Source organism: Sphingobium sp. TKS, assembly GCF_001563265.1.
Lineage (GTDB): Bacteria > Pseudomonadota > Alphaproteobacteria > Sphingomonadales > Sphingomonadaceae > Sphingobium.
Window position 1 is genome coordinate 2,596,003 of record NZ_CP005083.1, and the last position, 229,825, is coordinate 2,825,827.

Annotated in this window: 209 protein-coding genes, 7 tRNA genes and 1 pseudogene (2 of these 217 running past the window's edge); 133 read left to right on the plus strand and 84 right to left on the minus strand. The window is 63.0% G+C overall.

All coding sequences use genetic code 11. The features are described 5' to 3' along the window. Both K426_RS12985 and K426_RS12990 read left to right on the plus strand, forming a co-directional pair. Positions 1–179: the final stretch of an NYN domain-containing protein gene (locus tag K426_RS12985; RefSeq protein WP_066557699.1), read on the plus strand. It extends 556 nt beyond the left edge of the window; the window shows 179 of its 735 coding nt (coding positions 557–735); its start codon lies beyond the left edge, outside the window; its stop codon occupies positions 177–179. Then, positions 179–460 (plus strand): acylphosphatase, encoded by a 282-nt coding sequence (locus K426_RS12990; protein WP_066557702.1) that lies wholly within the window; start codon positions 179–181, stop codon positions 458–460. Before K426_RS12985 ends, K426_RS12990 begins: the two co-directional genes overlap by 1 nt. A 52-nt stretch (positions 461–512) precedes the next feature. Here K426_RS12990 and K426_RS12995 read toward each other — a convergent pair whose 3' ends face one another. Then, positions 513–1,787: a hypothetical protein gene (locus K426_RS12995; protein WP_066557707.1), complete on the minus strand. Its 1,275-nt coding sequence runs from the start codon at positions 1,785–1,787 to the stop codon at positions 513–515. Positions 1,788–1,888: 101 nt separating this feature from the next. Continuing rightward, entirely contained in the window at positions 1,889–3,169 is a 1,281-nt protein-coding gene (locus K426_RS13000) for a hypothetical protein (protein ID WP_066557709.1), read from the minus strand. 256 nt (positions 3,170–3,425) lie between these two features. On the opposite strand from K426_RS13000, the gene gyrA reads away from it, so the two are divergent. Genes gyrA through K426_RS30345 form a run of 3 tightly spaced genes read left to right on the plus strand, consistent with a single transcriptional unit; the run spans position 3,426 to position 7,112 of the window. Then, the gene (gene gyrA, locus K426_RS13005) at positions 3,426–6,119 is read left to right on the plus strand and encodes a DNA gyrase subunit A (RefSeq protein ID WP_066557719.1); all 2,694 of its coding nucleotides are present in this window, start codon (positions 3,426–3,428) and stop codon (positions 6,117–6,119) included. Beyond that, a complete protein-coding gene (locus K426_RS13010) occupies positions 6,116–6,463 on the plus strand; it encodes a DUF952 domain-containing protein (protein ID WP_066557721.1) in 348 nt (115 codons plus the stop codon). The genes gyrA and K426_RS13010 overlap by 4 nt, the downstream gene beginning before the upstream one ends. Before the next feature lie 40 nt (positions 6,464–6,503). After that, a complete protein-coding gene (locus K426_RS30345) occupies positions 6,504–7,112 on the plus strand; it encodes an energy transducer TonB (protein WP_158511747.1) in 609 nt (202 codons plus the stop codon). A 33-nt stretch (positions 7,113–7,145) separates the two neighbouring features. On the opposite strand, the gene K426_RS13015 is transcribed toward K426_RS30345, so the two are convergent. Then, complete coding sequence (locus K426_RS13015; protein WP_066557723.1) at positions 7,146–8,264, minus strand: glycosyltransferase; 1,119 nt, start codon at positions 8,262–8,264, stop codon at positions 7,146–7,148. A gap of 53 nt (positions 8,265–8,317) precedes the next feature. Between K426_RS13015 and K426_RS13020 the strand changes: the two genes are divergently transcribed. From K426_RS13020 to K426_RS13050, 7 genes are all read left to right on the plus strand, one after another. Continuing rightward, the gene (locus K426_RS13020) at positions 8,318–9,166 is read left to right on the plus strand and encodes a lysophospholipid acyltransferase family protein (protein ID WP_066561744.1); all 849 of its coding nucleotides are present in this window, start codon (positions 8,318–8,320) and stop codon (positions 9,164–9,166) included. A 63-nt stretch (positions 9,167–9,229) separates the two neighbouring features. Beyond that, positions 9,230–9,871 carry a phosphoribosylanthranilate isomerase gene (locus K426_RS13025; RefSeq protein WP_066557727.1) on the plus strand — a complete coding sequence of 214 codons (642 nt, stop codon included), beginning with the start codon at positions 9,230–9,232 and terminating at the stop codon, positions 9,869–9,871. A gap of 114 nt (positions 9,872–9,985) precedes the next feature. Beyond that, on the plus strand, positions 9,986–11,227 hold the full coding sequence (trpB, locus tag K426_RS13030) for a tryptophan synthase subunit beta (protein WP_066557738.1): 1,242 nt from the start codon (positions 9,986–9,988) through the stop codon (positions 11,225–11,227). Continuing rightward, positions 11,224–12,054, plus strand: a complete 831-nt coding sequence (gene trpA, locus K426_RS13035) for a tryptophan synthase subunit alpha (RefSeq protein WP_066557740.1) — start codon at positions 11,224–11,226, stop codon at positions 12,052–12,054. Before trpB ends, trpA begins: the two co-directional genes overlap by 4 nt. Continuing rightward, positions 12,051–12,902, plus strand: a complete 852-nt coding sequence (gene accD, locus K426_RS13040) for an acetyl-CoA carboxylase, carboxyltransferase subunit beta (protein WP_066557742.1) — start codon at positions 12,051–12,053, stop codon at positions 12,900–12,902. The genes trpA and accD overlap by 4 nt, the downstream gene beginning before the upstream one ends. 21 nt (positions 12,903–12,923) lie before the next feature. Beyond that, positions 12,924–14,246, plus strand: a complete 1,323-nt coding sequence (locus K426_RS13045; protein WP_066557748.1) for a bifunctional folylpolyglutamate synthase/dihydrofolate synthase — start codon at positions 12,924–12,926, stop codon at positions 14,244–14,246. A 68-nt stretch (positions 14,247–14,314) separates the two neighbouring features. Further along, complete coding sequence (locus tag K426_RS13050; RefSeq protein ID WP_066557751.1) at positions 14,315–14,755, plus strand: DUF6628 family protein; 441 nt, start codon at positions 14,315–14,317, stop codon at positions 14,753–14,755. Here K426_RS13050 and K426_RS13055 read toward each other — a convergent pair. Both K426_RS13055 and K426_RS13060 read right to left on the minus strand, forming a co-directional pair. Beyond that, positions 14,740–16,056 carry an AmpG family muropeptide MFS transporter gene (locus tag K426_RS13055; RefSeq protein ID WP_066557753.1) on the minus strand — a complete coding sequence of 439 codons (1,317 nt, stop codon included), beginning with the start codon at positions 16,054–16,056 and terminating at the stop codon, positions 14,740–14,742. The two genes, K426_RS13050 and K426_RS13055, sit on opposite strands and share 16 nt — an antisense overlap. Positions 16,057–16,205: 149 nt before the next feature. After that, positions 16,206–16,664 carry a response regulator gene (locus K426_RS13060; RefSeq protein ID WP_066557759.1) on the minus strand — a complete coding sequence of 153 codons (459 nt, stop codon included), beginning with the start codon at positions 16,662–16,664 and terminating at the stop codon, positions 16,206–16,208. A gap of 160 nt (positions 16,665–16,824) precedes the next feature. Between K426_RS13060 and K426_RS13065 the strand changes: the two genes are divergently transcribed. Next, positions 16,825–17,739, plus strand: a complete 915-nt coding sequence (locus tag K426_RS13065) for a pseudouridine synthase (RefSeq protein ID WP_066557761.1) — start codon at positions 16,825–16,827, stop codon at positions 17,737–17,739. After that, positions 17,736–18,275, plus strand: coding sequence for a 16S rRNA (guanine(966)-N(2))-methyltransferase RsmD (gene rsmD / locus K426_RS13070; protein ID WP_066557763.1), 540 nt, complete (start codon positions 17,736–17,738; stop codon positions 18,273–18,275). Before K426_RS13065 ends, rsmD begins: the two co-directional genes overlap by 4 nt. Before the next feature lie 64 nt (positions 18,276–18,339). On the opposite strand, the gene K426_RS13075 is transcribed toward rsmD, so the two are convergent. Continuing rightward, entirely contained in the window at positions 18,340–18,789 is a 450-nt protein-coding gene (locus K426_RS13075) for a globin domain-containing protein (protein WP_066557764.1), read from the minus strand. A 112-nt stretch (positions 18,790–18,901) separates the two neighbouring features. Here K426_RS13075 and K426_RS13080 point away from each other — a divergent pair, with 112 nt between their 5' ends. Continuing rightward, on the plus strand, positions 18,902–19,354 hold the full coding sequence (locus K426_RS13080; RefSeq protein ID WP_066557766.1) for an Rrf2 family transcriptional regulator: 453 nt from the start codon (positions 18,902–18,904) through the stop codon (positions 19,352–19,354). On the opposite strand, the gene K426_RS13085 is transcribed toward K426_RS13080, so the two are convergent. Then, entirely contained in the window at positions 19,335–19,805 is a 471-nt protein-coding gene (locus tag K426_RS13085) for a Fe-S oxidoreductase (RefSeq protein WP_066561745.1), read from the minus strand. The two genes, K426_RS13080 and K426_RS13085, sit on opposite strands and share 20 nt — an antisense overlap. Positions 19,806–19,956: 151 nt before the next feature. Further along, a complete protein-coding gene (locus K426_RS13090) occupies positions 19,957–20,352 on the minus strand; it encodes a GFA family protein (RefSeq protein ID WP_066557769.1) in 396 nt (131 codons plus the stop codon). A gap of 104 nt (positions 20,353–20,456) precedes the next feature. Between K426_RS13090 and K426_RS13095 the strand changes: the two genes are divergently transcribed. Then, positions 20,457–22,733: an ATP-dependent helicase gene (locus tag K426_RS13095; protein ID WP_066557771.1), complete on the plus strand. Its 2,277-nt coding sequence runs from the start codon at positions 20,457–20,459 to the stop codon at positions 22,731–22,733. Between the two features lie 304 nt (positions 22,734–23,037). Here the strand turns inward: K426_RS13095 and ahcY are convergent, their stop codons facing one another. The 3 genes from ahcY to K426_RS13110 form a co-directional block, all read right to left on the minus strand. Next, positions 23,038–24,447, minus strand: coding sequence for an adenosylhomocysteinase (ahcY, locus tag K426_RS13100; RefSeq protein WP_066557772.1), 1,410 nt, complete (start codon positions 24,445–24,447; stop codon positions 23,038–23,040). A 121-nt stretch (positions 24,448–24,568) separates the two neighbouring features. After that, positions 24,569–25,120 (minus strand): hypothetical protein, encoded by a 552-nt coding sequence (locus tag K426_RS13105; RefSeq protein ID WP_197672711.1) that lies wholly within the window; start codon positions 25,118–25,120, stop codon positions 24,569–24,571. Positions 25,121–25,284: 164 nt separating this feature from the next. Then, entirely contained in the window at positions 25,285–25,845 is a 561-nt protein-coding gene (locus K426_RS13110) for a YqgE/AlgH family protein (protein WP_066557775.1), read from the minus strand. Between the two features lie 146 nt (positions 25,846–25,991). Here K426_RS13110 and K426_RS13115 point away from each other — a divergent pair, with 146 nt between their 5' ends. Beyond that, entirely contained in the window at positions 25,992–26,474 is a 483-nt protein-coding gene (locus tag K426_RS13115; protein ID WP_066557778.1) for a peroxiredoxin, read from the plus strand. A 206-nt stretch (positions 26,475–26,680) separates the two neighbouring features. Beyond that, positions 26,681–28,135: an AMP nucleosidase gene (locus K426_RS13120; RefSeq protein ID WP_066557780.1), complete on the plus strand. Its 1,455-nt coding sequence runs from the start codon at positions 26,681–26,683 to the stop codon at positions 28,133–28,135. 125 nt (positions 28,136–28,260) lie between these two features. Here K426_RS13120 and K426_RS13125 read toward each other — a convergent pair whose 3' ends face one another. From K426_RS13125 to K426_RS13145, 5 genes are all read right to left on the minus strand, one after another. Then, the gene (locus K426_RS13125) at positions 28,261–29,022 is read right to left on the minus strand and encodes an alpha/beta fold hydrolase (protein WP_066557783.1); all 762 of its coding nucleotides are present in this window, start codon (positions 29,020–29,022) and stop codon (positions 28,261–28,263) included. 17 nt (positions 29,023–29,039) lie between these two features. Further along, the gene (locus K426_RS13130; RefSeq protein ID WP_066557784.1) at positions 29,040–29,711 is read right to left on the minus strand and encodes a DUF2238 domain-containing protein; all 672 of its coding nucleotides are present in this window, start codon (positions 29,709–29,711) and stop codon (positions 29,040–29,042) included. A 10-nt stretch (positions 29,712–29,721) separates the two neighbouring features. Further along, complete coding sequence (locus K426_RS13135) at positions 29,722–30,747, minus strand: aspartate-semialdehyde dehydrogenase (protein ID WP_066557787.1); 1,026 nt, start codon at positions 30,745–30,747, stop codon at positions 29,722–29,724. Between the two features lie 136 nt (positions 30,748–30,883). Next, positions 30,884–33,124, minus strand: a complete 2,241-nt coding sequence (locus K426_RS13140; protein ID WP_066561750.1) for a S9 family peptidase — start codon at positions 33,122–33,124, stop codon at positions 30,884–30,886. 118 nt (positions 33,125–33,242) lie between these two features. Beyond that, positions 33,243–33,317 (minus strand) — tRNA-Val (locus K426_RS13145). A 134-nt stretch (positions 33,318–33,451) separates the two neighbouring features. Here K426_RS13145 and K426_RS13150 point away from each other — a divergent pair. Further along, positions 33,452–33,580: an entericidin A/B family lipoprotein gene (locus K426_RS13150; protein ID WP_066557794.1), complete on the plus strand. Its 129-nt coding sequence runs from the start codon at positions 33,452–33,454 to the stop codon at positions 33,578–33,580. A gap of 18 nt (positions 33,581–33,598) precedes the next feature. Here K426_RS13150 and K426_RS13155 read toward each other — a convergent pair whose 3' ends face one another. Further along, positions 33,599–33,787 (minus strand): hypothetical protein, encoded by a 189-nt coding sequence (locus K426_RS13155; protein ID WP_066557796.1) that lies wholly within the window; start codon positions 33,785–33,787, stop codon positions 33,599–33,601. A 196-nt stretch (positions 33,788–33,983) separates the two neighbouring features. On the opposite strand from K426_RS13155, the gene hslV reads away from it, so the two are divergent. Beyond that, positions 33,984–34,526, plus strand: a complete 543-nt coding sequence (gene hslV, locus K426_RS13160) for an ATP-dependent protease subunit HslV (protein WP_176392318.1) — start codon at positions 33,984–33,986, stop codon at positions 34,524–34,526. A 60-nt stretch (positions 34,527–34,586) separates the two neighbouring features. After that, complete coding sequence (hslU, locus tag K426_RS13165; protein WP_066557805.1) at positions 34,587–35,888, plus strand: ATP-dependent protease ATPase subunit HslU; 1,302 nt, start codon at positions 34,587–34,589, stop codon at positions 35,886–35,888. Between the two features lie 42 nt (positions 35,889–35,930). Here the strand turns inward: hslU and K426_RS13170 are convergent, their stop codons facing one another. After that, positions 35,931–37,457 (minus strand): aminoacyl--tRNA ligase-related protein, encoded by a 1,527-nt coding sequence (locus tag K426_RS13170; RefSeq protein WP_066557808.1) that lies wholly within the window; start codon positions 37,455–37,457, stop codon positions 35,931–35,933. Positions 37,458–37,545: 88 nt separating this feature from the next. After that, on the minus strand, positions 37,546–38,124 hold the full coding sequence (gene phaR / locus K426_RS13175; protein ID WP_066557811.1) for a polyhydroxyalkanoate synthesis repressor PhaR: 579 nt from the start codon (positions 38,122–38,124) through the stop codon (positions 37,546–37,548). Between phaR and K426_RS13180 the strand changes: the two genes are divergently transcribed. Together K426_RS13180 and K426_RS13185 are read left to right on the plus strand one after the other, a co-directional pair. Continuing rightward, a complete protein-coding gene (locus K426_RS13180; RefSeq protein WP_082748597.1) occupies positions 38,123–39,211 on the plus strand; it encodes an alpha/beta hydrolase in 1,089 nt (362 codons plus the stop codon). The two genes, phaR and K426_RS13180, sit on opposite strands and share 2 nt — an antisense overlap. A gap of 51 nt (positions 39,212–39,262) precedes the next feature. Beyond that, entirely contained in the window at positions 39,263–40,435 is a 1,173-nt protein-coding gene (locus tag K426_RS13185) for an acetyl-CoA C-acetyltransferase (RefSeq protein ID WP_066557814.1), read from the plus strand. Positions 40,436–40,507: 72 nt separating this feature from the next. Here the strand turns inward: K426_RS13185 and alr are convergent, their stop codons facing one another. From alr to K426_RS13200, 3 genes are all read right to left on the minus strand, one after another. Beyond that, complete coding sequence (alr, locus tag K426_RS13190) at positions 40,508–41,554, minus strand: alanine racemase (protein WP_066561756.1); 1,047 nt, start codon at positions 41,552–41,554, stop codon at positions 40,508–40,510. A 40-nt stretch (positions 41,555–41,594) separates the two neighbouring features. Beyond that, a complete protein-coding gene (locus K426_RS13195) occupies positions 41,595–43,187 on the minus strand; it encodes an MFS transporter (protein WP_066557816.1) in 1,593 nt (530 codons plus the stop codon). A gap of 162 nt (positions 43,188–43,349) precedes the next feature. After that, positions 43,350–44,246, minus strand: coding sequence for a LysR family transcriptional regulator (locus tag K426_RS13200; RefSeq protein WP_066557817.1), 897 nt, complete (start codon positions 44,244–44,246; stop codon positions 43,350–43,352). Between the two features lie 105 nt (positions 44,247–44,351). On the opposite strand from K426_RS13200, the gene K426_RS13205 reads away from it, so the two are divergent. Continuing rightward, the gene (locus tag K426_RS13205) at positions 44,352–45,137 is read left to right on the plus strand and encodes an SDR family NAD(P)-dependent oxidoreductase (RefSeq protein ID WP_066557818.1); all 786 of its coding nucleotides are present in this window, start codon (positions 44,352–44,354) and stop codon (positions 45,135–45,137) included. Positions 45,138–45,237: 100 nt separating this feature from the next. Then, positions 45,238–45,951 carry a 2OG-Fe dioxygenase family protein gene (locus K426_RS13210; RefSeq protein ID WP_066557820.1) on the plus strand — a complete coding sequence of 238 codons (714 nt, stop codon included), beginning with the start codon at positions 45,238–45,240 and terminating at the stop codon, positions 45,949–45,951. Positions 45,952–46,003: 52 nt separating this feature from the next. On the opposite strand, the gene gor is transcribed toward K426_RS13210, so the two are convergent. Together gor and pgi are read right to left on the minus strand one after the other, a co-directional pair. After that, positions 46,004–47,350 carry a glutathione-disulfide reductase gene (gene gor, locus K426_RS13215; RefSeq protein ID WP_066557822.1) on the minus strand — a complete coding sequence of 449 codons (1,347 nt, stop codon included), beginning with the start codon at positions 47,348–47,350 and terminating at the stop codon, positions 46,004–46,006. A gap of 67 nt (positions 47,351–47,417) precedes the next feature. Further along, positions 47,418–48,923, minus strand: coding sequence for a glucose-6-phosphate isomerase (gene pgi, locus K426_RS13220; RefSeq protein ID WP_066557824.1), 1,506 nt, complete (start codon positions 48,921–48,923; stop codon positions 47,418–47,420). Positions 48,924–49,159: 236 nt separating this feature from the next. On the opposite strand from pgi, the gene lepB reads away from it, so the two are divergent. From lepB to era, 3 genes are all read left to right on the plus strand, one after another. After that, positions 49,160–49,981, plus strand: coding sequence for a signal peptidase I (gene lepB / locus K426_RS13225; protein ID WP_066557827.1), 822 nt, complete (start codon positions 49,160–49,162; stop codon positions 49,979–49,981). Continuing rightward, complete coding sequence (gene rnc / locus K426_RS13230) at positions 49,978–50,649, plus strand: ribonuclease III (protein WP_176392448.1); 672 nt, start codon at positions 49,978–49,980, stop codon at positions 50,647–50,649. Before lepB ends, rnc begins: the two co-directional genes overlap by 4 nt. Positions 50,650–50,743: 94 nt before the next feature. Next, complete coding sequence (era, locus tag K426_RS13235) at positions 50,744–51,652, plus strand: GTPase Era (protein ID WP_066557836.1); 909 nt, start codon at positions 50,744–50,746, stop codon at positions 51,650–51,652. Positions 51,653–51,786: 134 nt separating this feature from the next. Here era and topA read toward each other — a convergent pair whose 3' ends face one another. The 3 genes from topA to plsY all read right to left on the minus strand — a co-directional run bounded on the left by topA (position 51,787) and on the right by plsY (position 56,151). Next, a complete protein-coding gene (gene topA / locus K426_RS13240; protein ID WP_066557838.1) occupies positions 51,787–54,339 on the minus strand; it encodes a type I DNA topoisomerase in 2,553 nt (850 codons plus the stop codon). Between the two features lie 115 nt (positions 54,340–54,454). Continuing rightward, positions 54,455–55,537 (minus strand): DNA-processing protein DprA, encoded by a 1,083-nt coding sequence (gene dprA, locus K426_RS13245; protein ID WP_066557845.1) that lies wholly within the window; start codon positions 55,535–55,537, stop codon positions 54,455–54,457. Next, positions 55,534–56,151, minus strand: a complete 618-nt coding sequence (gene plsY / locus K426_RS13250; protein WP_066561757.1) for a glycerol-3-phosphate 1-O-acyltransferase PlsY — start codon at positions 56,149–56,151, stop codon at positions 55,534–55,536. The genes dprA and plsY overlap by 4 nt, the downstream gene beginning before the upstream one ends. 221 nt (positions 56,152–56,372) lie before the next feature. On the opposite strand from plsY, the gene murI reads away from it, so the two are divergent. Both murI and hemA read left to right on the plus strand, forming a co-directional pair. After that, positions 56,373–57,176, plus strand: coding sequence for a glutamate racemase (gene murI, locus K426_RS13255; RefSeq protein ID WP_066557848.1), 804 nt, complete (start codon positions 56,373–56,375; stop codon positions 57,174–57,176). 151 nt (positions 57,177–57,327) lie between these two features. Then, the gene (hemA, locus tag K426_RS13260) at positions 57,328–58,548 is read left to right on the plus strand and encodes a 5-aminolevulinate synthase (protein ID WP_066557851.1); all 1,221 of its coding nucleotides are present in this window, start codon (positions 57,328–57,330) and stop codon (positions 58,546–58,548) included. Positions 58,549–58,611: 63 nt separating this feature from the next. Here hemA and K426_RS13265 read toward each other — a convergent pair whose 3' ends face one another. Continuing rightward, positions 58,612–59,259 (minus strand): class I SAM-dependent methyltransferase, encoded by a 648-nt coding sequence (locus K426_RS13265; RefSeq protein ID WP_066557854.1) that lies wholly within the window; start codon positions 59,257–59,259, stop codon positions 58,612–58,614. Continuing rightward, positions 59,259–60,476: a DUF3419 family protein gene (locus K426_RS13270; protein WP_066561758.1), complete on the minus strand. Its 1,218-nt coding sequence runs from the start codon at positions 60,474–60,476 to the stop codon at positions 59,259–59,261. The genes K426_RS13265 and K426_RS13270 overlap by 1 nt, the downstream gene beginning before the upstream one ends. A 133-nt stretch (positions 60,477–60,609) precedes the next feature. Between K426_RS13270 and K426_RS13275 the strand changes: the two genes are divergently transcribed. The 3 genes and pseudogenes from K426_RS13275 to K426_RS13285 all read left to right on the plus strand — a co-directional run bounded on the left by K426_RS13275 (position 60,610) and on the right by K426_RS13285 (position 64,486). Further along, positions 60,610–61,602, plus strand: coding sequence for a ligase-associated DNA damage response exonuclease (locus K426_RS13275; protein ID WP_066557857.1), 993 nt, complete (start codon positions 60,610–60,612; stop codon positions 61,600–61,602). Continuing rightward, positions 61,602–63,200 (plus strand): cisplatin damage response ATP-dependent DNA ligase, encoded by a 1,599-nt coding sequence (locus K426_RS13280; RefSeq protein WP_066557859.1) that lies wholly within the window; start codon positions 61,602–61,604, stop codon positions 63,198–63,200. The genes K426_RS13275 and K426_RS13280 overlap by 1 nt, the downstream gene beginning before the upstream one ends. 62 nt (positions 63,201–63,262) lie before the next feature. After that, positions 63,263–64,486: pseudogene (locus K426_RS13285) on the plus strand (IS256 family transposase). 86 nt (positions 64,487–64,572) lie between these two features. On the opposite strand, the gene K426_RS31325 reads toward K426_RS13285, so the two are convergent. Further along, on the minus strand, positions 64,573–64,902 hold the full coding sequence (locus tag K426_RS31325) for a hypothetical protein (RefSeq protein ID WP_145907328.1): 330 nt from the start codon (positions 64,900–64,902) through the stop codon (positions 64,573–64,575). 131 nt (positions 64,903–65,033) lie between these two features. Between K426_RS31325 and K426_RS13290 the strand changes: the two genes are divergently transcribed. The 4 genes from K426_RS13290 to K426_RS13305 all read left to right on the plus strand — a co-directional run bounded on the left by K426_RS13290 (position 65,034) and on the right by K426_RS13305 (position 69,294). Further along, a complete protein-coding gene (locus K426_RS13290) occupies positions 65,034–65,384 on the plus strand; it encodes a GFA family protein (protein WP_066557861.1) in 351 nt (116 codons plus the stop codon). Positions 65,385–65,468: 84 nt separating this feature from the next. After that, positions 65,469–66,674: a saccharopine dehydrogenase family protein gene (locus K426_RS13295; RefSeq protein WP_066561760.1), complete on the plus strand. Its 1,206-nt coding sequence runs from the start codon at positions 65,469–65,471 to the stop codon at positions 66,672–66,674. Between the two features lie 91 nt (positions 66,675–66,765). Further along, the gene (locus K426_RS13300; RefSeq protein ID WP_066557862.1) at positions 66,766–67,953 is read left to right on the plus strand and encodes a carboxynorspermidine decarboxylase; all 1,188 of its coding nucleotides are present in this window, start codon (positions 66,766–66,768) and stop codon (positions 67,951–67,953) included. Positions 67,954–68,100: 147 nt separating this feature from the next. Continuing rightward, entirely contained in the window at positions 68,101–69,294 is a 1,194-nt protein-coding gene (locus K426_RS13305) for a type III PLP-dependent enzyme (RefSeq protein ID WP_066557864.1), read from the plus strand. A gap of 70 nt (positions 69,295–69,364) precedes the next feature. On the opposite strand, the gene K426_RS13310 is transcribed toward K426_RS13305, so the two are convergent. The 7 genes from K426_RS13310 to K426_RS13340 form a co-directional block, all read right to left on the minus strand. After that, positions 69,365–70,573, minus strand: coding sequence for a class I SAM-dependent RNA methyltransferase (locus K426_RS13310; protein ID WP_066557866.1), 1,209 nt, complete (start codon positions 70,571–70,573; stop codon positions 69,365–69,367). A 14-nt stretch (positions 70,574–70,587) separates the two neighbouring features. Next, complete coding sequence (locus K426_RS13315; protein ID WP_082748904.1) at positions 70,588–71,982, minus strand: NAD(P)H-hydrate dehydratase; 1,395 nt, start codon at positions 71,980–71,982, stop codon at positions 70,588–70,590. Beyond that, a complete protein-coding gene (locus tag K426_RS13320) occupies positions 71,972–72,238 on the minus strand; it encodes a hypothetical protein (protein WP_335339734.1) in 267 nt (88 codons plus the stop codon). Before K426_RS13320 ends, K426_RS13315 begins: the two co-directional genes overlap by 11 nt. 133 nt (positions 72,239–72,371) lie before the next feature. Further along, the gene (locus K426_RS13325) at positions 72,372–73,088 is read right to left on the minus strand and encodes an N-formylglutamate amidohydrolase (RefSeq protein WP_066561762.1); all 717 of its coding nucleotides are present in this window, start codon (positions 73,086–73,088) and stop codon (positions 72,372–72,374) included. Beyond that, entirely contained in the window at positions 73,085–73,984 is a 900-nt protein-coding gene (locus K426_RS13330) for a 4-(cytidine 5'-diphospho)-2-C-methyl-D-erythritol kinase (protein WP_066557878.1), read from the minus strand. Before K426_RS13330 ends, K426_RS13325 begins: the two co-directional genes overlap by 4 nt. Beyond that, positions 73,971–75,593, minus strand: coding sequence for a tetratricopeptide repeat protein (locus K426_RS13335; RefSeq protein WP_066561763.1), 1,623 nt, complete (start codon positions 75,591–75,593; stop codon positions 73,971–73,973). The genes K426_RS13330 and K426_RS13335 overlap by 14 nt, the downstream gene beginning before the upstream one ends. A gap of 19 nt (positions 75,594–75,612) precedes the next feature. Then, positions 75,613–77,265, minus strand: a complete 1,653-nt coding sequence (locus K426_RS13340) for an electron transfer flavoprotein-ubiquinone oxidoreductase (protein WP_066557880.1) — start codon at positions 77,263–77,265, stop codon at positions 75,613–75,615. A gap of 140 nt (positions 77,266–77,405) precedes the next feature. Between K426_RS13340 and K426_RS13345 the strand changes: the two genes are divergently transcribed. From K426_RS13345 to moaB, 3 genes are read left to right on the plus strand one after another with little or no spacing between them, the layout of a single operon-like run. Next, positions 77,406–78,110, plus strand: a complete 705-nt coding sequence (locus tag K426_RS13345; RefSeq protein WP_082748906.1) for a uracil-DNA glycosylase family protein — start codon at positions 77,406–77,408, stop codon at positions 78,108–78,110. After that, a complete protein-coding gene (locus K426_RS13350) occupies positions 78,107–79,909 on the plus strand; it encodes a lytic transglycosylase domain-containing protein (protein ID WP_066557885.1) in 1,803 nt (600 codons plus the stop codon). Before K426_RS13345 ends, K426_RS13350 begins: the two co-directional genes overlap by 4 nt. After that, on the plus strand, positions 79,909–80,436 hold the full coding sequence (gene moaB / locus K426_RS13355; protein ID WP_066557901.1) for a molybdenum cofactor biosynthesis protein B: 528 nt from the start codon (positions 79,909–79,911) through the stop codon (positions 80,434–80,436). The genes K426_RS13350 and moaB overlap by 1 nt, the downstream gene beginning before the upstream one ends. 13 nt (positions 80,437–80,449) lie before the next feature. Here the strand turns inward: moaB and K426_RS13360 are convergent, their stop codons facing one another. After that, the gene (locus K426_RS13360) at positions 80,450–80,959 is read right to left on the minus strand and encodes a YbjN domain-containing protein (RefSeq protein WP_066557902.1); all 510 of its coding nucleotides are present in this window, start codon (positions 80,957–80,959) and stop codon (positions 80,450–80,452) included. An 81-nt stretch (positions 80,960–81,040) separates the two neighbouring features. Here K426_RS13360 and K426_RS13365 point away from each other — a divergent pair, with 81 nt between their 5' ends. After that, positions 81,041–82,108, plus strand: a complete 1,068-nt coding sequence (locus K426_RS13365; RefSeq protein WP_066557904.1) for a PA0069 family radical SAM protein — start codon at positions 81,041–81,043, stop codon at positions 82,106–82,108. Positions 82,109–82,116: 8 nt separating this feature from the next. Here the strand turns inward: K426_RS13365 and dnaE are convergent, their stop codons facing one another. Next, positions 82,117–85,653: a DNA polymerase III subunit alpha gene (gene dnaE, locus K426_RS13370; protein WP_066557907.1), complete on the minus strand. Its 3,537-nt coding sequence runs from the start codon at positions 85,651–85,653 to the stop codon at positions 82,117–82,119. Between the two features lie 128 nt (positions 85,654–85,781). Between dnaE and K426_RS13375 the strand changes: the two genes are divergently transcribed. Next, positions 85,782–87,590, plus strand: coding sequence for a diguanylate cyclase (locus K426_RS13375; protein WP_066557908.1), 1,809 nt, complete (start codon positions 85,782–85,784; stop codon positions 87,588–87,590). On the opposite strand, the gene K426_RS13380 is transcribed toward K426_RS13375, so the two are convergent. Both K426_RS13380 and K426_RS13385 read right to left on the minus strand, forming a co-directional pair. Further along, positions 87,576–88,265 (minus strand): ABC transporter ATP-binding protein, encoded by a 690-nt coding sequence (locus K426_RS13380; RefSeq protein WP_066557910.1) that lies wholly within the window; start codon positions 88,263–88,265, stop codon positions 87,576–87,578. The two genes, K426_RS13375 and K426_RS13380, sit on opposite strands and share 15 nt — an antisense overlap. Beyond that, a complete protein-coding gene (locus K426_RS13385) occupies positions 88,258–89,508 on the minus strand; it encodes a lipoprotein-releasing ABC transporter permease subunit (protein WP_066561765.1) in 1,251 nt (416 codons plus the stop codon). Before K426_RS13385 ends, K426_RS13380 begins: the two co-directional genes overlap by 8 nt. 481 nt (positions 89,509–89,989) lie before the next feature. Here K426_RS13385 and K426_RS13390 point away from each other — a divergent pair, with 481 nt between their 5' ends. After that, the gene (locus K426_RS13390; protein ID WP_066557912.1) at positions 89,990–90,454 is read left to right on the plus strand and encodes an Hsp20 family protein; all 465 of its coding nucleotides are present in this window, start codon (positions 89,990–89,992) and stop codon (positions 90,452–90,454) included. A 55-nt stretch (positions 90,455–90,509) separates the two neighbouring features. On the opposite strand, the gene K426_RS13395 is transcribed toward K426_RS13390, so the two are convergent. The 8 genes from K426_RS13395 to ccmC form a co-directional block, all read right to left on the minus strand. Continuing rightward, a complete protein-coding gene (locus tag K426_RS13395; RefSeq protein WP_066557914.1) occupies positions 90,510–92,438 on the minus strand; it encodes a potassium transporter Kup in 1,929 nt (642 codons plus the stop codon). Positions 92,439–92,578: 140 nt separating this feature from the next. Further along, positions 92,579–93,226, minus strand: coding sequence for a tetratricopeptide repeat protein (locus K426_RS13400; RefSeq protein WP_066557916.1), 648 nt, complete (start codon positions 93,224–93,226; stop codon positions 92,579–92,581). Next, entirely contained in the window at positions 93,223–93,633 is a 411-nt protein-coding gene (locus tag K426_RS13405) for a cytochrome c-type biogenesis protein (protein WP_066557918.1), read from the minus strand. Before K426_RS13405 ends, K426_RS13400 begins: the two co-directional genes overlap by 4 nt. After that, the gene (locus K426_RS13410; protein ID WP_197672712.1) at positions 93,630–94,157 is read right to left on the minus strand and encodes a redoxin family protein; all 528 of its coding nucleotides are present in this window, start codon (positions 94,155–94,157) and stop codon (positions 93,630–93,632) included. Before K426_RS13410 ends, K426_RS13405 begins: the two co-directional genes overlap by 4 nt. Further along, complete coding sequence (locus K426_RS13415; protein ID WP_066557922.1) at positions 94,154–96,094, minus strand: heme lyase CcmF/NrfE family subunit; 1,941 nt, start codon at positions 96,092–96,094, stop codon at positions 94,154–94,156. Before K426_RS13415 ends, K426_RS13410 begins: the two co-directional genes overlap by 4 nt. Before the next feature lie 12 nt (positions 96,095–96,106). Beyond that, a complete protein-coding gene (gene ccmE, locus K426_RS13420) occupies positions 96,107–96,553 on the minus strand; it encodes a cytochrome c maturation protein CcmE (protein ID WP_066557923.1) in 447 nt (148 codons plus the stop codon). Further along, positions 96,550–96,675 (minus strand): hypothetical protein, encoded by a 126-nt coding sequence (locus K426_RS32855; protein ID WP_254911672.1) that lies wholly within the window; start codon positions 96,673–96,675, stop codon positions 96,550–96,552. Before K426_RS32855 ends, ccmE begins: the two co-directional genes overlap by 4 nt. A gap of 3 nt (positions 96,676–96,678) precedes the next feature. Next, on the minus strand, positions 96,679–97,401 hold the full coding sequence (gene ccmC, locus K426_RS13425) for a heme ABC transporter permease CcmC (protein WP_066557925.1): 723 nt from the start codon (positions 97,399–97,401) through the stop codon (positions 96,679–96,681). Positions 97,402–97,585: 184 nt separating this feature from the next. On the opposite strand from ccmC, the gene purF reads away from it, so the two are divergent. Then, positions 97,586–99,064, plus strand: a complete 1,479-nt coding sequence (gene purF / locus K426_RS13430; protein WP_066557927.1) for an amidophosphoribosyltransferase — start codon at positions 97,586–97,588, stop codon at positions 99,062–99,064. Between the two features lie 84 nt (positions 99,065–99,148). Further along, positions 99,149–99,874: an SDR family NAD(P)-dependent oxidoreductase gene (locus tag K426_RS13435; RefSeq protein WP_066557935.1), complete on the plus strand. Its 726-nt coding sequence runs from the start codon at positions 99,149–99,151 to the stop codon at positions 99,872–99,874. A 185-nt stretch (positions 99,875–100,059) separates the two neighbouring features. Here K426_RS13435 and K426_RS13440 read toward each other — a convergent pair whose 3' ends face one another. Together K426_RS13440 and K426_RS13445 are read right to left on the minus strand one after the other, a co-directional pair. Then, the gene (locus K426_RS13440) at positions 100,060–101,325 is read right to left on the minus strand and encodes an SAM-dependent methyltransferase (protein WP_066557944.1); all 1,266 of its coding nucleotides are present in this window, start codon (positions 101,323–101,325) and stop codon (positions 100,060–100,062) included. Positions 101,326–101,360: 35 nt separating this feature from the next. Further along, complete coding sequence (locus K426_RS13445; protein ID WP_066561767.1) at positions 101,361–102,737, minus strand: cryptochrome/photolyase family protein; 1,377 nt, start codon at positions 102,735–102,737, stop codon at positions 101,361–101,363. Positions 102,738–102,936: 199 nt separating this feature from the next. Here K426_RS13445 and K426_RS13450 point away from each other — a divergent pair, with 199 nt between their 5' ends. The 9 genes from K426_RS13450 (at position 102,937) to K426_RS13490 (ending at position 112,942) form a co-directional block, all read left to right on the plus strand. Continuing rightward, positions 102,937–103,422 carry an RNA pyrophosphohydrolase gene (locus tag K426_RS13450; RefSeq protein ID WP_066557946.1) on the plus strand — a complete coding sequence of 162 codons (486 nt, stop codon included), beginning with the start codon at positions 102,937–102,939 and terminating at the stop codon, positions 103,420–103,422. Between the two features lie 42 nt (positions 103,423–103,464). Next, positions 103,465–104,364, plus strand: a complete 900-nt coding sequence (locus tag K426_RS13455; protein ID WP_066557948.1) for a DUF481 domain-containing protein — start codon at positions 103,465–103,467, stop codon at positions 104,362–104,364. Positions 104,365–104,410: 46 nt separating this feature from the next. Beyond that, positions 104,411–105,634: a hydrolase gene (locus K426_RS13460; RefSeq protein WP_066557951.1), complete on the plus strand. Its 1,224-nt coding sequence runs from the start codon at positions 104,411–104,413 to the stop codon at positions 105,632–105,634. After that, on the plus strand, positions 105,631–106,650 hold the full coding sequence (locus K426_RS13465; protein WP_066557954.1) for an arginine N-succinyltransferase: 1,020 nt from the start codon (positions 105,631–105,633) through the stop codon (positions 106,648–106,650). Before K426_RS13460 ends, K426_RS13465 begins: the two co-directional genes overlap by 4 nt. Next, the gene (locus K426_RS13470; protein WP_066557957.1) at positions 106,647–107,906 is read left to right on the plus strand and encodes an N-succinylarginine dihydrolase; all 1,260 of its coding nucleotides are present in this window, start codon (positions 106,647–106,649) and stop codon (positions 107,904–107,906) included. The genes K426_RS13465 and K426_RS13470 overlap by 4 nt, the downstream gene beginning before the upstream one ends. Before the next feature lie 25 nt (positions 107,907–107,931). Further along, positions 107,932–108,159 (plus strand): hypothetical protein, encoded by a 228-nt coding sequence (locus K426_RS13475; protein WP_066557959.1) that lies wholly within the window; start codon positions 107,932–107,934, stop codon positions 108,157–108,159. 38 nt (positions 108,160–108,197) lie between these two features. Then, complete coding sequence (locus tag K426_RS13480; RefSeq protein ID WP_066557961.1) at positions 108,198–109,649, plus strand: cobyric acid synthase; 1,452 nt, start codon at positions 108,198–108,200, stop codon at positions 109,647–109,649. A gap of 190 nt (positions 109,650–109,839) precedes the next feature. Further along, the gene (locus K426_RS13485) at positions 109,840–111,552 is read left to right on the plus strand and encodes a type I secretion system permease/ATPase (RefSeq protein ID WP_082748598.1); all 1,713 of its coding nucleotides are present in this window, start codon (positions 109,840–109,842) and stop codon (positions 111,550–111,552) included. A gap of 7 nt (positions 111,553–111,559) precedes the next feature. Beyond that, positions 111,560–112,942 carry an HlyD family type I secretion periplasmic adaptor subunit gene (locus K426_RS13490; RefSeq protein ID WP_066557963.1) on the plus strand — a complete coding sequence of 461 codons (1,383 nt, stop codon included), beginning with the start codon at positions 111,560–111,562 and terminating at the stop codon, positions 112,940–112,942. Positions 112,943–113,011: 69 nt separating this feature from the next. Here K426_RS13490 and K426_RS13495 read toward each other — a convergent pair. Then, positions 113,012–113,088, minus strand: a tRNA-Arg gene (locus K426_RS13495). Positions 113,089–113,238: 150 nt separating this feature from the next. Next, a tRNA-Arg gene (locus K426_RS13500) sits at positions 113,239–113,315 on the minus strand. A 140-nt stretch (positions 113,316–113,455) separates the two neighbouring features. Here K426_RS13500 and K426_RS13505 point away from each other — a divergent pair. Next, positions 113,456–113,956, plus strand: coding sequence for a hypothetical protein (locus K426_RS13505; protein WP_066557965.1), 501 nt, complete (start codon positions 113,456–113,458; stop codon positions 113,954–113,956). Between the two features lie 36 nt (positions 113,957–113,992). Here the strand turns inward: K426_RS13505 and ppdK are convergent, their stop codons facing one another. The 3 genes from ppdK to K426_RS13520 form a co-directional block, all read right to left on the minus strand. Then, positions 113,993–116,695, minus strand: coding sequence for a pyruvate, phosphate dikinase (gene ppdK / locus K426_RS13510; protein WP_066557968.1), 2,703 nt, complete (start codon positions 116,693–116,695; stop codon positions 113,993–113,995). 145 nt (positions 116,696–116,840) lie between these two features. Further along, complete coding sequence (gene glyS, locus K426_RS13515) at positions 116,841–119,006, minus strand: glycine--tRNA ligase subunit beta (protein WP_066561771.1); 2,166 nt, start codon at positions 119,004–119,006, stop codon at positions 116,841–116,843. Next, positions 119,006–119,878 carry a glycine--tRNA ligase subunit alpha gene (locus K426_RS13520; RefSeq protein ID WP_066557971.1) on the minus strand — a complete coding sequence of 291 codons (873 nt, stop codon included), beginning with the start codon at positions 119,876–119,878 and terminating at the stop codon, positions 119,006–119,008. Before K426_RS13520 ends, glyS begins: the two co-directional genes overlap by 1 nt. A gap of 176 nt (positions 119,879–120,054) precedes the next feature. Here K426_RS13520 and K426_RS13525 point away from each other — a divergent pair, with 176 nt between their 5' ends. The 9 genes from K426_RS13525 to K426_RS13565 all read left to right on the plus strand — a co-directional run bounded on the left by K426_RS13525 (position 120,055) and on the right by K426_RS13565 (position 128,580). After that, entirely contained in the window at positions 120,055–120,984 is a 930-nt protein-coding gene (locus K426_RS13525) for a TraB/GumN family protein (RefSeq protein WP_066557974.1), read from the plus strand. 1 nt (position 120,985) lies between these two features. After that, positions 120,986–121,882 carry a TraB/GumN family protein gene (locus K426_RS13530; protein WP_197672713.1) on the plus strand — a complete coding sequence of 299 codons (897 nt, stop codon included), beginning with the start codon at positions 120,986–120,988 and terminating at the stop codon, positions 121,880–121,882. 108 nt (positions 121,883–121,990) lie between these two features. Next, positions 121,991–122,605 (plus strand): 50S ribosomal protein L25/general stress protein Ctc, encoded by a 615-nt coding sequence (locus K426_RS13535; protein WP_066557977.1) that lies wholly within the window; start codon positions 121,991–121,993, stop codon positions 122,603–122,605. Between the two features lie 88 nt (positions 122,606–122,693). Continuing rightward, entirely contained in the window at positions 122,694–123,263 is a 570-nt protein-coding gene (gene pth / locus K426_RS13540; protein WP_066557979.1) for an aminoacyl-tRNA hydrolase, read from the plus strand. A 112-nt stretch (positions 123,264–123,375) separates the two neighbouring features. Beyond that, positions 123,376–125,004 (plus strand): alpha-D-glucose phosphate-specific phosphoglucomutase, encoded by a 1,629-nt coding sequence (locus tag K426_RS13545; protein ID WP_066557981.1) that lies wholly within the window; start codon positions 123,376–123,378, stop codon positions 125,002–125,004. A gap of 106 nt (positions 125,005–125,110) precedes the next feature. Further along, entirely contained in the window at positions 125,111–126,211 is a 1,101-nt protein-coding gene (gene ychF / locus K426_RS13550) for a redox-regulated ATPase YchF (protein ID WP_066557983.1), read from the plus strand. Positions 126,212–126,218: 7 nt separating this feature from the next. After that, positions 126,219–126,743 (plus strand): DNA-deoxyinosine glycosylase, encoded by a 525-nt coding sequence (locus tag K426_RS13555; protein WP_066557985.1) that lies wholly within the window; start codon positions 126,219–126,221, stop codon positions 126,741–126,743. Between the two features lie 46 nt (positions 126,744–126,789). Then, on the plus strand, positions 126,790–128,064 hold the full coding sequence (locus K426_RS13560) for an alkaline phosphatase family protein (RefSeq protein ID WP_066557987.1): 1,275 nt from the start codon (positions 126,790–126,792) through the stop codon (positions 128,062–128,064). Positions 128,065–128,115: 51 nt separating this feature from the next. After that, a complete protein-coding gene (locus K426_RS13565; RefSeq protein WP_066557990.1) occupies positions 128,116–128,580 on the plus strand; it encodes a MaoC family dehydratase in 465 nt (154 codons plus the stop codon). Position 128,581: 1 nt separating this feature from the next. On the opposite strand, the gene K426_RS13570 is transcribed toward K426_RS13565, so the two are convergent. Continuing rightward, positions 128,582–129,094 (minus strand): hypothetical protein, encoded by a 513-nt coding sequence (locus K426_RS13570; RefSeq protein WP_066557993.1) that lies wholly within the window; start codon positions 129,092–129,094, stop codon positions 128,582–128,584. A gap of 67 nt (positions 129,095–129,161) precedes the next feature. Further along, positions 129,162–130,934: a DNA mismatch repair endonuclease MutL gene (gene mutL, locus K426_RS13575; RefSeq protein WP_066557994.1), complete on the minus strand. Its 1,773-nt coding sequence runs from the start codon at positions 130,932–130,934 to the stop codon at positions 129,162–129,164. 147 nt (positions 130,935–131,081) lie between these two features. Between mutL and K426_RS13580 the strand changes: the two genes are divergently transcribed. From K426_RS13580 to K426_RS13610, 7 genes are all read left to right on the plus strand, one after another. Continuing rightward, positions 131,082–132,128, plus strand: coding sequence for a rod shape-determining protein (locus K426_RS13580; RefSeq protein WP_007685698.1), 1,047 nt, complete (start codon positions 131,082–131,084; stop codon positions 132,126–132,128). Between the two features lie 109 nt (positions 132,129–132,237). Further along, on the plus strand, positions 132,238–133,167 hold the full coding sequence (gene mreC / locus K426_RS13585; protein WP_066557997.1) for a rod shape-determining protein MreC: 930 nt from the start codon (positions 132,238–132,240) through the stop codon (positions 133,165–133,167). Beyond that, positions 133,164–133,691, plus strand: a complete 528-nt coding sequence (locus K426_RS13590) for a rod shape-determining protein MreD (RefSeq protein WP_066557999.1) — start codon at positions 133,164–133,166, stop codon at positions 133,689–133,691. Before mreC ends, K426_RS13590 begins: the two co-directional genes overlap by 4 nt. Next, positions 133,688–135,754 (plus strand): penicillin-binding protein 2, encoded by a 2,067-nt coding sequence (gene mrdA, locus K426_RS13595; protein WP_066558002.1) that lies wholly within the window; start codon positions 133,688–133,690, stop codon positions 135,752–135,754. Before K426_RS13590 ends, mrdA begins: the two co-directional genes overlap by 4 nt. Continuing rightward, entirely contained in the window at positions 135,751–136,863 is a 1,113-nt protein-coding gene (gene rodA, locus K426_RS13600) for a rod shape-determining protein RodA (RefSeq protein ID WP_066558003.1), read from the plus strand. Before mrdA ends, rodA begins: the two co-directional genes overlap by 4 nt. A 136-nt stretch (positions 136,864–136,999) precedes the next feature. After that, positions 137,000–137,075, plus strand: a tRNA-Lys gene (locus tag K426_RS13605). Positions 137,076–137,112: 37 nt separating this feature from the next. Beyond that, a tRNA-Lys gene (locus K426_RS13610) sits at positions 137,113–137,188 on the plus strand. Positions 137,189–137,284: 96 nt separating this feature from the next. Here K426_RS13610 and K426_RS13615 read toward each other — a convergent pair. Next, the gene (locus K426_RS13615) at positions 137,285–137,755 is read right to left on the minus strand and encodes an Lrp/AsnC family transcriptional regulator (RefSeq protein ID WP_066561775.1); all 471 of its coding nucleotides are present in this window, start codon (positions 137,753–137,755) and stop codon (positions 137,285–137,287) included. A gap of 160 nt (positions 137,756–137,915) precedes the next feature. Here K426_RS13615 and K426_RS13620 point away from each other — a divergent pair, with 160 nt between their 5' ends. The 17 genes from K426_RS13620 (at position 137,916) to K426_RS13695 (ending at position 155,743) form a co-directional block, all read left to right on the plus strand. Further along, complete coding sequence (locus K426_RS13620) at positions 137,916–138,149, plus strand: hypothetical protein (protein ID WP_066558005.1); 234 nt, start codon at positions 137,916–137,918, stop codon at positions 138,147–138,149. A gap of 282 nt (positions 138,150–138,431) precedes the next feature. Then, on the plus strand, positions 138,432–139,823 hold the full coding sequence (locus K426_RS32550; protein WP_066558010.1) for a sugar transferase: 1,392 nt from the start codon (positions 138,432–138,434) through the stop codon (positions 139,821–139,823). Between the two features lie 285 nt (positions 139,824–140,108). Beyond that, positions 140,109–140,306, plus strand: a complete 198-nt coding sequence (locus tag K426_RS31330) for a hypothetical protein (protein ID WP_145907330.1) — start codon at positions 140,109–140,111, stop codon at positions 140,304–140,306. A gap of 274 nt (positions 140,307–140,580) precedes the next feature. Further along, positions 140,581–141,783, plus strand: a complete 1,203-nt coding sequence (locus tag K426_RS13630; protein WP_206377428.1) for a hypothetical protein — start codon at positions 140,581–140,583, stop codon at positions 141,781–141,783. A gap of 27 nt (positions 141,784–141,810) precedes the next feature. After that, positions 141,811–142,635 carry a polysaccharide biosynthesis/export family protein gene (locus K426_RS13635; RefSeq protein WP_066558013.1) on the plus strand — a complete coding sequence of 275 codons (825 nt, stop codon included), beginning with the start codon at positions 141,811–141,813 and terminating at the stop codon, positions 142,633–142,635. Beyond that, the gene (locus tag K426_RS13640) at positions 142,632–144,059 is read left to right on the plus strand and encodes an ATP-binding protein (protein ID WP_066558016.1); all 1,428 of its coding nucleotides are present in this window, start codon (positions 142,632–142,634) and stop codon (positions 144,057–144,059) included. The genes K426_RS13635 and K426_RS13640 overlap by 4 nt, the downstream gene beginning before the upstream one ends. After that, a complete protein-coding gene (locus tag K426_RS13645; RefSeq protein WP_066558019.1) occupies positions 144,056–145,414 on the plus strand; it encodes a GNVR domain-containing protein in 1,359 nt (452 codons plus the stop codon). The genes K426_RS13640 and K426_RS13645 overlap by 4 nt, the downstream gene beginning before the upstream one ends. Beyond that, positions 145,411–146,316: a capsular biosynthesis protein gene (locus tag K426_RS13650; protein ID WP_066558022.1), complete on the plus strand. Its 906-nt coding sequence runs from the start codon at positions 145,411–145,413 to the stop codon at positions 146,314–146,316. The genes K426_RS13645 and K426_RS13650 overlap by 4 nt, the downstream gene beginning before the upstream one ends. Then, entirely contained in the window at positions 146,313–147,125 is an 813-nt protein-coding gene (locus tag K426_RS13655; RefSeq protein ID WP_066558027.1) for a WecB/TagA/CpsF family glycosyltransferase, read from the plus strand. The genes K426_RS13650 and K426_RS13655 overlap by 4 nt, the downstream gene beginning before the upstream one ends. Further along, the gene (locus K426_RS13660) at positions 147,118–148,401 is read left to right on the plus strand and encodes a polysaccharide biosynthesis protein (protein ID WP_066558029.1); all 1,284 of its coding nucleotides are present in this window, start codon (positions 147,118–147,120) and stop codon (positions 148,399–148,401) included. Before K426_RS13655 ends, K426_RS13660 begins: the two co-directional genes overlap by 8 nt. Then, complete coding sequence (locus K426_RS13665) at positions 148,371–149,771, plus strand: O-antigen ligase family protein (RefSeq protein ID WP_066558030.1); 1,401 nt, start codon at positions 148,371–148,373, stop codon at positions 149,769–149,771. The genes K426_RS13660 and K426_RS13665 overlap by 31 nt, the downstream gene beginning before the upstream one ends. After that, positions 149,764–150,693, plus strand: coding sequence for a glycosyltransferase family 2 protein (locus K426_RS13670; protein WP_066558031.1), 930 nt, complete (start codon positions 149,764–149,766; stop codon positions 150,691–150,693). Before K426_RS13665 ends, K426_RS13670 begins: the two co-directional genes overlap by 8 nt. Further along, positions 150,690–151,649 (plus strand): glycosyltransferase family 2 protein, encoded by a 960-nt coding sequence (locus K426_RS13675; protein WP_066558032.1) that lies wholly within the window; start codon positions 150,690–150,692, stop codon positions 151,647–151,649. The genes K426_RS13670 and K426_RS13675 overlap by 4 nt, the downstream gene beginning before the upstream one ends. After that, complete coding sequence (locus K426_RS13680; protein ID WP_066558033.1) at positions 151,649–152,617, plus strand: glycosyltransferase family 2 protein; 969 nt, start codon at positions 151,649–151,651, stop codon at positions 152,615–152,617. The genes K426_RS13675 and K426_RS13680 overlap by 1 nt, the downstream gene beginning before the upstream one ends. Then, complete coding sequence (locus tag K426_RS13685) at positions 152,614–153,741, plus strand: endo-1,4-beta-xylanase (protein ID WP_066558039.1); 1,128 nt, start codon at positions 152,614–152,616, stop codon at positions 153,739–153,741. Before K426_RS13680 ends, K426_RS13685 begins: the two co-directional genes overlap by 4 nt. Next, positions 153,738–154,823 carry an acyltransferase family protein gene (locus K426_RS13690; protein WP_066558042.1) on the plus strand — a complete coding sequence of 362 codons (1,086 nt, stop codon included), beginning with the start codon at positions 153,738–153,740 and terminating at the stop codon, positions 154,821–154,823. Before K426_RS13685 ends, K426_RS13690 begins: the two co-directional genes overlap by 4 nt. Beyond that, positions 154,823–155,743, plus strand: a complete 921-nt coding sequence (locus K426_RS13695) for a glycosyltransferase family 2 protein (RefSeq protein ID WP_066561779.1) — start codon at positions 154,823–154,825, stop codon at positions 155,741–155,743. The genes K426_RS13690 and K426_RS13695 overlap by 1 nt, the downstream gene beginning before the upstream one ends. Here the strand turns inward: K426_RS13695 and K426_RS13700 are convergent. Then, positions 155,728–156,873 (minus strand): glycoside hydrolase family 16 protein, encoded by a 1,146-nt coding sequence (locus K426_RS13700; RefSeq protein ID WP_066558045.1) that lies wholly within the window; start codon positions 156,871–156,873, stop codon positions 155,728–155,730. The genes K426_RS13695 and K426_RS13700 overlap by 16 nt on opposite strands. On the opposite strand from K426_RS13700, the gene K426_RS32555 reads away from it, so the two are divergent. After that, entirely contained in the window at positions 156,842–157,165 is a 324-nt protein-coding gene (locus K426_RS32555; protein WP_237229800.1) for a hypothetical protein, read from the plus strand. The genes K426_RS13700 and K426_RS32555 overlap by 32 nt on opposite strands. Positions 157,166–157,347: 182 nt before the next feature. Here the strand turns inward: K426_RS32555 and K426_RS13710 are convergent, their stop codons facing one another. Together K426_RS13710 and K426_RS13715 are read right to left on the minus strand one after the other, a co-directional pair. Continuing rightward, positions 157,348–158,691 (minus strand): UDP-glucose dehydrogenase family protein, encoded by a 1,344-nt coding sequence (locus tag K426_RS13710; protein ID WP_066558047.1) that lies wholly within the window; start codon positions 158,689–158,691, stop codon positions 157,348–157,350. 322 nt (positions 158,692–159,013) lie between these two features. Then, positions 159,014–162,067, minus strand: a complete 3,054-nt coding sequence (locus tag K426_RS13715; RefSeq protein ID WP_066558053.1) for a TonB-dependent receptor domain-containing protein — start codon at positions 162,065–162,067, stop codon at positions 159,014–159,016. Between the two features lie 395 nt (positions 162,068–162,462). Here K426_RS13715 and K426_RS13720 point away from each other — a divergent pair, with 395 nt between their 5' ends. Next, positions 162,463–163,848, plus strand: coding sequence for an MFS transporter (locus K426_RS13720; RefSeq protein WP_237229802.1), 1,386 nt, complete (start codon positions 162,463–162,465; stop codon positions 163,846–163,848). Positions 163,849–163,858: 10 nt separating this feature from the next. Beyond that, the gene (locus tag K426_RS13725; protein ID WP_066561780.1) at positions 163,859–165,334 is read left to right on the plus strand and encodes an aldehyde dehydrogenase family protein; all 1,476 of its coding nucleotides are present in this window, start codon (positions 163,859–163,861) and stop codon (positions 165,332–165,334) included. Between the two features lie 38 nt (positions 165,335–165,372). Here K426_RS13725 and K426_RS13730 read toward each other — a convergent pair whose 3' ends face one another. From K426_RS13730 to K426_RS13740, 3 genes are read right to left on the minus strand one after another with little or no spacing between them, the layout of a single operon-like run. Further along, positions 165,373–166,788 carry a M20/M25/M40 family metallo-hydrolase gene (locus K426_RS13730; RefSeq protein ID WP_066558055.1) on the minus strand — a complete coding sequence of 472 codons (1,416 nt, stop codon included), beginning with the start codon at positions 166,786–166,788 and terminating at the stop codon, positions 165,373–165,375. Then, entirely contained in the window at positions 166,785–166,976 is a 192-nt protein-coding gene (locus K426_RS13735; protein ID WP_066558056.1) for a ferredoxin, read from the minus strand. Before K426_RS13735 ends, K426_RS13730 begins: the two co-directional genes overlap by 4 nt. A gap of 13 nt (positions 166,977–166,989) precedes the next feature. Then, positions 166,990–168,216: a cytochrome P450 gene (locus K426_RS13740; protein ID WP_066561782.1), complete on the minus strand. Its 1,227-nt coding sequence runs from the start codon at positions 168,214–168,216 to the stop codon at positions 166,990–166,992. 270 nt (positions 168,217–168,486) lie between these two features. Between K426_RS13740 and K426_RS13745 the strand changes: the two genes are divergently transcribed. From K426_RS13745 to K426_RS13775, 7 genes are read left to right on the plus strand one after another with little or no spacing between them, the layout of a single operon-like run. Then, positions 168,487–169,668, plus strand: a complete 1,182-nt coding sequence (locus K426_RS13745; RefSeq protein WP_066558057.1) for an acyl-CoA dehydrogenase family protein — start codon at positions 168,487–168,489, stop codon at positions 169,666–169,668. Positions 169,669–169,699: 31 nt separating this feature from the next. After that, entirely contained in the window at positions 169,700–170,845 is a 1,146-nt protein-coding gene (locus tag K426_RS13750) for an acyl-CoA dehydrogenase family protein (protein WP_066558059.1), read from the plus strand. Between the two features lie 25 nt (positions 170,846–170,870). Continuing rightward, positions 170,871–171,887, plus strand: a complete 1,017-nt coding sequence (locus K426_RS13755) for an NADP-dependent oxidoreductase (protein ID WP_197672715.1) — start codon at positions 170,871–170,873, stop codon at positions 171,885–171,887. Then, the gene (locus tag K426_RS13760) at positions 171,880–173,088 is read left to right on the plus strand and encodes a CoA transferase (RefSeq protein WP_066558065.1); all 1,209 of its coding nucleotides are present in this window, start codon (positions 171,880–171,882) and stop codon (positions 173,086–173,088) included. The genes K426_RS13755 and K426_RS13760 overlap by 8 nt, the downstream gene beginning before the upstream one ends. Continuing rightward, the gene (locus K426_RS13765) at positions 173,085–173,909 is read left to right on the plus strand and encodes an FAS1-like dehydratase domain-containing protein (RefSeq protein WP_066558068.1); all 825 of its coding nucleotides are present in this window, start codon (positions 173,085–173,087) and stop codon (positions 173,907–173,909) included. Before K426_RS13760 ends, K426_RS13765 begins: the two co-directional genes overlap by 4 nt. Positions 173,910–173,933: 24 nt before the next feature. Beyond that, positions 173,934–175,088 (plus strand): acyl-CoA dehydrogenase family protein, encoded by a 1,155-nt coding sequence (locus K426_RS13770; protein ID WP_066558070.1) that lies wholly within the window; start codon positions 173,934–173,936, stop codon positions 175,086–175,088. 22 nt (positions 175,089–175,110) lie between these two features. After that, complete coding sequence (locus K426_RS13775; RefSeq protein WP_066558072.1) at positions 175,111–176,307, plus strand: acetyl-CoA C-acetyltransferase; 1,197 nt, start codon at positions 175,111–175,113, stop codon at positions 176,305–176,307. A gap of 38 nt (positions 176,308–176,345) precedes the next feature. Here the strand turns inward: K426_RS13775 and K426_RS13780 are convergent, their stop codons facing one another. Further along, on the minus strand, positions 176,346–177,266 hold the full coding sequence (locus K426_RS13780; RefSeq protein WP_237229804.1) for a DMT family transporter: 921 nt from the start codon (positions 177,264–177,266) through the stop codon (positions 176,346–176,348). 78 nt (positions 177,267–177,344) lie between these two features. On the opposite strand from K426_RS13780, the gene K426_RS13785 reads away from it, so the two are divergent. The 6 genes from K426_RS13785 (at position 177,345) to K426_RS13810 (ending at position 183,613) form a co-directional block, all read left to right on the plus strand. Beyond that, the gene (locus K426_RS13785; RefSeq protein WP_066558073.1) at positions 177,345–177,719 is read left to right on the plus strand and encodes a c-type cytochrome; all 375 of its coding nucleotides are present in this window, start codon (positions 177,345–177,347) and stop codon (positions 177,717–177,719) included. Positions 177,720–177,860: 141 nt separating this feature from the next. Beyond that, positions 177,861–179,096, plus strand: a complete 1,236-nt coding sequence (locus K426_RS13790; RefSeq protein ID WP_066558075.1) for a CaiB/BaiF CoA transferase family protein — start codon at positions 177,861–177,863, stop codon at positions 179,094–179,096. A 14-nt stretch (positions 179,097–179,110) separates the two neighbouring features. Continuing rightward, complete coding sequence (locus K426_RS13795; protein ID WP_066558077.1) at positions 179,111–179,893, plus strand: SDR family NAD(P)-dependent oxidoreductase; 783 nt, start codon at positions 179,111–179,113, stop codon at positions 179,891–179,893. Positions 179,894–179,904: 11 nt separating this feature from the next. Next, complete coding sequence (locus K426_RS13800) at positions 179,905–180,771, plus strand: enoyl-CoA hydratase (RefSeq protein ID WP_066558080.1); 867 nt, start codon at positions 179,905–179,907, stop codon at positions 180,769–180,771. Beyond that, positions 180,768–182,450: an acyl-CoA dehydrogenase family protein gene (locus K426_RS13805; RefSeq protein ID WP_066558082.1), complete on the plus strand. Its 1,683-nt coding sequence runs from the start codon at positions 180,768–180,770 to the stop codon at positions 182,448–182,450. The genes K426_RS13800 and K426_RS13805 overlap by 4 nt, the downstream gene beginning before the upstream one ends. A 755-nt stretch (positions 182,451–183,205) precedes the next feature. Next, a complete protein-coding gene (locus K426_RS13810; protein ID WP_140404506.1) occupies positions 183,206–183,613 on the plus strand; it encodes a hypothetical protein in 408 nt (135 codons plus the stop codon). 61 nt (positions 183,614–183,674) lie between these two features. Here the strand turns inward: K426_RS13810 and K426_RS13815 are convergent, their stop codons facing one another. After that, positions 183,675–184,436, minus strand: a complete 762-nt coding sequence (locus K426_RS13815) for a competence/damage-inducible protein A (protein WP_066561790.1) — start codon at positions 184,434–184,436, stop codon at positions 183,675–183,677. Between the two features lie 81 nt (positions 184,437–184,517). On the opposite strand from K426_RS13815, the gene map reads away from it, so the two are divergent. The 5 genes from map (at position 184,518) to K426_RS13840 (ending at position 189,681) form a co-directional block, all read left to right on the plus strand. Continuing rightward, positions 184,518–185,348 (plus strand): type I methionyl aminopeptidase, encoded by an 831-nt coding sequence (map, locus tag K426_RS13820; protein WP_066558087.1) that lies wholly within the window; start codon positions 184,518–184,520, stop codon positions 185,346–185,348. Between the two features lie 241 nt (positions 185,349–185,589). Next, complete coding sequence (locus tag K426_RS13825; RefSeq protein WP_007685085.1) at positions 185,590–185,928, plus strand: P-II family nitrogen regulator; 339 nt, start codon at positions 185,590–185,592, stop codon at positions 185,926–185,928. 109 nt (positions 185,929–186,037) lie between these two features. After that, the gene (glnA, locus tag K426_RS13830; protein WP_066558090.1) at positions 186,038–187,450 is read left to right on the plus strand and encodes a type I glutamate--ammonia ligase; all 1,413 of its coding nucleotides are present in this window, start codon (positions 186,038–186,040) and stop codon (positions 187,448–187,450) included. Between the two features lie 148 nt (positions 187,451–187,598). Continuing rightward, positions 187,599–188,576 carry an acyltransferase family protein gene (locus K426_RS13835; RefSeq protein WP_066558097.1) on the plus strand — a complete coding sequence of 326 codons (978 nt, stop codon included), beginning with the start codon at positions 187,599–187,601 and terminating at the stop codon, positions 188,574–188,576. 58 nt (positions 188,577–188,634) lie between these two features. Further along, complete coding sequence (locus K426_RS13840; protein WP_066561792.1) at positions 188,635–189,681, plus strand: NAD(P)H-dependent flavin oxidoreductase; 1,047 nt, start codon at positions 188,635–188,637, stop codon at positions 189,679–189,681. Here the strand turns inward: K426_RS13840 and K426_RS13845 are convergent. Both K426_RS13845 and K426_RS13850 read right to left on the minus strand, forming a co-directional pair. Beyond that, a complete protein-coding gene (locus K426_RS13845) occupies positions 189,678–190,346 on the minus strand; it encodes a histidine phosphotransferase family protein (RefSeq protein WP_066558100.1) in 669 nt (222 codons plus the stop codon). The two genes, K426_RS13840 and K426_RS13845, sit on opposite strands and share 4 nt — an antisense overlap. Positions 190,347–190,442: 96 nt before the next feature. Further along, complete coding sequence (locus K426_RS13850; protein WP_066558103.1) at positions 190,443–190,841, minus strand: Mov34/MPN/PAD-1 family protein; 399 nt, start codon at positions 190,839–190,841, stop codon at positions 190,443–190,445. 17 nt (positions 190,842–190,858) lie between these two features. On the opposite strand from K426_RS13850, the gene K426_RS13855 reads away from it, so the two are divergent. From K426_RS13855 to mtgA, 4 genes are all read left to right on the plus strand, one after another. Continuing rightward, complete coding sequence (locus K426_RS13855; RefSeq protein ID WP_066558106.1) at positions 190,859–191,809, plus strand: RluA family pseudouridine synthase; 951 nt, start codon at positions 190,859–190,861, stop codon at positions 191,807–191,809. Between the two features lie 75 nt (positions 191,810–191,884). After that, the gene (rpoH, locus tag K426_RS13860) at positions 191,885–192,799 is read left to right on the plus strand and encodes an RNA polymerase sigma factor RpoH (RefSeq protein ID WP_066561794.1); all 915 of its coding nucleotides are present in this window, start codon (positions 191,885–191,887) and stop codon (positions 192,797–192,799) included. A 113-nt stretch (positions 192,800–192,912) separates the two neighbouring features. Next, positions 192,913–193,332, plus strand: coding sequence for a GFA family protein (locus K426_RS13865; protein ID WP_237229806.1), 420 nt, complete (start codon positions 192,913–192,915; stop codon positions 193,330–193,332). 193 nt (positions 193,333–193,525) lie between these two features. Beyond that, the gene (gene mtgA, locus K426_RS13870) at positions 193,526–194,224 is read left to right on the plus strand and encodes a monofunctional biosynthetic peptidoglycan transglycosylase (protein ID WP_066558109.1); all 699 of its coding nucleotides are present in this window, start codon (positions 193,526–193,528) and stop codon (positions 194,222–194,224) included. Between the two features lie 54 nt (positions 194,225–194,278). On the opposite strand, the gene K426_RS13875 is transcribed toward mtgA, so the two are convergent. The 6 genes from K426_RS13875 to K426_RS13900 all read right to left on the minus strand — a co-directional run bounded on the left by K426_RS13875 (position 194,279) and on the right by K426_RS13900 (position 202,248). Then, positions 194,279–196,855, minus strand: a complete 2,577-nt coding sequence (locus K426_RS13875) for a TonB-dependent receptor (protein ID WP_066558111.1) — start codon at positions 196,853–196,855, stop codon at positions 194,279–194,281. 360 nt (positions 196,856–197,215) lie between these two features. Then, positions 197,216–198,484, minus strand: a complete 1,269-nt coding sequence (gene clpX, locus K426_RS13880) for an ATP-dependent Clp protease ATP-binding subunit ClpX (RefSeq protein ID WP_066558115.1) — start codon at positions 198,482–198,484, stop codon at positions 197,216–197,218. A 133-nt stretch (positions 198,485–198,617) separates the two neighbouring features. Then, entirely contained in the window at positions 198,618–199,253 is a 636-nt protein-coding gene (gene clpP / locus K426_RS13885; RefSeq protein WP_066558118.1) for an ATP-dependent Clp endopeptidase proteolytic subunit ClpP, read from the minus strand. 113 nt (positions 199,254–199,366) lie between these two features. Next, positions 199,367–200,344, minus strand: a complete 978-nt coding sequence (locus K426_RS13890; RefSeq protein ID WP_066558122.1) for a glycosyltransferase family 2 protein — start codon at positions 200,342–200,344, stop codon at positions 199,367–199,369. Positions 200,345–200,491: 147 nt separating this feature from the next. Next, positions 200,492–202,093: a trigger factor gene (tig, locus tag K426_RS13895; RefSeq protein ID WP_066558125.1), complete on the minus strand. Its 1,602-nt coding sequence runs from the start codon at positions 202,091–202,093 to the stop codon at positions 200,492–200,494. 70 nt (positions 202,094–202,163) lie between these two features. Then, positions 202,164–202,248 (minus strand) — tRNA-Leu (locus tag K426_RS13900). Between the two features lie 141 nt (positions 202,249–202,389). Here K426_RS13900 and K426_RS13905 point away from each other — a divergent pair. From K426_RS13905 to K426_RS13915, 3 genes are all read left to right on the plus strand, one after another. Beyond that, complete coding sequence (locus K426_RS13905) at positions 202,390–202,581, plus strand: hypothetical protein (RefSeq protein WP_066558130.1); 192 nt, start codon at positions 202,390–202,392, stop codon at positions 202,579–202,581. Between the two features lie 148 nt (positions 202,582–202,729). Continuing rightward, positions 202,730–203,335 (plus strand): RNA polymerase sigma factor, encoded by a 606-nt coding sequence (locus K426_RS13910; RefSeq protein WP_066558136.1) that lies wholly within the window; start codon positions 202,730–202,732, stop codon positions 203,333–203,335. Then, positions 203,253–204,278: a FecR family protein gene (locus K426_RS13915; protein ID WP_066558139.1), complete on the plus strand. Its 1,026-nt coding sequence runs from the start codon at positions 203,253–203,255 to the stop codon at positions 204,276–204,278. The genes K426_RS13910 and K426_RS13915 overlap by 83 nt, the downstream gene beginning before the upstream one ends. 64 nt (positions 204,279–204,342) lie before the next feature. On the opposite strand, the gene K426_RS13920 is transcribed toward K426_RS13915, so the two are convergent. Next, entirely contained in the window at positions 204,343–205,041 is a 699-nt protein-coding gene (locus K426_RS13920; RefSeq protein WP_066558143.1) for an NAD-dependent deacylase, read from the minus strand. Between the two features lie 157 nt (positions 205,042–205,198). On the opposite strand from K426_RS13920, the gene dapB reads away from it, so the two are divergent. The 4 genes from dapB (at position 205,199) to K426_RS13940 (ending at position 207,246) form a co-directional block, all read left to right on the plus strand. Continuing rightward, entirely contained in the window at positions 205,199–205,963 is a 765-nt protein-coding gene (gene dapB / locus K426_RS13925) for a 4-hydroxy-tetrahydrodipicolinate reductase (RefSeq protein WP_066558146.1), read from the plus strand. Positions 205,964–205,965: 2 nt separating this feature from the next. Continuing rightward, a complete protein-coding gene (gene nth, locus K426_RS13930) occupies positions 205,966–206,616 on the plus strand; it encodes an endonuclease III (protein ID WP_066558151.1) in 651 nt (216 codons plus the stop codon). Between the two features lie 95 nt (positions 206,617–206,711). Then, on the plus strand, positions 206,712–207,095 hold the full coding sequence (locus K426_RS13935; protein WP_145907333.1) for a hypothetical protein: 384 nt from the start codon (positions 206,712–206,714) through the stop codon (positions 207,093–207,095). Positions 207,096–207,169: 74 nt separating this feature from the next. After that, positions 207,170–207,246 (plus strand) — tRNA-Arg (locus tag K426_RS13940). Positions 207,247–207,260: 14 nt separating this feature from the next. Here the strand turns inward: K426_RS13940 and K426_RS13945 are convergent. From K426_RS13945 to K426_RS13960, 4 genes are all read right to left on the minus strand, one after another. Continuing rightward, complete coding sequence (locus K426_RS13945; RefSeq protein WP_066561797.1) at positions 207,261–207,746, minus strand: methylated-DNA--[protein]-cysteine S-methyltransferase; 486 nt, start codon at positions 207,744–207,746, stop codon at positions 207,261–207,263. A 91-nt stretch (positions 207,747–207,837) separates the two neighbouring features. Next, the gene (locus tag K426_RS13950) at positions 207,838–209,241 is read right to left on the minus strand and encodes an efflux transporter outer membrane subunit (protein ID WP_066561798.1); all 1,404 of its coding nucleotides are present in this window, start codon (positions 209,239–209,241) and stop codon (positions 207,838–207,840) included. A 5-nt stretch (positions 209,242–209,246) separates the two neighbouring features. Further along, positions 209,247–212,423, minus strand: coding sequence for an efflux RND transporter permease subunit (locus tag K426_RS13955; protein WP_066558155.1), 3,177 nt, complete (start codon positions 212,421–212,423; stop codon positions 209,247–209,249). A gap of 3 nt (positions 212,424–212,426) precedes the next feature. After that, positions 212,427–213,590 (minus strand): efflux RND transporter periplasmic adaptor subunit, encoded by a 1,164-nt coding sequence (locus tag K426_RS13960; protein WP_066558157.1) that lies wholly within the window; start codon positions 213,588–213,590, stop codon positions 212,427–212,429. A 117-nt stretch (positions 213,591–213,707) separates the two neighbouring features. Between K426_RS13960 and K426_RS13965 the strand changes: the two genes are divergently transcribed. Both K426_RS13965 and K426_RS32150 read left to right on the plus strand, forming a co-directional pair. Beyond that, the gene (locus tag K426_RS13965; RefSeq protein ID WP_066558160.1) at positions 213,708–214,295 is read left to right on the plus strand and encodes a TetR/AcrR family transcriptional regulator; all 588 of its coding nucleotides are present in this window, start codon (positions 213,708–213,710) and stop codon (positions 214,293–214,295) included. A 118-nt stretch (positions 214,296–214,413) separates the two neighbouring features. Beyond that, a complete protein-coding gene (locus K426_RS32150; RefSeq protein ID WP_169576093.1) occupies positions 214,414–214,578 on the plus strand; it encodes a hypothetical protein in 165 nt (54 codons plus the stop codon). A 38-nt stretch (positions 214,579–214,616) separates the two neighbouring features. On the opposite strand, the gene K426_RS13970 is transcribed toward K426_RS32150, so the two are convergent. From K426_RS13970 to K426_RS13980, 3 genes are all read right to left on the minus strand, one after another. Further along, positions 214,617–217,508: a M16 family metallopeptidase gene (locus K426_RS13970; protein WP_066558168.1), complete on the minus strand. Its 2,892-nt coding sequence runs from the start codon at positions 217,506–217,508 to the stop codon at positions 214,617–214,619. 170 nt (positions 217,509–217,678) lie between these two features. After that, the gene (locus K426_RS13975) at positions 217,679–219,064 is read right to left on the minus strand and encodes a DEAD/DEAH box helicase (RefSeq protein ID WP_066558171.1); all 1,386 of its coding nucleotides are present in this window, start codon (positions 219,062–219,064) and stop codon (positions 217,679–217,681) included. Between the two features lie 331 nt (positions 219,065–219,395). Next, positions 219,396–219,866 (minus strand): pyridoxamine 5'-phosphate oxidase family protein, encoded by a 471-nt coding sequence (locus K426_RS13980; RefSeq protein ID WP_066558173.1) that lies wholly within the window; start codon positions 219,864–219,866, stop codon positions 219,396–219,398. A gap of 114 nt (positions 219,867–219,980) precedes the next feature. Here K426_RS13980 and K426_RS13985 point away from each other — a divergent pair, with 114 nt between their 5' ends. The 11 genes from K426_RS13985 to K426_RS14035 all read left to right on the plus strand — a co-directional run bounded on the left by K426_RS13985 (position 219,981) and on the right by K426_RS14035 (position 229,369). Next, complete coding sequence (locus tag K426_RS13985) at positions 219,981–220,553, plus strand: NifU family protein (protein ID WP_066558176.1); 573 nt, start codon at positions 219,981–219,983, stop codon at positions 220,551–220,553. Between the two features lie 88 nt (positions 220,554–220,641). Then, positions 220,642–221,268, plus strand: coding sequence for a tRNA (adenosine(37)-N6)-threonylcarbamoyltransferase complex dimerization subunit type 1 TsaB (tsaB, locus tag K426_RS13990; protein WP_066558178.1), 627 nt, complete (start codon positions 220,642–220,644; stop codon positions 221,266–221,268). After that, positions 221,265–221,744 (plus strand): GNAT family N-acetyltransferase, encoded by a 480-nt coding sequence (locus K426_RS13995; RefSeq protein ID WP_066558183.1) that lies wholly within the window; start codon positions 221,265–221,267, stop codon positions 221,742–221,744. Before tsaB ends, K426_RS13995 begins: the two co-directional genes overlap by 4 nt. A 112-nt stretch (positions 221,745–221,856) precedes the next feature. Beyond that, a complete protein-coding gene (locus K426_RS14000) occupies positions 221,857–222,282 on the plus strand; it encodes a MucR family transcriptional regulator (RefSeq protein ID WP_066558186.1) in 426 nt (141 codons plus the stop codon). Positions 222,283–222,405: 123 nt separating this feature from the next. Further along, positions 222,406–222,828 (plus strand): Fur family transcriptional regulator, encoded by a 423-nt coding sequence (locus tag K426_RS14005; RefSeq protein ID WP_066558189.1) that lies wholly within the window; start codon positions 222,406–222,408, stop codon positions 222,826–222,828. Between the two features lie 6 nt (positions 222,829–222,834). Next, complete coding sequence (locus tag K426_RS14010; RefSeq protein WP_066558194.1) at positions 222,835–223,575, plus strand: lysophospholipid acyltransferase family protein; 741 nt, start codon at positions 222,835–222,837, stop codon at positions 223,573–223,575. Between the two features lie 27 nt (positions 223,576–223,602). Continuing rightward, a complete protein-coding gene (miaB, locus tag K426_RS14015) occupies positions 223,603–224,952 on the plus strand; it encodes a tRNA (N6-isopentenyl adenosine(37)-C2)-methylthiotransferase MiaB (RefSeq protein WP_066558197.1) in 1,350 nt (449 codons plus the stop codon). A 122-nt stretch (positions 224,953–225,074) separates the two neighbouring features. Beyond that, complete coding sequence (locus K426_RS14020; protein ID WP_066558198.1) at positions 225,075–226,079, plus strand: PhoH family protein; 1,005 nt, start codon at positions 225,075–225,077, stop codon at positions 226,077–226,079. Positions 226,080–226,108: 29 nt separating this feature from the next. Next, on the plus strand, positions 226,109–226,609 hold the full coding sequence (gene ybeY, locus K426_RS14025) for an rRNA maturation RNase YbeY (protein ID WP_066558201.1): 501 nt from the start codon (positions 226,109–226,111) through the stop codon (positions 226,607–226,609). A gap of 35 nt (positions 226,610–226,644) precedes the next feature. Then, entirely contained in the window at positions 226,645–227,592 is a 948-nt protein-coding gene (locus tag K426_RS14030) for a hemolysin family protein (protein WP_066558203.1), read from the plus strand. 286 nt (positions 227,593–227,878) lie between these two features. After that, positions 227,879–229,369: a DUF2142 domain-containing protein gene (locus K426_RS14035; protein WP_066558206.1), complete on the plus strand. Its 1,491-nt coding sequence runs from the start codon at positions 227,879–227,881 to the stop codon at positions 229,367–229,369. Here the strand turns inward: K426_RS14035 and K426_RS30350 are convergent. Next, positions 229,250–229,825, minus strand: partial view of a phosphatase PAP2 family protein gene (locus tag K426_RS30350; protein WP_145907513.1) — the 3' portion only. The gene runs 156 nt beyond the window's last position; 576 of the gene's 732 nt are visible here — the last part of the coding sequence; its start codon lies off the right edge, out of view; it ends in the stop codon at positions 229,250–229,252. The genes K426_RS14035 and K426_RS30350 overlap by 120 nt on opposite strands.

Genomic DNA, 229,825 nt, shown 5'->3' on the forward strand with positions numbered 1-229,825 from the left:
TGAAACGCGACGATCAGGGCTTTGCCCGGCTCAGCGAAGTGGGCCAGCTTGCAGGCAACCGTTCCAGCTTCGACACGCGAAATTACGGATTCAAGCGGCTGTCCGACCTTGTCCGCTCGATCAAGAATTTCAAGGTGGAAAGCCGTGACGGCCAGACCTGGATCAAGCGGGTGCATTGATGGCTGTCATCGCCCGCCATCTGATCATCCTCGGTCGGGTACAGGGCGTGTTCTACCGCAACTGGACCATGGAAACGGCGAGCGGTCTTGGTCTTGCCGGTTGGGTCCGCAACCGCATGGACGGCAGCGTGGAAGCGTTGGTGGAAGGGCCGGTACAGGCGGTCGAGCAATTCATCCGCCTCGCCCATGAAGGGCCGCCCGCCGCCCATGTGGCCCGCATCGATGCGCAGGATGTCGATGTCGAGGGAGTCACATCCTTTCAGAAACGACCGACCTGTTGACTTTCTCCACCATGGCGGCGAGCGACAGGAATGGGTGAGAAGCGGACAGGCCTCACCCGGCCGACGGCACGACAACCGGCGTGAACGCCGTCTTCCGGCTCTGCTGATCGACCCAGACCGACCAGAATCCCGCGACATTCGCCCAATTGCCTGCCGTCACCTGCCCGAGAGCAACCTTCGCGCCCACCAGATCGCCCGAACGCGCCAGCGCCACACCAAGCCGCGCATTGGCCTTGCCCGCATCGACCCCGCCCTTGCTCAAGGCGAGGCGATATTGCTCCACTGCCTGGGGAAACTGGCCGAGCGAGAAATAGGTGTCGCCAACCCCCATCGCCGCCGACCCATCCTTGGCCGCCGCCGCCTTCTTCGCAGCAGCGGGCAGGCCCGCAATCTCCTTGGCCGCCTTGGGTGTCGCGCTCTTCAACAACTGCGCTGTCACCGCCTGCGTCGGCGTCAGCTTGCCTACAGAGCGCCCGGCTTCGATAATCGCCTTGGTTTCCGCGCTATACCCCGTCTTGTCGGCCAATTGCGCATAGGCTTGGTAGTCGCGCTCGCTCGCCATCGCTCCATTGGCCGCTTGCAGGCGATAGAGGTCGAGCTGCACTTGCGCGTCCATGCCCGGCGCCGTCAGATAATTGGCCAGCGCCGACCGCCATTCGCCCGCCGAATCATAATGGCTCAGCCGCTCGCGATAAAGCGCGCCCACTTCGGTCCAGTCGCCCGCCTGATAGGCCATGGAGATCGCCCGGTCATACCAGGCCGCCGGGATTGCCTGTCCCGCCGCCCGCTGCCGCGCCAGCGCCTCCTGCACGAAGGCGCGCGCATCCTTCGCTTTGTTGCGCCGCACGGCGATATCCGCCCGCAACATGGTCGCGTCGATCGGATCGTAACCCAGCGTCTTGGCGTAATCGAGCTGCGCCGTCGCATCGTCATAATTGCCGACGATGAAAGACAGATAGCCAGCGATATAGCGCAGGCGCGGCATGTCCGTCTTCGGCACCGAGGATGTCTTGAACATGTCGTTCAGCGCCACCCGCTGCGCCTGCCGGTCGACCTTCAGCACCGCCAGCTCGAATCGCAGCCCGGCGGCCACATAGGCCTCGAAATCGCTGACCGGCATCAGGCTGGAAATCTGCGCCTGCGCGGTAGAGGCATCGCCCGCCTTGATCGCGCTGTCCGCCGCCTGGGTCGTTGCGCGGAAACCGTCCGACATCACGATCACCGGACCGGCCGCAACCGGCTTCTTCGCAACGGCTGGCACTGCGACCAGCAAAGCCGCCCCCGCCAGCAGCCCACAGGTCAGAATCGAATGTCGCATCATGGCCATGTCAGCCGCCCCTTTGTCGCCTGGCCTGGCCAGATCACATCATGTCCGAAGATGGAAAAGGCGCGCCACCCGCAATGGGCAACGCGCCTCGATCAGGAAAATCAGGCCTTAGTGGCCAGATAGGCCAGCCACAGGTCGGCAATCTGCTTGCGCGAACCACCCTGCACCGACTGGAAAGCAGCCTTGGCCGACACATTGTCACCGCTCAGCGCCTTGGCGATGCCCATGCGGGTGCTGATCTCATCCGCGTCGACGCCGCCCTTCTGCTTGGCGAGTTCGAACATCGCCGCTGCCTTGGCATAGTCGCCATAGCCCAGATAAGCGTCAGCGGTCGCCGCCGCAATCTTGCCGTTGGCCGCCTTCTTCGCGTCCGCTTCGGCCGAACCCAGCGAGCTCTTGTCGCCGGCAATCTTCGCCACGGCGGGCTGATACAGGTCGCCGCCCTGGCTGGCGTTCAGCACACCCTTGCTGCGGCCCGCATCGATAGCCGACTTCACTTCACCGTAAATGCCGGTCTTCGACGCCATTTCGGCATATTCCAGATAATCCTGCGCCAGGACCAGACCGCCCGAAGTCGCCATCAGGCGCAGCACGTCCAGATTCTCGCGGTTGGAGATGTTCGGATTGGCCTGCTGGAACAGGCGAACCAGCGTGCGGAGGTTTTCGCCGTTGGGATTGGCCTGATAGGCCTGTTTCGCCCATTCGGTGACTTCCGGCAGCTTGGCGGTCGCGGCGCGGCTGACGCCGATCTGATACCATTGCGCCGGCACCTGGCCGCCCGCGGCCTTGGTCGCGTCGGCGGCCGCCTTGAGCGCCGCCAGACCCTGCTGATTAAGGCTACGCTGCGGTTCGACGGACGGATTGGCCGTGCCCGCCTTGCCGAAATAGGCCTGGGCCAGCGTCACATTCACCGCTTCGGCCTTGTAGCCGGCGGCGGCGGCGGCCTTGGCGCGCGTGATCGCCAGATCGTAATTCTTCGCCTGCAGCGCCTGGTCGGCGGCCACCGCGTTGAATTGGCCAGCCTGTTCCGGCGGGGTCAGCCCGCTGTCCAGCATCTGGGTCAGCGCCTCGCTCTGCATCGCCGCATCCTTGCTGGCGATGGAGGTGTTCAGCTTGATGGCGCCGATCTGATATTTGTCGTCATTCGACTTCGCCTTGCTGTCGGCATCGGCCAGCGCCGCCTTGGCGCCTGCAAAGTCGTTCTTCTGCGCCGCGGCCTGGGCGGCCTGCAACGCCTTGACCACGTCAGGCGAGACATTGAGCTTGGGCGCGCCACCCTTTTTCTCTTCCTTCTTGGCCGCAAATGCGGGAGCCGAAACGGCGCCGCCAGCCAGCGCAAGAGTCAGCGCGAGCGCCACGGGGGTAACAAAACGCATGTTCATCTTCTCCTCTGCGCCCGAGTGACAGGCGGCCTTCCTATGACGCCGATTAGGGGTCGGCGCGTGAATAACGTTTGAACGACCTATATGCACCAGTTAACCGCCTGTCAGCCCCCAGGAAACATTCTGGCGCGCCGTTCATGCGGCTCATGGTTTCATACAGCTTGTTCCTCGCGCGCGTGTGCGCGAGGCGTGACATTATTGTTTCGCTCCGCTAGTGCAGCGACACGAACCATATCAATCCAAAAAGAGAATCGCATTGACCGACGAGACTGCCCTCGCCGACCCTTCGGACATCAGCCCCATCTCCATCGTGGAGGAGATGAAGGCGAGCTATCTCGACTATGCCATGTCGGTCATCGTCGCCCGCGCCCTGCCGGACGTGCGCGACGGTTTGAAGCCGGTGCACCGCCGCATTCTCTTTTCGGCCAACGAGTCCGGCTTTCACCATAACAAGCCCTATCGCAAGTCGGCGCGCATCGTCGGTGACGTGATCGGTAAATATCACCCCCACGGCGACAGTTCGATCTATGACGCCCTGGCGCGCATGACGCAGGATTGGGCAATGCGCGTGCCGCTGATCGATGGCCAGGGCAATTTCGGTTCGATGGACCCCGATCCGCCGGCCGCCATGCGTTACACCGAAGCGCGCCTGGCCAAGGTGACGACCGCCCTGCTCGAAGATCTCGACAAGGACACGGTCGACTTCCAGCCCAACTATGACGCTTCGGAAAGCGAACCGCAGGTTCTGCCGGCACGCTTCCCGAACCTTCTGGTCAACGGCGCGGGTGGCATCGCGGTTGGCATGGCGACCAACATCCCGCCGCATAATCTGGGCGAAGTGATCCGCGCTTGCCTCGCCTATATCGACAATAGCGGCATCACCATCGACGAACTCATCCAGATCGTCCCCGGCCCCGATTTCCCGACCGCCCCGCTGATCCTTGGCCAGTCGGGCGCCCGCAGCGCCTATCATACCGGGCGCGGTTCGATCATGATGCGCTCGCGCTACAAGATCGAGGAAGGGCGCGGCGACCGCCAGTCGATCGTGCTGACCGCCATCCCCTATCAAGTCGGCAAGAACGGCCTCGTTGAAAAGATCGCTGAAGCCGCCAAGGACAAGCGGATCGAGGGCATCAGCGACATTCGCGACGAATCGAACCGCGAAGGCGTCCGCATCGTCATGGACCTGAAGCGCGATGCCACGCCGGAAGTCGTGCTCAACCAGCTCTGGCGCAACACGCCCGCCCAGTCGAGCTTCCCGGCCAATATGCTCGCCATTCGCGGCGGCCGCCCGGAACTGCTCAATATCCGCGACATCATCGAGGCGTTCGTCCGCTTCCGCGAAGAGGTCATCACCCGCCGGACGAAATATGAACTCAACAAGGCCCGCGACCGCGCGCATATCTTGCTGGGCCTCGTCATCGCGGTCACCAATCTCGATGAAGTCGTCCGCATCATCCGTGGATCGGCAAGTCCCGCCGAAGCGAGGGAAACCCTGCTCGCCCGCGACTGGCCGGTGGCGGAGATCGCCCCCTATCTGAAGCTGGTCGAAGCCATCGAGGCCGAAGTCAGCGGCGACACCTACCGCCTGTCGGATACGCAGGTCCGCGCCATTCTCGACCTGCGCCTGCATCGCCTGACCGCGCTGGGCCGCGACGAGATCGGCAATGAACTGGCCGAACTCGCCGCTGCCATCGCGGAATATCTCGCCATCCTCGGTGACCGGGTGAAACTCTATGCGGTCATGCGCGAGGAGTTCGAGGCGATCGAGCGCGACTTCGCGACCCCGCGCCTTTCGGAAATCACCGCCGCCGCCGATGGCATCGACGATGAAGACCTGATCGAGCGCGAGGAGATGGTCGTCACCGTCACCGTGCAGGGCTATATCAAGCGCACGCCCTTGGAGAGCTTCCGCGCCCAGGCGCGCGGCGGCAAGGGCCGCTCCGGCATGACGACCAAGGATGAGGACGCGATCACCGAACTGTTCGTGACCTCCACGCATACGCCGGTCCTTTTCTTCTCCACCGCTGGCAAGGTCTATCGCCTCAAGGTCTGGCGCCTGCCGGAAGGCGGCCCGGCGACGCGTGGCCGCCCGATGGTGAACCTGCTGCCGCTCGGCCCCGGCGAGACGATCCAGACCGTCCTGCCGCTGCCCGAAGATGAGGAAAGCTGGAAGGATCTGCACGTCATGTTCGCCACCGCGAACGGCACGGTCCGCCGCAACAGCATGGACGCCTTCGCCAACATTCCGTCGAACGGCAAGATTGCCATGCGCTTCGATGATGACAGCACCGACCGGCTGATCGGCGTGGCGCTCCTCTCCGAAGAGGATGACGTCCTGCTCGCCACCCGTCAGGGCAAGGCAATCCGCTTCCAGGCGACCGACGTGCGCGAGTTCCAGAGCCGCACCTCGACCGGCGTGCGCGGCATGACGCTCAAGAAGGACGATGAGGTAATCTCGCTTTCCATCCTCACCCGCTCCGGCGCCAATCAGGAGGAGCGCGACGATTATCTCCGCTTCGCCCCATGGAAGGCGGAGAAGGAAGGCTCGCCGCAGATGAGCGCTGAGCGCTTTGCCGAATTGCAGGCGAAGGAGCAGTTCATCCTCACCGTCTGCGCCAATGGCTATGGCAAGCTGTCCTCGGCTTACGACTATCGCCGCACCGGACGCGGCGGTCAGGGGATCACGAACATCGACAATATCGGCCGCAACGGTCCGGTCGTCGCGAGCTTCCCGGCGCGGCATGGCGACCATCTGATGCTCGTCACCGATCAGGCCAAGCTGATCCGCATGGGCCTTGAAAGCCTGCGCGTCATCGGCCGCAGCTCGGCGGGCGTGCGCCTCTTCAACGTATCCGACGACGAACATGTCGTCAGCGCCGCGAAGATCGAGGAAAGCGACGAAGCCGAAGAGGCGGTGGAAACCGGTTCGGAGACGGGCGAGGCGTGACCGACCTCTTCGCCTACAAGATTCTGACCAAAGATCAGTATGACCAGCTAAAGACCGACGGCGTGTTCAAGGGCGCGCCCGTCGATCTTGCGGATGGCTATATCCACATGTCCACCCGCGAACAGGCCGCCGAAACCGCCGCCAGGCATTTCGCGGGCCAGGACCATCTGGTGATGGTGATGGTCGATCTCGCTCCTTTCGGTGACGCGATCAAATGGGAAAAGTCACGCGGCGGCGCACTCTTTCCGCACATTTATGGCGATCTCCCGCTGAGCGCGGTCGCAGGCAAGGTGGTGCTGCGGTTGGACGAGCAGGGCAAGCACCTCTTTCCGGCGGGGTTCTAACAGTCTTGGCTCATTTCGAATTTCACTAACGGGGGCACGTGTGATCCGAAAGACGATTGCAGTAGCTTTGGCTTGGAACTGTGCCGTGTTTCACATTCAAGCAGTAGCTCAACCCGCCTCGCCAGAAGCCGCGCCAATCGGCAATCCGAGCGATTGGATCGCCGAACCAGATTATCCTTTGCTTGCGAGCCTTAATGGGAAGACTGGCATTACCGCCTTCAAACTTACTGTCGATCCCAAGGGCATACCAACTAGCTGTGACATCGCCGCATCAAGCGGCGATGATGAGTTGGACAAAAAAGCTTGTGCGCTCCTACTTCAAAGGGCACGTTTTCAGCCTCCGATAGGTAAAAATGGGAAACCGATAGCATCGACCTTCGCCAGCAGGGTGCGGTGGACGCTACCCGGTAACCCAACGAATCCAACCGACAATACTCGGTCAATGACTTGGGAGGCTGAACTCAATCCGCAGGGTGTGGTAGACCGATGCCAGCTCATTCAAAAGGATGATTTTGTGTTTCGGGATGCCCCTAACCCCTGCTCGAACATGCTTGGAAAGACTATTACAAGACCGGGTGTGCCGCTCCCGCGCTTAAGGGCGCGGTTCACGCACACAGTCGTCTTTGACGTCGTTGACGAAAAACCATAATCATTAGCGGCATGAGGTAGTAAGTGCGAAGCGCTACCCTACTCTCTCCATCCGCACGACCTTCCCACCCTTCACCCAATAATCAAACCCGCCCCACCTGATCCGGCTCGAACAAGCCGCCGCCAACTGCATCACCCAATGCGCCCAGCACACCGCAAAGGGCGCCAGCACATCCCACCAAAGCGACCGCCGCGCCGCCTGCGCCTGCCCCAGCTCCACCACGCCCGCGATGATACGCCGCCGCACCAGCGCCCTCCCCATAGCCGCCACATAGCCCACGGCCACAGCACTCCAGCCACCCCAACCCAGCGCCCAGACCCAGCCCAAAGCCTGCCCCCCCACCACAGCGCAAGCAATCAGCCACATCCCCGCACTGTTGGTCACAATATGCCGATACTGCCGCACCCCGAAGCCAAGCGCCCCGCGCCCCTCCAGCGGACTCGCCACCAGCAAGTCCCGCACCGGCCGCAACCGCAGCTTTGCGCGCCAGCCCGCCAACCCGATCGCCATATCGTCGGACAAGCGCCCCGCCAGAGCGGCATCCAGATCCAGCCGCTCCGCCACCTCCCGCGTCAGTGCCATGGCGCCACCCCAGGGCATGGTCGCGCTCGCGGCACGCGGCAGGGTCGCCAACTGCATCTCCACTGCCCCCACCAGCGCGGCTAAAACGCCCACCTCCGGCAACAACAGCCGATAGCCGGTCACGATATCCGCCTTCCCCCGCACCAAGGGAAAGAGCAACCGCCCCACCAACCGCGCCGGAGGCAAAATATCCGCGTCCACGAAAACCAGATAGCGGTCCCCCTCGCGCAAGGCCCGCAAAGCCGCCCGCAGCTTGTGCACCTTCTGCCCCTCATCCACAGCGACACCCGCGCGAACGATCTGCACCCAATCCCCTTCGCGCGCCGCCAACGCCTTCGCCGCCGCGCAACCGCCCGAAGTCGCAATCACCAGCCGGAATCGCGCCGTCTGGGCCTTCAACCGCGCAATCAGTTCCGCCCCACCGTCCCAATCATCCCGAACCGACAGCAGCACGACGACGCCCTCGGGCGCTTCCTCCTGCCGATCCACCGGCAAATGCCGCCAATAATTGAGCACCCCGGCCAGGCTCAGCCCCTGCAACAATAGCCACAGCGCAAAAGCGAAACTCATCGCAAATCCAAACCCTTTACCGCCCCGACCGCTGCTGTATGACGGCAGGCGCGATGCTCTCCAACCCCTTTCTCTTCACCGTCCTCCGCCTCCTCCCTGCGTCCCTCGCCTCCTGGTTGGGCGGCTGGCTGTCGGCCCATGTCGCCCGCAAGTCGATGAAATTGCGCGACCAGCGCGCCCGCGCCAATTTGGCGATACTCCGCCCCGGCCTCGACAAAACCGCAAGCGAAGTCCTGCTCACCCGCCGCTGGTTTAACCTTGGCCGCACGATGGCCGAACTCACCAACATCGACCGGCTGATCGAGAATAACCACATCGCGGTGGAAGACGCCGAAGGCTATCAATCGGTCCTCGACGGCCCCGGCCCGCTGATCGCGCTGGCGGTCCATCTGGGCAATTGGGATCTGCTCGCCGCCCATATCAAGGCGTCGACCGACCGTCCCGGCCTCGGCGTCTACGACCCGCCGGAAAATCCCGAACAGGCCGCGCAACTCAAGCGCGCCCGCTCCAGCTATATGGGCGAGGCGATCACCGGAGAAGGCGCCGCCCGCGCTATCCTGAAACATCTCACGACCAAGGATCGCGCCACCCTCTACATATTGCTGGATGAACGCCGCGACCGCCAGGTCTGGTTTCCCCGCTTCGGCCGCGACCTGCCGCCATCGGGCAACCTGTCCGTGGCCCTGCGCCTCGCGCGCAAAGTCGGCGCGAAATTCCTGCCCTTCTACATGATCCGCACCCAAGGCCCGAATTTCCGCGTCCACTGGCATCGACCGCTCGATCCGGCCCCCCTCACCGACGATCAGATCATGGATCAGGTCGACGCTTTCCTCGGCCAGGCCTGCATCGACCATGCCGACCAATGGCTCGCCCTCCACGATATGGATTTGACGGAACCATAAAGCCGCCCATGCAGGAGCACACTGCATATGGTTCTTATGCGCCACACCCGCTAAAGCCCGCCCATGTCCCGACTCGCCATCAAGATCTGCGGCCTTTCGACGCCTGAAACGGTGGGCGCTTCCATAAGGGGAGGAGCCACCCATCTCGGCTTCAACTTCTTCCCCAAAAGCCCCCGCTATGTCGAAGTGGATCAAATGCGGGCACTCGCCGCACTGGTTCCTCCCCAGATCGATCGCGTCGCCATCCTGGTGGACCCCACCGACGAAATCCTGACGGATCTCGCCGCCACCGGTGCCCTGACCGCCCTGCAACTCCATGGCAAGGAAAGCCCTGAACGCGCCGCCGCCATCCGCCGGCGCTTCGACCTCCCCGTCTGGAAAGCCATTTCCGTCAAAACCCGCGCCGATATAGACGCCGCCATGGCCTATAGCGGCGCCGCCGACTTCCTCCTGTTCGACGCCAAAACCCCGGATGGCGCGGCGCTGCCCGGCGGCATGGGCCTGCGTTTCGACTGGACGCTGCTGCGCGGCGTGTCCCTTTCCGTTCCCTGGGGTCTGTCGGGCGGCCTTGGCATCGACAATGTGGCCGAAGCCATCCGCATCACGGACGCCCCGCTGGTCGATGTTTCCTCCGGCGTCGAAAGCGCGCCGGGCATCAAGAGTGTGGACAAGATCATGGCCTTCTGCAATGCGGCGTCCTCATGAGGCAGACGCTATTCATAAACGGAATTGGCCACGCAGGGCGCATCGCAGCCCGATGGCGTTGATCGCTTCCCTTGTTCGCGAAGTGACCCAATATTGCCTGACGAGATACAAGCGATGACCGACACCATCACCCTGCCCAACAGCCTGCGTTCGCAGCCCGACGCCTCCGGCCATTTCGGCGCCTTCGGTGGCCGCTATGTCGCTGAGACGCTGATGCCGCTCATATTGGAGCTGGAAAAGGTCTATAGGGAAGCGAAGCAGGATCCGGCCTTCGACGCCGAGTTCAGCGAATTGCTGCGCTCCTATGTCGGCCGCCCCAATCCGCTTTATTATGCAGGACGCCTGACAGAAGCGCTGCGCGCGGATGCCGAACCCGGCAAGGGCGCGAAAATCTACCTCAAGCGCGAGGAACTGAACCACACCGGCGCGCATAAGATCAACAATTGCATCGGCCAGGCGCTGCTCGCCCGCCGCATGGGCAAGAAGAAGGTCATTGCCGAAACCGGCGCCGGCCAGCATGGCGTCGCCACCGCGACCGTCGCCGCCCTGTTTGGCATGGAATGCAAGATCTTCATGGGCGCCAAGGATGTCGAACGGCAAAAGCCCAACGTCTTCCGCATGAAGCTGCTGGGCGCTGAGGTCATTCCCGTCGTTTCCGGCTCCCAGACGCTCAAGGATGCTATGAACGATGCCCTGCGCCACTGGGTGTCGAACGTCCACGACACTTTCTACATCATCGGCACGGCGGCAGGACCACACCCCTATCCCGAACTGGTCCGCGATTTCCAATCCGTGATCGGCCGGGAGGCGCGCGAGCAGATATTGGAACTCGAAGGCCGCCTGCCCGACATGCTGATCGCCCCGGTCGGCGGCGGCTCCAACGCCATCGGCCTGTTCCATCCGTTTCTTGACGATGCGGATGTGAAAATGATCGGCGTCGAAGCGGCGGGCGAAGGTCTGCAAGGCAAGCATGCCGCCTCCCTCGCGGGCGGCAAGTCGGGCATATTGCACGGCAACCGCACCTATCTGCTCCAGGACGAGGACGGCCAGATCACCGAAGCGCACAGCATTTCGGCAGGTCTCGACTATCCCGGCATCGGCCCCGAACATAGCTGGCTGCACGAAATCGGCCGCGTCCAATATATGCCGATCACCGATGATGAGGCGCTGGCCAGCTTCCAGAAGCTCTCCGCGCTCGAAGGCATCATCCCCGCGCTCGAATCCGCCCATGCGGTCGCGTCGGCGGAAAAAGTCGCGCCCACGCTGGACGCGGACCAGATCATCATCGTCAATCTCTCCGGCCGTGGTGACAAGGACATCTTCACCGCCGCCAGCGCCCTGGGTGTCGAAATATGACTGCTGACCGCCTTTCCGCCCGCTTCGCCGCCTGCAAGAGCGCAGGCCGCGCCGCCCTCGTCACCTTCGTGACGGCGGGCGACCCGACCGTGGCCGACACGCCCGCCATCCTGGACGCACTGGTCGAAGGCGGCGCCGACATCATCGAACTGGGCATGCCCTTCACCGATCCGATGGCCGACGGCCCGGCAATCGAACTGGCTAACCTGCGCAGCCTCGGCTCGGGCACCAAGACGAAGGATATCTTCGCCCTCGCCACCGCCTTCCGCGCCAAGCACCCGGAAACGCCGCTGGTCCTGATGGGCTATGCCAATCCGATGCTGGTGCGCGGTTCGCAATGGTTCGCCGACCAGTGCAAGGCCGCTGGCGTTGACGGCGTTATCTGCGTCGACGTGCCGCCGGAGGAAGATGCCGAAATCGGCCCTGCCCTGCGGTCGGCGGGCATTCACCTCATCCGCCTCGCCACCCCCACGACCGACGCAGCCCGCCTGCCCGCCGTGCTGAACGGCGCCAGCGGCTTCCTCTACCATGTCGCCGTCGCGGGCATCACCGGCAAACAGCAGGCCGCCCAAGCCGCCGTCGAACAAGCCGTCGCCAAGCTCAAGGCCGCCACCGACCTGCCCATCGCGGTGGGCTTCGGCGTGCGTTCTGCTGAGCAAGCAGCAGCTATCGGCCGCGTCGCTGACGGCGTGGTCGTGGGGTCCGCCATCATCGACATCATCGGCTCGCACGGCGATGCCGCCGCGCCCTTCGTCAAGGATTTCGTCGCGGCTCTGCGCGGCGCGCTCAACGCCAACAGCCCTCATTTCCGGGAGACCGCCGCATGAGCTGGATCAACCGCGTCCGCAAAGCCATTCCCTTCATGGCGAAGAAGGAAAGCACGGCCGAAACGCTGTGGCACAAATGCCCGTCCTGCGCCGAGATGATCTTCATCAAGGAATGGGAAGATAATCTCTCCGTCTGCCCGCGCTGCGACCATCATGGCCGTATCGGTCCGTCGGAGCGTTTCGAGCATGTCCTCGACGCCGGTTTCATCCTGCTGCCGACCCCGCATGTGCAGGAAGACCCGCTCAAATTCCGCGATTCCAAGCGCTATCCTGAACGCATCAAGGCCGCCCGCACCGCGACCGGCGATCAGGACGCGCTCATCAACGCGCGCGGCGCGATCGACGACGTGCCGCTGGTCATGGGCGTGCAGAATTTCGCCTATATGGGCGGCTCCATGGGCATGGGCGTCGGCGCCGCCTTCATCCAGGGCATCAACGAAGCCATTGCCCATAAATGCCCCTATGTGATCTTCACCGCAGCGGGCGGCGCGCGCATGCAGGAGGGTATCCTCTCCCTCATGCAGATGCCCCGCTCCACCGTGGCGATCCAGAAGCTGCACGCGGCGGGCCTGCCCTATATCGTGGTCCTCACTGACCCTACGACCGGCGGCGTCACCGCCAGCTATGCGATGCTGGGCGACGTCCAGATCGCGGAGCCCAATGCACTCATCGGTTTTGCAGGCCAGCGCGTCATCGAAAGCACGATCCGCGAAAAGCTGCCCGACGGCTTCCAGCGCGCCGAATATCTGCTGGAGCACGGCATGCTCGACATGGTCGTCCACCGCAGCGAACTGCGCGACACGCTCGCCCGCGTGATCGGCTATCTGGCGCCGCGCGCGGCCGCCTGAACCCGATCAGGAACAGAGCCGATGGCCGACCATGCCGTCTCCGACGATCCGGGCGTCCAGGCCCAGCTTGACCGCCTCGCGACCCTGTCGCCTGGCGCCGATATATTGGGCCTGGAGCGCATCACGCGCCTGCTCGATCGCCTCGGCAATCCGCACCGCGCTCTGCCGCCCGTCTTCCATGTCGCGGGCACCAACGGCAAAGGCTCGACCTGCGCCTTCCTGCGCGCCGCGCTGGAGGCGGACGGCAAGACCGTCCACGTCTTCACCTCGCCGCACCTCGTCCGCTTCAACGAGCGTATCCGCATCAGCGGCACGCTGATCTCCGACGAAGCGCTCGCCCATTATCTCTCTCGCGTCCTCGATGTGGCTGAGGGCATCGGCGCCAGCTTCTTCGAAGTCACCGCCGCGGCCGCCTTCCTCGCCTTCTCCGAACATCCAGCCGACGCCTGCATCCTCGAAGTGGGCCTGGGCGGCCGGCTCGACGCCACCAATGTCATCGAAAGGCCGGTGATCTGCGGCATCGCCCAATTGGGCATCGATCACCAAAGCTTCCTCGGCAGCACGCTTAAGGAAATCGCCGCCGAAAAGGCGGGCATCGCCAAACCCGGTGCGCCGCTGGTGACGCAGCGCTATGCCGACGCGCTCTTCCCGGTGATGCTCGACGCCGCCGCGCGCAACCGCACCCAATGGTTCGCCATGGGGGAGAGCTGGGACGCCGCCGCCTATCGCGACCGCCTCCATTATCGCGACGATCTGGGCCGCCTCGACACCCCTCTGCCGCGTCTCCCCGGCGCGCATCAGATACATAATGCCGCGCTCGCTTTCGCCATGTTGCGCCACCAGAGCGTCGTACCCGTCAGTGAAGCTGCCCTGAAGGCCGCGCCGCTCTGGGCGCATTGGCCCGGCCGTTTGCAAAGGCTCGATCACGGCCCCCTGCTGGCGCCATTGCCGGAAAGCACCGAGGCCTGGCTTGACGGGGGCCATAATGCCGGGGCGGGGGAAGCGATCAGCGCCTTCTTCACTGCCGAGCGGCTCGAAGGCCAGAAGTTGCAACTCATCATCGGCATGCTGTCGAACAAGGATTTGGACGCATATCTGATCCCCTTCGCGGGCCGGATCGCGCATATCCACACGCTGCCTGTTCCCGGTCATGATCATCACCCGCCGGAGCGATTCGCCGCCATTGCCGATCTTTGGGGCGTCCCCTGCACCGCGCATGAAGCGCCCGCAGAGGCCATTGCCGCCATCGCCGCAGGGGGCAATCCCGCGCCCAAGCTGCTGATTGCGGGTTCGCTCTATCTGGCAGGAGAGATTTTGCGGCTGAATGGGCAATATCCCGACTGAATTGTCTTGCGATTGACTCGCAATAGCGTACCTTCGCCTTCCAACGACAAGGCAGAAGGTACGAACGCATGGCCATTGGAGAGCCCTCCTCCCTCGATCAGCCCCGTCCGCTCCCCGGCGGCTATGGCAACCGGCTGTTCCTTTATGTCATGCGCCGCATGGCCACGGCGGGCGTCAACGACGCTCATGCCGCCAACGCCATGCTCGGCGCCTTCGGCCGCAGCTATCGCCGTCCGCTGGTGCTGATGCGCGCCATGATGCTGGAACTGGTCCGCACCTCCAGTCGCAAGATATTGATCGCGCCCTGCTGCTGCTCGCGCATGACGACGGACGAAGCGCTGATGATGCAGGCGATCGGCGGCGCCCTGCACTGCCCGCGCGCCGCCTTTGACAATGTGGCGACCTTGCTCGGCAACGATCACGCCCTTGGCGCGCTCACCTGCCTCCAAGCCGTGGCGCAGGCCCATAATGACCTTGGCCGCCCGCTCGATCTCTACTCGGCGGGCTGAACCTCTGCCGCGCTGCCGACGCTGGCGTCAATCAGGCCCGCCCGCATCATCAGCCAGAACAGGATGATGCCCGGCAAGGAGATCACGGTGGTCAGCAGGTAGAAATCGACATAGCCGAAGCGCTCGATCATCACGCCCGCCGTGGTGCCGGTCAGGAACCGCCCGACGATGCTCGCCGCCGCCGAAATCAGCGCATATTGCGCGGCGGTAAAGCGCAGGTCGCACAGCGCTGAGAAATAGGCGACCACCGTCACGCCACCGATGCCGCTGGCGAAATTCTCAAAACCAATGGCGCCCGCCATGCCCCAATTGCTTTTCCCCAGAGCGGCGAGCAGCGCAAAGCTGAAATTGGACACACCCATCAGCAGCAGGCTGACCAGCACCGACCGCTTCATCCCCATCCGCGCATAGAGGATGCCGCCCACGAAAATGCCGATCAAATAGGCCCAGAAGCCGATCCCCACGTCATAAATGGCGATCTCGTCATTGGTGTAGCCCATATCGTCGAACAGTAGGCGAAAGGTCAGATTGGCGAGCGTGTCCCCGATCTTGTGCAGCAGGATGAACAGCAGCACCAACCAAGCCCCGCGCCGCCGGAAAAACTCGACCAACGGCCCGGCGATCGACTGCCACACCTCACCGAAACCCCGCCGCGTCGTCGGCTCCCGATGCCGCTCCGGCTCGCCCAGAACCAGTCCCGTCAGCATTGCGGGCAGCGCAAAAACCGCGCAGGCGAAATAAGCCCCATGCCACCCGATCCGCGCCGCCAGCACCAGCGCCAGCGCTCCCGCCGCGACCGACCCGATCCGCCAGCCATATTGCGACATGCCGGAGCCGACGCCCAGTTGCTCGGGCTTCAAGGTCTCGATCCGATAGGCGTCGATCACGATGTCGAAGGTCGCTCCAGCCACCCCGACCAATATTGCCGCATAAGCCGTCTGCAACAGGCCGGTCGTCGGTTCGACCAGCGCCAGATTGGCCACCGCCGCCATCACGAGCAGCCCGGCGACAAGCAGCCAGCTCACCCGCTGCCCCAACCGCCCGATGACCGGCAAGCGAACGCCATCGACCACCCAGGCCCACAGCCATTTGAGATTATAGACGAGGAAAGCGAGTGTGAACGCGGTCACCGCCTTCTTATCGATCCCGTCCTGCGCCAGTCGCGTCGTCAGCGTCGCGCCGATCATCGCATAGGGAAAGCCCGACGAAATCCCGAGAAAAAAGGCTCCCAAAGGCGCCTTCTGAACATAGGGCTTCACCGCATCCAGCCAGCTTGCCGAACCCTTTGCGATCTCAGTCATAAATGCGGTGCGCCCCGATGGTTCTTGTCGAAATCCACCATATGGCCAAACACTGCCGAAACAACCCCGCCCAATGCTTCTCGCTTGAAAGGAGAGGGACAGGAAGCCTGGCTGGCCCCATCAATCAGGCCAAGTGGATGAAACCAACTTCACCCGAAATCCTCAAACAGATGCAGCCCCTCCGGGAAACGCGGCAATGCCTTCCCCCGCAACAACGCATCCAACACATCGATAGCCGCCAGCAAGTCCCGCGGCGCATAGGGCTTTGCGAGGCAGCCCAAAGCCATTTCGCGCGCATCGACCGGACAAGCGCCCGTCACGAACAGCACCGCCACGCCCCGGCCCGTAGCAAAACGCGCCAGATCGATCCCGGTCTTCTGACCATGCAGCATCACATCCGCGATCACCAGATCGACGTTTTCTTCCTGAATCACGCTGACGGCATGGGCATATTCATCGACGGTCGCGGCCACGCGATAACCGGCCATCTCCAGCACATGCTCATTGTCGAAGGCCACCAGCGGCTCATCTTCGACCACCAGCACGCTCCGAATGGCCTTGCGCCGCCTTTGCGCTCCGGCTTCCCCTTTTACCAGCCCGAAAAACATTTGCCGATCTGCCCCATTTGCGCCATTCAGCCGACCAACGTGCAACGCCCTAAGCGGTTTCTTATCGTCCCGGCGCATAGGCGCAAGGACAGCACTATTCGTCAATTTCCTGGCTTTGCCGATATGGGAATGCCACCCCGTTTTGAAAAGGAACTCTTCCGTGGAACCGCCGAAAAAATCTGGACCGCCACGCCGGTCGGGGCCCGGCGGTCCCAAGCGCCCCACAGGCGCCAAGCCCAGCCCCGGATCACGCCCGGCCCGCCCGCCATTCAAAAAGGCGAAAACTGCACCCGCCAAGCCCGCAAACCCGCACCCGGCCCGGGCCGCAGCCGTCGCCAGCGGCAAGAACGAACCGCAGCGTATCGCGAAACTCCTCGCCCGCGCAGGCATCGCGTCGCGCCGCGAGATCGAGCGGATGATCGAGGAAGGCCGCGTCACGCTGAACGGTGAAGCCGTCACCACCCCGGCCACCCTGCTCACCTCGCTTCATGGCATAACGGTCGACGGCAACCCCGTCGCCGCGCCAGCCCCCACGCGCCTGTTCCTTTTCCACAAGCCGTCGGGCCTCCTGACGACCGAACGCGACCCGCGTGGCCGTCCGACCATTTACGACAAGCTGCCCGCCGACCTGCCGCGCCTCATGCCGATCGGCCGGCTCGACATGACGACCGAGGGACTGCTGCTGCTCACCACCGACGGCGAGTTCAAGCGGGAGATGGAACTCCCCTCCACCGGCGTCCCGCGCACTTATCGCGCCCGCGCCTTTGGCGAGGTGAGCCAGAACCAACTCGAAGACCTGTTCGAAGGCATAGAAATAGAGGGCATCCGCTACGGTCAGATCGAGGCCAATCTGGAACGCCGCACCGGCCGCAACCAGTGGATCGAAATGACGCTGACCGAAGGCAAGAATCGCGAAGTCCGCCGCGTCCTGGAACATCTGGGCCTTCAGGTGAACCGCCTGATCCGCACCAGCTACGGTCCCTTCCATCTGGGCGAACTGGCCTCCGGCGCGGTCGAGGAAGTGCGCCAGCATGATCTCATCCTCTTCCGCAAGAGCCTGAAGGCGCCGAAATGAGGATCATCGCGGGCCAATGGCGCGGCCGTCCGCTGGCCGCTCCCAAGGGAGACGCCACCCGCCCGACAGCGGACCGAACCCGAGAAACCCTTTTCTCCATGCTGCTGAGCCGCATCGGCTCCTTCGAGGGGCTTGGCGTCGGCGATTTCTTCGCAGGCTCCGGCGCGCTCGGTTTCGAAGCTCTGTCGCGCGGTGCGGCGAGCTGCATCTTCGTGGAACAGGACCGCTCCGCCCTCGACGCGATCCGGGCCAATGGCGACAAGCTCGGCATCCGCCCAGACGTCCGCCAAAGCAGCGTCCTGGCTCTCGGCCCCGCAGCCAAGCCGCTGGACCTCATCTTCATGGACCCGCCCTATAATAGCGGCGCGGGATCGGTGGCCCTCGACAAGCTGAGCCGCCTCGGCTGGACCGGCCCCGCCACCTGGATCAGCATAGAAACGGACCGCCGCGAGGACGTAGAGGTCAAGGGCTTCACTATCGAAGCCACCCGCGACATCGGCAAAGCGCGTTTGACCCTGCTACGGGCGGAAGCCTGAACTCCCCGTGGGGGAGAGGGTTGGGGAGAGGGGCTGCGCAACGCCTCCCCACTCCCGACGCCCATCAAGCCGCTTCGGCATCCTCATAAGCCTGCGATTCCTTGCCGATCAGGATATTCGCGAGGAACCAATAGGCCTGCCCCCAGGCATTCAGCACGGCGTCCGTGGCGACATCCGCGCCCAGCACATCCCGAATTGCCGGCAGCAGCGCCTCGGCCACCTTGGGATAATGCTCCGCCTTCACGCCGGTTTCGACATGCCGCTGCACCATCCGCGCAACCGCGCCGTCCAGCGCCTGCAACTTGTCGATATTCTCGGCATAGCCCAGGATCGCCGCCGCCAGCCGCTTGGGCTGCTCGCCGCTTTCCTGCGCGGCCTGGTCGAACATGTCCTTGATCGATGCATCCTGAAACAGCCGCGCATACATGGCCGTCGTGATTTCTACCCCATGCTTCCGCAGAGCGGGGGCGGTAGCCTTGACGATGGCGATGGTGTCGGCGGTCAACTGGGTCATGAATGCACCTTTGCTTGGAGAATCGGTAAAGGTGCATTTACGTTGCATCTTTTAAGATGTAAATAGAATGAATGTTTGAAAAGCGCGATCACTCTCATTACCGCCAGCAGCCATGCAACTGACCCGCCACACCGACTATGCCCTGCGCGTCCTCATCCACCTCGCGGTGACGCCTGCGGGCCGCACGACGATTCCCGAAATCGCGGATGCTTATGGCCTGTCCCGCAACCATCTGATGAAGGTTGTGCATCATCTTGGCCAAGGCGGTTTTCTGGATACGCAGCGCGGGCGCGGCGGGGGCTTCGCTCTTGCCCGCCCGGCCGAGAAGATCCGATTGGGCGAAGTCATCCGCCACACCGAACCCGACATGAACATGGCGGATTGCGGCTCCTGCGCCATCCGCCCGGCCTGCGGCCTGTCCGGCATATTGAAGGCGGCCACCGCCGCCTTTCTCACCGTGCTCGACCAGCACAGCCTGGCCGATGCCGCACGGGACCGGGCCGGGCTGGCGGCGCTCATCGCCGCATTGCCTGGCCCGGTTGCCGTCACCGACGCCTGCGCATAGATTTGGGCGCTTCGCTCGGATTGATACAGCTATCCTGCACGGTCGTGCTGCACAGCGGATAATCTTTCTGCCCGGTCGGCGGTGGCGTCATGTTGCCGCCCACCGTAGCGGGATTGGCAGAGGTTCCCACGGGCGCCGACGGGTCGCGTGGCACACCGGCGGGTGCAGGCTGCATCCCCGTATCCGGCGGCACCGCTCCCGTCGGCTGCCCCGCATTCGGATCCGCGCCTGCAGGCGGTGCGGCTGGCGTAGCCGGCGTGGCGGGAGCGGTCCCCGGATCGGCAGGCGTGGCGGGTGTCGCGGGCATCGCCCCCTGTTCCGGAGGAGGCGCGGTATCGGCAGCGGGCGGCTGCGAGGCTGGCACGTCCTGCGCTACCGCAATTCCGGCAACGCCGGCAACGCCGGCGCCGAAGGCCAAAATGGCCGCACCTGCCAAGAGGATCGATTTCATCGGGATCATCCTTTCCTTGTTCTTCACCCCGTTTTGCCGCTGGGGTCCGGAAAAGAAGCGGACATGTACCGTCTACGTTCCGGCCACGGCGACGAACCGTGGCGCATGCGCCGCCAGATGATCCCTCATGCTTTGGGCTCTCAGGCTTCGGTCACTCTTGGGGATAGCGCTCGAACCTGGGCAATTCATGCGCGGCCGCCATCCACGGAGCCGCCTCGGCAAACTGCACATGAATGGCGGGAGGAAGAGCGGCTTGATCGTCCAGCGTCCCCGTCTGGATATCGACCATCCCCGGAAACACCACGGCATTGCGATAGAAAAGCCCCGACCCGCATGTCCCGCAAAATTCCCGCGTCACATTGTCGGATGACCGATAGGCCACCGGCTCACCCGTCACCGTCACCATATTTTCGGGAAACAACGCCCAGCCCACCATAGGCGCTCCGGCGCTTTTCCGGCAGTCGGAACAATGGCAGAGCGCGCTATAGGCTGGCTCCCCCTGCGCTTCATAGCGGATCGCCCCGCATTGGCACCCTCCAGAAACCATGGCCTTTCTCCTTGCATGATTCGCCTTTTGTTCTCATAGAAGAAACGGCAGCGCAAGGCCACTCACCCTTGCCGCCTCCCGCCCAGCATCCTAGTTGATAGCCCATGACCCTGCCCGCTCCCTCGCCCGACGATCCCCCCTATCTCAAGGATCTCAACGAACCGCAGCGGGAAGCCGTGCTCACCACCGAAGGGTCGGTGCTGGTCCTCGCGGGCGCCGGCACGGGCAAGACCGCCGCCCTCACCGCGCGTCTGGCCCATCTGATCGCCACGCGCCGCGCCTATCCTTCCGAAATCCTCGCCGTCACCTTCACCAACAAGGCGGCGCGAGAGATGCGGGAGCGCGTAGGCCGCATGATCGGCCCGGCGGTGGAAGGCATGCCCTGGCTCGGCACGTTCCACGCCATCGCCGCCAAGATGCTGCGCCGCCATGCCGAACTGGTCGGCCTGCAATCCAATTTCACCATCCTCGATACCGACGACCAGCTTCGCCTGATGAAGCAGCTCATTCAGGCCGAAGGAATCGACGAAAAGCGCTGGCCCGCCCGCCAATTGGGCGGCCTCATCGACCAGTGGAAGAATAAGGGTCTGACGCCCGAGGAAATCGGCGCGGGTGAAAGCGAAGCCTATGCCAATGGCCGTGGGCAGAAGCTCTACGCCGCTTACCAGGCGCGCCTACGCGATGTAAATGCTTGCGATTTCGGTGACTTGCTGCTGCATGTTCTGACGATATTGAAGCGCCATCGGGACGTTCTGGAAAGCTATCAACAGCGCTTCCGCTACATCATGGTGGACGAATATCAGGACACGAACAGCAGCCAATATCTCTGGCTCCGCCTGCTCGCCCAGACGCGCAAGAATATCTGCTGCGTGGGCGATGACGACCAGTCCATCTATAGCTGGCGCGGCGCGGAAGTGGCCAATATCCTTCGCTTCGAAAAGGATTTTCCGGGCGCGAAGATCGTCCGCCTGGAGCAGAATTACCGCTCGACCCCGCACATCCTAGGCGCCGCCTCCGGCGTGATCGCGGAAAATGGCAACCGGCTCGGCAAGACACTCTGGACCGATATCGACGTGGGCGAGAAGGTCCGCGTCATCGGCGTGTGGGACGGTCCGGAGGAAGCCCGGCGCGTCGGTGACGAAATCGAGTCGATCGAGCGCAGCGGGCAATCGCTGGACGAAGTCTCCATCCTCGTCCGCGCCCAGCACCAGACCCGCGAGTTCGAAGACCGCTTCATCCAGATCGGCCTGCCCTATCGCATCGTCGGCGGCTTCCGCTTCTACGAACGCGCCGAAATCCGCGATGCGCTCGCCTATCTGCGCCTCGTCAACCAGCCCGCCGACGACCTCGCCTTCGAGCGGATCGTCAACGTCCCCAAGCGTGGATTGGGCGACAAGGCGGTGGAAAAGCTCCATCGACTCGCCCGTGCCGAGGGCATTCCGCTGGCCCTCGCCGCCGCCCGCATCCTCGACACCGACGAAATGACCCCGCAGGCCCGCCGGTCGCTGGGCGCGTTCATCGGAGATCTCGCCCGCTGGCGCGATCGCGCGGTGCAGCTTCCCCATGCAGAACTCGCCCGGCAGATATTGGACGAAAGCGGCTACACCGCCATGCTCCAGGCCGAACGCACCACCGAAAGCGCGGGGCGCCTGGAAAACCTCAACGAACTCACCCGCGCCATGGAGGAATATGAGACGCTGGGCGCGTTCCTTGAGCATGTCTCGCTGGTCATGGACAATGAAGCGCAGGCTGACGAGCGCAAGATCACGATCATGACCATCCACGCCGCCAAGGGGCTGGAGTTCGACACCGTGTTCCTCGCCGGTTGGGAAGAAGGCATTTTCCCCTCCCAGCGCGCCCTCGACGAAGGCGGCCTTAATTCGTTGGAGGAGGAACGCCGCCTCGCCTATGTCGCGATCACGCGGGCGCGGAAGCTGTGCCTCATCCTCCATGCCGCCAACCGCCGCATCTACGGCCAGTGGACCAGCTCCATCCCTTCGCGCTTTGTCGGAGAACTGCCGCCCGAACATGTGGAGGAGGAGAGCAGCCTGTCGGGTGGCGCCTCGCTCTGGCGCGCCAACTGGTCGGAACGGGCCGATCCCTTCGCCAATGTCCAGCGCGGCACCGGCAGAGGCCCAGGCTGGCAACGCGCGCAACAAAGCGGCCAGTTCGTCAAGGAACCCGTCCGGATCGTGGAAGCCCGCGCCTCCGCCGTCTCGCTGGGCAATAAAGGCCGCGACGACATGAGCCTAGGCCTGCGCGTCTTCCACCAGAAATTCGGCTACGGCACGGTCGCGGAGATCGAAGGCAATAAGCTGGAGATCGACTTCGAAACCGCGGGACGGAAGCGCGTCATGGACAGCTTCGTCCAACCGGCCTGACCAACCATCCCGGCCCTTCTTCAACGCTTTCTTGAAAAGAAGAGCGAGAAGCCTGCTTTGGGTGGAAGGCGAACTTTCAGTTTCCGTTCGTCCTGAGCTTGTCGAAGGGTCTTGCTGAGCGAAGGCGAAGCATGGGAGCCTCACTCCGCTCGGCTGAGGGCTTCGACTTGCCGAAGGCAAGTTTATCCTGAGCGCCTGCGTTGGCAGGCAGACGAAGGGCTCAGCCCGAACGGATCTCTCTCGTCAGCAATTGACCAAAACCAAACAAAAAAAGGGGAGGCCGATGCCTCCCCTTCCCGTCCGCTTAGTAGCGGTAATGATCCGGCTTGAACGGGCCTTCGGCCGACACGCCGATATAGGCGGCCTGCTTGGGGGTCAGCTTGGACAGCTTCACGCCCAGCTTTTCCAGGTGAAGCGCGGCGACCTTCTCGTCCAGATGCTTGGGCAGCACATAGACCTCGTTCTTGTAGGTGTCCGCCTTGGTCCACAGTTCGATCTGCGCCAGCACCTGGTTGGTGAAGGAGGAGGACATCACAAAGCTGGGATGGCCGGTGGCGCAACCCAGATTGACCAGGCGGCCCTTCGCCAGAACGATGATCTTCTTGCCGTCGGGGAACTGAACCTCGTCCACCTGCGGCTTGATCTCGGTCCATGCCATGTTGTTGAGGCCGGCAATCTCGATCTCGCTGTCGAAATGGCCGATGTTGCAGACGATCGCCATATTCTTCATCGCGCGCATGTGGTCAACGGTGATGACGGCTTCGTTGCCGGTCGCGGTGACGAAGATGTCGGCGCGGGTGGCCGCCTCTTCCATCGTCACGACTTCATAGCCTTCCATCGCGGCCTGAAGCGCACAGATCGGATCAACCTCCGTCACCAGCACGCGGGCGCCGCCATTGCGCAGCGACGCGGCCGAACCCTTGCCGACGTCACCGAACCCGGCGACGCAGGCGACCTTGCCGGCCAGCATGACGTCGGTGGCGCGGCGGATGGCGTCGACCAGCGATTCCTTGCAGCCGTAGAGATTGTCGAACTTCGACTTGGTAACGCTGTCGTTGACGTTGATCGCCGGGAAGGGGAGCTTGCCCTTCTTCGCCAGCTCATAGAGGCGGTGGACGCCGGTGGTGGTCTCTTCCGACACGCCCTTGATCGCGGCGACGGTCTGGGTCAGATAGCCCGGACGTTCGGCCAGGAAACGCTTCAGCGTCGCGACGAAGATTTCCTCTTCCTCATTGCCGGGGGTGAACAGTTCTTCCCCGGCCTCGACGCGGGCGCCCCACAGCGCGAACATGGTGGCGTCGCCGCCATCGTCCAGGATCATGTTGCAGACCGTGTCACCCCAGTCGAAGATGCGGATGACATAGTCCCAATATTCTTCCAGCGTCTCGCCCTTAACGGCGAAAACGGGGATGCCGCTCGCAGCGATGGCGGCGGCGGCGTGATCCTGGGTCGAAAAGATGTTGCACGAGGCCCAGCGGATCTCGGCGCCCAGCTCGGCCAGCGTCTCGATCAGCACGGCGGTCTGGATCGTCATGTGCAGCGAGCCGGTGATGCGCGCGCCCTTGAGCGGCTTCGATGCGCCGAATTCGGCGCGCAGGGCCATCAGACCCGGCATTTCGGTTTCTGCGATCTCGATTTCCTTGCGGCCGAAAGCGGCAAGGCCGATGTCGCGGATCACATAATCCTGCGCCTGGGTGGCGGGTGCAGTGGCCACGAGCCTGTCTCCATATCTTCAAGATTGAGGCGACCGCTCGAACGAACGAACGGCAGCGATGGGCTGGGCTTTACCAATCGCCGCCGTTCAAGGCAACTCCATATAAAGTTTTCTTTATGTCTTAATCCGCAGGGCTCCGCGATGCGACCTTCATCGGCTCATTATCTGCAAATTTGTCGGATTTCTGCATCTTGCCCGCCATCGCCGTCACGATGTCACAGCGCGCACCCGACAGATGCGGGCCGATTGCCGCCGCATCGGCCAGTTCCAGCAGGGCCGACCGGCTGGGCGGCAAGGCGTTGGCCGCGTCGGTGATCGACTGAAGATCGCGGCAGGCCAGCCCGTCGGCGCCCGCGCCATAGATATTGGCAAGGCCCGTGACATAATTATCATAGGCTCCCAAGGCGCCGACCGGCCCGGCGACCGAGCGGAAATGCTCGCGCAGCTCATCATTCACCTGCGTCAGCGTCTCCCGCTTTTCGCGGATGAAGCGGTTGTAGCTGGCCAGGAAATCATTCCCCGTCCCCCGGCATCGCAGCGCCGATACCATCAGCATCATCTCGAAATCGCGGATTTGCGCTGCTTCGACGGCGGTCTGCTTCCAGCAGGTCGCGGCTGTCGCCGGCGCAAGCGGCATCGTCGCGGCAAGCGCCGCTGCGATCAATTTCCTCATGGTTTGAACCCCCGTCCAATTGCCCGAGGATCAGGGTGCGCCCGTCCGGTTGCCGGAATCTCAACGGCAAAGGTTAGCCATATTTTACCGTAAATGGTTCAGTTACGTTGGGGAAATAAGCCGCCCGCGCGGCCATGCCTTACGAATGCGTATCGAAGCCCGGATCAGGCCGACCCCGCGCCGCTGACCAGATGGGAGGCATCGACTCCGGCGGCGGCATAGGCGGCCGACCATTTTCGCGTCGCGGGCACATCGAACAAAAGCCCGGCGGTGCACGTCGTCGGAAACCAGCTTTCGCCGCTCATTTCCTCGTCGAGCTGCCCCGCACCCCATCCGGCATAGCCCAGCGCGACCAGATAGCGACTCGGCCCCCTGCCTTCCGCAATGGCTTTCAGGATTTCCAGCGAACCGGACAGACCCCAGCCCTCCCCCACTTCGACCATGTCATGGCCGGTCCAGTCGAGCGAATGCAGCACGAAGCCGCGACGCGGCTCGACCGGCCCTCCGCGCAGCACGGGCATGTCCGCAACGTCGCCCGGCTCGATGTCGAAGCTCTCCAGCAGGTCATGCAGGGTGACGCCGTCAATCTCATCACTGACGGCGATACCCAGCGCGCCATTTGCGTCATGCACGCACATGGCGATGACGGAATGATCGAAACGCATATCCTCCATGCCCGGCAGGGCGAGGAGAAACTGTCCGGCATAAGAACGCGCGCTGGTCATCGGACGACTATACGCCCGTTGACGTCTTTGCCAATGGCGGGCTGTCGCTTGAGAGAGGCGGCGCGCCATATTCCATGCCTCCCTCTTGACAGAAGGGGTGGCAAGGCCAACGTGCCGCGCATCCCAAATAGGCCAGGAGACCGAAGATGACCATTTCGAAGGGCGATCGCATCCCCAGCACCACTTTCGTCAAGATGACCGAAAACGGCCCGGAACAGGTCGCTTCGGACGAATATTTCGCGGGCCGCACGGTCGCGCTTTTCTCCGTGCCGGGAGCCTTCACGCCCACCTGTTCGGCGCGCCATCTGCCCGGTTTCGTCGACAAGGCGGAAGAATTGAAGGGCAAGGGCGTCGACGAGATCGCCTGCACCGCCGTCAACGACGCCTTCGTCATGGGCGCCTGGAGCAAGTCCGCCAACGCCGATGGCAAGGTGACGATGCTGGCCGACGGCAATGCCGATTTCGCGCAGGCGGTGGGCCTCACGATGGACGGCAGCAAGTTCGGCATGGGCACGCGCGGCCAGCGTTTCTCGATGATCGTCAAGGATGGCGTGGTCAGCGAACTGAACGTCGAAGCGCCGGGCGACTTCAAGGTGTCGTCGGCGGAATATCTGCTGGAACAGATCTGATTTTTTAGAATTATGAGCGGGTTGGTCTCCATTCCGTTCAGACAGAGCCGAAAAGGGTGATTTTTGAGCATCGGAGCGCAGCGGACTTATTGTCCGTGAGCACTGAAGCGCAGAAAATCGCCCTTTGCAGGCCTGTATGAGCGGAATGGAGGCCAACCCGAGGCGTGCATCTTTCTTCGTTCATATAAGTGCGGTACCAAGAGTCGATGACAAGAAGCATCGGCAGTGCGATCGTCGCTGAACTCGACGAACTCTATCGGAAATCCGTCGGCAATCTCCGCGAGGCCATGCGCGCCTACGCCCGCGACGGCAGTGTTCCGCCGCCCGAAGCCAAGACGGACGGGCGCTTTTGCTATCCGGAACTGCGGGTCACCCATCATGGGGAGTCGGACGCGCCGCCGCCGGGTCGCTCCTTTGCGCGACTGTCGAAACCGGGCCGTTATGTCACCACCATCACCCGTCCCGCCATGTTCAGTGATTATATGGCGGAACAGATCGACCTGCTCGTCCGCGACTATGGCGTGACGGTGGAAACGGGCATCAGCGCCCAGCAGATTCCCTTTCCCTATGTTCTGGACGGGCTGGACATGAGCGCGTTGGACGGCACGCCGCCCACCGAACTCGCCCGCTATTTCCCCGCGACCGAACTGGCAGAAATCGGGGACGAGATCGCGGACGGCCTGTTCACGCCGGATGCGGAGGGCGAAAGGCCGCTTGCCCTGTTCGACGGTCTGCGCACTGATTTTTCGCTCGCGCGCCTCAAACATTATACCGGCACTCCGGCCGAGCATGTGCAGCGATACATATTGTTCACCAACTATCACCGCTATGTGGACGAATTCGTGGCCTGGGCCTGCGCCGAGTTGCAGGGGGAGGGATCGCGCTACACCGCGCTTTCCGGGGCGGGCGGGGTCTATGTCACCCCGGAAACCGCCGATCCGGCGCAGATGATCGCGGACAGCGCCTGGCGCAAGCATCAGATGCCTGCCTATCACCTGATCGCGCCGGACCGCAGCGGCATCACGCTGGTCAATATCGGCGTCGGCCCGTCCAACGCCAAGACGATCTGCGACCATCTGGCGGTCGTGCGACCGGAAGCCTGGCTGATGATCGGCCATTGCGGCGGCCTGCGCCCCAGCCAGCGGATCGGGGACTATGTGCTGGCCCACGCCTATTTGCGCGACGACCATGTGCTGGACGAGATGCTGCCGCCGGAAATTCCCGTCCCAGCTATCGCGGAAGTTCAGGTGGCGCTCGCCAAGGCGGCGGAAGCTGTGCTGGGCGGCGGCGATCGGGAGGATTTCAAGCGGCGGCTGCGCACAGGCACGGTCGTCACAACGGATGATCGCAACTGGGAACTGCGCTATTCCAGTTCGGCTTTACGCTTCAGCCTGTCGCGGGCAGTCGGCATCGACATGGAGTCGGCCACCATTGCGGCGCAGGGCTATCGCTTCCGCGTGCCTTATGGGACTTTGCTCTGCGTATCGGACAAGCCGATCCATGGCGAGTTGAAGCTGCCGGGACAGGCCAACCGCTTTTACGAGGAAGCGATTGCCGGCCATTTGCGCGTGGGCCTCATGACCTGCGAGCTGTTGCGCCAAGAGGGACCGAAGCTGCACAGCCGCAAACTGCGCGCCTTCAACGAGCCGCCTTTCCGGTGATTTAATGTTCGTCATTCCCGCGTAGGCGGGAATCCATCTCCTGACCTTGCGTCCAGTGCAGCGCTTCGGAGATGGGTTCCCGTTTTCACGGGAACGACAAATTTGGTTTGCCGTTGCGCCTCCGATCAGGCCGTCAGGAAATCCACCATCGCCTGCCCCAGCTCCTTCCGGGTCACGGCATTCATATGGTTCCCCGGAATTTCGACATAACGCCCATTGGGCAGCACATCGGCCAGTTCCTGGGCCACGCCATTATCCCGATCCTCCGCCCCGCAAATGATCTCGATGGGCTGCTCGAACCCGGCGATGACCTCCTTCGGCGTATCGACGAAGGTGTTTAGGATGTGCAGCATCGCCACCGGATCGCCCTTGGTGGTCTTGAGGAACGCCTCGGTCATCCATTCGGACGTGCCGCGCTCGAAGGTGCCGAGGTTGGTGAGGACGTTGCGATAATAGCCGCCATTGTCGAGCGTCTGGACAAGACCGCGCAACCCCATGCCCGCCAGAATGACCCGACGCGGCGTCGCCCCCCGCGCCAGCATCCGCACCGTCGTCCGCGCGCCCAGCGAATAGCCGCCCAGATCATAGTCGGTCAGCCCAAGCTGCTCCACCAGCGCCAGCCCATCCTCGGTCAGCGCGTCCGGCGGATAGGCGGCGGCGTCATGCGGCTTGCCGCTTTCGCCATGGCCGCGCAGGTCGGGCATGATGAGCCGAAAACCGGCCTCCACCAGTCTGGCGGCATGACCGTAGCGTATCCAGTTGGTCCAGGCGTTGGAGAAATAGCCGTGGATCAGAACCAGGTCGCGGCCCTCACCTACAACATGCACAGCGATCGGCAGCCCGCCCAACCCCTCGATCTCCAGCTTTTCGATCGGCAGGTCGGACACGGACGATACTCCTTGGGCTAATTCGCGTCCGCCGATATGACCTCCGCGCGCCCTTGTCGAGTGGCAGCAAGCCAGACCAGCGCGGCCAGGCTGCCGACCTGAGCCACCGCCATGTCCTTTTGCGGATCCCACATGTCGCCCTGCTGGCCGTTATACCAGTCGGCGGTCTGTCCGGCCGCGACCACGCTCAGCAGCCATTCGAAAATCTCGTAGAGTGCGCCCACGCAACCCACCGCCGCAAAAGCAAAGGCCAGGCTCCAGCCCATCCGCATGACGCCATAACGCCGCGCCGCCTCGGCTAAAGGTGCGGTCAGCAAGACCCCGAAGGCGAAATGCACCAGCCTGTCATAGCCGTTGCGCGCAAATCCGAAGGTACCGGAAATATCATGGCCGCTGATCGCCCGCGCCCAGACATCATAGGGCACGTAGGAATAGATGTACCGCCCTCCCAGCGTATGTAGCAGCAGAAAGAGGAGAATGCTTCCGACCGACCCGTTCGACAAAGGCCAGCGGCGCAGCAGCCACGGCGCGGCTAAGGCCAGCACGACAGTCGGCCCATGCTGGAGCGGCGCGAGTTCGGGATAGGGCTGATCGATATTGGCGGCGATTATGGCCACGATCAGCAACAGGATCATCCGGCGCTGGACGACTGGAACGGTTTTCCAGACAGCCACAGCGCCGGAGATCATTTAAAAGGCCTTAGCCCTTCTTCAGGTGACGGCGGCCCAGCAACTCCGCAATCTGCACGGCATTGAGCGCCGCGCCCTTGCGGAGATTGTCGCTGACGCACCAGAGGTTCAGGCCGTTATCGATGGTCGAGTCCTCGCGCACGCGGCTGACGAAGGTGGCATAGTCGCCCACGCACTCGACTGGGGTGACGTATCCGCCATCCTCCCGCTTGTCGACGAGCATCACGCCCGGCGCTTCACGCAGGATGTCCTGCGCTTCCTTGGCTGAGATTTCCTTCTCGAACTCGATGTTCAGCGCCTCGGAGTGACCGACGAACACCGGCACACGCACACAGGTTGCCGTGACCTTCACCTTGGGATCGAGGATCTTCTTGGTTTCCGCGACCATCTTCCATTCTTCCTTGGTCGAACCATCGTCCAGGAAGACGTCGATATGCGGGATCACGTTGAAGGCGATCTGCTTGGTGAACTTCTTCGGCTCGGCCGGATCACCGACGAAGATGTTGCGCGACTGTTCGAACAGCTCGTCCATGCCTTCCTTGCCCGCGCCGGAAACCGACTGGTAGGTGGCGACGACGACGCGCTTGATCGTCGCGGCGTCATGCAGCGGCTTCAAGGCAACGACCATCTGCGCGGTCGAGCAATTCGGGTTCGCGATGATGTTCTTCTTCTTGTAACCGTCGATCGCATCCGGGTTCACTTCGGGCACGATCAGCGGCACGTCAGGGTCCATGCGGTAGAGCGAGCTATTGTCGATCACTACGCAGCCGGCCGCCGCCGCCTTTGGCGCATATATCGCCGTCGGGCCGGAGCCTGCGGCGAACAGGGCAATATCCCAGCCGGTGAAGTCGAAATGCTCGATATTCTTACATTTGAGCGTCTTGCCGGTATCACCGAAGTCGATTTCGGTGCCGTGCGACCGGGGCGAGGCAACCGCCGCGATCTCGTCAATAGGGAACTCGCGCTCAGCGAGAATGGTCAGCATCTCGCGGCCCACATTGCCGGTGGCACCAACGACGACGACCTTGTAACCCATGACTAAACACTCCACTCCATGCTTGCATTGCGGAGTGGGCGCCATAGCGCGCTTGCGCCATTTGTCCAGCACGAAGCATCTTTGCCTGAGCAAAGCTGCGCTTGTTATCGGCGCGTCCCCGCGAAGCTTTCGGCCCCTATTTTCCCGCTATTTCCGGCGCCGTCCCATGGCGCGCAAGAAAATCTTCTATGGTCCGCCACAGATGGACACTGATCCCCGGTCCGCCGACCCGATGGGTCTGGCCCGGATAGACCATCATCTCGAACGGCACGCCCGCACCCTGCATCTTCGCCATCAGCGCGGTCGAATTGTCGAACACCACATTGTCGTCGGACATGCCGTGGATCAGCAGCAGCGGATCCTTGATCTTCACCGCCTCATCCACTGCGCCGGAACCCGGATAGGCGCTCGGCTTCTCCTGCGGCTCGCCCAGATAGCGTTCGGTATAATGGGTGTCGTACAACTCCCATTTCGTGACCGGCGCGCCCGCCACCGCCGCGGAGAACACGCCCGGCGCCTTCTCCAGCAGCTTCAATGACATATAGCCGCCATAGGACCAGCCATAGGTCGCGATCCGGCCGGGATCGACATAGGGCTGGACCTTGAGCCAGTTCACGCCCGCAAGCTGATCCTCGACCTCGACCGTGCCCATGGCGTGATAGATATGGTCCTCAAACGCCTTGCCGCGATCGGGCGTGCCGCGATTGTCGACCACGAAGACGATCCAGCCCCGATCCACCAGATATTGATAGATGGGCGAACCCCATGAGTTCGTGACCTGCCGCCCGGTGCCCGGCCCGCCATAATGCAGCATGAAGACGGGATAGCGCTTCCCGGCCTCCAGCGGCGGCGTCATGATGCGGGTGTAGAGCGTCGACCCGTCCGACGCCTTGATCGTGCCGAATTTCGTCTTCGCATGGCTGGCGAGATAAGGCGCATAGGGATGATCGCCCTTGACTGCGTTCTCGGACAGCCATTGGAGCTGCTTGCCCGCGCTGTCGGCCAGATAGACCTGGCGGGGCTGATCCGTATTGCTGCGCGCGACGACGATCCGGCTTGCGGCACGATCCATCACGGCATCATTCCACCAGCCGGTCGAAGTCAACTGCCTGAGCGGCCCCGCCTTGGCGAGCGGCGCGGCGTACAGCTGCTGCTCCAGCGGCGTTTCCTTGTTGCCGGTAAAATAGACGATGCCCCTGCCCTCATCCACGCCGACGACATCGCGCACTTCCCAATCGCCGCTGGTGAGCGCCGTCCATTTGCCGCCGCGCACATGATAGAGATGGCCATGGCCGGTCTTTTCCGACCACCAGAGAAAACTGCCGTCCTTGAGCGGCGTGAAATTATTGCTGAGGTTGATCCAGTTCTTCGCCTTCTCGGTCAGGATCACCCTGGCCTTGCCCGTCACCGGATCGACGGCGAGCAGGTCCAGCACCTTCTGGTCCCGGCTCTCGCGCTGGACATAGAGCGTCCTGCCGTCCTTCGACCAGTCGACGCGGGCGAGGTAGATATCCTTCTGCGGCCCGAGATCGACCTTCACCTGCGGCCCGCCATCCGGCTTCATCACATACAGATCGACCAGCGCATTGGGTGTCCCGGCGGCGGGATAGCGCTGCGCATAAACCTTCGTGCCCTCGCCGCCGATGGCGGTGCGGGTGACAATGCCGACAGGGCTTTCATCCACGCGAGCGACGGCGATCATCTTGTCGTCCGGCGACCACCAATAGCCCGTCCGCCGATCCATTTCCTCCTGCGCCACGAACTCGGCAACGCCCCAACTCACCGTATCGCTGGCGCCCTGCGTGAGTTGCTTCTCCGTCCCGCCCATGGGCTGAACGAAGAAATTGCCGCCGCGCACGAAGGATAGGAAGCCGCCCTTGGGACTGACTACGCCATTCAGTTCGCCGTCCGGCGTATCGGTGAGCCGCGTCACCTTCCCATCCAGCGCCGCCAGATAGAGGTCGCCGTCGACCGGCACGAGGATGGACTTCCCATCGGGCGCCCAGTCGTAACTGACGATGCCGCTGTTCCCCGCGACGGAGCGGTCGCGTTCCCGCTGCATCTTCTCCGCCTCGGAGAGTTCCGCGCCGCTGCCGGTCTTCTTCGAATCGACCAGCATCCGCTCGACACTCGTGGAGGTATCGACCGCCCAGAGGTCCAGCCGCTCCTTCTCATCCGCGCGCGGCTTGAGCAATGTTACCAGCTTGCCGTCGGGCGAGAGCTTCAACGCCCGCGGCTGCGGTCCGGACAGGTCTGGACTGGCGAACACCCGCTCAAGTGTCAGTTCCTTTGGCGTCGGTTTGTCCTGCGCCTGAGCGGAGATCACGGAAAGCAGCAGCGCGCCGACAGCCGCGCCGCTTTTCAGATATGGCGACATTTTCATCCCTTGCTTGACGGCGCAACCGCCGCATCACATGGCGCAGAAGATTAGCGCCAAGCAGATGAAAAGATCAATGTTGGGAAATAATATTTCTCCACCATGATCGCCCGGATCATGGTGGGCGCGACAGGGATTGAACCTGTGACCCCACCCGTGTGAAGGGTGTGCTCTACCGCTGAGCTACGCGCCCCCTGTAAGGAGGAGGCGGCCATTGGCATCCGCCGCGCCGCCTGTCAAGCGCCTCCGGAACGCGATTTCCAAAAATGGACTTATCCGCGCCATTGGCGTTATAGTCGGAACGTTATCAAAAGGAGTGCATATCCCATGCGTCAAACCGTCGCCCTCGTTCTTGCAGGGCTGCTTCTTTCCTCCCTGGCCGCCTGCAACACCGTGAAGGGTGCGGGCCGGGACATCGAATCCGTCGGCCGCGCCGGGGAAAAAGCCATCAACTGATCGGGCGGGATCGCCGGATCATTGGAGGATGCGGCTGGCAACGGCCGCATCTTTCTCCAGGCGCACGCCGTCGCAATCCGGTTCGCCACAATCGCAGGCGGCAATCGTATAGCGCACGCCGCACATCACCAGCACATCATGGTCGAACGAATAGTTGGATATTCCCGCACGCTCGACCTTTTCCTGCGCTCTGGCCTTGAGGGTCATGCTTTTACCTCGCTGCAACATGCCTGAATGATTGTTGCTGCGTTGCACAATGTCAATTGAGCGAGGTTGGTTCCTGAACGAATTGAAATAAATCCGTCCAGAAAATGACACGATTGGGCGCTTCGCCTTAGGACGCTTGCACGCCGTCCTCATCGCTCCCATATGCCGGGCCATGAACGATCAACGCTCGAACAGCATGCCGGTCTGGCATGGCACAACCATCATGTCGGTACGCAAGAACGGAAAGGTGATCGTGGCCGGTGACGGCCAGGTCTCCATGGGCCAGACAGTGATGAAACCCAATGCCCGCAAGGTGCGCCGCCTCCACGACGGATCGGTCATCGGCGGTTTCGCCGGGGCGACCGCCGACGCCTTCACCCTGTTCGAACGGCTGGAGGCCAAGCTGGAACGCCATAACGGCCAGTTGATGCGCGCCGCGGTGGAACTCGCCAAGGACTGGCGGACCGATAAATATCTCCGCAATCTGGAAGCGATGATGATCGTCGCGGACAAGGAAGTGACGCTGATCCTGACCGGCAACGGCGATGTGCTGGAGCCGGTCGGCGGTGTCGCCGCCATCGGTTCGGGCGGCAATTTCGCCCTCGCCGCAGCCCGCGCGCTGGTGGAATATGAGGAAGACGCCGAAATCCTCGCCCGCAAGGCGATGGCGGTGGCGGCGGATATCTGCGTCTACACCAACGACCAGCTCGTCATCGAAGAGCTGGAAAGCGTGAACTGAACCCCTTTCCATGGCCCTACCCCCGCCTCCTCCCCGATTTGGGAGGGGATAAGGACAGAAATGAACGACAACCTAACGCCAAAAGCCATTGTTTCCGCACTGGATTCGCACATCATCGGCCAGGCCGACGCCAAGCGCGCCGTCGCCGTCGCCCTGCGCAACCGCTGGCGCCGTCAGCGGCTGGCGCCCGATCTGCGCGATGAAGTGACGCCCAAGAACATCCTGATGATCGGCCCCACCGGCTGCGGCAAGACCGAGATCAGCCGCCGCCTCGCCAAGCTGGCCGACGCGCCCTTCGTCAAGGTGGAAGCCACCAAGTTCACCGAAGTCGGCTATGTCGGCCGCGACGTGGAGCAGATCGTCCGCGATCTGGTGGAGGAAGCCGTTCGCCTGGAACGCGACCGCCGCCGCGAGGCGGTGCGCGAAGCCGCGTCCGAAGCCGCCATGGCCCGCCTGCTCGACGCGCTGACCGGCAAGGAGGCAAGCGAAGCCACCCGCCTTTCCTTCCGCCAGCGGATCGAAAACAGCCAGATGAACGATGTCGAGGTCGAGGTGGAAGTGGCCGACAGCCCCTCCATGCCGATGGAAATCCCCGGCATGGGTGGTCAGATCGGCATGATCAACCTGAGCGACATGATGTCCAAGGCGTTCGGTCAGCAACAGAAAAAGCGCCGCAAGCTGCGCGTCGCGGACGCCTGGGACAAGCTGGTCGAGGAAGAGCAGGACAAGCGACTGGATCAGGACGATGTCGCCCGCGTCGCCATTTCCAGCGCGGAGCAGAACGGCATCGTCTTCCTCGACGAGATCGACAAGATCGCGGTCAGCGACGTGCGCGGCGGTTCCGTCAGCCGGGAGGGCGTGCAACGCGATCTGTTGCCGTTGATCGAGGGCACGACGGTTTCGACCAAATATGGCCCACTTAAGACCGACCATATCCTGTTCATTGCGAGCGGCGCCTTCCATGTGGCGAAACCCAGCGACCTGCTGCCCGAATTGCAAGGCCGCCTGCCCATCCGCGTCGAGCTGAAGGCGCTGACGGAAGATGATTTCGTATCGATCCTCTCCGACACCAAGGCGAGCCTTGTTGCGCAATATCGCGCGCTGCTGGCGACCGAGGGCGTGACCATCGACCTGACGCCGGACGGCATCCGCGCCGTGGCGAAGATCGCGGCGGAGGTGAATAGCGAGATCGAGAATATCGGCGCCCGACGCCTCCAGACGGTGATGGAAAAGCTGCTGGAGGATGTGAGCTTCGAGGCTGAGGACCGCCAGGGCGAAACGCTGGTGGTGGATGCGGCCTATGTCGAGAAGCAACTCGCCGTGGTCGCGCGGAATACCGACCTCAGCAAATATGTGCTGTAAACGCTTCCAACTCCCCTCCCGCGTGCGGGAGGGGAGAGTAAATTAATAAGAGCGCCCCACCAGCACCCGCTCCATCGCCTTCTCGCCGGTGAAGATGCAAGCGCCATCGGCCGCTTCCGCATCAGACGGCACGTTGCGCAGCGTCAGCTTCTCGCCCTTCAGCCACTCGATCACCTTGTCGAGCGCGGCGCCGGTCGGCTTGGCCCACTGCACCAGCGCCCAACCCGGCTTCTTGCTCGCCCCGAAATAGGCCTTGAGCGCATCGAGCGAGCCGATCGACTTGTCGATATTCCCGAGCAGCCGCGCCTGCGCATCCGCGAACAACGCCTGCTGGATTTCCTCCAGCATGCCCGTCGCGGCACCCAGGAAATCCCCCTTCGCCACGATCCGGCTGTCGAGCTTGCCATCCTCGCGATAGAGCCGGTCGCGGCGAATGACGGACACATTGCCCCCGGCCACGTCACGCCCGCCAACTTCGATCACGACCGGCGCGCCCTTTTTGACCCAGCCCCAGCGCTTGTTCGCCGCCTTGGCCGGCCGCCGGTCCAGCAGCGCGCGCACCGGCTCGCGGAACACATCCTGCTTGTTCAGCTCCGCAACCAGCTCGCCGCAATAATCCAGGATCGCCGCATCCTCGTCCGTATCGCGCAGCATCGGCACAACGACCACCTGATAGGGCGCCACCCGCGGCGGCACGCGCAGCCCGTCATCATCGCCATGCACCATGATCAGGCCGCCGATCATCCGCGTCGACACGCCCCAACTGGTCGTCTGGGCCAGTTCCTGCTGTCCCTCGGCATTCTGGAACTTAATATTCTGCGCCTGCGAGAAGGTGGTCCCCAGAAAATGCGAAGTCCCCGCCTGAAGCGCCTTGCCATCCTGCATCATCGCCTCGATGGAATAGGTCGCGACGGCGCCGGGAAAGCGCTCATTCTCCGGCTTCTCGCCTGCGATCACCGGCAGCGCGACGCATTCCTCGGCAAAGCTGCGATAGACTTCCAGCATCTTGAGCGTCTCTTCCATCGCCTCATCGACGCTGGCGTGAGCGGTATGCCCCTCCTGCCAGAGAAACTCCGCCGTGCGCAGGAACATCCGCGTGCGCATCTCCCAACGCACCACATTGGCCCACTGGTTGATCAGCACCGGCAGGTCGCGCCAGCTCTGCACCCAGCGCGAGAAAGCCGCACCTATCACCGTCTCCGAAGTCGGACGAACCACCAACGGCTCTTCCAGCTTCGCTTCGGGATCGGGCACCAGCCGCCCATCTTTCTGGATCAGCCGGTGATGGGTGACGACCGCCATTTCCTTGGCGAAGCCGTCGACATGCTCGGCTTCCTTCTCGAAGTAGCTGAGCGGAATGAACAGCGGGAAATAGCAATTTTCATGGCCGGTCGCCTTGATGCGATCGTCCAACAGCTTCTGCATCCGTTCCCAGATGCCGTAACCCCAGGGCCGGATGACCATGCAGCCGCGCACGCCGCTTTCCTCTGCCATGTCGGCTTCGGAAATGACGGCCTGATACCAGGCGGCGAAATCCTGTTCGCGGGTAACGGAAAGGGCGTGCTTCACGGGGATCGACCTTAAATTCGAGTGGATGGCGCGCCATAAGCCAAGCGCGCCATGCCTGTCGACCCCAAAGGACCGCCGAAAGCGCGGCTCAGCTCAGCTTGTCGATCTTGGCATTGAGCGCGGCCAATTGCGCCTTGAGCTGCGCGATCTCATCATCCTTGCTCTCATCGGCGGCGGGTGCCGGCGTCGGTGGCGTCATTCCCGGCACGCCAGGCATACCCGTGCCGAACGCACTGGCCGCAGCCTCGAACATCTGCATGTTGCGCTTGGCGATCTCCGCCAGCGGACCGCCGCCGAAAGCCCCCTTCATCGCTTCCTGGAACTGTTGCTGGTTCTTGCGGAAGGCGTCCATCGACGCTTCGAGATATTGCGGCACCATGGACTGCATGGAATCGCCGTACATGGCGATCAACTGGCGCAGGAAGTTGACGGGCAGCATGTTCTTGCCCCGCTGCTCCTCCTCCATGATGATTTGCGTCAGGACATTATGCGTGATGTCCTCTCCGGTCTTCGCGTCGACGACAACGAACTCGCGCCCCTCACGAGTCATCTGCGACAAAAGATCCAGCGTGATATAACTCGACGTTTCTGTGTTATAGAGCCGCCTGTTAGCGTACTTCTTGATAACGACCGGTTCGGATTCGTTCGCGGTCTTAGATTTGGCCATGGATACCTCTCCCACACCTGCATTTTCCGCATTAGCACAGCAGTATGCCGCGCCGCAACATGGGCCGCGGCCATTACCCCTTTTTCTCAATATTTTATGGCGCGGAACGCAGGACGATCCCGAACTGCGAAAGCGGGCCTTCCAAGGTTTGCGGAAATATCAAGAGGCTAGACGTTCCGCTCCGCCCACGACGCCTGCCATCGCCGCATCGGCGGGCAGCGCGAAATTGCTCCGCTATGGGACGGAAAACGGCCGTCACCCAGTGGTTTTCGTCCCTTCGCTGATCAATCCGCCGCAAGTGCTGGACCTGTCCGAGAGCCGTTCCATGCTGCGCCACATGAGCGCAGCAGGACATGACGCCTATCTGGTCGATTGGGGCGCGCCCGCGGCGGATGACGGCGCGCTCGGACTGGACCGTCATGTGACGGAGCGGTTGCTGCCGATGCTGGCGGCCCTGCCCCGGCAGCCCATATTGGTGGGATATTGCCTTGGCGGAAATCTGGCGATCGGCGCTGCGGCATTGCAACCTGCAAGAGCGCTCGCGACCATTGCGGCGCCGTGGAATTTCGACGGCTTCCCTGCCGCCGACCGGGAACAGATCGGCGCGCTGTGGCGCAGTTCCAAACCCATGTGCCAGCGCCTGGGCTATGTGCCAATGGAGGTGCTGCAATCCGGTTTCTGGGCGATGGACCCCGCCCGGACGATTCGCAAATATGCGGCCTTTGCCGACATGGCGGTCGGTTCGGACGAGGAACATGCCTTTCTGGCGGTCGAGGATTGGGCCAATGGCGGGCCGCCGCTCAGCTATGCCGCGGGACATGATCTGTTCGAGCAATTCTATGCCGCAAATGCGAGCGGACGGGGCGAATGGCGGATCGGCGGACAAGCGGTCGATCCCCGCCGGCTGACTTGTCCCACGCTTTCAATCCGTTCCGCCACCGACCGCATCGTTCCCGCCGCCGCCGCCCCGGAAATGGCGGCAGGCACGACCTTGAGCCTTGGCCATGTCGGCATGATCGTGGGCGGCGGCGCACGCACTTTGCTGTGGGAACCTCTGTCCCAATGGCTTTCCAGCCATGGCGGATGATGATATGTGCACCCGCGAAAACAATCACCACCGGAACTGAGGATCAAGGCTTTGTCAGACATCGTCATTACCGCCGCCAAGCGTACCGCCGTCGGCAGCTTCATGGGCGCTTTCGGATCGACCCCCGCGCATGAGCTGGGCCGCACCGCCATCGTCGCCGCTCTCGCCCAGGCAGGCGTCGCGCCGGATGAAGTCGACGAAGTCATATTGGGCCAGGTTCTGACCGCGGCGCAGGGCCAGAACCCCGCCCGCCAAGCCGCCGTCAACGCCGGCATCCCGGTCGAGCGGACCGCCATCGGCCTCAACCAGCTTTGCGGTTCGGGCTTGCGCGCGGTTGCGCTCGCAGCGCAGGCGATCCGCGCCGGGGACGCCCGCATCATGGTCGCGGGCGGTCAGGAAAGCATGTCGCTGGCGCCCCATGCCCAATATCTGCGCGGCGGCGCGAAAATGGGGCCGATCTCCTTCATCGACACGATGACGCATGACGGCCTGACCGACGCCTTCAACAATTATCACATGGGCATCACGGCGGAAAATCTGGCCGAGAAATATCAGATCAGCCGCGAGGCGCAGGACGAATTCGCCGTCGCCAGCCAGAACAAGGCCGAAGCCGCCCGCGCATCGGGCCGCTTCAAGGATGAGATCGTTCCCGTAACGATCAAGGGCCGCAAGGGCGACACCATCGTCGACGCCGACGAATATATCCGCGCCGGCGCCACGCTGGAAGCGATGCAGAGCCTGCGCCCGGCCTTCAAGAAGGACGGCACGGTCACTGCCGCCAATGCCAGCGGCATCAACGACGGCGCCGCCGCTCTCGTCCTGATGAGCGCCGAGGAAGCCGCCAGGCGCAACGCCCCCGTGCTGGCGCGCATCGCCGGCTTCGCGACCTGCGGCGTCGATCCGTCGATCATGGGCATCGGCCCGGCTCCCGCGAGCCGTGGCGCACTGGCCAAGGCGGGCTGGTCGCTGGCCGATCTGGACCTGATCGAAGCCAATGAAGCCTTCGCCGCGCAGGCGCTGGCCGTGGGGCAGGAACTGGGTTGGGATCCGTCCAAGGTCAATGTGAACGGCGGCGCGATCGCCATCGGTCATCCGATCGGCGCTTCGGGCGCCCGCGTCCTCACCACCCTGCTCTACGAAATGCAGAAGCGCGACGCCAAGAAGGGTCTTGCGACCCTGTGCATCGGCGGCGGCATGGGCGTGGCCATGTGCGTCGAGCGCTGAGCAAGCAGTAAACGAATAAAAGGGCTGCCGATCCCATTCCGGACCGGCGGCCTTTTTTGCGCCTGGACTCAATCAGCGCCAGATGCGATCGAAACGCGCGCCCAGCCCGGTCAGCAACTCATATTGCGACAGCCCCGAAACCGCAGCCGCTTCCACCAACGCATAGTCGACGCTCAGCCAATCTCCTTCCGCGACGTCAGGCAGAGCGGAAACGTCAACAGCCGTCAGATCCATGGAGACCCGGCCAACAACCGGCAAATGTTTGCCGTCAATGGCCATGGAACCGCGCCCCGAAAACCCCCGCAAATAGCCGTCGGCATAGCCAAGGTTCAGCACCGCGATCTCCATGTCAACCGCTGCGCGATGGGTCGCATTATAACCGATAGTGTCACCCGCCCGCACGCGGCGGCGTTGCAGCACCTGCGCTTCGGGAAACACGACCTGCCCGATCTGCCCGGCAGCTTCCTCTCGCGGCACTCCGCCATAAAGCGCAATCCCCGGCCGCGTCATGTCGAACGCAAAAGCGGTCCCGAGGCAAATGCCCGCACTGTTCGCCAGGCTATAACGCGCCGCCCCCACATCGCCGCGCAACGCCACAAACCGCTCCAACTGGATCTGACTGAGCGGCACATCCTCGTCGGCGGAAGCCAGATGGCTGAGCAATGTCGCCACCTCCAGCCCCGCGACCTGCGCCGAAACATCGCCACGCCAATCCAGCCCCAGCCGGTTCATTCCGGTATCGACCATGACATCGCAAGGCCCGCCGCCAGCCTGCTTCCAGCGCGCAATCTGCCCTTCGGTGCACAGCACCGGCCGGGCGCGCGACGCCAGCGCAACGGCCATGTCCTCCTCCCGCACGCCATGCAGCACGGAAAGCGACACGCCATCGCCTATCAACAGCTCCAGCACGACAGCCTCGGCCCAATTGGACACGAAGAAGTCCCGGCATCCCGCATCCAGCAAACGCCGCATAACCGCCTCGCTGCCCAGACCATAGCCATTCGCCTTGATCGCGGCGCCACAGGCCGCCGGACCGCTTTGCCGCTTTAACCAACGCCAATTGGCGAGCAGCGCGTCCCCATCCAAACGCAAACGCAGCGGTGCAGAAAAATCAATCATCACATTGGGGATAGCGCTCCACGACATCAGCGTCGAGGCATCAGGCATTCATCTCGGCTCCATGCGTTTCCGGCAAGGCGATGATGCAGGTCAGCAGGGCGACCGCCACCACCGCGATCGTATACCATAGACCCGCATAGGGATCGCCCGTCCGCGCCACGATATATTGGCTGACCAGCGGCAGAAACCCGCCGAAATAGCCGGTCCCGATATGATAGGGGATGGACAGCGAACTATAGCGTATCCGCGCCGGGAAATATTCCGACAGCAGCGCCGCGACCGGACCATAGGTCGCCCCTGACAGCGTCCAGAGCAGCAGCAGCCCCAGGAACAGCAGCAGGGCGCGGGACCAGTCAGGCGTCACGACAGCCGAATCATATCCCCCCGCATGCAAGGCCGCATCCAGCCCCTCCGCACTCAGGTCCGTGACCGCCATGGGACCGATGTTGACCGAAGGTGCCGCCGCCTCCCGCTTTTCATAGGCGATGCCCCGCTTGGAAAAATGGTCGAGCAGTTTGCCGCAGGCGGTCGGCTGAATCTTGGCAAAGGGGTCGAAGCTGCAATCGGGACCGCTCACGATCACCGGCGCGCGCTGCGCTGCCTGATAGAGGGCCGGGTTCGCCACGCTTCCCATGAAGTGATAAAGCGGCATGATCAGCACCAGCACCAGCGCATAGCCGATGACGATCGGCTTCTTCCGACCCACCCGGTCGGACAGCCAGCCAAAGAAGATGAAGGCCGCGACGCCTGCAAAGGCGCTGCCGCCCACCAGCAATTGCGCCATGCCCGGCGCGACATGCAGTCCGTTTTGCAGGAAATAAAGCGCCTGGAACATGACGGTGTAGGCGATGACGGTAAAGCCCGCGGCAATGCCGATCATCGCCACCAGCATCCGCCGCTTGTTGCCGGGATAGGTGAAGGCCTCCTTCAGCGGGTTGCGCGACTGGCCGCCCGCCGCCTTCATCGCCGTGAAGACCGGGCTTTCGCGCAACATCAGCCGCATCCAGAGCGAGATCGCGAGCAGCGCCAGCGAAAATATGAAGGGCAGACGCCATCCCCAATCGTCCCACACCGCCTTGCCGACGATCCATTGCGTTCCCACCACGACGATCAGCGACAGGATGAAGCCGCCGATCACCCCCGCCTGGATGAAGCTGGTGAAAAAGCCCCTTCGGCCAGGCGGCGCATGTTCCGCGACATAAATCGCCGCGCCGCCATATTCCCCACCCAGCGCCAACCCTTGCGCGATCCGCAGCAGGATCAGGATGACCGGCGCCGCCATGCCGATGCTCGCGGCAGATGGGGTCAGGCCGACGCCCGCCGTCGCCGCACCCATCAGGACGATGGTGGCGAGGAAGGTATATTTGCGCCCCAGCCTGTCGCCCAGATAGCCGAAAAGCGCAGCACCCAGCGGGCGGAACCCGAACCCGATGGCAAAGCCCGCCAGCGAATAGAGCAGTTCGACGGTAGGATTGTCGGTCGGGAAAAATGTCCGCCCGATGATCGGCGCAAGCACGCCATAGATGTAGAAATCATACCATTCGAACACTGTGCCGAGCGCGGACGCGCTAATCACCAGCCGGTCCCGCCTGGCGTCCATCACATAGCCGGTACCGACCGCGCCTCCACTCATCCCGCCCCCTGTTCGCCCACCTCAATCGGAAATGCTTCTAAAGAAGTACCGAAGTCCGACAAGCGGGATAACAAATATCAGGCGATAGGGATGGATTGGGGACATTTCGCAGGAACACGTATCGCCTGGTGAGTGCAATTGGCCATTTCCAACCACTCCATTTCAGGCCGTAAACTCCAACGCCTCGTCCAGAAAGTCGAGAAAAGCCCGCACTCGCGCTCCCAGCCGGTCCTGCGCGGAATAAAGCGCGTGGATATCCTCGCCATCCCCCGCGCTATAATCCCCCAGCACCTCGACCAATCGCCCATGCAGCAAATCACCCGCGATATGAAAGCGCCCATGCCGCGCAATCCCGCCTCCCGCGATCGCCATCAGCCGCACGACCTCACCGGAATTGCCGAAGAACCGGCCCTGAACCGGCCGCTGCACCGTCCGCGCGCCGATCCGGAACGGCCAGCTATCCACCGCCCGGCGAAAGCTGAACTGCAGGCAATCATGCCCGTCCAGATCCTCCGGCGTCCGCGGCGTTCCCCGCGCCGCCAGATAGGCAGGGCTGGCGACCAGCACCATGCGGCTATGCCCCAGCTTCTTCGCCCGCAATCGCGTATCGCGCAAAGGCCCGATCCGAATGGCGATGTCGGCCCGCTCCTCCACCATATCGACCACCGCATCGGACAGCGCCAGATCGACGGCCACCGCCGGATGACGCGCCAGAAATTGCGGCAGGATCGGCAGCAGGCAGTGATTGCCGAAGGACACTGACGCATTGACCCGCAAAAGCCCTCGCGGCCCCTGCTCCTCCTGACCCAGCCCGCTTTCGACATCGGCCATTTCCGCCATCAGCGCCGTCATCCGATCGCGATAGGCGGCGCCCTCCATCGTCAGCGCCAGCGAACGCGTCGTCCGCCGCAGCAAGGTAACGCCAAGCCGCTGCTCCAGCCGTCCGATGCTCCGGCTGACGGCGGATGGAGTGAGCCGCAATATCTTTGCGGCGGAAGCGAAGCTGCCCTCCCGCGCCACGGCCAGAAATGTCTCGATATCCCCGAAGCGATTATCCATGACCCATCCATGATTTTAAATCACTTCTATTATGATGACCGTCATTCTAATCATCAATGCATGCTTCGCTTATTTCTGCGTTCACCACGAACGCAGGAGTACCCCATGGACCTGAAACTCGCCGGAAAGACCGCCCTCGTCACCGGATCGACCGCCGGCATCGGCTTCGCCATCGCCAAGCGCCTTGCTGAAGAAGGCGTGGAAGTCGTCATCACTGGCCGCAACCAAACCAAGCTGGACGAGGCGGCTGCGCAAATTGGCCAGGCCGGTAAGGTCCGTCCCATCCTGGCCGACCCCGCCACGGCGGAGGGCGCTGCCGCCCTCATCGAAGCCGCGCCGGACATCGACATCCTGGTCAACAATCTGGGTATTTACGAAGCCAAGCCCTTCACAGAAATCTCCGACGAGGACTGGCATCATTTCTTTGAGGTCAATGTCGTCAGCGGCGCCCGCCTCGCTCGCCACTATTTCCCCCGCATGATCGAGAAGAATTGGGGCCGCATCATCTTCATCGCCAGCGAAAGCGCGCTGCTGCCCCCCGGCGAGATGATCCATTACGGCATGACAAAGACCGCCCAGCTCGCCATTTCCCGCGGCCTTGCCGAACAGACGCGCGGTACCGGCGTCACGGTCAATTCGGTCATGCCGGGGCCGACCCGTTCGGAGGGGATCGTCGACTTCATCCAGTCGGTGGTCGACAACAAGGATGCGCCGGAAGCCGAGCGCGAGGCCGAATTCTTCCAGAAGCTGCGCCCGCTGTCCCTCATCCGCCGCCTGATCGAAGCGGATGAAATCGGATCGATGGTCGCCTATCTCGCCAGCCCGCTCGCCGCCGTCACCAACGGCGCCGCGATCCGGGCGGAGGGTGGGATCGTTCCGACCATTGCTTGAAGTTCGGGCGCCTGAAGTTCGGGCGCCTGACCTTCCTGGCAATCCTGCTTGCGGGAACTGGCCCTGTCGCTCGTCCCTCTCTCCGGATAAGGAAAGATGGATGAGCGACACGGACATTCTGACGGACATAGCACTCGGGCACGAACTGGAGGGCGCCGGTTATGCCCGCCTGTCCGGCTCCGACCTGTTCGATCGTCTCGCGATCCAGTCCGCCGATTGGGCCGCATTCGGCCAAAGCTGGGACGATCTCGGCCCCGACCTCTATATGGCGGATGGGGGCCGCTACCGCCGCCGCCGTCACGCGACTTTCGCTTGCGAGCATGGCGGCTTCACGCGCAAGCCCCATCAGCCGCATTTTCAGAGCCGCGACTATAATCCCTTGAATGGCGATGTGCAGCGTTGGTTCGATCCCGTCGGGCAAAGCACGATAGACAATGCCGTGATGCAGTCGATCTTCGCCTTCTGCGCTCGCAGCTTCCCCCTGGCAGGACGGCAGCATGTCGAACTCCACCAGTTCCGCATCGAAGCGGGCACCGGCGAACTGGGCCGCCCCACACCTGAAGGCATGCATCGCGACGGCGTGGAATGGGTCTTCGTGATGCTGGTCGAACGCCGCAACGTCCGCGAAGGCGTCACCCGCATCGGCACGCCGGAGGGCAAGGAATTGGGCGAATTCACCCTCGCCCGCCCCGGTGATGCGGTGCTGATCGACGACCATCGCATCATGCACGGCGTCACCGAAATTCATGCGGTCGACCCGGCGCAACCCGCCTGGCGCGACGCGCTCGTCCTCACCTTTGTAGCCGACCGCTGATCCGTTCGCCTGGAGCGAAATCGAAAACGCTATCCCGATTTCGCCCGGAAGCTTATTTCAACAGCACCAGTTCCTCGGCCATGCTCGGATGCAGGGCGACCGTGTCGTCGAATTCCTGCTTGGTCAGCCCAGCCTTCACCGCAATGGCAGCCGCCTGCAATATCTCCGGCGCATCCGGCCCGATCATGTGCAGCCCGACCACACGATTGGTCGTCGCATCCACCACCATCTTGTACAGCGCCCGCTCGTCCCGCCCGGCCAGCACATTCTTCATCGGCCGGAAATCGGAGGTATAGACCTTCACCGTCCCAAGCTTGTTCTTCGCCTGCGCCTCGGTCATGCCGACGCCCGCCAGGGGCGGATGGCTGAACACGGCGGAAGGCACGCAGTTATAATCCACGGTCCGCGGATTATCCCCGAACACCGTGTCCGCAAAGGCATGGCCCTCACGGATCGCCACCGGCGTCAGTTGCAGCCTGTCCGTGACATCGCCCACCGCATAGATGCTCTCGCAGCTCGTCCGGCTATAGTCATCGACCTTGATCGCGCCCTTCTCGTTGAGCTCGACCCCGGCATTTTCCAGCCCCAGCCCATCGACATGCGGCTGGCGCCCGGTCGCGAAGACCAGCAGGTCACAGGCCACCGGATCGCCGCTCTTGAAACGGACGCAGAGCGTGCCGTCCTCATTCTTCTCGATCTTCTCCATCTCGGCGTTGAAGCGGAAATTGATCCCCTTCATCGTCGAAATCTGGAGCAGCCGGTCGCGAATCTGCTCGTCATAACCGCGCAGCAGCGTGTTCGATCGGTTCACGATCGTCACATGGCTGCCGAACTGGTGGAATATGCCCGCAAATTCATTGGCGATATAGCCGCCACCCACGATCACAATCCGCTTGGGGCATTCCTCCAGATGGAAGACTTCGTTGGAAGTGACGCCATGCTCGGCGCCCTCGATCTCCGGGACGATCGGCCATGCGCCGGTCGAGACAAGGATATATTTCGCGCTGATCTCCCGCCCGCTGGCAAGCTTGACGCCATGCGGCCCGGTGATCGTCGCCCGCTCCGGGATCAGCTCGACCTTATGGCTGTCGAGCGTGTTCTTGTAGAGGCCCTCCAGCCGGTCCACATCAGCGAGCACATTGTCGCGCAACGTGGTCCATTCAAAATCGCAATCCGGCACATTCCAGCCGAAACGCCGCGCATCCTTCAGATCCTCGGCAAAATGCGCGCCGTAGATGAGGAGCTTCTTGGGCACGCAACCGCGAATGACGCAGGTGCCGCCGACGCGATATTCCTCCGCCACCGCGACCTTCGCCCCATGGGCCGCAGCCACGCGGGAAGCCCGAACGCCGCCCGATCCCGCGCCGATGACGAAAAGGTCGAAGTCGTAGTCGCTCATATATCTCTCCGCTGGATCGCGCTCGCATATGGAGGCTAGCCAGCGGAGTTACAAATGAGATTTGCGCTTATACGCCGCCAAGCGCGAGATCGATCAAGGCCATGGTCGAGGGATCAAAGCCCTTCGGCCCTTCCGCCTCGATGGACCTGGCGATTTCCTTACCCAGCTCGACGCCGAACTGATCGAAGGGATTGATCCCCATCAGCACCGCATTGGCGAAGGTCCGATGTTCATAGAAGGCGATCAGCGCGCCCAGAGCCTCCGGCGTGACATCGTCCAGCAGGATCGTGGTCGAAGGCCGGTTGCCCGGATAGGCCCGCGCCGGATCGGCCGCATTGTCCTTGCCCCGCAGCAAGGCCGCGCCCTGCGCGAAGCAGTTGACCAGCAATGCCCGGTGATGCGCCGGATCAAGCGCATGGCCCGGATCGATGGAGGCGATGAACTCGACCGGCGCCAGGATCGTGCCCTGATGCAGCAACTGGAACACCGCATGCTGCGCATCGGTACCCACGCCGCCCCAGGTGATCGCCGCCGTCGGCCCATCGACAGGTTGACCATCGCGCGTCACGCTCTTGCCGTTGCTCTCCATTTCGAGCTGCTGGAGATAGGAGGGCAGCAGCCGCAACCGCTCGTCATAGGCGAACAAGGCCCGCGTCTGGCAACCCAGAACCCGCGTATAATATTGGTCGACAAAGGCCGCGATGAGCGGCGCATTGGCCTTCGGCTCCGCCAGACGGAAATGCCGGTCCATCGCCGCCGCGCCTTCCAGCAGGCTCTCGAAAGCGTCCCAACCCAGCGCCAGAGCCGCCGGAAACCCGATCGAAGACCAGAGCGAATAACGCCCCCCCACGCTTTCCGCAAAGGGCAACACCCGCGTTTCATCGACGCCCCACTCGATCGCCTTTTCCGGCGAGGCGGTCAGCGCGATCACTCGGCCATAGGGATCATCCACCCCGGCCTCGACCATCCAGTTGATCGCGCTCGCGGCGTTCAGCATGGTTTCGGTGGTCGTGAACGTCTTGGAGGCCACGGCGATCAGCGTCGCCTCCGGATCGAAACGCGAAATCGCCCGCTCCAGCGCGGTGCCGTCGACATTCGACACGATGGCGACGTCATAGCGCGCACCATCGCCGCCCAGCGCATCGATGATCAGGTCCGGCCCCAGAGCCGACCCGCCAATGCCGATATGCAGAATATGCCGGATCGGTCCCAGCGCATCGCCTTCGATGGCGTCGATCAGCGCCCGCATCCGGGCATGGAACATCTTGGCCCGCGCCACGCTGTCGGCATTGCCCTCGCCGCGCTCGGCGGGATGCTCGGCGGCGCGGCCCTCGGTGTTGTTGACCGCCTCCCCCGCGAACAGCGCGTCACGCTGCGCGGCAAAGCCCTTTTCCTCGGCCAGCTTCAGAAAGCCGTCGAGCAGCGCATCCGTCAGATGCGTCTTCGACCAATCGAAGCGGATCGGCCCTTGGGTCAGAGTGAACTTGCTCAGCCGGTCGGGATCGGTGGTGAAGATGGACTTGAGATCGGCCTGGGGAAGAGCCGCAAGCGCTGCCAGTGCAGGGCTGGACATTGGGGAATATCCTTCATTCATTTGCCGTTGATCGATACCGACGCTGCACCTGTCGATTCTTGCCCATCCTAGCCAAGTCGTTCCGCTATTGCACCGTTCAGGCAGAAAAATCAGGTCGTGAAGGTCCATCAAGTGATGATCGCTTGGTCTCTAGCGCGCTTGACGGCGGCTTTACGAACCCGCAAAAGCCGCGACGGCCTGTTTTCAGGGCGAATTGAAGGAAAAGACGACCAAGCATGAGCGCAAAATCCGAAACGCGGGATTTCCTCTGGTTTCTCGCAAAGCTGGCGGTGTTCGTCTTCATCCTGCGAAGCTTCATCGTTTCGCCCTTCAACATCCCGTCGGAATCGATGCAGCCGCGCCTGTTGATCGGGGACTATCTGCTGGTGGCGAAATGGCCCTATGGCTATTCGCGCTACTCGCTGCCCTTCGGCATTCCGCTGATCCCCGGCCGCATCCTTGCCTCGACGCCCCAGCGCGGCGACGTGGTGGTGTTCAAGGCGCCGCCGAACCAGAAGAACGACTATATCAAGCGCGTCATCGGCTTGCCGGGCGACATGATCTCCGTGCGCAGCGGCACCGTCTACCTGAATGGTCAGGCCATTCCAAAGCAGAAGGTGGCGGACCTCGTCATTCCCGTCACGCCCAATATGGAAGACGCGGCCGCCAAGGAAGGCAGCCCCTCCCCCTGCTATCGCCCGAAGTTCGAGGAGGTCGTGTCCAGCGGCCGTCAGTGCCGTTACCCGCAATATCGCGAGACGCTTCCGGGCGGCAAAAGCTACAATGTCCTCGATCTGGTGCCGGACGGCGCGGCTGACGACCGCGACACGGTGGTGGTGCCCGAAGGCCATCTCTTCATGATGGGCGACAATCGCGACCGCAGCGCCGACAGCCGCTTCCCGGCGGTCGACGGCGGCGGCATCGGCCTTGTCCCGGAGGAAAATCTGGTCGGCAAGGCGATGATTTCCGTCTTCTCCACCGATGGCAGCGCCAACTGGCTGCTCCCCTGGACCTGGTTCACCGCGGCGCGCTGGAGCCGAATTGGGGAAGGATTTTGACCAAAGCCGACACGGATGGCTGGCTCAAGGCGCTGATCGGCCGCGCGCCGAAAGACCCCGTCGCCTTTAACCAGGCGCTGACCCATGGCAGCGCCAATGCGACCAATTACGAGCGGCTGGAATTTCTCGGAGACCGCATTCTCGGTCTATTGATCGCTGAATGGGTCTATGACCGCTTTTCAAGCGAACCGGAAGGCAAGCTCTCCCGCCGCTTCAACGCCCTCGTTTCGGGCGAAACCTGTGCCGAGGTAGCCCGGTCTGCCGGAGTTCCAACCCATCTCGTCCTTGGCAAGCAAGCCCGGGACGATGGCGCGACCGACAGCGACAATGTGCTGGGCGACGTCATGGAAGCGCTGATCGGCGCTCTCTACCTCGAAGGGGGTCTTGAAGAAGCCCGCACCCTTGTCCGCCGTCTCTGGGGCGATCGTGTCGACACGCAGGCGACCGCGCCCAAACATCCCAAGTCCACACTTCAGGAATGGGCCGCCGCCAACAAGCGCAAGCCCCCCGAATATGCGCTGACCGACCGATCCGGCCCGCACCATGCGCTGAAGTTCACCGTAACGGTCTCGATCAAGGGCGCGGGCGAAGCGAGCGCGACGGGCGGCTCGAAGCAGGAGGCCGAAACCGCCGCTGCCAAGGCGCTGTTGGATAAGCTGGCAGAATAACCGCATTTTTATGCTATGACGTGCGCCTGCGAAGGCACTGGTCTCGTTCCAGTGCCTTCGCAGGCGCACATTGGACGATCCAAATGGAGTTAGTTTGACAACCGATCTCGATAATCAGCACTGCGGCGTCATCGCCATTGTCGGCGCCCCGAATGCGGGCAAATCCACGTTGGTGAACGCCCTTGTCGGCCAGAAGGTGGCGATCACAAGCCCCAAGGCACAGACGACCCGTACCCGCGTCATGGGCGTGGCGATCGAGGGCGACACGCAGATGGTGCTGGTCGACACCCCCGGCATTTTCGCGCCCAAGCGCCGCCTCGACCGCGCCATGGTGCAGGCGGCATGGGGTGGAGCTCAGGGCGCTGACCTGATCGCGCTGGTCGTCGATGGGAAGGCGGGCCTGGGCGCGAAGATGGAACCCATCATCAACGCTCTGGCCGCCCGGCCGGAGAAGAAGTGGCTGATCCTCAACAAGGTCGATATCGCCATCAAGGAAAAGCTGCTGGTCCATACCCAGCGGCTCTACGAACAGCTCGACATAGCCGAGACTTTCTTCGTTTCCGCCGCGACCGGCGATGGCCTGCCCGAGCTGAAAAGCGCCTTCGCCAAAACCATGCCGGAAGGCCCTTGGCACTTCCCGGAGGATCAGGTGTCCGACGCCACCGACCGCATGCTGGCGGCGGAGATCACGCGTGAGCAGCTCTATCACCAGCTTCACGCCGAACTTCCCTATGCCGCCGCCGTCGACACGGAAAAATATAGCGAACGCGAGGATGGTTCAGTCGAAATCCACCAACAGATCCTGGTCGGCCGGTCCAGCCAGCGCGCCATCGTGCTCGGCAAGGGCGGCCAGCGTCTCAAGGAAATCGGCTCAAAGGCCCGCGCCGAATTGGCGAACCTGCTGGGCGTCAAGGTCCACCTCTACCTCCACGTCAAGGTGAAGGAAGACTGGGAGGACGACCGGTTCATCTACCGGGATATCGGGCTGGACTGGGTGGAGTAGGGCGCCCAATCAATCAAACCCCAATTAATCAAACCATCGTCATCCCCGCGAAAGCGGGGATCCATCTCCTTTACGTTGAGCTTGGCGCAAGGTTGAGAAATGGATTCCCGCCTTCGCGGGAATGACGAAGTTGATTATTCCGCCGCCACCTTCTTCTTGGCCGGAGCCTTCTTGGCAGCAGGCTTCTTCGCCGCAGCCTTTTTCGCAGGCGCCTTCTTCCCCTTCTTCGCAGGCGCCGCAGCAGCCCGCGCATCGATCAATTGCGCCGCCTCCTCCAGCGTCAAGGCATCCTGCTCGACGGTCTTGGGCAGCGTCGCATTGGTCGTGCCGTCGGTCACATAAGGCCCATAGCGCCCCGCCATCAGCTTGATCTCTGCCTCCGTGCGCGGATGCTTGCCCAGCACCTTGAGCGGCTCCCGCGAGGATGAGCCACGCCCGCCCTTGTTCGCCGCATCGGCCAGCTTGGCCACGGCACTGTTCATGCCCACCTCGAAAATCTCGGCGGTGGAGGAGAGCCGCCCATATTTGCCGTCATGCAGCAGATAAGGCCCGAAGCGCCCGATATTGGCGACGATCGGCTTGCCCGTCTCCGGATGCAGCCCAATTTCACGCGGCAGGCTGAGCAGCTTCACCGCCCAGTCGAGCGTCATTTCACCATCGGGCAAATCCTTGGGGATGGAGCCGCGCTTGGCCTCCTTGCCCTCGCCCATCTCGATATAGGGACCGAAGCGCCCGGACTTCCTGACGATGTCCTGCCCGGTTTCGGGATGCTGGCCCAGCACCTCCGGCCCGCTATCCTCGCCGCCTTCCTTGCCGCCCGGCTGCCCGAACTTGCGCGTAAATTTGCACTCGGGATAGTTGGAACAGGCGATGAACGCGCCAAAACGCCCGCCACGCAGCGACAACTGCCCTTCGCCACACATAGGGCAGGCACGCGGATTGCTGCCGTCCGCCTTAGGCGGGAACAGCATCGGCTCCAGGAACTTGTCCAGTTCGGCAGTGATGTCGGAAGGCTTCTGCTCCATCACCTCGGCGGTCTTTGGCTTGAAGTCGCGCCAAAAGGCTTCCAGCACCGCCTGCCACTGGGCACGGCCGCCGGAAATCTCGTCCAGCTCATCTTCAAGGCCCGCCGTGAAGTCATAGGACACGTAACGCTCGAAGAAACGTTCGAGGAAGGCCGTCACCAGCCGCCCGCTCTCCTCCGCGAAGAAGCGGTTCTTCTCGATCCGCACATAGTCGCGGTCCTTGAGCACCTGAAGCGTCGAGGCATAGGTGGACGGACGCCCGATCCCCAATTCCTCCAGCTTTTTCACAAGGCTCGCTTCCGAATAGCGCGGCGGCGGCTGCGTGAAATGCTGCTCGGCCATCACCTTCTTCTTGGCCGGCGCGTCGCCCGTCGCCATGCGCGGCAGCAGCTTGCTGTCATCGTCTTCCGTGTCGTCCCGGCCTTCTTCGTAAAGCGCCAGGAAGCCGGGGAAGATCACGACTTGTCCCGTCGCGCGCAGGCCATGCTGTCCGGTGCCATCCACCAGATCGATCGTCGTCCGCTCCAGCCGTGCCGAAGCCATCTGGCTCGCCAGCGCCCGCTTGAAGATCAGGTCGTAAAGCCGCGCATGATCGCCCGACCCCACCTTGTCCCGATAAAATTCGGTCGGGCGAATGGCCTCGTGCGCTTCCTGCGCATTCTTCGCCTTGGTCTGATATTGGCGCGGCTTTTCGGGCAGATAGCCGCCGTCATAGCGCTCCGCGATCGCCTTGCGCGCGGCGGAAATGGCGCTGCCGTCCATCTGCACGCCATCGGTACGCATGTAAGTGATCGCGCCATCCTCATAGAGCTGCTGCGCGATCCGCATCGTATGGCTGGCCGAGAAGCCGAGCTTGCGCGCCGCCTCCTGCTGGAGCGTCGAAGTCGTGAAAGGCGGCGGAGGATTGCGCGAAACCGGCTTGGTCTCGACCTTCTCGACGGTGAAACGCCCGGCCTCCACGTCCGCCTTGGCGGCCATGGCGTCGCCTTCCTTGCCGATCGTCAGCCGCTCGATCTTCTCGCCGCGCCAGCGCACCAGCCTCGCGACAAAAGCCTGCCCGCCCTGCTCCATCTCGGCCGCGACCGACCAATATTCTTGAGCGACGAAGCTCTCGATCTCGCGCTCGCGCTCCACGACCAGGCGCAGCGCCACCGACTGCACGCGCCCCGCCGATTTCGCGCCGGGCAGTTTTCGCCACAACACTGGCGACAGGGTGAAGCCCACCAGATAGTCGAGCGCCCGCCGCGCCCGATAGGCGTCGATCAAATCCTCATCCAAGGCACGCGGCTGCGCCATCGCCTCGGTCACCGCCTGCTTGGTGATCGCGTTGAAGGTCACGCGGTCCACCTTGGCGGGCAGCGCCTTCTTGGCGCGCAGCACCTCCTGCACATGCCAACTGATCGCCTCACCCTCGCGATCAGGGTCAGTCGCCAGGATCAGGCGCGTCGCCTTCCGGGCTTCGTCGGTAATGGCCTTGAGCTGCTTGCCCTTGTCGCCATAATTTTCCCACTGCATGGCAAAGCCCGCATCGGGATCGACCGACCCGTCCTTGGCGGGCAAGTCGCGGATATGACCATAGCTCGCAAGCACATGGAAATCGCCACCCAGATATTTCTCGATGGTCTTCGCCTTGGCGGGCGATTCAACGATGACAAGCTGCATTCATGCCTCGATTAAAAAATCTCTCACGTACACGCGCGAGTCTGAAAGCTGTTGGCGCCCCGCGTCAAGCGCCAGCGATGTAGGCGGAGTTCACCCCCGGCGCCAGTGCGCAGGATCATGAAATGCTGACCTTTCCGCCCGCATGCCGCTCCAGCCGGGCCGCGAGTTCCAGTTCCAGCAGCACGGTCTGCACCAGTGCGGGGCCAAGGCCCGACAGTCGGATCAGCTCATCCACCGGCACAGGGGCAGGCCCCAGCAGGGCAATGACCGCCGCCCGCTCCCGCTCGGCCACATCGCAGGATGGCGGTTCGCCCGCAAAATCCGCTCCGGCCTGACGCACCATGCGGGAATCGATCGCGCCGATCGCCTCGATCACGTCGGCGGCGTTCTGGACCAGCACCGCGCCCTCGCGGATCAACTGGTTGCAGCCCTGCGCACGCGGATCGAGCGGCGATCCGGGCACCGCCATCACCTCCCGCCCCGCCTCGCCAGCCAGACGCGCCGTGATCAGGGAACCGGACTTGGGCGCGGCTTCGACGACGACGGTCCCCTTGGCCAGCCCGGCGATGATCCTGTTCCGCGCCGGAAATTGCCGGGCGAGGGGCTGCGTACCGGGAGGATGTTCGGTCACGACCAGTCCTTCGCTCGCCAGTTGCTCCTGCAATTCGGCGTTTTCGGGAGGAAAAGCGATGTCGATGCCGCAGGCGATGACAGCTATGGTGCCGCTCTCCAACGAACCCTGATGCGCGGCCGTATCGATCCCTCGCGCCAGTCCCGACACCACGACTGCCCCGCGCTGCCCCAGATCCTGCGCCAGCATCCGCGCAAAGCGGCAGGCCGCCGCTGAGGCATTGCGCGCTCCCACCATCGCCACGCATTCCCGCGCCGCCAGCGAGACATCGCCCCGCACGATCAGCGCAGGCGGAGCGCCCTCCATCTGGTCCAGCAGGAAGGGATAGTCGGCATCCCCCATGATCAGATAACGCCCGCCCACGGCCCGGCTGCGCGCGATCTCCTGCTCGACGGTCTTTGCGTCGATGATGCTTGCCTTGCCGCCGCCACGCGCCGCCAGATCGGGCAGAGCCTGCAAAGCCTCCCCCGCCGATCCGAAGCGCGCCATCAACTGGCGGAATGTCACAGGCCCGATGCGCGGCGAGCGGATCAGGCGCAGGCGGTTGAACCGCTCCTGCTCGCTCATTCTTCGACTACTGCGTTCTTCTTCGATGCGCCGACCTTGGGCTCGGTTCCCTTTGCAAGCCGCGCGATATTCTCCCGGTGCCGCCACAGCACGATCAATGCCAGCGCCAATGCAACCGGCAGCAAATCGAACCGTCCGAAGCACCACATGGCGACCGGCGCGCTCACCGCCGCCGACATGCCGCCCACGGACGACCTTTTGGTCCCGAACAGCGCGCCCAGCCAGACGATCGCGAAGATAATCCCGGCAGGCCAGTAAAGCGCCGTCACCACGCCCATCATGGTCGCCACGCCCTTGCCGCCCGCAAAGCGCAGCCAGACCGGATAGCAATGCCCGATAAAGGCCATGGCGCCCGCCATCGGCCCGCCCCCCTCGATCAGCGCCGCGCCGATCAGCACGGCGGCCGCGCCCTTCAGCAGATCGAGCAGCAGGGTCGCCGCCGCCAGCCCCTTGCGCCCGGTCCGCAGGACATTGGTCGCGCCGATATTGCCCGACCCGATCTTGCGCAGATCGCCCGCCCCGGTGAAGCGCGTCAGCAACAGCCCAAAGGGGATGGAACCCAGCAGATAACCGATCAGCAGGACGAACGCGGGAATTAGCCAGGGAGGAGTCATGATCTCGCCGTAATAGTTGCGGCGCGACCATAGCGTTCCCGGCGCACCGGGCAATGCCCAAAGCGCCCCATCGGAACAGGCATGTCCCTGATTTACGCCGGATCATGTTCAGGCGCGGACAGCAATGCGCTTGCTGGAAGAGGGCATGACCGATCCGAACGCATGGCCGGGTCCGGCGACCCGTTGACACCGGCGCCGGACGCCGCAACATGTCGGTCACAATGACAGTCGCACCCCATGCTCCCCTGCTGTTCTTCGATTCCGGCGTCGGCGGACTTTCCATTCTCGCTCCCACGCGGGCCGTGCTGCCCCATGCGCCGGTCGTCTATGCGGCAGACAGCGCGGGCTTCCCCTATGGCACCAAGAGCGAAGCGGAGATCGCCGCGCGCGTGCCTGCGCTGCTTGGCCGCCTGGTGGAACGCTATCGCCCGCGCCTTGCGGTCATCGCCTGCAATACCGCATCCACCATCGCCCTTTCCGCTGTCCGGGCGGCGCTGGACATACCGGTCGTCGGCACCGTCCCTGCGATCAAGCCCGCCGCCCTGCTCTCGCAAAGCCGGGTGTTCGGCGTCCTCGGCACGGATGCAACCGTCCGTCAGCCTTATGTGGACCGCCTTGCCGCCGAATTCGGTTCGGATTGCACCGTCCTGCGTCATGGCTCGGCGGCTCTCGTGCAACTGGCCGAAACGAAGCTGCGCGGCGAACCGCTGGACCCCGCCATCGCCAGGGACGCCCTTGCCGGCCTGTTCGACCAGCCCGGCGGCGACCGGATGGACATAGTGGTCCTTGCCTGCACGCATTTCCCGCTGGTGGAGGATGAGCTGGCTGCCGCCTCCCCCCGCCCTCTTCGATTCGTGCACGGCGGCGAAGGGATTGCGCGCCGCATCGCTTATCTCACCCAGGGACAGGAATGGCCCGCCGCTCCGCCCCCCGGAACGGCCGTCTTCACGCGACTGGACGAGAGCATCGAACCGCTTCGCCCTGCTCTTCGGGGCTATGGTTTGCAGCAGATCGATTGTCTTTGAAGGGGTGGACCTTTGGTCCAATCGCAAGCCATTCTATCAGCGTGATAGGTAATTCTCCCTAAGGCTGCGAGCGGTTATCACTGGTAATAGGCCACCACAGCAGGTAAATGCCCCCTTAAAGAGGGGATGCGGGAACAGGGACAGGGCTTAAGTGAACTACAAGCACATCTTCACGCAGGCGATCGACCGGCTCCATAGCGAAGGTCGCTATCGGGTGTTCATCGACATCCTGCGCAACAAGGGCGCTTTCCCCAACGCCCGCTGCTTCCATGGCCATAATGGCCCGAAGCCGATCACCGTCTGGTGTTCGAACGACTATCTCGCCATGGGTCAGCATCCCAAGGTCGTCGCCGCCATGGAAGAGGCGCTGCATGATGTCGGCGCAGGTTCCGGCGGCACCCGCAATATCGGCGGCAACACCCATTATCATGTCGATCTGGAGGCGGAACTCGCGGACCTGCACGGCAAGGAAGCCGCGCTGCTCTTCACCTCGGGCTATGTCTCCAACGAAGCGACCCTTTCGACCCTCGCCAAGATCCTGCCCGGCTGCATCATCTTCTCGGACGAGCTGAACCATGCTTCGATGATCGCGGGCATCCGCAATTCGGGCTGCGAAAAGCGCGTCTTCCGCCACAATGACGTGGAGCATCTGCGCGAACTGCTCGCCGCCGAAGATCCCGAAGTGCCCAAGCTGATCGCCTTCGAAAGCGTCTATTCGATGGATGGCGACATCGCCCCCATCGCGGAAATCTGCGATCTGGCGGACGAATATAACGCGCTCACCTATCTGGACGAAGTCCATGCGGTCGGCATGTACGGCGCCCGTGGCGGCGGCATTTCCGAACGGGATGAAGTCGCCGATCGCGTGACCATTATCGAGGGCACGCTGGGCAAGGCGTTCGGCGTCATGGGTGGTTATATCGCGGCCGACCAGATGATCGTCGATGTGATCCGCAGCTATGCGCCGGGCTTCATCTTCACGACCTCGCTGTCGCCGGTGCTGGTCGCAGGCGTGCTGGCGAGCGTTCGCCACCTTAAGCAATCGAGCGAGGAACGCGAAGGGCAGCAGGCATCCGCCGCGACGCTCAAGCGCCTGATGGCCGAAGCTGGCCTGCCGGTCATGCCGTCGGTGACGCACATCGTTCCGCTGATGGTGGGCGATCCGGTCAAGGCCAAGCGGATCAGCGATATCCTGCTCGCGGAATATGGCGCCTATGTGCAGCCGATCAATTACCCCACCGTCCCGCGCGGTACGGAGCGTCTGCGCTTCACGCCGGGACCGGCCCACACCGAAGAGATGATGGGCGATCTGGTCAAGGCGCTGGTGGAAATCTGGGACCGGCTGGAACTGGAACTCAGGAAGGCAGCCTGAAACTTCCAGAATATCGTGCTCCTGCCTTCTCAGGAGTACGCCGCCCTATCATCGGACCAATCTCTAGATTCGGATCAACCCACCCCTGACCGCATAGCCGCGATACAAGCTCCGGCTATGCGGAAAGCCGCCCATATCCGCCGCTAATTTCCCGATGGCCTGCTTGAGTTCCGCTCGCGGCGACACATGAAAACGCGCCAGCCAGCCGAACAGCGCCTGCTTCCAAAAGGCGGGCAGATCGTCCTGCTGACCGAAATCCACGACCTCCAGCTTGCCGCCATGCGCCACACAGCCCACCGCCTGCCGTAGAGCGCCTTGCCAATCCGGGATCATCGACAGCGCGTAGCTGATGAACACCCGCTCGAAATCCGTCCGCCCGAACAGCGCCGCCGCATCGAACGCACAGGCGTCCCCCTGCGCCAGCACGACCCGATCGGCCATGCCCGCCTTCGCCACGGCCTTGCGCGCCGTCTCCAGCATCGCCTCGCTGATGTCGACGCCGTAAAGCCGCGCCTCCGGCCAGGCCTTGCCCACGGCGATCAAATTCCGCCCGGTCCCGCAGCCGATTTCCAACACCGCCCCGCCCCGCGGCGGGGCGAGATCGGCAATCAGCCCATCCCGTCCCAGCAGGTAGAATTTCCGCGACAAGTCGTAAATATGCCGCTGATGCCGATAGACGCTGTCCATCAGCCCGCCATGCCCGCCGCTCATCACGCGTCCTTCAGCACATAAAGATGAACGCCGCCATAAATGGCCGACCGGTCCCGCGCCGTGTAATCGAGCGACTCTTCCGCCCGATAATCCCAGCGCGAGAGCACCGCATCGTCCACCCGTCCGGGCAGGATGCTCGGCTCGCCTGCCGTCCGGAACAGCACTCTTGCCCCCGGCCGCGCCGTCCGCGTGATCTGCGCCCAAAGCGCGTTCAACTGCGCATCGTCCATCCAGTCCTGCGCATCGAGCAATATGTAGCGATCCGCCGATCCGGCCTCCTGCGACGCCAGAAAATCAGTGAAATTCACATGCCGGACATCCACCCGCCCGGCGCGCTCGACCACTGCCTGATGGTTCGCCGCCTGCAAATAGGGCGGCAACGGCCCCTCGCCCCCGTCATAGCCACGCCCAAAGGCCTGCACGGCGAAATAATTGTCCTTGAGGTCGAAATCGCAGGCCAACTTCTCCAGCCGCGCCTTCAGCACGCTGTCCATCCGGTCATCCCCGGCCAGCGCCTCATATTGCGCCGGCGGAATGCCCAGGCCGAAGAGCGAAGCAGGCTGGCTCGTCAGCCAGCGCATGAAGGCACTGTCGAACACGGGCGCCAGTTCAGCCTCGAAAATGGCGCGCTGCTCTTCCCGGCTCCGGGCGTCCAGCATCCGGCGCGGATTGACGCCATGCAACCGCGCCAGCAGATGCGCCGCCCCGATAAAGCGCCCCAGCAACCCATGCTTGTAGATCCCCCGCGCAAACCCCCCGATGCGCCGCCGCCCGATAAAATCGCGGCCTTCCCAATAGCGCCGCGTCGCATCGTCCAGATGCGGCGCCACGAAGGTCCGGTAGGCCGCCACATTCTCCTTGCAGTCCGCCTTGGCGAAGAAGCGATGAAACGCTTCATGATCCGGCAAGGCCCGCGCCGCCGCCAGCTTCAGCCGATTAAGCGCGATATGCGCGGTATTGAGGTCCACCGCCGTGATCTTCGCCGGATCGGCGGTCAGATAGCTCAGCACATTGCACCCGCCTGAAGCGATGGTGACGACATGGCTGTCCGGCGTGATCGCCAACGCCTCCATATCGACCTCCGGGTCTTCCCAGATCTGCGCGTAAACCAGCCCCCGAAACGCGAAGGTAAAGGCGCGCTCCAGCAATCCCTGCCTGGAAAGATGCCGATGCCGATGCACCGCGCGGGTAACATTCCGATGAGCCCTAGATGCCATAAACCGTGCCTCCTCGCTGCCGGGGTCGTCCGGGCGCATAGGGCGGCGGCATGTCGCCCGCGTGACAATGAGGTTACGGCAATGTGAAGCACCTTGCGGAACCAACCCGCGCCATCCACCTTCTTTGCTAGCAATGCCTCACTGGATCGAACCCCACCCCACCGGCATCTATGTCCGCCCCGCCAATGCCTGGATCGATCCGTCGGTCCCGCAGGAGCGCGCCCTCGTCACCCACGGCCATGCCGACCATGCCAGGGGCGGCCACGGCCATGTCTGGGCCACGGAAGAAACCCTCGCCATCATGGCCCTGCGCTATGGCACGGCTTGCGGCACGGCGGTTCCCTATGGCGAGGAAATCCGCATGAACGGCGTCACGATCAGCTACATCCCCGCCGGCCATGTCCTTGGCTCCGCCCAGATCGTCCTCAGCCACGCCGGCGAACGCGTCGTCGTCACCGGCGATTACAAGCGCCGCCCCGATCCGACCTGCAAAGCCTTCGAACCCGTCCCCTGCGACATCTTCGTCACCGAAGCGACCTTCGGCCTGCCGGTCTTCCGCCATCCCGACACAGGCAGCGAAGTCGACCGCCTCCTCGCCGCCCTCCATGCCAATCCCGATCGCTGCGTCCTCGTCGGCGCCTACGCTCTTGGCAAGGCCCAACGCCTCATCTGCGAATTGCGGGCGAGAGGGCATCACGATCCCATCCACATCCATGGCGCGCTGGAGAGGATGTGCGCGCTCTACGAACAGTTCGGCGTCGATCTGGGCGATCTCCGCTCCGCCACCGGCCTTCCCGCCAAGGAGATGCGCGGCCGCATCGTCGTCTCGCCACCCTCAGCGCTCAACGACCGCTGGAGCCGCCGCCTGCCCGATCCGATCACCGCCATGGCGTCAGGCTGGATGCGCATCCGCCAGCGCGCCCGTCAGCGCAATGTCGAACTGCCGCTGGTCATCTCCGACCATGCCGACTGGGACGAGCTGACCGACACCATTCGCGAAGTCGCCCCATCGGAAACCTGGATCACCCATGGCCGGGAGGAAGCATTGCTCCACTGGTGCATGACCCACCAGATGCGGGCGCGAGCCCTGGCACTGGTAGGCCGCGAAGATGAGGATGAGGGGTAATGCGCGCCTTCTCCCAACTGCTGGACGGCCTGGTCTACACACGTTCCCGCAACGGCAAGCTGGATCTTATCGCCAGCTATATGGCGCAGGCGCCTGATCCCGACCGTGGCTGGGCTCTCGCCGCCTTGACCGGCAATCTCGACCTGAAAGCCGTCAAGGCCTCCACCATAGCCGAAATGACCCGCGCCCGTGTCGATCCGGTCCTGTTCGAAATGAGCCGTGACTATGTCGGAGACCTGGCCGAAACCGTATCCCTCCTCTGGCCGAAACCCGCGGATCAGTCGCCGGAAATAGATGACGGCTCCCTCACCCTGTCGGCCATGGTCGACCGCCTCCATGCCACCAGCCGAGCCGCCGCCCCCGATACCCTGGCCCGGATGATGGATCATCTCGATGCGTCGGGCCGCTTCGCGCTGCTCAAGCTCGCCACCGGCGGCCTGCGCGTCGGCATCTCCGCCCGCCTCGCCAAGACCGGCTTCGCCCAAGCCTTCGGCCTCGATGTCGACGATGTGGAGGAATGCTGGCACGCCCTCACCCCGCCCTACACTCCTCTCTTCGCCTGGGCAGAAGGCAAGGCCGAGCGCCCCGACCCGGCAGGCACGCCCTTCTTCCGCCCCTTCATGCTCGCCCACCCTTTGGAAGCGGAAAGCGTCGACCTCAACCACTATGCCGCCGAGTGGAAATGGGACGGCATCCGCATCCAGATCGTCGGCACGCCCAGCGAGACCCGCCTCTACAGCCGCGCCGGAGACGACATCACCGGCAGCTTCCCCGACATAGCGCAGGCCTTCCGCCATCATGCGGTCCTCGACGGCGAACTGCTCGTCAAGGGCGAGTTTCAAGGCGGCCAAACCCACGGCGGCGCTGCGGCGAGCTTCAACGCCCTCCAGCAGCGCCTTGGCCGCAAGGCGGTGACGGCGAAGATGATGGACGACTATCCCGCCTTCGTCCGCCTCTACGACATATTGCTCGACGCCGACGAAGACCTGCGCGCGCTCCCCTGGGAACAACGCCGCGCGCGCCTTGAAACCACGGTGCCCCAGCTTGATCCACAGCGCTTCGACATTTCCGCTCTCATCGAAGCATCCGACTTTGAAACGCTGGCCGACCTGCGCGCAGGCGCCCGCGATGCCGCCATCGAAGGCGTGATGCTCAAGCGCCGCGACAGCCCCTATGTCGCGGGGCGCAAGGCGGCGCTCTGGTATAAATGGAAACGCGATCCGCTGACCGCCGACTGCGTGATGATGTACGCCCAGCGCGGCCACGGCAAACGCTCATCCTTCTATTCGGACTACACCTTTGGTTGCTGGACGGAGGAAGGCGAACTGCTGCCGGTTGGAAAAGCCTATAGCGGCTTCACCGACGAGGAACTGAAATGGCTGGACCGCTTCGTGCGGGGGAATACGATCAACCGCTTCGGTCCGGTGCGCGAGGTGGAAAAGTCGCTTGTGCTGGAGGTCGCGTTTGACAGCATCCACGAGAGCAAACGGCACAAATCGGGGCTGGCGATGCGCTTTCCCCGGATCGCGCATATTCGCAAAGACAAGCCTGCACATGAGGCGGATACGGTCGAGGGATTAAAGCGGTTGGTGAGTTAGCAAACGGGACTGTCAGGAATTTCGTGTGCGACGAGGCATAATGGGGAACAAGGAGACCCGGTATGTCACGACGCAAAGAACCCTCGATACCGAACGACATTCTCGATCAGCTGCTTGCCGGCACTGACGCGGCCGCGGCGCTCAGCCAGGGCGGCCTGCTCGATACATTGAAGAAGGCATTTGCCGAACGGGCGCTCAATGCGGAGATGGATCACCATCTTGGCCAGGAGGAGCAAGGGAACAACAGCCGGAACGGCTATGGCCGCAAGACGGTGACGACCGACGGGGGACGGATCGAGATCGAGGTGCCGCGTGATCGGGCCGGCAGTTTCGATCCGCAGCTGATCGCCAAGTACCAGCGACGCTTCCCTGGCTTTGATGACAAGATCATCTCGATGTACGCGCGTGGCATGAGTACCCGGGAGATCACCGGGCATCTGCGCGATCTGTACGGGATCGACGCCTCGCCCGATCTGATCAGCACGATCACCGACGCGGTGCTGGAAGAGGTTGCAGCCTGGCAGCAACGCCCGCTGGACCCAGCCTATCCGCTGGTTTTCTTCGATGCGATCCGGGTCAAGATCCGCGACGAAGGCATGGTCCGCAACAAGGCGATCCATATTGCCCTGGGCGTCATGGCCGACGGCACCTAGGTGGTCCTGGGGCTATGGCTGGAACAGAATGAAGGCGCCAAGTTCTGGCTGCGCGTCATGAACGAACTACGCAACCGCGGCGTCGAGGATATCATGCTGGCCGTCGTTGACGGTCTGAAGGGCTTCCCCGACGCCATCACCGCCGTCTTCCCCGAAGCGATGGTCCAGACCTGCATCGTCCATCTGCTGCGCAACTCGATGGATTTCGTGGCATGGAAAGACCGTAAGGCGCTCGGAACGGCCCTGAAGGCCATCTACCGTGCTGTCGATGCCGCGGCCGCCGAGGAAGCGCTGACGGCCTTCGAAGCGAGCTTCTGGGGCCAGCGCTATCCCGCTATCGGCCAGAGCTGGCGTCGGGCATGGCCCGAGGTCATCCCATTTTTCGCCTTTCCCGACGAGGTCAGGCGGATCGTCTACACCACCAATGCCATCGAGGCCTTGAACTCCAAGCTTCGTCGCGCTGTTCGTGCGCGGGGCCATTTCCCCAATGATGAGGCGGCCACCAAGCTGCTCTATCTGATCTTGAACCGATCGGAGAAAGAGTGGAAAATGCCGCCGCGCGAGTGGAACATGGCGAAGGCGCAATTTGCCGTTCTCTTCGGCGAACGCTTCATCAGGGCCATGACGGCCTGATGGTCAACCGCCTCGCCGCACACGAAATTCCTGACAGCCCCTTAGCAAACCCGTATGCTAAGCTCAGCCACCCCAGTGATACTCGGTTAGGATTTAGGCTTGGACTTCACCATTTTTGCATTTGGGAAGCCATTTCCTTCCATGCACGAAGCATAAATCTTCTTACGTAACCGTTTACGTTCGATATTCAGGCTCAAACCAGAACCAATAGCTCCGCCAATGCTATCTCCATCATAATCCGGAGCTTGAGAGGCAGCCCATTCTGAACGGTAGTCTGCAAACTGAAAACATTCATCTGCCACCTCGTCAAAGCTGCGTACCGACCTATTGACTGTCGTAGGAAGCTCAGCATTTTGCGCGAAAGCCGTCGATGGCAAAAGAATAACTGCACCAAGCACTATTGCTATCTTGTTCAATGCCTTCTCCCCCTTAAAAGACAACATTCGCCTTATCACCAGACCTTGAGGCGTCAAGGTTTTCCCACTTTAATCCAAGCAGTTCCCTTCTTTTGTTTCCCGGCATAAACTCGCCACAAAGGAGAGCCATCATGCCCTACACCGGAAGCTGCCACTGCAGCGCCGTCACCTTCACCGTAGCCGCCGACGCGCCGACCGAAGCGATGAGCTGCAACTGCTCCCATTGCCGCCGCAAGGGCTTCCTGCTGACCTTCGTGCCCGCCGACCAGTTCACCCTCGACAGCGGCGCGGACAAGCTGACCGACTATCAATTCTACAAGCACAAGATCACGCACCAGTTCTGCACCGTCTGCGGTTGCCAAGCTTTCGCGCAGGGCAAAGGCCCGGACGGCTCAACCATGCAGGCCATCAACCTGCGCTGCGTGCCCTCCGTCGATCTCGACGCGCTCAGCATCAAGAAAGTCGACGGCGCCAGCTTCTGACAGTCTGACTTTGCGCTGTCACGCACAGCCCCTATATGGGCGCTTTCGCGCGTCAGGCGCGGCTTGAAATATGGAGCAGTTGAATTGAGCAAGGTTCTGGTCATTGGCGCGGGCGGCGTCGGGTCTGTCGCGGTTCACAAGATGGCGATGAACAGTGACATTTTCAGCCATATCACGCTCGCCAGCCGCCGCATCATCTCATGCGAGAAGGTGGCCGAATCGGTCAAGGCCCGCACCGGCGTCACTATCGACGTGGCGCAGGTCGACGCCGACAATGTCGAAGAAACCATCGCCCTGATCGAGAAGGTCCAGCCCAAGCTGGTCGTGAACCTGGCCCTGCCCTATCAGGATTTGGCGATCATGGACGCCTGCCTCGCAACCAAGGTCGACTATCTCGACACCGCCAATTACGAGCCGCGCGACACGCCCAAGTTCGAATATAGCTGGCAGTGGGCCTATCAGGAGCGCTTCAAGGAAGCGGGCATCATGGCGCTGCTGGGTTCGGGCTTCGACCCCGGCGTCACCAGCGTCTTTGCGAGCTACATCAAGAAGCATCTGCTCGACCGGATCGACACGCTCGACATTCTCGACTGCAATGGCGGCGACCATGGCCAGCATTTCGCCACCAACTTCAACCCGGAAATCAACATCCGCGAAGTCACCGCGCCCTCGCGCCACTGGGAAGGCGGCAAGTGGGTCGAAGGCCCGGCCCTGAAGCACAAGCAGGTGTTCGACTTCGAGTCTGTAGGGCAGAAGAACATGTACCTCATGTATCATGAGGAACTGGAATCGCTTGCCAAATTCTACCCGGAAATCAAGCGCATCCGTTTCTGGATGACCTTTGGCGATGCGTATCTGAAGCATCTCGAAGTGCTCCAGAATGTCGGCATGACCCGCATCGATCCGGTGATCTACAATGGGCAAGAAATCATCCCGCTTCAGTTCCTCAAGGCCGTGCTGCCCGAACCGTCGAGTCTGGGTTCGACCACCAGGGGCAAGACCAACATTGGCGACATCGCGACCGGCCAGAAGGACGGCCAGCAAAAGACCGTCTACGTCTACAACATCTGCGACCATGAGGACGCCTATGCCGAAACCGGCAATCAGGCAGTCAGCTACACCACCGGCGTCCCGGCGATGATCGGCGCGGCGATGATGCTGACGGGCGCATGGAAGGGAGAAGGCGTGTTCAACATCGAACAGTTCGATCCCGATCCCTTCATGGACATGCTGAACGAGCACGGCCTGCCCTGGCAGGTGAAGGAACTGGCCGCGCCGCTGGATTTTTAAGCCCATGCGCTCCTGCGCAGGCAGGAGCCTAGTTCCACCGTCTGAACTGGGTTCCTGCCTGCGCAGGAACACGGCATCGAATGGATTTAGCATGGAAACCAAAGCCGGCGATCCCGCCGCCTTCGCGCATTTCGACCTGAACCGCGTCCCTTCGCCCGCCTTCGTGGTGGATGAGGCAGCGATACGCCGCAACCTCAGTGTCCTACGCGACATCCGCGACCGCGCAGGCATCAAGGTGCTGGGCGCGCTCAAGGCCTTCTCCATGTGGTCCCTCGGGGGCGTCGTCGCGGAATATCTCGACGGCGTCTGCGCCTCCGGCATCTACGAAGCCCGCCTCGGCCGCGAGGAATATGTCGGCCCCCATGGAGACAAGGAGGTCGCAACCTACTGCGCCGCCTACAAGCCCGAAGACCTGGCCGAAATCCTCAAAATCTCCAACCATGTCATCTTCAACAGCCCCGGCCAGATCGCCCGCCTGAAACCCGTCATCGACGATGCGCGAAAGAACGGTGTGAACTTCGACATCGGCCTGCGCATCAACCCCCTCCATGCCGAGGGCGAAGTGCCCAAATATGACCCCTCGCAGCCGCACAGCCGCCTGGGCTTTTCCATCGACCAACTCCGCGCCGAGCATCTGGAGGGCGTCGACGGCCTCCACGTCCACAATCTCTGCGAGCAGGATTTCCTGCCGCTGGAGCGCACCTGGGCCGCAATCGCATCCCGCGTCATGCCCCATGTCGGCGGCCTCAAATGGCTGAACTTCGGCGGCGGCCACCACGTCACCCGCTCCGACTATCAGATCGACGACCTGATAGCCTTTCTGCATCGCATCAAGGCGGCAACGAGCCTGGAACTCTATATCGAGCCCGGCGAAGCCATGGCGCTCGACGCAGGCATCCTGGTCGGAGAAATACTCGACGTGATCGACAACGGCATGCCGGTGGCGATCACCGACATCTCCGCCACATGCCACATGCCCGATGTCATCGAAGCGCCCTACCGCCCCGCCATGCTGCACGAGGAAACGGAAGGCCAGCCCACCCGACTCGGTGGCCCCTCCTGCCTCGCCGGAGACATTATCGGTGACTATCGAGTCCCCGGCGGCGCGACTCCGGGGCGCCGCATCGCCTTCCTCGATCAGGCGCATTATTCGATGGTAAAGACCAATACATTCAATGGCGTGCCCTTGCCATCCATCTGGCTCTGGAACTCGGAAACCGACGAACTCAAGCAAATCCGCCAGTTTTCCTACGAGGACTTCAAGTCCCGTCTCTCCTGACGCACATTTCATAGCCGCCCGCGCAACAAAATTTACGCATGCGCTTTACAGGGGGGACCCCTCAGCATATATCGGCCGTCCGCTGCCCCATGGGACTTCCACCGCAAGGCAGCTTTTTGCCAACGACTACACTGGAGGTCCCTTGAGTTGCACAAGCATCATAGCGCGCTGGGGGTAGCGACCACCCTCAAACCGGCAGCACCGGTAACGCTTATTCGTCCCCAGGCTGCTGCCCGGGCCGCCCGATTCTTCGCGGAGAAGTTTCCGGGGCGCTCGCTCTATGCGGTCAAGGCGAATCCGTCTCCCGATCTGATCCGTACGCTGTTCGCTTGCGGGATCACGCATTTCGATGTGGCCTCGATCGCGGAAGTGCGCCTCGTCGCGGAGACTCTCGAGGGTCAGGCGAAACTCTGCTTCATGCACCCGGTCAAGGCCGAGGAAGCAATTGCAGAGGCTTACCATGTCCATGGCGTGCGTACCTTCTCGCTCGACACGATGGACGAGCTGGAAAAGATTCTGCGCGCCACAGACGATGCGACCGACCTGGAGCTGTGCGTGCGTCTGCGCGTTTCGTCCGAGCATTCGGAACTCAGCCTTGCGTCCAAATTCGGCGCTGAACTGGGCGAAACCCGCGAACTGCTGATGGCCACCCGCCAGGCGGCCGATGCGCTGGGCATCTGCTTCCATGTCGGTAGCCAGGCCATGTCCCCGCAAGCCTATAGCGACGCCATCGAGCGCGTCCGCGCGGCGATCGTGGACGCGGCCGTCACGGTCGACATCATCGATGTCGGCGGCGGCTTCCCGTCGGTCTACCCCGGTATGGAACCGCCTGCGCTGGAAGCTTATTTCGACGCGATCCATCGCGGCTTCGAAAGCCTCCCGGTCAGCTATTCGTCGGAACTGTGGTGCGAGCCCGGCCGCGCTTTGTCGGCGGAGTATAGCTCGGTCGTCGTGCGCGTGGAGCGTCGTCGCGGCACCGAACTCTACATCAATGACGGCGCCTATGGCGCGCTGTTCGATGCGGCGCATATTGGCTGGCGCTTCCCTGTTGCCCTGCTGCGCGAGGAAGAGAGCGAGGCGGAACTGACCGGCTTCTCCTTCTACGGCCCGACCTGCGACGATATGGACCATATGGTCGGCCCCTTCATGCTGCCGGAAGATGTGCAGGCGGGCGACTATATCGAGATCGGGATGCTCGGCGCCTATGGCGCGGCGATGCGCACCGGTTTCAACGGCTTCACGTCCGAAGCGGTTATCGAGGTCGAGGATGAGCCCATGGCCAGCCTCTATGTCGACGCCGTCCCGGCCCGCCGTCGCGCAACTGTCATCAAACTGGGGTAGAGGCTCAGGCCTCCCCTTAGGAGAGGATGCAAGGTCCCTCGCCGCACTCCCCCGCGGCGAGGGACTAATCCTATCCGCGCCGGAAAATCCCGACCAGTTCCACATGGGTCGACCAGCGGAACTGCCCGACCGGGCGCACACTCTCCAGCCTGTATCCTCCGGCGATCAGATGCACGGCATCGCGCGCGAAGCTGGCCGGATTGCAGGAAATATAGGCGATGACCGGCGCATTCGATGCAGCAAGCTGCATCACTTGTTCCCTCGCCCCGGCACGAGGCGGATCGATGACGATCCCTGCGAAACGATTGATTTCCGCGGGCGTCAGCGGCCGCCTGAACAAGTCCCGATGATCCGCCACCATCCGCCGCTGCGCTCTGTTCGCCGCTGATTTCAATGAGAGGATGAGATCGCGGGCCGCTTCCGCCGCGTAGACCGGCCGGCTCTGGCCCAGAGCCAACGCGAATGTGCCGAGCCCGCAGAAAAGATCGGCAATGGCGCCCTCTGACGGCATGGCTTGCTGCGCATCATGGACCAGCGCGGCTTCGCCGTCCGGCGTTGCCTGAAGAAAGGCGAAGGGCGGGAAAGCGACCGGCACGCCGCCAAAGCTGACCGTGACGGGTTCCGGCTCCCACCGGGTCTGCGGACCATCCCCCTCATCGATGGTCAGCCGGGCCAGCGCATGCTCCTGCGCGAAGGCCAGCAGCGCCTCGTCGGCGGCGAGCCCCTCGATCCGTACCCCTTCCAGCAGCAGGTCGACGCCCTGATCGGTCAGCGACATGCGGACATGCGCGGCGCGCTTGTCCGGAAGGATGATCCCGCACAACGTCCTGAGCGGCGCCAGCAGAGCGAACAGCGCGGGATCGAGTATTTCGCACATCGTCAGGTCGACCAGCATATGACTGCCTGATTCCGCAAAGCCGATGACGATTTTCCGCCCCTGCCTGCTGGCCCTGAGGGAAGCACGGCGTCGGGCCTGTGGAGGCGAGATATGCGGCGACAGGAGCCTGCCGGGCTCCACGCCCTGCCCGGCCAGGGCTCCGGCGACGCGGGCCGTCACGAAATCGGCATAGCTCGCATCGTCGATATGCTGAAGTTCGCACCCGCCGCAGATCGGAAAGTGCACGCACGGCGGGTCGACATGATGCGGCCCCCACAAAATGCTGCCGTCAGCCGCGATCCGGTCGCCCGGCGCGGTCAGCGGAACATGGCGGCCATTGGCGGTCACGCCGTCCCCTTTGGCCGCGATGCGGACGATGATGTCAGTGTCGATTTCGGTCACGTTCTTAGTCTTGGTTACAGGCGGCAGGCGATAGCCGCTGGCAGCTCCACAAGCAAATCATCCGCAATGAAAGCCGCGCCAGCCCGCCGTGCCGCCTCCCCGTGCAGCCATAGCGCTTCGCATGCCGCCAGGAACCCGTCGCCAGTGCCGGCGAGCCGCCCGGCAACCAGACCTGCCAGAACATCCCCGGTTCCCGCCGTCGAAAGCCAGGAGGAACTGACCGAAGACAGGACGGCGCGCCCGTCTGGTGCGGCAATGACGCTGTCGCTTCCCTTGTAGATCAGGATTGCGCGGGAGCGCTTTGCCGCCTCCAGCGCCCGGTCGATCTTGCTGCCCGGCAAATCTCCGAACAGCCGGGCGAATTCGCCCTCATGGGGCGTCAGGATCGAGCCGGGCGGAATGGCATCCAACCCTTCCTCCGCCAGCAGGAATAATGCATCGGCATCCAGGACGAGCGGATGACCGGCAGCGAGTGCCGGTTTCAGCCTGTCTGAAGCGCCGCCGTCACGTCCTAGTCCCGGTCCGACCAGAACCGCCTTGATCCTGGAATCATTCACCGATCTCGCGACATCGGCAGCATCATCGGCGCGATGGGTGACGATAGCGCCCGGTCCTCCATGATCCCTATCCTGAACGATGTGACGGACCATGCCTGCCCCTGCGCGAGCGGCTGCCTGGCTGGCGAGCAGGCCCGCCCCGCCCATTTCGCCGCCGATCACAACCACCAGCCCTCGGCTATATTTGTGCGCGAAGGATCCCGGCTGATGCAATTGCGGTGGCGAAAGCCGGTGTATTTGCGCGCCGGACACATCGATGCCGATATCGGCGCAGACCAGCCTCTGCCAGCAGCCTGCCGCCGGTTGCAGCATATGGGCCGGCTTGAGCGCGCCCAAGGCAATGCAGACCCCCAATACCGGCACGTCGGAGAGCAATTCACCCGTATCCGTCTGGACCCCGCTCGGCAGATCCACGGCATAGCTGAAACTTGCCCGTTCCGTGAGCATGCGCAATTTTGCTGCTGGCTCCGCGTCCAATCCACGCGACAGGCCCGTACCGAACAGCGCGTCCACAATCTGCGTCGCAGGCGCGGCGTCGGCAAGGGACTCGACAGGCGCTCCCCAGGCCGCACGCGCCTTGAGACTGGAGTCCGTGCGGCTTTCGCCCAGGGCCGCGACGCGAACCGGCACGCCCCGCGCCCGCAGCAGCCGCGCGATCACGAAGCCGTCACCGCCATTATTGCCCGGACCGCACAGGACCAGCAGATCACGCTTTCCACCCGCTCGCCAGATGATCTCCGCCGCAGCGGCGCCTGCCCTCTCCATCAGTGCATATTCCGGGACACCAGCGGCGATGACCGCCTGTTCCGCCTCCTTCATCTGCGCCGCTGTCAGGATCGCATCATTCCGCATCATTTCTTCCTCCAGCGAACTGCGCAGGCAGGCGGTAGCGATCCTGCCCGGCGCGCAATTCAATCTCGCCCTTGCCCGCAATGAGGATAGTGGCGTTTTCCGCTCCATCGGCGGGCACGACGCCGCGTCCGTCATGCACGATCAGAAAGCGACGAAAGCCGCCATCGGCATGGCGGATGGTCAGAAGATCACGATCGCGTTCGACCAGGCAATCGTCCTTCCAGGCGGCATCCGCGCCGATCGCACAAGGGATCATTTTATGGCCCTTGTCGGCCAGGCTCCCGGAGCCGGAAGGACGGCCGCATCCGGCCAGCGCTAAACACAACAACAAGCTTCCCTTCAAGGCCCGGTGTGGATGCGTGACACCGATCATCCCGCTGTGCCGCCCTTCAGGCAAGCTGGCTGCGGCATTCCAGCACGACGGGAGCCAATATTCCGGCAAAACGCCTTTGTCCTTCTCCATCGCTGACCAGATCCTGCCGCATCTCTATACCCAGATAGGGGATGCCATTGCCCTCCGCATGGCGGTTCATCGTGGCGTTTAATACCTTGCCCGAATAGGGCAGTTGGTCCCCCACCTTGAGCCCCGCCGCCTCCAGCAAAGGGATGGCGATCCGCGCCGCCCTGTCGTCCTGGTTATAAAGGACGCCGATATCCCAGGGGCGCTTCTGATCGGGATCGCTGGCCAGCCGGGGCGTGAAGCTGTGGACGGACAGGAGGAACGGAGACGACATGCCGTCCAGCAGCCATGCGACATGATGATGATAGGGATGGTGGAAACGGATCATCCGATCCGCCAGGTCGGCATGGCGGTTGCCCGGAATGACATGGCCGTCGCTCATGACCGGCAGCAGGCCCGGCGCGTCATCCTCCCGGTTGAGGTCGATCACGAGGCGGGAAACGCCGCCCAGCACGGCCTTGCAGCGCAATTCTTCGGCGAGCAGGACGCTGACCTCCGCCACGCCGATGTCGACGGCGATATGATCGTTCAGCAATCCGGCATCGATCCCCAGGTCGACGTCATCGGGCACATGCGCCGAAGCATGGTCGGCAATGATCAGGATATTCAGATCACCGCCGTCGACCTCGGTATACGCCTCGCTCATGCCGTCCTGATCCTCGTTTCCGCGACCCACCATGCGCCATGGTCGGCACGCAGCCTCTCCGCTGCCGTAGCCCTGTGACGATCCGTTTCGAACAGCGCGAAGCAGGTCGCGCCAGACCCCGACATGCGGGCGAGGCGCACTCCATCGCACGCTCTCAATGCTGCCAGCACATCCGCAATGACCGGAGCCGCTGCCATGGCTGGAGCCTCCAGATCGTTCCGTCCAGCGGCAATCAATTGCTCCAGATCGGTTGCCTCCAATGGGCCGCGATCCACCCGATCCCAGCCGCTGAAAATCTGCGCGGTGGAAACGGCGACGCCCGGATTGACGAGCAAGATCGGCATAGCGGACAGCCCCGCGATCGCCTGCCGCTGCAACACTTCCCCCCGTCCTCGCACCATCTGCGAAACGCTGCTGACGCAAGCGGGAACGTCCGAACCGAGCGTCAGCGCGATCCGTTCCAGCGTCTCGCCAGCCACCGGCGCATTCCAGAGCCGCCTGAGCAATCGAAGGGTAGCGGCAGCATCGGCGGAACCTCCGCCAATGCCCGATGCGACCGGCAAAATCTTGCTCAACCTGAGATCAGCGCCAAAGCCTTCCCCCAAATGGGCTTGCAATGCGCGTGCCGCCTTTATCACCAGATTGTCGGGCCCCGCGTCCAAGGAATGACCAAAGGGGCCGTCAATATCCAGCCCGATCATGCCGTCAGCCCGAATACGACCCGACAGCCTGTCCCCCAATTCGGTAAAGGCGAACAGGCTTTCGAGCGCATGATAGCCGTCCGCCCGCTTATGCCGGACGTGCAGCGCCAGATTGATCTTGGCAAAAGCGGTTTCGACCAGTTCGCCCGCATCCGCCGGGCAGGCGGCGGGCGCTTCCGCGTCAACGTGCGGCATATTCGGGCTTCATCCCCTCTCTGGTCTTGGCGGCCAGACGCTGCGCCGTCTCTCCTTCCGCAAAAACCGCCGCCGCGCGCCAGGCATAGCGGGCCTCGTATCGCCGTCCCGCCGCCCAGAGCGCATCGCCCAGATGTTCGTTGATGGTCGCGTCCGCAGGCGCTCCCGCCGCCGCCCGCTCCAGCATCGGCACGGCGGCGTCGATGTCGCCCGTCACGAACTGCGCCCAGCCCAGGGAATCCGTGATCGACGAGTCCTGCGGCTTCAAGGCGCTCGCCTTCTTCAGCAATTCCACCGCCGCATCCATATTCTGCCGCCGCTCGATCTGCGCATAGCCCAGATAGTTCAGCACCGTGGGTTCATTGGGCGCCAGCCTCGCCGCCCGTTCCAGCACCGCCCGCGCTTCGTTCCAATGCGCGCCCTGTTCCAGCGCGCTGCCTTCAAACAATAGCAGCGCCCAGGGAACGGCGTCGGCCGGATAGCCGGCCTGCGCCGTGCGGAAAGCTGAGGCAGCGCCCTCAAAATCCTTCTCCTGCGCCAGCAACTGGCCCAGCCTTACATGGCGTTCCGGCTCCGCGTCCGGCACGGCGGCCAGAGCGCGGGCAAGGCCGATAGCCTCCGCCCGCTTCCCCGCCGCCGCCAGCGCTTCTACCAGTTCGGCCTGCGCCAGCGCGCCGTACCAGCCGGGGGCGGGAACCATGCGCGCCTCCTCGATCGCATAGGCCGCATGACCGGCGCGGCTCAGCAAGTCCGCGGCGACGATATGCGCGGTGGGACCATCAGGATCGACAAAGGCGGCGATGCGCGCAAGCCGGATACCCAGCGTTCCCGTACTGCCGTCCGACGAAATATCGGACGCCAACCGGGTAAGCAGACGGGCGAAACCTTGTCCTGCCGTCAGCGCTTTGCCATGGAGCGAAAGCGCTTTGCCACTGGCGATATCCGCCCGGGCCTGCGCGAAATTGGCTTCCTTTTCAGGCAGAAGCGCCAATGCTTCAGCCTTCGCTCCCCGTGCGGCCAGTTGCCCCGCGAAGATCAGCCGCAGCGCGTCCATCTCCCCGGTCCGCAAGGCAAGAGCGCGGTTTATCGCGGACTGCGCGTTTGGGAGATCGCCGTTGCGCAAGGCCTGAAACGCCAGATGTTCGTCCAGATAACGTCTCGCTAGGGATGCGAAGCGATCGGCGGGATCGATGACGGGCGGCGCATATCGCCCCTCGCCCACCGAAATCCAGCTACGGGTGATCGGCGCCAGAAAGGCGAAATTGCCCTCCGCCACCATCCGGTCGACAAGCAGGCGAGCGCCCGGCCAATCCTTGCGGTTCAGCGCCCCGGCGATCTGGAGCAAGGTGCCGTCGCGCGGCAGCAGGCCGTCGCTTTCCAGCACGGCGGCGGAACGCAGCGCCAGAGCCATGTCCCCGCTGATCACCGCCTGAAAATAGGAACGCCGGGCAACCTCGAGACTGGCGGGATCGCCCGCCAGCGCCTCCCTATAGCTATTCAGCGCAAGTCCGGGAGCACCGTCGCCATCGGCCAGGCGCCCCCGCATATAGGCATGCAATGCGCTGCCAGGGTCCACCGATGCGCCCGCCGCGGCGGGCAGCACCAGCATCATCGCAGCAAACAGACGCCTACATGTTCGGATAGTTCGGCCCTCCACCGCCTTCGGGCACGACCCAGTTGATGTTCTGGGTCGGATCCTTGATGTCGCACGTCTTGCAGTGGACGCAGTTCTGCGCGTTGATCTGGAAGCGGGGATTGCCCTCGTCCAGCCCGACCACTTCGTAGACGCCCGCCGGACAATAGCGCTGCGCGGGCTCGTCATAAAGGGGCAGGTTGTAGGAAATCGGGATCGACGGGTCTTTCAGTTGCAAATGGACCGGCTGGTCTTCCTCATGATTGGTGTTCGACAAGAACACCGAGGACAAGCGGTCGAAGCTGATCACGCCGTCCGGCTTGGGATAGTCGATCTTTTTGCTGACTTCCTTGCGCCACAGCTTCTCGCAATCAGGCTTGTGCTTCATCGTGAAGGGAAGCCCGATCTTGAGCGTGCGCATCCACATGTCGATGCCCGCCAGCACAGTGCCGATGGTGTTGCCGAACTTCGACAGCAGCGGTTCGGCATTCTTCACCAACTGGAGCTCGGTCGCGATCCAGCTCGACCGCAGACGGTCCTCATAATCATGCAGGACGTCGCGGGCGCGCTCGTTCTGAATCGCCTCAAACGCCGCTTCGGCGGCCAGCATGCCGGACTTCATCGCCGTATGCGTGCCCTTGATGCGGGGCACGTTCACGAAGCCCGCCGAACAGCCGATCAGCGCGCCGCCGGGGAAGACCAGCTTCGGGATCGACTGCCAGCCGCCCTCGTTGATCGCGCGCGCACCATAGGAGACGCGGCGGCCGCCCTCGAGATATTTGCGGATTTCCGGATGCTGTTTCCAGCGCTGGAATTCCTCGAACGGATAGAGATAGGGATTGCGATAGCCGAGGCCGACCACGAAGCCCAAAGCCACCTGCCCATTGGCCTGATGGTAGAGGAAACCGCCGCCATAGGCATCTGTCAGCGGCCAGCCCTGGGTGTGAATCACCAAACCCGGCTTGTGCTTGGCGGGATCGATATCCCACAATTCCTTCATGCCGATGCCGTAGACCTGCGGCTCGCTGTCAGCATCCAGCGCGAACTGGCGCTTCAGGATCTTGGTCAGGTGCCCGCGCGCGCCCTCCGCGAAGAAGGTATATTTGGCATGCAGTTCCAGCCCCGGCTGATAATCGGGCTTGCGATTGCCTTCGCGGTCGATCCCCATGTCGCCGGTCGCGACGCCCTTCACCGACCCATCCTCATTGTAGAGGATTTCCGCCGCCGCAAAGCCGGGGAAGATTTCCACGCCCAGCCCCTCGGCCTGCTCGCCCAGCCAGCGGCACAAATTGCCCAGCGATCCGGTATAGGTGCCCTTATTGTGCATCCAGCCCGGCGTCATGATGTGCGGCATGCTCATCTTGCCGCCCTTGGTCAGGAACCAGTGCTGGTTGTCCGTGACCGGCACTTCCGCCATCGGGCAGCCCATGTCCCGCCATTGCGGGAACAACTCGTCCAAGGCCTTCGGATCGACGACCGCGCCCGACAGGATATGCGCGCCGATTTCCGAACCCTTTTCCAGCACGCAAACCGACAATTCCTGCCCGGCTTCGTTCGCAAGCTGCTTCAACCGGATAGCCGATGACAGCCCCGCCGGGCCACCGCCGACGATGACGATGTCATAGGGCATCGAATCCCGTTCGCTCATAGTCCCTCCATTTTGCGGGCGCCGTCGGTTTTCCTCCCCAATCCGGTCGCCGCACTACCCAAACGTTTTGACACTCAGCGCGATGAAGAAACTTGACCACGGCGTCAACCTCTGGCCCAAGACAATCAATGCGGGGAATATTGCGGGAAAATTTGGCGGAGGCCGCCAATGCCTATATGGCGTGGTGGAATCTGGCCGGCGTGGATTGCGCGGTCGGTGAGGAGCCGGTCGATTGGTTGCGCCCAGCTCAGACGCCCACTCGGACGCCGGTTTCCGTCCCCGGCGACATTCCCGCGCAAGCCAAGCCCCATAATTTTGAGACGTTCCTGACCTGGCTTGCCGAGGATGCGACGCAGCCGGAACGGCGATGGCCAGGCGCCATGATCCTGCCCGAAGGACCGACCCATGCGCCTCTGATGGTGATCACCGATATGCCCGATCCTGCGGACATCGGCGCCGGAGCCCTGCTCAGCGACCGGGCCGGGCAGCTATTCGATGCGATGTTGCGGGCGATCGGCCTGAAGCGTGCCGACATTCATCTGGCGTCCCTCTTCCTGTCCCGGCCGCCGGGCGCCATGGTCGAGGCATCGGATCTGACGGCCGCAGCCGCACGGATGCGCACGCATGTGATGCTCGCCGCGCCGCGACGGTTATTATTGCTGGGCGACCGAACGATCCGCACCCTGTTGCCTGCGGCCGATTCAGGTTCACGGGTTTTTAACCATGATGGCGGCACCTTATCCGTATTCGCCACATTTCATCCGCGTTTGTTGCTTGGGCAACCCGCGGCAAAGGCAGAATGTTGGCGTATATTACAAGGTTTGATTGAGGAAATGCCCGAGTGATTCGCGCCGTAACCCGTTCGTCCTGGCTGGCCGCCGTTGCCTTCACAGCATTGGCGGCCATGCCCGCAAACGCCGACACGACCAGCGCGGTATCCGCCCTTTCCATGGGCATGCCTTCATCCCCGCTTCAATTGAGCGATACCGATAAAAGCCGGTACAGCGCCATTTACGGAGCCTTGCGCGACCAGAAATGGACTGATGCCAGGGCGATGATCACCGCGCTGGATGCGCAGGACGCCATCCGCCCGGTCGCCCTGGCCGAACTTTATCTCGGCAAGAATTCGCCCAAGGTCGAATTGTTCGAACTGCTCGATCTGATCAACAAGGCGCCATGGCTCGACAAGGCCGATCAGCTTTCCCGGCTGGCGCAAAAACGCGGCGCGACCATCTTGCCCACGCTGCCGCAGGTGCAGAAGATGGTCTGGCTGGGCAGCGCGCCGCGCCGCGAATATGTTCCGGCCGTCAAGACCGACGCCCTGGCCCAGACGCTAGTCGGCCAGATTCAGCCCTTCATCAAGAATGATGATCCGGCCGGTGCCGAAGCGCTGCTCATCAGTGGCGAAGCGGGTCTGACGCCCGAGGGACTGACCGAAGTGCGGCAGCGCATCGCCTGGGCCTATTATATCGAAAGCGACGACGCCAATGCCCGGCGCATGGCGGCAAGGGCCCTGGAAAGCCGCAGCGGCGGCGATTGGGCGGTTCAGGCCTATTGGACGACCGGCCTTGCCGCCTGGCGCCAGAATGATTGCCGCGCCGCCGCGCCTGCCTTCGCCAATGTCACGGCACTGGCCGGCAATAGCGACATGCGCGCGGCGGGCGCCTATTGGGCGGCACGCGCCTATATGGTGTGCGGGGAACCTGAAAAGGTCGAAAATCTGCTGAAGACGGCCGCCCGTTCGGACGAAAGCTTTTATGGCCTGCTGGCGCGTGAAACGCTGGCGATGCCGTTGGGCGCTGGGCCAGTCGCGCCTCGCTTCGGCGCTGCGGAATGGCAGCAACTCAAGGACAGCCCGAATGTGCGGGCGGCGATCGCTCTGTCTGCGATCGGTGAGAATGCGCGGGCGGACCAGATGCTTCGCTATCAGGCGAAGATCGGCGGGACCGGGCAATATGATGCGCTGCTTCGCCTGGCCGGCGCGCTGAGCCTGCCGGAAACGCAGCTCTGGCTTGCTCATAACGGCCCGGTGGGCAAGCAGCCGGGCAGCTTCGCGCGCTTTCCGGCACCCGACTGGCGGCCGGACGGCGGATGGCGGGTCGACCCGGCGCTGGTTTATGCCCACACGCTTCAGGAATCGGGATTCCGCCGGGATGTCGTCAGCAGCGCCGGTGCGCGCGGCCTGATGCAGGTGCTGCCCAGCACCGGCAATCTGATGGGGCTAGCCGCGTCCGACCAGTTGTTCGTGCCGTCGACCAATATGGAATATGGCCAGCGCTATCTGGAAAATCTGCGCGACATGAGCGCGACCGGCGGATTGCTGCCCAAGGTCATGGCCGCCTATAATGCCGGTCCTCTGCCGGTCGAGCGTTGGAACAGCGAAGTGAAGGACAATGGCGATCCGCTGCTGTTCATCGAATCGCTGCCCTATTATGAAACCCGCGCCTATGTGAACATCGTGATGCGCAATTACTGGATGTATCAGATCCAGGCGAAGGGCAGCGCGGAGTCGCTGGCGGGCATGGCGCAGGGTCTGTGGCCGACCTTCCCAGGGGCCAAGGGCACGCGTCTCGTGCGCCTGACGCCCAGGACGCCGATGGCCAGCGCAAATGTCAGCGCCAGCATCGCGGGCGGCTCCGACTGATGCCAATCGATGAAAGCCGGCCATTCCTGCCGGTGCGCATTGCGCTGCTGACAGTGTCGGACAGCCGCACAGCAGCCGACGATCGGTCCGGCGACATTCTGGCCGAACGCATAGCAGCAGCCGGTCATGTCCTGGCAGCGCGTCATATCGAGCGAGACGAACGCTCCGCCATCGTCGCCCGTCTTCATGCCTGGATCGACGATCCGCAGATCGACTGCATCATCACCACGGGCGGAACGGGAGTCACCGGCCGGGACGTCACGCCCGAGGCACTAGCGCAGGTGCAGGACAAGGAAATTCCCGGCTTTGGCGAACTGTTCCGCTGGCTCAGCTATCAGACCATCGGCACATCGACGATCCAGTCACGCGCCACCGCCTGCGTCGCGCGGGGCACCTATATTTTCGCGCTGCCCGGATCGACCGGCGCGGTGAAGGACGCCTGGGACGGCATCCTCGTCAGCCAACTCGACAACCGTTTCCGGCCCTGCAATTTCGTGGAATTGATGCCGCGTTTGACTGAACGCTAAACGGCTTGAACGATTATTTCGCGGGAGCCGGGTTGTCCTTGAAGAACTTCCCGGCCTCGCCCAGCATCACCGCCCACCAATCGACCACATCCGCAAAATTCTTCTGATTGAGGCCGCCCACGGTCGTCACGTCATAGGCCAGGGCCAGTGACCCGTCGTCCCAGACCGACATCTGCGCGAACCGCTTGTCCTTGTTCCACTTATTGGCAAGTTGGGGCGTATTGCCGCCGTCATCCTCAAAGCTCACCTGAAATTGCAGGGAGCCGCACTGGCGCGTCTGCTCACACTCATAGAAGTAGATCGTGTAATTATAGCCGCTGGCCGCGCTCTCTATCTTCGGATTTCCGGTCTGGGCGCTCTTGCTCAAGGCGGCCTTATATCCTTCGGCTTGCAAAGCCCGGATCACCGTTTGCGGATCGCTCGCGCAAATCAGATTCGCGCCGCAAGGATCAGCATCTGCCGCTAGGCAAGGCGCTGCCAGCATAGCTATCCACAATCCCGCGATCACGGCAATCTTCCGCATAATACCCCCTCTTTAACCCGAACCATAGGTGCTGCGGCCAGTGCCTCTTGTCAATATGTTCTCATTATGTTCTAATGCGGCATGGCTGCGGAAAAGGGCAGAGGCGCGACACTGAACGGCGAAAGCCGCCGTTTCAACATGCCCGAGCGGATCGCTGATGGCGATTGGCTCGACGCCTTGCTGGAGATTGACGGCGCACCACCCAGACGGCGCACCGAGGTCACCGTAGAGCAGCCTCGCACGATCATCAGCCGCAACAGCTCTCCCGACATCGCGTTCAGCCAGTCGATCAACGCCTATCGAGGCTGCGAACATGGCTGCATTTACTGTTTTGCGCGCCCGACCCATGCCTATCACGATCTGTCGCCAGGCATCGATTTCGAAACCCGCCTGTTCGCCAAGCCCAATGCCGCTGAACTGCTGCGCAAGGAACTTTCCAGCAAATCCCATATGGTCACTCCGATCGCCATGGGGACCAATACCGATCCCTATCAGCCGATCGAACGGGATTGGAGGATTACCAGGCAATGCCTTGAAATATTATGGGAATGCCGTCATCCTGTCTATATCACGACCAAGTCGGACCGGATATTGCGCGACATCGACCTGCTGGCTTCCATGGCCGGGGAAGGGCTGGTGGCGGTGATGATTTCGGTCACTTCGCTCGACCCGGCAACGGCCCGGACGCTGGAACCGCGCGCGCCACATCCGCTGCGCCGGGTGGAAGCGATCCGTAAATTGTCGCAGGCCGGCATACAGGTGGTAGCCAGCATATCGCCAGTGGTCCCCGGCATCACCGACCATGAGATTGAGGCTCTCGTCGCCTGCGTCGCATCCGCCGGGGCACAGAATGCAAGCTATATCCCCATCCGGTTGCCGCATGAAGTCGCCCCTTTGTTCCGCGCCTGGCTGGACGAACATTATCCCGATCGGGCGGCAAAAGTGATGGCCATCATCAAGGATATGCGGGACGGTCGCGACAATGACCCGAATTTCGGCACTCGCATGCGCGGTCAGGGCGTCTGGGCGGACCTGATCCGCGCCCGTTTCCAAAAGGCGCGCAAACGCGCAGGCTTTACCGGAGAACGCGTGACCCTCCGCACGGATCTGTTCCGCAAGCCGGAAGGGAGCCAGATGCGGCTATTGTGACGGGAATGTCACCCCGCCACCAACCGCAGCCCGGACCGCCGGTTGCGCGCGCGATAACCGTCGGCCTTCGCTTCCATCCGTTCAAAATAGCCGATGTGCAGACCTGCTATCGTCGCGATGCTGTCCACCTGATCCGCGCCGATCAGATAATCGTCGCCCAGGAACAACCGCGCTGCCTTGCCGCCACCCACCGGCGCCCGAAGGAACACTTCGCTCCGCCCTCCCCTTGCGCGCGTCAATAGTTGCGCCAGAGCATCGATCGCCACTGCATCGCTGACATCGACGACCAACTCCATGCGGGAATTATTGGCCAGTTGACGGAAAGGCTCGACGCCGCGGATCGTCACACGCGGCGTTTCCTCGCCCGGCAGCCGATCCAGCTCCACCATCAGCAAAGCGCAATCGCCTTCGCGGGCCATGTCCTCGATGGCTTTGCAGGCATCCTCATCGAAGCAACTCGCCTGAAACTGGCCGCTGCTGTCGGAGAAAGTGGCGGCGGCGTAGCGGGCGCCACGCTTGGTTTCGCGCCATCGCACATCTTCGACCATGGCTGCCATCACGCCATTGGCCCGGCCGCCCTCAGCAACAGGTTCAGTGCAAATCGCGCCATAGCTTTTCGCGCCCCGCGCTTCGGCCAGATGTCGGTAGCGATCGACCGGATGCGCGGAAAAATAGAAGCCGAATGCGTCCTTCTCCTGCGCCATGCGGTCCACCGTCGACCAGGTCTGATGCGGCGGAATGCGAACATCGGCATGCGGCGTTTCAACATCCCCGAACAAGCCGCCCTGCCCACTTTCTCGCGCCTCCGCAGCGCTGGATGCCACGCTGAGGATCGTTTCGACCGCTGCATGAACCCCGGCCCGGTCGGCATGCACGCCGTCAAAGGCACCTGCCGCCGCCAGACTTTCCAACTGCCGCCGATTGAGCAGGCGCGGTTCGATCCGGTCGGCAAAATCGTCCAGCGACTTGAACGGGCCGCCCGCATCGCGCTCCGCGACCAGTTGCTCCATCGCTTTCTCGCCAACGCCTTTCAGGCCGCCAAGTGCGTAGCGCACGGCAAAGCTGAGGCGCCGATCGTCGCCTTCCCGCTCGATCGTCTCGACCGAAAAATCCGCCAGGCTGCGATTGATGTCAGGCGCCAGACAAGCCAGGCCCATGCGGCGCATGTCGTCCACGAACACCGTCAGCTTGTCGGTCAGGTGAATATCGAACGCCATGGACGCGGCGTAGAATTCCGCCGGATAATGCGCCTTCAACCACGCCGTCTGATAGGCGAGCAGGGCATAGGCCGCCGCGTGCGATTTGTTGAAGCCATAGCCGGCGAACTTGTCGATCAAGTCGAACAGTTCGTTCGCCTTGCCCGCCGCGATGTCGCTCTTCGCACAGCCATCGACGAAGCGGGCGCGCTGGGCGTCCATCTCCGCCTTGATCTTCTTGCCCATGGCGCGGCGCAAAAGGTCGGCGTCTCCCAGCGAATAGCCCGCCAATATCTGCGCGGCCTGCATCACCTGTTCCTGATAGACGAAGATGCCGTAAGTCTCTTCGAGGATAGGTTTCAGGAGAATATGAGGATATTCAATCTCTTCCTGACCGTTCTTGCGACGTCCGAACATCGGAATATTGTCCATCGGGCCGGGGCGATAAAGCGACACCAGCGCGATGATGTCGCCAAAATTGGTCGGACGCACGGCGGCCAGCGTCTTGCGCATGCCTTCGGATTCCAACTGGAACACGCCCACAGTGTCACCGCGCTGCAACAGTTCATAGACCGCCGGATCGTCCCAGCCGAGCGAATTGAGGTCGATCTCCACACTCCGCCCGGCGAGCAGTTGCACCGCCTTCTGCAACACCGACAACGTCTTGAGGCCGAGGAAGTCGAACTTCACCAGCCCCGCGCCTTCGACATATTTCATGTCGAACTGCGTCACCGGCATGTCGGACCGGGGATCGCGATAGAGCGGCACCAGTTGCGACAGCGGCCGGTCCCCGATCACCACGCCCGCCGCGTGGGTGGAACTGTGGCGCGGAAAGCCTTCCAGCTTCATCGCATAATCGATCAGGCGCTTGACCTGCGCATCATTGTCATATTCCGCCCTGAATTCTGCCACGCCGTTCAGGGACCGTTCCAGCGTCCAGGGATCGGTCGGATGGTTGGGCACCAGCTTGGCAAGGCGATCGACCTGCCCATAGCTCATCTGCAGAACGCGGCCGGTGTCCTTCAGCACGGCGCGGGCCTTCAACTTACCGAAGGTGATGATCTGCGCGACATGATCCGCGCCATATTTCTGCTGGACGTAGCGGATCACTTCGCCGCGCCGGGTTTCGCAGAAGTCGATGTCGAAGTCCGGCATCGACACGCGTTCCGGGTTCAGGAAGCGTTCGAACAGCAGCCCCAGTTGCAACGGATCGAGATCGGTGATCGTCAGCGCCCAGGCGACGACCGATCCAGCGCCCGAACCACGGCCCGGCCCCACCGGAATGTCATGATCCTTCGCCCATTTGATGAAGTCGGCAACGATCAGGAAATAGCCGGGAAAGCCCATCTGGATGATGATGTCGGTTTCGAATTGCAGCCTGTCGAAATAGGGCTTGCGCGCTTCCTCGCCGGTGATGCCCGCCTTGGCCAGCCGCGCTTCCAGCCCGTCTCTCGCCTGCTCGCGCAGCATCTTCGCCTCGCCCTCGATATCGCCGGCAAGGCTTGGGAGGATAGGCTTACGCTTGGGCGCGGCCACGGCGCAGCGCTGCGCCACCACCAGCGTGTTGGCCAGCGCTTCGGGCAGATCCTCGAACAACCGCTTCATTTCCGCCGCCGGTTTCATCCAGGCGTCGGGCGAGCTGGTTCGCCGGTCAGGCGTCTCGACATAGGCGCTGTCGGCAATGCAGAGCATCACGTCATGCGCCTCATGAAAATGCGGCTCGGCAAAGCAGGTTGGGTTGGTCGCCACCAAGGGCAGGTCGCGGGCATAGGCAAGTTCGAGCAGTTCCGGCTCCGCCTTGCCCTCGACCGGGTCCAGACGGCGGCATATCTCAATATAGAGCCTGCCGGGGAACAGAGCCTCAAGCCGCTTCGCATAGGCGAGCGCCGCGGCGGGCTGATCCTCCGCGAACAGACGCCCCAGCGCACCCTCGCCCCCCGCCGTCAGCGCGATCAGGCCATCGGTGCGGCCTTCCAGACTATCCATGCTGATATGCGGCACTTCCTCGACCGGGCGGTCGAGATGCGCCATCGAAACCAGTGCGCAAAGATTGTCGTAGCCCGTTGAATCCTGCGCATAGAGGGCGAGCCAGTCGTGCACGGGCGCCGCATTGGCCGGGCGGTCGGGCCGGGCTATGCCGACCATCGCGCCGATGACCGGCTGCACCCCCTCCCCCTTGCAGGCGTCGGAAAAGGCCATGGAACCGTAGAGGCCGTTCCGATCCGTGATGGCGGCAGCGGGAAAGCCCAGCGCCTTGGCCTGTTTCGCGATCTTCTTGGGGTCGATCGCCCCTTCCAGCATGGTGAAGGAAGAAAAAACGCGAAGGGGGACAAAACCGGCATGAGGCATGCGCCCATCTAGGCACTCCCACCGATTCGGCACCAGCCCCCAGGCCAAGAAAGTCGTGGGTAAAATTGCACCGCGAACGACCGCCGATTAACGTCTCTCCAAGACTTTGGGCTTAGCTTGAAAGGATTATGCGCTTATCCACCATCACCAACTACGCCTATGGCGCCACCGTGGCCCTGACACTGGCATCGGGCGCCGTCATGCTCATGGCGTCCAGCACGGAAGAGAAAGAACGGGCCGCCGTCGAACAGCGGGCCGCCTTCGATCAGATGACCGCCACGCTGGAGGAAGACACCTACCGCCAGACCGAACAGGCGCGGGCCTATGCGATCACAGGCGATCCTTCGCATGTCATCGCCTATCGCCGGGAAAAGGCGACGCTCCGCTCTGTCGAACAGAGAATTCTCCATCTGCGCGATCGGGGAGCCAGCGTCAGCGAACTCGCGGCCCTGCAACAAGGGCTGCACTGGGCCGATGGACTGACCGATGAGCAGGAAGCGGCCATCAACGCCGCCGAAAAAGGCGATCAGGAAACCGCGCGCAAGATCCTGTTCGGTGACGAATATGGCCGGGAACTTGATCGCATCGCCGCTCAGATCGGCAAGTTCCAATATATATTGGATCAACGAACGGAAAACACCGTCCGGCAGGCGACCGAATCGGCACGGCAATGGCGCTTCATGTCGGAAATCATGCTGGGCGCGACCGCCCTGCTGTTCCTGTGCGTCCTCTATTTCATCCTGAAGCAGCGCATCCTGCGCCCGGTGGTGCGGTTGAGCGATGTCGTGACGCGGCTGGCCGCGCAGGATTTCGCTGCCGTGCCGCCCGACTTCCCCCAGGTGGACGAAATTGGCGACATGGCCCAGGCCGTCCGCATTTTCCGGGAAAACGGGCTGGAAAGGCAAAGGCTGGAACAGGAACGGGATACGGACCGGATCACGCGCGACCAGCTTTCGCGCATGACGCAGCGCCTGCAAGGATGCGACAGCATAGGCGATCTTGTCGAGGTCGTCCGGCGTTTCGCGCCTGAAATCGCGCCCGGTTTTGCCGGGCGGCTTTATATCCACGACACCCGCCGCAATGCGATGGTGCAGGCGTGCGACTGGCTGTCGCCCCGGCAGTCGGGCGAGGAATTCGCGCCGACGGCTTGTTGGGCGCTGCGGCGCGGGCAAATCCATAAACCGACCGGCGAACTGGTCGACATTCCCTGCGAGCATCTGGCCGGAAACGTCCTGTCTCCCACCATCTGCATACCGCTGACGGCACAGGGGGAGAGCATCGGCCTACTCTATGTCGAGCAGCCTGATGACGGGACCGCCGATCAGATCAGCCGCACCGAACGATATCTGGAGATGCTGGCCGAGAATATCAGCCTGGCGCTTGCCAATCTGCGGTTGCGCGACGTGCTGCGGCAGATGGCGATGGCCGATCCGCTGACCGGCCTTGCCAACAGGCGCCGCTTCGACACGGTATACAAGGAGCAGGTGATTCGTGCCGAAAGCGCGATGACGCCGCTGGCCTGCCTGATGGTGGACATCGACCATTTCAAGCGGTTCAACGACACGCACGGCCATGATGCTGGCGACGCGGTGCTGCGCGCCGTGGGCGGGGTACTGAACGAAGCGCTGCGCGAAAAGGATTGCGCTTTCCGCCTGGGCGGCGAGGAGTTCGTGCTGCTCATGCCGGGCTTCGCACAGGATCAGGCGATCGACCGGGCCATTCAGGTGCAACAGAAATTGCAGGATCTGCGCGTCGACCATCGGGGCGAGGAATTGGGGCCGATCACCGCATCCTTCGGCCTTGCCGTCTTTCCTGACCATGGCCGGGCGGAAAGGCTGGTCCGGACAGCCGATGCCGCGCTGCTTCGGGCGAAAAATCAAGGGCGCAACCAGATCGTCATCGCGACGGTCCGGGATGCGGCGTCACATCCGGCCTGAACCTTCCTCCAGCAGGCCTTCGTGAAGGCGGACCACCCGGTCCATCTTCTGGGCCAGCCGTTCATTATGCGTCGCCACCAGCGCGGCGGAGCCTTCCTCCCGCACCAGCCGCAGGAACTCCGCCAGCACGACATCGGCGGTCCGCTCGTCCAGATTGCCGGTCGGCTCGTCCGCCAGAACGAGAGCGGGCCGGTTGGCGAGCGCCCGCGCCACAGCCACGCGCTGCTGTTCGCCGCCGGACAACTGGCTCGGCCGGTGTTCAAGGCGATGCCCCAACCCCAATGATCCCAGCAGCGATTCAGCGCGGGCGCGGGCCGTCGCCATGTCGGCGTCACGTATCACCTGCGGCAATATGACATTCTCCGCCGCATTGAAGTCGGGCAGCAGATGATGAAACTGGTAGACGAAACCGAGCGCGTCACGGCGCAACCGCGTCCGCCCGTCATTGTCGAGCTTCGCCGCTTCTTCGCCACCTATGCGGATCGATCCGTCGAAGCCGCCCTCCAGCAGCCCGACCGCCTGTAGCAATGTCGATTTCCCCGATCCCGAAGGACCGAGCAACGCCACGATCTCCCCCTGCGCTACCGCCAGATCGATGCCGCGCAGAACCTCTATGGTGATGCCGCCCTGAGTGAAGCTGCGTTTGAGGCCGCCGACCTTCAATATCTCATTCATAGCGCAGCACCTGCACGGGATCGGTATTGGCGGCCTTGAACGCGGGATAGAGCGTCGCCAGGAAGCTGAAGATCAGCGCCATCAGGCAGATGATCGCGATCTCCACCGGATCGGGCTTGGCCGGCAATTCGGTAAGGAAGCGGATCGAGGGATCCCACAGATTCTGCCCGGTCAGGAACTGGATCGCGTTCACCACGCTCTGACGGAAGAACAGGAAGGTGAAGCCCAGCGCCATGCCCGCCGCCATACCGAGCGACCCGATCGTCACACCCACGGTCATGAATATCTTCACCAGGCCTACGCGGCTCGCCCCCATGGTGCGCAAAATCGCGATATCGCGGGTCTTTGCGCGCACCAGCATGATCAGCGACGAGAGGATGTTGAACACCGCCACCAGCACGATGATCGACAGCACCACGAACATCGCGACCCGTTCCACCGCCAGTGCTTCGAACAGGGACGCGTTCATCTGACGCCAGTCCGTCACGACGGCGCGCCCTGCGACCTTGCCGGCCAGCGGCTCCAATATCGCGGCGACCCGGTCGGCGTTCACGGTCTCGACCTCGATCATGCCGACCACGTCGCCCAGCAGCAACAAGGTCTGTGCGTCTTCCATGGGCATGACCACGAACGCCTTGTCATAATCATAGATGCCGACTTCGAAGATGGCGGCAACCTGATAGGAAACCTGTCGCGGAACAGTGCCGAAGGGCGTCGACCGGCCCGCCGGATTGATGATGGTGATGCTGTCGCCCAACTGGATGCCCAGATTTTCCGCCAGGCGCGAGCCGAGCGCCACCTTGCCGCCATTAGGTGTCAGCGCGTTCAGGCTGCCTGCGACGACCTTTGCCTTTAGCGTCGCATTGTTGCGAATGTCGTTCACGATCATGCCGCGTACCAGCACCGCTTCCACCCGGCCCTGGAAGCTGCCGAGCAAGGGCTGCTCGATCAGCGGCGTGGCGCTGGTCACGCCGGGCGTCGCCTTCGCCTCCTTCAGCACCGCCTTCCAGTCCGGCAGGCGCCCGCCATAGCCTTGAACGACGGCATGGCCGTTGAGGCCCACGATCTTGTCGAACAGTTCGGCGCGGAAGCCGTTCATCACGCTCATCACGATGATGAGCGCCGCCACCCCCAGCATCACCGCCACCAGGCTGATGCCGGCGACCAGGAAGATAAATCCCTCCCCCTTGCCGGGCAGCAGGTAACGCTTGGCAATCATGCGTTCGTATCGGGATAGAATCATGATGGCGCGGACGGCCTCTCGATTGGGATAGGGCAGCCCGTCTAGCACGCTCTCGACCGACGGCAAGCATTGCCGATTGTTGCATGGGAGCCACAGCCGTCTGGGGAAAATTACAATGCCCGGAAATAGCCCGTGACAGCGGCCCGCTCTGCCCATAGCAAAGGCCTCGAAGCACAGGTAAATGGCCGTGGTTCAGGGATACTGCATCCCGCTTCGAGCTTAGGGGGCTAAGAAGCGGTTGAGGCAGGCCAAGGGGGAGACGAGCAATCGTCCATTAGTACCCGGGTCGTGGAAACATGGCCCGGGTACTTTTTATTTGGGCCATCGCCCGCGCCATATTCGCATTTCAATAGCTCTTGAAACGCACTTCCGTCGAACCATATCGAATGCGTCCAACCGCCATACGGGGTTGGACATGGTTCCGCCGGATGCCTTGTCCTGGGTCCGGCATGTTCATTTTGCTCTTTGGGAGATTATGACAATGCGTGGTTTTGACCTGACCCCCTATCGCCGCTCGACCGTGGGTTTCGACCGTCTGTTCGACCTGATTGAAAACAATGCACGGTTGAGCCAAGGCGACAATTATCCCCCGTTCAACATCGAACGGCTTTCCGAAGATCGCTATCGCGTCACGCTCGCCGTGGCGGGATTCCGCGCCGATGAGATCGACATCACTGCCCAGCAGAACCTGCTTCAGGTGACTGGACGGAAGGATGAAGCGCAGGGAGGCGCCCGCTCCCATTTCCTGCATGTCGGCATCGCCAATCGCAGCTTCGAACGCCGTTTCGAACTCGCTGATTTCGTGCGGGTGGAAAAGGCCGATTTGGCCGACGGTCTGCTGACGATCGAACTGGTGCGCGAAGTTCCCGAGGCGATGAAGCCGAAGAAGATCGCGATCAACGGTGGCCAGCTTGTGGAGATCAACGGCGACCGCGACGCTGCCTGATCCGCTTCACTTAAAAACGGGGCGCGGCGATCCTGCCGCGCCCCGTTTTTCTAGATCAGATCTCAACCTGACTGCCCAGTTCGACCACGCGATTGGTCGGCAACCGGAAGAATTCCATCGCGCTTTCCGCGTTACGCAGCATCCAGGCGAAAATCTTCTCACGCCAGAGCGGCATACCCGGCTTGGCGGACGGCAGCAGAGTCTGCCGCGCGAGGAAGAAGCTGGTGTCCATCATCCTGAACGCCTGGCCGCAACCTGTCACATTTTTGAGCGCGGCGGGAACATCAGGCTCCTGCATGAAGCCATATTGCAGGACCAGGCGGAAGAAACCGCGGCCCAGATCTTCCAGTCTGCAACGCCCGTCATCCTCGACAACGGGCACATCCTTGATCTTGACGGTCAACAGGATGACGCGCTCATGCAAGACTTTGTTATGCTTGAGATTGTGCAGCAGCGCATGCGGAACGCCGTCGGGCGTCGAGGTCATGAAAACCGCCGTGCCAGGCACGCGGACGGCGCTGTTCGCGGCGGACGCGACGAAGACAGGGATCGGCATGGCCGCTTCGCGCAGCCGGTCCTGCACCAGCCGGCGTCCCCGCGACCAGGTGGTGAGCAGCGTGAAGATCACGAAGCCGATCAGCAGCGGGAACCAGCCGCCGGCGGGCACCTTCGTGAGATTCGCGGCCAGATAGGCGCCATCCACCAGGAACAGCACCGACAGCAAGGGCGCGGAATAATACCAGCGCCACTTCCACAGGCGGTAAAGCAACACGGTGAGCAGCACATTGTCGATGAACATCGCACCCGTGACGGCGATGCCATAGGCTGCGGTCAGGTTAGATGACGTCTGGAACACCAGCACCAGCAGGATCACCATGATCATGAGTCCCCAGTTGATCAGGGGAATGTAAATCTGCCCTGCGGTCGACGCGCTGGTATGGGCGATCCGCAAGCGCGGCATGAAGCCGAGCTGGATCGCCTGCTGCGTGACGGAGAAGGCGCCGGAGATCACCGCCTGGCTGGCGATGATCGCCGCCAGCGTCGCAAGGCCGACTAGCGGCAATTGGGCCCATTGCGGCGCCAGATAATAAAAGGGGCTGTGCAGGGCCGAAGCGCCCTCGCGAAACAGCAGCGCGCCCTGCCCCATATAGTTCATCATCAGCGCGGGCAGGACGAAGGTCAGCCACGACACCCGGATCGGGCTGCGTCCGAAATGGCCCATATCGGCGTAGAGCGCTTCGGCACCCGTCACCGCCAGCACGATCGCGCCCAAAGCGAGAAAGGCGGGGAGCGGATCGGTCACGAAGAACATGACGGCCCAATAAGGGTTGAACGCGTAGAGAATGCCGGGCGTCTTGGCGATGCTGATAATGCCAAGAACCGCGATCGTCAGGAAATAGAACAGCATGATCGGGCCGAACAGCGAAGCGACGCGATTCGTCCCCAATCCCTGTATCCAGAACAGGCCCAGCAGAATGATGATCGCCGCCGGCAGGATCAGCGGGGCGAGGTTGCTATTATAGACCGCCAGCCCCTCGACCGCCGACAGCACCGAAACGGCGGGCGTGATCATCGAGTCGCCATAGAAAAGCGATGTCGCGAACACGCCCAGCAATACGATCCCCCGCGACCATCGCTGCGTCTTGGTCTGGCCGTTGATCAGCGCCAGCAGGGCAAGGCTGCCCCCCTCCCCCTTATTGTCGGCGCGCATGATGACGGTGACATATTTGAGGGTCACGACCAGCATCATCGACCAGAACATCAGGCTGATGACGCCCAATATATGGTCCGGATCGAGGTCCAGATGATGATGCCCGGCAAAGGTTTCCCGGAATGCGTAAAGCGGGCTGGTGCCGATATCGCCGAACACGATCCCGATCGCGCCGACGACCAGCTTCAGCGTCGCCTTCTGTCCCGCATGGCCGTGATCATGGGCGCTTTCGTCATCGGCGCGCACGGCGCCGCCAGTGATCCCGTCAGCCATGGAGAAAATGCCGAATTGTCATGATCTTTGGACACCCGAACGGGGAAGCGACCGTCTTGCCATTTCATAGCCCCCGCAAACCGCCGCGCCCTATCATGGCTCCAGAGTGGTGGCAATGATGCCGCTGCGGCTTTGATCGCTTATCGGCTGTCAGGCCCAAGCCCAGACCCAAGCATGGCGTCGATACGCGCGATGTTGCTTTCGAGTTCCTTCTTGACCTCGCTGCCCTCGGGCGCGCTAACGGCAAGCGGCGCCCAGAGCGCACGAGCCTCCTTGAGTTGCCCCGCACGGGCAAGCGCCAGACCGTAGAAATAGCGCGGCGCCGGACCTTCGGGATCGATCGCCATGGCGCGGCGGTACGCGAAATCGGCCGATGGGGACAGCACCCCGCCTGCATGCGCCACCAACGCATTGCCGAATCCCAGCCACAGATTGGGATCGTCGGGCGTTTCGCGAAGACCGGACAGCAGCACATTAGCCGCTTCCTTCGTCTTCCCCTGACGCCCGAGGCCATCCGACAACATCAGCCACTGGCCCGCCTTGCCATAGCGCTCGGCAAGGCCCCGGCGCTGTTCGGCAAGCTTCTCGTCAAAGGCCGCGCCGCCTTTGTCCGCCGCTTGTCGGGGCGAGCCCGCCAATCCCGGTTTCCCCTGCCAGGCGTAGCCAGCAAGGCCCAGCAGCAGGGCAGCGGCCGTGATCTCCCAGGCCGGGCGCGGAATCCGGCCGATCGCTACAAGCGCCACGCTCACCATGATCACCAATGCGGCGGCGATGATCCAACCGGTCATGACCGCCTCCACCGCTTGATCCGCCCGCGCAGCAGCAGCAGTCCCAGCCCCAGCAGAACCAGCGGCGCGGCCCAAAGCGGCCAGAGGATCGGTTCGGCTGTCGGCTCATAGCTCACCCAGTCGCCATAGCGCTCGATCAGCCAGGCGCGGATATGTTCGGGCTGCTCGCCCGCCATGATACGTTCACGGATCTGCGAGCGCAGGTCACCGGCCATGCTGGCATTGCTGTCGGCTATCGACTGGCTCTGACAGGTGAGGCAGCGGATCGTTTCCATGAGCGTCCGCGCCTTTTTCTCCAGCGCCGGGTCTTCGATCTGGCGGTCGGCATAGGGCGCGGGGGGCAGAGCGGACTGTGCGAAGACAGGGACGCTCAGCATCAGCGCCAGCAAGGCTACCACCATCTTCATTGCGCGCTCCTCAACCGGTCGAGGATCATCGGCACGTCATCCTCGCGAATGTCGCCCACATGCTGATAGGCGATGCGGCCCTTTCCGTCGATGATGAAGCTTTCGGGAACGCCGGACGAACCCAGCGCGATCTGCACCTCGCTCCGCGCATCCAGGCCGATGTGGGCATAGGGATTGCCGTAGCGCTTGAGGAAGGCGTCGACATCGGGTCGCGCATCGCGGATGGCTATGGCGTCGATTTCCACGCCTGCCTGCTTGAGCGCCAGCAATTGCGGCGCTTCAGCCGCGCAGGGAACACACCAGCTCGCGAAGATATTGAGCAGGCGCGGCTTGCCGCTTGCGAGCTCTGTGCTTGCGAGCGGAGGCCGATCGCTCGCGGCGGCGGGCAGGACGAAGGCGGGCAGCGATTTGCCCACCAGTTTCGAGCTGATAATCCGGTCGTCGGGACGCAGCAGCCCGCTCGCGAACAACCCGAAAAAGCCGAGGAACAGCGCCAGCGGCAGCCAGATGAGCAGCTTCCTCATGCGACGGCCTCCATGGCCTTCCGCATGCGCCATTTGAGCAGCCAGCCGCGCCGCTCCCGCCCGACCATCGCCAGCGCGCCGCCCAGCGCGATCAGGAAGCCGCCAAACCAGATCAGCGTCACGAACGGCTTCCACCAGATGCGGAGCTGCCAGCGGCCCTCATCTGCCTCTTGTCCCAGCACGACGTAGAGCTGGCCGTTCCAGCGCGTCAGCAGCGCGGCTTCGGTCGTGGTCGTCGGCGGAGAGGCGAAGAAGCGTGACTGGGGATGCAGCAGGACAGGTTCGCCTCCATCGCGGCTCGCTTCCATATCGGCCTGGAGCGCGGTCCAATTGTCGCCCGCGATCGGTAATATCTGCTTGAAACGGAGCGTCCAGCCCGCCGTCTCCACCGTGTCGCCGGGGCGTGCCGCCACCAGCTTTTCCACCGTAAAGGCCGAATCGCAGGCCATGCCAGCCAGGCTGACCGCGCAGCCCAAATGAGCGATCACCATGCCCCAGGTGAAGAGCGGCGTCCGGCGCAGATTGCGCTTCCAGAGCGGCGCGACACTTCCCACGGCGACCGCCAGAGCGATCACCAGACCAAGGAAGGGCAATATGCCGATCCGCCCCCAGGCCAATACCGCCAATGCGAGAAAGACCAATATTCCCACCGCCAGCGGGACCATCATGCGCCGGGTCACTTCCCGCATCCGGTCACGCCGCCAGCGGGTCAGGGGGCCGAGGATCATGACGAGCATCAACGTTAGCGCGACCGGGCCTGCGATGCGGTCGAAATAGGGCGCGCCGACCGACACCTTATGGCCAAAGGCTTCGGTCAGCAGCGGATAGAGCGTGCCGATCAGCACCAGCCCCAATATCACCGAGAGCAGCAGATTGTTGACGACCAGCATGGTTTCCCGGCTGACCAACTCGAACGGCGCGCCCTCACGAACCGCGCCGACGCGCCAGCCGAACAGCGCCAGCGCGCCGCCGATGTAGATGCCGAGCAGCGCCAGAATGAAAGTGCCGCGCTCCGGATCGACGGCAAAGGCATGGACGCTGGTCAAAATGCCCGACCGGACCAGGAAAGTGCCGACCATCGACATGGAAAAAGCAATCACCGCCAGCATCACCGTCCATGCGCGCAAGGCGTCTCGCGTCGCCAGCACGGTCACGCTATGCAGCAACGCAGTCGCCGCCAGCCAAGGCATGAGCGAAGCATTTTCCACCGGGTCCCAGAACCACCAACCGCCCCAGCCCAGCTCATAATAGGCCCAATAGCTGCCCGCCGTGATGCCGAGCGTCAGCAATATCCACGCGCCCAGAACCCAGGGCCGCATGGCGCGCGCGAAGGCGGCGTCCACCTGCCGGGTCAGCAGCGCGCCCACGGCGAAGGAAAAGGCAACGGACAGGCCAACATAGCCGAGGTAAAGCGTCGGCGGATGGAAGGCGAGGCCCGGATCCTGCAACAGCGGATTGAGCCCCTGCCCGTCCGCTGCCGGCGGATCGATGCGAGCAAAGGGATTGGAGGCGAAAAGCAGGAAAGCGTAGAAACCGAGGCTGATCGCCGCCTGCCCGCCCAGCGTCGCCATGTGCGTTTCGCGCCGCAACGCCCGCTCGAACAGGGCGACGGCGGCGCCCGCCACGCCCATCACCGTTACCCAGAGCAGCATCGACCCTTCATGATTGCCCCAGGTTCCGGCGAATTTGTAGAGCCAGGGCTTCATCGAATGGCTGTTGGTGACGACGAGCAGGACCGACATGTCGGATCGCAGGAACAGCGTGATCAGCAGGGCAAAGGCCATCGCCGTCAGCACCCCCTGCGCCACCGCCACGGGCCGCACCGCGCCCAGCAGTTCGCTCTTGCCTCCGGCAAGGCCGATCGCCGCCAATGCCAACTGAAGCAGGGCCAGCGACGCGGCAAGCCATAATGCGGCAAGGCCAGCCTCAGCGATCATGCCTGCTCCGCTTCACTGATCCGCCTTCATCTTGTGGGTCTTCTCATCATAGCTCATGCCTTCCAGCTCACGCGGCATGTAGCGCTCATCATGTTTGGCCAGCAAATTGGTGGCCTGGAAGGTGCCGCCTGCATCGAACGCCCCCTCCGCCACCACGCCCGAACCTTCGCGAAAGAGATCAGGGGCAATGCCCCTGAAACTGGCAGGTACGGTCGCCTTGCCGTCGGTGACGACGAAATGGATGGTGACGCCGTCGCTCGCCCGCTTGAAGCTGCCCTTAACCACCATGCCGCCCAGCCGGATCGCCTTGCCCGGCTCGACGCCCTTGGTCTTCACGTCATTGGGGGCGTAGAAATAAGCCGCCTCGTCCTTGAGCGCGGACGCCGCCAGCAGGCCCGCGCCGATCAGCGCGGCCAATGCCACCACGGCCAGGATCAGTCTTTGATGCTTCGCCTTCATGCGCGGTCCGCCGTTGCCTTGCTTTCAGCGCCGCGCATCGCGCGCCAACTGAGCAGGCTGATGAGGCCGGTACCCAACAAGGTCAGCGCATAGGCGCCGATGACGAAAGCCCACTGATTCATCCATTATCCCCGAGCAAGCCGCTGCATCCGCGCTTCGATCTTGTTCTGCGCCAATATGGCGCGCATGCGCATCAGCACGATCGCGGCGAAAAGCAAGGTAAATCCAAGCAGGGTGAAACCCAGCGGCCAGAGCAGCGCCGTATCGATGCTCGACCCGCGCAGGGTGATGCTGGGGCCTTGATGCAGGCTGTTCCACCACACCACAGAGCGGTTGATGATCGGGATGTTGATCGCTCCGACCAGTCCGAAAATGGCGGTGACCGGACTGACCCCGCCGCTGCCCTGGCGCGCGCTGGCATTGGCGAGCGCGATATAGCCGAGATAGAGGAACAACAGCACCAGCATGGAGGTCATGCGCCCGTCCCATTCCCACCAGGTGCCCCAGGTCGGACGCCCCCAGATCGATCCGGTGATGAGGCAGATCGCGGTGAAAAAGGCTCCCGGCACGGCAATGGCCCGCCCCGCCACGGCGGCAAGCGGATGGCGCCAGACCAGTTGCATCAGCGCGGCGATGGCGATGCCGGTCCATCCCCCCATGCCCAGCCAGGCGGCGGGAACATGGATATAGAGGATCCGCACCGTATCGCCCTGAAGATAATCCGCCGGTGTCAGGAACAGGCCGCAGCCAGCCCCGGTCAGCAGCAAAATCAGCCCCGGCCAGAACAGCCAGACCGTCAGCGGCCGGGCAATTTTGAGGAAGCGTGCAGGATTGGCGAAACGATGCATGAGAAGAGGCTATTAGCTTTCCAAATGCCTCAAGGCCAGTAGACCTTTTTCCCAATTTAAGTCGCCGGAAAATCGCGATTGGCCCCGGCCATGTCCCCTTTTTTGTGACAGACAGGCGACAAACCGTCCCTGACGCACTATATGCGCGCAAAAGCCGCCCTGATGAGTGCGGACAGGATTGGCAATGGACCATCAAAAACCCATGTTTACGACGAACCCGTTCGACGACGACAAACTGCGTGAGGAATGCGGCATTTTCGGCGTTTTCAACGCTGAAACCGCATCCGCCATGGTCGCTCTTGGCCTTCATGCGCTCCAGCATCGCGGCCAGGAAGCCGCGGGCATCACCAGTTGGGACGGCCATGATTTCCACACCCATAGGGCGATGGGGCATGTGGCTGGCAATTTCGATCGCGACGAAGTGATTCGGGCTCTTCCCGGCGGCGCGGCCTGCGGCCATGTCCGCTATTCGACCACTGGCGAAACGTCGCTGCGCAATGTCCAGCCGCTTTACGCAGAGCTAAGCTCGGGCGGTTTCGCCGTCGCGCATAACGGCAATATTTCCAATGCCATGAAGCTGCGCCGGGAGCTGATCCGCCGCGGATCGATCTTCCAGTCGACCTCCGATACGGAGGTCATCATCCATCTGGTCGCCACCTCGACCTACCGGACGCTGCTCGACAAATTCATCGATGCGCTGAAGCAGGTCGAGGGCGCCTATTCGCTGATCGTCATGACGCCCGAGGGCATGGTCGCCTGCCGCGATCCGTTGGGCATTCGCCCCCTCGTGATGGGCAAGCTGGGCGATTCGATCATCTTCGCTTCCGAAACCGTCGCCTTCGACGTGGTGGGCGCGGAGCATGTCCGCTCGATCGATCCGGGCGAACTGGTCATCGTCACCCATGACGGCGAAGTGCGCAGCCACCGCCCCTTTGGCGAGACGCACGCGCGCCCCTGCATTTTCGAGCATGTCTATTTCAGCCGTCCCGATTCGGTCGTCGACGGCTCCAGCGTCTATTCCGTCCGCAAGGCGATCGGCGCGCAGCTTGCCATCGAAAATCCGGTCGAGGCGGACTATGTCATCCCGGTACCCGACAGCGGCGTTCCGGCGGCGATCGGCTATGCTCAGCAGTCGGGCATTCCCTTCGAACTGGGCATCATCCGCTCGCACTATATCGGCCGCACCTTCATCCAGCCGGGCGACAAGGTCCGCCATCTGGGCGTGAAGCTGAAGCATAATGCCAACCGCGCTTTGATCGAGGGCAAGCGTATCGTCCTGATCGACGATTCGATCGTGCGCGGCACCACCTCGCTCAAGATCGTGCAGATGATGCGCGAAGCGGGCGCCAAGGAGGTGCATATGCGCATAGCCAGCCCGCCGACCAAACATAGCTGCTTCTATGGCGTCGACACGCCGGAGCGGACCAAGCTGCTGGCGCATCGGCTGGACATTGGCGGGATGCAGGATTTCATCCACGCCGACAGCCTGTCCTTCATCTCGATCGATGGCCTGTACAAGGCGCTGGGTGAAGCCAAGCGCGCGGACATCCGGCCGCAATATTGCGATGCCTGCTTCACCGGCGATTATCCCACGACCCTGACCGACCAGGACGAGGTCGTGGTGCAGAACCAGCTCGAATTGCTGGCCGAACGGGTGGTCTGAACCCCTTTTATTTCGCTACATGGACGGGCCTGACGCTTTGCAGCTTCCGGCCCGTCTCTTCCTGACCCTGATGAGGGATATTCCATGTCGACTCAGCCTCTTTCCGGCCAGCCCCTTTCCGGTAAGCTTGCTCTCGTCACCGGAGCGAGCCGCGGTATCGGCGCCGCCACGGCAGAAGCGCTGGCCGCCGCTGGCGCGCATGTCATCCTTACCGCCCGGACCAACGGCGGGCTGGAAGAGGTAGAGGATCGCATCCATCAGGCCGGCGGCAGCGCGACCATAGCGCCACTGGACCTGATCGACGGCGAAAGTGTCGGGCGATTGGCGCAAGCCATTTCAGGCCGCTGGCAGGCGCTCGACATATTGGTTCTCAATGCGGCGACGCTGGGCAGCCTCGCTTCGGTTCCAGCCATCGACGCGAAGGAATTCGCTCGTTTGCTGACGCTGAACATAGCCGCGCCCCAAGCCTTGATCGCCGCCTTTGACGGCATGCTCCGGGCGAGTGGCGATGCGCGGGTTGTGGCCATCACCTCCTCGGTCGGCGCAAAGCCGCGGGCTTATTGGGGCGCTTATGGGGCTTCGAAAGCGGCGCTGGAAACGCTGGTCGGCGCCTATGGCGAGGAAGTGAAGAATATTTCCGCCATTCGTACCCATATCGTCGATCCAGGCGCCACGCGTACGGCGATGCGCGCGCGCGCTTTTCCCGGCGAAGATCCGACGGCGCTCAAGGATCCGGCTATTGTGGGACGCGCTATTGTCGATCTGGCGATTGCGGATACGCCCGACGGATACCGGACGCGTATCGATTAGGCGTTCGGGATTCGGTCGTGGCTGGAATTGGCCAATTGCTGACGAGAGATATCCGTTCGGGCGGAGCGAGGCTCCCATGCTTCGCCTTCGCTCAGCAAGATCCTTCGACAAGCTCAGGGCGAACGGAAACTGAAAGTCCGCTTCCCACCCATTACAGCCATAGGCTAAGCTGAATTCCCGACATTCTAAGCCGGTTTCACCAACGTAACCTGCGCGACATCGATCGTACCGCCGCGAAAGCCGCCTTCGCAATACATCAGATAATAGCGCCAGAGATCGACGAAATGCTGGTCGAAGCTGGCAGGCAGCAACCCCTTGTCGATCGCCCGGTCGAAGCGTTCGCGCCACCGCCGAAGCGTTTCGGCATAGTGCGGCCCAAAGCGGTGGACATCGCTCCATTCCAGGCTCCGGGCTTCCGCCAGGGCGCGAAAGCGGCTTTCTGAAATCAGCATGCCGCCCGGAAATACATAGCTCTGGATGAAGTCCGCCCCGCGGGCATAGCTTTCGAATATCGCGTCATCGATCAATATATATTGAATCGCCGCCCTCCCTCCCGGCTTGAGCAGCCTGGCGATCGCCTCAAGATAGGCGGGCCAATAGCGTTCCCCTACCGCCTCCACCATTTCCACGCTCGCGATCGCGTCATATTGCCCCTGGGCGTCGCGATAATCCCGAAGAATGATGTTCGCCCCAGACCCCAGCCGATCACGAGCATAGTACGCCTGCTCGACCGACAGCGTGAGCCCGTCATAATGGATCGGGCAGCGCGCCATCGCCTGCTCGGCAAGGCCGCCCCAACCGCAGCCGATCTCCAGCAACGAGTCGCCTTCGCGCAGGTCGAGCCGGTCGAGAATGGCGTCGACCTTCCTTTGTTGCGCCCGTTCGAGACTTTCAATCCGGTCATCGGGATCGCGAAACAGGCCGCTGGAATAATGCATGGTCCGGTCGAGCCACAATCCGTAAAAATCATTCCCCAGATCATAATGATAGGCGATGTTGCGGCGTGAACCCTTGCGGCTGTTGCGGCGCGCCCAATGCACCACCCGGCCGATCCAGCGGGCTGGCCCGCGTGGACGGGCGACATTGCCCAGGCTGACGGCATTGGCCATGAACAGGGCGAAAAGCGGAACCGGGTCGGGACTGGTCCACTCCCCGCGCGCCCAGGCTCTATACCAGCCTGCCGATCCGCTAGCGATCAGGCGAAGCAGCGCCCGCCACCGCAGCAGATGAACCTCGCATTCCGGCCCCGGTTCTCGACAGCCGAGCAAGCGCTGGCTGCCGTCGGGCAGAATGGCGTGCAAGGAGCCCCTCTCCAGCCCCAGATCGATGCGGTCGAGCAGCTTGTGAAATTGCCGGGCCGCAAGCTGGCCCAGCCACGCGTGGCTGCGGCGATCCAGCGGGCGCCTGACCGGCACTGCCGCCCTGCCGCGACGAGGTTCGATGGCGTTCATTTTTCCATTCTGCCCGATGGTTTACGGCATCGCAATCATGGCTTGCAGTGACGCCAGGCGGCCAGTGCGCTCTCCCGTCCTTCCCTGTGGCCGATGCACTTGGCCGGATAATCGGGCGGGCGCACGCCATGAATGTCGGGGTCGTGAATGCGATCATCGTCCAGATGCGCCAGCTCCGGCACCCATGTCCTGATATAGCCGGCGGCGTCGAATTTTTCCGACTGTGTCAGGGGCGCCATGATACGCGAAAAGATATTGGCATCGACGCCGCTGCCCGCAACCCATTGCCAGTTGACGCTGTTATTGGCGTAGCTTGCATCGACCAGCGTATCCCAGAACCAGCGCGCGCCGTGCCGCCAGTCGATCAGCAGATGCTTGATCAGGAAACTTGCCGCGATCATGCGGACGCGATTGTGCATCCAGCCGGTCGTCCAGAGCTGGCGCATCCCCGCATCGACGATCGGATAGCCGGTGCGCCCGGTTTTCCACGCCTCAAAATCGCTTCCGGCCTCTCCAAGATCGCGCCAGGGCATGGCGTCGAACGCCTCCCGCGCATTTTCGGAACCATAAGTGGGCATCGCCCAGATCTGGGTGTGAGCATAGTCGCGCCAGATCAATTCCTTGAGGAAGGTGGTCGCATCGCCGGGCGCTCCGGCGACCCGGTGCCAGACATAGGCGGGCGACACTTCCCCGAAATGGAGATGGGGCGAAAGGCGCGAGCTTCCCTCCTGCGACGGCAGGTTCCGCGCTCTGTCATAATCCGCCGCCTTGTCCAGAAATGCCGCGACATTGGCCCGTGCCCCCGCCTCGCCAGGCGTCCAATCGCGGGAAAAGGCTGCGGCCCAATCCGGCTTCGTCGGCAAAAGCCGCCAATCGTCGAGCGAATCGCTTTTCGGCCATTGCGGAGGCGCATCTATATGCGAGGGCGCATGGGCTGGCGCAGCGGGGGGCATCTGTTCCATCACGGCGCGCGCGAAGGGCGTGTAGATTCGATAGCTGTTTCCTCCGCCCGTCCGCACCGCACCCGGCGGCAACAACAACCCGCCATCGTGCAGGCAAAGGTCCAGCCTTTTGGCGAGCGCCTTTTCCGCATTGCGCCACCATGGCTCATAATGGTGCAGCGCATGAACGCGCCGGGCTCCAGTCTCCTCGGCAATTTGGGTGAGCTGATCGATGCAGTCGCCTTGCCTCAGAATCAGGCGGGAACCCCTGTCCCGCAGATTTTCATCCAGACTGGTGACGCTGTGATGCAGCCACCAGCGCGATGCACCGCCGATTTTCCACTGACGGGGCGCCTGATCGTCCAGCACATAGACGGGAATCACCGGCCCCTCCTGCACGGCGGCGGCCAGCGCGGCCTGATCGGCAAGGCGCAGATCCTGGCGAAACCAGACGAGAACGGGGTTCGGCATGGAAGCGGCCATGCCATGGGCGGGGCGCGGTTCCAAGCCTTTGTCCCCATTTGATGCGAAGCGCTGCACAAATCGCCGCGTCGGACATTTTCGGCCATGGACGTGCGGCGTGGCGCCGCTTATTCTCGCACTGCACAAAGCGGCAAGCCGGGCGCAAAGCCGGGGCGGCATGCTGGAGACAACGACCAGGGACTAAACGATGGCGTCGATGCCGAATGATTCAGAACTCGCCTACCGGCCTTGCGTCGGTATCATGCTCGTCAACATGGATGGCCAGGTCTTCGTGGGCCAGCGGATCGATAATGCGGTCGAAGCCTGGCAGATGCCGCAGGGCGGCATCGATGACGGCGAAGACATGAAGGCAGCCGCTCTCCGCGAACTGAATGAGGAGACCGGCATCATCCGCGAGCATGTCGAAATCATCGCCAAGGCCCGGGAAGAGCATTTCTATGACTTGCCGCCCGAGCTGATCGGCAAGCTGTGGGGCGGTAAATATCGCGGCCAGCGGCAATATTGGTACCTCGCCCGCTTTCTGGGCACTGACGAGGACATCGATATCCAGACGGCGCACCCGGAATTTCGCGAGTGGAAATGGGCCGAGCCAGAAAGCCTGCCCGACCTGATCGTGCCGTTCAAACGCAAGCTATACCGCGATATTCTACAGGAATTCAGGGACTTGATCTGAAAGAGGGTTAAAATCAGCGATCATGCCGGTATGAGGAGGCGCATGCTTCATTGCCTGGCCCTTCTTCCCCTACTCCTGTCGACGCCTGCCTGGGCCAACTATCCCGTGCTTCTGCCCCCATCGGTGCGGGAGATGCTGGAGGCGGCGATCGCCAACGGCAATGAGACCGAGATCGCCACGGTCGCCAAGATCGCCAAGCAGACCAATCCCGGTTCCGCCGACGAGATCCAGCGCATGGTCAACAGTTGGAAGGAACGGACCAAGGCCACGCAGGAAACCGTGATTCGGGAAGCCCGCTTTACCGAATTGTGGACGGGAAAGGTCGAAGCCGGCGGATTCCGCTCCACCGGCTCCACCAGCGAACTCGGCATCAGCGCCAGCGCCGCGATCAAGCGGACAGGCATCCAATGGTCGCACAAGCTGGCCGCCAGCATCGATTATCGGCGCGCCAATGGCGTGACGTCACGCGAACGCTACACGGCGAGCTACGAACCGCGTTATGAATTCGACCCCCGGGGCTTCGCCTACGGGCTGACGCAATTCGAGCGGGACACATCGATCGGCTATGACGAGCGTTACACCGCCTCGGCCGGCATCGGTTACAAGCTGATCGTCAGCAAACCGATCGACCTTTCGCTGGATGCCGGCCCCTCGATCCGTCACGCCAAATATATCATCGGTGAGCGCGAGACCAAATTGGGAGCCCGCGCCTCCATGGACTTCGCCTGGCGGCTGGCGCCGACGCTGATTTTCAAGCAGACCGCGTCGGGCTATGCGGAAAGCGACGTCTATACGCTCAATTCGCTGACATCGCTCGTGACGAAGGTTGGGACGCGCTGGTCGGCCGCCTTTTCCTATAATGTGCAATATGAATCGGAAACGCTGCTGTCGGCCCGGGATTCCGATACGTTGAGCCGCCTGACCCTCACCTACGACTTTTAGGGCCGAGGGGTGGAGGCGCCGTCTCCGCTCTGATAGGGTCGGCAGGATGAGAGGCATTTCGTCGTTCGAACGGAGCGTCATGGAAAGCGCGGCAAACGCGCCCATGCTCGCCCAGACTGAAAAATGGGCGGCGGTGAACAGCGGGTCGCGCAATCTGCCTGGCCTCGCGACCGTGGCGGCGATGCTGGCAGATGCCTTTGCCGGATTGCCGGGCGCGATGACCCTGGTCGATCCCGACCCTGTCGAGACGGTCCGGCCCGATGGGCGCTTGGGAGTCTTGACCCATGGAAGCCATCTTCGCCTCTCGGTCCGGCCCGAGGCGCCCGTGCAAATCCTGCTCACCGGCCATATGGATACGGTCTTTCCGGTCGATCATGCCTTTCAGGCGCTGCGGTGGATCGACCCGGCGACCTTGAACGGGCCGGGCGTGGCCGACATGAAGGGCGGCCTTGCCGTCATGCTGGCTGCCTTATGCGCGGTGGAGACGGCGCCGGGCGCGGAGCGGCTTGGCTATGATGTGATCATCAACAGCGATGAGGAAGTCGGCAGTCCTTCCTCGGCTGCGCTGTTGCGCAAGGTTGCGGCGGGCAAGCTCGCCGCCTTCACCTATGAACCCGCCCTGCCCGACGGGACGCTGGCAGGTGCGCGGGCGGGCAGCGGCAACTTCGCCATCATCGTCACCGGCAAGAGCGCGCATGCGGGGCGCAATCCGCAGGACGGGCGAAACGCGCTGCTGGCGGCGGCCGATCTCGCACTGCGGCTGAAGGCGGGCAGCGGGAACGGCTTTTCCTGCAATCCGGCGCGGATCGAGGGCGGCGGCCCAAATAATGTCGTGCCCGATCATGCCGTTCTGCATGTCAATTTCCGGCCCAGGACGCCGGCTGACGAACAGGCCGCCGACGACCTGCTGAAAGACGCCATGGCGCAGGTTGCACAAGAACATGACGTGTCGTTGCACCGCCATGGCGGCTTTGGCCGTCCGCCCAAGCCGATGGATGCGCAGGCGGAAGCCTTGTTCGGGCTCGTGCGGCAATGCGGGGCAGATCTGGGCCTTTCCATTGCCTGGCGGGACACGGGTGGCGTGTGCGACGGTAATAATATCGCAGCATGTGGCGTGCCTGTGGTCGACACCATGGGCGTGCGCGGCGGCAATATTCACAGCGATTCGGAATATCTGATCGTCGACAGCCTGGCCGAAAGGGCACAATTGTCGGCATTGACGCTGCTTCGGATTGCCGAAGGACGTTTCACGAAGGGGATGAAGGCATGAGTTTTTTCATGCGAACAGCGCGTGCCGACGATTTGCAGACCCTTTATGAGATGGCGAAGCTGACCGGAGGTGGTTTCACCAACTTGCCGCCCGATCGCAAAGCGCTCGCCGCCAAGCTGGAACGGACCGAACAGGCGCTGGCCCGCCAGACGGAAAGCGTCGAGGACGAGCTGATCGTCATGGTGCTGGAAAACAGCGAGACCGGGCAGGTCCGGGGCACCTGCCAGATATTCAGCACGGTCGGGCAGAACTGGCCCTTCTATTCCTATCGGCTGGGCGTGCTGACCCAGCATAGCCGGGAGCTTTCGCGGACCTTCCGGGCCGAGATGCTCTCGCTCGTCACCGATCTGGAGGGATCGACGGAAGTGGGCGGCCTGTTCCTGCATCCCCGCGAGCGGGCGGAGGGGCTGGGCCTGCTGCTGGCGCGCAGCCGTTATCTCTACATCCGCAACCATCGCGCTCGCTTCGGGGAGCGGATCATCGCTGAGTTGCGCGGCGTGATCGACGAAGCGGGCGGATCGCCCTTTTGGGACGGTCTGGCCGGGCGCTTCTTCGGCATGAGCTTTCAGGAGGCGGACGAGTTCAATGCGGTGAACGGCAACCAGTTCATCGCGGACCTGATGCCCAAGACGCCGATCTACACCGCCATGTTGACCGACAGCGCCCGCGGCGTCATCGGCATGCCGCACCCCAATGGCCGGGCGGCGATGCGGATGCTGGAGACGGAGGGCTTCACCAATCCCGGCTATGTCGACATTTTCGACGGCGGGCCGACCATGGTGGGGCAGATCAACGCGCTGCGCACCATCGCCCACGCCGCCGACGTCACGCTGGGCGCCGTGCACGAAAAGGGCGGGGACAAAGTGCTGGTGGCGACCGGGCGGCTGGCGGATTATCGCTGCACTTATGGCTACGTCATCGAACGGGAGGATGGCAGCATGTCGCTCGATCAGGCTTCGGCGCAATTGCTGGGGCTGGAGCCGGGGCAGAATTTCACCATGGCGGAACGGGCATGACGGCAAGGGAAATCAATTTCGACGGTCTGGTCGGCCCCAGCCATAATTATGCGGGCTTGAGCCTCGGCAATTTGGCCTCTTCGCGCAATGCGGGAGCGGTGTCCTATCCCAGAGCGGCAGCGTTGCAAGGGATCGAAAAGATGCGATCGAACCTGCGCCTGGGGCTGACACAGGGGCTGTTCCTGCCGCAATGGCGGCCCGACGGCGCATGGCTGGCTGCGCTCGGAACCGATGTCGGCAATGCGGAGGCGCATATCCGCGCGGCCGCCATGTCGGCCTCTTCCATGTGGGCGGCCAATGCCGCCACCGTCTCACCCGCAACCGACACGGCGGACGGACGCACGCATCTGACCGTCGCCAATCTCGTCACCATGCCGCATCGCAGCCATGAATGGCCGCAAACCCTGGCGCAATTGCGGATCGCCTTTTCCGACCAGAGCGCTTTTGCCGTGCATGGCCCCATCCCCGCCCCCTTTGGCGATGAGGGCGCGGCCAATCATATGCGCCTATGCAACAGCCATGGCGAAGCGGGCGTGGAGATATTTGTCTATGGCCAGTCCGGCGGCCCCTTCCCGGCCCGCCAGCATGTCGAGGCGAGCAAGGCCGTCGCCCGGCTGCACCAGCTCGATCCGGAGCGCACATTGTTCGTCATGCAATCGGAAGAGGCCATCGCCGCTGGCGCCTTCCACAATGACGTCGTCGCCGTCGCCAATGAGCGCGTGCTCTTCACCCATGAACAGGCCTTTGCCGACAAGGAGCGCTTCTACGCCGATCTGCGCGCCAAGCTGCCTTCGGTCGAGATCGTAGAGGTTCCCGCCAGCGCGATCAGCCTGTCCGACGCGATCCGCAGCTATATCTTCAACGCGCAGCTTGTGACCTTGCCCGATGGCACCATGGCGCTGATTCTGCCGACCGAGGCGCGGGATATGCCGGCCATATGGTCATGGCTGGAACAGATGGTTGCGGGCAATGGCCCGATCCGGAAACTGGTGCCCGTGGACGTACGACAGTCCATGGCCAATGGCGGCGGCCCTGCTTGCCTACGCCTGCGCGTCGTGGCCGATCCTGCCAATATCGATCCCCGCTTCCTGGTGGATGAGGCGAAGCTGGACGGCATTGCCGACATCCTCCGGGATTATTGGCCCGAAACCATCGCGCCGGACGATCTGGCAGACACCCGGCTGATCGCCCGCATCGAACAATCATGGTTAACGCTTGTTGACCATTTGCAACTTTCGGGCGATTTAATTCCCTGACGGCACACAAGCCGGGCGGAATCAGATGGAACGGATTAAGCGCCTCTTCACCATCAAGACCAAGTTCGAGGCGTTTCTCGTAATCTACGCCCTGGCGCTTGGCGCGACCGAGCGGGGCTTTGTCTACATGCAGCAATATCCGGGCACCGGCGGGCATCTGCTGGCGCTGGCCTGCACGGGCAGCGTGTTCATGGCCGGCGGCATGCTCCTGGACGCCGTGGAGATGCGGCGCAGCGCCTACAGCGCCTATTAAGCTTGTATCCGCCGCCTGCCCCATGCAGGAGCGGCGTCATGGCTGCCATCATGTTTCAGGGAACGGGATCGGACGTCGGCAAATCCTTGCTGGTTGCGGGACTTTGCCGCGCCCTGGTCCATCGCGGATACGAAGTCCGGCCTTTCAAGCCGCAAAATATGTCCAATAATGCCGCCGTCACCGCCGATGGCGGAGAAATCGGGCGAGCGCAGGCGCTTCAAGCCATCGCGGCACGAGTCGAACCGCATACGGACATGAACCCGGTCCTGCTGAAACCGCAGGCCGATCGCACATCGCAACTCGTCGTTCATGGCCAGGTGCGGGGGAAACTCAGCAGCGGGAATTTCCGGTCGGCGCGGGGAGAATTGCTGGAGGCTGTGCTGGCCAGCTATCGCCGGTTGCAGGCGCAATGCGATATTGTCGTGGTCGAAGGCGCCGGATCACCCGCGGAAGTGAACCTGCGGGCGGGCGACATCGCCAATATGGGCTTTGCGCGGGCCGCCGATGTTCCGGTGATCCTGGTGGGCGACATCGACCGGGGCGGCGTGATCGCGGCTATCGCCGGAACCAAGGCAGTGATCGACCCGGCCGACGCGGCGATGATCCATGGCTTCCTGATCAACAAATTCAGGGGCGATCCCGCGCTTTTCGAGGACGGCTATCGCCATATCGAGCAATTGACCGGATGGAGGGGCTTTGGCGTCATCCCCTGGCTCAGTCAGGCCAGCCGCCTGCCAAGCGAAGACGCAGTGGTTCTCGAACGCAGGCAGGACGGTCTGAGCGAAAGGCTGCTGATCGCCTGCCCGATCCTGCCGCGCATCGCCAATTTCGACGATCTCGACCCGCTGAAGCTGGAGCCCGGCGTCGATGTTGTCATGGTGCCGCCGGGCCAGCCCATCCCGGCAGAGGCCGCGCTCATCATCCTGCCCGGCTCCAAAGCCACCATCGCGGATTTGCAGGCGGTTCGAGATCAGGGGTGGGACATCGATATCCGCGCGCATCATCGGCGTGGCAGGCCGATATTGGGCATTTGCGGCGGCTATCAGATGTTGGGACGACGAATAGACGATCCGGACGGGATCGAAGGTCCGCCCGGCAGTGTCGATGGCCTTGGCCTGCTGGCCGTGGAAACCCGGCTGACCCCGGTCAAGACGTTGGAGAGAACGAGCGGAACCGCGCTGGGGCAGGCATTTTCGGGCTATGAAATGCATGTCGGCATGACCGACGGCCCCGACTGCGCGCAGCCTTTCGCCATCGTGGAAGCAGGCCGGCCGGATGGCGGGTCGAGCAAGGACGGCACGGTCATGGGCACCTATATACACGGCCTGTTCACCAGTACCGGGTTGCGCGCAGCCTTTCTGGCGCGGCTTGGCCACGAGTCCGCCCTGGGGGACTATCAAATGTCGGTGAACGACGCGCTGGATCAGATAGCGATGCAGTTGGAAGAGCATGTGGACATGGACGCGCTGGTCCGGATCGCCATCCGTTGAGAGGGTCGCGGCGCGCAAGGGAAGACTGCCTCATTGCGGGACGGTCGCCCATCTATGCTGTTGGTTATATTTACGAAAAATCGGCAAAATATTATACTAAGACATTAGGCATATTGCTAATAATATAGCCGGCAAGACAGGGGGCAAGGGGGAGATTATGTTACGTAACCTTCATAAACCAGCCGCCCCGATGAAGGCCGCCTTGTCATCGTGCAGGCGCCATTTTCTTTCTTCTCTGATATTCAGCGCATTGATGAACGTCCTTTATATCGGACCTGTTCTCTATATGCTGCAGGTATATGATCGCGTCGTCGCCGGACAGGGCAGACTGACCCTTTTCTTTCTGACCATCATCATCATCTTCGTCATCGCTACGTTGGCGCTGCTCGAACAGGTGCGCTCCCGTCTGCTGGTGCGGGCAAGCATCCGGTTCGACCGGCAACTTTCCGGCCTGTTGCTCGACACGACATTGAGCGGGCGTGGCTCGACCGGCGAGGCCATGAACAAGCAGGTTCTGCGCGAATTCGACACGCTGCGACAAGCGCTGACCGGGCCGACGATCCTGTCGATCTTCGATTTTCCCTGGAGCCCCGTTTACGTCATCGTCTGCTTCCTGATCCACCCGGCTATCGCCGCGATGGCGGTCGTGGGCGGCGGCGCGCTCCTCTTCATCGCCCTATGTAATGAAAGACAGACCAACGCCCCGCTGAAACAGGCCAATGAGGCCGCGAACAAGGCCTATGTCAGCCAGGAGCAGACGCTTGCCGGGGCGGAGGTGATCCGCGCGCTGGGCATGCGAAGCGCGCTGGTGCGGCGCCATCTGATCGAACGTCGGGCCATGCTGAACCTTCAGGCCAATGCGAGCTTCGCGGGCGGCCATTATGTCGCCATCAGCAAGTTCATCCGTCTGGTCCTGCAATCGCTGGCGCTGGGCCTTGGCGCGTGGCTGGCGATCAACAACCAGATTTCGGCAGGCGCGATCTTCGCCTCCTCCTTCCTAATCGGGCGCGCGCTGGCGCCGATCGACCAGTTGCTGGGCGCATGGCGTAATGTCGTCCATGCACGGGCGAGCTATACGACGCTCAACGATCTGCTGGCCGGCAGGGATGCGGACATCGCGCTCACCCGGCTGCCCGCACCGATCGGGCATGTCGCGGTCGAACATCTGACCTATTTCACCCCCGGCCTGGACAAGCCGATATTGGCCGACATCAACTTCACCATGGAACCGGGCGAAGTCGTCGCGATCGTCGGGCCGAGCGGCGCGGGCAAATCCACTTTGCTGCGCATGTTGTCCGGCGCGGCGCGCCCCCTGCGCGGATCGATCCGCTATGACGGCGCGAACATTCAGGATTGGGATTCGGAACGGCTGGCCAGCTTTGTCGGCTATCTGCCACAGGACACCTCGCTGTTCGCCGGAACGATCAAGGAGAATATCGCGCGCTTCGGCAATTTCCTGTCTGACGATGAAGAAGCTATCGACAACAACGTGATCGAAGCGGCCCGGCTGAGCGGCGCACACGACATGATCCAGCATTTGCCGGGCGGATATAATCTGACTTTGGGCTGGGGCGGGCGCGGGCTTTCTGCCGGGCAGGCGCAGCGGGTGGGGCTCGCCCGGGCTCTCTATGGCGCGCCGCCGCTCATTTTCCTGGACGAGCCCAATGCGCATCTCGACGCCGAAGGAGAGGTGCGGCTGGTGGCGACGCTGGCCGACCTCAAGAAGAGGAACGCTTCCGTCGTCATCGTCGCCCATCGCATGGGGATATTGGGCGTGGTCGACAAGATCATGGTGATGCGCGACGGACGGGTGGAAGCCTTTGGCGGGCGCGATGAAGTGCTGGGGCGGCTGAAGGCGATCCGCTCCGAAGATCATCCTGCGCCACAGTCTGCGGAGGGGTAAGGCCGTCATGGGGGATATTCAGATCAGCGACGCCAGCGGGACCGTCCAGCTCTACCACCCTGCCGCCAAAGACGCCGAGATAATCGATGACCGGCCGGATCGCGACATGCGGACGGGCACCATCATCACCGTCCTGTTCTTCGTCCTGTTTTTGGGCTGGGCAGCCTTTGCGCGGCTGGATGCGGCGGCCTATGCGCCCGGCCGACTCACCGTGTCCGGGCAACGGCAATCGGTGCAGCATCGCGACGGGGGCGTGGTGGGCGCGATCTTCGTGAAGGAAGGGCAGCATGTTCGGCAGGGCCAGCCGCTGATGGAGCTGGCATCGGCCGAAGTACGGGCCCAGGCGCGCATGTATGGCGCGCAGTTCATCGCGCTCAAGGCGCAACGGGCAAGGCTGATAGCCGAGCAGCTAGGCGCCAGCCATATCGATTGGCCCGCCGAATTCACCACCCTCAAAGGGCAGGAGCAGGAGGATGCGCAGGAAGCGATCCGCCTTCAATTGACGCAGTTCAATGCCCGCTCCTCAGTGCTGACGGCGCAGACCGGCGTGCTGCGCGAGCAAGCCAGTCAGGTGCAGCAGACGGCGCGCGGCTATCATTCGCAACTGGCGGCGTCGACCGAACAGGCAAGGCTGATCGGGGAAGAGCTGGAGAGCCTGCGCGACGTGGCGGAAAAGGGCTTCGTCTCCAAATCGCGGATCAGAGCGCTGGAGCGGGCGCGGGCCGATCTTCAAGGGCAGGAAGGGCAATTTTCCGCCAGCATCGCTCGCTCCGGCGCGGAAGCGGGCGAAAACCGGCTGAAAGCGCTGGAGGCGGAAAAGGCTTATAAGGAACGGGCCGCATCGGAATTGCGTGACGTGGAATTCTCGCTCAACGAAGTGCTCCCCAAATATCGCGCGGCGAAGGATCAGTTAGCCCGGCTCCAGATTCGGGCTCCCGCGACGGGCACGATCGTCGGCCTCAACGTCTTTACCGTCGGCGGGGTGATTTCCCCCGGACAGAAGTTGATGGACATCGTCCCCGACCGCGCGGGCCTGGTCATAGAGGCGCGGATCTCGCCGGAAGACATTGACGACCTGAAGGCGGGCCAGAAGGCGCAAATCAAGTTCAACAGCCTGCATGAGCGCGACCTGCCGATCATGGACGGCCAGATCACCCGCCTGTCGGCGGACAGCTTTCAGGACGAAAAGGCGGGCGTGTCCTTCTACACTGCCGAAGTGCTCGTGCCGTCGAAGGAGCTGGAGGTCATCAGGACCGTGCGCGGCCAGGATTTCAGTCTGAAGGCGGGGATGCCGGTGCAAGTGCTGGTGCCGCTGCGGCGGCGGACGGCGTTGCAATATGCGTTCGAACCGCTCACCCAATCGCTGTGGCTGTCTTTCAGGGAGCATTGATCCTCAACAGGTCATTGCAGCTCCGGACTGATGCGCCCTTGAGACCTGTTTTCCGGCAAATTTGGGAAGTGGCGCACCCGGAACGATTCGAACGTCCGACCCTCAGATTCGTAGTCTGATGCTCTATCCAGCTGAGCTACGGGTGCGTTGTGGAGGGGCAGATAGAAGGGGCAGAGCAGTCTGGCAACCCCTAAACTGGACTATTTCAAATTAAAAAGAATATGATCCGCCTTCCATCGCGGACGAGCGCGGTCATCGCCCTGGGGACGGGATTCAACAGCAAATCCAAGGGAAAATGGCGCACCCGGAACGATTCGAACGTCCGACCCTCAGATTCGTAGTCTGATGCTCTATCCAGCTGAGCTACGGGTGCGTTGGAGTGGCGCAGATAGAAGCGCCCGCGCCTTTGGGCAAGCCCTTTTTACACTTTTCCGACAGCCCGGCCGATCGGCGGCGCCCAACCGCAACCTTTCTCCGGGCCCACTCGTTCGACGGTCAGGAAAGGATGCTGAGATGATCTTCACCCTCAACGAAATCGCGCTGCTGCTGATCGTGCTGCTCGTGGGGCTGGTTCTGGGCCTCATCATGAGCGGGCGGGGCAAATATAAGCGCTATTGGCGCGATGAACAGCTTGCCCACGCCCAGGCGATCAAGGATCGGGATGCGCGGCTGACGGCGGCGCAGGAAGGGATCGCGGAACTGGAACGCCAGTCGGGGCCGATCGGCCGAGGCGGCGCTGCGGTAAGTGCTGGAACCGTGCACGGCCGCGACGATTTCAGCCTTATTCGCGGCATCACGCCGCAGGATGAAATCGCGCTCCATGAGGCAGGCTATCAGCGCTATGGTCAGATCGCCGCCATCAGCAGCGAGCAGGAAGCCGCGCTGGAGACGCGATTAGGCCTTCGGCAAGGCGTGATTTCGCGGGAGGAATGGCGGGAGCAGGCCCGTCTGCTCGATGCCCGCAAGGATGATGAGCATGCGCGACTTTATGAACAGCGCACCACCCATGTCTGAAAAATAAGGGGCGGGATCATGTCCCGCCCCTGGCTATTACTTCCGGTTCGCCAGCGCCGCCTGGGCAGCGGCAAGGCGAGCGATCGGCACACGATAAGGCGAGGCCGAGACGTAATCGAGGCCAGTCTGCTCGCAGAAGGCGATGGAGGCCGGGTCGCCGCCATGTTCGCCGCAGATACCCAGCTTGATGCCGCTGCGGGTTGCACGGCCACGTTCGGCAGCCAATTGGATGAGCTCACCCACGCCTTCGACATCGATGCTGACGAACGGGTCGCGGGCAAAGATGCCCTTGTCGACATATTGCGTCAGGAAACGGCCGGCGTCGTCGCGGCTGATGCCGATGGTCGTCTGCGTCAGGTCGTTGGTACCGAAGGAGAAGAACTCGCCCACTTCAGCGATCTCGCCCGCTCTCAATGCAGCGCGCGGCAGTTCGATCATGGTGCCGACCAGATATTCGACGCTGGCGCCCTGCTCCTCGAATACTTCGCTGGCGACGCGATCGACGATCACCTTCATCAGTTCCAGCTCTTTCTTCGTCGCGACGAGCGGGATCATGATTTCGGGGATCGGCGCTTCACCGCTGCGCTGCTTGATGATCAGCGCGGCTTCGAAGATGGCGCGGGCCTGCATTTCGTAGATTTCAGGATAGGTGACGCCCAGACGGCAACCGCGATGGCCCAGCATCGGGTTGAACTCGTGCAGTTCCGCGGCCCGGCGCTTGAGCGTTTCCACGCCGACGCCCGCCGCCTTGGCCACTTCCTCGAACTCCGCTTCGCCATGCGGCAGGAATTCGTGCAGCGGCGGATCGAGCAGGCGGATGGTGACGGGCAGGCCCGCCATCACCATGAAAATCTGCGCGAAGTCATCGCGCTGCTCGGGCAGCAGCTTGTCGAGCGCCACGCGGCGGCCCTTTTCGCTGTCAGCGAGGATCATCTCGCGAACGGCGGTGATGCGGGCGGCGTCGAAGAACATATGCTCGGTGCGGCACAGGCCCACGCCTTCCGCACCGAAATCGCGGGCGGTCTGGCAGTCCAGCGGCGTTTCGGCATTGGCGCGGACCTTGAGGCGGCGAACCTTGTCGGCCCAGGCCATCAGCACGCCGAAATCGCCAGCCAGTTCCGGCTGCACGGTCGGCACCTCGCCTGCCATCACCTCGCCGGTGGCGCCATCAATGGTGAGGATGTCACCTTCCTTGAGCGTGCGGTCGCCAATACGGAGCGTCTTGGCATTGTTGTCGATCGACAGGCTGCCTGCACCGGAGACGCAGGGGCGGCCCATGCCGCGCGCCACCACGGCGGCGTGGCTGGTCATGCCGCCACGCGCGGTCAGGATGCCCTTGGCCGCGTGCATGCCGTGAATGTCTTCCGGCGAGGTTTCCACGCGGACGAGGATGACCGAATCGCCCAGCTCATTGCGACGCTCGGCGGTGTCGGCGTCGAACACGATCGCGCCCGAAGCTGCACCCGGCGACGCGGGCAAACCCTTGGTCAGCACATCGCGGGGCGCCTTGGGATCGAGCGTCGGGTGAAGAAGCTGGTCGAGCGCGGCGGGATCGACGCGGGCGACGGCTTCTTCCTCGGTGATCAGACCTTCATTCGCCATATCCACCGCGATCTTGAGCGCGGCCTTGGCGGTGCGCTTGCCTGAGCGGGTCTGGAGCATCCAAAGCTTGCCCTGCTGCACCGTGAACTCGATGTCCTGCATGTCGCGATAATGTTTTTCGAGGATCTCGAACACCCGCGCCAGCTCGGCATAGGTTTCGGGCATCGCCTCTTCCATCGACAGCGGCTTGGCCCCTGCCCGCTCGCGTGCTGCAAGCGTCAGATATTGCGGCGTGCGGATGCCCGCCACCACGTCTTCGCCCTGGGCGTTGATGAGATATTCGCCATAATAGGCGTTCTCGCCGGTCGCGGGGTCGCGGGTGAAGGCAACGCCGGTGGCTGAGGTGTCGCCCATATTGCCGAACACCATCGCCTGCACGTTGACGGCAGTGCCCCAATCATGCGGGATCGAGTTCAGGCGGCGATAGACCTTGGCGCGGTCGGCCTGCCACGACCCGAACACGGCGCTGATCGCGCCCCAAAGCTGGTCGTTCACATCCTGCGGAAAGGGCTTGTTCCAAAGCTTTGAAACAAGAGCCTTATATTCGGCAACGAGCGCCTTCCAGTCGGCAGCGGTCATTTCCGTGTCAAGCGTATAACCCTGGTCTTCCTTGGCGATTTCAAGGGCTTCCTCGAAGGCGCCATGGTCGAGTTCCAGGACCACATCGGAATACATCTGAATGAAACGGCGATAGCTGTCCCAGGCGAAACGCTCATCGCCCGAAGCGACGGCTAGGCCGAGCACGGTTTCATCGTTGAGGCCAAGGTTGAGCACCGTGTCCATCATGCCGGGCATCGAAATGCGCGCGCCGGAGCGGACGGACACCAGCAGCGGGTCGGCCTTGTCACCGAACTTCTTGCCGGTGATGCCCTCGATATGGGCGATGCCGTCCGCGACTTGCGCGGTCAGGCTTTCGGGATAGACGCCGCCGTCGGTGTAATAGCGGGTGCACATCTCGGTCGTAATGGTGAAGCCCGGAGGCACGGGCAGGCCAATGGCGGCCATGCCGTCCAGATTGGCGCCCTTGCCGCCGAGAAGATTCTTGTCGCCCTTGCCGCCGTCATCGACGCCGCCGCCGAAACGATAAACATAACGGGTAGCGGTCGTGCTCATGCTGGCCTCTTCCATTGTCAACATAATCGCGGCTCTCCTGCACTGATTGCCGTGTATTTGTGCGATGCAACAAAACTTTAACAACAAGCAGGCGACAAACGCACCCACTTTTACGATGATTGCTCTCTTATTTCACTGATTTTCCCGCTTGGGCGGGTATCTTTCGGTATCAGCCTGTAATTTTCGAGAAATCCGCCACTGCGTGGACAGCGTCCCGTACCCGCGCAAGCAGCGCGAGGCGAGCGGAGCGCTTTGCCGGATCGGCGTCGTTCACCGTCACGCTTTCGAAAAAGGCGTCGATCGGCGCGCGCAATGTTGCAAGTGCAGCCATGGCGCCTCCGAAATCCTCCGCCGTGACGGCGGCGGTGGCGCGAGGCTCGGCGGCGTCGAGGGCGGCGATCAGGTCAGCCTCTGCCTGTTCGGGGACGTAGGTCAATTCGACCTTCTCGGCGGTTTCGACACCTTCCTTTTTGAGGATGTTGGCGGCGCGCTTGTAACCGGCGAGCAGGTTGGCGCCGTCATCGGCTACGATGAAGGACTGGAGCGCCTTCACGCGGGCGAGCAGGCGGACGAGATCGTCCTCGCCACCGAGCGCGAACACGGCGTCGATCAGGTCGTGGCGGACGCCTGCTTCCTTCTGCTGGACCTTGAGGCGATCTGCGAAGAAGTCCAGAAGATCAAAGGCGAAAGTCAGGTGACTCTCATTTGCCGGTGCGAGCTTCGATCCCTTGGGCAGACCGTCTTCATAACTTTTGACACCTTCCAACCAAAGCTTTCGGAAGAAGCCCTCGTTTAGCGCGTCATGCTGACCAATAAGTTTCAACAACGAAAACCGCAGGTCATTTTCCAATGTCAAAGCAACGAGTCCAAGCGCCGCGCGCCGAAGCGCGAAGGGATCTTTCGAACCAGTGGGCCGTTCACGCGCTGCAAAGAAGCCGCAGAGAATATCCAGCTTATCCGCAAGGGAAACGGCAACGGTCGCCGGAGCACCCGGAACCTCATCGCCTTGGCCCACCGGCTTGTAATGGTCGCGGATGGCATCAGCCACGGCATCGGGCAAGCCCTCAGCGCGGGCATAATAGCCGCCCATGACGCCCTGAAGCTCGGGGAACTCACCGACCATTTCGGTGACAAGATCGGCTTTGGCGAGCTTGGCGGCTGCGTACACATTGTTGAAAAGCTGAACCTTAGCCTGCGGCGTATCTTCCTCCGGCTTAACGATATCCGCATCAACCAACCAGCGCGCCAGTTTTGCGACGCGATCCACCTTGTCGGCCACAGTGCCGAGCTTTTCGTGGAAGGTGATCCGCTCCAGCTTCTTCGCGTGGTCCTCCAACTTCGTCTTGCGATCCTGCTCCCAGAAGAAGCGGGCATCCGACAGGCGCGCGGCAAGGACTTTGCGGTTGCCCGCGATGATCGCCGCACCATGATCCTTCGCCTCGATATTGGCGGTGCAGATGAAGGCCGGGGCAAGCTTGCCCGCGCTATCCCGCAGAACAAAATATTTCTGGTTGATACGGAGGGTTAGCTGGATGACTTCAGGGGGTACCTCAAGAAAGGCCGGAGCGAAATCGCCCAGCAGCGGTACCGGCCATTCGGTCAGGCCGGCATTTTCCGCGATAAGGCCCTTGTCCTCGATCACCGTATAGCCATGGGCGGCGGCGGCTTCATTCGCCTTGGCCTCGATGATCGACTGGCGTTCCTGATGACTGACGATCACATGGCAGGCGCGCAGCTTCTCCACATAATCATGAGCGCTGCCGATGGTGATCTCGCCCGGATGATGGAAGCGGTGGCCGAGCGTGGCATAGCCCGATCTGACGCCTTCGATCTCGATATTGACCAGATCGTCGCCCAGGATCGCGACGATGCCTTGCAACGGACGAACCCAGCGGAGGCTTTCCGTCGTCTGCGAAGCGGCACCCCAGCGCATGGACTTGGGCCAGGGGAAGGCGCGGATGATCGTGGGGACGGCTTCGGCCAGCACCCCAGCGGTGGCGCGGCCGGGCTTGTTGACCACGGCGAACCAGACGCCGTCGCGCTCTTCGAGTTGATCTTGCGTCAAACCCGTCTTGCGAAGGAAGCCTTCGAGCGCCTGCGCAGGCGCCGACGTGCGCGGGCCTTTGAACTCCTCGCTGACGGCGGCGGTTTCCAGCGGCAGGTTGCGCGCGATCAGCGCGAGGCGGCGCGGCGTGACAAAGCTGTCGAGGCTCTCCGGCTTCAGACCAGCCTTCGCCAGTTCCTCGGTGAAGAGGCGGGCGAGGTCTTCCGATGCCTTCAATTGCATGCGCGCCGGAATTTCCTCACAGCGCAATTCGAGCAGGAAATCGGTCATCACGCGGCCCACCCGTTCACTTCCATCCACTTTTCGCAGGCGCCTTTGGCCAGATCGCGCACGCGGCCGATATAGCTGGCGCGTTCCTGCACCGAAATGACGCCGCGCGCCTGGAGCAGGTTGAAGACATGGCTTGCCTTGATCGCCTGGTCATAGGCGGCGAGCGGAACCCCGACCTCCAGCGATGCCTTGCATTCCGCCTCGGCGTCCTTGAACCAGCGGAACAACTTTTCAGTGTCGGCGATCTCGAAATTCCATTTCGACATCTGCCGCTCATTCTCAAGAAACACGTCGCCATAGGTGACGCCCGCGTCATTGAATTTGAGGTCATAAACGCTGTCGACGCCCTGAATATACATGGCGAGGCGTTCGAGGCCGTAGGTCAGCTCGCCCGCGACCGGTTTGCAATCGAAGCCGCCCATCTGCTGGAAATAGGTGAACTGGGTGACTTCCATGCCGTCGCACCAGACTTCCCAGCCAAGGCCCCACGCGCCCAGCGTCGGGCTTTCCCAGTCATCCTCGACAAAGCGGATGTCGTGGACCAGCGGATCGATGCCGATCTCGACCAGCGACCCCAGATACAGTTCCTGAAGGTTCGCCGGGGACGGCTTCATGATGACCTGATATTGGTAATAATGCTGGAGCCGGTTCGGATTTTCGCCATAGCGGCCGTCGGTCGGGCGGCGGCTGGGCTGCACATAGGCGGCGTTCCAGGCGTTCGGGCCAAGGCTGCGCAGCGTCGTCGCCGGATGGAAGGTGCCCGCGCCCACTTCCATGTCATAGGGTTGCAGGATGACGCAGCCTTGGCGACCCCAATAGGCATGGAGCGTCAGGATCAGATCCTGAAAGGAGAGCGCTTTGCTTGTCGCCACGGATGATCCCCAGAAATCACGGCTCGAAAAATGACGGTTCAATTGCGGCGCGCCTTGGCGCAGCGAGGGCGCAGGGTCAAGGGAAAGAGGGCGGGAAGAAGGGTAAATCCGCTTGCTCTGTCGCGTTGGGGGACGCATGGATGGGGGCAGATCGATCAGATGGACGTAAAAACCGCATGAAATGGCCCAATTTACGCTGGCCCAATCTCCAATGGCTGGCGCCCGCCATGATGTTGCTTGGCGGATGCGCGCTGGAGCGGCCCGCTTCCGCTCGCGATACGGCGGCGCGCTCGACCTATGTGACGCCCGCGCTGTGGACAGTGAAGGATGCCGACACCACCATCTATCTGTTCGGCACGGTGCATGTGATGAAGCCGGGGGTCGATTGGTATAAGGGCGGGGTCAAATCGGCCTTCGAACGGTCGGACGAGCTGGTTCTGGAAATCGTCGAGCCGGAAGATTCCAATGCCTTGGCGTCGACCATGGCGGGGGCAGCCCTGGCGCGGGACGGGGTGAAGCTGTCGGACCGGCTGGGCGCGGACGAGCGGAGCAAATATCTGACGGCGATGACCGTCAATGGCCTGCCCTGGCAAGCTTTCGAGATGTTCAATCCCTGGATGGCGGGCATGGCGCTGTCGGTGCAGCCGCTGGAGAAGCTGGGGTATAAGTCCGATCTTGGCGCGGAGAAGGTGCTGACTGCGGCGGCCAGGGCTTCGGGCAAGAAGGTCGACGCGCTGGAGACGGTCGAGCAACAGCTCGGCTATTTTGCGGGGCTGCCGATGGAGCAGCAGGTGAAGTTCCTGACCGCGACCATCGAGGGTTTGCCCGACATGGACAAGGAATTCGCCAGCCTGGTCGCGCATTGGCAGGGTGGCGAGCCGGAGAAGCTGGCGGTCGAAATGAACGAATCGCTGGAGGCGACGCCGGAGCTGGCGAAGGTGCTGCTGATCCAGCGCAACGCCAATTGGGCGAAGTGGATCAAACAGCGGCTCGACCGGCCGGGCATAGTGTTCATTGCCGTGGGCGCCGGGCATCTGGCGGGCAAGGGCAGCGTGCAGGATCAGTTGAAGGCGCTGGGCGTCTCTTCGGCGCGGGTGAAGCAGTAAAATGATGCGCCGGTGGGCGCGTTGGCTGACCCTGGAGCTTGGACTGGCGGCCTTATTTCTGATTGCGGCTTGCGGGGATGAGCCCCCTGCCCCGCCCCCGGGCGGCGGACCTGCGCTTTGGCGGGTCGAGGGCAAGGGCGTGGATGGCTGGCTGTTCGGCACCATTCATGTGCTGCCCGACAATGTGAAATGGCAGACGGCGCCGATCAGGGGCGCGATGGCGCGCGCCGATCGGTTGGTGCTGGAATCGGCGGAAATACAAGATCAGGCGCGGACGCTGGCGCAGTTCGAGAAAATGGGGCGCAGTCCGGGGCTTCCACCGCTGGAGGCGCGGGTGCCGGGCGAGGACAAGGCGGCGCTGGAGGAAATCGCCAGCGATGGCGGCACCTCCACGCGGGCGCTCTCCAGCTATGAGAGCTGGGCGGCGGCGATGTTGCTCTCCGCAGCGGCGCAGCAGGCTCTGCATGTCAGCCAGGACAATGGCGTGGAACCGGCTCTGATCGCGGCGTTCAGGGATGCCGGCAAGCCGATCGGCGGGCTGGAGACGGTGGAGCGCCAATTCCGGGCCTTCGACACGCTGCCGGACGCGGCGCAGCAACGATTGCTGATCGATACCGTGCATGAGGCGCAGGATATGCGGACGCTTTACGACCATATTCTCAAGGCCTGGATCAAGGGGGATATGGCCACGCTCGCACAGGCCGATCAGATCGGTGAGGAGCCAAATCCAGTGGTCGAGCAGGCGGTGCTGATCGACCGCAACCGCGACTGGGTGAAATCGGTGAAGGCGCTCAAGGGGCGACCGTTCATCGCCGTGGGCGCGGGGCATCTGACCGGCAAGGGCAATCTGATCGAACTGCTGCAAGCCGAGGGGTATAAGGTGACGCGGGCGCAATAGAGCGCCCCTTGCTTTCCCGCGCTTTTCTGTTATTGGGCGCCGGTCCCGACATGGTCATCCCTGGAGGCGTGGCGGGCGATTACATCAATTTGCTTTTGGAGACACGCAATGAGCGAGCAGCTTACGCTGTCGGCAGAGGCACGCGATCGGGCAGGCAAGGGAGCCTCCCGCGCTCTCCGCCGTGAGGGCCGCGTACCCGCCGTCATCTATGGTAACAATGAAGAACCGCAGTCGATCCATGTCGAGGAAAAGCTCCTCAACAAGCTGCTCGGCACCGGCCACTTCTTCAATTCGGTCGTCTTCGTCGAAGTCGGCGGCAAGAAGGTCCGCACCCTGCCCAAGGATGTGGCTTTCCACCCCGTGAGCGACCGTCCGCTGCACGCCGACTTCCTGCGCGTTTCGGAACATGCCACCGTCCACGTCAACGTGCCGGTGCGCTTCGAGAATGAAGACGCCTCGCCCGGCATCAAGAAGGGCGGCGTTCTGAACATCGTCGCGCATGAGGTCGAACTGATCGTCGACGCCGCCGAGATCCCCGACGATGTCGTCGTCGACCTGGCCGGCCTGGACGTGGGCGAAACGATCCACATCAGCGCCGTCAAGCTGCCCAAGGGCGCCAAGGCTGCCCATGACGAGAGCGACTTCACCGTCGCGACCATCGTTGCTCCCTCGGCTCTCAAGAGCGCCGAAGGCGACAACGAAACCCCGGCCGAAGGCGAATAAGCCTTTTGCCCTCAGCCCTGCAGGGCTGGAAATTCCGATCCCGCTCGCCTACCCGGCGGGCGGGATTTTTCTTTGGAGTGGACAAGCGATGCAGATCTGGGTGGGCCTGGGCAATCCCGGAACCCAATATGCGATGAACCGGCATAATGTCGGCTTCATGGCTGTCGACGTCATTGCGGACATGCATCGCTTTTCGCCGCCGAAGAAGCAGTTCCAGGGCTGGGTGCAGGAAGGCCGGATCGGGCCGGAAAAGATCATCCTGCTGAAACCCGCAACCTTCATGAACGAGAGCGGGCGGTCGGTGGGTGAAGCCATGCGCTTCTACAAGCTCGCGCCGGAGGACGTGACCGCCTTCCACGATGAACTCGACCTTGCGCCGATGAAGGTGAAGGTGAAGCGCGGCGGCGGTAATGCCGGGCATAATGGCCTCCGCTCGACCGATGCGCATATCGGGGCGGAGTTTCGCAGGGTGCGGATCGGCATCGGGCATCCGGGGCACAAGGACCGGGTGCATGGCTATGTGCTGGGAAATTATCATAAGAGCGAGACGGACGCGCTGGCCGACATGCTGGGCGCGATCGGTGCGGAGGCCGAATGGTTGGCAAAGGGCGATGATGCCCGGTTCATGAATGAGGTGGCGCTGCGGCTGGCGGACTGATGCGCGCCCGTCCGCCCTGCGCTCACGGCGAGCCGCAGGCGGTGGATTGCGGTTTGTCGCATGTCCGGGCCATAGAGGAAATCTGACTTCTTTCTTTCCCAAGGGGATATGGGTGATACAGACCGTCGCGACGAAGCCTTTTGACGACCAGAAGCCCGGCACGTCCGGTCTGCGCAAGAAGGTCCGCATTTTCCAGCAGCCCCATTATGCGGAAAATTTCGTCCAGTCGGTGTTCGACAGCCTAGAGGGCTATAAAGGCCAGACTTTGGTGGTCGGCGGCGACGGGCGCTATCTGAATCGAGAGGTCATTCAGATCGTGCTGAAAATGGCGGCGGCCAATGGTTTTGGCCGGGTGTTGGTGGGTCAGGGCGGCATATTGTCCACGCCGGCGGCCTCGCATCTGATCCGATCTTCCGGGGCCTTTGGCGGACTGGTGCTTTCGGCCAGCCATAATCCGGGCGGGCCGGATGAGGATTTCGGGATCAAGTACAACGTCTCCAATGGCGGCCCCGCGCCGGAGAAGGTGACGGACGCCATATATGAGCGGACGCTGGCGATCGACAGCTATCGCATCCTTGAGGCAGGCGACGTTGATATCGATACGCTTGGCGCCAGCCGGTTGGGCGATATGACCGTAGAGGTGGTCGATCCGGTGGCGGGCTATGCCGGGTTGATGGAGAGCCTGTTCGATTTTGCCGCCATCAGGGCGATGATCGCGGAAGGCTTCACCCTTTCCTTCGACAGCATGAGCGCCGTCACCGGGCCTTATGCGGTCGAGATTTTCGAACGGCGGCTGGGCGCGCCTGCGGGAACCGTGCGGAACGCCACACCCCTGCCCGATTTCGGTCATCATCATCCTGATCCCAATCTGGTCCACGCCAAGGCATTGTACGACCGGATGATGGCGGCCGACGCGCCGGATTTCGGGGCCGCTTCGGATGGCGATGGCGACCGGAACCTGATCATCGGGCGGCACTGCTATGTGACGCCTTCGGATTCGCTGGCCGTACTGGCGGCCAATGCGCATCTGGCGCCCGGCTATTCAGGCGGCCTCAAGGGCATCGCCCGGTCGATGCCGACCAGCGGCGCGGCGGATCGGGTGGCGGAGAAGCTCGGCATTCCGCTCTATGAGACGCCGACGGGCTGGAAATTTTTCGGCAATCTGCTGGATGCCGGGATGGCGACCATCTGCGGCGAGGAAAGCGCGGGCACCGGGTCCGATCATGTGCGCGAGAAGGACGGCATCTGGGCGGTGCTGCTCTGGCTCAATATCCTTGCCGTCCGGCGGCAGAGCGTGGCGCAGATCATGACCGGGCATTGGGCGACCTATGGCCGCAATTATTATGCGCGGCATGACTATGAAGCCATCGCCAAGGACAAGGCCGATGCGCTGATGGATGCGTTGCGGGATAGGCTGGCGACCTTGCCCGGTTTCGCGACCATCCTTGGTACCGTGTCCCAGGCCGACGATTTCGCTTATACTGATCCGACCGATGGATCGGTCAGCAGCCAGCAGGGCATTCGCGTCATATTTGATGATGGATCCCGGATCGTGTTCCGTTTGTCTGGCACCGGGACCGAGGGCGCCACACTGCGGGTCTATCTCGATCGTTATGTAGGGCCAGAAGGCCGGCTAGATATGAAAACAGCCGACGCGCTGTTCCGCCTGATCGATTCGGCAGAACGCATAGCCGATATCGAAGACTTCACCGGCATGAACAGCCCGAGCGTCATCACCTGACCTTCTGCCGTGCTCCTGCGAAAGCAGGAGCACGATGCGCGGGCTGGCCAACTTAGCCCGAACAGGCTATCGGCGCGGCCAATCATTTTGACGTGAAGGCAGTTCCATGGGTTTTCGTTGCGGTATCGTCGGGCTTCCCAATGTGGGCAAGTCCACCCTGTTCAATGCGCTGACCGAGACGCAGGCGGCGCAGGCGGCGAACTATCCCTTCTGCACCATAGAACCCAATGTCGGGCAGGTCGCCGTGCCGGACGAACGGCTGCAGACCATCGCCAAGATCGGCGGATCGGCCAAGATCATCGAGACCCAGCTTGCCTTCGTGGACATTGCGGGGCTGGTGCGCGGCGCGTCCAAGGGCGAAGGGCTGGGCAACCAGTTCCTGGCGAACATTCGCGAGGTGGACGCGATCGTCCATGTGCTGCGTTGCTTCGAGGATGACGACATCACCCATGTCGAGGGCAAGGTCGATCCCATTGCCGACGCAGAGACGGTCGAGACCGAACTGATGCTGGCGGATTTGGAGAGCCTGGAAAAGCGCGTGCCGAACTTCGCCAAGAAGGCGGCGCAGGGCGACAAGGAGGCGAAGGCCGCGGCTTCCGTGCTGAGCAAGGCGCTGGACCTGCTGCGCGACGGCAAGCCTGCGCGGCTGACCCAGCCGGGCGATGATGAGGAAGAGCGCATCTTCCGTCAGGCGCAGCTCTTGACCGCAAAGCCGGTCCTCTATGTCTGCAATGTCGAGGAGGACAGCGCGGCGCAGGGCAATGCCCATTCGGCGCGCGTGTTCGAGAAGGCGGCAGCCGAAGGCGCCAAGGCGGTGATCGTGTCGGCGGCCATCGAAGCAGAGCTGATCACCATGCCGGTCGAGGAGCGCGCGGAATATCTGGAGGCGCTGGGGCTGGAAGAAGCGGGTCTGGCTCGCATCATCCGGGCGGGGTACGAGCTGCTGGGCCTCATCACCTTCTTCACCGTCGGGCCGAAGGAAGCCCGCGCCTGGACCGTCTTCAAGGGGTCGAAAGCGCCTCAAGCGGCGGGCGCGATCCATACCGATTTCGAGAAGGGCTTCATCCGCGCCGAAACCATGGCCTATGCCGACTATGTCCAGTTCAACGGGGAGGCCGGAGCGAAGGAAGCGGGCAAGTGGCGCTCCGAAGGCAAGGAATATGTGACGCAGGACGGCGATATCATGCTGTTCCGCTTCAACGTCTGATCCAGCCATGCTGCGGCCGGGACAGATGCCCGCCCGGCGCAAGGCGGCCTTTCCACCCAGTGTCGACGAAAGGACGCGGCTGCTGATTCTCGGCAGCCTGCCCGGCGACGCGTCGATCAAGCAGGGCGAATATTATGCGCATCGCGGCAACGCCTTCTGGTCGCTGATGGGCGACGTGCTGGGAGAGGATCTGCGCGGCCTGCCCTATGCCATGCGGTTGAAGCGGCTGAAAGCGCGGCGCGTCGGATTGTGGGACGTGATCGAGAGCGCGGATCGGGAAGGCAGTCTGGATAGCGCGATCCGGGGGGCGGAGTTGCGCGATCTGTCCGCTTTCGTGGACCGGCTTCCGGCGTTGGAGGCGGTGGCCTTCAACGGCAAGACGGCGGCGCTGCATGGGCGGCGGCAGATCGGGGAACGGCCGGGGCTGGCATTGATCGACCTGGCCTCCTCCTCCGGTGCCTTCGCCAGCATGACGCGGGAGGCCAAGCGCAGCGCCTGGATGGCTATCGCGCCTTTTAGCGGGGACGCGTAGAGCGTCGTCACTTTACCGTCACGATCCGGCTGTTAAGGCATGCATCATGCTTTTCCGCCGCCTACCCCTCACCTGCCTTTTCATGCTCGCCGCGCTCAGCGATTGCGCGCCGGTCGAGCAGCGGCCGGTTTCCACCCTCGCTCCCGTCGAGCAGCGTCAGCCCGTCACAATCCTGGTGTCGATCGACGGCTTTCGGCCGGACTATCTGAAGCGGGGCGTGACGCCGCATCTCTCCACACTGGCGGCGGACGGGGTCGAGGCGCCGATGCGGCCATCCTTCCCGACCAAGACCTTTCCCAATCACTGGGCGATCGTGACCGGCGACCGGCCCGACCGCAGCGGCATCGTCGCCAACAAGATGGAGGATGCGGCGCGACCAGGCGACATATTCACCATGGCGAGCGACGATCCCTTCTGGTGGAATGAGGCAGAGCCGATCTGGGTAACGGCGGAAAAGGCGGGGGTGCGGACCGCGACTCTGTTCTGGCCCGGCTCCAACGTCGCTTGGGGCGCGACAAAGGCACCGTCCTGGCCCTACAAGCTGAGCGGCGGCACCCGGCCGAGCGACTGGGCGCAGTTCAATCAGGAGATTTCCGGCGTGCAGCGGGTGAACGGCGTGCTGGACCTGCTGCGCCGGCCCGCCGATATTCGGCCCCGCTTTCTAACGCTCTATTTCGATGCCGTCGACACGGCGGGGCATACATATGGGCCCGATGCGGCGGATACGAACCGGGCCGTGCAGGAGGTCGACAGACAGATCGGCATGCTCACCGACGGTTTGAAGGCGCTGGGGCAACCGGCCAATCTCATCATCCTATCCGACCATGGCATGGCGCTGAAATCCAGCGAACGGGTGGTAGCGATGGAAAAGGTTGCCAACCCGTCCGACTATCGCATCTTCGAGAGCGGCCCTTATGCCAGCCTGGCGGCGCAGCCGGGGCATGAAGCGGCGCTGGAGGCCGCCATTCTCAAGCCGCAGCCGCATATGCAATGCTGGCGCAAAAACGATATTCCCGTCCGTTTTCATTATGGATCGCACCGGCGCATACCGCCCTATTTCTGCCTTGCCGAGACCGGCTGGGTGATCCAGCCGACCGCCCCCGCAAAATCTTTCGCCGGCGGCGATCATGGCTGGGACGACCAGGCCACTGAGATGCAGGCGCTGTTCATCGCCCATGGTCCGGGCTTTGACAGCCATTTCCGGCCGCCAGCAAGCTTCGCCAATGTCGATGTCTATCCGTTGCTCGCCCGTCTGCTGGGAATTCGGCCCCTGCCGAGCGACGGTGATCCCGCGGTTCTGGCGGGCCTCTTCAGGAATTGACGTTTTCGTTAACGTAAACTATTTCCTCACCCGTTGCACAAGGAAACGGATATGAGCGAGATCGTCTATTTCGAAGATGTGGCGGTGGGTGACAGGAGCGAGTTCGGCCCGATCACCATCAGCCGGGAGGAGATCATCGCCTTTGCCCAGCAGTTCGATCCACAGCCCTTTCACCTTTCCGATGAGGGAGCAGCCGAGACCCATTTCGGCAGCCTGGCGTCGAGCGGATGGCATACCACCGCACTATCGATGAAGATGATAGTCGCGGAATGGCAGCGCAATCCGGGTGTTCAACCGGCAAGCCTAGGCGCGCTGGGCGTGGACGAATTGCGCTGGCTGCGACCGGTTCGGCCGGGCGACACGCTCCGTGGCGTTTCGGAGGTGATAGAGGTTAGGGCTTCGCGCAGTCGGCCGGAAATGGGAAGTGTCAAGACCCACGTCACCCTGTTCAACCAGCGCGACGAGCCGGTGCTGTCGATGAAGCCCATCGCCATGTTCCGGACGCGACCGGCCTGATTCAGCGCGGCTGCAGCTGGTTGGCGCGCGCGTCGGCGGCCATGATGCGGATCGACGGCTTGAGCGCACCGGTAATCTGAATGGTGTGAAGGCCGGGCGGCAGGTCGAACCACACGATCTTCCGAATGCCGGAGCAGGCCGGGCCATGGTCATGAGCGGCGGAGGTCAGCGCGGTCGTGCCGGTGGCGACATCCACCCAGGCGTCTTCGGACAGGGCTATGCCGATACGCGCCGCGTCCTTGACCGCCAGGGAGAAGAGACCGGCATAGCTTTTGGGGATGACCTTGCCGGGCCGAACGACGAACTGGACCTGCGCGCCGGGGCGGAGCGTTGCCGTGACCGGCTTGCCAAGGATAAGGCGCGGCGCGGTGGAGCCCGTTGCGCCGGCGGTGGCGGTGCCGCTTTGGGTCCAGCTTGTCCAGGATTCGGCCAGGAGTGGCGGGCTGGCGCAGGGATCGGGCGCGGCTTGCGCGCTAAACGGGGTAAGGGCCAGGAGGAAGGCAAGCCGCTTCATTCGTAGATCCTTTCTACTGGTCCCATGCTGCGCATTTCCGCTCTGCGCTTCCGTTGGATTGGGGCGGTTACTTCCGCCCGAACAGTTTCTCGATATCGCGATGCCCCAGCTTCACCCAGGTTGGACGACCATGATTGCACTGGCCGCTGCGAGGCGTGATCTCCATTTCGCGGAGCAGCGCGTTCATTTCCGCGACGCTCAAGGTCCGGCCTGCGCGCACCGAGCCGTGGCAGGCCATGGTGGCGGCGACCAGATCGAGACGCTCCTTCAGGGACAGCGCACTGTCATAGGCGGCAAGGTCGTCGGCCAGGTCGGATACCAATCCCTGCACATCGCCCTGCCCCAACATCGCGGGGGTTGCGCGCACCAGCATGGCGGCGGGACCGAAGCGTTCCAGTTCGAGCCCGAAATCCTTGAGTTCCGCGATCCGCGCCTCCAGCCGGTCGCAGGCGGGTTCATCCAGTTCGACCACTTCGGGGAGGAGGAGCGCCTGCGCCGCGACGCCCTGCCCTTCCATGGCGCGGCGCATGCGTTCCAGCGTCAGACGCTCATGGGCGGCGTGCTGATCGACGATGACGAGGCCGTCCTCGGCTTCGGCCACGATATAGGTGCGGGCGACCTGACCGCGGGCAACGCCCAGCGGGAAACTGCTTCCTTCCGGTGCGGGCGCGGCGGCGGGTTCGGCGCGGGCTTGCGGCGGAGGCGTGAGGAAGCTGGGACGGCGTTCGGCTACGGCATAGCTGGGGATCGGCGTCCCGGCGGCTTCGAAGATCGGCATGGCGCCGATCGGCGTGGGGGAGATGGGTTCGGGTTTCCATGCGGAGAGGCCGGCGGGATCGGCATGCTGGACGGCGCGGAAACCTCCGGCATCGAGGGCGCGGCGCAGGCCGGAAACAATCATGCCCCGGATCAGCGCGGGGTCGCGGAAGCGGACCTCGGTCTTGGCGGGATGGACGTTGACGTCGACCTCCAAGGGAGGAACGTCAAGGAAAAGGGCGACGACCGGGTGCCGGTCCCTCGCCAGCATGTCGGCATAGGCGCCGCGCACCGCGCCGACGAGCAGCCGGTCGCGCACCGGACGACCATTCACGAACAGGAACTGATGGTCGCCCACGCCCCGATTATAGGTCGGGAGCGAGGCCACGCCGGAAAGGCGCACCCCTTCCCGCTCCAGCGCGACGATCACATGATTGTCCACCAGCGCGCGGTCGGTAAGTGCGGCCACGCGGTCTTCGCGCGCCTCGTCGGCCTGTACGCCGAGCACCCGGCGGCCATCATGCTCCATGCTGAAGGCGATGGCTGGATGCGCCATGGCGAGGCGGCGGATGACGTCGAGGCAAGCGGCATATTCCGCCTTGGCCGAGCGCAGGAATTTGCGGCGGGCGGGGACGCGAGCGAAGAGCTGCTCGACCGTGACCCGCGTGCCCGGCGGCAAGGCGGCAGGGCCCTCGCTCACCACCACGCCATTGTCGATGGTGCGGTTCCAGCCGTCCTGTCCCTGCGGCCGGCTGTCGATGGAAAGGCGCGCCACGCTGGCGATGGAGGGCAGCGCTTCACCCCGGAAACCCAGGGTGGCGACATTTTCGATCGCGTCATCGGGTAATTTGGAGGTGGCGTGGCGTTCCAGCGCCAGCGCGATCTCTCCTGAATCCATGCCGCAACCGTCGTCGCTCACCTCGATCCGGTCGAGACCGCCATTGGAAATGCGGATGGCGATCCGGCGCGATCCGGCATCCACTGCATTTTCAACGATTTCCTTGAGCGCGCTGGCGGGTCTTTCGACCACTTCGCCCGCAGCGATGCGATTGACCAGATGTTCGGGCAGACGGCGTATTGACATTGATTAGTGACTAGCCCAAGCGAGCGCTTTCCGCGAGACACAAGCCTCAAGAAAATTTGGTTACCCAGGGGGCGGGTGGAACGTGGGGCGAACTTTCCGACTGTCCCGGTTCGCTTCGCCGGGGCGGCGGGCTGAACAGGAACAGGCATGTCGATCTTCTCGCGTCTCTTCAAACTCTCTTCCCAGGACATGGCCATCGACCTCGGCACGGCGAACACCGTGGTCTATGTGCGCGGGCGCGGCATCGTGCTCAACGAACCGTCGGTGGTGGCGGTCGAAACTCTGAACGGCGTGAAGCGGGTGAAAGCGGTCGGTGACGACGCCAAGCTGATGATGGGCAAGACCCCCGATTCGATCGAGGCGATCCGGCCGCTGCGAGACGGCGTGATCGCGGACATCGACGTGGCCGAGCAGATGATCAAGCATTTCATCACCAAGGTGCATGGCGGCAAGTCACGGCCCTGGCGCTTCCCGGAAATCGTGATCTGCGTGCCGTCGGGCTCGACCAGCGTCGAGCGCCGCGCGATTCGCGATGCGGCGAGCAATGCCGGCGCATCCCAGGTTTTCCTGATCGAGGAACCCATGGCCGCCGCGATCGGCGCCGACATGCCCGTGACCGAACCGATCGGCTCCATGGTGGTCGATATCGGCGGCGGCACGACCGAAGTCGCGGTGCTGTCGCTGCGGGGTCTGGCCTACACCACCTCCGTTCGCGTGGGCGGCGACAAGATGGACGAGGCGATCGTGTCCTTTGTGCGCCGTCACCACAATCTGCTCATCGGTGAAGCGACCGCCGAACGGATCAAGAAGCAGTTCGGCGTGGCCCAGCCGCCCGAGGACGGCGTGGGCGAGACGATCCACATCAAGGGCCGCGATCTGGTGAACGGCGTGCCCAAGGAAATCTCGATCAATCAGGGCCAGATCGCGGATGCGCTGGCCGAGCCGATCAGCACCATCGTCGAGGGCGTCCGTATCGCGCTGGAAAACACCGCGCCGGAGCTGGCGGCGGACATCGTCGATCAGGGCATCGTGCTGACCGGCGGCGGCGCGCTGCTCAAGGGGCTGGACGACGAGCTGCGCGACGAGACCGGCCTGCCCGTCACCATCGCTGAAGATCCGTTGACCTGCGTCGCGATCGGCACGGGCCGCGCAATGGAAGATCCGATCTTCCGGGGCGTTCTCCAGACCGCCTGAATTTGTTCCGGTTCGGTTGAACCGGAACAAATTCGGCATTTTTTGTTTGCCGTGATTTCCGAGCCGCCAGATGAATGTATCTGGCTTGAAATCACTTAGAGGGGAAAGCATGGCGCGGCCACCCAGCCGACGCCCCGGGCACAACCGGAAGGCGCAATATAGCCTCTTCGCCAGTTATGTCGTGGCGATGACCGGCGCCGCCGTCGGCCTGCTTCTGGTGGTTGTCGCCGTTTTCGATCCGACCGGCTTCGCCGCGATCCGCATCGCGACGGCGGAAGTCACGCGTCCGGCGTCCGTGACCTTGAAGAATATGGTGAGCGGGGTCGCCTCGATCGATGAAGTGCTGGCCAGCTATTGGCACGCGGGGTCGCAGAATGTGGCCCTGCGGCGGCAGGTGGAGGCGGACCGCAACCGGATCATCGAGGCGCAGGCGGTCGCGCAGGAAAATCTGCGGCTCAAGAAACTGCTCAAGCTTGTCGAGGATGATGGCAGCGAATTGCTGACGGCGCGGTTGATCGCCTCCTCCTCCTCCAGCACGAGGCGGTTTGCGCGGCTCAATGCCGGGCGTTGGCAGGGGGTGCGGCCGGGCATGCCTGTGCGCGCGCCGGAGGGGTTGATCGGGCGCATCCACATCACCACGCCCAATACGGCGGAGGTGCTGCTGTTGACCGACACCAGCAATATCGTGCCGGTGCGCCGGGCCAACGACAGCGTGCCTGCCATTTCCACCGGGCTTGGCGATGGGACATTGGAAATCCGGGCGCTTGCAGCGGGACGCAATCCCTTTAAGCCCGGCGACCTGCTTGTGACGTCTGGAATCGGCGGGGTCTATCAGCCCAATATTCCGGTAGCAGTGATCGTACGGATCGAGGGTGAGATCGCCTATGGCGTGCCCCTTGCCAATCCGTCCAAGGTCGACGCCGTGGTGGTCGAGCGCTCCTTCGAGGAAACGGTGACGCGGACCGACGTCAATGCATCGGCCACGCCGTTCGAGCCGGAAGCGGCGGAAAATGCGGCCGTCGGTACGCCACCGCCATGATCGACCCGCATCTGCAGCATGTGCCCCGCCTGGGCCGCCACCCTTCGCGCTTTCGGCTGGCGGGAACGCCGGTCATCACGGTGATGCTGGGATCGCTGGTGACGGCCCTGCCGGTGATCGCGCAATCGCCGGTCATGCCGCCTTTCGGCCTGTTGCTGCTGCTGTCCTGGCGGCTGCTGCGTCCGGACTTGTGGCGAACCTGGATCGGCGTGCCGCTCGGCCTGTTCGATGACATTGCCAGCGGCCAGCCGATCGGGTCGGCCATGTGCCTGTGGACCATCACCCTGATCGGCATCGATGCGGTCGAGCATCGCATGGTTTGGCGAAGCTATCGGCAGGACTGGTTAATCGCGTCCATGGCGATTATCTTCTGCATCGCCGGCGGCGTTTTCTTCGCGCGGATCACCGGCGGAGGAAGTATCAAGCTGTTGCTGGTTGCGCCGCAAATGCTTTGGACGGTCCTGCTCTTTCCCTTCGTCGTCCGGCAATGCGCCCGGATCGATAGCTGGCGCGTGATGGCATGAAGCTGCCCCTGCTCAAGAAGAAAACCGTTACAGAAGCCTCCCTGTCCTTCACTTTCACGCGCCGCGCGATGGTCGTGGGCGGATTGCAGGGGGCGGTCGGGGCGTTGCTGGTCGGGCGGATGGGCTGGATCAGCGTCGCGGAGAATGAGAAATATAATCTGCTGTCGGAGAGCAATCGCGTCAATCTGACGCTGATTCCGCCGCGTCGGGGATGGATTATCGACCGCAACGGGCGGCCGCTGGCGAACAACCGGACGGACTTTCGCGTCGACCTGATCCCGGAGCGGGTGACGGATGCGGAGAATACGATCCGCAGCCTGGCCCATCTGCTGGCGCTGAGCGATGACGAGGTCGACCGGATCAAGGAAGAGCTGGACAAGTCGGCCGGCTTCCGGCCGGTGCAGGTGGCGGAAAAGCTGACCTATGATCAATATGCGGCGGTCAGCGTGCGGCTGCCCGACCTGCCGGGGGTCGCGCCCAGCCAGGGCTTTTCGCGCAACTATCCCGGCGGGGCCACGGTCGGCCATCTGCTGGGCTATGTCGGCGCAGCGTCGGCCAAGGATTATGAGGAGCGCAAGGATCCGCTGCTGATCACGCCGGGCTTCAAGGTCGGCAAGGACGGGCTGGAGCGGTCGTTCGACAGGGAACTGACCGGCAAGCCGGGCGCGAAGCGGGTGGAGGTGACCGCTCGGGGCAAGATCGTGCGGGAACTCACCACCCGGCCCGACACGCCCGGCAATCCAATCAAGCTCACCATCGATGCGGGCTTGCAGGAATATGCCGGGCGGCGGCTGGCGACGCAGAGCGGGTCGGTGGTGGTGATCGACTGCCACAATGGCGATGTGCTGGCGATGGCATCGATGCCCAGCTTCGATCCCAACAGCTTTTCCGACGGCATCAGCCATCTGGAATGGGACATGCTGTCGAAGGACGACCATGTGCCCTTGCGCAACAAGACGCTGCAGGGGCTCTATCCGCCGGGGTCGACGGTGAAGCCGATGGTGGCGCTGGCGTTGCTGGAGGCGGGGATTTCGCCCATGGATACGGTGAATTGCCCCGGCGCGATCCGGGTCGGCAACACGCTGTTCCACTGTCACAAGAAACGCGGCCATGGCTCGCTCAACATGCGGGGCGCGATCGCGCAGAGCTGCGACATCTATTTCTACACGATGGCACAGCGGATCGGCATGGACCGGATCGCCAGCATGGCCCGGCGCGTGGGCATGGGGCAGAAATTCCAGCTCCCCTTCCCCAGCCAAAGCTTCGGCACGGTGCCGGACCCAGCGTGGAAACTGAAGAAATATAATCAGAAATGGCAGGTCTACGACACGGTCAACGCGACCATCGGTCAGGGCTATATGCTGATCAACCCGTTGCAGATGGCCGTGATGGCGTCGCGGCTGGCGACGGGCAGGCAATTGATGCCGAACTTCATCTTCGGCGCGCAGCGACCCTCTCCGGCGCCTGTGGGCGTGAATGAGGAGCATCTGGTGACGATCCGCGACGCGATGAGCGCGGTGGTGAACGGCGGCGGCACCGGCGGCGCGGCGCGCATTCCCCTGCCCGGCGTGATGATGGCGGGGAAGACCGGGACGGCGCAGGTACGCCGCATCACCATGGCCGAGCGCGGCGGCGGCGTGCGCAGCAACGCCTCCCTGCCCTTCAAGCTGCGCGACCATGCGCTGTTTCAGGGCTTCGCGCCGTTCGACAACCCGCGCTATGCCATCGCCTGCATCCTCGAGCATGGCGGCCATACCAACCGCGTCGAGGACGCGCCGATGATCGCGGCGGACACGATGACCTACCTGTTCGATCAGGCCAAGGCGATGGAGAAGCTGGAGTCGATCGAAAAGGATTGGGGCGGCCCCCCCGCCGAGCGCATGGCGCGGCAGATGGCGGCCTACAGGCTGGCAAAGGCCATCGAAAAGGGTGAGGCGCCACCGCCGGAGGCGGCCAATGCGATGAATGCGGCGGAGGGAAGCAATGCCTCGACCGCCCCGCCAGCGCCAACCGCTCCGGTCGATGCCGACGATGCGCCCCCTCCGGCGGACACCGCACGATGAGCATCGTTCCGGAGCCCCTGACCGAATTTCCCTGGCGCGTGCTGGGCATATTGCTCGCCATTGCGGGGTTCGGGACGCTGGTGCTGTACAGCGCCGCCGGGGGCAGCATCACGCCCTGGGCGATCAACCAGGGCGTGCGCTTCGTCATCTTTGCCGGCATGGCGCTGGTGCTGAGCCGCATTCCGCTGCGGACATTCGCCCGTTTTGCCTTCCCCGCCTATGGCCTCGTGCTGGCCGCCCTTTTTCTGGTCGAACTGATCGGCGGGGTCGCCGGGGGCAGCCAACGATGGATCAACCTCGGCTTCATGCAGTTGCAGCCTTCCGAATTCATGAAGCCGATCATCGTGCTTGCGGTCGCGCGTTTCTATGCGTTGCTGCCAGTGGGGGAAATAAGGCGCTGGAACGCCATCTGGCCGGCACTGGTGCTGATCGGCGTGCCCTTCATGCTGGTGCTGGTGCAGCCCGACCTCGGCACCGCGACGATGATCGCGGCAGGCGGGGTGACGGTGATGTTCCTCGCGGGATTGCCGCTGCGGCTGTTCGTCGGATCGGGGCTGGCCTTCGCCGCCATCGTCCCCATCGCCTTCAGCTTCCTGCACGATTATCAGAAGAACCGCGTCCTGATCTTCATGGACCCGGAAAGCGATCCCCTGGGCGCGGGCTATCATATCAGCCAGTCGAAGATCGCCATCGGTTCGGGCGGCATATTCGGCAAGGGGTTTCTGCAGGGCACGCAGAGCCATCTCGACTATCTGCCCGAGGGGCATACCGACTTCGTCTTCGCCACCATGGCGGAGGAATGGGGGCTGATGGGCGGGGTGCTGCTGATCGGCGCCTTCATGCTGCTGTTCCGCTGGGGCATCGGCGTGTCGATGCGCGCGCAGGACAAATATGCCCGGCTGGTGGCGGCGGGGCTGACCACGACGATCTTCTTCTATGTCGCGATCAATCTGATGATGGTCATGGGCCTGGCGCCGGTGGTGGGCATTCCCCTGCCCTTCATGTCCTATGGCGGATCGTCGATGCTGACGGTCATGCTGTGCGTCGGCATCATCATGGCCATCGAGCGGTCGGGACGGCGGCGCAGCCGGCCAGGAAGCTGGGGTTGAAATCGGGGTCGGAACGCCCCTGTTTGCAAAATTTTGCCGCGCTGGGCGATTTCCTGTTTGCAAAGTCCGATGCGACTGCTAACAGCCCGCCCACGCCAAGGCGACGGCCCGCAAGGGACTAGCCGAAAGCAGGTGTGGACGCATAGCTCAGTTGGTAGAGCAGCTGACTCTTAATCAGCGGGTCCTAGGTTCGAGCCCTAGTGCGTCCACCAAATTCCTGCGGATCAAGGCGCAAGCCGAAACCGGCGTGGACGCATAGCTCAGTTGGTAGAGCAGCTGACTCTTAATCAGCGGGTCCTAGGTTCGAGCCCTAGTGCGTCCACCAAAAAAAGTGCGTGCACCAGATCCTGCCGCATATTTGTTTCTCCATAGCCAGCACTCAGCTCCTTTGATAGGCGCTCCTCTTAACCCAGGCCTCTGATCAGACCGGCAAGGCGGTGGTGAACTTCGTCATGGACAGGGCGAAGTGGGAGGCCGCGCCCGCGACTGAGGGATGGCCCAGCAGGGTCATCATCAGGAAACGGTTATAGTCAGCGACATCCGCAACGACCACGCGCAGCAGATAGTCCCATTCTCCGGACATGGAGAAGCATTCGACGATTTCCGGGCGGCCGTCGACAAATTGCTCGAAGGCGCGGCGCGCTTCCTGCGCGTGACTGCGCATGCGGATGTTGCAAAGGACGTTGACGCCGCGCCCGACCTTCTCCGGATCGACCAGCCGAACCGTACCGGCGAGGATGCCCGCAGCCTCCAGCGCCTTGATCCGGCGCCAGCAGGAGGCGCTGGACGCCCCCACCCGCTCGGCCAGATCGGCATGGCTGAGCGTCGCATCTTCCTGCAGGGCCGCGACGATCTTCCGGTCGATGGCGTCTATCTGGCGATCCTGTTTCATGATCGGCAGAATAGCCATGGCGCGTATTTCATCCAAGAGCCGATTGGAATGATCCGCCGCGGATGCTTTTACCCCGGCAGAGGTTCCCAAATCGCTTTCCTTTTCGGCCAGTAGGGCTATTCTGTCGGCAGGTCGCATCAGGTGACTGGGGCTGCGTAAAATGATCGACCTTTCTCCTCAGCCCCAAGACAAGAGCAGCGGCACGAAGGCGGCGCCCGCCGTACCTCAGCATGATCCGGTGCTTCGCGAAAATGGAGATGGCAAAGGCGCGCGGCAGTGGTGGCAATTTTCGCATGAGGGAGCGGAGGCTGCGATCCAGCGGCTATCGCGTTGGGCCGGTCCTATCGCTCTGCTGCTGGCGCTCTGTTTGCTGGGCTGGTGGATAATCCGCTGATCCTGCTCGTGATTCGGGTTTGAAGGGGTCTGTCAGGCGCCCAACCCATCGATGAAGGCCAAATACTTAATTCAGGTCGTCGCAAATCTGGGGCAGAGCGTCTTTCAGGATAAACGGATCATCGGAAAAGCGGGTCTACGCATCCCGCCCCCGATTGTCAGTCCCTCCCATTTATGTCCTGCTGCTGCGCAACATAAATCAAAATGCTGCGGATGTCTGATGGTTAACACACTGCCGCGCGGCGGTGCCCAGCTTGACGTCAAGACATAAAAAGGGTTGCAGATGTCGAAAATTGATCTGGCGATCAAAGGTGTTCCCAGTCGCCAGCCCGCTACAGCCGCCGGTCAACGGAATGCGCGGCTTTGGTTGTGCGTGTTGCTGCTGGTCGCTGATATGGCCGCGCTCGCCACGGGCTTTGCCTTCGGGCTGCGCGCTGCCGGCTTACCATGGCTGTCGGACGGGCAATGGCCGCCGCTGGCGGGCGGCATGATCGTCTATGCTGTCCTGGCTTTCCATAATCAGGCCTATAATCCCCATTGCCTGACGCGCATGACGCAGTCCTGCCGCAGCGCGACCATGGCCTTTGCAGGAACATTGCTGATCTTCCTGCTCGTCCTGTTCTCCCTGAAGGCGACCGGGCAATTGTCGCGCCTGGGAATTTCGGCCGGAATCTTGTGCAGCGGGACTTTGCTCGTTCTGCAACGATTGATGATCGTGCACACGGTTCGCCGGAACTTTGCCGATGGATTGTTCGCACAGTTGCTGATCATCGATGACGGCGTCATTCCCGACGATGTCAGCGGCATGGTGATCGTGGATGCGGGCGCGATCGGGCTGCGGGCCGATTTGGACGATCCCTATATGCTGCATCGGTTGGGGACGCTGCTGCGCGATTATGATCGCGCCGTGATCTCCTGCCCCGCCGAGCGCAAGGCCGACTGGGCGCAGATGCTCAAGGGCGGCAACATATTGGGCGAGATCATCGTGCCGGAATTGGACCCGATGGCGCCGCTCGCCGTGCAGGCCTATCGCGGGACGCCGACTTTGGTGGTGTCGCGCGGGCCGCTGAACCTCGCCAACCGGGCGAAGAAGCGGTTGTTGGACATCGCGCTGACGGTGCCGGTGCTGATCGCGCTCGCTCCGCTGATGGCGGTCATAGCGATCCTCATCAAGCTGGACTCGCCGGGGCCGGTCTTCTTCCGGCAGGAGCGGATCGGGCGCGGCAACATGCTGTTCCATATCCTGAAATTCCGCAGCATGAAGGTGGAGCAATGCGACGCCGCTGGCGCCACCTCGACGCAGCGGGACGACAATCGGATCACGCGGATCGGCGCCTTCATCCGCAAGACCAGCATCGATGAACTGCCGCAGTTGATCAATGTGCTGCTGGGCGAGATGAGCCTGGTGGGGCCACGTCCCCATGCGCTGGGGTCGACGGCGGAGGAGCAGCTTTTCTGGCAGGTCGATCGGCAATATTGGCATCGCCATGCGCTGAAGCCGGGGATTACCGGCCTGGCGCAGATCCGCGGGTTCCGCGGCGCGACCGAGACGCGGCGCGACATATTGAACCGCGTCGAGGCGGATCTGGAATATCTGCACGGCTGGAGCCTGACGCGCGATATTGCGATCTTGTTCGGGACGCTCAACGTCCTGGTGCACAAGAACGCCTATTAGGAGCACTTCCCATCCTCCCTGCATGGGGAGGATTTCATAGAAACGACTCGAAGAAGCGCCAAAGACGCAAAGAGCGCAAAAGGGTTCCGCAAGAAAAACGAAATTCACGACGAATTGTTGCCGCAAACGCCTTACCGCAAAATATCTTATCCCAGATTAATGATTCGGTGATCCCTGGCTGTCATATGCGACGAATTGATGTCGTCGCCCTTCCCTTCCCAACTATTTGTTAACCGCAAAATCGGATATGTCCGTCATCACCAATCGGGCGGCGGGAACAGCGACGTGGCGGAAGATTTTGCAGTGGTTGCAGTGGCACCTACGTTGATCGAAACGGCAGAGGTCCGTCGGGACATTCCGACGCATGTCGACGGCATTACTTTTGTCGATCGGGCCGAACAGGGCGTGCAGTTCGTCTCGCGCTGGGCGGGCATTCTTGCTTTCGTCGGCGCGGTGGCGGCGATCGTCTGGCTGGTCGTCTGAGCAGAATCGCTCAAGCCTCCAAGCTTTCTCCCAGATTAACAGCTTCAGGGTGCGGCGGGATTGTCCCGGCGCGCCCTCTTTTGCGATGACCCGAGCCGTTGTTTTGACACGATAAGCTGCTTTCCAGGCAGTGGCGTTACGGTGAAATCCCTATAGCATGCCCAAATTGCTGCAATGCAATAAGGGTCGAAGATTGACAATATGCAATGAACCACATTTGCGGGGCAGCTTTTCTGCGCCCTGCAAAAACGAATTCCAATGGTCGCGCACCTTCATGGCCGCTGCGCTAAGTGGTGCGTCAATTGTCGCGGCCGTTCCTTCCGTTCTGCATGCGCAGAATGATGACGGAACGACTGTGCAGAAACGCGTCCAGAATCCGGAAGAGGAAAAGCGCCTCAAGCAATATGGTCTTCATCTGACCGCCGGGCTCGACCTTCTCTATGATGACAATGTCTATCGCGTGGACGACCGGGTGGAAAATCCAATCGACGACCTGATCGTGACGCCTTCGGTAGAGGCCACTTTTGGCAGACCGATCGGGCGGCACGACATATTACTGCGCGGCAAGATCGGTTACGACCGCTTCATTTCCGAAGGCCAGCGCAGCAAGCTGCGGCTGGATACGGAGGCGAAGGCGAATATCCGCTTCGGCGCCACCTGCCTGATCACGCCCCGGGCGGCCTATCGCCAGCAGCGGGCTGATTATGGCGACATCAACTCGGCAACGGAAAATCTCCAGAAATTTGCGACTATCGGTGCCGATTTCACCTGTGAGCGGCCGGGGCTGTTTCCGGTGGCGAGCTATGAGCATGACACGACGCGCAACGCCGCTGCGTTCGACTATGCCGATCAGACCAGCGATACCTTCATGGGCGGCGTGGGCTATTCCATGCCCAGCCTAGGCACGCTGACCGCTTATTATGAGCGGGTGAACAGCAAGCGCGACACGCTGGGGATTGAGAACCGGATCAACAGCTATGGCGTCCGTTTTCAGCGCGCAGTGACGCCGATCACGCAGATCGACGCAGATCTCCGCTGGCTGGACGTGAACAGCGACAGCGCGGCGGTGGGCGGCTATAATGGACTGGGCTGGAAAGTCAGCCTTTCCACGCAGGCCATTCCGCGCCTGAAGCTGACCGCCACGACCGAGCGGGCGATCATCAACGACAGCCTGATCGCCAGCGGTTTCGCCATCGACACCAGCTATCGCATCCAGGGCGAATTCTCGATCTCCGAACTTACCTCAGCCGGGCTATATGCGGAGTGGGACCGGCGCAAATTCCGGCAGGATGCGGCGCTTCGTCCCTATTCGATCACGGCTGATCGCAATCGTCGCTTTGGTGCCATGCTGACGAGGAAACTTTCGGACCGCTTCGATCTTACGCTCGACGCCCAGCATTACGTCCGCAGAACGGACACCAGCGTATCCAATTATAGCGGTACGCAAGTGATGCTGGGCGCAGCTCTGCATTTTTAGATCCTCACCATATTGGGAGCTTGCGCTGTGAAAGCCGATACTCTCCTGAAATCCATGTCCGCCTTGCTCATGATTGCAGGATACTTCTCCGCGACTGCGCAAACCGTAGCCGGAACCGCCACGACGACTGCGGCCACACCCCCCGCCCCACAGGCGGCGAGCGCCGGCTATCAGCTTGGGCCCAATGACGAGCTGAAGATTTCCGTTTTCGGTCAGCCCGACCTGTCGACCACCACCCGCATCAAGGAGGACGGCACCGTGCTGCTCGCGCTGGTCGGCCCGGTCACGGCCAAAGGCAAGACGACATCGCAGCTCGCGCAGGACATCGCCTCGGGCTATGCCAGCGGCGGATATCTCACCAAGCCCTCGGTCAGTGTCGAGGTCAGCAACTATGTGAGCCGCTTCGTCACTGTCCTCGGCAATGTGCCGGAGGCGGGCAATTATCCGCTGGACCGCGACTATACGGTGGCGTCGATGCTCGCCAAGGCGGGTGGGTCGACCAAGGATGGCGCCAATGCCGTCATCCTGACGCCCGCCGACGGCAGTGGGCCGGTGCGCATTTCGCTGGCCGATATGGCGGCGGGCGCGATGCGGCCGCTCAAAGCAGGCGACACGCTGTTCGTGCCGCCTGCCGAGAAAATCTATGTCTACGGTCAGGTCCAGCAGCCCGGCGCCTTTGCTTATGCGCCTGGACAAAGCTTCCGGCAGGCATTGGCGCTGGCGGGCGGACCGACGCTGGCCGGTTCAACGAAACGCATAAAAGTCCGGCGGGAGGGGAAGGAAATACAGGCCAATCTGGATGATCCAGTGAAGCCTGAAGACGTCCTCATCATCCGGGAGAAGCTGTTTTGACGACACTCGATCAAAGCTTCACGCACCAACGATCCGGCCTGTTCGACCGGTTCCTGTCCCTGACGCGAAGCAGCGAAAAGCGCAACGAACGCGTCATAGCTGACGATGTACCGCTGCATCTGGACGTGCCCGCGCTGCCGGGCTTCCGGCAGGAAGCGCCGGATGTGGCGCCGGAAGGCTCCACCCATCGTCCGCTTTCGATGAGCGCCATGGCCGCGCCGATCAAGCCGATCAGCCTGCGCCGCGACAGCATCTACGCCGCGTTCAACACCGCCATGCCGGTGACGGACCGCCACGGTCTGGCCGGGCGCAACAGCGAACTGGAAAAGCTGGTCGAGGCGATCGTCGTGCAGCGCAAGCATGCCGTCATCTTCGGCACGCGCGGGTCGGGCAAGACCTCCCTCGCCCGCGTGTTCGGTGATCTGGCGGACGAAGCGGGCTGCATCGCCCTCTATGCCTCGGCCAATGGAGAAGCGGATTTCGACTCTCTCTTCCGCCCCTTCCTGACCGAATTGCCGATGAGCAGCGCGGGACAGGAGCGGGCGCGCAAGATGATGGGCGAGCCGCTCGATGTCTCCCGCCTCTCCGCCCTGCTGGTGGAGGAAGTGCGCGAGCGCGCCATCCTCATCATTGACGAATATGACCGGGTGCAGTCCGAAACGGCCAAGCAGGACGTGGCAACGCTGCTCAAGCTGCTGACCGACATTCATTCGCCGGTTCAGGTCGTGCTGGTCGGCATCGCCAGCGACATTGACGGGCTGATCGCGGCCCATCCTTCGCTCCGCCGTCACCTGGTGCCGCAGCGGGTCGCGCCGATCCCCAAGCCGGAACTGGAGCGGCTGTTACTGGCCTGCGCCAATAATGCGCGGCTTTCCATCGATGAAGATGCGTTGGACATGCTGGCGAGCGCGGCCATGGGTTCGCCCTATCATGCGCGGCTGTTCGGCATGTCGGCGGCTCTAGTGACGGAAGCGGCTGCACGCGACCGCATGGTGCTTGCCGATATCGAGCAGGGGCTGGTGTCCGCGCTGGAGGATTGGGAGGAAATGAGCGGCCAGACATACGCGCTGTTCCGCCGCATCCTGTGGGAAGCCGGGTCAGCGCCGGGTGTTGGCCGCCGGATGATCGCGCTCGCCGCCGTAGTGGCCTCTCAAATGTCGGCCATAAGCTATGAGCGGCTGGTGAAGCTTGGCCATGAAGTGCTGGGCGGCGGGTCGATCAATGAAGGCCAGGCGCGCGACGCCATGGCGCGGTTGCAACCCGCTCTGGTCCCGACGCCCAATGGCGAACTGTGGATGTTCGAAGATACGCTGGCGCCGCAATTCCTGCTGCTGATGGCGAAGCAGCCGGTGCAGAGCGCACCGCCTGTCCAGACGCCCGCCGAGGAAATGCGCGCCCTGCTCAAGGGAGTGGACGGGCTATGACCATGAACCCGATGGATTTGCTGGCGGCGCTTCAGGCGCGCTGGCGCACGGCGGCGATGATCGGAGGAATCTTGTTCCTTCTGATCGCGATCACCGCCTTTTTGCAACCGCGCCAATATATGGGCACGGCCTCGCTGCTGCTCGACCTGTCGCAGACCGACCCGACCGACACCAATACGGCGCAAGGTCCAAAGCCGGATACCGATTCCATTCTGGGCACCCAGACGGACATCATCCGCAGCGGCAAGGTGTTGAACGCCGTCGCCAGGGAAGCGGGCTTCGTCGACGCCCAGCCGACCGACATGCCGGCCGATGCGCGGCTGCAATCGGCGGCGGCCCTGGTCGGCAAGAATATGACCATTACCACCGGGCGGCAGAGCAATGTGCTCCAGATCCAGTATCTGGACGCCGATCCGCAGGTCGCGGCCAAGGTCGCCAATCTGATCGCCAAGATCTACATGCGCGAGCAGGTGGAACTGCGCGCTTCCCCGGCGCGCGGTTCGGCCAAATGGTTCGACGAGCAGACGCAGGAAGTGCGTCACCGCTATGAAATCGCCCAGAAGAAGCTGTCCGACTTCCAGCGGGCGCATGACATTATCGGCATCAACCGCATGGACCTTGAGGCTGAAAAGCTCAAGAACATGTCCTATCAGTTGACCCAGGCGCAGGCGGAAGCGGCGGCGGCCCGGTCGAAGGCTGGCGCAGGCAGCGTGTCCGACATCGAAGGGTCGCTAATCGTCCAGAATTTGCAGGAACAAGTGGCGGAGCAGTCCGCCAAGGTGTCCGAATTGCAAAAAGCGCTTGGCCCCAATCATCCGAGCATGGCGGCGGCCAATGCGCAGCTTGCCGAGCTTCAATCGAAGCTGGCGTCGGCGCGGTCCAGCCAGGCCGGCGCGGTCAGCGCGAACAGCGTGGCGGCCAGCCGTCGCGAGGGCGACCTCAAGTCCAACATGGCCGGGCAGGAGGATCGCATGATCCGCATGTCCGACGTGCAGGACCAGTTGATGGTGCTCCAGCGTGACGTCGATGCGGCGCGGCAGACCTATGACACGGTGCGCCAGCGCTTCAACGAGGCGACGCTCAAGAGCCAGATCTCGCAGCCCAATGCCAGCCCGCTCGATGCGGCGACCGTTCCTCTGCTGCCCGCCAAGCCCAACATCATGCTCTGGCTGATCGGCGGGATCGCCCTGGGCCTGGTCGGCGGCGTGGCTGCCGTGATCCTCATGGAGATCATCCATCCGCGCGTTCGCTCGGCCGCTGGCGTGGCCCGCGCTACCCAAGTCGACGTCATTACCGAACTGATGCCGGTGCCCACAGGTGGCGGCTGGTTCTTCAAACAGCAGGAGGCCGCATGAGACTGCGTTCTACGGCAGGCGCCCCACCTCAACTCACGCCGGGCAGCGCGACGACGCTACGCCCCCGCGCCCGCGATAGCCATAATTTCGCTCGCCTTGCAGTAGAGCACGGCTTTCTGGCGGAAGCCGACGTGCATCATGTCGAGGGTCATGCCCGGTCCCAGGGTCTGGCGCTGCATGATGCGGCCGTCGACCTGGGATTGCTGAACCCGGAGGATGCGGGAATCCTCGCCGCCTTGCAGGGTGGCTTCTCCCTGCTGCCGCAGGGCGACCAACGGGTCGATCCGCTGGTGGTCGCGGCTTTCGATCCCGCCAACGCCTATGCCGCCAAGGTGCGGACGATCCGCGCCAAGATGCGCGCGGCGGCCAAGGATGGCGACCCCGCCTCCCTGCGGCTGGCGGTACTCGCGATCGAAGCGGGCGACGAGGCCGCGATCATGGCGGCCAATCTGGCGGTCGTGCTGGCGCAGATGGATGGGCAGACGATGCTCATCGACGTCGACATGGGGCGGCCTTCGCTCGACCGGCTGTTCCGGGTTGCCAACAAGGCAGGGCTTGCCGAGCAATTGATGGGCAGCGCCGCGCTGCTGCCGGCAGCCAAGACGGCGGTTGAGGGGCTGTGGCTGATGACCGCCGGTCGGGCTTCGGGCAGCGCGACGAGCCTTGTCACTCGCGGACCGCTGGCGGAAACGGCCAATGGCTGGGGGCTGCGCGACATATCGATGCTGTTCTACCTGGCGGAGCGCAAAGGCGACCAGACGCCCTATGGCAGCATATTGGCGGGCTTCGACGCGGTGGTCATCGTCGCGCGGCGCGGGGATACGGCGATTGCCGACATGCGCCGGGTGATCGACGATCTGGATCGTCATGGCGTGCCCATTGCCGGGACGGTGATTGCATGAGCGCCGAACATGCGCTGGCGCGTCACCAACCTCTTCCGTCTCCCGGCATCGGGCAGGACGCGCCTGTAGCCCATGTCGGCGGCTTGCCCGTATCGACCCTGTCGCTCGACGCGCTGATCGCGAAGATGCTGGTCGAGGCGCCCTTGCGACGGAGCCTGGACCAGCCACCCTTGCTGGTGTTCGACGCCAATGGGCAGGGTCTGTCGATGAATGCCAGCAACCCGGATTTCCGGGCCAATCTGGCGCAGGCAGACCTGATCCATGCCGACGGACAGATCATCGTCGCAGCGTCCCGCTGGTTGGGCGGGCCGCATATCGCTGATCGATCCAGCACGACGGACATGTTCATCGACAGCCTGGAACCAGCGGCGCAGGCTGGCGTCAGCTATTATCTGCTCGGCGGCGAGGAGAAGGTGAACGCCGCCTGCGCGGAGGAGATCGCCTCCCTCGCGCCAGGGCTGCAACTGGCCGGGCGGCGCAACGGCTTCTGGAAGCCGGAGGATGAGGACGCTGTGATCGATGCGATCAACGCAGCCTCGCCGGATGTCCTCTGGGTAGGCACCGGCAAGCCGCGTGAGCAGGCCTTCTGCGTGCGCAACCGGGAGAGGATCAGGGCGGGCTGGATCGTCACCTGCGGCGGGCTGTTCAACTACATTACCGGCGATTATCCCCGTGCGCCACTGTGGATGCAGAAGTCCGGCTTCGAATGGCTGCACCGCATGGCGACGCGGCCCCAGGAGCTTGCCTGGCGCTATATCACCACCAATCCCCATGCGCTCTGGCTGATCTGGAAACACCGCCATGGCTGAAGTTCAGGCCATGGAGGATAATGCCCGCGTCCAGCGCCTTGGCAGCCTGTTCGGCCGCTTCGGGCTGGCCAGCCTGTCCTCGGCCATCGTCTCGGTCAGCCATTTGCTGGTCCAGCTCTTTTCGATCCACCATCTGGGGACGGCGGCCATCGGTACGCTGGCCTTCCTGCTGGTGATCATCCAGTTCGGCTACAGCCTGTCCAACGCACTGGTATCGACGCCCTACACCATCGCCGTGAACCAGAGCGACGATGCCGAGGCACGGAATTTCGACTTCTTTTTCCCGGTCAATCTGATGCTGGCGGCCAGTCAGGGGCTGATCTGCGCGGCGATTGCCTGGGCGACGGCCTCGCCCATGGCGGCTTTGCTGTTCGGGTTGGCGGGGACGCTGTCGCTGATCCGCTGGTTCGGGCGGTCCAACGCCTATGCGCATCACGCGCCAGCGCGAGCCGCCCGGTCGGACCTAGCCTATGCCGGGACGATCCTCGCCGGCCTGCTGATCGCGATGCGGACGGGCGCCGACATGCCAGCCATTGGCGGCATGCTGGTGGCGGCCAGTCTGGTGGGCCTGCTGCCCTTCGGCCTTGCCTATATACGGCGGCATTTTGCCATGGCACCAGGCCGCGCCTTGAGCGCCTATCGCCCGGTGTGGAAGGAGCAATCCGCCTGGACGCTGGTGGGCGTGCTGTCGACCGAAGCCACATCCAACTCGCACAGCTATATCGTGACGCTGCTGGCCGGTCCGACCGCTTTCGCCCCGATTGCGGTGGGGATGCTGTTCTTCCGTCCGGTCAATGTCTGCATCACCGCCCTCACCCAGCTTGAGCGCCCCCGCATGACCCGCGCCGTCGCGCGCGGCGATCATGGCGCGGCGATCAAGTCGGAGCGCGTGTTCATGGCCGCGCTGGTGATGCTGTGGCTGGCGACTTGCGTGGTGGCGGCGCTCGCTCTCTATGCCTTTCCGGGCCTGATCCTGAAACCCACGCTGGACCACGGGCTGGTGATGATCGCGGTGGGCCTCTGCGCCCTCCTCTCCCTCGTCCAATGCGTGCAGACGCCGATGAGCGTCATGACCCAGGCCCGCAAAGCCTTCCGTCCCCTCGCCGCGCAGAGCATGCGCAGTTGCGGCGTCGGCCTTGTCGCCGTGACGCTGCTGGTGTGGGGCGCCGCGCCCGTCTTCTCCATTGGCGGCGTCGTGCTGTCGCAGCTCGTCATGATGCTCGGCATCTGGCAGCTCGACCGCAAATGGCGGCGCGACCAGCGGGGAGTCATCTGACCATGGCGACAAGCTGGCATCGCGGCGGCCTCACCGCTCCCCCCGCCGCCCAGAGCGGCGGCGGCGAGAGCATGCGCATGGTCTGGGTCACCCAGATCTTCTATTTCGTCTTCCTGATGATGGTCTTCATCGGCCAGCAACCCTTCGCCTCCCGCACGCAGGACGAGCTGGTGGCGATGGCGCAGGAAAATGACGGGTCGGACCTGTTCAAGCAGATGCTGTTCATTGGTTTCGCCCTGTTGCTGACCGGCGTGCAGATCATCCGCAAGCATCCGCTGCAATATAAATTCACTTTCTGGCCGCTGGCGATCATGCTGGTCTGGTTCTTCATCTCCTGCACCTGGGGCGTCGATCCTTTCGTGTCCTTCAAGCGGGCGATGCAGCAGTTGATCGTGATCTACATCACCTTCTGCGCGCTCTCGCTGATGGGGCCGCAAAGATTGTTCGACGCCTTGCGCGCGGCGCTGATCGTGTCGCTGATCATCTGTTGGGTGTCCTTGCCGTTGACGCCCGCCGCCGTGCATCCACCGACGGAAAGCGACAAGGCATTGATCGGCGCATGGCGCGGTTTCTTCTTCCACAAGAATATCGCGGGCGCCGTCATGGCATTGACCTTCATCGTCTGCGGCAATGCATGGATCGACCGGCGCAAATGGTATTACGCCCTGTTCGCGGTCATGGCCTTCGTCTTCGTGATAGGGACCAAGAGCAAGACTTCGCTCGCGCTGTGCGTCGGCATGCTGGCGATCAGCAACATCTATCGGGCGCTGAGCGACAACACGCAGAAACGGGCGATCCTGCTGCTGGGCCTTGGTTTCGGCATGGTCGGGTTCCTGGGGCTCTATATCGCCTATCAGCCGACCATCGAGCGGCTGTTCGCTGACCCGACCAGTTTCACCGGGCGCGTATCGATCTGGCGGGTGGTGTTCGACTATCTGGCCGATCACCCCTATCTGGGCGCGGGTTTCGGCGGCTTCTGGCAAGTGGGCGTCAACAGTCCGGCGCATGACTATCTGAACCAGCAATTCCAGATGCTGACCGCCCATTCGCATGACGGCTATCTGGAAATCTGGGTGACGACGGGGCCGCTGGGGCTGGTCATGCTGCTGGTCAGCTTCCTCGCCTTGCCCGCTTACTGGTTCCTGACGGGATCAACGAAAGAGAACCAGGCGCTGATGGTCCCCGCCTTCGCGATCTGGGTCTTCGTCATGTACCAGAATCTGCTGGAAACCAGCTTCTTCGACAAGGATCGCCAGGTCTGGGTGATCTTCCTCGCGGCGGTCGCGACCGCCCACGCAACCTTCAAGGCCAAGCCGCGCTCGCAATGGTCGCGGCGGCATCGTCTCCCGCAGGAGAGCGTCAATGGCTAATATCATCGTCTGTATTGCGACCTGCAACCGGCCGCAGGGACTGCGCCGCACGTTGGACTCTCTCGCTGCGCAACAAACACAGCACAATCTGGAAGTGCTGGTGGCCGACAATGACGCCGCCCGGCAGGAAGGGCTGGCCGTGGTCGAGCAGCTTGCTTCACAGGGCTATCGCTGGCCGATTGAGGCTCTGCTGGTGGCGGAGCGCGGCATTCCGCTGGTGCGCAACGCGCTCGTCGCCGCCGCGCTGGCACGGCCCGGCGCGACCCATGTCGCCATGCTGGACGATGACGAGGCCGCCTCCCCCGGCTGGATCGATGCTATGACGGATACGGCGCAGCGCTGGGACGCGGACGTGGTCGGCGGCGCGGTGCTGCGCGAAATGGACAGCGCCATCGCGCCCTGGGCGGCGCGCCATCCATTGCTTGCCCCAAAGCAACGCGGGCAGTCCGGCCCGGTCGCGCTGGTGGACAGCACCGCCAATGTGCTGATGGCCGCCACCGCCCTGCGCACCATGGGCGAGCGGCCGTTCGATGACCGCATGGCGCTGACCGGAGGATCGGACAAGCAGCTCTTCACCCGCATGCAGCGCAAGGGGTTCCGCTTCGCCTGGTCGGAGGAAGCGGTCGTCACCGAACTGATCCCGGCCAGCCGGATCACCGCCAAATGGCTGCTGATGCGCGGCTATCGCGTCGGCATGACCGACATGATGGTCGAGCGCTTCCACAAGGGCCGGTTGCGCACGCTGCTGGGCGAAGCGCCACGCATCGTCGCGGGTTTCCTGGTCGGCTCGCTGGGCGCCATCGCCACATTCGACCGGGGCAAGCGGGTCGAGCGCCTCGGCAAGCTTTACCGCGCGGCGGGCAAGATCGCCGGTCTCGCGGGCGTTCATTATGAAGAATATCGAAAGGTGCATGGCGCATGAGCAATGCTCCCCTCCAGAACAAGCAACCCTTTTTCTCCGTCGTCATCCCGCTCTATAACCGGGCGGAAATCGTTGGTGACACGATCCGGTCCGTGCTGGCGCAGGACTGGCAGGATTTCGAGATCGTCGTGATCGACGACGGATCGCACGACAATCCCAGCCGGGTGATCGACGCCATAGGCGATCCCCGTGTCCGCTACATCCGGCAGGATAATGCGGGCGGCGGCGCGGCGCGCAACCGGGGCATCATGGCGGCGGACGGGCGCTATATCGCCTTTCTCGATTCCGACGACCTGTTCCTGCCGGGCAAGCTTTCCATCATGGCGCAGGCGCTGGCCGGGGACGATGGGCACACCGTCCTCTATTCGCGCATGAAGGTCGACCGGGGCGTCGACCGTTATTGGATCAGGCCCGATCGCGGCATTCGCGAGGGGGAGGATGTGGGCGAATATCTGTTCTGCGCCAACCAGTTCATGCAGACCAGCACCATGGTCGTGCCGACGCGAATGGCGCAGGAAGTGCTGTTCGACCCGGCGCTCAAGAAAGGACAGGATCTCGACTTCTGCGTCCGGTTGCAGGGCGCGGGGGCGCGGTTCCGGATGATCGACCAGGCGCTGACCGTGTGGCTCGACGCGACCGAGGCGGGCCGTACCTCCTATGTGAAGGGCTATGAGACCTCGCTCGACTGGCTCGACCGCTGCGGCCATATGCTGACCAACCGGGCACGGCGGGGTTATCGGGCGACGGTACTCGCCTATCATATGGCCCCGATCAAGCCGGTGGTGGCGATCAAGGATCTGGCCATCGGCATGGTCGCGGGCGGCGTTCCGCCCCGCGTGATCGCCCGGCAGGTGCTGCGTTCCTATCTGCCCAAGCCGCTTTACCGGTCACTGGTCAACGGCTTCGTGCTGCGGTTCGGCAAGGCCGGGGCAGCCGCAAGTGGAGCCAGTTCGTGATGACCGCATGGCAACCTCCGTCCACTCTGAAAGCGGCAGCCGCCGCGCCGCTCTTTTCGGTCATAATCCCGACCTATCAGCGCCGTGATGCAGTGGTCGCCGCCGTGATGTCCGCGCTCGAACAGACCATCGCCATCATCGAGGTCATCGTCGTGATCGACGGATCGACCGATGGGACGGAAGTGGCGCTAGGCGCGATCAACGATCCGCGCCTCAAGGTCATCGTGCAGGAAAATCGCGGCGCGGCGGCGGCCCGGAACAAGGGCATCGACCATGCGCGCGGGCGCTATATCGCCTTTCTCGACTGCGACGACCGCTTCCTGCCGCATCATCTGGCCGACCTGTTGCCGCTGGTGCAGGAGAGCGAGGATGTCGTCGCCTATGGCCAGGTGCTGGCGGATCGCGGCGAAGGACGCAATTTCCTGAAGCCCCCCCGCGCCATCGCCAGCGGCGAGACGATGGACCGCTATCTGATGTGCGATCGCGGTTTCATCCAGACCAGCAGCATGGCGCTCAGCCGGATGCTGGCGGGGAAAGTCCGCTACCGCGAGGATGTGAAATTCGGGGACGATACTGATTTCGCGCTGCGCCTGTCGCTGGCCGGGGCGCGTTTCCTGATGACGGAACGGCCGGGCACCATCTGGGCAGACCGGCACGCCGACGACCGGCTGTCGGCCGTGCGCGGCAGCATCGGCAGCCTGGCCTGGCTCAAGGATCTGCGCCCGCATATCAGCCCCCGCGCCTTTTCCGCCTATATGGGCTGGCATGCCGCGAAAAGCATCTGGCCGACCAGCCGGCGGCAGGCGATGCGCTATTATTTGGGGGCAGTCTGCCGGGGGGCTTTCGGGCCAAGGCTGGCGGCGACGGTGCTGTTGCAGATCGTGATGCCCGACCCAGTCTATCGCCGCATTTCCGACCGGTGGATCGACTTTTCTCACATGCTTGCGGGCAGAGGACAGCGGCTATGAAGCGACGCGAATTTCTGGCCGGAGCGGCGGCGCTGACCGCCTGTTCGCCCATTCCGCAAAGTGCGGCGCAGGTCGGCGGGACGGCGGGCCTTGCCGCCCACGCCCGCAAGTCGGGCCGCTATTTCGGCGCCGCGATCAAATCGCGCCAATTGCGCGAAGACCCCGATTTCACGGCCGCCATCGCCCGCGAATGCGACATGGTGGTTCAGGAATATGAGCTGAAGCGCGGCACCACCGAGCCCAAGCCCGGAAAATATGATTTCAGCGGCGCCGACCAGATCATCGCCTTCGCGCAGGAGCATGGCATGCGGGCGCGGGGGCATGCGCTGGTCTGGTACGCCGCGCAGCCGCCTTGGCTGGAGCCGGCGTTGAAGCGCGCCGACAATGCGGGACGCGAGGAGTTGATGACCAGCTATATCGACACCGCCATGCGCCGCTATGCGGGCAAGATCCGCGAATGGGATGTCGTCAACGAAGCGATCGAGCCCAATGACGGCCGCGCCGACGGCATGCGCGCCAAAAGCATGTGGCTGGACGCACTCGGCGAGGATTATATCGATATCGCCTTCCACCGCGCCCGCGAGGTCGATCCCCGGCCCATGCGGTTCCTGACCGATTTCGGACTGGAACATGACTCGCCCCGTTGCGAACGGCGGCGCACCGCCATGCTGAAACTGCTCGACCGGCTGATGGCGCGGAACGTGCCGGTCGATGCGATCGGCATACAGGGGCATTTGAAGCCCTATAGGGAAGGCTTCAACCAGGCGGTTTTCGCGCGCTTTCTGGAACAGCTCAACGGATATGGCCTGGCGCTGTCGGTGACCGAATTCGACATTGCCGACCGGGGCGGACCGCCCAATCCGGACAAGCGGGACCGCGAAGTCGCCTCGGTCGCGAAAGCATTTCTGGACGTGGCACTGGACAATCCAGCAATGCGCTCGGTGCTCTGCTGGGGGCTGTCAGACCGCTATAGCTGGCTGTCCAATTTCAAGGATTATAAATGGCCCGACGGCCAGCTTTCGCGTGGCCTGCCGCTGGACGGGCAGATGCGCCGCAAGCCGCTATGGGACGCCATTGCCGCCGCCTTCGACGCAGCCCCCGCCATAAGGAGCGCCGGCGCATGAGAATTTCCTCGCTGACCGGCCTGCGCGGCGTGGCGGCGGTATCGGTGCTGCTGTACCATATCCCGCATAATCCGACGTTCGAGGCCTTTCGCCTGCCCCTCTTCTCCCGCGCCTATCTGGCGGTCGACCTGTTCTTCATCCTGAGCGGCTTCGTGATTTCCTTCGGCTATCACGACCGGGTGGTGAACCATCTCGGCCGCGCCAGCTATGTCGATTTCCTGATCAACCGCACGGCGCGGGTGTGGCCGCTGCACCTGATCGTCACGCTGGTGTTCATGGCCCGCATCCTGCTCAATATATCGGGCAATCAGGCGATCGATCTCAACGCCGCCAATGTGATCAGCAATATCTTCATGGTCCAGAGCTGGGGCTGGGGCACGGAGCCGATCGCGGGCAATAGCTGGTCGGTCAGCACGGAAGTCGCCGCCTATCTCATCTATCCGCTGATCGCGATCATTGCCTTTTCGCGATGGTCGTGGGTGCAAGGGTTGCTGTGCGTCGGCTTATTGGCGCTGGTGGCGATGTCCGGCCGGGGATCGAGCGGCCCCTTGGACGTCAATGACAGCGATACGGTGCTGACTCTGCTACGCTGCCTTGCCGGTTTCTCGCTGGGCGTGCTCAGCTATCGCTGTGCGCAAAAGGACTGGTGCAGGCGGCTGATCGACCGGACGGGCGGCTTTGCGATGATCTGCGGGCTGATCGCGCTCGCGCTGCTGTTGCCCGGAAAGGCCGATGTACTGGTGGTCTGCCTGATGCCCCCGCTGGTGCTGAGCTGCTATTATAATGGCGCGGCAGCGCGGGCGATCATGGCCAATCCGGTCAGCTTCCATCTGGGCCTTATCAGCTATTCCATCTATCTCTGGCATCCGCTGGTGCGCGACGTGTTCGCGCGCGGCATGGGGGTCGCGCACAAGCATGGGATCACCGGCTTCGACGGGCTGATCCTCGCCGTCATGCTGGTCGCGACCTGGCTGCTCTGCTGGGCGAGCTATGCGCTGGTCGAGGTGCGCGGGCATCAGCTCATCAAATGGTTCCAGCGCGGCGGCCGCACCCGCAAGCCCGCCGTGGAGGCTGCCGCCTGATGCCTGCGGTCTGGATCGCCATCCCCACCTTTCGCCGCCCCGAGCAGCTTCGGCATCTGCTAGAGACGTTGCCGGGGATTACCGACCGCCATGACGTGATGCTGCTGGTGGCCGACAATGATCCCGAACGGCAGGAGGGCGCCGCCGTCGTGCGCGCCCTGTTGGCGGAGGGTTATCGCCTGCCCGTGACGCTGCTGACGGTGGCGCAGCCGGGACTTTGCGCGGTACGCAATGCGATCGTCAGTGCCGCCCTCGATGATCCGGCGATGCGCTTCCTGGCCATGATCGACGATGATGAATGGCCCCAGCCGGGCTGGCTCGATGCCCTGTTGATCTGTCAGGCGCAGGTGGGCGCGGATGTCGTGGCCGGACCGGTGGATAGCTGTTTCGTCGGCCAGCCGCCACGCTGGACGCGGGAAACATTGGTCTTCCGCGCGGAGAAACGGCCATGGGGCGCCACCGGCATGCTGTGGGCCAGCAACAACCTGCTGGTCAGCCGCCGCGCATTCGCGATGATCGCAGCGCCCTTTTTCGATCCGCGCTTCAACCGCAGCGGCGGGGAGGATCTGGATTTTCTAGCTCGCCTGCATGACGCCGGAGCGCGGTTCGGCTGGTCCCCCGATGCGCGGGTCAGCGAATGGGTGCCGGTAGAGCGGGCGCGCCTTTCCTGGGTGCTCAAACGCATGTGGCGCATCGGCTGCACCGAAACCATGGCGCGGCGCAAGGCTCTGCCCGGCCGGATCGGTACGGCAAAGCTGCTGGCCCGGTCGATCGCGATATTGGGATTGCGGACGGCTGGACTGGCGGCTCTACTGCTGCCCGGCGCGCGTCGGGTCGACATCGCCGGGCAGTGGGTCAAGAGCTGGGGGCGCCTCTATGCCCTCGCGGGCGGCGCCCAAAGCTATTATGGCGCGCTGTAGATCTTGAAGCTCTTGACGGTCATGTCGCCCGATCCGTCGTCATAGGTGCCGTTGGTCTTCACCGCGACATCCATGATCGGATAGAAGCGGAAACCCTGGAAGGGATTGACCGACTGGTATGTTTCCACCCCGTCCACGAACCAGGTGATATAGTCGCGCTGGATGTCCACGGCGAAGCGATGGAAACCCTGACTATAGCCGCTGAGGCCATAGGCCTGCTGCGTCTGGATCGTGACGCCCCGCGCATCGTAGCGGGTGCTGTTGGCGCCGACATGGATGGTGTGCGCGACGTGGCGGTCAAAATCCCAAAAGCTCTGATAGCCAAAGCCCTCATAAATATCGATTTCCGGCGGCCAGCCACTGGTCGACACCAACCAGAAGGCCGGCCATGAGCCGCGCCGGTTAGGCATTTTGGCTTCCCATTCATATTGGCCATAGCCGATCTGCGTCGCCAGGAAATTGCGGCCATCCAGCGCCGACGATCCATAATACCAGGTCTGGCCGCCATAGCTGATCGGCGTCTTCAACTTCTGCGTGTGCAGGACCAGGCCGTCCGTTCCCCAATAGACCGGCCCTTCGATGCCGGGAAAAATGCTGGAATCAAGATACAGGCCGGTCTCGCCATTGGCGACCTGCGTTCGGCCATTGGCGAGCGAGGTCGCCCACCTATCCCAACCGCCATCGGGCGAACGCTTGTGCGTATCCTTGCGCAGTTCGAACTGGAGCGTGCCCGTCGCCGCGAAGGTTCGCGGCTCTCGGAAAGTGCCGGTCGCCTTCAGCGTCGCCTCCACCGCGCTGCTGGCGGTGATCGTAGCCGTCGATTGCCCCTGAAGGCCGCCCCAGGGTGCCTCCCGCAGCTTGAGCTGGAACTGCTGCCCTTCCGTGGCGGCGATGATCGGCACCGCGACGGTCTGGATCAGCGGATCGCCCGGACGGAAGATCACCACCGTATCGACGGTCTGATAATTATAGCCCGACAGTGCGCGATAAGTACCCGATCCGTTGACGGTGATGATCCGCGCGATCACCGTGTTGGGCGTCGGCCGATCCAGCGTCACCGGGACATAGGCGACACTGCTGCCCGGTCGGAAACTGGCATTGCCCAGCGAAAGCGTCGCCTTTTCCGGCAACCTAGTCCCATTGGCGAAGTCGAAATCCGAAAAATCCGACGTCGTGCTGATTGTGGCGGAACCACTTGTCGTCGACGTCGTTAATGTCGAACTCGTCGTCGTGGACGACGAGGAAGTGTTGGTGATTGTCGACATCCTATTCGATGTCGACCCTGAAGTCATGATCGTAGCGGCTCCCGCTGCGAAAATGCAAGATATGGCTATTCCGGCTCCAAAAATGGAGCCAGTCATTTTGACAGGCATGTTTGCGACCCCCGAAGTTATCCCCTGTAGGGTCTCCTATGAAGGTTAACAAAAACTTCCGGTCAATAACGACTCGTCGTATTGTCTCAGGATTTGCGACGAACTGTTGCATGCCGTAAGGGAAATGACGGAAAACCAAGGATTCTTTCAGAACCGATATAGTCGATTCGGAAATTCCGGCTGGAAGCTTTGCCCCCTCCTTTTTACGGGAGGGGGATTTTGGTCGTAGCTTTACTCTGCCGCCTGCACCAGTTCTTCGATCTCCGGCGTGACTCCGCGACCGACGCTGACATAGGTGAAACCGGCCGCCTCGGCATCAGCGGGGCGATAGATGTTGCGCAGGTCGACCAGCCCATCGCCGTCCATGATGCTTTTGAGCCGGTTCAAGTCGAGCGCCCGAAGCGCATCCCATTCGGTGACGATGACGACTGCCGCGGCCCCTTCGGCGGCTGCATAGGGATTGTCGCAGAAATCGACATTGCTCAGCATCGTGCGGGCCGCGTCCATCCCCTCCGGATCATAGGCGCGGACCTGCGCGCCGCCATCCTGCAAAGCCTGAATGATCGAGAGTGACGGCGCATCGCGCATGTCGTCGGTATTGGGCTTGAAGGTCAGGCCCAGCACCGCGACCGTCTTGCCGCGCACCGAACCATTGCATACCGCAACCACCTTGCGCGCCATGGCCCGCTTGCGGCTCTCGTTGATTGCCACGGTCGCTTCGATGAGACGGATGGGCGCACCCGAATCCTCGGCCGTCTTGACCAGCGCCAGCGTATCCTTGGGAAAACAGGAGCCGCCATAGCCCGGCCCCGCATGCAGGAATTTTGAACCGATCCGGTTATCCAGGCCGATGCCCCGCGCCACCTGCTGCACGTCCGCACCGACATTTTCACACAGATCGGCCATCTCGTTGATATAGGTGATCTTCATCGCCAGGAAGGCATTGGCCGCATATTTGATGAGTTCGCTGGTCCGGCGCCCGGTGAACTGGATCGGCGCCTGGTTGAGATAGAGCGGCCGATAGACCTCCTCCATCACCGGGCGGGCGCGTTCATCCTCTATGCCGACGACGATGCGGTCGGGACGCTTGAAATCCTGGATCGCCGCGCCTTCGCGCAGGAATTCCGGATTGGAGGCGACAGCGAACTGCGCGTCCGGATTGGTTTCGCGGATGATCCGGTCGACCTCGTCGCCTGTGCCGACCGGGACGGTCGACTTGGTGACGATGACGGTAAAGCCCTTGAGATTGGCCGCGATCTCCCGCGAGGCGTCATAGACATAGCTGAGGTCGGCGTGGCCGTCACCCCGCCGGGCGGGCGTGCCGACGGCGATGAAGACGACATCGGCCTGATTAACCGATCCGGCGAGATCAGTGGTGAAGGTCAGCCGCCCCGCCTTCACATTGCGGGCGATCAGATCGGCAAGGCCGGGCTCATAGATCGGCACGCCGCCGCTCTGCAACAGCTCGATCTTGCGCGCATCCTTGTCCACGCAGATGACATCATGGCCGAAATCCGCGAAACACGCGCCGGAGACCAGGCCGACATAGCCCGATCCGGTCATAACGATCCGCATCTCTATTCTCCTTCTTCAAACGGCTTCCGTCCGACGGCCAACCGATCATGAAATGACGTGCGAATCCGTTCCGGGAAACCCCGGGTGCACGGACCCTCACCCTTCATCATGGGCTGGACCTCAGGCGACCCAGCCTGATGCCCAATTGACCGGAACCAGCCGGCTATTGACGCAGCGCAACATACTGCGGGGTGCAGCATGGATGCAACGCAGCCTGCCGCTCTATGGACACATATGGGCGCGGATCAGGGGCTTAGCGAAAGGAAAAGGGGCGGAAGCATCGCTGCTCCCGCCCCTTTTGCCCTCGCCCCGAAAGAGCCGATCAGAATTTGACGCGCACGCCCGCCGTGAAGGCGCGGCCGACAATGTCGTATACCGCGATGTTGGTCGGCGGGTTTACGCCGGGCACAGTGCCCGGGATCAGCGGCGGATCCTTGTCGAACAGGTTGTTGACCGTCGTGAAGAACTCGAAATTGCCGCCATCGCCATGCGGAATGGTGTAGCGCAGCGTCAGGTCGGTGTACCAGACCGGCTTCACCTTCGGATCGACAAACTGGATCGGCGTCGTACCGCCCGGAATGTCGAGCCGCATCTTGCCGATATATTGTTCACCAATCGTGATGCCGAACGGCCCGTTGGTATAGTCGACCGTCAGATTGCCGCGCCAGCGCGGGAAGCCCTGCGGGTTGCTGGTGACGACGCTGACGCCCGCATAATGGGCGATCGGCGCGGTCGCATATTGCTGGGCATCGAACTTGTCGAGATAGTTGAGGTAGAGACGGACGCCCAGCCCGCCATTGCCCACGGCGGTCCGATAGGTGAAGTCGAAGTCGACGCCCGCCGTCTTCAGGAAGGCGATGTTCTGCGGCACCAGATGAACGAGCGACGGGAAAGTCGTTGGCGACGCACGGTCGATCTGGGTGCACTCCACAACGCCCGACCCGCCAGCATTCAGGCAGTTGGTCAGCAATTGCTGCGCCGACAGGGAGTCGATCAGCTTGTCGACCTTGATATGATAATAGTCGATCGAGGCCGAGAAACCGCGCAGGAATTCAGCCGCGAACACTGCGCCAAAGGTGTAGGTGTTCGCGACTTCAGGCTTCAGATCGGGGTTGCCGACTGTGAGCGTGTTGGCGTTGACGTTCTGGCCGCTGCCATATGTCCCGGCCGCGTTCCTGACGTCGTTCACGATGCCGATGCCGCTCTGCGGACCTGCATAGAGTTCGTAGAGATTGGGTGCGCGGATGTCATGCGAATAGGTGCCGCGCAGCAACAGGCTGTCGACCGGCTTCCAGGTCGCGCCCGCCTTCCAAGTCTTCACCGTGCCCGATGTCGAATAGTCGGTCACGCGGATCGCGCCGTTGACGCTCAGTTCCTGGAAGAAGGGCGTATCCTTAAGGATCGGCACCGCGATTTCGGCATAAGCTTCCTTAACGTTCAGCTTGCCATGGCTGCCGCCCACATTGGTCAGCCAGTAGGCCAGCGTGTTGATCGGGCCGGTCGGATAGGGAAGCAGGGCGGATTCCACCCGTGGAATCCCGCGCAGCCCGGCGAAATAGGCTTCCTTCTGCGCGTCGGTCAGCAGCAGCGCCGGATCGGCATTGCTGGTCAGATTCAGCGTCTGGCGACGATATTCGACGCCGACGGCGATATCGACCGGGCCGGCGGGCAATTCGAACAGGCTGCCGCTGATATTGGCCGCAAATGCATCCTGCTTGAAGCGCGCGCGATAGCTCGACGTGCCGGTGGCATAGGCATAGCCCGCCGGAGTCGATTTGGACGGATCGCCATGCATCACGTCGAGCGGCTGGCAACCCGCAAATTGCGAGGCATAGGCCGGATTGAGCAGCACGCGGCAGGTAATCTGGCCATTAGCTGGGTTACGAACGGCATCCAACGCCGCATACAGCTTCTGATTGTTGTACAGCCCGACATTGTCCATCGAGTGCTTGGAGTCGCCATGGTTATAGGTGACCTGCCAGTTGAAGTCCGCGAACTTGCCGGTCAGGCCCGCCGTCGCGGTCCAGTAATCGGTCTTTTCATAGGCGATCGGCTTGGGCTGGCCGGCATCCTGCTGCCCCACGACATAATAGTCATTCGCGCCGGTGAGAGCCGAATCCAAAGCCGTCGAGAGATAAGGATTGCCCTTGTAGATGCGCGCCGATTCCGTCGCCGGGATCAGCGAATTGCCCTGGGTGAAATAATGATATTTGCTGCGGGCATAGACGCCCTGGACGAAGGCCGTGATATTGTCGGTCAGTTCATAGCTGACCCGGCCGAAGCCGTTATAATTGGTGAGCGGCGCGATCGCATTGGTGTCGTTCGGGATCTTGTAGCCGTCACCGCCCTGCTGGAAGCCGGTGGTGCCGACCGCCGTGCCCAGATTGAAGGCGCGGGTGGAACCGTCATTGTTGATGACCCGGCCCACAAACGGATTACCCGTCACGCTTGAGCCCACGATACGCCCATTGGCCGCCAGTGCGGAAATGCGGATGTCGGAGGCGATGGCATAGGGATTGGCGGCGGTGCCCGGCGCGGCAGTGCAAGTACGCTGCTGGCCGTTTGCCGAAGGACCGCAACTCGTCGTCACGCTGCCGACGAAATTATAGCCCTGGGTCGCAAAGCTGCGATCCTGCCGCAACATGCCTTCGCTATTGGAATATTCCGCACTCAGCAGCACATGGCCCCGGCCCCCGGCGAAATCCGAACCGAAGGCTGCGCCCAGACGCTGATTGCCGTTATTGCCGCGCTCGTCGATGCCGGCCTGGGCCAGACCCTTGAAGCCGGTGAACTTCTTGTCGAGGATGAAGTTGACCACGCCTGCGACCGCATCGGAGCCCCATTGCGCCGAAGCGCCGCCCGTCACCACGTCGACGCGCTGCATCAGAAGCTGCGGCAGGACGTTGGTATCGATCGTGCCGACATATTCGGTGGGCGACACGCGCATGCCGTCGAACAGCACCAGCGTGCGCAGCGGCCCCTTCGGGTTGTTGCTGGGCGTGCCAAGACCGCGCAGGTTGAGCACATTGCCGTGGATCGGCAGGTTGGAGAAGTTGTTGGCCGATTTGGACGGGCTGAGCGAGTTGTTGAACTGCGGCAGCTTGTTGAGCGCGTCGGCCACGCCTGACGGCGTCGTCTTGGCCAGTTCCTCGGTCGATGCGACCGTCACGGGAGTCGGCGCGGTATAGCCGTCGCGCACGATGCGCGAACCCGTAACGACGATGTCGGCATTGCTCGCAGGCCCGGCCGCCTGAGGCGTCGCTCCTTCCTGAGCGGGTGCCGCTGTGGTCGCTTCCTGCGCCAAGGCGGGCACGGCCATTGCGATGATGCTGGCGCTGACCGCCAGCGACGAGATGAACAGACTGTTCTTCGCCATCTTTCCTTTTCCTCTCCCTGCACGACCATGACCAGGCAAAGTCACCCGGCTTGATCATTATTATCCCCGTGTGCACTTTTATAGTTATCCCACTCGGCCACATTGTCAATAAATTTTGCACCAATGGGAAAATTTTATTGGAAAGACCTATCCTCCTCCTTTCTCCTTGAATCCCTCAGGAAAATTCCCGCGCACAGCCGCGGCACTGGGGCGTGCCGAAAAGATGCATCGCGAACATATATTGACCCACTGTGCAAAAATGTGCGTTATAATGCCTGAAGTGACGACGCCCGGACGGGCGATCGCCGGACCAGATATGGCCGGAAGATATGGAGAGTGCCCTTGCCGCATGATCGTCAGCCAGCGCGCACCATTTCCCATGGGATTGCGCAGTCATGACACAGATTTCCGCGACGATGACGCCATCGTCTGGGTCAGGCAGCGCGCATGGAGATGTTGAAACCAACATCACCCCCCCTCTCCCTGAACAGGCCGCCTATCCGTCGCCTCCAATGGGCTGGTTGACTGTATCGATCCTGTTCTTGCTGTACATATTATCACTGACTGACCGAAACATCATGGCCCTAATGGTCGGGCCGATAAAAAAAGATCTGGGCCTTTCGGATCTGCAGATCAGCCTTTTACAGGGACCGGCCTTCGCCATTCTCTTCTGCCTGTGCGCCATTCCCCTGGGCATGGCGCTGGACCGCTTCAGCCGGCGAGTCGTGCTGTATCTGTCAGTAACTGCGTGGAGCATCGCGGCGGCGAGTTGTGGCCTCGCCGGAAGCTTCGCGGCGCTCGCCATGGCGCGCGCGGGGGTCGGCGCGGGCGAGTCGGGCTTCGGCACCGGCAGCTATTCGGTGGTCGGGGACAGCTTCCCGCCGCATAAGGTGTCGCTCGCCATGTCCGTCTTCATCATGGGCGGCGTGATGGGCGCGGGCATCGTGTTCCTGTTCGGCGGCCCGATCGTCGCCGCCGCGATGAAGGCCGGACCTGCCGTCTGGCCGGTCTTCGGCCTGTTGCAGCCCTGGCAGCAGGTGTTCATCATGACCGGCGCGCCTGGCATGCTGCTGGCTTTCCTCGTCTTCGTCTTTCGCGAGCCGCCCCGGCGCAAGGCGATCAGCGCGGGTGCGGGCTATGGCGAGGCATGGGCTTTCATGCGCCAATATAAGGCACTTTACCTGGCCACCTTCGTCGGTTTCGGCCTCGCCTATGCGGCGACCATCGGTTTCCAGCTCTGGACGCCGGTCTATCTGGCGCGCGTCCATGGCTGGGAGCCGGGACGGATCGGCCCGGTGATCGGCCTGGCCCAGATCGGAGCGGCGGCGCTGATCCCGGTCCATGGCTGGACGGTGGACCGGCTCTATCGGCGCGGGAAGCGCGACGCGCATCTCTTCTGGTGCCTGCTGACCGTGCTGGCCGCCGCCCCGTTCGGCATCGCCGCCTTTCTGGTCAGCAGCCCCTGGGCGACGGTCGTCTGCTACTGGTGCTTCATGGCGCTGATCCTTTCGACCTCCAGCATGGGACCCGCGACGGTGCAGGTGGTGACGCCGCAATATCTGCGCGGGCGCGTGTCGGCGCTCTATGTGCTGGCATCGGGCCTGATCGCCATGGCGGGCGGGCCTGCTTTCATCGGCCTCGTCACCGATAAGCTGCTGGGCGACGAAATGAAGGTCGGCCTGTCGCTCGTCATCAGCGTTTTCTGCGTGCTGCTGCCCGCCGCGCTTCTTTTCGCTTTCGGGCGCGCCTCGATGCGGCGCGCCCATGAAGCCCTTGCCTGAGGATGATCCCATGATCGAGACCCGCCGCCCCGCCTTCATCGACGGCAAACCCAAAAAGCTGTTGATCGACGGCAAGCCTGTCGACGCCCTGTCGGGCGAGACGTTCCAGAGCTTCAGCCCGTCTACCGGCGAACTGGTGGCCGACCTGGCGCTGGCGAGCGCGGAGGATGTGGATCGCGCCGTCCGCGCTGCCCGTGCCGCCTTCGAAGGGCCATGGAGCCGCTTCAAGCCCGCTGAGCGGCAGGCCGTGCTGCTGAAGCTCGCTGACTTGGTGGATGCGGAGTTCAATGACCTTGCCCTGCTCGATTGCATCGAAATGGGCCGTCCGATCACCGCTGCGCGGGGTCTGCGCGGGATGTTGCAACGCTCGCTGCGTCATTTTGCCGGGGCGGCGACGGCGATCCATGGGGAGACTTTGTCCAACAGCTTCCCGGTCGACCTCCTCTCTTACACCCTCCGCGAGCCGGTCGGCGTGGTGGGCGCGATCATCCCCTGGAACGGCCCGCTGTTCAGCGCGGCGTGGAAGGTGGGGCCGGTGCTGGCGACCGGCTGTACCATCGTCCTGAAGCCCGCCGAGGATGCGTCGCTCAGCCCGCTACGCTTCGGTGAGCTTTGCCTGGAGGCGGGCGTGCCGCCGGGGGTCGTCAATGTCGTAACCGGCGCGGGCGGGACCGGAGGCGCGCTTTCGGCCCATCCCGATGTCGACAAGATCGCCTTCACCGGCTCCTGCGAAACCGGCCAGCGGATCATTGCCGCCTCCGCCGGAACGGTGAAGAAAGTGACGATGGAACTGGGCGGCAAGTCGCCCAATATCATCTTTGCCGACGGCGATCTCGACATGGCGACGCCCGCGGCGGCGATGGGCGTGTTCAATAATTCGGGGCAGGTTTGCGCGGCGGGCACGCGGCTGTTCGTCGAGCGGCCGGTCTATGAGGAGATGGTTCAGCGCATCGCCGCCTTCGCGAAGAATTTGAAGGTCGGTCCCAGCCTGGACCCCGGCACGCAGATCGGCCCGCTGGTGTCGGCCAAGCAATATGCCCGCGTCTCCTCCTATCTTGAACTCGGCCCGCAGGAAGGTGCGCGGCTGGTGACAGGCGGCGAGCGGGTGACGGGCGGCGCCTTCGATCAGGGCCATTGGGTCGCGCCCACGGTCTTTGCTGATGTGAAGGACGACATGCGGATCGCCCGGGAAGAGATTTTCGGCCCCGTCTCCTGCATCATGCCGTTCGACGATTTCGATGAGGTCATCACCCGCGCCAATGCGACGCGCTTCGGCCTGGCGGGCGGGGTGTGGACGAAGGATATCGGCAAAGCCATGACGGCAGTGAAGCGCATCCGGGCCGGGTCGATCTGGGTCAATCACTATTTCGCGATGGACTCGTCCGTTCCCTTTGGCGGCTACAAGATGAGCGGCTTCGGACGCGAGGGCGGCTTCGAGCATATCGACGCCTATTTGCAGACCAAGGCGGTGTGGATCAGGACTTAGGTATTTTCGTCGTCCCCGCGGAGGCGGGGACGACGCAATCATTTTTCCCCCGCATAACGCTTGATCAACTCGTAGAGATAATCCCGCCCCTCATAGACACTCTTCACCCGGATGCGCTCATTGACCCCATGGGCGCCATTGCCGTCGGGATCGAGGAATATACCCGGCACGCCATAGGTCGGAATACCCGCCGCGCTGAGATAGCGGCCATCCGTTCCTGCCGTCAGCAGATTGGGCACGACCGGGATGCCCGGAAACAGCTTGCGCGCCACCTCCTCCACAGGGCCAACGATGGCAGGATCGATCGGAGGCGGGATAGCCACTGCCTCCCCCTTTCCACCCTCACGACGAAGCGCAATGGCCGGATTGCCGATGACCTGACTTAGCTGCGCCTCGACATCCTCAACCTTCTCGCCGGGAAAGAGACGACACTGGATCGTCGCCCTCGCTCGTTGCGGCAAAGCGTTGATGGCATGTCCCGCCTCCACCATCGTTGCAACGCAGGTCGTGCGCAGCATGGCATTATAGGTGACGTCACTCGTCACCTTCGCCGCCACGGCATCACCGGTCGCGCCCTTACCCAATGCCGCCATCGCCCATCCCATGTCGCCGCCGACGATCGGCGCCATCCGGGTAAAATAACCCCGATTGGTGGCATTGAGCCGGATCGGGAAGGAAAACCGGCGGATCGCGGCCAACGCATCGGTCAGATCGTAGATCGCGTTGTCGGGACGCGGCCGGCTGCTGTGGCCGCCGGGATTGCGTGCTTCGATGGTGAAGCTCTGTGAATGTTTCTCGCCCACCGCCAGATAGAGCGCGACCGGCTTGCCGTTCGCATCGGTGATGCCATAACCTCCCTCGTTGAGCGCAAAGCTCGCCTCCACCGCCTGGCGCCGATGCTTGAGCAGCCAGTCGACGCCGTTCACCCCCTCTCCGCTTTCCTCGCCGCAGGTCAGGGCGACCTTGATGCTGCGCTTGGGCCGAAAGCCCTCTTTCTTCATGCGGATCAGGCTGTCCACCCAGATGGCGGAGAGCGCCTTGTCGTCGATCACCCCGCGCCCTATGAAATAGCCATTTTCCTCGACCAGTTTGAAGGGGTCACGCGACCAATCCTCCCGCCGCGCGGCGACGACATCGATATGATCGACCAGAAGCATCGCCCTGGCCCTGGGGTCGCTGCCCTCGATTCGGGCGATCAGGCCGCCCTCCTTCGGCCGACCTTCGGGGACGAAGACCTCCGCCTGACCGGCGTCGAAGCCCGCACCCCTCAGCCGTGCCAGCAGCCGCCCGGCGGCCAAGGTGCAGTTCCCGGTCGAAGCGCTGGTGTCCGTTTCCACCAGTTCCCGGTAAATATCGCGAAACACCGCCTGATCGGCCCGCAACGGCGCTGCGCCCGCGCCCTGCCCCATCATCAGGAACAGCGCTGCCGCAAGCGCCCCATGAGCACCCCTCATTTCTGGATTTCGAGCGCCCGCTCAGGGCAGGATTTTGCCCCCTTCCAGGCGAGCTTTTCATCCGCCTCCGCCACCTCGATGTCGCCGGGCTTGATATAGCCCTCATCATCCAGTTCGAAGATATGGGGCGCCATGGCCCAGCAACGCGCATGACCCTGGCACTTGTCGTTGTGCACAATGATTTTCATGGGACGTCCCTCCTCAAGACCAGTCCAGAACCAGATTTTCGATGCCGAACACATGCCCCCCGAACGTGACCGGCGCTGTGCCTTCTTTGATGCGGAAAATGGGGATACGCTTCAGCCATTCCTCCAACCCGACCACGATCTCCCGCCGGGCGAGGTGCGATCCCAGGCAGCGATGAGGGCCATAGGCAAAGGCGGTGTGGCGATTATCCTCCCGCGCCAGATCGATCTTTTCCGGATGCGGGAATTCCAGCGGATCGCGATTGGCGATCATCGTGGCGCAGGACACATAATCGCCCTTGCGGATCGGCGCGCCTTCGAAATCCACATCCTTCGTCGCCACGCGGATCATCTGCACGGTCGGATAGGCGCGCAGCAATTCTTCCGCCGCCAGCACGATGCGCGAGGGATCTCTGCGCAGCAGTTCCTGATCGTCCTGATGCCGCGCCAGATAATTGAGGTCGAACCCGATGGCCGCCGCAACCGTGTCCAGCCCCGCCACGAACAGCAGCACGCCGGTCCCGCGAATTTCCTGATCGGTCAGCGACCGGTCGTCGATCTTCGATTGAACCAGGAAGGACATGAAGTCATCGACTGGCCGCTTGCGCCGTTCGGCCGAGAGTTCGTCGATAAAGGCGATGATGGTGCGCGCCGCGGCGGGCCGCTGGACATTGTCGCCATGCAGCAGCTCATTCGCCCAGGTCACGAACTCGTCCAGCCGGTCATCCGACAGCCCCAGAAAGCGCAGGAAGATATTCACCGCAAAGGGAAAGGCGAACTCCTCCATCACATGGCAACTGGTGCCCGCCGCCGCGATCCTGTCGATCAGGCTGATCGCCCTTTCCCGCACCGCGCTTTCCAACGCCATCACCCGCTTGGGCGACAGCAGCGGATTGAGCAGCGAGCGGAACTTGCCATGTTCTGGCGGGTCCAGTTCCAGCGGGATCATCGGCCAGCTTTCACCCAGAGCAGAGGCGAAAATGCTGCGATGGCTGGAAAAGGTTTCCGGGTCTTGAAGCACCCTCCGCTGGTCCTGCGCGCGGGTGATGACCCAGGTGCCGCGCCCGTCGCGGGTGTTGACCGGGGAATAAAAGATGCGCGGTCCCTGATGCACGACGGCGGCCGCCGCCTGCGGATCGCCATTGGGCGTCGGCTGCATGCCGGGCGAGGAAAACAGGCTGAAATCCCTCACCATGTCCGGCGGAACATGGGCCGGAATCGGTTGGGTCGCAAAGGTTTCCATATGCGCGCTCTCCATTATGCGAACCGCGCTCCCGCGAATCGCCCGCGGTGGCAGCAGCCTTTATCAATTTTGCATTTGAGTATAGTTTATGATGCAGATCAGGCATGTCAACCAGCGCAGCCGTGATGAAGAGGATTGATGTCAATTTTATCCTATGGTGCAATTTATACCTAGCCAGCGGTGCAGAATTGGCATAAGGATTCGGTCATGGAAGCGAGATGCTCCCATCGAAGGGCTGCATGGCCCTTGCGCAGAACAGGGACGGGATGCATGGCCGAGCTGGAGGGAATGGAAGCGCAATTGTTCCGGGAGGAAGCGCGCGCATGGCTGAAGGCGAATTTTCCGCCTTCGCTGACCAATGCCCCATCCATCCATTTCGTCAGCGACCGGCATGCAGCGGAATCCAATGCCGACTGGTGCCTTTGGCGCGAACGCATGGCGGAAAAGCGCTGGGGCGTGCCGACTTGGGAACCGCGCTATGGCGGCGCCGGCCTCACAGAAGCGCATGGCAAGATCATCGGTCAGGAACTGGCAGCGATCGGCGGTTTCAACCCGATCCGCAGCTATGGCACGATGATGCTGGGCCCGACACTGTTGGAATATGGCAGCGAAGAACAGAAGCTGGAGCATCTGCCCTTCATCGCCACCAATGAACGCCGCTGGTGCCAGGGCTTTTCGGAACCGGGCGCCGGGTCCGACCTTGCCTCGCTCCAGACCAAATGCATCGACATGGGTGATCATTGGCTGGTCAGCGGGCAGAAGATTTGGACATCGGGCGCCGATCAGGCCGACTGGTGCTTCGCCCTCGTCCGCACCGACACCAGCCGGAAACAGGGCGGCATCAGCTTCCTGCTGATCGACATGAAATCCGAAGGGGTGGAGGCGCGGCCGATCGTCCTCATCAGCGGATCGACCCATTTCTGCGAGGTCTTCTTCAACGATGTGAAGGTGCCCAAGGGCAATCTGGTTGGAGAGGTCAATCAGGGCTGGGCCATCGCCAAGCGCCTGCTCCAGTTCGAACGCAACAGCCTGTCGGACGTGAAGGCGGAGATCACGCCGCTGGCTGCTCTGGCCCATGAATATTGCGGCACCGACGCGCTGGGCCGGATCGACAATCCCGATCTGCGCACGCGCATGGTGCGCAATGCGATGCGACACGAAGCCTATCTGGCGACGGTATCGCGCCTGACCAGGGAAGCCCGGAGCGGCGAGCCGAGCAATGGCGTGTCCGCGCTCAAAAATCTCTGGTCGGGGATCATCCAGGACCGGGCCGAACTGCTGATCGAACTAATGGGCGCCAATGGCCTTGGCTGGGCGGGCAAGCATTATGCTGACGCCGAACAGGAAGCGACGCGGGCCTGGCTGCACAGCAAAGCCTTCTCGATCTACGGCGGCAGCTACGAAGTCCAGAACAACATCACGGCGAAGCGCACGCTGGAACTGCCGGCCTGACAAAGAGACGAATAAGGATGGGATCGGGAGGATGCTGAACGAAGAACAGCAGATGCTGAAGGACATGGCGTCGGAATGGGTGCGCGATCGCCTGCCCGTAACGGCGCTGCGGTCGCTCTATGGCCATGACGGCGGCGGACGGCCCGATGCGGAGGGCTATGATCCGGAAGCCTGGGCCGAAATGGCGCAAATGGGCTGGGCGGGCATCTTGGTGCCGGAAGCGCATGGCGGATCCGATTTCGGCTATCGCAGCATGGGATTGGTGCTGGAGGAACTGGGCCGGACGCTGGGCGCTTCGCCGCTGCTGAGTTCGGCGCTGGTGGCGGCATCCGCGCTGCGGCTGGGCGGCACGGAAGCACAGCAGGCGCGCTGGCTGGCGAGCATTGCCGACGGATCGGCCATCGGCACGCTGGCGGCGGAGGAAGGCGCGCAACATGGACGCGAGAAGATCGCGCTGACGGCGACGGCTTCGGGTGACGGATGGGTGCTGAACGGCGTCAAACGACCTGTGCAGGACGGCATGATCGCGACCTTCGCCATCATCGCTGCCCGTACCGGCGGCGCAGCGAGCGACCGGGATGGGATCACGCTGTTCCTCGTCGAAAGCAACGTATCGGGCCTGTCACGGGACACGCTGGACCAGATCGACGCGCGCCGCCCGGCCCTCTTCACCTTCGATAATGTCGCCGTGGGCGTCGACGCCGTGCTGGGCGAAGTCGGCAAGGGCGCCGATCTTCTCGACGCGCTGTTCGACCGGGCGGCCATAGGCCTTGCGGCGGAAATGCTGGGCAATGCTTCCCAGGCCTTCGACACAACGCTCCATTATCTCAAGACCCGCGTACAGTTCGGCGCGATCATCGGCTCCTTCCAGGCCTTGCAGCATCGCGCGGCGGAGATGTTCGGAGAATTGCAACTCGCCCGCTCAGCGGTTGAAGCAGCGCTCGACGCCATAGACGCGAATGACCCTGCCCTCCCCGCCCTCGCCTCGCTGGCCAAGGCGACCATGGGGGAGACACTGCACGGCATTTCGTCGCAGATGGTGCAGCTCCACGGCGGCATCGGCATGACCCATGAGCATGATGCGGGCCTTTATCTGAAGCGAGCGCGGGTAGCGGCGCAATGCTATGGCTCGACAGCCTGGCATCGCGAGCGCTGGGCGCGGCTTAATGGCTATTGAGGTGGGGGCTATTGAGGCTAGCAGCATGTTATCGCGTGAAATCCAACTGAAGCGCCGCCCGATCGGCACTCCGCAAGCGGAAGACTTCGCCACGGTCACCGTCGACACGCCGACGCCCGGTCCCGGAGAGGTACAGGTCCGCAACCTCTGGATGGCGGTCGATCCCGCCATGCGCGGACGGATGAGCGACGCCAAAAGCTATGTACCGCCCTTCGCCCTCGATGCGCCGATGGAAGGGCCAGCGATCGGAGAAGTCATCATCTCCAACGATCCGGCTTACTCGCCAGGCGACCTTGTCTTTTCGCGGCGGGGCTGGAGGGAGGTCTTCAACGCCCCCGCCAGCGCGCTCCAAAAGCGGGACAAAAATGCCCTGCCTGCCCAGGCCTGGCTCTGCTTTGCAGGGATGCCCGGCCTCACCGCCTATGCCGGGCTGATGCGGATCGCGCAGTTGAAGCCGGATGACGTGGTGTTCGTCTCGGCAGCATCCGGCGCGGTGGGATCGATCGCCTGCCAGATTGCGCGCAATATCGGCTGCAAGGTGATCGGAACGGCAGGCGGGCCGGAAAAGACCGCTTTCCTGAGCGACGTGTTGAAGGTCGACGCCGCCATCGACTATAAGGCCGAACCCAATTTGACCAAGGCGCTCGCCCGCGAGGTCAAAGCGATCGGCGCCACCGGCATCGACGTCTATTTCGAAAATGTCGGCGGTGATCATTTGCAGGCGGCGCTTGCACTGGCGAACAATTTCGCGCGCTTCGCGGTGTGCGGGATGATCTCGCAATATAATATCACCGACGCGCCGGTCGTGCCGCGCAACCTCACCATGATCATGACCAAGCGCATCCGCATGGAGGGCTTCATCGCACTCGACCATATGGACCTTGAGGGCGAGATGGTGGAGCGGATGACGGCCTGGAACGCCGCCGGGCAGATGGCCTCGGCGGAGACGGTCTATGAAGGGATCGACAAGGCGCTGGACGCTTTTTGGGGCCTGTTCACCGGCGCGAATATCGGCCGGACCATGGTGAAATTATATGTATGAATTGCTGAAAGGCCTGCGGGTCGTCGAGGGCGCCGCCTTCATCGCCGGGCCGTCCTGCGGCCTGCATCTGGCGCAGATGGGCGCGGAAGTGATCCGCTTCGACTCGATCGGTGGCGGACCGGATTACCGGCGCTGGCCGGTCGCACCCAGCGGCGACAGCCTTTATTGGGAGGGGCTGAACAAGGGCAAGAAATCCATTGCCATCGATCTCGGCCGCCCCGAAGGACGCGAACTGGCGGTAGCGCTGGCGACCGCGCCGGGGGAGAATGCCGGGCTGTTCCTCACCAACTATCCGGTGAAGGGGTTCCTCAGCCACGAAACGCTGGCGGCGAAACGCGCTGACATCATCACCGTGCGGGTGATGGGCTGGGCGGATGGATCGCCAGCGGTCGACTATACGATCAACGCCGCCGTCGGCGTGCCGCAGATGACGGGGCCAGCCGATGATGATCGCCCGGTCAACCATGTGCTGCCGGCCTGGGATCTGCTGGGCGGAGCCTATGCCGCCTTCGCCATGACATCGGCCCTCCTCCGCCGCAGGATCAACGGTCAGGGCGCGGAAATCCGGGTGCCGCTGTCCGATCTCGCCGCGTCCAGCCTGTCGCATCTGGGTTCGGTGGCCGAAGTACTGTCCTCAGGCGACCGGCCCCGCATGGGCAACGACCTGTTCGGCGCCTTCGGGCGCGACTTCGTGACGGCGGACGGCAAGCGGCTGATCGTCGTCGCCATCACGCCCCGCCAGTGGTCCGGCCTGCTCAAGACGCTGGACCTCAGCGATGCGGTTGGCGCGATCGAGGCGGAATTGGGCGTCAGTTTCGCCAAGGATGAAGGCGCCCGCTTCACCCACCGGGCGCGCCTCTTCCCGCTGTTCGAGGCAGCATTCGCAACCCGCACGGCCAAAACGCTGAAACCCGCCTTCGACGCGGGCGGCGTGACCTGGGGCGAATATCAGACGCTGCGTCAGGCGGTAACGACCGACCCGCGTCTGTTCACCGCCAATCCGCTGTTCGAGACGCTCACCCATCCGAGCGGCCTCACCTATCCCACATCCGGTCCGGCGGGAACGCTGGCCAATGAAGCGCGGGGCGCCGTCGCGATCGCGCCAAAGCTTGGCCAGCATACGGACGAAGTGCTCGCCACCGTGCTCGGCCTCGACAGCGGCGCGATCGGACGGCTGCATGATGAAGGACTGGTGGCATGACCATCACCGAAACCGACATCGCCCATTGGCGGACCTGGATCGGCAAGACCGAAAGCCGCACCGAAACGCTCGATGCCCAAGCCCTCATCCGCTTCGCCGCCGCCATCGGCGAGCCGCTCAATGTCGGGGAGGTTCAGCCCTCCCTCGCCCATTGGGCCTTCTTCCTGCCCGTCGCCGCCGCCGACCAGATCGGCCCGGACGGCCACCCCAGGCGCGGCGGCTTCCTGCCTCCGGTCAGCCTGCCCCGGCGCATGTTCGCAGCATCCGAAATGGCGTTCAGCGAACCCCTGCTGCTCGACCGGGAAGCCACGCGCATCTCCACCGTGCAGGATGTTGCGCACAAATGCGGCCGCAGCGGCGAGCTGATCCTGCTGACCGTCGACCATCGCATCATGCAAGGGGACAGCGAACGCGTGCGCGAGACGCAGACCATCGTCTATCGCGATGCAGGCGCGCCCACTCCAGCGATCACGCCCGCCGCCTTCCCAGCCGAGGCGCAGGATGTGGCGTGGACGCCTTCCACGGTCGACCTGTTCCGCTTTTCCGCCGTGACCTTCAACAGCCACCGCATCCATTACGACCTGCCCTACGCGACCAGCGAAGAAGGCTATCCGGGTCTCGTGATCCATGGCCCCTTCACCGCCACGAAACTGTTCGGCCACGCCCGCTGTGGCGGACGCGAACCCAGCCGTTTCTCCTTCCGCGCCGTCGCGCCGGTTTTCCAGGGCCAAAGCGTGCTGCTGCGCGAGGATGAAGGCGGCCGCTTCCGCGCCATCCGCTGCGACGGGATGGACGCCATGGTGGCGGACGTCACTTACTGAAAGTTTCAGAGAGGAGATTTCGAGATGGACGCTGAGACGTTCGAACTGTTCCGCACCACCGTCCAGCGCTTTGTCGCGGAAAAGCTGATCCCTGCGGAGGATGCGGTCGAGGAAGCGGATGCCGTCCCCGAAAGCATCATCCAGCAGATGCGCGACATGGGCCTGTTCGGCCTTTCCGTGCCGGAGGAATTTGGCGGCCTTGGCTGCACGATGGCGGAGGAAGCGGCGATCATTCGTGAGATCACCTGCGCTTCGGTCGTGTTCCGCTCGGTCATCGGCACCACGGTCGGCATCGGTAGCCAGGGCATCGTCATGGACGGGACCGAAGAGCAGAAAAGCGAATGGCTGCCCAAATTCGCCACCGGGGAAGCCATAGCCAGCTTCGGCCTGACCGAGCCGGAGGCAGGTTCCGACGCGGGATCGCTCCGCACCGTGGCGATCCGGGACGGCGACAATTACCGCATCACCGGCACCAAGCGCTTCATCACCAACGCCCCGCGCGCCAGCGTCTTCACGCTGATGGCGCGCACCGAACCGGACGTGAAGGGCGCGGCGGGCATTTCGGCCTTCATCCTGCCCGCCAACACCCCCGGCATCAGCTTCGGCAAGCCCGACAAGAAAATGGGGCAGAAGGGATCGATCACCACCGACGTCATCCTGGACGATGTGATCGTCCCGGCGAAGGCTATCATCGGCGGCGTGCCCGGACGCGGCTTCAAGACGGCGATGAAGGTGCTGGATCGCGGGCGCATCCATATCGCGGCGGTGTCGCTCGGCATGTGTCAGCGCTTGATCGACATGGCGCTGCAATATGCGATGGAACGCAAGCAATTCGGCCAGCGCATTGCCGACTTCCAGCTTGTGCAGGGCATGCTGGCCGACATGAAGGTCGACATGCTGACCACCGAAGCGCTGATGCAGTCCGTCGCGGCGAAATTCGACGCGGGCGAACCCGTCAGCCTCGAATGCGCGGCGCTCAAATATTATGCATCCGAAGCCGTGGGCCGGATCGCGGATCGCGCCGTGCAAATCTATGGCGGCGCCGGTTACATGGCCGAATATAAGGTCGAGCGCTTCTATCGCGATGTCCGGCTGCTCCGCATCTATGAAGGCACCAGCCAGATCCAGCAGACCATCATCGCCAAGCAGATGATCCGCCAGGCCGAAGCCTCCCGCTGATCTCCATTTGAAGGACATTCCCATGCGCAGAGCCGCCATCGTCGCCCCCATCCGCACCGCCGTCGGCAAATATGGCGGGTCGCTCAAAAGCTTTTCGGCGGGCGATCTGGGCGCCGTCATCATCAAGGCGCTGGTCGAGCGCACGAAGATCGATCCGGAGCGGATCGACGACGTGGTGTTCAGCCAGGGCTATGGCAATGGCGAGGCGCCCTGCATCGGCCGCTGGGCGGCGCTGGCGGCGGGCCTGCCGGAGTCCATCCCCGGCGTGCAGCTTGACCGCCGTTGCGGCTCCGGGCTTCAGGCGGTGATCGATGCGGCCATGCGCATCCAGACGGGTGCGGCCGATATCGTCATAGCGGGCGGCGTCGAGAGCATGTCGAATGTCGAATATTATTCGATGGACCATCGCTGGGGTGCCCGTTCGGGTTCAACCCAGTTCCACGACCGTCTGACTCGCGGCCGGGTCATGTCCCAGCCGATTGCCCGCTACGGCATCATCAGCGGCATGATCGAGACGGCGAACAATCTCGCCAGGGATTACGACATCTCTCGCGAAGCCTGCGACGAATATGCCGCGATGAGCCACCAGCGCGCCGCCGCCGCCTGGAAGGCGGGCAAGTTCGACGACGAACTGGTTCCCGTCGCCGTGCCCCAACGCAAGGGCGAACCTGTGATGTTCGCCAGGGACGAAGGCATCCGCGCCGACGCGACCCCGGAATCGCTTGCGCTACTCAAGCCCATCGAAAAGGACGGCGTCGTCACTGCGGGCAACGCGAGCCAACAGAATGACGCCGCGGCGGCCTGCCTGGTGGTGGCGGAGGACAAGCTCAGCGAACTCGGCCTCGAACCGATGGGCTATCTGCATAGCTGGGCGGCGGCAGGCTGCGATCCCTCGCGCATGGGGATCGGGCCGGTCCCGGCGGTCGAGCGGCTGTTTGCCCGGACGGGACTTGGCTGGGGCGACATCGATCTGGTCGAACTCAACGAAGCCTTCGCGCCGCAGGTGCTGGCTTGCCTCAAGGGTTGGAACTGGGACGATCGGGACCGACTGAACGTCAACGGCTCGGGCATTTCGCTCGGCCATCCGATCGGAGCGACGGGCGGCCGCATCCTCGCCAATCTGCTGCGGGAATTGCAGCGGCGCGACGGGCGCTATGGTCTGGAGACGATGTGCATCGGCGGCGGCCAGGGTCTCGCTGCGGTGTTCGAGCGGGCCTGACCTAAATCCTCCCCATCGCCAGATGGGGAGGATTTTAACTACTCCGCCCCCTTCCGATCCGGCGACAGTGCAATGATCGCCACCCCAATCAACGCCAGCGTCCCGCCGCCGATCATCACGGCCGTAATCGGCGTCCCGAAATAAAGCGACGCAAACACCGTCGACATCACCGGCGCCGCCAGCATCAACGGCATGATCGTCGAGATCGGATAGCGCTGAAGCAACCATGCCAGCGTCCCCTGCCCAATGATCGTAGACCCCAGGCAGGTGAAGGCAAACCAAGCCACCGGCACCCATCCCACATGCGCCAATCCGGCGATAGCGGGACGCTCGAACATCAATGCGAAGGGCGCCAGCGTCGCAACGCCCATCAGCCCGTTCCAGGCCTGACCGTTCATCACGCTCACCCCGACCAGCTTGCGCTGCACCAGCGTGGCGCCGCCCCAGATCATCGCCGCGCTCGCCATCACCAATATGGCGGGCACTTCGGTCAGGATATGCGGGTCGAACACCAAAGCCGCCACGCCCGCAAAGGCCAGGATGACCCCGGCAATCTTCCGCCCATTGAGCTTCTCCCCCAGCAACAGCGCCCCCAGCAGCAGCGAGAAAGGCACGCTGAGCTGCCCCGCGATCGCCAGCGCGCCGACATTGGTCGCCATGAACAGCGCCAGATTGAGCAGCAACAGGAACAACCCGCCGTTCAAAAAACCATAAAGCGCCAGCCAGCCGGTCCTCCCCGGCAGCAGCCGGATCGCGGGCGCGCACAGCAGAAACACCGTGCCCATGCGCAACGCCACCGACAGCAGCGGCGCCGTCGCGTCCACCACCACCTTCATGGCGATCACGTTGAGCGCGAACATGACATTCACTAAAAGGGCCAGAATCATTCCCGCCGGCCCAAAACGCCGGACCACCTCCGCTGCACCACCCTCCATCGCGCGTCCTTCTTCAATCGCCATTCAGACTCAGGCTGCTATTGGTTTATTTATGCACACTGGTATAGAATCTAGTCGGTAATGAAGGGAAGAGGATAACTGATGATTTCGAAACTCGTCGCGTTCGCCACTGCCATGCTGATTGCGAGCCCCGCACTCGCCCAGGCGGGCGACGCCACCAAGGGCAAGGCGGTCTTCGCCCGTTGCATGGCCTGCCATTCGGTCGATCCGGGCGTGAACCGGCTCGGGCCATCGCTGGCCGGAGTGATAGGCCGCCCATCGGGCACGGTGGCTGGTTTCGCTTATTCCCCCGCCATGAAGAACGCCAAGATTCACTGGGACGCCAAGTCGCTCGACGCGTTCCTGACCAAGCCAGCCACGAAGGTTCCGGGCACGAAGATGATCTTCGCTGGCCTGCCCAATCCGGCGGATCGCGCCAATCTGATCGCCTACCTAGCCAGCGCGAGCAAGAAATAGCATGAAAACTATCCCATAGTGCAAAAATCATTGCACTAGCCGCCCTGTCCCGCTATCTGTTGAGTCAACCGATGCAGCAGAACTTCAGGGACAGGAGCGGATGCGATTTTCCGACGACATGACGATGGCAGGAGCGCAGGCATGAACGCCCGCGCTCTTGAAGGGGTGAAGGTGCTGGACCTTTCGCGGGTTCTCGCTGGTCCCTGGTCGACGCAGATCCTGGCCGATTTCGGCGCGGACGTGATCAAGATCGAGTTGCCCGGCCATGGCGACGACACCCGCGCCTGGGGCCCGCCCTATCTGACCGGCGCGGATGGCGAGCCGGAGATAGGCACCAGCGCCTATTATCTCTCCTGCAACCGCAACAAGCGATCGCTGGCGATCGACCTCGCTACGCCGCAAGGCGCGGACCTCATCCGCAAGCTGGCCGCCGAAGCCGACATATTGGTCGAGAATTTCAAGGTCGGCGGCCTCAAGAAATATGGCCTCGATTATGAGAGCCTGCGTGGCGTAAACCCCCGCCTCGTCTATTGCTCGATCACCGGCTTCGGTCAGAACGGCCCCTATGCCGACCGTGGCGGCTATGATTTCGTGGCGCAGGGCATGGGCGGCTTCATGAGCATCACGGGCGAGGAAAATGGCGGTCCGCTCCGTGCGGGCGTTGCCATGGCGGACCTTTCCACGGGCATGTTCGCCACCGTCTCGATCATGATGGCGCTGCGCCATGCCGACCGTACCGGAGAGGGGCAGCAGATCGACGTATCGCTGCTCGACACCCAGATCGCGATGCTCGCCAATCAGGGGATGAACTTTCTGGTCGGCGGCGTCGTGCCGGGGCGCCTGGGCAATCGCCATCCGACCGTCGTTCCCTACAAGACCTTCGACGTCGCGGACGGCATGATGATCATCGCCATCGGCAATGACCGCCAGTTCCGCGCCTTCTGCACGGAGATGGGCCATCCGGAACTCGGCACCGATCCGCGCTTCGCCACCAGCGCCCAGCGGCTCATCAACCGCGACGCGATCGAGGCGAAGGTGCAGGAGATCGTCCGCCCCTTCCCCCGCGACGAACTGATGGATCGCTTCGTCGCGAAGGGCGTGCCTGCCGGCCCCGTCAACACCATCAAGGACGTGTTCGAAGACCCCTTTGTCGAGGCGCGGCAGACCGTTCACCGCTTCCGCCGCGAGGAGGATGGCGTGGAAATCCCCACCGTCGCCTATCCGGGCAAGCTGTCCGCGACACCCGCCGATTACCGCCATTGCCCGCCACGCGTTGGCGAACATAGCCGTGAGATATTGGGCCAGTGGCTCGGCCTCGACGATGCCGCGCTGGATGCGCTGGCCGCCGAGGGTGCGATCACCCAGCGCCCCGCCTAGGAGAGGACAGACGCATGAAGCTCGACAATAGCATAGCCGCCATCGTGACAGGCGGCGCATCCGGCCTGGGCGAAGCGACCGCCCGCGCACTCGCCGCCAAGGGCGTGAAGGTCGCCCTGTTCGACTTCAACGAGGAGACGGGCAACAGGGTCGCGGCCGAAATCGGCGGCACTTTCTGCAAGGTCGACGTAACCGACGAAGCCTCGGTCGACGCGGGGTTCGAAACGGCCCGCGCCGCTCATGGGCAGGAACGGATCATCGTCAACTGCGCGGGCACCGGCAATGTCGTCAAGACCGCCAGCCGAGACCGCGAAACCGGCGCGATCAAGGCTTTCCCGACCGACCAGTTCGAACGGATCATCCAGATCAACCTGATCGGCACCTTCCGCTGCTGCGCCAAGTCGGCGGCGGGCATGCTGACGCTCGATCCGCTGGAGGACAATGCGCGCGGCGTCATCATCAACACCTCCAGCGCGGCGGCCATAGACGGCCAGATCGGCCAGGCGGCCTATAGCGCGTCGAAGGGCGGCATCGTCAGCCTGACCCTCCCCATGGCCCGCGACCTGATGGGCGAAGGCATTCGCGTCAACGCAATCCTGCCCGGCATTTTCGACACGCCGCTGATGGCGCGGGCGAGCGACAAGGTGCGCGATGCGCTATCCGCCACGGTCCCCTTCCCCAAGCGCTTCGGCAAGCCGGAGGAGTTCGCGACCATGGCGCTGGCGATGATCGAGAATGACTATTGGAACGGCGAATATGTGCGGCTGGATGGCGGCCTGCGCATGCCGCCGCGCTGAGGAGAAGCGACATGTCCGAAGAAGCGCAACCCGAATATGTGACCTACAAGGTCGAGGAGGGCGTCGCATGGGTGATGCTCAACCGCCCGCAATATAGCAATGCGCAGAATTACCGGCTGCTGGGGCAGCTCGACGACGCCTTCAAGCGCGCCGTCGAGGATGACGAGGTCAAGGTCATCGTGCTCGGCGGCGAGGGCAAGCATTTCTCCGCCGGCCATGACATCGGCACGCCGGAGAAAGACAGCCACATGCCGCGCTTCCGTACGACCATGTGGTGGGACCATCTCAACAAGGGCGGCGCAGAGCGGCAATATGTGCTGGAGCAGGACGGCTATCTCGGCCTCTGTCGCCGCTGGCAGGATATCCCCAAGCCGATGATCGCCATGGTCCAGGGCGCCTGCATCGCGGGCGGGCTGATGCTGGCCTGGGTGTGCGACCTGATCGTCGCGTCGGAGGATGCCTTCTTCCAGGACCCGGTGCAGCGCATGGCCCAGCCGGGGGTCGAATATTTCGCCCACGCCTTCGAACTGCCGCCGCGTGTCGCCCGCGAACTGCTGTTGCTCGGGCGGAGGATGCCCGCCCAGCGCGCCTATCAGTTCGGCATGGTGAACGAGATTTTCCCTCGCGAAACATTGCGCGAGGAAGTGGCGAAGATCGCCGCCGAGATCGCCCAGCATGACCGCTTCGGGCTGGCGCTCACCAAGCAAGCGTTCAATTTCGTGGAAGATCTGCGCGGCAAGCGGCAGGCGATGGACGGCGTGTTCCACATGCACCACCTCGCCCATGCGCATAACCAGCTCATGACCGGCAATCTGGTCGGCAATATCGATGCCAAGGCGATGGCGGCGGCCAACAAGAAACAGGCTGGCGAGGGATGAGCGCGACAGTGCAATTGGAAAAGAGCGTGCTGGTGCTGCCCGGACTCCCCGCCCTGCTCTCCGGCGCGGCCGACGCGGCCCAGGCCTTCGTCGCCGCCGCCCAGCCGCAGGTGAAGGCGCGCATCACCAATGAGTCTGGCAAGGTCGACCGCGTGCTGGCGGATGTCGAGCAGCATGCCGTGCATGGCTTCGGCTGGTTCGCCTCCTATGCCGAAATGATGCGGGAGGTCGCCAACTGGGCCGCCAATCTGACCGCGGACGGTGCATTTGGAGAAATCGAGGCGCTGCTCGCCCAATTGCTCTTTGCCGAATATGGCGCGCAGATGCTGGGGGGCATCCCCATGAACCAGGGCGAGGTGATCCGCGCCATGGACCTGACGGACGATCTTTCCGCTCTCGATGCGCCTGCCTTCCGCACCCTGGTCCGCCAAGGTGGCGGGCAAGCGGTCAAGACCGCCATCGCCCGCCACCTCGTCGCCCAGCGCGGCCATGCGACGCTGGAAAATTGCGGTCTGGACGACATGTTCGACATGGTGCGCGAGCAATTCTTCGCCCTCTCGAACGAGAAGGTGGCACCCTTCGCGCATGAATGGCACCTCAAGGACGAGCTGATCCCCCTGCCTCTCGTCGAAGAACTGGGCGAGATGGGCGTGTTCGGCATGACCATCCCCGAAGAATATGGCGGCCTAGGCATGGGCAAGACCGCCATGTGTGTCGTGTCAGAGGAATTGTCGCGCGGCTGGATCGGCGTGGGATCGCTCGCCACCCGGTCCGAGATTGCAGCGGAACTGATCCTGACCGGCGGCACGGACGAGCAGAAGGCTTATTGGCTCCCCCAGATCGCCAATGCCTCGATCCTGCCGACCGCCGTCTTTACCGAACCGGATACCGGCTCCGACCTCGGCTCGCTCCGCACCCGCGCGACTCTGGCTGACGGCGAATATCGGATCAACGGCAACAAGACGTGGATCACCCACGCCGCCCGCGCCGATGTGATGACCCTGCTGGTCCGCACCAATGCCGAGACGAAAAATTACAGCGGCCTCTCCATGCTGATCGCGCCCAAGCAGCGCGGCACGGTGGCCGATCCCTTCCCCACCCCCGGCATGAGCGGCGGCGAGATCGAAGTGATCGGCTATCGCGGCATGAAGGAATATGAGATCGGCTTCGACGATTTCCGCGTCCCCGCCGCCAATCTGCTCGGCGGGGTCGAGGGCCAGGGCTTCAAGCAGCTCATGGCGACCTTCGAATCTGCCCGCATCCAGACTGCCGCCCGCGCCATCGGCGTGGCGCAGGCCTCGCTCGACATCGGCCTGTCCTACGCGCTCGACCGCAAGCAGTTCGGGCGGCCGATCTTCGACTTCCCCCGCGTCGCCAACAAGCTCGCCATGATGGCGGCGGAGATCATGGGTGCGCGCCAGCTCACCTATTTCGCCGCCCGGCGCAAGGATGAAGGCAAGCGCTGCGACCTGGAGGCCGGCATGGCGAAACTAATCGGTGCGCGGGTGGCATGGGCAGCCGCGGACAATGCGCTACAAATCCACGGCGGCAACGGCTTCGCCACCGAATATCAGGTGAGCCGCCTGCTGGCCGATGCGCGGATACTCAATATCTTCGAGGGCGCGGGCGAAATCCAGGCGCAGGTGATCGCCCGGCGGCTGTTGGACGGAGGAAATTGAAGGAAGGCCGCGAACGACCATAAGGCAGATGTTCATACCCACGGCGGCCCGGCCTTGAGCCGGGGTCTCGCTTCTTCATCTACTGTGCGCGGAAAAGAAAGCGGGATGCCGGGTCAAGCCCGGCATGACGAAGGAGTCTTGGCTGCAACCGACCATTTCACGCCGAAGTTCACAGTGTACGCGCGCGCGTGCTTGCGCGCGCGTATGCGTGGAGACGCGATGTGCCGGACGTTTCAAAGAGGGATGCGGGATAGACCCGTTGGCGCGAAATAGGACAGGCACAATCCTTCCCTGTCGGCGGAATAGGATGTTTTTTTGGATTCTGTAGCCATTGGGCAACGCATGATCCTTAGCCAGTCCTCCACGGTCAGGATCGGATGATGGGAAGGAGGGTCTGAAAACGACCACTTCTTGCCGTTCATTCGACCTCGCGCCGGTCGCCATAGCGGACATCGTAAATCATGCTAGATAGCGATCATGAAACGTTTGGTAGATGCCCTATTCAGCGTCACCCACATCACGATATCTTCATCGCGATCTGGGTGGGAATGGCCTTCATGGCAGCCGAGGCATTTGGCTGGCTTCGCCCCGACTATAGGAGGCTGCTATTCGTGATGATCCTTGCTTACTGGGCTGGGGTAGCACTTGAACTCGGTTTTCTTGGTCGCCGCAGAGCAAAGCGCTAACGACCAATTGCAAACGTTCACCCTGCCATTAAGAGTGACCTAATGCGGGTCTTTCAGTCGATATGGTTCATGTTGTTCATCGCCGCCCTCCTCACGTTTCCTGTGGCGTGGGCACTCTCGACAAACGCTGTTCCCCGACAGGCTGGCTTGCCCATTGCCTTGGGAGGCACGCTGTTGATGTTTGACTGGGCATTCGGGATCAGGATGCTACCAAGACTGCTTTCCCCTACCCAAATCGGCAACGAACGGCAGGTTGCTGAGCGCATTATGTATTCGTTTCCGTTTGCCCTGCCACGATATTCCTCGGTCCTATTCCTCATCGTTGGGGGATGGATGGGTATCTGGGTTTTCGGTGAAGGGGACTGGCTCGGTTTTGTCTTCATAATCGCGATCATTTTTTACGCGATCGCAATGTTTAAACAGTCATTGAAAGCTATAGAACTTGCTGTGCAGCAGGTGTTGCGCGAGGTCCGCTAACCGCAATTAGCCGCTTCAAACCGGCTGTTCCGCAAACCACCCGCATGAGCCACTCAGGCGCTCAAATCCCCCCGGCGACCACCGGCCAGCCACCGCGCTCCAGCGCCGCGCTCAAATCCGCTACGCACCGATCCAGCACCGCCGCGTCAACGGAGCGGATCACGAAATTCGCCCCGGTTTTCCCCTCCCGGAAAAAGGGATAGCTGCCGATCTGACACCCCTCATGCGCCCGTTCGGTCTCACCAAGCAGGTCCGCGATCTCGCTCTCCGCCACCCAGCAGCCGATGGTTGCCGACAGCACCGGCAGGCCGCCTTCCAGCTTGCCGGTCAGGCTGTCCAGCATCCCCGCCGTAATGTGCGGCACACCCGCCATGATGAAGATATTGCCATGCCGAAGTCCGGGAGCGCCGGACATGCGATTTTCTATCAGGCTCGATCCGGCGGGCGCCCGCGCCATGCGCAGCCGCGCTTCGGTCAGACCGCCGCGCGTCTCATAATAGCCCGACAGCATCGCCCGCGCCTCAGCATGGATTTCGACCTCCACGCCCAGCGCCGCGGCGATGGCGTCGACGGTGATGTCATCATGCGTTGGTCCGATGCCGCCGGTCGTGAACAGATAATCGTTGCGCGCCCGGAGCGTGTTAACCGCTTCCACGATCGCATCGGGTTCGTCCGCGACCACCCGGACTTCGCGCAGGCGGATGCCCTGCACATTCAGCCAGGTCGCGATCTGCGACACATTCTTGTCCTGTGTCCGGCCCGAGAGAATCTCGTCACCGATTACGATCAGCGCTGCGGTCCATATGCGGGTGGGGTCGGCCATGCGCTGGCCATAGCCTCTGCCGCGCGCGCTGCCTAGCCGCCCCCCTCGCATTATGCCGCATCCCTGCTTATAATCACGCCCATGACCGAATATATGACGATGACGGCGGATGCGCCGATTTCCCGCTCGACCGCGATCAAGCTTTATGACGCGGCCGGTTTCGAAGGCATGCGCAAGGCCGGGCGGCTGGCGGCGGAAATACTGGACGCGCTGGTGCCGCATGTCGTGCCGGGCGTCACCACCGGCGAACTGGACGACATCGTCCGCCGCATGACGCTGGATGGCGGCGGCGTGCCGGCGACTCTGGGCTATCGCGGCTATACGCATAGCTGCTGCATCTCGCTCAACAATGTCATCTGTCACGGCATTCCGGGCGAGCAGAAGCTGAAAGAAGGCGATATCCTCAATATCGACGTGACGCCGCTGGTCGATGGCTGGCACGGCGACACCAGCCGCATGTATATTTGCGGCGAAGCGCCGATCAAGGCGCGGCGGCTGGTCGAGGTCACCTATGAATGCCTGATGCTGGGCATCGAGCAGGCGAAGCCGGGCAATCATCTGGGCGACATCGGCCATGCCATCCAGCGGCATGCCGAAAAGCACCGCTATGGCGTCGTCCGCGATTTCTGCGGCCATGGACTGGGCCGCGTGTTCCACGACAGTCCGGAGGTCGTCCATGTCGGACGCCCCGGCACCGGCCCGGAACTGAAACCCGGCATGTTCTTCACCATCGAGCCGATGATCAACATCGGCAAGCCCGGCGTGAAGATGCTGGAGGACGGCTGGACGGCGGTGACGCGCGACCGCACCCTGTCCGCGCAGTTCGAGCACAGCATCGGCATCACCGAAACCGGCTGTGAGATCTTCACCAAGAGCCCGGCGGGTCTCGACGCGCCGCCTTATAAGCTCTGATCATCGATCACTGCCCAAAAAATGGGCAGAACGTCATGATATTGCCCGAAATCCGGGCAATATGGACAAAAGTTGCTGCATCGCAGAAAGCAGTTTCCAGCGATTCGCTATTTGGCACGGTAATTGATTGGGAAGAGAGGCGGCGCTTGCCTTCGGGGGGCATGATGATCGTCACTCGAGTGGAACGAAAGGCGGGGTCATACCCGCCATTTGGCGCGCGTTTGAGTTGGGATATCTAAAGATGAAGAAGATCGAAGCGATCATCAAACCGTTCAAGCTCGATGAAGTGAAGGAAGCCCTTCACGAAGTCGGCGTTTCGGGCATCACCGTCACGGAAGCCAAGGGTTTCGGCCGCCAGAAGGGCCATACCGAACTCTATCGCGGCGCCGAATATGTCGTCGACTTCCTGCCCAAGGTGAAGCTGGAGGTCGTCGTCGACGATTCGCTCGCTGAACGGGTGGTGGAGGCGATCTCGGCCGCCGCGCAGACCGGCCGCATCGGGGACGGCAAGATCTTCATTTCCAACATCGAAGGCGCGGTCCGCATCCGCACCGGCGAGCGCGACAGCGACGCCATCTGATTTTTACGGGTTCTCGCCGGCTTGCAGGGGATGATTTCCAGGGGCTTTTGGCGGACGCATATCAACGCACCCCTTTGGGGGGGTATTTTTGAAAGAAGGGCAAGTTCACATGGCTAACACGCCTAAAGACATCCTGAAGATGATCGAAGAAAAGGAGATCGAGTGGGTCGATGTCCGTTTCACCGATCCCAAGGGCAAGTGGCAGCACCTGACCATGGTGTCTTCGGTGCTGGGCGAAGATGAACTGACCCAGGGTCTGATGTTCGACGGTTCGTCGATCGAAGGCTGGAAGGCGATCAACGAATCGGACATGATCCTGAAGCCCGACCTGGACGCCGTCTATGTCGATCCGTTCAGCGCCACCCCGATGCTAATCATCTTCTGCGACATCGTCGAGCCCGACACCGGCGAACTGTACAGCCGCGACCCGCGTTCGACCGCGAAGCGCGCCGAAGCCTTCGTCAAGTCGGCCGGTTTCGGTGACACCGTCTATGTCGGCCCGGAAGCCGAATTCTTCATGTTCGACGACGTGCGCTTCGAGAATGACTATTCGCAGAGCTACTTCAAGATCGACGACATCGAACTGCCGACCAACACCGGCAAGGAATATGAAGGCGGTAACCTGGGCCACCGTCCGCGCGCCAAGGGCGGCTATTTCCCCGTCGCGCCGGTCGATCCCTGCACCGACATCCGCGCCGAAATGGTTTCGACCATGCTCGAAATGGGCCTGCCCTGCGACAAGCACCACCATGAAGTGGCCGCTGCCCAGCACGAACTCGGCCTGACCTTCGGCACGCTGGTCCAGACCGCCGATCGCATGCAGATCTATAAATATGTCGTGCAGATGGTCGCCCAGGCCTATGGCAAGACCGCGACCTTCATGCCGAAGCCGATCGCGCAGGACAATGGTTCGGGCATGCACACCCACATGTCGATCTGGGACGCGGGCAAGCCGCTGTTCGCGGGCGAAGGCTATGCCGGCCTGTCCGACATGTGCCTCTACTTCATCGGCGGCGTCATCAAGCACGCCAAGGCTCTGAACGCCTTCACCAACCCGACCACCAACAGCTACAAGCGTCTGGTGCCGGGCTTCGAAGCCCCGGTTCTGCTGGCCTATTCGGCTCGCAACCGTTCGGCCTCCTGCCGTATTCCCTACGGCGCCGGTGCCAAGGCGAAGCGCGTCGAGTTCCGCTTCCCCGATGCGATGGCCAACCCGTACCTGTGCTACGCCGCGCTGCTGATGGCTGGCCTCGACGGCATCGAGAACAAGATCCATCCGGGCGCCGCGATGGACAAGAATCTCTATGACCTGCCGCCGGAAGAACTGAGCCAGGTGCCTACCGTTTGCGCCTCGCTGCGTGAAGCGCTGAACAGCCTGGAAGCCGATTACGAGTTCCTGCTGAAGGGCGACGTGTTCACCAAGGACCAGATCGATGCCTATATCGAACTGAAGTGGCCCGAAGTATACCGCTGGGAAATGGCTCCCTCGCCGGTCGAATTCGACATGTACTACAGCGCCTGATTTTTTTCGGGACTGTTTCGGGAAAAAGGCCCGGTCGCGCAGGCGGCCGGGCCTTTTTCTTTGCCTTCTCGATCGCATCGCGTGAAGAAAATCACCCATCGGTACAAGAGTTTACCGCAGATTTACTGATGCCTGCGAGGAACCGCCTATGCCGCCCGGTTCCCACCGCATCCGATCCATCCATTATCTGCGCATGATCGCGGCGGTGATGGTCGTCACCTATCATGTCTTCTCCTACCATCTGATGTCGGCAGACGATCCCGCAATGACCCGATGGCTGAGAGAAGGCGTGGGGCTGTTTTTCGGGATTTCCGGCTATGTGATGGTCATATCCACATCGGCATCACCACCCGATCCGGCATCCTTTTTCTGGCGGCGAGTCAGACGGATCGCACCGCTTTACTGGATCGCGACCGCCTGCGTCGTGATCGGCACAGGCGAGGAAAATGGGTGGAAAATCCTGTCCTCCATGCTCTTCCTGCCATCCATGGGCATTGCCGACGGTCCTGTCCTGCCGGTCGGCTGGACGCTCAATTTCGAAATGGCCTTCTACGCCCTGTTCGCGCTCTTCCTGCCTGTGCCCCGCAGAATCGCCATTCCCGCACTGGCATCGATCCTCATCCTGGCGTCGTGCATCAGCCAGTTCCCGGATCCTCCGCCCTTGGCCGCCTATTATGGCCAGCCCATCCTTCTCGATTTCGTCGTCGGCATGCTGATCGCCCATTTCGATTTCCGGCTGCCCGGATGGCTAACGCCGCTCGGCTTCCTTCTTCTTGCCCTGGCGCCGCAGTGGACAGATATCCGCCCGCTTACCGTCACCGCACCCGTCGCCCTGATTCTGGCCTCGGCCCGCTCACTCGACCACAAGTTGAAGGATTGGCCATTACCCACGCTCCTTGGCGAAGCCTCCTACGCCATCTATCTGTCGCATCTATTCATCCTGCTCCCGGCCTTGTTGTTCTTCGGTCAGGATCATGCAGGCGGCGCCGTCATCGCGATCCTCGCCTCCATCGTCGCGGGCGTCATCGCACATAAATATATCGAAATTCCCTTGACGGAGCTGCTCAGGCAAATGGAACGGCGAGGGTTTGGCCTGGCACAGCAAGCCGATGGACAAGCCACCTGAGGGCCAAGCGCTTCAACCCACGGTTGCATGATGCGCCACCATGCTCAAAAATCGGAAGATGTCGCTCATCGAGTCGCTGGGCCTGACCCATCCTATCATCCAGGCGCCGATGGCCGGCGTCTCGACACCCGCCATGGCCGCCGCCGTCTCCAATGCCGGCGCGCTCGGCTCGATCGCGGTTGGCGCGACCGACGCGGCAGGCGCCCGCGCCATGATAGAGGCCGTCCGCACGCAGACCCGCCGTCCATTCAATGTCAACCTCTTCACCCATGCGCCCGCGCGCAGCGATCCAGCCAAGGAAGCGGTATGGCTCGCCGCCCTGGCGCCGATCTTCCACAGCTATGATGCCCAGCCGCCAACCAGCCTCCACGAAATCTACCGCAGCTTCGTGGAGGACGACGCGATGCTCGCCGCCCTCGTGGATCTCGCCCCGCCCGTCGTCAGCTTCCACTTCGGCCTGCCCGATCCGACGCGCATCGCGGCACTCAAGCAAGCCGGATGCCTCCTGCTCGCCACCGCAACCAATTTAGACGAAGCACATGCCGCAAAAGAGGCGGCCATCGACGCCATAGTCGCGCAGGGCTATGAGGCAGGCGGCCATCGCGGCACCTTCGATCCCGAAGCGCCCGACGATCAACTCGGCACTTTCGCCCTTACCCGCCTGCTCGCCGCCCGGTCCGGCCTGCCGGTGATCGCCGCCGGCGGCATCATGGACGGACAGGGCATAGGCGCCGCGCTAAACCTTGGCGCTGTCGCCGCGCAACTCGGCACGGCCTTCATCGCCTGCCCGGAAAGCAGCGCCGATGAAGCCTATCGCACCGCCCTCGCCAGCCCGGCAGCCCATCACACCATCATGACCCGCGCCATATCGGGCCGCCCTGCCCGCTGCCTCGCCAATCGCTTCACCGCCTGGGGTGCCGAAGCAAGGCTGGAGCCCCCAGCCTATCCGATCGCCTATGATGCTGGAAAAGCCCTCAACGCCGCAGCAAAAGCCAAGGGCGAAGGCGGCTTCGGCGCGCAATGGGCCGGCCAAGGAGCGCCCCTGGCTCGCGCCCTGCCCGCCGCCGATCTCATCGCCCTGTTGGTGAAGGAAGCGACCGCTTAACGCGCGTCGGGAATAGAGGCGCCGAACAACAGCACCGGCTCGCCAGCGGGCGAAAGGGCGATCTCACCCCCGGCATTTGTAACCAGCGCCCTCACCATCCAGGCCGCCGATGTCCGCGAAGCCAGCCCTTCCGGCGGCAAGGTTCCCGCCAGCGCCGCCCGCAGATCGGGATCGAGCACCAGCCTTGGCCCTTCCGCCCGCACGACGATTTCCGTGACGCCCGGCCGCTTTTCCGCACCGATGTCGAGCTGCCCGCCCCGCACCAGCGCATCCCCGGCAATCAATGCCAGGTTCAGCAGCACCTTCACCGGCAGCTTGTCGAGCATGTCGTCCTCGACCAGCCAGCCGATCTTCACCCGCCCCGTAGCGGCGAACATGCCCTCGATCGCCACCCGCGCCTCATGCGTCGGCACGGCGTCACCGAAACCGCCCGCCGACCCGAAGGCCAACCGGAAGAATTTGAGCTTGTTGGCCGATGTCTTGGCGCTGTCCGCCAACAGATCCAGGCAGCGTTGCCGCATTTCCGGGTCCGTCTCATCCGCCATCAGCTCCAGCCCGTTGTTGAGCGCGCCGACAGGGCTCAAAAGGTCGTGGCACAGCCGCGAACAGAGCAGGCTGGCAAATTCGATGCTGCCGGTTTCGATGCTGTCTGTCGGATTGATCATGAAGTTTCGCTGCCGCCGGAAAGAAAATCGGGAAGGGAATGAATGGCTAATGCGCTGCCCTGTTGCATGATGCAAGCCCGGCCTGCCGCCTTTCGCTCACAAGATATCGAGCGAAGCCTCAACAAATCGTGCATTTTCCTGCCTTCCCGTCGAAACCCAGAGCCGCGTCACGCCTCCCCCGACGATCAACCACAAACTGCCGTCCGCCACGGCGCAGGCCGCGTCGGTGGCCGAAGGAACCGGCACGCCGCCCGGATGCGAATGATAATGCCCCAATATCTGAGGCCCGCCCGCCCGCGCCGCCCGATGCGCCGCGATCAGCACCGCCGGGTCCAGCTCGAAATGCCGCGCCGGATCGGGCGCGACATTGGCGGCGGGCCGGCTCTCCGCGATCCGCCCCGCCTCGCCCAGAAGCAGCCCGCAGACCTCATGGGGGTCAGCCGCCGCTTCGGACATGATTTGTTCCAATATGCCTCTTGAAATTCTGACCTTCATTCCTACTTTCCTACGCAATGAATTTGGGGGTTTCCATCTTAGAAGCAGTGATTGGTGAAGCGCAGGATGGCATGCGGCTGGACAAGGCGCTGGCTGACCTGCTGCCTATATTGTCGCGCGAACGGCTGAAAAGCCTGATTGTCGACGGCCAGGTGACGACCTCCGGCCGTTCCCCCAACCCTTCCATGAAAGTTGCGGCGGGCCAGGCCTTCGCCATCACCCTCCCCCCTCCGGTCGAGGCGGAAGCGATCGCGCAGGACATTCCGCTCGTCATCGTCCATGAGGATGTCGACCTGATCGTCATCGACAAGCCCGCAGGCCTTGTCGTCCATCCCGCGGCAGGCAATCTGGACGGCACCTTGGTCAATGCGCTGCTCCACCATTGCCAGGGGCAGCTTTCCGGCATCGGCGGCGTGGCCCGCCCCGGCATCGTTCATCGCATCGACAAGGATACTTCCGGCCTTTTGGTCGTTGCCAAGTCAGACCGTGCCCATGAAAGGCTCGCTCAGCAGTTTCAGGCGCATAGCATCGACCGGCTTTACGCCGCCATCGTCTATGGCGTGCCTCATCCGGCATCCGGGACGGTGGATACATGGATCGGCCGTTCCGACGCTGATCGAAAGAAAATGGCCGTTCATCGGGAAGGACGCGGCAAACATGCCGTTACCCATTACCGAACGTTGCAGAAGCTGCGTGGCGCGGCTTTCGTCGAATGCAGGCTGGGAACCGGGCGCACGCACCAGGTTCGCGTCCATATGGCGCATCTGGGATACCCCTTGATCGGGGATCCGGTTTACGGTAGAGAAAGAAAAGGTTTCAAATCGATACTGGAAACGCTGGGTTTCAAAAGGCAGGCATTGCACGCAAAAAGGCTTGGGTTCATACATCCGGTAACGGGTGAGGCACTCAGCTTCGACAGCCAACTCCCTGCCGATATGCAGGAACTGTTAAGCGAGCTTCACGTATAGATTTGGATAAGTTTGCGACGGCGCTTCGAACGCCTCTTCTGGGTTCCGCCGCGCATGAAAGGGAAAGGTGACGACATGGCCGGAAAGACCAATGTCCCCGCGGTTCCTGCGCTGGGCGGTGAAGCCAGCCTCAACCGCTATCTGTCGGAAATCCGCAAATTTCCGATTCTGACGCCCGAGCAGGAATATATGCTCGCGAAGCGCTATGCCGAGCATGCGGACTCAGAGGCCGCTGCGCAGCTTGTGACGTCGCATCTGCGCCTGGTGGCGAAGATCGCCATGGGCTATCGCGGCTATGGGCTGCCGGTCAGCGAGCTGATTTCCGAGGGTAATATCGGCCTGATGCAGGGCGTGAAGAAGTTCGAGCCGGATCGCGGTTTCCGCCTGGCGACCTACGCCATGTGGTGGATTCGCGCGTCGATCCAGGAATTCATCCTGCGGTCCTGGTCCCTCGTGAAGATGGGCACCACCGCAGCGCAGAAGAAGCTGTTCTTTAACCTGCGCCGGATGAAGAACAATATCGAAGCGTTCGAGGATGGCGACCTGCATCCTGATGACGTGGCCAAGATCGCAACCGATCTAGGCGTCACGAAAGAGGACGTCATCTCCATGAACCGCCGCATGGCGATGGGTGGCGACACGTCGCTCAACGTGCCGATGCGCGAGGATGGCGAGGGCCAGTGGCAGGATTGGCTGGCCGACACCGATCCGTTGCAGGACGAACGCGTCGCTGACCGGCAGGAAAGCGAACTGCGCCACGACATGCTGGTCGAGGCGATGGACGACCTGAATGACCGCGAGAAGCATATCCTGGCCGAACGCCGCCTGGCCGAGGAGCCCAAGACGCTGGAGGAACTCTCCCAGGTTTATGGCGTGTCGCGGGAACGCGTCCGCCAGATCGAGGTCCGTGCCTTCGAGAAGCTGCAAAAGGCGATGATGCGGATCGCGGGCGACAAGCTGGGCAAGATCGCCCGTCTTGCCACTGCCTGATCCTGTCCACATTGAGAAAAATGGCCCCGGAGCGATCCGGGGCTTTTTTGGGATGGGCAAAGCATAAGAATTGAAAACGGTCAGGGATAGAGCGCGGACTTCAGAGCTGATACATGATTGAAATGCTGAACCTTTCCTGCCTCTGCGGCCAAATCCGCGTCACACTCGCCAAGCGACCGGAATATATCAATGAATGCAACTGCACATTATGCAGCAAGACCGGCGCCCGCTGGAGCTATTTCCACCCGTCGGAGGTCAGCGTCGATGGCCCGGCAAAGGGATATTGCAGACAGGATAAGGCCGATCCGGCAGCGGAAATCCGCTTCTGCGAGAATTGCGGTTCCACGACCCATTTCAACCTGACCGCCAGCGCGGCGTCGAAGTTCGGAAATACGCTGATGGGGGTCAACATGCTGTTGGCGGACAAGCGCGACCTGGCCGGGCTGGAGCTGCGTTTTCCCGATGGACGCGCCTGGACGGGCGAAGGAGAATTTGCCTATGTCCGCGAGCCTCGCATCATCGGGCAAACATAACCGTTGATCCCCCGCTATTCCCCTCCCCGCAAGCCGGAGGGCCAGGGATGGGCGCAAGTGAAGGAGTAAATGCACTCACCCATTCCACTTCAGGAAGCCGGCGCTTTCACGTCGCTCCATCCCGCCGCCCGTCTCGCCCACATGCCCAAAAGCCAGGGCTTGAACCGCCCGGCGATCCCGTTACGACGACGCTATGACCGCCAAAAAGTCCGCCTCCCCTCACCGCCGTTCGCGCTGGCTGCGTATCGCCCTCAAGCTTCTCGGCGGTTTCGTCGCCCTGTCGCTGCTGATGGTGGTGATCTATCGTTTCGTCCCCCCGCCCGTGACATGGACGATGCTGTTCGACCCCCATGGCATCACCAAGGACTGGATGAGCCTGGACAAGATGGACCCGAACATGGCCCGCGCCGCCATCGCGGCCGAAGACAGCCGCTTTTGCAGCCATCACGGTTTCGACGCCGTCGCCATCGCCCAGGCCATGCGCCACAACGCCAGCGGCGGCCGCATCCGGGGCGGCTCCACCATCAGCCAGCAGACGGCGAAGAACGTCTTTCTGTTCCAGGGCGGCGGCTTTCTGCGCAAGGGGCTGGAAGCCTGGTTCACCCTCCTCATCGAAGCGATCTGGGGCAAGCGCCGGATCATGGAGGTCTATCTCAACGTTGCGGAAACCGGGATTGGCACCTATGGCGCGCAGGCCGGCGCGATCCGCTATTTCCACCACGGCGCCCAGCGCCTGACCCGCGCCGAAGCCGCCCGCCTCGCCGCCGTCCTGCCCCTCCCCAAGAAGCGCGAGGCCATCGATCCGCACGGCTTCACCCGCCGCTACGGCAACAGCATCACCGCCCGCATCGGCATCGTCCAGCGCGACGGCCTGGACAGATGCCTCCAATAAGAAAAGGGCGCGGATCGCTCCGCGCCCTCTCTTTTCCGTTACGAAAATGGCCGCTTAGAAGCCGAACACCACCGAACCGATGAAGGTGCGCGGCGAACCGATCTGCACGAAGGGCAGGTTGCTGGCCGCGGCAAAGCCGGCATCGAGACGCCCGTCAAAGCCGCCATAATAAAGCTTGTCGAACACATTGCTGACATTGAGCTGCAAATAGGTCTTGTCGCCCATCCCCAGCGGCGCAAGGCTGAGACGCGCATCCAGATCGACCAGCGTGTAGGCAGGCGCCTTGGCATCCATGACCTGCGTGCCGCCGCTGACGGCCACGCCGCCGATGATGGTGCCGCCCAGGGTGAACGGACGGTTGAGGTCGTTGACGTAGCGCGGACCGGTCCGCTTCACCTGCACGCCCAGTTCGACCGGACCCAGGATCGCCTGCGCGCGACCGCCGATGGTGTAGACCGGCGCGCCCGATTCCCGCTTGCCGCTGGTCTGGGCGTAGATCGGATCACCCGCAGCCGCACAACCCGCAACGCCCGCCAAGACGTTGGCGGAGGTGCATTCGCCGTACAACACGTCATCCTTGATCTTCGACTTCAGATAGGAACCGAAGGCATAGAAGACCAATTCCGGAATCGGGCGATAGGAAACGCTGCCGTCAATGCCATATTTGTCGACGCGGCCCAGATTGCGGTACAGCGTGCGATCGGTTTCCGGATCATAGGCCGACGCCAGACGGTTCTGGTAGATGGTGTACCAGAGCGATAGCTGCGCCTGAACCTTGCTGCTGCGGTAGCGCACGCCCAGGTCGAAATTGTCCGTGGTTTCGGGCGACGGCTTGGCCGATGCCGTGTCGGGTGCGAAGAAGAAGCTGTTGTACAGATTGTCCGTGCCCGGAACCTGCAAGCCCTTCGAATAATTGCCGAACACGCCCAGCGCATTGGTCACGTCATAAGTCAGGCCGATGTTCGGCAAAACCTTGTTATATTTGAAGACGCGGCGCTGCGGCCCCTGGATAGTCGGGTTGAGCGCCGCATATTGCGCCGCGCCCGCGCTGTTCGTGCCGAAGCATTCGACAAAGCCGGTGGCGCTCGACGTCGCGCAATAATTGTTGAGGTCGCGCTTGAAGAAAGGTGCGCGCACGCCAGCCGTCACCGTCAGCGCGTCGAACTTGCCGCGATATTCGCCGGCGAGCTGATTGAGGATCGCCTTGGAGAAGCGATCGCGCTTCTGCAGGATCGAACCCGTCGCGTCCTTGAGCGGATTTCCTTCTTCCGGGAAAGCGTGCAGCGGCTGGCCGTCATTACGCAGGAACTCGGTCTCGCCGGTCTGGCGATGCCGCGCATAATCAAGGCTGTACGCGATTCGGACCGACTGATCCTCGGAGAAATTATAGCGCAACGAAGCGATCAGGCCATAGCGGCGGGTGTTGGTTTCGCTGGGTGCGAGCACGCGGATCGAGTCCAGCAGATCGCCGTCGCCATTGACGTCATAGCCGAAATAGGGGCTGCCGCCGAGATAACCGACCGCATTGGTCACGCCGCTGCCCGGATTGATATCGCGGAACCCTTCACGCGCCGTCGCCGTACCGCCGCCATTGGCACGCACATATTGGAAGCTCGGATCGACCGTCAGGATCAGATTGTCCGCCAGCGTGAAGCGGGAATTGATGCGGATATTGCCAGTCTTCGACGGGTTGACGCGCTCATCGAAGGTCGAGCCGCAACTCGTCGCGGCATCCGCAACGCCCGCGATCGCCGGCATCTGCGTGGTGCAATAGGGGATCACATAGTCGCGCTCGTCGCGATTGTTCGGAAAACGGCTGGGCACGGCGCCCACGCCGTCGTTGCGGAACGTCACCGAACCGAAGCGGTTATTATAGGCTTCGTTATAATGCGCCGCGATGGCGATGAAATCGCCATTGTCACCGATCGGCTGATAGATTTTGGCATTATATTGCTGTTTGCTGATCTCGCCGCGATTATTGAAGATGGTGTCGTTGGTCGCCTTGCTGGCTGCGAAGAAAGCCTTGGTGCCCCAGGGCGTGAACACGCCGGTATCGATCGATCCGAACATGCGGAAGAAGGAGAAATCGCCAGCCGAGCCAACGACCTTCACGCTGAAATCGTCGGTGGGGTTGCGGGTGCGGTAGTTGACCGTCGAACCCGTCGCCGCTGCCGTAGGGCTGTCCACATCGGTCGTGCCGAGATTGACGTTGACCTGCTCGATCAGTTCGGAATCGAGCTGCTGGCTGGAATAGATCGAATAGCCGCCGGAGTCGTTCAGCGGAACGCCGTCAAACGTCTGCGAAATGCGGGTATTGTCGAAGCCGCGGATATACATGGTGCCGCCGGCCGAACCGAAGGGATCGTTATTCTGAAAGCTGACGCCGGGCAGCAGGTTGATGATGTCGTTGACCGATTGCCCCGGAATCTGGCGCTCAATGACTTCCTGATTCAGAACGCCACGAGCCTTGCTCGTTTCGGGCAGTTCAACGCCGGCGAGCCCCTTCGGGGTAGTCGCGCCCGTCACGATGATCTCATTCTCAAAGTCAATCGAACCCGTCGACTGCGCGAACGCGGCGATTGGTGCAGCCACGGCGACAAGCGCGGCGCTGCACATAAGAAGCTGTTTCATTTGAACATTGTCCCTTTTAAAGTTTGGCGCGTCGCGCCGGCTTTATTTTGCTCTGTGGAGCTGGCGCCGCCTGTGGCGGCCGATGGCGACGGCCCTGTGATGCTCTGATTACAGTTTTACGACAATATAACAGCCATCAGTCATCGGCCGCCTCAGCCAGACCAAGTGGGACATGAGGGACTTGAAATGACTCATATAAATTATTGATATTAAACAATTTAATTATATTGCGATGCCACTGTTTAACAGTGGTGCAATTTTGCAACGCAGCAGGATTTTTTGTGCGGTTGCGATACAGGCATAAAAAAGGGGCCGGCGAAGCACCGCCGACCCCAAATTTCAAACTGTCAAAGGATGGATTCAGGCCGCGTCTTCGGCCCGCTTGTCCTTCTCGCTGAACACGCGAATCGGTTCCTTGCTGCCCGCGACCACATCCTTGTCGACGACCACTTCGCCTACGCCTTCCATCGAAGGCAGGTCGAACATAGTGTCGAGCAGGATCGCCTCCAGGATCGAGCGAAGCCCGCGCGCGCCGGTCTTGCGCTCGATCGCCTTCTTGGCGATCGCGGTCAGCGCGTCGTCGGTGAAGCTGAGTTCCACATTCTCCATGTCGAACAGCTTCTGATATTGCTTCACCAGCGCGTTCTTCGGTTCGATCAGGATCTTGACCAGAGCGGTCACATCCAGATCCTCCAGCGTCGCGATGACCGGCAGACGGCCGACAAATTCGGGGATCAGGCCGAATTTCAGCAGATCCTCCGGCTCGCTCTGACGCAGCAATTCGCCGGTCTTGCGTTCCTCAGGAGCCGCGACATGGGCGCCGAAACCGATCGACTTGGCTTCCAGACGGTCACCGATGATCCGTTCCAGACCTGCGAACGCGCCGCCACAGATGAACAGGATGTTGGTCGTGTCGACCTGCAGGAATTCCTGCTGCGGATGCTTGCGGCCACCCTGGGGCGGAACCGAAGCGGTCGTGCCTTCCATCAACTTGAGCAGCGCCTGCTGAACGCCCTCCCCCGACACGTCGCGGGTGATGGAGGGATTCTCCGCCTTGCGGCTGATCTTGTCGATTTCGTCGATATAGACGATGCCGCGCTGCGCCTTCTCGACATTATAGTCGGAGGCCTGGAGCAGCTTGAGAATGATATTCTCGACATCCTCACCGACATAGCCCGCTTCGGTCAGCGTCGTGGCGTCGGCCATGGTGAAGGGCACATCGAACGTCTTGGCCAGCGTCTGCGCGAGCAGGGTCTTGCCGCAACCGGTAGGCCCGACCAGCAGGATGTTCGACTTGGCCAGCTCGACCTCGCCCGGCTTGGTGCCATGGTTGAGGCGCTTGTAATGGTTGTGGACGGCGACCGACAGGACGCGCTTTGCCCGGTTCTGGCCGATCACATAATCGTCCAGCACATCGCAGATTTCCTGCGGGGTCGGCACGCCGCCATCCTTCTTGCCGACGAGACCGCCCTTGGTCTCCTCGCGGATGATGTCGTTGCACAGTTCCACGCACTCGTCGCAGATGAACACGGTCGGCCCCGCGATCAGCTTACGCACCTCATGCTGCGACTTGCCGCAGAAGGAGCAGTAAAGCGTGCTTTTAGAATCGGAGCCCGTAAGCTTAGTCATTCGCCAATCTCTCTTCCCTCTTTCAGGCGAACAGCCGCCTGTGACGAGGGATATTCTGGTCCTAGGATCATCCTAGACCGCGACGCGCCCGTTTCACAAGGGGAGAAAAGGGCGCGGGCGGTAAACATCGGGTTTAGCCTTCGCTCGTGTCCGCCGCGGCTGGGCGGCGGTCAAACACTTCGTCGACCAGACCGAACGCCTTGGCTTCCTCTGCTTCCAGGAAGGTATCGCGGTCCATCGCCCGTTCCACTTCCTCCAGCGAACGGCCGGTATATTCCACGTAGAGATTATTCAGGCGGCTGCGGATTCGCAGGATTTCCTTGGCCTGAATCTCGATATCCGACGCCATGCCCTGCGCGCCGCCCGAGGGCTGGTGGACCATGATCCGGGCGTTGCTGAGCGCGATCCGCTTGCCCGGCTCGCCAGCGGCGAGCAGGAAGCTGCCCATGGAGGCGGCCTGACCGATGCAGACGGTGCCCACCTGCGGCCGGATATATTTCATCGTATCGTGGATCGCCATGCCGGACGTCACCACGCCGCCGGGCGAGTTGATGTACATCCAGATGTCCTTCTTCGGATTTTCCGACTCAAGGAACAGCAACTGGGCCACGATCAGCGAGGCCATATGATCCTCGACCTGACCGGTGACGAAGATGATCCGTTCGCGCAGAAGGCGCGAAAAAATGTCGAAGCTGCGCTCGCCCCGGTTGGACTGTTCGATAACGATGGGGACCAGAGCGGCCATGGGATCGGACATGATTTCGGTCATTTTGCTCTTTCAGGGTGATTGCTTTTGCCCGTTCACTACATCGGGACAAAATGCAGACTGTTCAAGGGGTCGCGTGAAACGCAGGTGAGATCGGGCAAATGCCCCGCGCGAAATCAGTCGCGCCGGGCGAAATCGGATGGCGCCTTGAAGGCGAGATAGGCGAGCCGCCGCACCTCCCGCCGGCCGCGCACGACGGTATCGAGGATGAGGCCGCACATGCCCGACAAGGTGGCAAGGATCATCAGGCCCGTCACCAATATGGCGGTGGGGAAACGCGGCACAAGGCCCGTCTTCATATAAGTGAGGATCAGCGGAGCCGCCAGGATCAGCCCGGTCGCGGCCAGCAGCGCAGCGATGATCCCAAAGAAGAGGACCGGCCGTTCGATGCGATAAAGCGTGATGATCGTGCGCAGGATGCGCCACCCGTCACGATAGGTGGAAAGCTTGCTGACCGACCCTTCCGGCCGCGCCCCATAGGCGGTGACCACCTCCGCCACAGGCATGGCGAGCTCCAGCGCATGGACGCTGATTTCCGTCTCGATCTCGAAACCGGCGGAAAGAACCGGGAAGCTTTTCACGAACCGCCGGGAAAAGACGCGATAGCCCGAAAGAATGTCGGTGAAGCTGCGTCCGAAAAGCTGCTTCAACAGGCTGGTCAGCGCCCAATTGCCAAAGCGATGGCCCCGGCGATAGGCTTCCTCGATCTCGCTCCTGCGCGAGCCGACGACCATGTCGAGATTGTCTTCCAGCATCGCCGCGACCATCCGCGGCGCGGCGGCGGCCTCATAGGTCGCATCACCATCGGCCATGATATAGATGTCCGCATCGACATCCGCGAACATGCGGCGGACGACATGGCCCTTGCCCTGCTGCGCCACGCAGCGGACGATAGCCCCTGCCCCGGCGGCAAGCTCGCGGCTCCCATCGCTGCTGTTGTTGTCGAAGACATAGATTTCAGCGGTCGGCAACGCGCGGCGAAAATCCTCCACCGTCTGAACGATCGCGCCAGCCTCATTATAGCAGGGAAGGATGACCGCTATCCGTGGGCTTGCGACCGCCTCCCCGCTTTCCACTGCCGGAAATTCCTTCATCGACACGCAAACCTTATTACCGCCCCGTCCCTGTCGACATGAACGGGCTTGATTAAAATTTCATCTGCCATGTCGCGGCAGAAATGAAAAGCGCCCGCACTTCCTTGCGAAGCCGGGCGCTTATCCATTCAGACCGAAGCGGCCTTATTAAGCCTTGGCGGCTGCCTTCTTGGCCGGAGCCTTCTTGGCCTTGGGCTTGTCATCGGCAGGAGCTTCCTCAGCCACGGCCTCGTCCTGCTTGGCGGGAGCCTTCTTCGCCGGAGCCTTCTTGGCCGGAGCCTCTTCGGCCACCTCAGCAGCCGGAGCCTCTTCAGCTTCAGCGGCCTTCTTCTTCGGAGCAGCCTTCTTCGCCTTGGGCTTTTCGTCATGGTCATGGTCATGACCACAGCCCGGACCATGGACGTGCGGCTTCAGATCGCCGTCTTCGGCCTCGATCGCGGCTTCCAGCTCTTCACGGCTGACGGCTCGATCGGTGATCTCCGCCTTTTCGAACAGGAAGTCGACGACCTTGTCCTCATAGAGCGGGGCGCGGAGCTGAGCCGCGGCCATCGGATCCTGACGGACATATTGCACGAAACGCTCGCGGTCCTGCGGGCTGTACTGCTGCGCAGCCTGCATGATCAGGCGGTTCATTTCCTGATCGTTGACGACAACGCCATTGGCCTGGCCGATTTCCGAGAGCAGCAGGCCCAGGCGGACGCGGCGCACCGCGATGCCGCGATAATCTTCCTTCTCCGCTTCCATCTCGGCCAGAGCCGCTTCCGGATCTTCCTCATGGCCGGCTTCATGTTGAAGCTGCGCCCAGATCTGGTTGAATTCGGCTTCCACCATGCTCGGCGGCACGTCGAAGTCGTGCGAAGCGGCGAGCTGGTCGAGCAGCTTGCGCTTCATATGCGTGCGGGTCAGGCCGTTATGTTCCTGCTCAATCTGGCCCTTCAGCAGCTCCTTGAGCTTGTCCAGACCTTCCAGACCCAGCGACTTGGCGAAATCATCGTCCAGCTTGGGCTTGTCAGCGTTCAGGATCGACTTGACGGTGATGTCGAAGGTTGCGGCCTTGCCGGCGAGGTGGGCGGCGCCATAATCTTCCGGGAAGGTGACGGTGATGGTCTTCTCATCGCCCTTCTTGACTCCGGCAAGCTGCTCTTCGAAGCCCGGAATGAACTGGCCCGAACCGATCTTCAGCTTCACGTCTTCGGCCGAACCGCCTTCAAAGGCTTCGCCGTCGATCTTGCCGACGAAATCGATGGTCAGCGTGTCGCCGTCCTTCGCCTTGTGCGAAGCGGCATGCTCTTCCAGCGCGCCCTGCTGGGTCGCGATGCGGCCCGCGGCTTCGTCAACCTGCTCGTCAGCGACTTCGACGGTCAGGCGTTCCAGCTTCAACCCTTCGACGCTCGGCGCGGCGATTTCGGGCAGCACTTCCAGCGCCACCTTGATCTCCGCATCCTTGCCGAATTCGAAAGTTTCATCCAGCTCGACGGAGGGCTGCATCGCGGGACGCAGCTTGTTGTCCGCGATCAGCTTTTGAATGCTGTCCTGGATCGAGCTGTTCAGCGCGTCGCGTTGCAGCGATTCGCCATGCATCTTCTTGACGAGATTGGCGGGCACCTTGCCAGGGCGGAAGCCCGGCATCCGTACCTGCGGCGCGATCGCGGCGACTTCCTTTTCCACACGGGCGTCGATGTCCTTCGACGTGATGGTCACGGTGTAGGCGCGCTTCAGGCCCTCGTTCAACGTCTCGACAGTCTGCATCTCTTCTCTCAAACGCTTTCTTAAAGCTGAATTTCGTTGGCGCTTGGCGCTGCTCCACGTCCTGGCGCACTGGTGCGGGCGAAGGGACTCGAACCCCCACATCTTGCGATACCAGAACCTAAATCTGGCGCGTCTACCAATTTCGCCACGCCCGCATCGGTCGCCGGTCGGCGCGGCATAGAGAAAAGAGTCTCTCGAAGCAAGGCCCAGAGGCCAAGCCTGTGGATAACTGGTGGATAACTCCCAAGGGAACCCCGCGCCAGCCTGCGCGTAGCCCATATCAAGGAGAAACAGCCATGGCTACCCAACCCGATCCCGCCCCCGACGGCATCCCCCCACCGGACATCATCGAGCCGCAATCGCCGCCGGAAACGCCCGCGCCCACCACGCCCGAAGAGACGCCCGCCGGCGAACCGCCGGAAATCATACCCGAAGGACCGGATTTCGATCAGCCCGATCGCGCCCCGCCGGAAATCCCGCCGGGCTGATCGACGCATTTTGGCAACAGAGAGTCAGTTTTCCACAGAAACGGGAAATAATGCGCCGGCAATCGCTGGACAGGCTCCTGCATCCATGATTGAACTATGACAAACAGATGAAATCGGGAGAGGCGCGGCTGACATCAAGGGGGTCAACGTGCACAGGGTTCGCGCTAAGCTGGAATGGTTCAAGACAGTGATCCTGCCACAGGAAGCTGCTCTCCGGGGGCGGCTCAGGCGGATACTTCCTGCCAATCAGGAACTGGAAGACATGGTCGCGGAGGTTCTCGCCCGCGCCTATGCCACTGAAAATTGGGAAAATGTGACCACGGGCCGGGCGTATCTCTTCACGATCGCCCGCAATCTGGTGATCGACACGGCCCGCCGCAACAAGGTGGTCAGTTTCGAAACCATTGCCGACCTGGAATTGCTGCAGGGCGAAAATAATGTGGAAGCGCAGCTCCACGCCCGCGAAGCTTTGCGCCAGGTCGAAGCAATCGTCGATTCGCTGCCGACACAATGCCGCCGGGTCTTCATTCTTCGCCGTATCCACGAAAAATCGATGCTGGAAATAGCGGAGGAGATGTCTCTATCCGTTTCTACTGTTGAAAAACATCTGGCCAAAGCGATCGCAATAGTTATGCGGGCCTGGGCGGAACGTGAGGAAACGGATTTCGAACGTGCGGGCGTCGGGACCAGATTCGGGCTACGAAAGCAGGGACAAGATCGAGGCGGAAGCCGCGCGCCTGCTGGCAAGGCTTAATTGCGACCCCAGCGCGCAGGACGAAGCCGAATTCTGCCGCTGGATCGAATCGGACCCCCGCCATGCCGTGGCGTTCGCCCGGGCCGAAGCCGCCTGGGAAGCGGCCGAGCGCCTGAAGAGTGCCGCCGCCGAGGTCAACCTGCCTCCGCTGGAAGCCATAGTCAGCGAGGAACAGCAGCGCCGCCTGTCGCGCAACATCATGATCGCCGCCGCCGTCGCGGTGATGCTGTTCATCGTCGCCGCGATCGTCACCGTCCGCACCTTCAGCGGCGTGGATCATTACGAAACCCGGATCGGCCAGATCAGCGACATCGCGCTCAATGACGGCTCCACCCTGCACCTCAACAGCGACAGCGCCGCAGAGGTCCGCTTCACCGATCATGGCCGCAAAGTCCGCATTCTCAAGGGCGAAGCCTCGTTCGATGTCGCGCACGACCGCTCGCGCCCCTTCGACGTGGAGGCCCGTTCAGCCGTCATCCGCGCTGTCGGCACCGCCTTCAACGTGCGCCTGCGCCCCTCCATGGTCGAACTGACGGTCACGCAGGGAATTGTCACTGTCCATTCGGGCAACAAGCTGGCCCAGCAAGTCAGCGCGGGCAGCGGCGCCGTCATCCAGCCGCGCAGCGTTTCGCTCACCCATCTCGACTCGCGCCTGATCGGCCAGCGCACCGCCTGGCGCGAGCAGATGGTCGAACTGGACGGTGAAACGATCGAACAGGCGGCCAGTGAATTCAACCGCTACCGCGCGGCGCCCATCCTGATCGGGGATACCCGTGTCTCGTCGCTCCGCATCGGCGGCCGTTTCCGCATCACCGACAGCAAGGAATTCCTATCCGCCTTGCAACTCAGCCTGCCGATCCGGGTCGTGGGCGGGCAGGACGGCTCGGTCATGCTGCTCTATAAGGATGAACTGGAACCGGCGGATAACGCAGCCGGCGAATAAGATTGCGGAAAATCTTTCCTATGCAGACGCGTGGGGAGGATTTTGCTGCAAGTTCCTGACCGGACTAACCCAACAACTCCCGCACCAATTCCGGCACCAGATCACTGGCCGGCCCCATGCGACTTTCTTCGAAATAGAAGCTCCCTGCCGACGGGTCCAGATTCAGCTCCAAGGTCCGCGCGCCTACATGGCGCGCTGTCTGCACAAACCCCGCCGCCGGATAGACCGCGCCGGAGGTTCCAACCGAAACGAACAGATCGGCCCGCCGGAGCGCCTCATCGATCATGTCCATCTCGTAAGGCATTTCGCCAAAAAACACGATGTCGGGCCGCAATCGCGGTTCGCCGCACCCATCGCAAACCGAAGCCGGCGGCAAGGCTTCCATCCAGCGCTTCGCTTTCCCACAGGCCGCGCAAAGCGCCGACTGCAACTCCCCATGCATGTGGATCAGCCGCTTCGCCCCGGCCCGCTCATGCAGATCATCGACATTCTGGGTGACGATCAGCAATTCCCCCGGCCATTGCGCATCCAGCGCCGCCAGCGCCTCATGCGCGGCATTGGGCCTGACCTCCGCCAACTTCGCCCGCCGCTCGTCATAGAAGCGATGCACCAGCGCGGCGTTGCGCGCCAAAGCTTCGGGGGTACACACATCCTCGACCCGATGTCCCTCCCACAGACCGTCCGGCCCGCGAAAGGTTGCAAGGCCACTCTCGGCCGAAATCCCTGCGCCGGTCAGGATTACGATATTGCGAATGTCGTCCATCCCCTGAGCTTAGCGATCGAGCGAGCCGCTCGCGACGATTTTCCTTCCCGCCCATTTTCTATTGCGATGGCCAATAGCAAAGGGATGACGTAGCAAAGGGATGACAGAGCCCGCCCATTCTGGCATCCGCCACGCGACATTTTAAGGAATGACAGTGATGACGAGCATCGGGATTTTCGGAGCAGCAGGCCGCATGGGACACGCCATCGCGCAGATCGCCCAGGAAGCCGGGCTGAAAATCGCCGGAGGCACCGACCGCAGCGGCGAAGGGGAACTTGCCCCCGGTATCCCCATCACCACCGATCCCCTCGCGCTGGCGCAACGGAGTGACGTGCTGATCGACTTTTCCGTGCCCGCTGCCCTGTCCGCCCATCTCGACGCCTGCATCGCGGCGAAGAAGCCCGTCCTGATCGGCACCACCGGGCTTGAACCCTTGCATCATGCGCTGATCGACGACGCCGCAAGGCAAATTCCGCTGCTCCAGACCGGCAACACCTCGCTCGGCGTCAACCTGCTGGCGGCGCTGGTGGAGCAGGCAGCCGCGCGCCTGGGCGACGATTGGGACATAGAGATTGTGGAAATGCACCACCGCCACAAGGTCGATGCCCCGTCCGGCACCGCCCTGCTGCTGGGCGAAGCGGCGGCGCGAGGACGCGGCATCACCCTGGCCGACCATAGCGAGCGCGGCCGCGACGGCATCACTGGCGCCCGGGCCAAAGGCGCGATCGGTTTCGCGGCCCTGCGCGGCGGCTCCGTGGCGGGCGACCATCAGGTCATCCTCGCCACCGAGGGCGAGCGGATCGAAATCGGCCATCGCGCCGAAAGCCGCCTCATCTTCGCGCGCGGCGCCGTCAAGGGTGCGCAATGGCTGATCGATCAGCCTATAGGCCGCTATGACATGAAAGGCGTTCTGGGCCTCTGAACGTGAAGAAGGACCAGATCTTCGACTTTTTCAGCCGCCTTGCTGAAGCCAATCCGGCGCCCCGCACGGAGCTGGAATATGGCAATGACTATCAGCTTCTGGTCGCGGTGGTCCTCTCCGCACAGGCTACGGACGTCGGCGTCAACAAGGCGACACGCGCCCTGTTTCGCGATGTCCAAACGCCGCAGCAGATGGTGGACCTGGGCGAAGAGGGGCTTAAAGCACATATCAAGACCATCGGCCTGTTCAACGCCAAGGCGAAGAATGTCATCGCCCTTTCCGAGATATTGGTCCGCGATTTCGGCGGAGAGGTGCCGCAGGACCGCGACGTTCTGACCACCCTGCCCGGTGTGGGACGCAAGACGGCCAATGTCGTCGTCAACACCGCCTTCGGACAGGAAACTTTCGCGGTCGACACCCATATCTTCCGCGTTGGCAACCGGACCGGCCTGGCGCCGGGCAAAACCCCGCTGGCGGTGGAATTGAAGCTGGAAAAGCGCGTTCCCGGCCCTTTCCGCCGCGACGCCCACCACTGGCTGATCCTGCACGGCCGCTATGTGTGCAAGGCACGCAAGCCCGAATGCTGGCGCTGCATCGTGGCCGATCTATGCCGCTTCAAACCCAAGACGCCAGCGCCCGGAACGGCAAGCTGATTATCGTGCGGTTCAGCCGAACGATGCTAAAAGGAGCGGAATAACGGATGAAGCGTTAGCGCGCCGTCATTCCTGCAGTCACAAGGAGAGACATCATGTCCGCTCATCTCACCCACCGGCTGGCTCTGGCCATGGCTTTCGCCTGCGCCGCCGCCCCAACCCTCGCCAAGACCGCTCCCGACAATCTCGTTCCCGCCGGCAAGCCGGTCGATTGCGTCCAGATCACGTCGATCCGCTCCACCAATGTCCGTGATGACCGCACGATCGACTTCATCATGAACGGCAACAAGGTCTATCGGAACACGCTGCCTTATAGCTGCCCCAGCCTGGGCTTCGAAAAGCGCTTCCTCTACAAGACCAGCCTGTCTCAGCTTTGCTCGGTGGACATTATCACCGTGCTCTACGAGGCTGGCGGATTGCAGCGGGGGGCGAGCTGCGGCCTTGGCGAATTCCAGCCGATGCGAAAACTCGCGAAATAACTTTGGTCTGGGGCGATTTTGGTGCTGGCGTGAGCGATTGGGCTTTGCTAAGCGGCCCTTCACAGCAGCAACACGCACCCATAGCTCAGCTGGATAGAGCGTTGCCCTCCGAAGGCAAAGGCCAGAGGTTCGAATCCTCTTGGGTGCACCATTTTTGCATGGCCGTCAGAATGTTCTTCCTTCCAGTCCAAGCAGATATTGCTTGGCCTTCAAGCCACCCGCAAAGCCGGTAAGCGCGCCATTCGTCCCTACCACGCGGTGACAAGGCGCAATGATCGAAATCGGATTGCGGCCATTGGCAGACCCCACGGCCCGGTAGGCGGAGGGTTTGCCGATCTGGCTTGCAATATCAGCATAGCTGCGCGTTTCGCCAAATGGGATGGTCAGCAGAGCCGCCCAGACACATCTTTGGAAATCCGTACCGTTGAAATCGAGCGGCAGATCGAATGCCTCCCGCTGTCCGGCAAAATATTCGCCAAGCTGCTGCCCGGCCTTATCCAGCAGAGGGTGATCGCCGCGCTCGACCCGCGGCTCCAGCCTGACGCGCTTCGGGTCATCATTTTCCCACAGGACCGCCGCCAGCCCCGTCCCGCTTGCCACCAGCGTCAGTTCACCGACGGGTGAGGCCATCATCCGATATGCGTAGGTCATGTCCACTCCTTTCCACCATTTGATGGCGCAAGCATAGGACATGATAGGCGGAGCGCCTTCCCGCCGCTTGCGATCAAAGCGGCGGGCGAGCTTATTTGAGGCCGCCGCCCATGGCGCGATACAGTTCGACCATGTTCGTCGCCCGCGTCAGCCGCGTCGCCAGCAGGCTCTGCTCCGCATTGTAGAGCGTCCGCTGCGAATCCAGCGTGGTCAGGAAACCATCGACCCCCGCCCGGAAGCGCGCTTCCGACAGTCGATAACCGACCCGCGCCGAATCCCGCAAAGACGTCTGCGCCTCCATCTGCGCCGTCATCGTGCCCCGCCGGGCAAGCGCATCGGCAACCTCACGAAAGCCGGTCTGCACGCTCTTCTCATAGGTCGCGACCATCGCGTCATAGCTTGCCCGCGCATAACGCAAATTGCCCTGATTGCGCCCGAAATCGAAGATCGGCAGGCTGGCCGAAGGCGCCACCGACCAATAATCGCTGCCCGACTTGAACAGATTGGAAAGGCCAAGGCTCATCGTCCCGAATGCCGCGGTCAGCGAGATTTTCGGGAAGAAAGCCGCACGCGCCGCACCGATATTGGCATTGGCCGCCAATAGCTGATGCTCCGCCGCCATGATGTCCGGCCGCCGCAGCAAAGCCGTGGAAGGCAGGTCCGCCGGCAGATTGGCCAGTGTAACATCCCCATCCGGCATCGCCGTCGGCAGATCCTCCGCTGGCACAGTCGCTCCGGCCAGCAGATTCAGTGCATTCTGGTCCTGCGCGACCAGGGTCGTCGTCTGGGCAATGTCGGAACGCGCCTGGTCATAGCTGGTCTGCGCCTGCCGCACTTCCAGTTCCGACGCGATCCCCCTGGCAAAGCGCGCCTTTGTGAGATCCAGAGTCTGGCCAAAGGCCTTCTCCAGATCGCGGGCGATCTTCAGCCGCTCCTGATCCGCCGCCATGCTGAGCCAGGCATTCGCGACTTCCGCGATCAGAGCGGTCTGCGCGGCATTGCGGTTCTCGACCGAAGCAAAATATTGCTCCTGCCCCGCCTTGGCCAGATTGCGGATCCGCCCGAACAGGTCGATTTCCCACGCCGACACGCCGACCGAGGCGCTGTAGATGTCCGTTCGCCCCGATACGCCCTGTTGGGCGAAGGGCTGATCCTGATAGGTCGCGCTGCCATTGACGCCAAGGGTCGGAAAGATATCCGCCCGCTGCACCCTATATTGCGCCCGCGCCTGCTCGACATTGGCGAGCGCCACGCGCAGGTCGCGATTATTGGCGAGCGACGTTTCGATGACCCGGGCCAGGCGCGGATCGACAAAGAAATCCTTCCACGCCGTATCCGCCGGAGCGATCGCCTGTCCCTCCGTCACGGTATAAGACGGTCCCTGCGGGCTGGCTTCCGGCACGGGCAGCGTCGGCCGCACATATTTTGGCGCCATGTCGCAGGCGGCGAGCGTCAGCGCCAGGGCAGCGGCCGGGAAGAGCTTGATCTTGTTCATTATCCTCACGCCTCCTGCGACGCCGGCACGGCGCTGCCCTCATGCTCGCCTTCTTCCCTTCCGTGATGTTCACGGAACAGCCGCTTCACCACGGTAAAGAAGACCGGCACGAAGAAGATGGCGAGCACCGTCGCGGACAACATGCCGCCGACCACGGCCCAGCCAATGGCGTTCTGGCCACCAGCGCCCGCGCCCTTCGCCACCGCCAGCGGCAGCACGCCGAAGACGAAGGCGAAGCTGGTCATCAGGATCGGCCGCAGACGCAGCTTGCCCGCCTCCAGCGCCGCCTGCGCAGGCGGCAGCCCTTCGCGCATCTTTTCCTCGGCAAATTCCACGATCAGAATTGCATTTTTCGCCGATACGCCGATGGTCGTGATCAGGCCGACCTGCAAATAAATGTCGTTGTTGAGACCTAGCAAGGCTGCCGCGACCACCGCCCCGAAGACGCCCAGCGGCACCACCAGCATGACCGCGATCGGCACCGACCAGCTTTCATAAAGCGCGGCCAGGCACAGGAAGACGATCAGCATCGACAGCGCGTACAGCGCCGGAGCCTGCCCGCCGGAGGTCTGCTCCTCATAGGAAATGCCGTTCCATTCATAGCCGACGCCCGCCGGCAGCTTGGCCGCCATTTCCTCCATCGCCTTCATCGCCTCGCCGGTTGAAACGCCCGGCGCGGGCGCGCCCATGATCTGCATCGACGGCACGCCGTTGAACCGCTCCAGCTTGGCCGGACCATGGGTCCATTCGGTGGTTGCGAAGGAGGATATCGGCGCCATCACGCCCGAACTGCCCCGCACATGCAGTCCGCCGATCGAATCCGGCGTGGTGCGGAAGGGCGCATCGGCCTGCACATAGACGCGCTTCACCCGGTCGCGGTCGATGAAGTCGTTGACGTAGCTGCTGCCCATCGCGGTGCTGATCGTGTCGTTGACGTCCGATTGGGCGATGCCCAGCGCCCCGGCCGCCGCCTGATCGACGTTCAGCTTGAGCTGTGGCGTATCCTCCAGGCCGTTGGGCCGCACCTGCGCCAGCCGCTTGTCGGTCATCGCCATGCCCAGCAACTGGTTGCGCGCCTCCAGCATCTTCTCATGGCCCAGGCCTGCCCGGTCCACGAGCTGGAAATCAAAGCCGGTCGCGTTGCCCAGTTCCTGCACGGCGGGCGGCACGAAGGCGATCGCCATGCCGGCGGCAATCTTCCGGAAGGCGCCATTGGCGCGAAGCGCGATGGCGGACACCTTGTTGTCGTCGCCCTTGCGCTCCGACCAGTCTTTCATGCGGGCGAAGACGATGCCGACATTCTGCCCCTGCCCCACGAAACCAAAGCCGGAAATGGTGAACACGGCGGCGACATTCTTCTTCTCGTCGATCAAATAATGATCGCGCACCTTGGTCAGCGTCCGCTCGGTCTCCTCCAGCGTCGATCCGGTCGGCAGGGAGACCTGGTTGATGATGATCCCCTGATCCTCATCGGGCAGGAAACCGCCCGGCAAGCGCAGGAAGACCAGTCCCATGCCGACCACGATCAGCCCATAGACCAGCATCGTCCGGCCCCAGCGGCGCTCGACCTTTTCCACCGCCACGCCATAGCGCACGACATTGCGGTCGAAGGTCCGGTTGAACCAGTCGAAGAAGCGGCCGAAGCGCGAGCCGAAAGGCCCCGTCCAGATATGGCTATGCCCCTTGGGGCGCAGGATCGTCGCGCAGAGCGCGGGAGTCAGGATCAAGGCCACCAGCACCGACAGCACCATCGCGGAAACGATGGTGATGGAGAATTGACGGAAGATCACGCCGGTCGACCCGCCAAAAAACGCCATCGGCAGGAACACCGCCGACAGCACCAGGCCGATGCCGATCAGCGCGCCGCTGATCTCGTCCATCGATTTTTTCGCGGCTTCCTTCGGACTGAGTCCCTCTTCCTGGATGATGCGCTCGACATTTTCGACCACGACGATGGCGTCGTCGACCAGCAGACCGATCGCCAGCACCATGCCGAACAGTGTCAGCGTATTGATGGTGAAACCCGCCGCATAGAGGATCGCCAGCGACCCCAGCAGCACCACCGGCACCGCAATGGTCGGGATCAGCGTGGCGCGCCAATTCTGCAGGAACAGGAACATCACCACGAAGACGAGCAGGGTCGCCTCGATCAAGGTGTGGACCACCTGCTCCACCGACAGTCTCACGAAGGTCGAATTGTCGACCGGGAAGTCATATTTGACCCAGCTCGGGAAGGTCTTGGACAGTTCGTTGATGCGGCTCTTGACGCCGTCAACGGTATCGAGCGCGTTGGCGCCGGGCGCCAGCCTGACGCCGAAACCGGCGGCCGGATGGCCGTTGAACTTCGCCCCGAAGCTGTAGCTCTCCGCACCCAGTTCGACCCGGGCGACGTCCGACAGATGAACGACCGACCCATCGCCGTTGCTGCGCAGTCTGATCTGGCGGAACTCTTCGGGCGTCTTCAGGCGCGACTGCGCCGTCACGGTGGCGTTCAGCGCCTGTCCCCTGGGCGAAGGCGTGCCGCCGATCTGGCCAGCCGAAACCTGCGCATTCTGCGCCCGGATGGCCGATTTGACGTCGCCCGTGGTGACGCCCAGGTTAGCCATCTTATAGGGGTCGAGCCAGACCCGCATCGCATATTGCGCGCCCAGCAACTGCGTGTCGCCCACGCCATTGACCCGGCTGACCGGATCCTGCAATGCCGACGCGACGAAATCGCCCGCATCCTGCTGGTCGTGAATGCCGTCATCGGCATAGACGGCCATGATCATCAGGAAGGTCGAGGTGGATTTGGTGACGCGCAACCCCTGCTGCTGCACTTCCTGCGGCAACAGCGGCGTCGCCTGGGCCAGCTTGTTCTGCACCTGGACCTGCGCGATGTCGGCGTCGGTGCCCTGCTCGAAAGTCAGGGTGATGGTCAGATTGCCGGCGGAATCGCTGCTTGAGGAGAAATAGCGGAGATTGTCGATGCCCTTGAGCTGCTGCTCGATGATCTGCGTCGTCGTGCTTTCCAGCGTTTGGGCGTTGGCGCCGGGATAAGTGGTGGAAATCGTCACCGCGGGCGGCGCGATGGCCGGAAACTGCGCCACGGCCAGCGACCGGAGCGCCAGCGCGCCGGCCAGCATGATGACGATGGCGATGACCCATGCGAAGATGGGCCTGTCGATGAAATAGCGGGCCATCGCTTACTTCGCTCCGCCGGAATTCGCTGGCTTCTGCGGAGCCGTCACCTGCTGCGGCGCGCCCGGCTTCACGACCGTTCCGGGGCGCAGGTTGACCAGCCCCTCGACGATCAGCCTGTCACCCGCCTTCAATCCCTTGGTGACGATCCATTTGTCGCCCACCGGCCGGTCGGTTTCGACCTGACGCAATTCGACCTTGTTGCCTGCCCCGACGACCATGGCCGTCGCCCGGCCTCGCGCATCGCGGGTGATGCCCTGCTGCGGTGCCAAGATCGCCTTGGTGCGCTGCCCCTCGACCAGCTTGGCGCGGACATACATGCCCGGCAGCAACAGCCCATCCGGATTGGCAAAGGTCGCGCGCAAAGTCACCGCGCCCGAACTGGGATCGACCGTCACTTCGGAAAATTGCAGCCGCCCCTCGATCGGATAGACGCTGCCATTGGGGAGCAGCAACTGCACCCGCGCCCCGTCGGCCGCGCTGACGCCACCCGCCTGCATCGCCTGCTTGAGATCGATGATCTGCGCCGCCGACTGGGTCACGTCGACATAGACGATGTCGGTCCGCTGGATCGTCGCCAGAGCGTCGGCTTGCCCGGCCTGCACCAGCGCACCCGGCGTGAACAGGGAGCGGCCGATACGCCCCGAAATCGGCGCCCTTATGCGCGTGAAATCCTGGTTCACCTGTGCGGCCTGCACCGCAGCCCGCTGTGCCGCGACATCGGCGCGTGCCTGTTGGGCGGCGGCGGCGGCATTGTCAGCCTCCTGCCGGCTGACCGCGTTGATGCCGACCAGCTCCTTATAGCGTTGCGCCTGCAAACCCGTGGCCCGGATCGATGCCTGCGACCGCGCCAACGCGCCCTGCGCCTGTCCCAAAGCCGCACGATAAGGGGCGTCCTCGATCTCGTAGAGCAGTTGGCCCGCCTGTACCAAGGCGCCTTCGGTAAACAATCTGCGACGGATGACACCATTAATCTGTGGTCTGACTTCCGCGGTTTCCATGGCTGCGATGCGACCCGGAAGCTCGGTCACGAGGGGCGCGGCCTCGACCGTCACGTTAACGATGCCGACTGCGGGGGGCGGCGGCGCCGGCTGCTGTTGCTGGCCGCAACCGCCCAGCGCCAGGGTCGATGCGCAAGCGAGCAGTCCGACAAATATCCCCTTTTGCATCGGTCGCTGCTCCGTTTCCCTAAAGCCGATCACTGGAATGAACGTTCATTCCGCTTGCGCCGCAGGTAGGAACCTGCCACAATTTGTTCAAGAGTAAAAAAGCCGGGATGAAGATTTTTGATTGCGCCGCAACATGAACGGACTGCCCGAGACCGCATATTGAACGCGGCCCGCGATCTGTTCGCCGCCAACGGTTTCCACCAAAGCGCAATGGCCGAACTGGCCACCGCCGCCCAAGTTTCCGTGGGCCAGATCTACCGCCTGTTCAAGGGCAAGGAAGATATTATCGAAGCCATCGTGAAAAGCGACATGCAGGAACGCGAAACGATCATATCGAGCTTGCAAACCCGCCTCGACGCGGGGGAGATCAGCATCGAGCGGACGTTCGAACTGCTGCTGCTGGAGGTCATGGACGATCCGCATGAGGCTCTGTCCTTCGACATATTGGCCGAAGCATTCCGCAATGCGCCGGTCCGCGACACCATCACCGACATGTGCAGGGGCTTGCGAAAGTCATTGGGCGATTTCGCCTGCGTCGCCAATCCCGACCTGTCCGGGGAAGCGCTGAAAAGCGCCGAGGAAATCATCCTGGCCTGCCTGTTCGGCCTTGGCCACCGCAGCCTGTCGGCGCCCGACATCAGCGCCGAACGCACCGCCAAGCGTGCCGCCTTCATGATCGTCGCCGCGCTCCGCGCCATGGACTGATCGGTCCGGCGTAGCTTCCGCTCCTTCCGTCGCGTTGCAGCAACGATTGGGGTGCGATGCAGCAACCATCTGCCGCTGTGAAGCATTCTCGCTCCCAAATCGTTCCGGGAGGCAGATAATGGGCATCAACGCATCGTTCGATCGCAGCTATTTCGAGGCTCGGCTTGACCGCAACCGCAGACTGGCGGCCCGCTCCAGAAATCCTGAAATCCGAGCGATCCACATGGAATATGTGCGCCTATACAGCCAGTTGCTGGAACAGTCGGGCCGCGCGCCGGCTTGAAAGCCCGCCAGGGGACGACACGGCCTGAGCCACCCACCCTATCGGGCGGCGACGCCATCGGGCAGCACCACTGCCGACCAGCTCTTGCCCGGCACCAGATATTTGGCCGCCAACGCCTGAAGATCGGCAGGCGTGACTGTCAGCATATCCTGCGCCATGGTCTGCATCGCCTGCACATAGCGCGGATCATGGGTCGCGCCCTCCATCTGGTTCATCCAGAAGGCATTGCCCGTCCCGGCGCGCATCAGCAATTGCCGCATCGGCGCCACCGCCCGCTGCAATTCATCCTCGCTCACCGGATTCCTAGCCAAATCGGCCGCCGTATCCTTCACCACGTCGTAGAAATAGTTGACACGATCGGGCCGCACCTGGCTCGTGACCAAAATATAGCCGCCGCTTTCATAGGAAAAAGGCCAGTTATTCTGAACGCTGGGCGAATAGGCAGCCCCCTCGGTCGAGCGCAGCTTGTCGAACAACCGATCGTTGAAGATCTGCGTCAATATTTCCAGTTGCCGCGCTTCTTTGGTCAGCGCAAAGCCGCCTGCTGTCGGCCAGGCCATCACCGCCGCCGCCTGTTCCTTATCGCCCTTGTGCCGCAGGATCACCGGCGCCTCGACATGGGCGGGAAAGCGCATGATCTTGTTCGCCGCCGGAACCGGCACTTCGGGCCGTGGCGGTAAAGCGCCGAAGGTTGCAGCGACAGCCGCGATGGCGTCATCCGCCTTCACCTGGCCGAAAATCTGGACCTCGATCGGCCCCGACGCCAACAGCGGCTCCCATGTCGCGCGGAAGGCCTGCGGCGTCAGCCCATCGATCTCCGCCCGCGAGGGCGTGCGGAAGCGCACATCCTTGTCATGCAGCAACCAGTTGAGATCGCGCGCCAGCACGGAATCGGGCGCCCGCGCCATCGCATCATAGGCGACCCCGGCACCCGTCTTCACCCTCGCGATCGGCGCAGGATCCCAACCGGGCGCGGCGAGCTTGGTCGCGAACAATTGAAGCTGATCCTTATAGTCCGCCGGTCGCGTGACCGCCTGCAATTCGAAGGCGTCGTCATCGATGGAAAAATCCATTCCCATGCGGCGTCCATTGGTGAGGTCATCCAGCTCCCGCTGCCCTAGCTTTCCGATCCCGCTCGCGACCAGCGCATAATCGGCGGCCCAGCCCGGCGCGGCTTTGGTCGGTGAAAAGGCCTGCTGGCCATGGCCGAAGCGGACATTGATCCGCACCTTCTCCGTCTCCGCATCATTGGCGAAAAGGGTGAGCTTCACGCCATTGGAGAAGATGATGCTTTCCATCCCCGGCAGGCCGATCGGCGTGCGACACACGACCTTGCCCGGCGCACCCAGTTTCGGCAGGTCGGCCATGGTCACGACCTTGTCATTCAGGCGCGCATTGGTCGCCGCCTTGACCGGAGCCGCTACGGCGGCGGCCAGCTTCGCATCGACGCCCGGCTGCACCTTCCCGGTGATCAGATGCGCCCGGAAAACGCCCGCCGAAAAGAGCCGCCGCGTCGAATCCAATATCTTTTGCGGCGTCATGCCCGACTTGCCGGAACGGAAGATGTCCAGAGCCGCCTGCGGGCTGACGGTGGTTTCGCGGATATCGACCGCGCTCACCAGATCGCTCGCCTGCTTGGCGCCCGCCTCGGTATCGGCATTTTCGACCTGGATGGCGAGCGCCGTATCCATCTGCGCATATTCGCGGTCGATTTCCAACTGGCTGGGCGGAACGGCCTTGGCGTCTTCTATGATGGCGCGGACATCGCCCAGCGCCTTCTCCCAATTTTCGCCGGTGGGCACGATGGTGACGAAAGTGCCGTCCACCGACCGGCTCACATCCTGCTGATCCACGCCCGCCTGCAGGAAGCTGCCGCCGCTGCGCGCAGCCTGCTCCAATCGACGGCTGATGATCTGAAGGGCCAACATGTCGGTCAGCTTGTCCTGATTATAGACGATGGTGTCCGCACGCGGCTTCCATGGCCGCAACCAGGCCATGGTAAGGCCGGTAGGCGCGCCGGGTTCCACCGTCACCCGGGTCGCGGGCGCCTTGGCGTCGGGCTCCCCGAAATCGGGCAACGGCGCGCCCTTGCCCGGCACGGTCCAGGATGCGAAATTATCCTTGATCAACTGCTCGGCCATGGCCGGGTCGATGTCGCCCGCGATTGAGATCACGGCATTTTCAGGGCGATACCAGCGCTGGTGGAAAGCCTCCATCTTCGCCGCCGTCACCGCATTCAGCGTCGCCACGGTGCCGATCGGGCTATGATCGGCCAAGGGCTGGCCAGCGAAGAAATGCCTTCGCGTCGCATCGGAAATCCGCATTTGCGGCCCATCGCCCTCGCGCTTTTCCGCCAGGACGACCGCCCGCTCGGCATTGACCGCGCTTTCCACGATGTTGGGATCGGCCATCATGCCGGACAGGATCTTAAGGCTTTCCCCCAGACTCGCCTGCGTCGCCTGCGGCAGATCGAGAGCGTAGGTGGTGCCGGTGGGCGTCGTCTGCGCATTGCTGTCGCTACCGAAGGTGACGCCCAGCCGCTGCCAGATGCGCTTGGATTCACCATCGGGCACATGGCGGGAGCCGCGGAAAGTCAGATGCTCCATGAAATGGGCGTAACCCAGTTCATCGGGCTGCTCCATCAGCGACCCGGCATCGATCCGCAGCCTGACCGAGACCTGCCCCGGTGGCACGCCGTTGCGTCGGATCGCATAGCGCAAACCGTTGGACAGCTCCCCAAAACGCCATGCCGGATCGATCGGCACATCGCTGTTTTCATAAAGCCATGGCCGGACTTGCGCCTTGGTCGATCCGGACGCGGCGGGATTGGCAACCGGGTCCGTTTTCGCGGCAAGAGGCGCGGAAACTCCCGAAAGCAGCAAGGCAAGGACGGACAGCGAAGCGGCAGAGCGCCGGAAGGAAAAGCTCATGGCCGCGCAGCCTAAAGAGATTTTCCTGAATGACCACTGACAAAGAGTGGGAGGCCAGAAACAAGGCGCACCGTGTTCCTGCGAAGGCAGGAACCCAGTTCAAACGGTAGAAACGCAATCAAACGGCGGAACTGGGCCCCTGCCTTCGCAGGAGCACAAAGCTCATGATCTCAACGTCCGCCCGTCCTCTGCACCGCGCCCTTATGCGCGCCGACGCCGCTGCCGCCGCGCCGGCGACGGAAGTTCTTCTTCGCGGGCTGGCCGGCTTCACCATCGGGGCGGTGTGCCCGCTCGGCATTGCCGCGCGGCTGCTTCTGCTGGTCCTGATAGCGGCGCTGACCATCGGCGCGCTTGGCCTTCTGCTCCGGCGTCTGCTCGCGGCCTTTGCGCGGCGGGGCCGCCTTGGGCATGTTACGCACCGCCTCGACGAAATTCTCCGGCAGAGGCACGATCTCCAGCTTCACCTTCGCCGTCCGCTCGATCGCTTTCAGATAAGGCCGCTCGTCGTCCGCCACGAAGCTGATCGCGATCCCTTCCGCCCCGGCGCGGGCCGTGCGGCCGATGCGGTGAACATATTGCTCGGGCACATTGGGCAGCTCGAAATTGATGACATGGGACACGCCCGAAACGTCGATCCCACGTGCCGCGATGTCGGTTGCTACCAACAGCTTCACTTGGCCATGGCGGAAAGCCTGCAAGGCGGTGGTCCGCTGCGCCTGGCTCTTGTTGCCATGGATGGCGACGGCCTGAATTCCCGCCCCTTCCAGAAAGCGCACGACGCGGTCCGCGCCATGTTTCGTACGCGTGAAGATCAGCGCGCGGTCGATATCCTCGCTCCTGACCGTCAGGTTGAGCAACGCCTGCTTCTCCATCTGATTGACGAAGGTCGCCTGCTGACGGACCCGCTCCGCCGTGGTCGACTGCGGCGCGACGCTGACCTTTACCGGATCGCGAAGGAACTGCGCGGCCAGCGCCTCGATCTCACCCGGCATGGTGGCGGAGAAGAAGAGGTTCTGCCGTTCCTTGGGCAGCAGCTTGGCGATGCGTTTCAAGGGATGGATGAAGCCCATGTCCATCATCTGGTCGGCTTCATCGAGGACGAAAATCTCGGTATCCTTGATGGTGAAAGCCCGCTGGTCGATCAGGTCGAGCAGACGGCCCGGCGTCGCGACGACGATATCGACGCCCCGGCCCAGTGCGCGGATCTGCTTGTTGATCGGCACGCCGCCAAACACGACCTCCACCGACAGCTTCATGAAACGGCCATAGTCGCGGAAGCTCTGCGCGATCTGCGCCGCCAGTTCGCGCGTGGGAGAAAGCACCAGCATCCGGCAGCCCTGAAGCGGCGTCGGTTTGGGGTTGCGGGCGAAATGGTCAAGGCTCGGCAGCGCGAAGGCCGCCGTCTTGCCGGTGCCGGTCTGCGCGATGCCGCACAGATCCTTGCCCTTCAGCAAAACGGGAATGGCCTGCGCCTGGATGGGGGTGGGCAAAGCATATTTCTTGGCGGCGAGCGCCTTCAGGATCGGCTCGGCAAGGCCAAGGTCGGTAAATTGCATGGATGATAACTCACAAGTCGGCCCCGGCGCCTTCCGGCATGGCCGGGACGCAAGGCGGGTTACGAAACGACCCGCGTGAAAAGGGAAGCCTCAAAGCTTGGCGCAGACTTTCATTGGCCGGCCCCGATGCCTGTCGGCCGGAGCGATCACGCTGCCAATCGCTGAAAGGGCGATTAAGCCCAACTGCTGCGCTGCAGCGCGTATGGCGGGAATGTCGGGGAAAAGCAAGCGGTAGATGGCGTTGGTGGTGACGTGACCGAAAATGATGGAGATATGTTCGTCATCCCAGCGTTCGCCGGGATGACGATTTAACTTGCCGGCGAAGGCCCGCCTAAAGCGTCACTTCCACATGCTTGCTGCGCATCTCGTCGCGCACATCGCCGCCGAACATCTGACGGAACATCCCACCCAACGACATATCCGCACGCCAGATTTCGGCGCGCCCCAGGTCGAAGCGGAGCATCAGCAAGTGCGGATCCTGCCGTCCTCCAGGATACCAGCTCACAACATCATGGGTCCAATAGCGGTCGATCACCGCCGGGTCCGTCTCCTCGACCAGCGTGCCGTCGATGCAGGCGAACAGGAAATGCCCCTTGGCGACGAACTGCGCCATCGCCGGCCCGCCCTGCGCCAATCGGTTCTCGCGCGTCGTGTAGAACCAGAAACAATGGCTCGCGCCGGGATCGAGCTGTGCCGTCATCGGCATGCTATGGTCCTGCGCCCCCTGCAGACCCATCATTACAAACGGGCTTTGCGCAAGCTCTGTCCAGAAACGATGGCGGATGTCGGCCTCATTGCTCATCTTCTCTCTCCTTCGATCTCACACGGGACTCAATCGACGGGGCCAAGCGAAGCTCCGGCATTCAATTTAGCACGAAAGCTTGATCTTGCGCAGTCTTCTCTCCACATAACGCGCATGTTGATCGAGACTGAAACGACGCCCAATCCGGCCACCGTCAAATTCATCCCTGGCCGCGTGGTCATGGGCATGGGCACCCGCGATTTCGCCACGCCGGAGGAAGCGGAAGCCTCTCCTCTGGCGTCTGCGCTCTTTGGCCTGGGCGATGTGACGGGCGTGTTCTTCGGCGGCGACTTCATTTCCGTCACCATCGCGCCAGGCTCGCAGTGGAGCGACGTGAAGCCGGACATCCTCGCCACCCTGCTAGAACATTTCTCGGCCAATATGCCGCTGTTCACACCGGGTTCGGCCGGCGAAATCTTCGTGCCGGAAGAGGAGGAATTTGCCGACGATCCCGAAGACGCGGAAATCGTCGCGCAGATTCGTGAGCTGATCGACACCCGCGTCCGCCCCGCCGTGGCCAATGACGGCGGCGACATCATCTATCGCGGCTTCGACAAGGGCACCGTTTATTTGAGGATGCAGGGCGCCTGTTCGGGCTGCCCCTCCTCCACCGCGACGCTGAAAAACGGCATCGAACAATTGCTTAAACATTATGTCCCCGAAGTGACCGAGGTTCGCGCCGTCTGATCGGGCGCGGCCAATTGGCAAATCGATCCCGATCGACTAACCGCTGATCCAAGCGTCGCATCGGGCGAGCGGTCTACAGGGGTTTTCTTTGCGCATATTGGTCATCGACACCGCGACGCAAGCGCTGTCCGTGGCGCTGCTCGATGACGGCGCCCCCATCGGCCATTTTCATGAAATCGTTGGCCGGGGCCATGCCGAAGCGCTGCTGCCTGCCATCGCCGCCATGCCCGGCGGCGGGAAAGCCGATGCGATCGCTGTCGATGTCGGTCCCGGCAGCTTCACCGGCGTTCGCATAGGCATCGCCGCCGCCCGCGCACTGGCGCTGGCCTGGGGCATTCCGCTGCACGGCTATGGCGCGCTGAGCCTGATCGCGGCCAAGGCGGGCGTCGGACATGAGAACGAGTCCATCACCGTGACCATCACCGGCGGCCATGGCGAGCTGTTCTGGCAGAGCTTCTCCGCGGACGGGCTCACGCCGCTTACCGCTCCAGCCTCCACGCCGATCGCGCTACTGGCGGAGCAACTGACCCATCCATTGCTGTACGGCACGGGCGCCGAAGCCCTGGTGACGGCGCGAGGCCATGGCACGGCGGTCAGCCTCTATCCCGATGCCGCCGACTATCCGCTGGTCGCCGGGCTTCCCCCACTCCCTCCCTCCCCCATTTATTGCCGCGATGCCGACGCCCGTCCAATGACGGAACGGACAGCACCATGATCCCCGGCCTGACCCTCGACACCTATGAACAGGGCGAGCGCAACGCGATGAGCGACGCCATGGACGTCATGGCCCGCGCATTCGACCCGGCCTATGGTGAAGCGTGGACTCTGCCCCAGCTTTCCGGCGTGATGACGATGCCGGGCACCTGGCTTACCATCGCCCGGATCGACGCCGCGCCGCTGGGTTTTGCGCTGGTCCGGTCAGTACTCGATGAATGCGAGCTGCTGTTGCTGGCGGTCAGCCCGCTCTGGCGCGGCCGGGGCATCGGGGAAGCTCTTTTGCTCGACAGCCTCAGGACAGCGCGCAAGCGGGGCATTACATCGATGAATCTCGAAGTTCGGGCGTCCAATACAGCAATAAGGCTATATGAAAAAGCCGGGTTCGAATATGTACACCGTCGTCCCGGTTACTATCGCGGCAATGACGGACAACTTCATGACGCGCTAAGCTTTCGTATCGATATGCTTAGATGATTTAAATCCACTCTTGCAAAACAGAAACCATCGGTATAGCTGACCCGTGCCGCTCCTGAAATGATTTTCCCCGGGCGGGTCGCATAACCAATAGCCTTCGCAAGGAAAAGAAATGGAAATCGAATCAGCGCAGAGCGAATTGCTCATTACTTTGACGTCGGATATTGTCGCGGCCCATGTCTCGAACAACAGCGTCGCCGTCTCTGACGTATCTACCCTGATCCAGAATGTACATGCCGCGCTTTCGGGCCTCACCACGCCGGCCGCCGTGCCGGAAGTGAAGCCGGAACCCGCGGTGTCGGTCCGCTCGTCGATCAAGCCCGACTACATCATCTGCCTGGAAGACGGCAAGAAGCTCAAGATGCTGAAGCGTCACCTGATGACTCATTATCAGATGACGCCGGATGATTATCGCGCCAAGTGGAGCCTGCCGGCCGATTATCCGATGGTCGCGCCCAACTATGCCGAACAGCGCCGCAGCCTGGCGAAGAAGATCGGCCTGGGCACCAAGCGCCGCCGGACCCGCGCCGCGAAATAAGCCCGCGAACCGCAGGCAAAAGCCCATGCAAAGGGGTGCGCCAACCGCGCGCCCCTTTTATACTAGGACAAAAGCCGCTAGGTTCCCTCCCGACTTACGCAAATTTCAGCCAAGTGAGCCTGCATGAACCGCAAGATCGACGTCGAAGCCCTTTGTCACGAAAAGGGTCTGCGCATCACCGAACAGCGCCGCGTCATCGCCCAGGTGCTGAGCGACGCCAGCGACCATCCGGATGTCGAGGAGCTGCACAGGCGATCCGCGGCGATCGATCCGGGCATTTCCATCGCCACCGTCTACCGCACCGTTCGCCTGTTCGAAGAAGCAGGCATATTGGATCGCCATGATTTCGGTGACGGCCGCGCCCGTTATGAGGCGGCGCCTGAATCCCACCACGATCATCTGATCGATGTCGAAACCGGCAATGTCATCGAATTTGTCGATCCTGAACTGGAGCAGTTGCAAAAGCAGATCGCGGAAAAGCTGGGCTTCCGCCTGGTCGACCACCGGATGGAACTCTATGGCGTCGCGCTCGACCGCAAGAACTGAGGCGGCTTGAGCAGACTCCGCCGCATCACGCGCACCGGGGCGCTGGCCGCCAGTCTGCTGCTCTGCCTTCTGCCCCATCTGCTGTGGAGCGCCGCCGGGCGGCGTTCGCCCTGGCCACGGCGCTTTCTGGCAATGGCGGCACGATCCGTCGGCGCACGCGTGCGGATCGAGGGGCATCCCTTCCACGGCGACAGCTTCATCATCGCCAATCATGTCAGTTGGGTCGACATATTGGCCTTGGGCGGCGCGACCGGATCGGCCTTCGTCGCGCATGACGGCATAGCCGGATGGCCGCTCATCGGCTGGCTGGCCGCCCAGAACAACACGCTGTTTGTCGCCCGCAACAGGCGCGGCGCGCTTTCATCGCAGCTCGACGCCTTGCGCGCCGCACTTGCCGGGCACCAGCCGGTCGCACTCTTTCCCGAAGGCACGACCAGCGACGGCACTGGCCTGCTGCCGTTCAAGCCCTCCCTGCTCGCGGTCCTATTGCCGCCTCCGCGCTCGGTGCGGATTCAGCCCGTCCATATCGACTACGGCCCGGCAACGGCCGAGATTAGCTGGCACAGCAACGAACCGGCGGGCGCGAATGCCAAGAGATTGCTGGAACGCAAGGGCCGGCTCGACGTCACCTTGCGCTTTCTGGAGCCTTTCGACCCGGCAATCTGCCCGGATCGCAAGGCTTTGGCGGCCATGACACGGGAAAGAATTGCCGCCAGCATCGCGACGCACCTGCCGCCTTTTACTTAAGGCGCGCGCCTTGTATAGCTGGACCGCATGAATCGGTACGACGCCCCAAAGACTCCAACGACATTCCACGTCAAATCCTTCGGCTGCCAGATGAACGTCTATGATGGCGAGCGCATGGCCGAGATGCTGGGAGAGCGCGGCATGACCGCAGCCACCGAGGGTAGTGAGGCCGATCTCGTCATCCTCAACACCTGTCACATCCGCGAAAAGGCGGTGGACAAGGTCTATTCCGACATCGGCCGCCTGACCCGCGAGGACGGCACGCGCCCGATGATCGCGGTCGCGGGCTGCGTCGCCCAGGCGGAGGGCAGCGAGATTCAGCGCCGCGCCCGCAATGTCGATATCGTCGTCGGCCCGCAGGCTTACCATCACCTGCCCGACCTGATCGACAAGGCCGGTCGCGGCGAGCAGGCCGTCGATACCGACATGCCGCTCGCCTCAAAATTCGGCGCCCTGCCCGCCCGGACCAAACAGGCACGGCCCACCGCCTTCCTGACGATCATGGAAGGCTGCGACAAATTCTGCACCTATTGTGTCGTGCCCTATACGCGCGGCGCGGAAATCAGCCGCACATGGTCCGCGATCCTCGATGAGGCGATGGCACTCGTCGACGGCGGCGTGCGCGAGATCACGTTGCTCGGCCAGAACGTCAATGCCTGGACCGGCGAGGACGGCAAGGGCCGGATGCAGGGCATGGACGGCCTGGTCCGCGAACTGGCGAAGATCGACGCCCTCAAACGCATCCGCTACACCACCAGCCATCCCAACGACATGAGCGACGGCCTGATCGCCGCCCATGGCGACGAACCCAAGCTGATGCCCTTCCTCCATCTGCCGGTGCAGTCGGGCAATGACCGGGTGCTGAAGGCCATGAACCGCAGCCACAGCGCCGACAGCTATCTCCGCATCATCGAGCGGGTCCGCGAAGCCCGCCCGGATATCGCGCTGTCGGGCGATTTCATCGTCGGCTTCCCCGGCGAGACCGACGCCGAGTTCGAAGACACGCTGAAAATCGTGGAACAGGTCCGCTACGCGCAATGCTATAGTTTCAAATATAGTTCGCGCCCCGGCACGCCCGCCGCCGACATGGACGGCCAGATCCCGGCGGAGGTGATGGACGAACGCCTCGCCCGCCTGCAAGCCGCGATCAACCGCCATCAGGTCGAATTCAACACCGCCACCGTCGGTCGCCGCACTGACATCTTGCTCGAGCGCAAGGGCCGTCATCCCGGCCAACTCATCGGCAAGACGCCATGGCTCCAATCCGTCCATGTCACCGCGCCCGACCTTGGCATCGGGGACATGGTCGAAGTCGATATCATCAGTGCCGGCCCGAACAGTCTGGCCGGCGAACCTAGCAGGAGGAAGGCCGCTTGAACCTAAAACCAGTCGTTCCCGTGACAACGGGAACCCATCTCCGAACCTGTCCGCCAGGCTCAAAGAGGAGGAGATGGATACTCGCCCATGCGAGTGTGACGGGTGAACAGGGAGGCTGCTGAATGTCCAAGAAACCGAACCAGAACCACCGCACCGACGTCGCTGAACGCGCGCGGCTGGAAGTCATTTTCGACCGCCCGCACCTGCTGGGCGCACTCTTCGGGCAATATGACCAGAATCTGGTGGCCATCGAAAACCGCCTGGGCGTCTATATCGCGGCGCGCGGCAACAAGCTCCAGATCGAGGGCGAGGCCGAAGCCGCCGCCCGCGCCCGCGACGTGATGACCGGGCTCTATAACCGCATCGTCGCCGGGCAGGAAATCGACGCCGGGGCGGTCGAGGCGGTCATCGCCATGTCCGCCGAACCGACGCTGGACGGCATCATCCGCCATGACGTGGCCGAACCGCCCAAGGTGATGATCCGCACGCGCAAGAAGACGATCGTCCCGCGCTCCGCGACACAGGTGACCTATATGGAAGCGCTCACCCGCAACGACATCATCTTCGCGCTTGGCCCGGCAGGCACCGGCAAGACCTATCTCGCCGTCGCGCAGGCGGTGAGCCAGCTCATCACCGGCAGCGTCGACCGCCTGATCCTCTCTCGCCCCGCGGTCGAGGCGGGCGAGCGGCTGGGCTTCCTCCCCGGCGACATGAAGGAAAAGGTCGACCCCTATCTCCGCCCGATCTACGACGCGCTCTACGACACGCTCCCCGCCGAGCAGGTCGAACGGCGTATCGCATCGGGCGAGATCGAGATCGCTCCCCTCGCCTTCATGCGCGGCCGGACCCTTGCCAACGCCTTCATCGTCCTCGACGAAGCGCAGAACACGACCATCGCCCAGATGAAGATGTTCCTGACCCGCTTCGGTGAAGGCAGCCGCATGGTCATCTGCGGCGATCCGCGTCAGGTCGACCTGCCGCAACCGGGCATTTCGGGCCTGGCCGATGCCGTCACGCGGCTGGAGGGGGTGGACGGCATCTCCGTGGTGCCCTTCGGCATTGCCGATGTGGTCCGTCATCCGGTCGTCGGCCGCATCGTCCAGGCCTATGAGGGGCCGGATGCCTGAAATATGTTACCGTTCGTGGAGTTCGAACAATGATTGAAGTCGCCGTCCTCCACGAACGGGGCTGGCCCGATACCGACTGGGAATTGCTCGCCCAACGCGCGGTGGTCGCCGCGATCACGCATAGTCCCTATGCCGCCTTCGCTGCTGACGAGGCGCTGTATGAGGTCGCGGTCAAACTCACCACCGACGAGGAAGTCCACCAGCTCAACCGCGCCTATCGGGACAAGGACAAGCCGACCAACGTCCTGTCCTTCCCGATGGTGCAGTCCGACCTGCTGGAAGCCACCGCCAACACCGACGATGGCGAAGTCATATTGGGCGATATCGTGCTGGCGGAGGGCGTCTGCGCGGCGGAAGCCGCGGAAAAAGGCATTTCTATTGCCGATCATGCGACCCATCTCATCATTCATGGGACTTTTCATTTGCTGGGATATGATCATATGGAGGACGCCGAGGCCGAAGCGATGGAAGCGTTGGAGACGCAATCGCTGATCAGCCTGGGCATTTCCGATCCTTATGGGGATCGTTAGATTCATATTTTTGAAACAGGGGAACAGGAAGTAAAATGGCTGAAGGCAGTCCGAAGGACGGCAACGGTTCCAAGGAATCGGACAGTAGTAGCCACGAAGGCGGTTTATGGAGCGGCCTGAAGTCGCTGCTTTTCGGTGAAGAAGAGAGCCACAGCCTCCGCCGCGAGTTGGAGGATGCGCTCGACGAATATGATGAGGATGAGCAGGAGGAAGGCGCTTCCCCCCCTGCCAAGGGCGACCTCTCCGCGATCGAGCGCCAGATGGTCCGCAACCTCCTTCATTTTTCCGAACATACGGTCGACGACGTGGCTGTGCCCCGGGCGGACATCATCGCCATCGAGGAAAAGGCGAGCTTCGCGGATCTTGCGGCATTATTCGCGGAGGCCGGGCACAGCCGTATCCCGGTCTATCGCGAAAATCTGGACACCATTGTCGGCATGATCCACATCCGCGACGCCTTCGCGATCCTGGCGGGCAAGGCGCCGGTTCCCGATACGCTGGAACCGCTGATCCGCCAACCGCTCTATGTCCCTGAAAGCATGGGGGCGCTGGACCTGCTCGCGGAGATGCGCGCCAAACGTACCCATCTCGCCATCGTGCTGGACGAATATTCGGGCACCGAGGGGCTGCTTACCTTCGAGGATCTGGTCGAGGAAATCGTCGGTGAGGTCGAGGACGAGCATGACGAAGAGCCCGAGGCGATGCTGGTCCCGCTGCAAGGCGGCATCTGGGAAGCCGATGCCCGCGCCGAGTTGGAGGATGTCGCCAAGGAAATCGACGAAAAGCTGGCCGATATCGAGGAAGATGTCGACACGCTGGGCGGACTTGCCTTCGTGATTGCAGGCAGGGTTCCGGAACCCGGCGAAATCATCGAGCATGAGGAAAGCGGCTGGAAACTCGAAATCCTCGCCAGCGACGGCCGCCGCGTCAGCCGCCTGCGCCTCCACCCGCCTGCGGAACGGGAAATAGAAGACGGCGTGTGATTTTGGGGTGCCGGTTGGAAAGACTGAGGTTCGGCCTGAGCATGCCGGCGGCATAGGGTGGATTCCGGCCCTTACCATAGTCGTCATTCCCGCGAAGGCGGGAATCGATCTCTTGAACTAACCGCTTGACGCCACGTTGGGAGATGGATTCCCGCCTTCGCGGGAATGACGGAAGCAGATAGTCCCCTATTGGCCAATTACACCCTTAACCGATGGGCGCGAAATATTAAGAGCTTGGCGCTAGCTCGACTTCCCGAAGGCGCGGCAGGGCGGGGCAGGTTTATCGATGCGGCAGGAAAGGCGGGCATTCATGCAGGCGGGTCGTCCGATCGCGGCCGACATGCCGTGGACGGCCCTCGAAATGCGGCTCTACGCCTTGATCTGCATCGCCACCCTGTTCTTCGCCTGCGTCACGCCGCCGTTTCAGGCACCCGACGAAAATCAGCATTATATGAAAGCCCTGCTGCTTTCCGAGGGCGGCATCCTGACCGAACAACGCGGCGCGATGATCGGGGCGGAGCTGCCCCGAGCCGCCATCGACCTGCACGACGTTCATTTTCCGACCCGCGTCTCGCCCAATCCCCGCCTGTTCGATCGCGATATGCTGAACGAGGCTTGGCACGCCGGCGCTTCTCAGCCTGACGGGCGCCGCTTTGCCGATTTTCCCAATGTGGCGAACTATGCGCCCACGCTTTACCTGCCCGGCGCGACCGGCCTGGCGATTGGCGACCGGCTGCTGGGCCTGCCACGCCTCGGCGCCTTCTATGGCGGCCGGATGGTCAATGCCATTTTCGCGCTGGCTATGCTCGGCGCGGCGCTCAGCGTCCTTCCCTTCGGCCGCAACGCCATGCTAGCCACGGCGCTGCTGCCGACTTTCTGTTATCAAAATGGTTCGCTCTCGCCCGATGCGGTCATTAATGGAACAGGCTTTCTCGGCCTCGCTCTGGCGCTGCGGGTCGGCTTCATGGGATGGACCGGCAAGCGCGGCCTCGCGCTCTATCTGACGGCGCCGCTGCTGGCGTTGGCAAAGGGCGTCTATCTGCCGCTGATGGCCGCCGGATTGCGCTGGCCCGAAAGCCGTCGCGATCTGCGCGCCTGGGCGATTCTTGCCGCGATGGCGGTCGGCGCGCTGGCTTTTCTTCTCTGGATGAAGTTTTCCGGGGGCAGTCAGGCGCTCTATCATATCGTCTCCCGCAAGACTGGCGAGACGGTCATGACCGCACCGCTTGACCAGCAATTGGCCGTGATCCTTCGCGATCCCCTCGCCTATCTCCATATCCTCGCGACCAGCATGACCGAGCGCGCGCCTGTCTATGCGCTCCAGATCGTGGGCCGTTTCGGCTGGAACGCGATCCTGCTGCCGTTGCTGGCCTATCCGCTGGCGCTGGCGATGCTCTGCGCGGCGATCCTCAGCGGATCGGGCATGCGCTTTTCGTTTGGTCAAAGGCTCTGGTGGCTCGTCATCGTTGCGGGCGTCGCGCTGCTGATCGAAACCGCCATGTATCTGACCGGCACCCCGCTCGACGCCGACTATATTCAGGGAACGCAGGGCCGCTATTTCCTGCCCCTGCTGCCGCTGGCTTTGATGGCCTTCATGCCTGCGGAGCCAATCCGGGGCGCTCGCGCCCTGTTCGCCGGATCGGCGCTGCTGTTGCTGTCAATCGCCGCCGCGACCGTGTTCGACAGCTTCTGGGTCCATGGCTTCTTCACCGCCGACGGCATGCCGCCGCATCATAGCCTGACCCGCGCCCTCACCCTGCCCTCGCCGCGCTGGTAGCCAGACGACGCAGAACGCCAGCCAGCCCAACCCCTCGATCCATCCGGCCAGCACGTCGCTCGGCCAATGCACGCCCAGCCAGACACGGCTGGTCCCGATCAGCGCAACCGCCAGCGCCGCCCCGACATAGGCGGAGCGCCGCCCGGCCAGCATCGCCAGCGCGCCGAAGAAGATCATGTTTCCTGCCGCATGGCCGCTCGGGAAACTATAGCCGTGCACGATGTCGAGATGCCGCAGCAGATCGGGCCGTGGTGCCGCAAAGACCTGCTTGAGCGCTAGATTGAGCAGCGTCCCGCCGATGACCACCCACAGCAGCCAGAAGGCGCGCCCCCGCGCATCGCCCCATAGACCGACGAAACACACACCCAATAGCGCAAAGCGTCCCGCCGTGCCGCCCACTGCCGACGCCAATTGCATGGTCCCGGTGACGGGAGCGCCCGCGCCGCTGTCCCGCGC

What these genes read in the sequence shown, in the direction of transcription:
- K426_RS12990 (WP_066557702.1), top strand. Translation starts at nt 179, where the DNA reads ATGGCTGTCATCGCCCGCCATCTGATCATCCTCGGTCGGGTACAGGGC.
- K426_RS12995 (WP_066557707.1), bottom strand. Translation starts at nt 1,787, where the DNA reads ATGGCCATGATGCGACATTCGATTCTGACCTGTGGGCTGCTGGCGGGG.
- K426_RS13000 (WP_066557709.1), bottom strand. Translation starts at nt 3,169, where the DNA reads ATGAACATGCGTTTTGTTACCCCCGTGGCGCTCGCGCTGACTCTTGCG.
- K426_RS13015 (WP_066557723.1), bottom strand. Translation starts at nt 8,264, where the DNA reads ATGAGTTTCGCTTTTGCGCTGTGGCTATTGTTGCAGGGGCTGAGCCTG.
- K426_RS13020 (WP_066561744.1), top strand. Translation starts at nt 8,318, where the DNA reads ATGCTCTCCAACCCCTTTCTCTTCACCGTCCTCCGCCTCCTCCCTGCG.
- K426_RS13025 (WP_066557727.1), top strand. Translation starts at nt 9,230, where the DNA reads ATGTCCCGACTCGCCATCAAGATCTGCGGCCTTTCGACGCCTGAAACG.
- trpB (WP_066557738.1), top strand. Translation starts at nt 9,986, where the DNA reads ATGACCGACACCATCACCCTGCCCAACAGCCTGCGTTCGCAGCCCGAC.
- trpA (WP_066557740.1), top strand. Translation starts at nt 11,224, where the DNA reads ATGACTGCTGACCGCCTTTCCGCCCGCTTCGCCGCCTGCAAGAGCGCA.
- accD (WP_066557742.1), top strand. Translation starts at nt 12,051, where the DNA reads ATGAGCTGGATCAACCGCGTCCGCAAAGCCATTCCCTTCATGGCGAAG.
- K426_RS13045 (WP_066557748.1), top strand. Translation starts at nt 12,924, where the DNA reads ATGGCCGACCATGCCGTCTCCGACGATCCGGGCGTCCAGGCCCAGCTT.
- K426_RS13050 (WP_066557751.1), top strand. Translation starts at nt 14,315, where the DNA reads ATGGCCATTGGAGAGCCCTCCTCCCTCGATCAGCCCCGTCCGCTCCCC.
- K426_RS13055 (WP_066557753.1), bottom strand. Translation starts at nt 16,056, where the DNA reads ATGACTGAGATCGCAAAGGGTTCGGCAAGCTGGCTGGATGCGGTGAAG.
- K426_RS13060 (WP_066557759.1), bottom strand. Translation starts at nt 16,664, where the DNA reads ATGTTTTTCGGGCTGGTAAAAGGGGAAGCCGGAGCGCAAAGGCGGCGC.
- rsmD (WP_066557763.1), top strand. Translation starts at nt 17,736, where the DNA reads ATGAGGATCATCGCGGGCCAATGGCGCGGCCGTCCGCTGGCCGCTCCC.
- K426_RS13075 (WP_066557764.1), bottom strand. Translation starts at nt 18,789, where the DNA reads ATGACCCAGTTGACCGCCGACACCATCGCCATCGTCAAGGCTACCGCC.
- K426_RS13080 (WP_066557766.1), top strand. Translation starts at nt 18,902, where the DNA reads ATGCAACTGACCCGCCACACCGACTATGCCCTGCGCGTCCTCATCCAC.
- K426_RS13085 (WP_066561745.1), bottom strand. Translation starts at nt 19,805, where the DNA reads ATGAAATCGATCCTCTTGGCAGGTGCGGCCATTTTGGCCTTCGGCGCC.
- K426_RS13090 (WP_066557769.1), bottom strand. Translation starts at nt 20,352, where the DNA reads ATGGTTTCTGGAGGGTGCCAATGCGGGGCGATCCGCTATGAAGCGCAG.
- K426_RS13095 (WP_066557771.1), top strand. Translation starts at nt 20,457, where the DNA reads ATGACCCTGCCCGCTCCCTCGCCCGACGATCCCCCCTATCTCAAGGAT.
- K426_RS13105 (WP_197672711.1), bottom strand. Translation starts at nt 25,120, where the DNA reads ATGAGGAAATTGATCGCAGCGGCGCTTGCCGCGACGATGCCGCTTGCG.
- K426_RS13110 (WP_066557775.1), bottom strand. Translation starts at nt 25,845, where the DNA reads ATGACCAGCGCGCGTTCTTATGCCGGACAGTTTCTCCTCGCCCTGCCG.
- K426_RS13115 (WP_066557778.1), top strand. Translation starts at nt 25,992, where the DNA reads ATGACCATTTCGAAGGGCGATCGCATCCCCAGCACCACTTTCGTCAAG.
- K426_RS13120 (WP_066557780.1), top strand. Translation starts at nt 26,681, where the DNA reads ATGACAAGAAGCATCGGCAGTGCGATCGTCGCTGAACTCGACGAACTC.
- K426_RS13130 (WP_066557784.1), bottom strand. Translation starts at nt 29,711, where the DNA reads ATGATCTCCGGCGCTGTGGCTGTCTGGAAAACCGTTCCAGTCGTCCAG.
- K426_RS13135 (WP_066557787.1), bottom strand. Translation starts at nt 30,747, where the DNA reads ATGGGTTACAAGGTCGTCGTCGTTGGTGCCACCGGCAATGTGGGCCGC.
- K426_RS13140 (WP_066561750.1), bottom strand. Translation starts at nt 33,124, where the DNA reads ATGTCGCCATATCTGAAAAGCGGCGCGGCTGTCGGCGCGCTGCTGCTT.
- K426_RS13150 (WP_066557794.1), top strand. Translation starts at nt 33,452, where the DNA reads ATGCGTCAAACCGTCGCCCTCGTTCTTGCAGGGCTGCTTCTTTCCTCC.
- K426_RS13155 (WP_066557796.1), bottom strand. Translation starts at nt 33,787, where the DNA reads ATGACCCTCAAGGCCAGAGCGCAGGAAAAGGTCGAGCGTGCGGGAATA.
- hslV (WP_176392318.1), top strand. Translation starts at nt 33,984, where the DNA reads ATGCCGGTCTGGCATGGCACAACCATCATGTCGGTACGCAAGAACGGA.
- hslU (WP_066557805.1), top strand. Translation starts at nt 34,587, where the DNA reads ATGAACGACAACCTAACGCCAAAAGCCATTGTTTCCGCACTGGATTCG.
- K426_RS13180 (WP_082748597.1), top strand. Translation starts at nt 38,123, where the DNA reads ATGGATACCTCTCCCACACCTGCATTTTCCGCATTAGCACAGCAGTAT.
- phaR (WP_066557811.1), bottom strand. Translation starts at nt 38,124, where the DNA reads ATGGCCAAATCTAAGACCGCGAACGAATCCGAACCGGTCGTTATCAAG.
- alr (WP_066561756.1), bottom strand. Translation starts at nt 41,554, where the DNA reads ATGATTGATTTTTCTGCACCGCTGCGTTTGCGTTTGGATGGGGACGCG.
- K426_RS13195 (WP_066557816.1), bottom strand. Translation starts at nt 43,187, where the DNA reads ATGAGTGGAGGCGCGGTCGGTACCGGCTATGTGATGGACGCCAGGCGG.
- K426_RS13200 (WP_066557817.1), bottom strand. Translation starts at nt 44,246, where the DNA reads ATGGATAATCGCTTCGGGGATATCGAGACATTTCTGGCCGTGGCGCGG.
- K426_RS13205 (WP_066557818.1), top strand. Translation starts at nt 44,352, where the DNA reads ATGGACCTGAAACTCGCCGGAAAGACCGCCCTCGTCACCGGATCGACC.
- K426_RS13210 (WP_066557820.1), top strand. Translation starts at nt 45,238, where the DNA reads ATGAGCGACACGGACATTCTGACGGACATAGCACTCGGGCACGAACTG.
- gor (WP_066557822.1), bottom strand. Translation starts at nt 47,350, where the DNA reads ATGAGCGACTACGACTTCGACCTTTTCGTCATCGGCGCGGGATCGGGC.
- pgi (WP_066557824.1), bottom strand. Translation starts at nt 48,923, where the DNA reads ATGTCCAGCCCTGCACTGGCAGCGCTTGCGGCTCTTCCCCAGGCCGAT.
- lepB (WP_066557827.1), top strand. Translation starts at nt 49,160, where the DNA reads ATGAGCGCAAAATCCGAAACGCGGGATTTCCTCTGGTTTCTCGCAAAG.
- topA (WP_066557838.1), bottom strand. Translation starts at nt 54,339, where the DNA reads ATGCAGCTTGTCATCGTTGAATCGCCCGCCAAGGCGAAGACCATCGAG.
- dprA (WP_066557845.1), bottom strand. Translation starts at nt 55,537, where the DNA reads ATGAGCGAGCAGGAGCGGTTCAACCGCCTGCGCCTGATCCGCTCGCCG.
- plsY (WP_066561757.1), bottom strand. Translation starts at nt 56,151, where the DNA reads ATGACTCCTCCCTGGCTAATTCCCGCGTTCGTCCTGCTGATCGGTTAT.
- murI (WP_066557848.1), top strand. Translation starts at nt 56,373, where the DNA reads ATGACAGTCGCACCCCATGCTCCCCTGCTGTTCTTCGATTCCGGCGTC.
- K426_RS13265 (WP_066557854.1), bottom strand. Translation starts at nt 59,259, where the DNA reads ATGAGCGGCGGGCATGGCGGGCTGATGGACAGCGTCTATCGGCATCAG.
- K426_RS13270 (WP_066561758.1), bottom strand. Translation starts at nt 60,476, where the DNA reads ATGGCATCTAGGGCTCATCGGAATGTTACCCGCGCGGTGCATCGGCAT.
- K426_RS13275 (WP_066557857.1), top strand. Translation starts at nt 60,610, where the DNA reads ATGCCTCACTGGATCGAACCCCACCCCACCGGCATCTATGTCCGCCCC.
- K426_RS13280 (WP_066557859.1), top strand. Translation starts at nt 61,602, where the DNA reads ATGCGCGCCTTCTCCCAACTGCTGGACGGCCTGGTCTACACACGTTCC.
- K426_RS13290 (WP_066557861.1), top strand. Translation starts at nt 65,034, where the DNA reads ATGCCCTACACCGGAAGCTGCCACTGCAGCGCCGTCACCTTCACCGTA.
- K426_RS13300 (WP_066557862.1), top strand. Translation starts at nt 66,766, where the DNA reads ATGGAAACCAAAGCCGGCGATCCCGCCGCCTTCGCGCATTTCGACCTG.
- K426_RS13315 (WP_082748904.1), bottom strand. Translation starts at nt 71,982, where the DNA reads ATGCGGAATGATGCGATCCTGACAGCGGCGCAGATGAAGGAGGCGGAA.
- K426_RS13320 (WP_335339734.1), bottom strand. Translation starts at nt 72,238, where the DNA reads ATGATCCCTTGTGCGATCGGCGCGGATGCCGCCTGGAAGGACGATTGC.
- K426_RS13325 (WP_066561762.1), bottom strand. Translation starts at nt 73,088, where the DNA reads ATGAGCGAGGCGTATACCGAGGTCGACGGCGGTGATCTGAATATCCTG.
- K426_RS13330 (WP_066557878.1), bottom strand. Translation starts at nt 73,984, where the DNA reads ATGCCGCACGTTGACGCGGAAGCGCCCGCCGCCTGCCCGGCGGATGCG.
- K426_RS13335 (WP_066561763.1), bottom strand. Translation starts at nt 75,593, where the DNA reads ATGCTGGTGCTGCCCGCCGCGGCGGGCGCATCGGTGGACCCTGGCAGC.
- K426_RS13340 (WP_066557880.1), bottom strand. Translation starts at nt 77,265, where the DNA reads ATGAGCGAACGGGATTCGATGCCCTATGACATCGTCATCGTCGGCGGT.
- moaB (WP_066557901.1), top strand. Translation starts at nt 79,909, where the DNA reads ATGCCAATCGATGAAAGCCGGCCATTCCTGCCGGTGCGCATTGCGCTG.
- K426_RS13360 (WP_066557902.1), bottom strand. Translation starts at nt 80,959, where the DNA reads ATGCGGAAGATTGCCGTGATCGCGGGATTGTGGATAGCTATGCTGGCA.
- K426_RS13365 (WP_066557904.1), top strand. Translation starts at nt 81,041, where the DNA reads ATGGCTGCGGAAAAGGGCAGAGGCGCGACACTGAACGGCGAAAGCCGC.
- dnaE (WP_066557907.1), bottom strand. Translation starts at nt 85,653, where the DNA reads ATGCCTCATGCCGGTTTTGTCCCCCTTCGCGTTTTTTCTTCCTTCACC.
- K426_RS13375 (WP_066557908.1), top strand. Translation starts at nt 85,782, where the DNA reads ATGCGCTTATCCACCATCACCAACTACGCCTATGGCGCCACCGTGGCC.
- K426_RS13380 (WP_066557910.1), bottom strand. Translation starts at nt 88,265, where the DNA reads ATGAATGAGATATTGAAGGTCGGCGGCCTCAAACGCAGCTTCACTCAG.
- K426_RS13385 (WP_066561765.1), bottom strand. Translation starts at nt 89,508, where the DNA reads ATGATTCTATCCCGATACGAACGCATGATTGCCAAGCGTTACCTGCTG.
- K426_RS13390 (WP_066557912.1), top strand. Translation starts at nt 89,990, where the DNA reads ATGCGTGGTTTTGACCTGACCCCCTATCGCCGCTCGACCGTGGGTTTC.
- K426_RS13395 (WP_066557914.1), bottom strand. Translation starts at nt 92,438, where the DNA reads ATGGCTGACGGGATCACTGGCGGCGCCGTGCGCGCCGATGACGAAAGC.
- K426_RS13400 (WP_066557916.1), bottom strand. Translation starts at nt 93,226, where the DNA reads ATGACCGGTTGGATCATCGCCGCCGCATTGGTGATCATGGTGAGCGTG.
- K426_RS13405 (WP_066557918.1), bottom strand. Translation starts at nt 93,633, where the DNA reads ATGAAGATGGTGGTAGCCTTGCTGGCGCTGATGCTGAGCGTCCCTGTC.
- K426_RS13410 (WP_197672712.1), bottom strand. Translation starts at nt 94,157, where the DNA reads ATGAGGAAGCTGCTCATCTGGCTGCCGCTGGCGCTGTTCCTCGGCTTT.
- K426_RS13415 (WP_066557922.1), bottom strand. Translation starts at nt 96,094, where the DNA reads ATGATCGCTGAGGCTGGCCTTGCCGCATTATGGCTTGCCGCGTCGCTG.
- ccmE (WP_066557923.1), bottom strand. Translation starts at nt 96,553, where the DNA reads ATGAAGGCGAAGCATCAAAGACTGATCCTGGCCGTGGTGGCATTGGCC.
- K426_RS32855 (WP_254911672.1), bottom strand. Translation starts at nt 96,675, where the DNA reads ATGAATCAGTGGGCTTTCGTCATCGGCGCCTATGCGCTGACCTTGTTG.
- ccmC (WP_066557925.1), bottom strand. Translation starts at nt 97,401, where the DNA reads ATGCATCGTTTCGCCAATCCTGCACGCTTCCTCAAAATTGCCCGGCCG.
- purF (WP_066557927.1), top strand. Translation starts at nt 97,586, where the DNA reads ATGGACCATCAAAAACCCATGTTTACGACGAACCCGTTCGACGACGAC.
- K426_RS13435 (WP_066557935.1), top strand. Translation starts at nt 99,149, where the DNA reads ATGTCGACTCAGCCTCTTTCCGGCCAGCCCCTTTCCGGTAAGCTTGCT.
- K426_RS13440 (WP_066557944.1), bottom strand. Translation starts at nt 101,325, where the DNA reads ATGAACGCCATCGAACCTCGTCGCGGCAGGGCGGCAGTGCCGGTCAGG.
- K426_RS13445 (WP_066561767.1), bottom strand. Translation starts at nt 102,737, where the DNA reads ATGCCGAACCCCGTTCTCGTCTGGTTTCGCCAGGATCTGCGCCTTGCC.
- K426_RS13450 (WP_066557946.1), top strand. Translation starts at nt 102,937, where the DNA reads ATGGCGTCGATGCCGAATGATTCAGAACTCGCCTACCGGCCTTGCGTC.
- K426_RS13455 (WP_066557948.1), top strand. Translation starts at nt 103,465, where the DNA reads ATGCTTCATTGCCTGGCCCTTCTTCCCCTACTCCTGTCGACGCCTGCC.
- K426_RS13460 (WP_066557951.1), top strand. Translation starts at nt 104,411, where the DNA reads ATGAGAGGCATTTCGTCGTTCGAACGGAGCGTCATGGAAAGCGCGGCA.
- K426_RS13465 (WP_066557954.1), top strand. Translation starts at nt 105,631, where the DNA reads ATGAGTTTTTTCATGCGAACAGCGCGTGCCGACGATTTGCAGACCCTT.
- K426_RS13470 (WP_066557957.1), top strand. Translation starts at nt 106,647, where the DNA reads ATGACGGCAAGGGAAATCAATTTCGACGGTCTGGTCGGCCCCAGCCAT.
- K426_RS13475 (WP_066557959.1), top strand. Translation starts at nt 107,932, where the DNA reads ATGGAACGGATTAAGCGCCTCTTCACCATCAAGACCAAGTTCGAGGCG.
- K426_RS13480 (WP_066557961.1), top strand. Translation starts at nt 108,198, where the DNA reads ATGGCTGCCATCATGTTTCAGGGAACGGGATCGGACGTCGGCAAATCC.
- K426_RS13485 (WP_082748598.1), top strand. Translation starts at nt 109,840, where the DNA reads ATGAAGGCCGCCTTGTCATCGTGCAGGCGCCATTTTCTTTCTTCTCTG.
- K426_RS13490 (WP_066557963.1), top strand. Translation starts at nt 111,560, where the DNA reads ATGGGGGATATTCAGATCAGCGACGCCAGCGGGACCGTCCAGCTCTAC.
- K426_RS13505 (WP_066557965.1), top strand. Translation starts at nt 113,456, where the DNA reads ATGATCTTCACCCTCAACGAAATCGCGCTGCTGCTGATCGTGCTGCTC.
- ppdK (WP_066557968.1), bottom strand. Translation starts at nt 116,695, where the DNA reads ATGTTGACAATGGAAGAGGCCAGCATGAGCACGACCGCTACCCGTTAT.
- glyS (WP_066561771.1), bottom strand. Translation starts at nt 119,006, where the DNA reads ATGACCGATTTCCTGCTCGAATTGCGCTGTGAGGAAATTCCGGCGCGC.
- K426_RS13525 (WP_066557974.1), top strand. Translation starts at nt 120,055, where the DNA reads ATGAAATGGCCCAATTTACGCTGGCCCAATCTCCAATGGCTGGCGCCC.
- K426_RS13530 (WP_197672713.1), top strand. Translation starts at nt 120,986, where the DNA reads ATGATGCGCCGGTGGGCGCGTTGGCTGACCCTGGAGCTTGGACTGGCG.
- K426_RS13535 (WP_066557977.1), top strand. Translation starts at nt 121,991, where the DNA reads ATGAGCGAGCAGCTTACGCTGTCGGCAGAGGCACGCGATCGGGCAGGC.
- pth (WP_066557979.1), top strand. Translation starts at nt 122,694, where the DNA reads ATGCAGATCTGGGTGGGCCTGGGCAATCCCGGAACCCAATATGCGATG.
- ychF (WP_066557983.1), top strand. Translation starts at nt 125,111, where the DNA reads ATGGGTTTTCGTTGCGGTATCGTCGGGCTTCCCAATGTGGGCAAGTCC.
- K426_RS13555 (WP_066557985.1), top strand. Translation starts at nt 126,219, where the DNA reads ATGCTGCGGCCGGGACAGATGCCCGCCCGGCGCAAGGCGGCCTTTCCA.
- K426_RS13560 (WP_066557987.1), top strand. Translation starts at nt 126,790, where the DNA reads ATGCTTTTCCGCCGCCTACCCCTCACCTGCCTTTTCATGCTCGCCGCG.
- K426_RS13565 (WP_066557990.1), top strand. Translation starts at nt 128,116, where the DNA reads ATGAGCGAGATCGTCTATTTCGAAGATGTGGCGGTGGGTGACAGGAGC.
- K426_RS13570 (WP_066557993.1), bottom strand. Translation starts at nt 129,094, where the DNA reads ATGAAGCGGCTTGCCTTCCTCCTGGCCCTTACCCCGTTTAGCGCGCAA.
- mutL (WP_066557994.1), bottom strand. Translation starts at nt 130,934, where the DNA reads ATGTCAATACGCCGTCTGCCCGAACATCTGGTCAATCGCATCGCTGCG.
- K426_RS13580 (WP_007685698.1), top strand. Translation starts at nt 131,082, where the DNA reads ATGTCGATCTTCTCGCGTCTCTTCAAACTCTCTTCCCAGGACATGGCC.
- mreC (WP_066557997.1), top strand. Translation starts at nt 132,238, where the DNA reads ATGGCGCGGCCACCCAGCCGACGCCCCGGGCACAACCGGAAGGCGCAA.
- K426_RS13590 (WP_066557999.1), top strand. Translation starts at nt 133,164, where the DNA reads ATGATCGACCCGCATCTGCAGCATGTGCCCCGCCTGGGCCGCCACCCT.
- mrdA (WP_066558002.1), top strand. Translation starts at nt 133,688, where the DNA reads ATGAAGCTGCCCCTGCTCAAGAAGAAAACCGTTACAGAAGCCTCCCTG.
- rodA (WP_066558003.1), top strand. Translation starts at nt 135,751, where the DNA reads ATGAGCATCGTTCCGGAGCCCCTGACCGAATTTCCCTGGCGCGTGCTG.
- K426_RS13615 (WP_066561775.1), bottom strand. Translation starts at nt 137,755, where the DNA reads ATGAAACAGGATCGCCAGATAGACGCCATCGACCGGAAGATCGTCGCG.
- K426_RS13620 (WP_066558005.1), top strand. Translation starts at nt 137,916, where the DNA reads ATGATCGACCTTTCTCCTCAGCCCCAAGACAAGAGCAGCGGCACGAAG.
- K426_RS32550 (WP_066558010.1), top strand. Translation starts at nt 138,432, where the DNA reads ATGTCGAAAATTGATCTGGCGATCAAAGGTGTTCCCAGTCGCCAGCCC.
- K426_RS13630 (WP_206377428.1), top strand. Translation starts at nt 140,581, where the DNA reads ATGGCCGCTGCGCTAAGTGGTGCGTCAATTGTCGCGGCCGTTCCTTCC.
- K426_RS13645 (WP_066558019.1), top strand. Translation starts at nt 144,056, where the DNA reads ATGACCATGAACCCGATGGATTTGCTGGCGGCGCTTCAGGCGCGCTGG.
- K426_RS13650 (WP_066558022.1), top strand. Translation starts at nt 145,411, where the DNA reads ATGAGACTGCGTTCTACGGCAGGCGCCCCACCTCAACTCACGCCGGGC.
- K426_RS13655 (WP_066558027.1), top strand. Translation starts at nt 146,313, where the DNA reads ATGAGCGCCGAACATGCGCTGGCGCGTCACCAACCTCTTCCGTCTCCC.
- K426_RS13660 (WP_066558029.1), top strand. Translation starts at nt 147,118, where the DNA reads ATGGCTGAAGTTCAGGCCATGGAGGATAATGCCCGCGTCCAGCGCCTT.
- K426_RS13665 (WP_066558030.1), top strand. Translation starts at nt 148,371, where the DNA reads ATGGCGGCGCGACCAGCGGGGAGTCATCTGACCATGGCGACAAGCTGG.
- K426_RS13670 (WP_066558031.1), top strand. Translation starts at nt 149,764, where the DNA reads ATGGCTAATATCATCGTCTGTATTGCGACCTGCAACCGGCCGCAGGGA.
- K426_RS13675 (WP_066558032.1), top strand. Translation starts at nt 150,690, where the DNA reads ATGAGCAATGCTCCCCTCCAGAACAAGCAACCCTTTTTCTCCGTCGTC.
- K426_RS13680 (WP_066558033.1), top strand. Translation starts at nt 151,649, where the DNA reads ATGACCGCATGGCAACCTCCGTCCACTCTGAAAGCGGCAGCCGCCGCG.
- K426_RS13685 (WP_066558039.1), top strand. Translation starts at nt 152,614, where the DNA reads ATGAAGCGACGCGAATTTCTGGCCGGAGCGGCGGCGCTGACCGCCTGT.
- K426_RS13690 (WP_066558042.1), top strand. Translation starts at nt 153,738, where the DNA reads ATGAGAATTTCCTCGCTGACCGGCCTGCGCGGCGTGGCGGCGGTATCG.
- K426_RS13695 (WP_066561779.1), top strand. Translation starts at nt 154,823, where the DNA reads ATGCCTGCGGTCTGGATCGCCATCCCCACCTTTCGCCGCCCCGAGCAG.
- K426_RS13710 (WP_066558047.1), bottom strand. Translation starts at nt 158,691, where the DNA reads ATGCGGATCGTTATGACCGGATCGGGCTATGTCGGCCTGGTCTCCGGC.
- K426_RS13715 (WP_066558053.1), bottom strand. Translation starts at nt 162,067, where the DNA reads ATGGCGAAGAACAGTCTGTTCATCTCGTCGCTGGCGGTCAGCGCCAGC.
- K426_RS13720 (WP_237229802.1), top strand. Translation starts at nt 162,463, where the DNA reads ATGACACAGATTTCCGCGACGATGACGCCATCGTCTGGGTCAGGCAGC.
- K426_RS13725 (WP_066561780.1), top strand. Translation starts at nt 163,859, where the DNA reads ATGATCGAGACCCGCCGCCCCGCCTTCATCGACGGCAAACCCAAAAAG.
- K426_RS13730 (WP_066558055.1), bottom strand. Translation starts at nt 166,788, where the DNA reads ATGAGGGGTGCTCATGGGGCGCTTGCGGCAGCGCTGTTCCTGATGATG.
- K426_RS13735 (WP_066558056.1), bottom strand. Translation starts at nt 166,976, where the DNA reads ATGAAAATCATTGTGCACAACGACAAGTGCCAGGGTCATGCGCGTTGC.
- K426_RS13740 (WP_066561782.1), bottom strand. Translation starts at nt 168,216, where the DNA reads ATGGAAACCTTTGCGACCCAACCGATTCCGGCCCATGTTCCGCCGGAC.
- K426_RS13745 (WP_066558057.1), top strand. Translation starts at nt 168,487, where the DNA reads ATGGCCGAGCTGGAGGGAATGGAAGCGCAATTGTTCCGGGAGGAAGCG.
- K426_RS13750 (WP_066558059.1), top strand. Translation starts at nt 169,700, where the DNA reads ATGCTGAACGAAGAACAGCAGATGCTGAAGGACATGGCGTCGGAATGG.
- K426_RS13755 (WP_197672715.1), top strand. Translation starts at nt 170,871, where the DNA reads ATGTTATCGCGTGAAATCCAACTGAAGCGCCGCCCGATCGGCACTCCG.
- K426_RS13760 (WP_066558065.1), top strand. Translation starts at nt 171,880, where the DNA reads ATGTATGAATTGCTGAAAGGCCTGCGGGTCGTCGAGGGCGCCGCCTTC.
- K426_RS13765 (WP_066558068.1), top strand. Translation starts at nt 173,085, where the DNA reads ATGACCATCACCGAAACCGACATCGCCCATTGGCGGACCTGGATCGGC.
- K426_RS13770 (WP_066558070.1), top strand. Translation starts at nt 173,934, where the DNA reads ATGGACGCTGAGACGTTCGAACTGTTCCGCACCACCGTCCAGCGCTTT.
- K426_RS13775 (WP_066558072.1), top strand. Translation starts at nt 175,111, where the DNA reads ATGCGCAGAGCCGCCATCGTCGCCCCCATCCGCACCGCCGTCGGCAAA.
- K426_RS13780 (WP_237229804.1), bottom strand. Translation starts at nt 177,266, where the DNA reads ATGGCGATTGAAGAAGGACGCGCGATGGAGGGTGGTGCAGCGGAGGTG.
- K426_RS13785 (WP_066558073.1), top strand. Translation starts at nt 177,345, where the DNA reads ATGATTTCGAAACTCGTCGCGTTCGCCACTGCCATGCTGATTGCGAGC.
- K426_RS13790 (WP_066558075.1), top strand. Translation starts at nt 177,861, where the DNA reads ATGAACGCCCGCGCTCTTGAAGGGGTGAAGGTGCTGGACCTTTCGCGG.
- K426_RS13795 (WP_066558077.1), top strand. Translation starts at nt 179,111, where the DNA reads ATGAAGCTCGACAATAGCATAGCCGCCATCGTGACAGGCGGCGCATCC.
- K426_RS13800 (WP_066558080.1), top strand. Translation starts at nt 179,905, where the DNA reads ATGTCCGAAGAAGCGCAACCCGAATATGTGACCTACAAGGTCGAGGAG.
- K426_RS13805 (WP_066558082.1), top strand. Translation starts at nt 180,768, where the DNA reads ATGAGCGCGACAGTGCAATTGGAAAAGAGCGTGCTGGTGCTGCCCGGA.
- K426_RS13810 (WP_140404506.1), top strand. Translation starts at nt 183,206, where the DNA reads ATGTTGTTCATCGCCGCCCTCCTCACGTTTCCTGTGGCGTGGGCACTC.
- K426_RS13815 (WP_066561790.1), bottom strand. Translation starts at nt 184,436, where the DNA reads ATGGCCGACCCCACCCGCATATGGACCGCAGCGCTGATCGTAATCGGT.
- map (WP_066558087.1), top strand. Translation starts at nt 184,518, where the DNA reads ATGACCGAATATATGACGATGACGGCGGATGCGCCGATTTCCCGCTCG.
- K426_RS13825 (WP_007685085.1), top strand. Translation starts at nt 185,590, where the DNA reads ATGAAGAAGATCGAAGCGATCATCAAACCGTTCAAGCTCGATGAAGTG.
- glnA (WP_066558090.1), top strand. Translation starts at nt 186,038, where the DNA reads ATGGCTAACACGCCTAAAGACATCCTGAAGATGATCGAAGAAAAGGAG.
- K426_RS13835 (WP_066558097.1), top strand. Translation starts at nt 187,599, where the DNA reads ATGCCGCCCGGTTCCCACCGCATCCGATCCATCCATTATCTGCGCATG.
- K426_RS13840 (WP_066561792.1), top strand. Translation starts at nt 188,635, where the DNA reads ATGTCGCTCATCGAGTCGCTGGGCCTGACCCATCCTATCATCCAGGCG.
- K426_RS13845 (WP_066558100.1), bottom strand. Translation starts at nt 190,346, where the DNA reads ATGATCAATCCGACAGACAGCATCGAAACCGGCAGCATCGAATTTGCC.
- K426_RS13850 (WP_066558103.1), bottom strand. Translation starts at nt 190,841, where the DNA reads ATGAAGGTCAGAATTTCAAGAGGCATATTGGAACAAATCATGTCCGAA.
- K426_RS13855 (WP_066558106.1), top strand. Translation starts at nt 190,859, where the DNA reads ATGAATTTGGGGGTTTCCATCTTAGAAGCAGTGATTGGTGAAGCGCAG.
- rpoH (WP_066561794.1), top strand. Translation starts at nt 191,885, where the DNA reads ATGGCCGGAAAGACCAATGTCCCCGCGGTTCCTGCGCTGGGCGGTGAA.
- K426_RS13865 (WP_237229806.1), top strand. Translation starts at nt 192,913, where the DNA reads ATGATTGAAATGCTGAACCTTTCCTGCCTCTGCGGCCAAATCCGCGTC.
- mtgA (WP_066558109.1), top strand. Translation starts at nt 193,526, where the DNA reads ATGACCGCCAAAAAGTCCGCCTCCCCTCACCGCCGTTCGCGCTGGCTG.
- K426_RS13875 (WP_066558111.1), bottom strand. Translation starts at nt 196,855, where the DNA reads ATGAAACAGCTTCTTATGTGCAGCGCCGCGCTTGTCGCCGTGGCTGCA.
- clpX (WP_066558115.1), bottom strand. Translation starts at nt 198,484, where the DNA reads ATGACTAAGCTTACGGGCTCCGATTCTAAAAGCACGCTTTACTGCTCC.
- clpP (WP_066558118.1), bottom strand. Translation starts at nt 199,253, where the DNA reads ATGACCGAAATCATGTCCGATCCCATGGCCGCTCTGGTCCCCATCGTT.
- K426_RS13890 (WP_066558122.1), bottom strand. Translation starts at nt 200,344, where the DNA reads ATGAAGGAATTTCCGGCAGTGGAAAGCGGGGAGGCGGTCGCAAGCCCA.
- tig (WP_066558125.1), bottom strand. Translation starts at nt 202,093, where the DNA reads ATGCAGACTGTCGAGACGTTGAACGAGGGCCTGAAGCGCGCCTACACC.
- K426_RS13905 (WP_066558130.1), top strand. Translation starts at nt 202,390, where the DNA reads ATGGCTACCCAACCCGATCCCGCCCCCGACGGCATCCCCCCACCGGAC.
- K426_RS13920 (WP_066558143.1), bottom strand. Translation starts at nt 205,041, where the DNA reads ATGGACGACATTCGCAATATCGTAATCCTGACCGGCGCAGGGATTTCG.
- dapB (WP_066558146.1), top strand. Translation starts at nt 205,199, where the DNA reads ATGACGAGCATCGGGATTTTCGGAGCAGCAGGCCGCATGGGACACGCC.
- K426_RS13935 (WP_145907333.1), top strand. Translation starts at nt 206,712, where the DNA reads ATGTCCGCTCATCTCACCCACCGGCTGGCTCTGGCCATGGCTTTCGCC.
- K426_RS13945 (WP_066561797.1), bottom strand. Translation starts at nt 207,746, where the DNA reads ATGACCTACGCATATCGGATGATGGCCTCACCCGTCGGTGAACTGACG.
- K426_RS13950 (WP_066561798.1), bottom strand. Translation starts at nt 209,241, where the DNA reads ATGAACAAGATCAAGCTCTTCCCGGCCGCTGCCCTGGCGCTGACGCTC.
- K426_RS13955 (WP_066558155.1), bottom strand. Translation starts at nt 212,423, where the DNA reads ATGGCCCGCTATTTCATCGACAGGCCCATCTTCGCATGGGTCATCGCC.
- K426_RS13960 (WP_066558157.1), bottom strand. Translation starts at nt 213,590, where the DNA reads ATGCAAAAGGGGATATTTGTCGGACTGCTCGCTTGCGCATCGACCCTG.
- K426_RS32150 (WP_169576093.1), top strand. Translation starts at nt 214,414, where the DNA reads ATGGGCATCAACGCATCGTTCGATCGCAGCTATTTCGAGGCTCGGCTT.
- K426_RS13970 (WP_066558168.1), bottom strand. Translation starts at nt 217,508, where the DNA reads ATGAGCTTTTCCTTCCGGCGCTCTGCCGCTTCGCTGTCCGTCCTTGCC.
- K426_RS13975 (WP_066558171.1), bottom strand. Translation starts at nt 219,064, where the DNA reads ATGCAATTTACCGACCTTGGCCTTGCCGAGCCGATCCTGAAGGCGCTC.
- K426_RS13980 (WP_066558173.1), bottom strand. Translation starts at nt 219,866, where the DNA reads ATGAGCAATGAGGCCGACATCCGCCATCGTTTCTGGACAGAGCTTGCG.
- K426_RS13985 (WP_066558176.1), top strand. Translation starts at nt 219,981, where the DNA reads ATGTTGATCGAGACTGAAACGACGCCCAATCCGGCCACCGTCAAATTC.
- K426_RS13995 (WP_066558183.1), top strand. Translation starts at nt 221,265, where the DNA reads ATGATCCCCGGCCTGACCCTCGACACCTATGAACAGGGCGAGCGCAAC.
- K426_RS14000 (WP_066558186.1), top strand. Translation starts at nt 221,857, where the DNA reads ATGGAAATCGAATCAGCGCAGAGCGAATTGCTCATTACTTTGACGTCG.
- K426_RS14005 (WP_066558189.1), top strand. Translation starts at nt 222,406, where the DNA reads ATGAACCGCAAGATCGACGTCGAAGCCCTTTGTCACGAAAAGGGTCTG.
- miaB (WP_066558197.1), top strand. Translation starts at nt 223,603, where the DNA reads ATGAATCGGTACGACGCCCCAAAGACTCCAACGACATTCCACGTCAAA.
- K426_RS14020 (WP_066558198.1), top strand. Translation starts at nt 225,075, where the DNA reads ATGTCCAAGAAACCGAACCAGAACCACCGCACCGACGTCGCTGAACGC.
- ybeY (WP_066558201.1), top strand. Translation starts at nt 226,109, where the DNA reads ATGATTGAAGTCGCCGTCCTCCACGAACGGGGCTGGCCCGATACCGAC.
- K426_RS14030 (WP_066558203.1), top strand. Translation starts at nt 226,645, where the DNA reads ATGGCTGAAGGCAGTCCGAAGGACGGCAACGGTTCCAAGGAATCGGAC.
- K426_RS14035 (WP_066558206.1), top strand. Translation starts at nt 227,879, where the DNA reads ATGCGGCAGGAAAGGCGGGCATTCATGCAGGCGGGTCGTCCGATCGCG.